183 protein-coding genes, 5 tRNA genes and 10 pseudogenes (2 of these 198 cut by a window edge) are annotated in these 230,686 nt (G+C 62.0%); 118 read left to right on the top strand and 80 right to left on the bottom strand.

Annotation, left to right across the window (positions count from 1 at the left end):
- The 4 genes from HDG34_RS01460 to HDG34_RS01445 form a co-directional block, all read right to left on the bottom strand.
- Positions 1 to 812, bottom strand: partial view of an alpha/beta fold hydrolase gene (locus HDG34_RS01460; RefSeq protein ID WP_260320987.1) — the 5' portion only. The gene continues 58 nt to the left of window position 1, outside the view; 812 of the gene's 870 nt are visible here — the first part of the coding sequence; the start codon lies at positions 810 to 812; its stop codon lies beyond the left edge, outside the window.
- A 283-nt stretch (positions 813 to 1,095) separates the two neighbouring features.
- Positions 1,096 to 2,658 carry a class I adenylate-forming enzyme family protein gene (locus tag HDG34_RS01455; RefSeq protein WP_184057144.1) on the bottom strand — a complete coding sequence of 521 codons (1,563 nt, stop codon included), beginning with the start codon at positions 2,656 to 2,658 and terminating at the stop codon, positions 1,096 to 1,098.
- A 114-nt stretch (positions 2,659 to 2,772) separates the two neighbouring features.
- The gene (locus tag HDG34_RS01450; RefSeq protein ID WP_184057142.1) at positions 2,773 to 3,090 is read right to left on the bottom strand and encodes a hypothetical protein; all 318 of its coding nucleotides are present in this window, start codon (positions 3,088 to 3,090) and stop codon (positions 2,773 to 2,775) included.
- Positions 3,087 to 3,374, bottom strand: a complete 288-nt coding sequence (locus HDG34_RS01445; RefSeq protein ID WP_184057140.1) for a hypothetical protein — start codon at positions 3,372 to 3,374, stop codon at positions 3,087 to 3,089. Before HDG34_RS01445 ends, HDG34_RS01450 begins: the two co-directional genes overlap by 4 nt.
- Before the next feature lie 379 nt (positions 3,375 to 3,753).
- On the opposite strand from HDG34_RS01445, the gene HDG34_RS01440 reads away from it, so the two are divergent.
- Positions 3,754 to 4,824, top strand: a complete 1,071-nt coding sequence (locus HDG34_RS01440) for a zinc-binding dehydrogenase (protein ID WP_184057138.1) — start codon at positions 3,754 to 3,756, stop codon at positions 4,822 to 4,824.
- A gap of 171 nt (positions 4,825 to 4,995) precedes the next feature.
- Positions 4,996 to 6,414 carry an MmgE/PrpD family protein gene (locus tag HDG34_RS01435; RefSeq protein WP_184057136.1) on the top strand — a complete coding sequence of 473 codons (1,419 nt, stop codon included), beginning with the start codon at positions 4,996 to 4,998 and terminating at the stop codon, positions 6,412 to 6,414.
- A gap of 454 nt (positions 6,415 to 6,868) precedes the next feature.
- Here the strand turns inward: HDG34_RS01435 and HDG34_RS01430 are convergent, their stop codons facing one another.
- Positions 6,869 to 8,068: a multidrug effflux MFS transporter gene (locus tag HDG34_RS01430; protein ID WP_184057134.1), complete on the bottom strand. Its 1,200-nt coding sequence runs from the start codon at positions 8,066 to 8,068 to the stop codon at positions 6,869 to 6,871.
- 289 nt (positions 8,069 to 8,357) lie between these two features.
- Between HDG34_RS01430 and HDG34_RS01425 the strand changes: the two genes are divergently transcribed.
- A complete protein-coding gene (locus HDG34_RS01425; protein ID WP_184057132.1) occupies positions 8,358 to 8,570 on the top strand; it encodes a hypothetical protein in 213 nt (70 codons plus the stop codon).
- A gap of 55 nt (positions 8,571 to 8,625) precedes the next feature.
- Here HDG34_RS01425 and HDG34_RS01420 read toward each other — a convergent pair whose 3' ends face one another.
- Positions 8,626 to 9,807 (bottom strand): porin, encoded by a 1,182-nt coding sequence (locus HDG34_RS01420; RefSeq protein WP_184057130.1) that lies wholly within the window; start codon positions 9,805 to 9,807, stop codon positions 8,626 to 8,628.
- A gap of 981 nt (positions 9,808 to 10,788) precedes the next feature.
- Between HDG34_RS01420 and HDG34_RS38840 the strand changes: the two genes are divergently transcribed.
- The 4 genes from HDG34_RS38840 (at position 10,789) to HDG34_RS01405 (ending at position 15,900) form a co-directional block, all read left to right on the top strand.
- Positions 10,789 to 10,923 carry a hypothetical protein gene (locus HDG34_RS38840; RefSeq protein ID WP_260320969.1) on the top strand — a complete coding sequence of 45 codons (135 nt, stop codon included), beginning with the start codon at positions 10,789 to 10,791 and terminating at the stop codon, positions 10,921 to 10,923.
- A gap of 106 nt (positions 10,924 to 11,029) precedes the next feature.
- Positions 11,030 to 12,715 carry an aldehyde dehydrogenase gene (locus HDG34_RS01415; protein ID WP_311734714.1) on the top strand — a complete coding sequence of 562 codons (1,686 nt, stop codon included), beginning with the start codon at positions 11,030 to 11,032 and terminating at the stop codon, positions 12,713 to 12,715.
- Complete coding sequence (locus HDG34_RS01410; protein ID WP_184057128.1) at positions 12,709 to 14,199, top strand: aldehyde dehydrogenase; 1,491 nt, start codon at positions 12,709 to 12,711, stop codon at positions 14,197 to 14,199. The genes HDG34_RS01415 and HDG34_RS01410 overlap by 7 nt, the downstream gene beginning before the upstream one ends.
- A 27-nt stretch (positions 14,200 to 14,226) precedes the next feature.
- On the top strand, positions 14,227 to 15,900 hold the full coding sequence (locus tag HDG34_RS01405) for a GMC family oxidoreductase (protein WP_184057126.1): 1,674 nt from the start codon (positions 14,227 to 14,229) through the stop codon (positions 15,898 to 15,900).
- Between the two features lie 216 nt (positions 15,901 to 16,116).
- Here HDG34_RS01405 and HDG34_RS01400 read toward each other — a convergent pair whose 3' ends face one another.
- From HDG34_RS01400 to HDG34_RS01350, 11 genes are all read right to left on the bottom strand, one after another.
- On the bottom strand, positions 16,117 to 17,061 hold the full coding sequence (locus HDG34_RS01400; RefSeq protein ID WP_184057386.1) for a LysR family transcriptional regulator: 945 nt from the start codon (positions 17,059 to 17,061) through the stop codon (positions 16,117 to 16,119).
- A 509-nt stretch (positions 17,062 to 17,570) separates the two neighbouring features.
- Positions 17,571 to 18,857 (bottom strand): acetyl-CoA hydrolase/transferase C-terminal domain-containing protein, encoded by a 1,287-nt coding sequence (locus tag HDG34_RS01395; protein ID WP_184057124.1) that lies wholly within the window; start codon positions 18,855 to 18,857, stop codon positions 17,571 to 17,573.
- A 270-nt stretch (positions 18,858 to 19,127) separates the two neighbouring features.
- The gene (locus HDG34_RS01390) at positions 19,128 to 19,889 is read right to left on the bottom strand and encodes a nitroreductase (protein WP_260320966.1); all 762 of its coding nucleotides are present in this window, start codon (positions 19,887 to 19,889) and stop codon (positions 19,128 to 19,130) included.
- A gap of 960 nt (positions 19,890 to 20,849) precedes the next feature.
- On the bottom strand, positions 20,850 to 22,154 hold the full coding sequence (locus HDG34_RS01385; protein WP_184057120.1) for an MFS transporter: 1,305 nt from the start codon (positions 22,152 to 22,154) through the stop codon (positions 20,850 to 20,852).
- Positions 22,155 to 22,757: 603 nt separating this feature from the next.
- On the bottom strand, positions 22,758 to 23,546 hold the full coding sequence (locus HDG34_RS01380) for an enoyl-CoA hydratase/isomerase family protein (RefSeq protein ID WP_184057384.1): 789 nt from the start codon (positions 23,544 to 23,546) through the stop codon (positions 22,758 to 22,760).
- A gap of 165 nt (positions 23,547 to 23,711) precedes the next feature.
- Positions 23,712 to 25,121 carry an MmgE/PrpD family protein gene (locus HDG34_RS01375; protein ID WP_184057118.1) on the bottom strand — a complete coding sequence of 470 codons (1,410 nt, stop codon included), beginning with the start codon at positions 25,119 to 25,121 and terminating at the stop codon, positions 23,712 to 23,714.
- 40 nt (positions 25,122 to 25,161) lie between these two features.
- The gene (locus HDG34_RS01370; RefSeq protein ID WP_184057116.1) at positions 25,162 to 26,316 is read right to left on the bottom strand and encodes a CaiB/BaiF CoA-transferase family protein; all 1,155 of its coding nucleotides are present in this window, start codon (positions 26,314 to 26,316) and stop codon (positions 25,162 to 25,164) included.
- The gene (locus tag HDG34_RS01365; protein WP_184057114.1) at positions 26,306 to 27,535 is read right to left on the bottom strand and encodes a CaiB/BaiF CoA-transferase family protein; all 1,230 of its coding nucleotides are present in this window, start codon (positions 27,533 to 27,535) and stop codon (positions 26,306 to 26,308) included. Before HDG34_RS01365 ends, HDG34_RS01370 begins: the two co-directional genes overlap by 11 nt.
- A 51-nt stretch (positions 27,536 to 27,586) precedes the next feature.
- Complete coding sequence (locus HDG34_RS01360; RefSeq protein WP_184057112.1) at positions 27,587 to 28,006, bottom strand: Zn-ribbon domain-containing OB-fold protein; 420 nt, start codon at positions 28,004 to 28,006, stop codon at positions 27,587 to 27,589.
- Positions 28,007 to 28,031: 25 nt separating this feature from the next.
- A complete protein-coding gene (locus tag HDG34_RS01355) occupies positions 28,032 to 29,243 on the bottom strand; it encodes a thiolase family protein (RefSeq protein ID WP_184057110.1) in 1,212 nt (403 codons plus the stop codon).
- A gap of 9 nt (positions 29,244 to 29,252) precedes the next feature.
- Positions 29,253 to 29,750, bottom strand: a complete 498-nt coding sequence (locus HDG34_RS01350) for a MaoC/PaaZ C-terminal domain-containing protein (protein ID WP_184057108.1) — start codon at positions 29,748 to 29,750, stop codon at positions 29,253 to 29,255.
- 836 nt (positions 29,751 to 30,586) lie between these two features.
- Between HDG34_RS01350 and HDG34_RS01345 the strand changes: the two genes are divergently transcribed.
- The 3 genes from HDG34_RS01345 to HDG34_RS01335 all read left to right on the top strand — a co-directional run bounded on the left by HDG34_RS01345 (position 30,587) and on the right by HDG34_RS01335 (position 33,253).
- The gene (locus tag HDG34_RS01345; RefSeq protein WP_184057107.1) at positions 30,587 to 31,168 is read left to right on the top strand and encodes a carboxymuconolactone decarboxylase family protein; all 582 of its coding nucleotides are present in this window, start codon (positions 30,587 to 30,589) and stop codon (positions 31,166 to 31,168) included.
- A gap of 90 nt (positions 31,169 to 31,258) precedes the next feature.
- A complete protein-coding gene (locus HDG34_RS01340) occupies positions 31,259 to 32,257 on the top strand; it encodes a tripartite tricarboxylate transporter substrate binding protein (protein WP_184057105.1) in 999 nt (332 codons plus the stop codon).
- A 21-nt stretch (positions 32,258 to 32,278) separates the two neighbouring features.
- A complete protein-coding gene (locus tag HDG34_RS01335; protein ID WP_184057103.1) occupies positions 32,279 to 33,253 on the top strand; it encodes an Ldh family oxidoreductase in 975 nt (324 codons plus the stop codon).
- Positions 33,254 to 33,354: 101 nt separating this feature from the next.
- Here HDG34_RS01335 and HDG34_RS01330 read toward each other — a convergent pair whose 3' ends face one another.
- Positions 33,355 to 34,308, bottom strand: a complete 954-nt coding sequence (locus HDG34_RS01330; protein ID WP_184057101.1) for a zinc-binding dehydrogenase — start codon at positions 34,306 to 34,308, stop codon at positions 33,355 to 33,357.
- Positions 34,309 to 34,319: 11 nt separating this feature from the next.
- Complete coding sequence (locus HDG34_RS01325; RefSeq protein ID WP_184057099.1) at positions 34,320 to 35,138, bottom strand: SDR family NAD(P)-dependent oxidoreductase; 819 nt, start codon at positions 35,136 to 35,138, stop codon at positions 34,320 to 34,322.
- 340 nt (positions 35,139 to 35,478) lie between these two features.
- On the opposite strand from HDG34_RS01325, the gene HDG34_RS01320 reads away from it, so the two are divergent.
- The 3 genes from HDG34_RS01320 (at position 35,479) to HDG34_RS01310 (ending at position 38,384) form a co-directional block, all read left to right on the top strand.
- Positions 35,479 to 35,958 carry a tripartite tricarboxylate transporter TctB family protein gene (locus HDG34_RS01320; RefSeq protein WP_184057097.1) on the top strand — a complete coding sequence of 160 codons (480 nt, stop codon included), beginning with the start codon at positions 35,479 to 35,481 and terminating at the stop codon, positions 35,956 to 35,958.
- Between the two features lie 3 nt (positions 35,959 to 35,961).
- Positions 35,962 to 37,590: a tripartite tricarboxylate transporter permease gene (locus HDG34_RS01315; protein WP_184057095.1), complete on the top strand. Its 1,629-nt coding sequence runs from the start codon at positions 35,962 to 35,964 to the stop codon at positions 37,588 to 37,590.
- A gap of 92 nt (positions 37,591 to 37,682) precedes the next feature.
- On the top strand, positions 37,683 to 38,384 hold the full coding sequence (locus HDG34_RS01310; protein ID WP_184057093.1) for a nitroreductase: 702 nt from the start codon (positions 37,683 to 37,685) through the stop codon (positions 38,382 to 38,384).
- A gap of 159 nt (positions 38,385 to 38,543) precedes the next feature.
- On the opposite strand, the gene HDG34_RS01305 is transcribed toward HDG34_RS01310, so the two are convergent.
- Entirely contained in the window at positions 38,544 to 39,272 is a 729-nt protein-coding gene (locus HDG34_RS01305) for a carboxymuconolactone decarboxylase family protein (protein ID WP_184057091.1), read from the bottom strand.
- 405 nt (positions 39,273 to 39,677) lie between these two features.
- Between HDG34_RS01305 and HDG34_RS01300 the strand changes: the two genes are divergently transcribed.
- The 7 genes from HDG34_RS01300 (at position 39,678) to HDG34_RS40035 (ending at position 47,619) form a co-directional block, all read left to right on the top strand.
- The gene (locus tag HDG34_RS01300) at positions 39,678 to 41,453 is read left to right on the top strand and encodes an NAD(P)/FAD-dependent oxidoreductase (protein WP_184057089.1); all 1,776 of its coding nucleotides are present in this window, start codon (positions 39,678 to 39,680) and stop codon (positions 41,451 to 41,453) included.
- Between the two features lie 100 nt (positions 41,454 to 41,553).
- Positions 41,554 to 42,369 carry an SDR family NAD(P)-dependent oxidoreductase gene (locus HDG34_RS01295; protein ID WP_184057087.1) on the top strand — a complete coding sequence of 272 codons (816 nt, stop codon included), beginning with the start codon at positions 41,554 to 41,556 and terminating at the stop codon, positions 42,367 to 42,369.
- Between the two features lie 22 nt (positions 42,370 to 42,391).
- Positions 42,392 to 43,525, top strand: a complete 1,134-nt coding sequence (locus HDG34_RS01290; RefSeq protein WP_184057084.1) for an amidohydrolase — start codon at positions 42,392 to 42,394, stop codon at positions 43,523 to 43,525.
- 12 nt (positions 43,526 to 43,537) lie between these two features.
- Positions 43,538 to 45,046 (top strand): class I adenylate-forming enzyme family protein, encoded by a 1,509-nt coding sequence (locus tag HDG34_RS01285; RefSeq protein WP_184057082.1) that lies wholly within the window; start codon positions 43,538 to 43,540, stop codon positions 45,044 to 45,046.
- 121 nt (positions 45,047 to 45,167) lie between these two features.
- Positions 45,168 to 46,541: an MFS transporter gene (locus HDG34_RS01280; protein ID WP_184057080.1), complete on the top strand. Its 1,374-nt coding sequence runs from the start codon at positions 45,168 to 45,170 to the stop codon at positions 46,539 to 46,541.
- Positions 46,542 to 46,588: 47 nt separating this feature from the next.
- Positions 46,589 to 46,954, top strand: coding sequence for a LysR family transcriptional regulator (locus HDG34_RS01275; protein ID WP_184057078.1), 366 nt, complete (start codon positions 46,589 to 46,591; stop codon positions 46,952 to 46,954).
- The gene (locus HDG34_RS40035; RefSeq protein WP_184057382.1) at positions 46,855 to 47,619 is read left to right on the top strand and encodes a substrate binding domain-containing protein; all 765 of its coding nucleotides are present in this window, start codon (positions 46,855 to 46,857) and stop codon (positions 47,617 to 47,619) included. Before HDG34_RS01275 ends, HDG34_RS40035 begins: the two co-directional genes overlap by 100 nt.
- 38 nt (positions 47,620 to 47,657) lie before the next feature.
- Here the strand turns inward: HDG34_RS40035 and HDG34_RS01265 are convergent, their stop codons facing one another.
- Together HDG34_RS01265 and HDG34_RS01260 are read right to left on the bottom strand one after the other, a co-directional pair.
- Complete coding sequence (locus HDG34_RS01265; RefSeq protein ID WP_184057076.1) at positions 47,658 to 48,914, bottom strand: thiolase family protein; 1,257 nt, start codon at positions 48,912 to 48,914, stop codon at positions 47,658 to 47,660.
- A 521-nt stretch (positions 48,915 to 49,435) separates the two neighbouring features.
- A complete protein-coding gene (locus tag HDG34_RS01260) occupies positions 49,436 to 50,482 on the bottom strand; it encodes a LysR family transcriptional regulator (RefSeq protein WP_184057074.1) in 1,047 nt (348 codons plus the stop codon).
- Between the two features lie 742 nt (positions 50,483 to 51,224).
- Here HDG34_RS01260 and HDG34_RS01255 point away from each other — a divergent pair.
- From HDG34_RS01255 to HDG34_RS01240, 4 genes are all read left to right on the top strand, one after another.
- Entirely contained in the window at positions 51,225 to 52,391 is a 1,167-nt protein-coding gene (locus tag HDG34_RS01255) for an acyl-CoA dehydrogenase family protein (protein ID WP_184057072.1), read from the top strand.
- 487 nt (positions 52,392 to 52,878) lie between these two features.
- Positions 52,879 to 54,057: an NADH:flavin oxidoreductase/NADH oxidase gene (locus tag HDG34_RS01250; protein WP_184057071.1), complete on the top strand. Its 1,179-nt coding sequence runs from the start codon at positions 52,879 to 52,881 to the stop codon at positions 54,055 to 54,057.
- Between the two features lie 855 nt (positions 54,058 to 54,912).
- On the top strand, positions 54,913 to 55,593 hold the full coding sequence (locus HDG34_RS01245; protein WP_184057068.1) for an SDR family NAD(P)-dependent oxidoreductase: 681 nt from the start codon (positions 54,913 to 54,915) through the stop codon (positions 55,591 to 55,593).
- Between the two features lie 192 nt (positions 55,594 to 55,785).
- Positions 55,786 to 57,192 carry an MFS transporter gene (locus HDG34_RS01240; protein WP_184057066.1) on the top strand — a complete coding sequence of 469 codons (1,407 nt, stop codon included), beginning with the start codon at positions 55,786 to 55,788 and terminating at the stop codon, positions 57,190 to 57,192.
- 1,019 nt (positions 57,193 to 58,211) lie between these two features.
- Here HDG34_RS01240 and HDG34_RS01235 read toward each other — a convergent pair.
- Genes HDG34_RS01235 through HDG34_RS01225 form a run of 3 tightly spaced genes read right to left on the bottom strand, consistent with a single transcriptional unit; the run spans position 58,212 to position 61,643 of the window.
- The gene (locus tag HDG34_RS01235) at positions 58,212 to 58,982 is read right to left on the bottom strand and encodes an SDR family NAD(P)-dependent oxidoreductase (protein ID WP_184057064.1); all 771 of its coding nucleotides are present in this window, start codon (positions 58,980 to 58,982) and stop codon (positions 58,212 to 58,214) included.
- Positions 58,979 to 60,661 (bottom strand): NAD(P)/FAD-dependent oxidoreductase, encoded by a 1,683-nt coding sequence (locus HDG34_RS01230; RefSeq protein WP_184057062.1) that lies wholly within the window; start codon positions 60,659 to 60,661, stop codon positions 58,979 to 58,981. Before HDG34_RS01230 ends, HDG34_RS01235 begins: the two co-directional genes overlap by 4 nt.
- Positions 60,662 to 60,710: 49 nt before the next feature.
- Entirely contained in the window at positions 60,711 to 61,643 is a 933-nt protein-coding gene (locus HDG34_RS01225; RefSeq protein WP_184057060.1) for an alpha/beta hydrolase, read from the bottom strand.
- Between the two features lie 217 nt (positions 61,644 to 61,860).
- Here HDG34_RS01225 and HDG34_RS01220 point away from each other — a divergent pair, with 217 nt between their 5' ends.
- Positions 61,861 to 63,588 carry an amidohydrolase family protein gene (locus HDG34_RS01220; RefSeq protein WP_184057058.1) on the top strand — a complete coding sequence of 576 codons (1,728 nt, stop codon included), beginning with the start codon at positions 61,861 to 61,863 and terminating at the stop codon, positions 63,586 to 63,588.
- Between the two features lie 415 nt (positions 63,589 to 64,003).
- Here HDG34_RS01220 and HDG34_RS01215 read toward each other — a convergent pair whose 3' ends face one another.
- Positions 64,004 to 64,567, bottom strand: a complete 564-nt coding sequence (locus HDG34_RS01215; protein ID WP_311734723.1) for an IclR family transcriptional regulator C-terminal domain-containing protein — start codon at positions 64,565 to 64,567, stop codon at positions 64,004 to 64,006.
- A 45-nt stretch (positions 64,568 to 64,612) separates the two neighbouring features.
- Positions 64,613 to 64,759: pseudogene (locus HDG34_RS39790) on the bottom strand (helix-turn-helix domain-containing protein); the annotation flags it as partial.
- A gap of 739 nt (positions 64,760 to 65,498) precedes the next feature.
- Here HDG34_RS39790 and HDG34_RS01210 point away from each other — a divergent pair.
- From HDG34_RS01210 to HDG34_RS01200, 3 genes and pseudogenes are all read left to right on the top strand, one after another.
- Complete coding sequence (locus HDG34_RS01210; RefSeq protein WP_184057054.1) at positions 65,499 to 66,275, top strand: IclR family transcriptional regulator; 777 nt, start codon at positions 65,499 to 65,501, stop codon at positions 66,273 to 66,275.
- Between the two features lie 126 nt (positions 66,276 to 66,401).
- A complete protein-coding gene (locus tag HDG34_RS40030; protein WP_221308997.1) occupies positions 66,402 to 66,512 on the top strand; it encodes an SDR family oxidoreductase in 111 nt (36 codons plus the stop codon).
- 67 nt (positions 66,513 to 66,579) lie between these two features.
- Positions 66,580 to 67,093: pseudogene (locus HDG34_RS01200) on the top strand (aldehyde dehydrogenase family protein); the annotation flags it as partial.
- Positions 67,094 to 67,168: 75 nt separating this feature from the next.
- On the opposite strand, the gene HDG34_RS01195 reads toward HDG34_RS01200, so the two are convergent.
- The 7 genes from HDG34_RS01195 to HDG34_RS01165 form a co-directional block, all read right to left on the bottom strand.
- Positions 67,169 to 68,473, bottom strand: a complete 1,305-nt coding sequence (locus tag HDG34_RS01195; RefSeq protein ID WP_184057052.1) for an MFS transporter — start codon at positions 68,471 to 68,473, stop codon at positions 67,169 to 67,171.
- Between the two features lie 493 nt (positions 68,474 to 68,966).
- Positions 68,967 to 69,785, bottom strand: coding sequence for an alpha/beta fold hydrolase (locus HDG34_RS01190; RefSeq protein WP_184057051.1), 819 nt, complete (start codon positions 69,783 to 69,785; stop codon positions 68,967 to 68,969).
- A gap of 62 nt (positions 69,786 to 69,847) precedes the next feature.
- Positions 69,848 to 70,603, bottom strand: coding sequence for an ABC transporter permease (locus HDG34_RS01185; RefSeq protein ID WP_184057049.1), 756 nt, complete (start codon positions 70,601 to 70,603; stop codon positions 69,848 to 69,850).
- Positions 70,603 to 71,385 carry an ABC transporter permease gene (locus HDG34_RS01180; protein WP_184057047.1) on the bottom strand — a complete coding sequence of 261 codons (783 nt, stop codon included), beginning with the start codon at positions 71,383 to 71,385 and terminating at the stop codon, positions 70,603 to 70,605. The genes HDG34_RS01185 and HDG34_RS01180 overlap by 1 nt, the downstream gene beginning before the upstream one ends.
- A gap of 10 nt (positions 71,386 to 71,395) precedes the next feature.
- Positions 71,396 to 72,301 (bottom strand): ABC transporter ATP-binding protein, encoded by a 906-nt coding sequence (locus HDG34_RS01175; protein ID WP_221308996.1) that lies wholly within the window; start codon positions 72,299 to 72,301, stop codon positions 71,396 to 71,398.
- Positions 72,301 to 73,326 carry an ABC transporter substrate-binding protein gene (locus tag HDG34_RS01170; RefSeq protein ID WP_184057045.1) on the bottom strand — a complete coding sequence of 342 codons (1,026 nt, stop codon included), beginning with the start codon at positions 73,324 to 73,326 and terminating at the stop codon, positions 72,301 to 72,303. Before HDG34_RS01170 ends, HDG34_RS01175 begins: the two co-directional genes overlap by 1 nt.
- A 113-nt stretch (positions 73,327 to 73,439) precedes the next feature.
- Entirely contained in the window at positions 73,440 to 74,591 is a 1,152-nt protein-coding gene (locus tag HDG34_RS01165; RefSeq protein WP_184057044.1) for a CaiB/BaiF CoA-transferase family protein, read from the bottom strand.
- A 171-nt stretch (positions 74,592 to 74,762) separates the two neighbouring features.
- Here HDG34_RS01165 and HDG34_RS01160 point away from each other — a divergent pair, with 171 nt between their 5' ends.
- The 3 genes from HDG34_RS01160 to HDG34_RS01150 all read left to right on the top strand — a co-directional run bounded on the left by HDG34_RS01160 (position 74,763) and on the right by HDG34_RS01150 (position 77,620).
- Positions 74,763 to 75,941 (top strand): thiolase family protein, encoded by a 1,179-nt coding sequence (locus tag HDG34_RS01160; protein ID WP_184057042.1) that lies wholly within the window; start codon positions 74,763 to 74,765, stop codon positions 75,939 to 75,941.
- A 122-nt stretch (positions 75,942 to 76,063) separates the two neighbouring features.
- A complete protein-coding gene (locus tag HDG34_RS01155; RefSeq protein WP_184057040.1) occupies positions 76,064 to 76,828 on the top strand; it encodes an SDR family NAD(P)-dependent oxidoreductase in 765 nt (254 codons plus the stop codon).
- A gap of 27 nt (positions 76,829 to 76,855) precedes the next feature.
- The gene (locus tag HDG34_RS01150) at positions 76,856 to 77,620 is read left to right on the top strand and encodes a crotonase/enoyl-CoA hydratase family protein (RefSeq protein ID WP_184057038.1); all 765 of its coding nucleotides are present in this window, start codon (positions 76,856 to 76,858) and stop codon (positions 77,618 to 77,620) included.
- 194 nt (positions 77,621 to 77,814) lie between these two features.
- Here HDG34_RS01150 and HDG34_RS39785 read toward each other — a convergent pair.
- Together HDG34_RS39785 and HDG34_RS01145 are read right to left on the bottom strand one after the other, a co-directional pair.
- Positions 77,815 to 77,971 (bottom strand): annotated as a pseudogene (locus tag HDG34_RS39785) (IS3 family transposase); the annotation flags it as partial.
- Between the two features lie 199 nt (positions 77,972 to 78,170).
- Positions 78,171 to 78,866 (bottom strand): TetR/AcrR family transcriptional regulator, encoded by a 696-nt coding sequence (locus HDG34_RS01145; protein WP_184057036.1) that lies wholly within the window; start codon positions 78,864 to 78,866, stop codon positions 78,171 to 78,173.
- Between the two features lie 250 nt (positions 78,867 to 79,116).
- On the opposite strand from HDG34_RS01145, the gene HDG34_RS01140 reads away from it, so the two are divergent.
- The 6 genes from HDG34_RS01140 to HDG34_RS01115 all read left to right on the top strand — a co-directional run bounded on the left by HDG34_RS01140 (position 79,117) and on the right by HDG34_RS01115 (position 87,297).
- Positions 79,117 to 80,589 (top strand): NAD(P)/FAD-dependent oxidoreductase, encoded by a 1,473-nt coding sequence (locus tag HDG34_RS01140; protein ID WP_184057034.1) that lies wholly within the window; start codon positions 79,117 to 79,119, stop codon positions 80,587 to 80,589.
- Between the two features lie 187 nt (positions 80,590 to 80,776).
- Positions 80,777 to 81,898: a CaiB/BaiF CoA-transferase family protein gene (locus HDG34_RS01135; protein WP_311734713.1), complete on the top strand. Its 1,122-nt coding sequence runs from the start codon at positions 80,777 to 80,779 to the stop codon at positions 81,896 to 81,898.
- Between the two features lie 607 nt (positions 81,899 to 82,505).
- Positions 82,506 to 84,131 carry an AMP-binding protein gene (locus HDG34_RS01130; RefSeq protein WP_311734712.1) on the top strand — a complete coding sequence of 542 codons (1,626 nt, stop codon included), beginning with the start codon at positions 82,506 to 82,508 and terminating at the stop codon, positions 84,129 to 84,131.
- A 95-nt stretch (positions 84,132 to 84,226) separates the two neighbouring features.
- Positions 84,227 to 85,024 (top strand): crotonase/enoyl-CoA hydratase family protein, encoded by a 798-nt coding sequence (locus HDG34_RS01125; protein WP_184057030.1) that lies wholly within the window; start codon positions 84,227 to 84,229, stop codon positions 85,022 to 85,024.
- 70 nt (positions 85,025 to 85,094) lie between these two features.
- Complete coding sequence (locus HDG34_RS01120; protein WP_184057028.1) at positions 85,095 to 86,252, top strand: acyl-CoA dehydrogenase family protein; 1,158 nt, start codon at positions 85,095 to 85,097, stop codon at positions 86,250 to 86,252.
- 40 nt (positions 86,253 to 86,292) lie between these two features.
- The gene (locus tag HDG34_RS01115) at positions 86,293 to 87,297 is read left to right on the top strand and encodes an acyl-CoA dehydrogenase family protein (protein ID WP_184057026.1); all 1,005 of its coding nucleotides are present in this window, start codon (positions 86,293 to 86,295) and stop codon (positions 87,295 to 87,297) included.
- A gap of 41 nt (positions 87,298 to 87,338) precedes the next feature.
- On the opposite strand, the pseudogene HDG34_RS01110 reads toward HDG34_RS01115, so the two are convergent.
- Positions 87,339 to 87,548 (bottom strand): annotated as a pseudogene (locus HDG34_RS01110) (NAD(P)/FAD-dependent oxidoreductase); the annotation flags it as partial.
- Here HDG34_RS01110 and HDG34_RS01105 point away from each other — a divergent pair.
- From HDG34_RS01105 to HDG34_RS01060, 11 genes and pseudogenes are all read left to right on the top strand, one after another.
- Positions 87,546 to 88,091, top strand: a pseudogene (locus HDG34_RS01105) (4Fe-4S dicluster domain-containing protein); the annotation flags it as partial. The pseudogenes HDG34_RS01110 and HDG34_RS01105 overlap by 3 nt on opposite strands.
- A 138-nt stretch (positions 88,092 to 88,229) precedes the next feature.
- A pseudogene (locus HDG34_RS01100) lies at positions 88,230 to 89,302 on the top strand (MBL fold metallo-hydrolase).
- Positions 89,303 to 89,345: 43 nt separating this feature from the next.
- Positions 89,346 to 89,495: pseudogene (locus HDG34_RS38835) on the top strand (nitronate monooxygenase); the annotation flags it as partial.
- Positions 89,496 to 90,011: 516 nt separating this feature from the next.
- A complete protein-coding gene (locus tag HDG34_RS01095; protein WP_184057024.1) occupies positions 90,012 to 90,269 on the top strand; it encodes a hypothetical protein in 258 nt (85 codons plus the stop codon).
- 279 nt (positions 90,270 to 90,548) lie between these two features.
- Entirely contained in the window at positions 90,549 to 90,968 is a 420-nt protein-coding gene (locus HDG34_RS01090; RefSeq protein WP_184057022.1) for an SgcJ/EcaC family oxidoreductase, read from the top strand.
- Positions 90,969 to 91,328: 360 nt separating this feature from the next.
- Positions 91,329 to 92,987, top strand: coding sequence for an NAD(P)/FAD-dependent oxidoreductase (locus HDG34_RS01085; RefSeq protein WP_221308995.1), 1,659 nt, complete (start codon positions 91,329 to 91,331; stop codon positions 92,985 to 92,987).
- Positions 92,984 to 93,656, top strand: a pseudogene (locus tag HDG34_RS01080) (SDR family NAD(P)-dependent oxidoreductase). Before HDG34_RS01085 ends, HDG34_RS01080 begins: the two are co-directional and overlap by 4 nt.
- Before the next feature lie 99 nt (positions 93,657 to 93,755).
- Complete coding sequence (locus tag HDG34_RS01075; RefSeq protein WP_184057018.1) at positions 93,756 to 94,628, top strand: alpha/beta fold hydrolase; 873 nt, start codon at positions 93,756 to 93,758, stop codon at positions 94,626 to 94,628.
- Entirely contained in the window at positions 94,625 to 95,557 is a 933-nt protein-coding gene (locus HDG34_RS01070) for an alpha/beta hydrolase (protein WP_184057016.1), read from the top strand. Before HDG34_RS01075 ends, HDG34_RS01070 begins: the two co-directional genes overlap by 4 nt.
- Before the next feature lie 163 nt (positions 95,558 to 95,720).
- On the top strand, positions 95,721 to 97,115 hold the full coding sequence (locus HDG34_RS01065) for an MFS transporter (protein ID WP_184057014.1): 1,395 nt from the start codon (positions 95,721 to 95,723) through the stop codon (positions 97,113 to 97,115).
- A 221-nt stretch (positions 97,116 to 97,336) separates the two neighbouring features.
- Positions 97,337 to 98,506, top strand: coding sequence for a porin (locus tag HDG34_RS01060; protein WP_184057012.1), 1,170 nt, complete (start codon positions 97,337 to 97,339; stop codon positions 98,504 to 98,506).
- Positions 98,507 to 98,584: 78 nt separating this feature from the next.
- On the opposite strand, the gene HDG34_RS01055 is transcribed toward HDG34_RS01060, so the two are convergent.
- Entirely contained in the window at positions 98,585 to 99,610 is a 1,026-nt protein-coding gene (locus HDG34_RS01055) for an IS630 family transposase (RefSeq protein ID WP_184057010.1), read from the bottom strand.
- 174 nt (positions 99,611 to 99,784) lie between these two features.
- On the opposite strand from HDG34_RS01055, the gene HDG34_RS01050 reads away from it, so the two are divergent.
- Positions 99,785 to 100,777, top strand: a complete 993-nt coding sequence (locus tag HDG34_RS01050) for an IS5 family transposase (protein WP_184057008.1) — start codon at positions 99,785 to 99,787, stop codon at positions 100,775 to 100,777.
- Positions 100,778 to 101,874: 1,097 nt separating this feature from the next.
- Here HDG34_RS01050 and HDG34_RS38825 read toward each other — a convergent pair.
- The 3 genes and pseudogenes from HDG34_RS38825 to HDG34_RS01040 form a co-directional block, all read right to left on the bottom strand.
- Positions 101,875 to 102,555, bottom strand: coding sequence for a hypothetical protein (locus tag HDG34_RS38825; RefSeq protein ID WP_311734711.1), 681 nt, complete (start codon positions 102,553 to 102,555; stop codon positions 101,875 to 101,877).
- A gap of 178 nt (positions 102,556 to 102,733) precedes the next feature.
- Positions 102,734 to 103,021, bottom strand: a pseudogene (locus HDG34_RS39780) (hypothetical protein); the annotation flags it as partial.
- 98 nt (positions 103,022 to 103,119) lie between these two features.
- Entirely contained in the window at positions 103,120 to 103,473 is a 354-nt protein-coding gene (locus HDG34_RS01040; RefSeq protein WP_184057006.1) for a hypothetical protein, read from the bottom strand.
- A gap of 444 nt (positions 103,474 to 103,917) precedes the next feature.
- On the opposite strand from HDG34_RS01040, the gene HDG34_RS01035 reads away from it, so the two are divergent.
- The 3 genes from HDG34_RS01035 to HDG34_RS01025 all read left to right on the top strand — a co-directional run bounded on the left by HDG34_RS01035 (position 103,918) and on the right by HDG34_RS01025 (position 108,499).
- Positions 103,918 to 105,579, top strand: a complete 1,662-nt coding sequence (locus HDG34_RS01035; RefSeq protein ID WP_184057004.1) for an FAD-dependent oxidoreductase — start codon at positions 103,918 to 103,920, stop codon at positions 105,577 to 105,579.
- On the top strand, positions 105,576 to 106,958 hold the full coding sequence (locus tag HDG34_RS01030) for a sensor histidine kinase (RefSeq protein WP_184057002.1): 1,383 nt from the start codon (positions 105,576 to 105,578) through the stop codon (positions 106,956 to 106,958). Before HDG34_RS01035 ends, HDG34_RS01030 begins: the two co-directional genes overlap by 4 nt.
- A gap of 95 nt (positions 106,959 to 107,053) precedes the next feature.
- Positions 107,054 to 108,499, top strand: coding sequence for an ATP-binding protein (locus HDG34_RS01025; RefSeq protein WP_184057000.1), 1,446 nt, complete (start codon positions 107,054 to 107,056; stop codon positions 108,497 to 108,499).
- Between the two features lie 29 nt (positions 108,500 to 108,528).
- Here the strand turns inward: HDG34_RS01025 and HDG34_RS01020 are convergent, their stop codons facing one another.
- On the bottom strand, positions 108,529 to 111,270 hold the full coding sequence (locus tag HDG34_RS01020) for an MGH1-like glycoside hydrolase domain-containing protein (RefSeq protein ID WP_184056998.1): 2,742 nt from the start codon (positions 111,268 to 111,270) through the stop codon (positions 108,529 to 108,531).
- 1,588 nt (positions 111,271 to 112,858) lie between these two features.
- On the opposite strand from HDG34_RS01020, the gene HDG34_RS01015 reads away from it, so the two are divergent.
- The 4 genes from HDG34_RS01015 to HDG34_RS01000 all read left to right on the top strand — a co-directional run bounded on the left by HDG34_RS01015 (position 112,859) and on the right by HDG34_RS01000 (position 115,101).
- Positions 112,859 to 113,389, top strand: coding sequence for a hypothetical protein (locus HDG34_RS01015; RefSeq protein ID WP_184056996.1), 531 nt, complete (start codon positions 112,859 to 112,861; stop codon positions 113,387 to 113,389).
- A 9-nt stretch (positions 113,390 to 113,398) separates the two neighbouring features.
- Positions 113,399 to 114,091: a protein mobD gene (locus HDG34_RS01010; protein WP_184056994.1), complete on the top strand. Its 693-nt coding sequence runs from the start codon at positions 113,399 to 113,401 to the stop codon at positions 114,089 to 114,091.
- Positions 114,084 to 114,806, top strand: coding sequence for a hypothetical protein (locus HDG34_RS01005; protein ID WP_260320961.1), 723 nt, complete (start codon positions 114,084 to 114,086; stop codon positions 114,804 to 114,806). The genes HDG34_RS01010 and HDG34_RS01005 overlap by 8 nt, the downstream gene beginning before the upstream one ends.
- 97 nt (positions 114,807 to 114,903) lie before the next feature.
- Positions 114,904 to 115,101, top strand: a complete 198-nt coding sequence (locus HDG34_RS01000; RefSeq protein ID WP_184056992.1) for a hypothetical protein — start codon at positions 114,904 to 114,906, stop codon at positions 115,099 to 115,101.
- Positions 115,102 to 115,215: 114 nt separating this feature from the next.
- On the opposite strand, the gene HDG34_RS00995 is transcribed toward HDG34_RS01000, so the two are convergent.
- The 5 genes from HDG34_RS00995 to HDG34_RS38810 form a co-directional block, all read right to left on the bottom strand.
- On the bottom strand, positions 115,216 to 117,579 hold the full coding sequence (locus HDG34_RS00995) for a ParB/Srx family N-terminal domain-containing protein (RefSeq protein ID WP_184056990.1): 2,364 nt from the start codon (positions 117,577 to 117,579) through the stop codon (positions 115,216 to 115,218).
- Between the two features lie 135 nt (positions 117,580 to 117,714).
- Entirely contained in the window at positions 117,715 to 118,548 is an 834-nt protein-coding gene (locus tag HDG34_RS00990) for a DUF932 domain-containing protein (protein WP_184056989.1), read from the bottom strand.
- Between the two features lie 1,338 nt (positions 118,549 to 119,886).
- Positions 119,887 to 120,570, bottom strand: coding sequence for a hypothetical protein (locus tag HDG34_RS00985; protein ID WP_184056987.1), 684 nt, complete (start codon positions 120,568 to 120,570; stop codon positions 119,887 to 119,889).
- Entirely contained in the window at positions 120,567 to 121,682 is a 1,116-nt protein-coding gene (locus HDG34_RS00980; protein ID WP_184056985.1) for a hypothetical protein, read from the bottom strand. The genes HDG34_RS00985 and HDG34_RS00980 overlap by 4 nt, the downstream gene beginning before the upstream one ends.
- On the bottom strand, positions 121,675 to 122,673 hold the full coding sequence (locus tag HDG34_RS38810; protein ID WP_311734709.1) for a hypothetical protein: 999 nt from the start codon (positions 122,671 to 122,673) through the stop codon (positions 121,675 to 121,677). Before HDG34_RS38810 ends, HDG34_RS00980 begins: the two co-directional genes overlap by 8 nt.
- A 522-nt stretch (positions 122,674 to 123,195) precedes the next feature.
- On the opposite strand from HDG34_RS38810, the gene HDG34_RS00970 reads away from it, so the two are divergent.
- The 3 genes from HDG34_RS00970 (at position 123,196) to HDG34_RS00960 (ending at position 124,195) form a co-directional block, all read left to right on the top strand.
- Positions 123,196 to 123,447: a FitA-like ribbon-helix-helix domain-containing protein gene (locus tag HDG34_RS00970; protein ID WP_184056983.1), complete on the top strand. Its 252-nt coding sequence runs from the start codon at positions 123,196 to 123,198 to the stop codon at positions 123,445 to 123,447.
- Positions 123,444 to 123,866 carry a type II toxin-antitoxin system VapC family toxin gene (locus HDG34_RS00965; RefSeq protein ID WP_184056981.1) on the top strand — a complete coding sequence of 141 codons (423 nt, stop codon included), beginning with the start codon at positions 123,444 to 123,446 and terminating at the stop codon, positions 123,864 to 123,866. The genes HDG34_RS00970 and HDG34_RS00965 overlap by 4 nt, the downstream gene beginning before the upstream one ends.
- 101 nt (positions 123,867 to 123,967) lie before the next feature.
- Complete coding sequence (locus tag HDG34_RS00960; protein ID WP_184056979.1) at positions 123,968 to 124,195, top strand: hypothetical protein; 228 nt, start codon at positions 123,968 to 123,970, stop codon at positions 124,193 to 124,195.
- Between the two features lie 120 nt (positions 124,196 to 124,315).
- Here the strand turns inward: HDG34_RS00960 and HDG34_RS00955 are convergent, their stop codons facing one another.
- The 3 genes from HDG34_RS00955 to HDG34_RS00945 are packed head-to-tail and all read right to left on the bottom strand — an operon-like array spanning position 124,316 to position 129,302.
- The gene (locus HDG34_RS00955; protein WP_090800656.1) at positions 124,316 to 125,500 is read right to left on the bottom strand and encodes a porin; all 1,185 of its coding nucleotides are present in this window, start codon (positions 125,498 to 125,500) and stop codon (positions 124,316 to 124,318) included.
- 60 nt (positions 125,501 to 125,560) lie between these two features.
- Entirely contained in the window at positions 125,561 to 127,996 is a 2,436-nt protein-coding gene (locus HDG34_RS00950; protein WP_184056977.1) for a glycoside hydrolase family 31 protein, read from the bottom strand.
- A 19-nt stretch (positions 127,997 to 128,015) separates the two neighbouring features.
- The gene (locus HDG34_RS00945; protein ID WP_184056975.1) at positions 128,016 to 129,302 is read right to left on the bottom strand and encodes an MFS transporter; all 1,287 of its coding nucleotides are present in this window, start codon (positions 129,300 to 129,302) and stop codon (positions 128,016 to 128,018) included.
- 464 nt (positions 129,303 to 129,766) lie between these two features.
- Here HDG34_RS00945 and HDG34_RS00940 point away from each other — a divergent pair, with 464 nt between their 5' ends.
- The 6 genes from HDG34_RS00940 (at position 129,767) to HDG34_RS00915 (ending at position 136,846) form a co-directional block, all read left to right on the top strand.
- Positions 129,767 to 130,114, top strand: a complete 348-nt coding sequence (locus HDG34_RS00940) for a hypothetical protein (RefSeq protein ID WP_184056973.1) — start codon at positions 129,767 to 129,769, stop codon at positions 130,112 to 130,114.
- A gap of 192 nt (positions 130,115 to 130,306) precedes the next feature.
- Positions 130,307 to 132,223: an extracellular solute-binding protein gene (locus HDG34_RS00935; protein WP_184056971.1), complete on the top strand. Its 1,917-nt coding sequence runs from the start codon at positions 130,307 to 130,309 to the stop codon at positions 132,221 to 132,223.
- Positions 132,224 to 132,272: 49 nt separating this feature from the next.
- Positions 132,273 to 133,310, top strand: coding sequence for a microcin C ABC transporter permease YejB (locus HDG34_RS00930; RefSeq protein ID WP_090800650.1), 1,038 nt, complete (start codon positions 132,273 to 132,275; stop codon positions 133,308 to 133,310).
- Positions 133,310 to 134,416: an ABC transporter permease gene (locus HDG34_RS00925; protein ID WP_184056969.1), complete on the top strand. Its 1,107-nt coding sequence runs from the start codon at positions 133,310 to 133,312 to the stop codon at positions 134,414 to 134,416. Before HDG34_RS00930 ends, HDG34_RS00925 begins: the two co-directional genes overlap by 1 nt.
- Positions 134,413 to 136,044 (top strand): ABC transporter ATP-binding protein, encoded by a 1,632-nt coding sequence (locus HDG34_RS00920; RefSeq protein ID WP_184056967.1) that lies wholly within the window; start codon positions 134,413 to 134,415, stop codon positions 136,042 to 136,044. The genes HDG34_RS00925 and HDG34_RS00920 overlap by 4 nt, the downstream gene beginning before the upstream one ends.
- Positions 136,045 to 136,180: 136 nt before the next feature.
- The gene (locus HDG34_RS00915) at positions 136,181 to 136,846 is read left to right on the top strand and encodes a C40 family peptidase (protein WP_184056965.1); all 666 of its coding nucleotides are present in this window, start codon (positions 136,181 to 136,183) and stop codon (positions 136,844 to 136,846) included.
- Positions 136,847 to 136,959: 113 nt separating this feature from the next.
- Here HDG34_RS00915 and HDG34_RS00910 read toward each other — a convergent pair whose 3' ends face one another.
- On the bottom strand, positions 136,960 to 137,907 hold the full coding sequence (locus tag HDG34_RS00910) for a patatin-like phospholipase family protein (protein ID WP_090805355.1): 948 nt from the start codon (positions 137,905 to 137,907) through the stop codon (positions 136,960 to 136,962).
- A 488-nt stretch (positions 137,908 to 138,395) separates the two neighbouring features.
- Here HDG34_RS00910 and gltX point away from each other — a divergent pair, with 488 nt between their 5' ends.
- From gltX to HDG34_RS00875, 7 genes are all read left to right on the top strand, one after another.
- Positions 138,396 to 139,805, top strand: a complete 1,410-nt coding sequence (gltX, locus tag HDG34_RS00905) for a glutamate--tRNA ligase (RefSeq protein WP_184056964.1) — start codon at positions 138,396 to 138,398, stop codon at positions 139,803 to 139,805.
- Positions 139,806 to 139,924: 119 nt separating this feature from the next.
- A tRNA-Ala gene (locus HDG34_RS00900) sits at positions 139,925 to 140,000 on the top strand.
- A 187-nt stretch (positions 140,001 to 140,187) separates the two neighbouring features.
- Positions 140,188 to 140,263: transfer RNA gene (locus tag HDG34_RS00895), tRNA-Glu, on the top strand.
- A gap of 90 nt (positions 140,264 to 140,353) precedes the next feature.
- Positions 140,354 to 140,430, top strand: a tRNA-Asp gene (locus HDG34_RS00890).
- Positions 140,431 to 140,491: 61 nt separating this feature from the next.
- Positions 140,492 to 140,567 (top strand) — tRNA-Glu (locus HDG34_RS00885).
- 80 nt (positions 140,568 to 140,647) lie between these two features.
- Positions 140,648 to 140,724: transfer RNA gene (locus HDG34_RS00880), tRNA-Asp, on the top strand.
- Between the two features lie 754 nt (positions 140,725 to 141,478).
- Positions 141,479 to 141,943, top strand: coding sequence for a GNAT family N-acetyltransferase (locus HDG34_RS00875; RefSeq protein WP_184056962.1), 465 nt, complete (start codon positions 141,479 to 141,481; stop codon positions 141,941 to 141,943).
- A 47-nt stretch (positions 141,944 to 141,990) separates the two neighbouring features.
- Here the strand turns inward: HDG34_RS00875 and HDG34_RS00870 are convergent, their stop codons facing one another.
- Positions 141,991 to 142,890: a helix-turn-helix domain-containing protein gene (locus HDG34_RS00870; RefSeq protein ID WP_184056960.1), complete on the bottom strand. Its 900-nt coding sequence runs from the start codon at positions 142,888 to 142,890 to the stop codon at positions 141,991 to 141,993.
- Between the two features lie 182 nt (positions 142,891 to 143,072).
- On the opposite strand from HDG34_RS00870, the gene HDG34_RS00865 reads away from it, so the two are divergent.
- On the top strand, positions 143,073 to 143,474 hold the full coding sequence (locus tag HDG34_RS00865; RefSeq protein WP_184056958.1) for a gamma-glutamylcyclotransferase: 402 nt from the start codon (positions 143,073 to 143,075) through the stop codon (positions 143,472 to 143,474).
- A gap of 126 nt (positions 143,475 to 143,600) precedes the next feature.
- On the opposite strand, the gene aceB is transcribed toward HDG34_RS00865, so the two are convergent.
- Positions 143,601 to 145,193, bottom strand: a complete 1,593-nt coding sequence (aceB, locus tag HDG34_RS00860) for a malate synthase A (protein ID WP_184056956.1) — start codon at positions 145,191 to 145,193, stop codon at positions 143,601 to 143,603.
- Between the two features lie 80 nt (positions 145,194 to 145,273).
- Entirely contained in the window at positions 145,274 to 146,080 is an 807-nt protein-coding gene (locus tag HDG34_RS00855; RefSeq protein ID WP_184056955.1) for a haloacid dehalogenase type II, read from the bottom strand.
- 151 nt (positions 146,081 to 146,231) lie between these two features.
- On the opposite strand from HDG34_RS00855, the gene HDG34_RS00850 reads away from it, so the two are divergent.
- Positions 146,232 to 147,134: a LysR family transcriptional regulator gene (locus tag HDG34_RS00850; protein ID WP_184056953.1), complete on the top strand. Its 903-nt coding sequence runs from the start codon at positions 146,232 to 146,234 to the stop codon at positions 147,132 to 147,134.
- 127 nt (positions 147,135 to 147,261) lie between these two features.
- Positions 147,262 to 147,696: a universal stress protein gene (locus HDG34_RS00845; protein ID WP_184056951.1), complete on the top strand. Its 435-nt coding sequence runs from the start codon at positions 147,262 to 147,264 to the stop codon at positions 147,694 to 147,696.
- A 270-nt stretch (positions 147,697 to 147,966) separates the two neighbouring features.
- Here the strand turns inward: HDG34_RS00845 and aceA are convergent, their stop codons facing one another.
- Positions 147,967 to 149,271, bottom strand: a complete 1,305-nt coding sequence (aceA, locus tag HDG34_RS00840; protein WP_184057372.1) for an isocitrate lyase — start codon at positions 149,269 to 149,271, stop codon at positions 147,967 to 147,969.
- Between the two features lie 401 nt (positions 149,272 to 149,672).
- Positions 149,673 to 151,286 (bottom strand): DEAD/DEAH box helicase, encoded by a 1,614-nt coding sequence (locus tag HDG34_RS00835; RefSeq protein ID WP_184056949.1) that lies wholly within the window; start codon positions 151,284 to 151,286, stop codon positions 149,673 to 149,675.
- A gap of 8 nt (positions 151,287 to 151,294) precedes the next feature.
- Between HDG34_RS00835 and HDG34_RS00830 the strand changes: the two genes are divergently transcribed.
- Positions 151,295 to 151,618, top strand: coding sequence for a hypothetical protein (locus tag HDG34_RS00830; protein ID WP_184056947.1), 324 nt, complete (start codon positions 151,295 to 151,297; stop codon positions 151,616 to 151,618).
- Between the two features lie 169 nt (positions 151,619 to 151,787).
- Here the strand turns inward: HDG34_RS00830 and HDG34_RS00825 are convergent, their stop codons facing one another.
- Positions 151,788 to 152,057: an acyl-CoA-binding protein gene (locus tag HDG34_RS00825; RefSeq protein ID WP_184056944.1), complete on the bottom strand. Its 270-nt coding sequence runs from the start codon at positions 152,055 to 152,057 to the stop codon at positions 151,788 to 151,790.
- 167 nt (positions 152,058 to 152,224) lie between these two features.
- On the opposite strand from HDG34_RS00825, the gene tsaB reads away from it, so the two are divergent.
- The 4 genes from tsaB to HDG34_RS00805 are packed head-to-tail and all read left to right on the top strand — an operon-like array spanning position 152,225 to position 155,550.
- Positions 152,225 to 153,061, top strand: a complete 837-nt coding sequence (tsaB, locus tag HDG34_RS00820) for a tRNA (adenosine(37)-N6)-threonylcarbamoyltransferase complex dimerization subunit type 1 TsaB (RefSeq protein WP_184056942.1) — start codon at positions 152,225 to 152,227, stop codon at positions 153,059 to 153,061.
- Complete coding sequence (gene rimI, locus HDG34_RS00815) at positions 153,058 to 153,552, top strand: ribosomal protein S18-alanine N-acetyltransferase (RefSeq protein ID WP_184056940.1); 495 nt, start codon at positions 153,058 to 153,060, stop codon at positions 153,550 to 153,552. Before tsaB ends, rimI begins: the two co-directional genes overlap by 4 nt.
- The gene (locus HDG34_RS00810) at positions 153,539 to 154,522 is read left to right on the top strand and encodes a uracil-DNA glycosylase family protein (RefSeq protein WP_184056938.1); all 984 of its coding nucleotides are present in this window, start codon (positions 153,539 to 153,541) and stop codon (positions 154,520 to 154,522) included. Before rimI ends, HDG34_RS00810 begins: the two co-directional genes overlap by 14 nt.
- 26 nt (positions 154,523 to 154,548) lie before the next feature.
- A complete protein-coding gene (locus tag HDG34_RS00805; protein ID WP_184056935.1) occupies positions 154,549 to 155,550 on the top strand; it encodes a DUF1853 family protein in 1,002 nt (333 codons plus the stop codon).
- Positions 155,551 to 155,556: 6 nt separating this feature from the next.
- Here HDG34_RS00805 and thiD read toward each other — a convergent pair whose 3' ends face one another.
- Together thiD and lplT are read right to left on the bottom strand one after the other, a co-directional pair.
- The gene (gene thiD / locus HDG34_RS00800; RefSeq protein ID WP_184056933.1) at positions 155,557 to 156,363 is read right to left on the bottom strand and encodes a bifunctional hydroxymethylpyrimidine kinase/phosphomethylpyrimidine kinase; all 807 of its coding nucleotides are present in this window, start codon (positions 156,361 to 156,363) and stop codon (positions 155,557 to 155,559) included.
- 54 nt (positions 156,364 to 156,417) lie between these two features.
- Positions 156,418 to 157,725 carry a lysophospholipid transporter LplT gene (gene lplT, locus HDG34_RS00795; RefSeq protein ID WP_184056931.1) on the bottom strand — a complete coding sequence of 436 codons (1,308 nt, stop codon included), beginning with the start codon at positions 157,723 to 157,725 and terminating at the stop codon, positions 156,418 to 156,420.
- Between the two features lie 218 nt (positions 157,726 to 157,943).
- Between lplT and alr the strand changes: the two genes are divergently transcribed.
- From alr to HDG34_RS00780, 3 genes are all read left to right on the top strand, one after another.
- Positions 157,944 to 159,014, top strand: a complete 1,071-nt coding sequence (alr, locus tag HDG34_RS00790; protein ID WP_184056929.1) for an alanine racemase — start codon at positions 157,944 to 157,946, stop codon at positions 159,012 to 159,014.
- A gap of 3 nt (positions 159,015 to 159,017) precedes the next feature.
- A complete protein-coding gene (gene radA / locus HDG34_RS00785; protein WP_184056927.1) occupies positions 159,018 to 160,394 on the top strand; it encodes a DNA repair protein RadA in 1,377 nt (458 codons plus the stop codon).
- A 153-nt stretch (positions 160,395 to 160,547) separates the two neighbouring features.
- Entirely contained in the window at positions 160,548 to 160,826 is a 279-nt protein-coding gene (locus tag HDG34_RS00780) for a DUF2866 domain-containing protein (RefSeq protein WP_090800615.1), read from the top strand.
- Positions 160,827 to 160,896: 70 nt separating this feature from the next.
- Here HDG34_RS00780 and HDG34_RS00775 read toward each other — a convergent pair whose 3' ends face one another.
- Entirely contained in the window at positions 160,897 to 161,952 is a 1,056-nt protein-coding gene (locus HDG34_RS00775) for a CaiB/BaiF CoA-transferase family protein (RefSeq protein WP_184056925.1), read from the bottom strand.
- Positions 161,953 to 162,060: 108 nt separating this feature from the next.
- Complete coding sequence (locus tag HDG34_RS00770) at positions 162,061 to 164,016, bottom strand: ATP-binding cassette domain-containing protein (protein WP_184056923.1); 1,956 nt, start codon at positions 164,014 to 164,016, stop codon at positions 162,061 to 162,063.
- A 166-nt stretch (positions 164,017 to 164,182) separates the two neighbouring features.
- On the opposite strand from HDG34_RS00770, the gene HDG34_RS00765 reads away from it, so the two are divergent.
- Positions 164,183 to 164,662, top strand: coding sequence for a glutathione peroxidase (locus HDG34_RS00765; protein ID WP_090800611.1), 480 nt, complete (start codon positions 164,183 to 164,185; stop codon positions 164,660 to 164,662).
- Between the two features lie 10 nt (positions 164,663 to 164,672).
- On the opposite strand, the gene cls is transcribed toward HDG34_RS00765, so the two are convergent.
- From cls to dapC, 6 genes are all read right to left on the bottom strand, one after another.
- Complete coding sequence (cls, locus tag HDG34_RS00760; RefSeq protein ID WP_184056921.1) at positions 164,673 to 166,160, bottom strand: cardiolipin synthase; 1,488 nt, start codon at positions 166,158 to 166,160, stop codon at positions 164,673 to 164,675.
- Between the two features lie 201 nt (positions 166,161 to 166,361).
- The gene (gene prmB, locus HDG34_RS00755; protein WP_090800608.1) at positions 166,362 to 167,246 is read right to left on the bottom strand and encodes a 50S ribosomal protein L3 N(5)-glutamine methyltransferase; all 885 of its coding nucleotides are present in this window, start codon (positions 167,244 to 167,246) and stop codon (positions 166,362 to 166,364) included.
- Between the two features lie 14 nt (positions 167,247 to 167,260).
- On the bottom strand, positions 167,261 to 168,400 hold the full coding sequence (gene dapE, locus HDG34_RS00750) for a succinyl-diaminopimelate desuccinylase (protein WP_184056919.1): 1,140 nt from the start codon (positions 168,398 to 168,400) through the stop codon (positions 167,261 to 167,263).
- A 141-nt stretch (positions 168,401 to 168,541) separates the two neighbouring features.
- The gene (locus HDG34_RS00745; RefSeq protein ID WP_090800605.1) at positions 168,542 to 168,907 is read right to left on the bottom strand and encodes an ArsC family reductase; all 366 of its coding nucleotides are present in this window, start codon (positions 168,905 to 168,907) and stop codon (positions 168,542 to 168,544) included.
- Positions 168,907 to 169,734, bottom strand: a complete 828-nt coding sequence (dapD, locus tag HDG34_RS00740) for a 2,3,4,5-tetrahydropyridine-2,6-dicarboxylate N-succinyltransferase (protein ID WP_090800603.1) — start codon at positions 169,732 to 169,734, stop codon at positions 168,907 to 168,909. The genes HDG34_RS00745 and dapD overlap by 1 nt, the downstream gene beginning before the upstream one ends.
- A gap of 73 nt (positions 169,735 to 169,807) precedes the next feature.
- Positions 169,808 to 171,028 carry a succinyldiaminopimelate transaminase gene (gene dapC / locus HDG34_RS00735; protein ID WP_184056917.1) on the bottom strand — a complete coding sequence of 407 codons (1,221 nt, stop codon included), beginning with the start codon at positions 171,026 to 171,028 and terminating at the stop codon, positions 169,808 to 169,810.
- Positions 171,029 to 171,331: 303 nt separating this feature from the next.
- Here dapC and HDG34_RS00730 point away from each other — a divergent pair, with 303 nt between their 5' ends.
- The 5 genes from HDG34_RS00730 (at position 171,332) to def (ending at position 180,289) form a co-directional block, all read left to right on the top strand.
- Positions 171,332 to 172,393, top strand: a complete 1,062-nt coding sequence (locus HDG34_RS00730; protein WP_184056915.1) for a DMT family transporter — start codon at positions 171,332 to 171,334, stop codon at positions 172,391 to 172,393.
- 184 nt (positions 172,394 to 172,577) lie between these two features.
- Entirely contained in the window at positions 172,578 to 176,096 is a 3,519-nt protein-coding gene (smc, locus tag HDG34_RS00725) for a chromosome segregation protein SMC (RefSeq protein WP_184056913.1), read from the top strand.
- Positions 176,097 to 176,209: 113 nt separating this feature from the next.
- Positions 176,210 to 177,526 carry a cell division protein ZipA C-terminal FtsZ-binding domain-containing protein gene (locus HDG34_RS00720; protein WP_184056911.1) on the top strand — a complete coding sequence of 439 codons (1,317 nt, stop codon included), beginning with the start codon at positions 176,210 to 176,212 and terminating at the stop codon, positions 177,524 to 177,526.
- A 166-nt stretch (positions 177,527 to 177,692) separates the two neighbouring features.
- The gene (gene ligA / locus HDG34_RS00715) at positions 177,693 to 179,756 is read left to right on the top strand and encodes an NAD-dependent DNA ligase LigA (RefSeq protein WP_184056909.1); all 2,064 of its coding nucleotides are present in this window, start codon (positions 177,693 to 177,695) and stop codon (positions 179,754 to 179,756) included.
- The gene (def, locus tag HDG34_RS00710; RefSeq protein WP_090800596.1) at positions 179,756 to 180,289 is read left to right on the top strand and encodes a peptide deformylase; all 534 of its coding nucleotides are present in this window, start codon (positions 179,756 to 179,758) and stop codon (positions 180,287 to 180,289) included. Before ligA ends, def begins: the two co-directional genes overlap by 1 nt.
- A gap of 96 nt (positions 180,290 to 180,385) precedes the next feature.
- Here def and HDG34_RS40025 read toward each other — a convergent pair whose 3' ends face one another.
- Genes HDG34_RS40025 through map form a run of 3 tightly spaced genes read right to left on the bottom strand, consistent with a single transcriptional unit; the run spans position 180,386 to position 185,853 of the window.
- Entirely contained in the window at positions 180,386 to 182,428 is a 2,043-nt protein-coding gene (locus tag HDG34_RS40025) for a pseudouridine synthase (RefSeq protein WP_184056907.1), read from the bottom strand.
- 6 nt (positions 182,429 to 182,434) lie between these two features.
- Positions 182,435 to 185,014 carry a [protein-PII] uridylyltransferase gene (locus tag HDG34_RS00700; protein ID WP_184056905.1) on the bottom strand — a complete coding sequence of 860 codons (2,580 nt, stop codon included), beginning with the start codon at positions 185,012 to 185,014 and terminating at the stop codon, positions 182,435 to 182,437.
- A 29-nt stretch (positions 185,015 to 185,043) separates the two neighbouring features.
- Positions 185,044 to 185,853, bottom strand: a complete 810-nt coding sequence (map, locus tag HDG34_RS00695; RefSeq protein ID WP_184056903.1) for a type I methionyl aminopeptidase — start codon at positions 185,851 to 185,853, stop codon at positions 185,044 to 185,046.
- A gap of 555 nt (positions 185,854 to 186,408) precedes the next feature.
- Here map and rpsB point away from each other — a divergent pair.
- The 16 genes from rpsB to HDG34_RS00615 all read left to right on the top strand — a co-directional run bounded on the left by rpsB (position 186,409) and on the right by HDG34_RS00615 (position 202,716).
- Positions 186,409 to 187,161, top strand: coding sequence for a 30S ribosomal protein S2 (gene rpsB / locus HDG34_RS00690; protein WP_013089705.1), 753 nt, complete (start codon positions 186,409 to 186,411; stop codon positions 187,159 to 187,161).
- Positions 187,162 to 187,378: 217 nt separating this feature from the next.
- Positions 187,379 to 188,260: a translation elongation factor Ts gene (gene tsf / locus HDG34_RS00685; protein WP_090800589.1), complete on the top strand. Its 882-nt coding sequence runs from the start codon at positions 187,379 to 187,381 to the stop codon at positions 188,258 to 188,260.
- 222 nt (positions 188,261 to 188,482) lie between these two features.
- The gene (pyrH, locus tag HDG34_RS00680; RefSeq protein WP_090800588.1) at positions 188,483 to 189,196 is read left to right on the top strand and encodes a UMP kinase; all 714 of its coding nucleotides are present in this window, start codon (positions 188,483 to 188,485) and stop codon (positions 189,194 to 189,196) included.
- Positions 189,197 to 189,293: 97 nt separating this feature from the next.
- Entirely contained in the window at positions 189,294 to 189,854 is a 561-nt protein-coding gene (gene frr / locus HDG34_RS00675; protein WP_090800586.1) for a ribosome recycling factor, read from the top strand.
- Between the two features lie 62 nt (positions 189,855 to 189,916).
- Positions 189,917 to 190,696 carry a polyprenyl diphosphate synthase gene (uppS, locus tag HDG34_RS00670; RefSeq protein ID WP_184049130.1) on the top strand — a complete coding sequence of 260 codons (780 nt, stop codon included), beginning with the start codon at positions 189,917 to 189,919 and terminating at the stop codon, positions 190,694 to 190,696.
- Positions 190,690 to 191,511 carry a phosphatidate cytidylyltransferase gene (locus HDG34_RS00665; RefSeq protein ID WP_184056901.1) on the top strand — a complete coding sequence of 274 codons (822 nt, stop codon included), beginning with the start codon at positions 190,690 to 190,692 and terminating at the stop codon, positions 191,509 to 191,511. The genes uppS and HDG34_RS00665 overlap by 7 nt, the downstream gene beginning before the upstream one ends.
- 10 nt (positions 191,512 to 191,521) lie before the next feature.
- Positions 191,522 to 192,727, top strand: a complete 1,206-nt coding sequence (locus HDG34_RS00660; RefSeq protein ID WP_184056899.1) for a 1-deoxy-D-xylulose-5-phosphate reductoisomerase — start codon at positions 191,522 to 191,524, stop codon at positions 192,725 to 192,727.
- A 7-nt stretch (positions 192,728 to 192,734) separates the two neighbouring features.
- Positions 192,735 to 194,129 (top strand): RIP metalloprotease RseP, encoded by a 1,395-nt coding sequence (gene rseP, locus HDG34_RS00655; RefSeq protein ID WP_184056897.1) that lies wholly within the window; start codon positions 192,735 to 192,737, stop codon positions 194,127 to 194,129.
- Positions 194,130 to 194,196: 67 nt separating this feature from the next.
- Positions 194,197 to 196,500 carry an outer membrane protein assembly factor BamA gene (gene bamA, locus HDG34_RS00650; RefSeq protein ID WP_184056894.1) on the top strand — a complete coding sequence of 768 codons (2,304 nt, stop codon included), beginning with the start codon at positions 194,197 to 194,199 and terminating at the stop codon, positions 196,498 to 196,500.
- Between the two features lie 89 nt (positions 196,501 to 196,589).
- Entirely contained in the window at positions 196,590 to 197,111 is a 522-nt protein-coding gene (locus tag HDG34_RS00645; RefSeq protein WP_026225318.1) for an OmpH family outer membrane protein, read from the top strand.
- 152 nt (positions 197,112 to 197,263) lie between these two features.
- Positions 197,264 to 198,376, top strand: coding sequence for a UDP-3-O-(3-hydroxymyristoyl)glucosamine N-acyltransferase (lpxD, locus tag HDG34_RS00640; protein WP_090800579.1), 1,113 nt, complete (start codon positions 197,264 to 197,266; stop codon positions 198,374 to 198,376).
- A gap of 185 nt (positions 198,377 to 198,561) precedes the next feature.
- A complete protein-coding gene (fabZ, locus tag HDG34_RS00635) occupies positions 198,562 to 199,026 on the top strand; it encodes a 3-hydroxyacyl-ACP dehydratase FabZ (protein WP_006048683.1) in 465 nt (154 codons plus the stop codon).
- A 101-nt stretch (positions 199,027 to 199,127) separates the two neighbouring features.
- Positions 199,128 to 199,916: an acyl-ACP--UDP-N-acetylglucosamine O-acyltransferase gene (gene lpxA / locus HDG34_RS00630; protein ID WP_184056892.1), complete on the top strand. Its 789-nt coding sequence runs from the start codon at positions 199,128 to 199,130 to the stop codon at positions 199,914 to 199,916.
- A gap of 3 nt (positions 199,917 to 199,919) precedes the next feature.
- Positions 199,920 to 201,089 (top strand): lipid-A-disaccharide synthase, encoded by a 1,170-nt coding sequence (gene lpxB, locus HDG34_RS00625; protein WP_184056890.1) that lies wholly within the window; start codon positions 199,920 to 199,922, stop codon positions 201,087 to 201,089.
- Complete coding sequence (gene rnhB / locus HDG34_RS00620) at positions 201,086 to 201,835, top strand: ribonuclease HII (RefSeq protein WP_090800573.1); 750 nt, start codon at positions 201,086 to 201,088, stop codon at positions 201,833 to 201,835. The genes lpxB and rnhB overlap by 4 nt, the downstream gene beginning before the upstream one ends.
- Positions 201,836 to 201,927: 92 nt before the next feature.
- Positions 201,928 to 202,716: an RNA methyltransferase gene (locus tag HDG34_RS00615; protein WP_184056888.1), complete on the top strand. Its 789-nt coding sequence runs from the start codon at positions 201,928 to 201,930 to the stop codon at positions 202,714 to 202,716.
- A 58-nt stretch (positions 202,717 to 202,774) separates the two neighbouring features.
- On the opposite strand, the gene HDG34_RS00610 is transcribed toward HDG34_RS00615, so the two are convergent.
- Positions 202,775 to 203,590 carry a pyruvate, water dikinase regulatory protein gene (locus tag HDG34_RS00610; RefSeq protein ID WP_090800570.1) on the bottom strand — a complete coding sequence of 272 codons (816 nt, stop codon included), beginning with the start codon at positions 203,588 to 203,590 and terminating at the stop codon, positions 202,775 to 202,777.
- A gap of 514 nt (positions 203,591 to 204,104) precedes the next feature.
- Here HDG34_RS00610 and ppsA point away from each other — a divergent pair.
- From ppsA to HDG34_RS00595, 3 genes are all read left to right on the top strand, one after another.
- Positions 204,105 to 206,507 (top strand): phosphoenolpyruvate synthase, encoded by a 2,403-nt coding sequence (gene ppsA / locus HDG34_RS00605; protein WP_184056885.1) that lies wholly within the window; start codon positions 204,105 to 204,107, stop codon positions 206,505 to 206,507.
- A 118-nt stretch (positions 206,508 to 206,625) separates the two neighbouring features.
- Positions 206,626 to 207,081 carry an NfeD family protein gene (locus tag HDG34_RS00600; RefSeq protein WP_018417664.1) on the top strand — a complete coding sequence of 152 codons (456 nt, stop codon included), beginning with the start codon at positions 206,626 to 206,628 and terminating at the stop codon, positions 207,079 to 207,081.
- An 87-nt stretch (positions 207,082 to 207,168) separates the two neighbouring features.
- On the top strand, positions 207,169 to 208,116 hold the full coding sequence (locus HDG34_RS00595) for an SPFH domain-containing protein (RefSeq protein ID WP_184056883.1): 948 nt from the start codon (positions 207,169 to 207,171) through the stop codon (positions 208,114 to 208,116).
- A gap of 100 nt (positions 208,117 to 208,216) precedes the next feature.
- Here the strand turns inward: HDG34_RS00595 and smpB are convergent, their stop codons facing one another.
- A complete protein-coding gene (gene smpB / locus HDG34_RS00590; protein ID WP_013089686.1) occupies positions 208,217 to 208,663 on the bottom strand; it encodes an SsrA-binding protein SmpB in 447 nt (148 codons plus the stop codon).
- A gap of 100 nt (positions 208,664 to 208,763) precedes the next feature.
- Between smpB and HDG34_RS00585 the strand changes: the two genes are divergently transcribed.
- Together HDG34_RS00585 and HDG34_RS00580 are read left to right on the top strand one after the other, a co-directional pair.
- On the top strand, positions 208,764 to 209,201 hold the full coding sequence (locus HDG34_RS00585) for a type II toxin-antitoxin system RatA family toxin (RefSeq protein ID WP_018417666.1): 438 nt from the start codon (positions 208,764 to 208,766) through the stop codon (positions 209,199 to 209,201).
- The gene (locus HDG34_RS00580) at positions 209,198 to 209,530 is read left to right on the top strand and encodes an RnfH family protein (protein ID WP_090800565.1); all 333 of its coding nucleotides are present in this window, start codon (positions 209,198 to 209,200) and stop codon (positions 209,528 to 209,530) included. Before HDG34_RS00585 ends, HDG34_RS00580 begins: the two co-directional genes overlap by 4 nt.
- Positions 209,531 to 209,600: 70 nt before the next feature.
- Here HDG34_RS00580 and HDG34_RS00575 read toward each other — a convergent pair whose 3' ends face one another.
- Positions 209,601 to 210,587: a DMT family transporter gene (locus HDG34_RS00575; protein WP_184056880.1), complete on the bottom strand. Its 987-nt coding sequence runs from the start codon at positions 210,585 to 210,587 to the stop codon at positions 209,601 to 209,603.
- 317 nt (positions 210,588 to 210,904) lie between these two features.
- Between HDG34_RS00575 and guaB the strand changes: the two genes are divergently transcribed.
- The 3 genes from guaB (at position 210,905) to guaA (ending at position 214,914) form a co-directional block, all read left to right on the top strand.
- The gene (guaB, locus tag HDG34_RS00570) at positions 210,905 to 212,365 is read left to right on the top strand and encodes an IMP dehydrogenase (RefSeq protein WP_184056877.1); all 1,461 of its coding nucleotides are present in this window, start codon (positions 210,905 to 210,907) and stop codon (positions 212,363 to 212,365) included.
- 6 nt (positions 212,366 to 212,371) lie between these two features.
- The gene (locus tag HDG34_RS00565) at positions 212,372 to 213,115 is read left to right on the top strand and encodes a hypothetical protein (protein ID WP_184056874.1); all 744 of its coding nucleotides are present in this window, start codon (positions 212,372 to 212,374) and stop codon (positions 213,113 to 213,115) included.
- A gap of 215 nt (positions 213,116 to 213,330) precedes the next feature.
- Entirely contained in the window at positions 213,331 to 214,914 is a 1,584-nt protein-coding gene (gene guaA / locus HDG34_RS00560; RefSeq protein WP_184056871.1) for a glutamine-hydrolyzing GMP synthase, read from the top strand.
- 202 nt (positions 214,915 to 215,116) lie between these two features.
- Here the strand turns inward: guaA and HDG34_RS00555 are convergent, their stop codons facing one another.
- Together HDG34_RS00555 and HDG34_RS00550 are read right to left on the bottom strand one after the other, a co-directional pair.
- On the bottom strand, positions 215,117 to 215,788 hold the full coding sequence (locus tag HDG34_RS00555; protein ID WP_260320955.1) for a hypothetical protein: 672 nt from the start codon (positions 215,786 to 215,788) through the stop codon (positions 215,117 to 215,119).
- Positions 215,785 to 216,057: a DUF1778 domain-containing protein gene (locus HDG34_RS00550; RefSeq protein ID WP_184056868.1), complete on the bottom strand. Its 273-nt coding sequence runs from the start codon at positions 216,055 to 216,057 to the stop codon at positions 215,785 to 215,787. The genes HDG34_RS00555 and HDG34_RS00550 overlap by 4 nt, the downstream gene beginning before the upstream one ends.
- A 424-nt stretch (positions 216,058 to 216,481) precedes the next feature.
- Here HDG34_RS00550 and HDG34_RS38800 point away from each other — a divergent pair, with 424 nt between their 5' ends.
- Positions 216,482 to 217,471: an SNF2-related protein gene (locus HDG34_RS38800; protein ID WP_260320954.1), complete on the top strand. Its 990-nt coding sequence runs from the start codon at positions 216,482 to 216,484 to the stop codon at positions 217,469 to 217,471.
- Positions 217,472 to 217,485: 14 nt separating this feature from the next.
- A complete protein-coding gene (locus HDG34_RS38795; protein WP_260320953.1) occupies positions 217,486 to 218,952 on the top strand; it encodes a DEAD/DEAH box helicase in 1,467 nt (488 codons plus the stop codon).
- Between the two features lie 92 nt (positions 218,953 to 219,044).
- Here HDG34_RS38795 and HDG34_RS39770 read toward each other — a convergent pair whose 3' ends face one another.
- The 5 genes and pseudogenes from HDG34_RS39770 to HDG34_RS00525 all read right to left on the bottom strand — a co-directional run bounded on the left by HDG34_RS39770 (position 219,045) and on the right by HDG34_RS00525 (position 225,709).
- Positions 219,045 to 219,665: a DUF2220 domain-containing protein gene (locus HDG34_RS39770; RefSeq protein WP_311734721.1), complete on the bottom strand. Its 621-nt coding sequence runs from the start codon at positions 219,663 to 219,665 to the stop codon at positions 219,045 to 219,047.
- A gap of 15 nt (positions 219,666 to 219,680) precedes the next feature.
- Positions 219,681 to 220,229, bottom strand: a pseudogene (locus HDG34_RS39765) (DUF3322 domain-containing protein); the annotation flags it as partial.
- Complete coding sequence (locus tag HDG34_RS00535) at positions 220,226 to 223,597, bottom strand: ATP-binding protein (protein WP_184056865.1); 3,372 nt, start codon at positions 223,595 to 223,597, stop codon at positions 220,226 to 220,228. The gene HDG34_RS00535 and the pseudogene HDG34_RS39765, both read right to left, overlap by 4 nt.
- Entirely contained in the window at positions 223,590 to 224,246 is a 657-nt protein-coding gene (locus tag HDG34_RS00530; RefSeq protein WP_184056862.1) for a DUF4194 domain-containing protein, read from the bottom strand. The genes HDG34_RS00535 and HDG34_RS00530 overlap by 8 nt, the downstream gene beginning before the upstream one ends.
- 2 nt (positions 224,247 to 224,248) lie before the next feature.
- Positions 224,249 to 225,709, bottom strand: a complete 1,461-nt coding sequence (locus HDG34_RS00525) for a DUF3375 domain-containing protein (RefSeq protein WP_184056859.1) — start codon at positions 225,707 to 225,709, stop codon at positions 224,249 to 224,251.
- A 139-nt stretch (positions 225,710 to 225,848) separates the two neighbouring features.
- Between HDG34_RS00525 and HDG34_RS00520 the strand changes: the two genes are divergently transcribed.
- The 3 genes from HDG34_RS00520 to HDG34_RS00510 all read left to right on the top strand — a co-directional run.
- Positions 225,849 to 226,100 (top strand): hypothetical protein, encoded by a 252-nt coding sequence (locus HDG34_RS00520; RefSeq protein WP_184056856.1) that lies wholly within the window; start codon positions 225,849 to 225,851, stop codon positions 226,098 to 226,100.
- Positions 226,101 to 226,313: 213 nt separating this feature from the next.
- Positions 226,314 to 228,686, top strand: coding sequence for a type VI secretion system tip protein VgrG (locus HDG34_RS00515; RefSeq protein ID WP_184056852.1), 2,373 nt, complete (start codon positions 226,314 to 226,316; stop codon positions 228,684 to 228,686).
- Between the two features lie 76 nt (positions 228,687 to 228,762).
- Positions 228,763 to 230,686: the 5' portion of a hypothetical protein gene (locus tag HDG34_RS00510; protein ID WP_260320952.1), read on the top strand. The gene runs 410 nt beyond the window's last position; only the first 1,924 of its 2,334 coding nucleotides appear in the window; the start codon lies at positions 228,763 to 228,765; its stop codon lies off the right edge, out of view.

The raw sequence follows: 230,686 nt of genomic DNA, 5'->3' as shown, positions 1-230,686 counted from the left end.
AGAAAACGAAGTACCGTTTCGCCAAATACGTCATTGCGCTCACATGCAACCATGTGACCGGCATCCTGTACATCGGCCGATTCCGCATGTGGGCACAAACGCAGAAACTCCTCCATTCCCGCCTCACTGACGATCTCGGAGCTTTCGCCGCGCAGCAGAAGCGTTGGCAGCTTCAGCTTGCGCGCGCTCGCCGAAAATCGTGAATGACGGCGCGGGAGATCGCGTGGCCACGCAAGGAAGCGAGGATCCCAATGCCAGCGATATTTGCCGTCGTCTCCGAAGCGCACGCTTCGAGTCAGGCCTTCCGGATTTGGCGATTGCGGTTGCTGCGGATGGAACTGCCGGATCACGTCAGCAATTTCGTCGAGCGACTGAAACCCGCCGGGCTTTTGTCGCATGAACGATTGGAGACGCGATACGCCCACAGGCTCGGTATAAGGCGCGATATTGACGAGAACCAGCGCCTGGGCGTTCAGATAGTTTTCTCCCACCGCGAGCAGACCTGTTGCGCCGCCCAACCCGGCGCCGACGATCATGGGCCGCCGCTCGCCTAACGTCGAGGCGACGCATTCGAGATCGCGGACCATAGCGCCCAGACTGTAGTGGCCGATGGGAGACCAGTCGGAGTCGCCGTGGCCCCTGGCATCGAATGCCACGGCGAAAAAACCTGCGTCACCGAGTGCTCTTCCTGTTCCACTCCAGCTGTGACGGGTTTGGCCGCTGCCGTGCAGGAGGATGACAGGGGTACCGTCCGGGTCGCCCCACGAGTCGCCAGCGAGGCGAATGCCGTCCGCACTTCTCCATACATGCATGGGGGCGGGCGCGGCCGGCAGGCATGTGCTCATTTCCGTCGAAGTCTTCATGGTCGAATTGCCCTCAGGTTGCGCGGCGTGTGCGTGCATGCATTGCGCACGAGTCGACACGTATAGTCGTAACTTCAACGCGCAGCGTGACGGCGTCAATCCCAGTCGCGTCGGTGTTCCGTACTCTGGTCGGTCGTTTGGAGCGTAGAAACGGGAACAGGACCGGCAGCATTTAGCGAGTAATAGATCCGCGGAGCGCGAAGGGCTTCGAAGCGCTTGCTGTCGCAGCGTGTTATCGCGGAGTAGCCGAACTTCGATGCGATGGCACTGGGTGATCATCTTGTGCCATCGCACGGAGAACATGCCTCATCAGTTTTCCGCTGGCAGTCGTTGGTATTTCCGGAATGACGATGATCCGTGAGGGCCGCTTGTATGGCGACAGCCGCGCGGCAAGGTGCCGATTCAATGTGTCGACGTCGGCCGTTGCTCCGGCTTCGAACTCGACGAAGGCGATCACCTCCTCATTGCTGTCTTCTGTGCGTCGGCCGACCACGGCGGATTGCCTGACCCCATCGAATGAATTGATCACCGTTTCCACTTCAACCGGATAGACGTTGAACCCCGAACGGATAATCAGGTCCTTCGACCGCCCGACGATGAACAGTGCACCGTCGGCATCGATCGTGCCGATGTCGCCGGTATCGAGCCAACCGTCTGGGTCCACCACTTCGGCGGTCGCTTGCGGCGCGCGGTAGTAACCTCGCATGACGCCGGGACCGCGCACCCACAACTCGCCCGGCATTCCGCGCGGGACAAGGTTGCGGTTTTCGTCCAACACGCGCAACTCGGCACCCTCAACTATTTCGCCTGCAGAACAGTCTTGCCGCGGCCGTTCGATACGCGTCACCGCCAGTGATCCCGCGTATTCGGTCATGCCATATCCGTGGTGCAGCGGTTGCCCGAAACGCGCTTCGACTTCGCGCTTGAGCGTCAGGTCGAGCAGGCTGCCGCCGGTGTAGAGGTAACGGAGCTTGGACGCGCCCACGGTCCGTCCGGACTCCCGCAAATAGCTAACGACGCGTGTGAACATCGTCGGCACGCCCTGCAGAATTGAGATCGCGCCGCTTTCGATCGCTTCGATCACGTCTCCCGGATCAAAACGCGCGCATAAGTGCAGGCTTGCCCCGCCGTATAACGTGGCGAGAAGCAAGGTGCCGACGCCGAATATGTGAGACATCGGCAGCACCGCGTACGCGCAGTCGCCTGGTTTTAAGTCGCGTGAAATCGCGGAAACTCGCGCGAAGTGCAACAAGCCGCGATGCGTGACCATGACGCCTTTGGGCTGGCCCGTGGTCCCCGACGTATAGATCAGGATGGCGACCTCGCGCGCCGTCGTCCCGCTCTCGGGGCGAGCATTTGAATCCGCATCGCTGCACAAGACGGCGCCGATGCCGTCCGCTACAGTCATCCGAGCGCCAAGCCGTTCGCCGTGACGCAACGCGTCCGGCGAAACATCGTGCGTGAACATCACCAGTCGCGGCTCGCAATGCGCACAAATCGCGGAAAGCTCTCGATCCGACAGACGTGCATTGACCACGACCGGCCAAGCCCCAATTTCCGACAACGCGAACAGCATGACGATTAGCGGCGTGCAGTTCTCGCCGACGATCACGACGCGGTCGCCGGGCATTGCGCCCCGGCTTTCGAAAAATGCGCGGGCCTTTTGGATGCGCGCCCACAGTTCTCCGAACGTCGTGCGTTGCTCGCCATCGAAGATGGCAACGAGATCTGGCGCGCGCGACGCCCAAAAGCACGGAATCCCGCTGATCCGTGCGAGTTTATCTGGAACCGTCATCGAGTTCTCCTGATCATGTGCGTTTCCCAGCCCGTCGCGGCTTCGTGCGTGCCGAAAAGTCCGGTTTCGTCCAGCCGTCCCACTTCGGTTCTATGTCGACCCCGGGCCGGCAGTTCAGTCGTCGCGCAGCGGTAATGCCTCGGCGGGATTGATCAGGCGATCGATCGCCTGGCTGTCGAGATGCGCAAGCGAATAGGGAAGTGACAGCAGTCCGAAAAGATAACAGGACCGTTGCACCCCGGCCGGCATGTGGCCTGCTGATGCAGCCGCCGCGAGGCTCTCACGGAACGTCCCACCAAATCGTTCGAGAGGAATGGCACGACCCGCGCGCTCTTCAATCACCAAGCCTGCGGTCCGCGTACGCAAATCTCCGTCGCACGTCTCGTTGCACAGTAATAGCCATCGAAGCGAGATGAGGCAGGCCGCGATCATCCGGTCCTCCGTTCACACGCATGCGCGCGGCTTATATTGGCCTCCAGCACACGCATGATCGACGCAACGTCGCCGATGTCCTCAAGACTGAAGACGGCGTCGATCACATGGTCGATGCAGTCGGCTGACATCACGTCTGCCGTGTTGCGGTGGAACTGGCGCCGAGGTGGTCGTTGGTCATCAGGCTCGCGCAATCGGCCGACGGGCCTGTCGGGGAATATTCGGTAGGCGGCGGGAAAGTACGACGTGCCGCAGAACTGAATGCGGGCAGATCGGGCGTGCATGCATCAGCGTCCGTGAGGCATGTGCCGGCGTAGGTCGCGCGACCGAAATGCATCATTTATCTACGTACCAGCTAAGAGATGTTAGTTTTATTGATCGACAGGCGAATCGCCATGGGTGTTAATCCTTAGACGTTGCGCGCAGATTAGTCAGCGTGGCAAATGGCTCTTTATCGACACTACCCAATCCTAAATCGAAGTACGGAATCAAATCGCCCGAAGCGAACCGGAATGAAATATCGGTGTTCCAATTCGGCAGATGCGGGGCTAACACTCGGGGCGCTGCGTCGCACACTGGCTAAAGCTACCCGGCGTTAGCAGGGTTGATTTTCGTTGTCACGGGCCCGTTTCGTCGTTCGGGTTCCACCTATCAGGAGCAGACATGCGTGGCGTCGTGTTCAAAGGAGACCGCAAGCTGGAACTCATGCAATTTCCCGACCCGACCCCGGGGCCGGGCGAAGCCGTGATCGAGATGATGGCTTCGGGCATGTGCGGCAGCGATTTGCATTTCTATCGGAACGATCCGGCTGAGGTCATCCGGTCGTTGGGATTCAGGGACCTGGCTTCACGCGGCATCGACGAGCGTGCGCCGGTCATCGGCGGTCATGAGCCCTGCGGGGTGATCGCCGCCGTCGGCGCGGGCGTGGACCCGGGCCTCTTCAAGATCGGCGATCGCGTGATGGTGTTTCACTATGAAGGCTGCAAGCACTGCGATTCGTGCCGCACGGGCTGGACTCAGTTATGCGATCACGGTGCCACAATTCACGGCTTGATCGCGCACGGCGGCCATGCCGACTACATGAAAGTGCCCGTTTCGTCGCTCGTCCATTTGCCACAGGAGATGTCGTTCGCGGGCGGCGCGGCCGTGTCGTGCGGAACCGGCACCGCCTATGGCGCGCTGCTGCGTCTCGACATCAGCGCGCGCGACACGCTGGCGGTGTTCGGGCTCGGTCCCGTCGGCCTCTCTGCCGCGCAACTCGCCGCGGCGATGGGCGTCGAGGTGATCGGCGTCGACATCTCGGCTGAGCGTGTCAGCCGGGCCAGGGAGTTCGGCGTCGCCCACGCCGTCGACGGCAGTCAGGTCGACGCCGTGGCGGAGATTCTCCGGCTCACCGGCGGCAAGGGCGTGACCTGCGCGATCGATTGCGCCGGCGGGGAAGTGCCGCGGCAGCAGGCCGTGCGCTCGACCCGGCCATGGGGAAAAATAGCGCTGGTGGCTGTCGGCGGCAATCTCACCGTCGACGCGATGAAGGACCTGATCGGCAAGCAGCGTACCGTGATCGGGTCCTACACGTTTTCGGAGGTCGCTATGAAGGATTGCGCCCACTTCATCGCCGATCACGGCGTCGACGTGGACAAGTTGTTCACTGACCACTGGAGGCTCGAGCAGGCGGAGGAAGCGTATCGCATCTTCGACGGCCAGGCGGGGGGCAAGGCTGTATTCGTCTTTTGAAGCACGCGCCACCTGGCACCCGATCCACGTGCGCGGACGTCGCCCGACGTACTGAACGTCAGGCGCCCCGCTTTGACACGCTGATGCCGTGCGAGGAACCAGGGTGTCACATGCTACGCGTCCAATATCAACTGGACGCCTGTCACCAATAACTTCCAACGAGAGGACCGTTTGACTACGAACCAGCCCGACACCAGATCGCCGGCCAATTGCCCGCCTTTGGAGCACGCGGTGGTCCGCCTTGTCCAGGAGTTGAAGTTCGACCACCTGAACGATGCGGCGCACGCCGGAGTAAGCCGGCTCATGCGCGACCAGCTCGCGCTGCAGATCGGCACCTCGCGAATGCCTTGGTCCCAAAAGGTGCTGGCGTTCGCACGCGCTCAACAGCGCCCCGGGCGCAGCCGCGTGTCCGCTAGCGCGCTCGCGTTGAGCGCCGCGGATGCCGCATTCGTCAACGCCGCGTTTGGCCACGGCTTCGAGTATGACGACGCGCACGGGCCCAGCGCCAGCCATCCAGGCAGTTGCGTGATTGCTGCAGCACTCGCGATTGGCGAAGAGCTGGGGTCTAATATCGAAGAGGTCATCACGGCAATCGTTGCTGGTTACGAGGTATACACTCGCATCGGCGTGCTGGCGGCACCCGACTTGCTCAAGCGCGGCTTCCATCCGCACGCGGTGCTGTCCAATTTTGGCGCCGCGGCGGTGGCGGCCAAGCTGCGCAAGTTCGATGCGGAGACGACGCTGCACGCGCTTTCCATCGCGCTGAGCCATGCGTCCGGCACCACCGAGTACACGTCCACTGGAGGCTCGATCAAGCGTGTGCATGCCGGTATTGGCACGCGCAACGGCATGGTGGCCGCCGACATGGCCCAGTCCGGCATTACCGGGCCTCGATCGTTCTTGAGCGGCAACAAGGGGCTATTTCGCACCTTCCTGCAGCGCGGTCCTGGCGAGCAGGCCGAGGAGCAGTTCTCGCTGGATCGACCATTCGAGATTGGCGCCGTCTGGCTCAAGGCGTATTGCGCCTGCTACTGCACTCACGCGTACATCGATGCGATCCGGCCGTTCGCTGACCGTTTCGCCGACATCTCGGGCGTGGAGGCCCGCATCCACCCGGCGTTCAACGTGGTTGTCGGCACCGCCAATGCGAACGCATACGAGCCGCAGAACATCGAGCATGTGCAGTTCAGCTTGCCTGTGCAAATGGCGTTCGCGATGCTCGGCAAGGGCAACGGTTACCGGGTGCACCGCGACTACCTGAATGGCAAGATCGATATGGGCCCTGTGATGGCTGCGGCACGCGGTATCAAGATTACTGTTGCCCCTAAACTCGAGCAGCAGTACCCGGGCAAGTTCGTGGCTGAAGTGACTGTCACGTTTCGCGACGGAAAGTCGGAGCATGTGTTCGTGGAGGACCCGATCGGCACGCTCGTCAATCCGATGTCCGAGCAGCAACAGGATGCGAAGTTCATGGAACTGACCACTGATGTGCTCGGTGACGCTCGGGCAAAGGCGCTGCTGACCACCCTCAAGGAGATGGACCCTCCTCGCACGAAGGCTGCCGACCTGATGGCGATGTGCGCCGCGTGATGCATCTCGGCAACGGGAGTTCGTCCGTCTGATACGTCTACGGCTCGTCACGCCTTGATATGTATCATGTCCAAAGCAAGTCCACACTGCTTGTTCCACTGATTTTCCGTCGAGGGGCTTTCTAATGCGTGCCGGGATGACCGTCACAGAGGGGCGGGTTGATCTCCGGATCAGGCGCGCACGTGCGAGCCACTCCAGTCTGGCAACTGCGGGTTAAAGGTGAATTCCGCAGATGTCAGGCTGGACACATCGAGCGCGGCGATGAACTGTTCTACAGCGCGGATTTCGTCGATGTCCGCGTTGAGTACCCGAGCTTCTTGCTCAAATAGTCGACGAACGGCTTCTCGCCTCTAGGAGAGGGCTATCTTGGCGCAGCGACATGGCGCGCGTAGTGTGAATTGCTGACTGGTTTTCCCGCCGGCGCTCCGCTTTCAGGTGCGAGATGTATTCCCCGCTATCCAGCGGGCCGTTTGCGGAGCGCCAGGAAAAAGGCGAATTGCGCAGTCGCTGTCGCGATGACAAGGACCAGTAACGCTGAGAACGCGGGGCTCGGGCCGAGTGCTGCAAGAGTCGTACACGCTGCGCCGACGGCATATTGGATGCACCCGCACAATCCTGCCGCCGAACCGATCGACTGATCATTGACGCTGAGAGCATTCGCAAGCGCGACGGGATTCACCATGCCGGAGCCACAGGTGAAGAGAATCATGCCACAAACCACCGTATGCACATCGAGCTGGCCGAGCAACAGGATGCAAAGGAGCGTGAAGGCGCAGACAAAACTGATGGTACAACCTACCCGCATCAAGGACTCGGGGGATACGCGGTGTACCAGCTTGGCTGTAATGCCGTTGCCAATCGCCATACCGGCGATCATGAGCCCCATGTAGATGCCGACGAGATGCAAAGGTAGGTGCAATTCGTTGACAAGAATGAAGGGCGCTGCCGATAGAAACGCATAGATTGAAAACGTCGCGAGGCCGTTGCCAACGGCGAACCCCAGAAATTGGGCGGACCCAAGCAGTGCGCGGTAATCGGCCACAAGATTCACGACATCCCTCCGGCGCGCTGCGTGTCGCGTTTCGGGCAATAATTTCCACGCCACCCCAAGTGTGAAGGCCCCGACGAGGGACAGCAGGGCGAACATGATGCGCCATCCCCACGCCCCCGCGACGAAACCCCCGACCATCGGAGCGAAACCGGGGCTCATGACGACCAGGAGATTGAGCAGCGCGAGTTGCGAGACTGACGAACTGGGATCTGAGGTATCGCGGACGATCGCGCGGCCCAGCGCCACTCCGGCGCAGCTGCCGAGGGCTTGCACGAGGCGCCCGAAAAGCAGGCACGGGAGATTAGGGGCGAGCGCGATGATCAGTCCGCCGACGACGTACACGATGAGCCCGATCATCAGCAGCGGACGGCGGCCAAACGAATCCGATAGCGGACCATATATGAGCTGGCCTGCGGCCAGCCCGATGATATAGATGCTGATAGCCATCTGCATCTGGCCCGCTTGCGCGTGAAGCGATTGGGCGGCATCGGGCAGCGCCGGCACGAACATGTGCATGGCCATCGTTCCACCCAACGCGATCAGCGCCAGCACCCAGAAAGGCGGCGCTGCACGCGGAATCGAATCGACGCACTCAGAACTCATTGCAATCCTTTCTCGTTGCAAGGCGGCTTCCGCTGTTTGATAGCAAGCCACCGGTGAGAATCGCAGTGTGAGGTCCCCAAGTCAACGGCGTGGTGCAGGCTGTTCCGTACTTTGCAGCTATAGGCTCCAAAACGACACTCCTTCTCCGGTTCCGGTGCCCGCGCCGTTCGTGCGAGGAGATAGTGGCGTCGTCATTCTCAAGGTGGTTCCGGATGCCGAAGCGCATGCGCTTTCGTCTGGCGGTTGATGTCGACTGTCGCATCCACGACTATCCAGCGACAGCACAAGCTTGCTCGACTGGTTCGGTCAAGACAAAAAAAGCGCAGGGAGCGCCAGCAATGCGTCTGAGCGAATCACGGGGAAGGTCGACGACGTACGCTCCCGGGACGACACCATCGAAGGTGGCGGCGACGTGGCCGTACTTGCGCAGCGGCGAGTGCATGAAGACATGCATGCTCGCCATACGCTTGACCACCCCGATTTCCCGATCTCCGACGAATAAGCCGCATCAACATGGAGCTAACCTAAACGGAGCGGGAAGGACATGAAGAATCAGATCAAAACTTGTGTCTAATGGCGATTCGTACTGCAACCTGATGATTTGACGTCGACGGCGTCAACTGGTTGATTGACGCGACCGCTTCCTTACCCGATGAGTCTGTACCGCTGGCCTTTTGGTAGACTCCGATCAGATATACGTCGGTACGTTTAGACAAAAAGTAGTCAACACCGACAGCGCCCTGGTGGTACGTGGCCCCGTCGGATCCGTTGGCGCCACTGTTCTTTGTATAGACATAAGCTGCGCCCGCGAGAAGAGTTGGTGTGATCTGATATTTGAAGTTGACTTCGGCGTTATTGAATGTAGCCGTTCCGCTGATGCCACCAATGGGAACAGGTCCCGAGGTCCTGTCTCCCAGATTCCGAAACTGACTGTTCGAATAATTCGCGCCGATAGTTGCTGCACCGAACGTGTATGCCACGCCCGCGCCAATCACTTGGAGAGAACGCGCCGACGCGTAACCAGAAATGACAGGGGAGGCGCCAAAATTCGATCCCGGTACGCCGGCTGTCGTAGGTGCGACAGTCCCGCCAGCGCCGTAGAACGAAGTGTTAGGATTGCGCACATTAAGGTAGCCGACGCCGGCGACAAGCGGCCCATTCGAGTAGCCTGCACCGAGTGACCAGATCTGATTGCGTCCGACGCTGCCGGCCACGCCGCCCAAGGCATACACACCGCCAAATGTTAGGCCCGCGATGTTAGGGCTAGTGTACTTGATAGCATTGTTTGTGCGATTCGTGTTATTGAAGTTATCGTTATCGGAAGGGTGCGCGGCGAGATAGCCACCCCATTGATCACCAGCTTCGAGTGGTCCGAGATAGTCAACGACAGAGTCGTACTGCCTCCCCAACGTTACCGTGCCATATTGGTTGGAAAGGCCCACGTACGCTTGCCGGCCGAATAAGAGGCCGCCCTGGCCAAGCTTTCCGGTGTTGACATCAAATCCGCTCTCAAGGACAAAAATTCCAGACAGCCCTCCGCCAAGATCTTCTTTTCCACGCAGACCCCAGCGACTTCCTTGCAATACGCCACTGGCCATATTGTAGAGCGCCTTACCATTCGCGTTACTATTGTAGTTAATGCCCTCGTCTATAATTCCGTATAACGTCACGCTACTTTGGCCATAAGCGATACTGCTGGCTAAACTGAGCATTGCGAAAGTAATGCAAGACTTCTTCATTGACGGCCTCCGTTCATCATTGTTGGCAAGTGATACTTGCATTGCAAAAGAACCAGTTGAAGCGAATCTTCAGACCACTCGGGGCGGGCCATTGCACGCTTGGTTGTGTCGATGGTCGAACTTATATGTCGTCACAGAACTATCGAAATAGCATTCCTGACGATCGCCAAAGGAATGGTTACTTTCCTTGGGACGTGGAACGCATTTGCGCGTAGCGTGCGAAAAGCGGGCAGTCTGCTGATGTTGCCGATGAACATAGAGCGTCTCCATATCTGATTGATTTTTCGCCATTGGATAGAGTTGCCTTCGACCAGGCAATAGCACCTCGGAAGGTGTTCCGTACTTTGAAGATGGAGCAGGCGAAGCATCAGGCTCGGTGGTTGGGTGCAGTGCATGCCCGCTAACACCATTGTCCAACCGTGAGTTTGTTCTATCGCTGTAGCTGAGCCCCTGTGAGGCGGCTGTTAGGGCTAGGGTCGCATGCCCTACTGGCAATGGTGATGTGCGAAGCCGTTCCGACAAGGAGTCCGAAGGTCCGCAGCGTCGCGGGGCGCTGCGTGGAAGCCCCGAGAGGCAACGTGGCCGAGACGTCAGACTGACTGACACGGGCAAGTGAGGCGAATCGCTGATAAACGTCGTTAATCTTGGAATGCCAAAGCTGCTGTCGAATCCGGGTGGAACCGTGTCATGTCTCCGAACTCGGTGCTACAAACGAGCGGGGGTTTTTGGGGTACGAGAAACGGGATAGGTCACTTCTCGCAATCCCTCGTGAAAGCAGATTGTTCCTTCGGTCGTTTCTGCTGTGGCTAGGTTCAATAAGTCAGGAAGCCGTCGACGCAGCACATATCGTTGCGGCTCTCCCGGGCCACGCGCGGACGGCCCGCGACACGCCTGGTTCCGTTGTACGGAATATTTGGGCGAAGGTTTTGAAAATAAGCTGCATTCAGTGATTCAATGGTTCTCACAAAAAAGGAGACACCCGTGATCCCACTGCCAACAACTGCCGTCGTCATCCTCTTCACCCTTGTCGCGCTCGCCAAAGCCGGCAGTGAACGGATCGGGACCGCCGCGGCATCCGATTTCGGCGCCTTGGGCGCAAGCATCGGCTGCTACTGAGACTCCCGAACTTACCCTTCGACGGTGGAAAAAAATCTTGCCCTTCGCGCGCATGTCCGGCGAGGTTCTTTCGCTTTTTCTGAACCCATGCGCCTGCGGCTAACGTATGCCGGCAACACAGTGGGGGCAATATCAAAGCGCGTTCGATGGGAAGCATCTGGCGCTCACCGGCGGACGGCAGAATGTCAAATTCATCGACCTTGCCTCTCACCGCTGGTATGGAAACGACAACGCGGGATCAGCAGCCGGCAACTACCGGCTCAGTTCCTGGGCTCGTAATCCGGGCGGCCCTTTTCAACCATTTACCGAGGATTCCCTGATGAGCGAAAGAACCATCCAACTGCAGCATCCGCACCGCCTCTTCATCGGAGGCGAGTGGATCCAGCCGTCCCTGTCTGCGAGCTTCGACGTGCTCGATTGCAGCACGGAACAGGTCGTTGCGAGCGTCGCGGAAGCGGGGTCCGGCGACGTCGCACGCGCTGTGCAGGCCGCACGGAAAGCATTCGACAGCGGCCCTTGGCCTCGGATGACTGTCCTGGAACGTGCCGCCTATCTCGAGAAGCTCGCGCAGCGTTTCGAGGCAATGAATGACGAATATGCGCGCGTGTGGTCCATCGAATCTGGCATCGTTTATCGGGTCGCGCAGCCGCGCATCGGCGTCTTCCTAAGCGGCGCCTTCCGGCAGTACACCGCCATGGCATCGACGTTCGCGTTCACGGAGCCCTGCACATCGGCCACCGGCAATGCGGCTTACCGGGTTCACGAGCCGGCGGGCGTGGTCGTCGCGATCATCCCGTGGAACGGCCCGGCCGGTCTCATGGCGTACAAGGTGGCGCCGGCGCTCCTCGCAGGGTGTACGGTCATCATCAAGTCCTCTCCCGAGGCGCCATGCTCCGCCTATCTGTTCGCGCAAATGTGTGAAGAGGTCGGCTTTCCGCCGGGCGTCGTCAACGTCCTGACGGCGGATCGCGCGGTCTCCGAGGAATTGGTCCGAAACCCCGGAGTCGACAAGATCACCTTCACCGGATCAACTGCGGCCGGCCGCCGGATCGCTGCGGTGGCCGCGGATCGGATCGCCCGGGTGACGCTGGAGCTGGGAGGCAAGTCGCCCGCGCTCGTGCTCGACGACTACGACGTCGAGGTGGCAGCAAAGACGATAGGCGCGTCCTTCTTCGGTTACCTATCCGGGCAGGTTTGTCACAGCCTGACGCGCGTGATCGTTCCGCGCGCGAAGCACGACGCGATGACAGAGGCGCTGGCTGAAGTCGCGCGGAACATGGTGCTGGGTGATCCGTTCGATGCGGCCTCCACAGCCGGTCCGTTGGCAACTGCACGGCAGCGGGAAACGGTCGAACGGTACGTGGCCAAAGGCACATCCGAAGGCGCGACTCTCGTCACGGGAGGCAAGCGCCCGGCCAACAAGGAAAGGGGCTTCTTCTTCGAACCGACCGTCTTCGCGAACGTGGACAACCGTTCGACGATTGCCCAGGAGGAGATCTTCGGTCCGGTGCTATGCGTCATTCCGGCGGACGACACAGCGCATGCCGTCCAGATCGCCAACGACACCATTTACGGCCTGAACGCCGCAGTGTTCACTGACGACTCGCACTTGGCGATGCAAGTGGCCCGGCAGATCCGCGCCGGATCGGTGGGTCACAATGCGTCGCGCACCGATTTTTCCGTCGGCTTCGGTGGTTTCAAGCAGTCCGGTATCGGCCGGGAGGGCGGGCCTGAGGGCCTCGCTGCGTTCCTGGAGTCCAAGACCATCATCATGGAGGCCAAGCCATGCTAAGCATCCTCGGGCGACGCAACGACATGACCTTGCCGCCGTTGATGAATTACGTCGACGGTCGCTGGACGAATGAGGGGGTGTCAGAACGCTATGTCCAGCGTCATCCTGCGACCAACGAGGTGACGGCGGAATTGCCTGAGACTGATGCTGAAACGGTGGGTGTCGCGGTGCAGGCCGCGCGGCGGGCGTTCGACCAGGGTCCCTGGTCCCGTATGAAAGCGCGCGACCGCAAGCAGTTGTTCCGCCGCATTGTGGACGTCATCGAGCGCCATGCCGACGAACTCAGCTGGCTGCAGACGCTGGACAACGGCATGCCGATCGCCTACAGCCTCAATGGGCGTGTGTCCGCACGTAATGCCGTGGACATCTTCGACCACTACGGAGGCTGGATCGACAAGATCAACGGCGAGACGTACCCGGATTTCCACTCGAATATGCAGTTCATGAGCTTCCGCGAGCCGGTGGGCGTCGTGGGGGCGATTATCCCTTGGAACGCGCCCATCATGATGTTCGCCATGAAGGTCGCGCCGGCGCTCGCGGCCGGCTGCACGGTGGTGCTCAAACCGTCCGAGCTCGCTGGCCTCTGCGCGCTGCGTATGACGCAACTCATTGAGGAAGTCGACCTTCCGCCTGGCGTTTTGAACGTGGTCATGGGAGGAGGCGGGACCGGTCGCGCGATCGTGGAGGATACCCGCGTTGACAAGATCGCCTTTACCGGCAGCAATGCAGTCGGCGCGTACATCCTCTCGCGCAGTGGCCAGAACATGAAGCGGACAACGATGGAGTTGGGGGGGAAGAGTGCGGCCATTGTGTTTCCTGACTGCGACGTGGAAGCTGCAGGAACCCACGTCATGGGTCTGTCGTCGACCTTCCTTTCGGGGCAGGTCTGTTCGACAACCTCGCGGGCGCTCGTGCATCGATCGGTGTATGACCGGTTTCTCGATGCCGCCGCGCGCCAGGTGAAAACGATCCGTCGGGGAGACCCGTTCTCGATGGACACCACTTCCGCGGCTCTGATTAGCGAGAAGCAGACGCGGCGCGTGTTGGAGTACGTGGACTCGGGCCGTGCGGACGGCGCCCGGCTTGTGTTTGGCGGAACGCGTTCCGGAGGCGAGCTCTCGGCGGGCAACTGGGTTGAGCCCGCGCTGTTCGCCGACGTTAACAACCGCACGCGCATCGCCCAGGAAGAGATCTTCGGGCCGGTTCTGAGCGCCATACCGTTCGACACCGAGGAGGATGCGATCGCGCTCGCCAACGATTCCGGCTTCGGTTTGGCAGGGACCGTGTACACGAAGGACATCTCGCGCGCCTTCAAGGTCGCCCGGGCAGTTCGGACCGGGATCATGGGCATCAACGGGTACGGCGTGGTTCCCAGTTCACCGGTGGGCGGCTTCAAGGGTTCCGGCCTCGGTCGCGAAGGCGGATGGCCCGGCATCGAGGCCTATACGGAAATCAAGACGGTGATGATCAACCTTGACGCTTGAAGAAGCGGACAGGGTGAGGAGGATAGATTGGAGACATACGACTATATCGTCATCGGCGCGGGCTCCGCGGGGTGCGTGGTCGCGAGCCGCTTATCCGAGGACAAGGATATCCGTGTACTACTGCTGGAGGCAGGGCCCGCCGCAAATTCTTTCTGGGTGAAGACTCCAGCGGGCGTGGGAAAGCTGTTCCACGACAGCCGGTTCAACTGGCGGTACTTCACTGAGCCGATTCGTTCAATGCAGCGGCGAAAAGTGTACTGGCCGCGCGGCAAAGTTCTCGGCGGCACGAGCGCCATCAACGGGATGGTGTACATGCGAGGGCACCCGCGGGACTTCGACGAGTGGGCGGCCAAGGGCAATCCTGGCTGGAGTTGGTCTGAAGTTCTGCCGTATTTTCTGCGCTCCGAGTCGAATACGCGTGGCGCCAGTCCATTCCATGGAGCGGAAGGACCCATGTGCGTGTCCGATCCTGTCCTCCAGCACCCCACGACCGACGACTTCGTCGAGGCGGCGGCCCGGGCCGGCATCCCCCGTGCGGCGGACCTGAACGGGCCGCCGCACGAGGGCGTCGGCTACCAGCAATTCACCATCCGCGACGGGCGCCGGCACAGCAGCTACGACGCGTTCATCGCTCCGGTGCGACACCGGCCGAACCTGCACGTGCGCAGTGGGATCCACGTGATGCGGATCGTGTTCGAGGGCCGAGACGCAACCGGGGTGGAAGTGTTGGAAGGAGGCCAACGTCGCGTGATTCATGCGGCGCGCGAGGTGATCGTCTCGGCGGGCGCCCTGAACTCGCCGCACCTGCTGATGCTGTCCGGGATCGGCGACGGCAACATGCTGCAACGTTTCGGCATCACCACGCTGCACCATCTGCCGGGCGTCGGGCGCAACCTGCAGGATCACTTCTTCGCCCCGCAACTCTTGCAGTGCACTCCGGAGAGTTCGTACAACAGCAGCCTGCACGGCTTGCGCAAGTACTGGCACGGGTTGCGCTATCTGATGACGCGGGGCGGCTATCTGGCGCTGGGCATGTCGCCGGCAAGCGCGTACGTGCGAAGCTCGCCGGACTCACCCCAGCCCGATCTGCAACTCGTGCTGCGACCCATGACCTTCAATTTTCACCCCTCCTCCGGCGAGGTGATGATCGACAAATTCCCGGGTCTGAGTGGCGTCGTGGTGCTGCTGCTTCCCCGATCAAGCGGATATGTAGAGCTTGCCTCCGCTGACCCGCTGCAGGCACCACAATTCCATCCGAACTATCTGGGCGACAATGACGACGTGCAGCGCATGGTGATAGGAATGCGGATGCTGCGCCGCATTCTCGCCACCGAGCCCTTGGCCACGCGCATCGTCCGGGAGACGGTACCGGGCGCCGGAGCCGTGACGGACGAGCAACTGATCGATCATCTCCGCGCTCACGGCAATTGCGCTTGGCATCAGGTGGGCACCTGCAAGATGGGGAATGACCAGATGGCCGTAGTGGACGCGCGGCTGCGCGTTCGGGGGGTCAATCGACTCCGTGTCATCGACGCCTCTGTGATGCCGCAGATTACGGCAGGGAATACGAGCGCGCCTGCCATGATGATCGGCGAGAAGGGAGCCGAGATGATTCGCGAGGACGCGCGAGACAAGGACGCGTTTCAGGCGCAAGTGGAGTCGGCGCTGCGGCACGCGCCTGCTGTCGCCAAGAGTATGTAACTGTTACATTCGAGCCGGCCGCGGCGACGGTCATACCGGGCGCCGCCCGGAGTCAAGTCGGCAGGCGTGACTCCGGCGAAGCACGGTTCAATGCATGTGGTCAGCCTTGCAGGGGCTGCGGCGCGAACAACGAACCGTTTATGCTGTTCGCGGATCGTAACCGCGCCAGTTTGCCCGGCGCCATTGGCCGACCGCCCGTACGCCAGCGCTTGTTCATCACCGAATTATGCTAACGATGGAGGGCGTCTCAGGCGGGCGATCGAGCAACTGCTTTAGCAACATACGCACCGCTGGCCCCAGTGAGCGGCTCCCAGCGGTCGCGATATCTATCGAGCGATTGGCCCAAGGCTCCGTGAAGTTCACCGCTGCGACTTCACTGAATAACTTGATGTCCAGCAGGCACTCAGGCTGCACGGTAACACCAAGACCGGCCTGTGCGAGGCTCATTGCCACGCCCGCGCTCTGTACGCTATATTTAATATTTAACTCGCGTCCGAGCCGTTTTGCCGCCTCACGAAAAGCACTGAGCATGGCGCCGGCGACAATGATGTTCTCGGGCAACAAGTCTTCAAACGAGATGCTTTTCCGTTGTGCAAGGTGATGTCCGCCGGGCACAACTGCAACCATGCGGTCTTTGCGGTAAGGGACGACAGCAAGCCCATCTAGGTCCAGGCCAGGCGCAGCGGCGAAAACGCCGATGTCGGCTTCGCCTTGCGCCACAGCCTTCGGGATTTCGCTATTTTCTACCTCATTTACGATGAGATCGACGAGCGGAAACTCACGTGCGAATTCGCCCAGCTCCCGCGCCAGGAAAGGTGCAATGATCGATCGAGCGGAAGCGATAGTCACGGTGCCGCGCACGCCTTCGCTGAATGCGGTCATCTCCGCTCTCATGTCATCGAACTTGGAGAAGACAGTACGAATGTAGTCCACGAGGACTTGTCCTGCGGGACTTGGTACGACACCCTTTGGACCGCGCTCGAGCAGTTTGATGCCTGCAATCTCTTCTAAATCCTGGATTCGCTTCGTCGCGGCGGAGGCAGCAATATTTTCACGGATTGCGGCCAAGCCAATCTGACGTTCCTCCACTGCGGACAAAAACAGCCGCAAAGTGAACAAATCGACCTGCCGAATGAAATGCAGTCTGTTAAAGGAATTCATTGCCCAGATAACGATCAGCGAGAACACCTGATAATACCGCCCCGTCGTACCGCCGGATCCTATGCAACGTAGTTTCCGCTGAGAACCTCTCGCTTACCATGAGCGTTAATCCCTATCGGAGCATGTATATGGCGCCACGCCTGTAGCTACGCTCCAGAGCCGCACGATGGCTCGCAGATCTGGACGTCATGTCTCGGGGCTGGTTGGTGAGCGCGCCCGCGGACTGACCGCACGCAACTGCATCGGATACGAATCGGCGCCTCAACTCTTGCTGACGGTCGGAGACAATAGCGAGAGGTTGCAGTCAGAAATCAGCTTCGCAGCCTCGTCCGGCGTTAGCCCGTGTCGGCATCCTGAGCGAGTCCAACGTGGCCTCCGTTCCGGAGTCGGCGCACCAGATTAGTCGACGTATTCGTTGCTACTTCAACCCTTGGCCGGAAAGGCGTCGACGCCTGACAGCTTACTTTTCCCGTTGAAGGAACTGAGTTCAGCGGAGGCACTGCTGCTGTTCAGGCGTGCTTCATGAGCGCGTGGACCTCGCGTTCCAACGCCTCACGATGAAGGGGATCCGCGATGGCGAGCATGCGAGGAATGCGCTGGGCGATTGACAAACCGCGGAGATCAGCGATCCCGTGCTCCGTCACGATCACGCATGCGTCGCTGCGGGGTACAGTCACCGGTCCAGAAAGTGATGCCACGACGCCGCTGCGTATGCCGGCGGCCGAGGGTAGCGCAATGATAGGCACGCCGCCGCGACTGGTTTGCGCCGCGCGCAGGAAGTCGCCAATGCCTCCGACGCCGCCGACGTAACTCCCGCCTGCCACTTCAGCGTTAACCTGGCCAGTTACATCTACTTCGATGGCTGAGTTGATCGCGACGAAGCGTTCAATACCGGCCAGCACCGACGGATCGTGCGTGTATTCCGTTCCACGTAACTCAAGCGATGAATTCAAGTGTGCGAAGCGGTGGAGAGGTGCCCCGCCTATTAAGGTCCCACCAATGGTCAGGCCGGCGTCGATGCTTTTGCAAGAGTTGGTCACGACGCCCGCTTCGCAAAGGCAAGCGATTCCCTCGCCAATGCTTCCAGAATGGACCCCCAGCTCGCGATGATCTTTGAGATGTGTGAGGACTGCATCCTGGATGGACCCGATACCTGTCTGCAATGTGGCTCCGTCTTCGATGAGACCGGCGACATGTCGACCTATCTCTGTCTCGACGGGATTGGGAAGCGGTCTCGCACTGATCGGAAGCGGCGAGGTTGAGTCGACAAGCAACGCGAAGTCGTGATCGCGCAGATAAGGACCGCCGTAAGTCCACGGGACATCTGGATGCACCTCGCCAACGATGCTTCTCGCGTGACGGACGGCTTCGGAGACATATTCGCGGGCCAGCCCTAAGCTGTAGCGCCCCAAAGCATCCGGTTTCGAAACTTGGAGAAACACGACGTCGGCATGTAACTGACCGCTGCAAATCATGCGCGGCAATTGCGAGTAGTGCACCGGCAAAAAATCCAGCACTCCGGCCTCGGCGAGCTTGCGGTTTTCACCCGTCCCACAGTAGGAAAGGAAGTCAAAGGCATCGGCATGTTCCGGCTGGAGGATTCCCGCTACGCCGATGCCAATAAACAATCTAAGCCGTCCGAATGCTGCTCGTTGCTGGACGAGCGCGCGAATGAGCGTTACCGGTTCAGCGTGCGCTTGTCCCCATAGCACAGTATCGCCGGGCCGGATAATCGTGCTTAGGTTTTGCAGGCTACGATATTGATTCAAGGGAATCTCGACTGGCTCAGTTGTCATCCAATCTAGCGTGCTTCCGCAATTGAGACAATTAGCTAATATACACGGCGATGTCGAGGCTGACTCCGACGCAGGCGGCAAGTGGCAGGCGGCTGCCCGAGACCACACTCGAAGTGCGGCGGTGCTCAGAAAGCGGGTGAACCGCTTTAGAAGGTGCGCTCGCACCCGCACTGATGACGGGTCACACGACGATGATCGAGTTCTCTCCACGCAAGCCGATGACCTTATAAGGCGCAGGCGATAATTCGGTTGTCATGGCCTTGGCAAATGTCAATTCTCAAGCCAGCGCGTAAAGACGCTTGGATCCTCGCGCTGGGGACGATACTCGTTGACGACTGCACCCGCGTCAGCGTAGCCGAGCGAAAGGGTGCAGACCAGCCGCTCTTCGGTTGCACCGATGTGCGGCAGAACTATTGACGAGAACGGATTCCATGCCGCCTGCACGCAAGTGTGCAGCCCCTCGCCGCGCGCCGCGATCATCACGCTTTGCACGAACATGGCCGTATCGACGAGCGCCCCCTGCGCCATCGCCTTTTCGTTGGTGAAGAAGATGCCAACAGGAGCGTCGAAGAATTTGTAGTTCCGCTGGAGTTGAGCATGCATCCTGTCTCGGTCGCCCTTGCGGATGCCCAGCGCGTCGTAAAGTCCAAACCCTGTCGCGCGTCGCCGCTCGATATACGGCGACTTCCACTCAGACGGATAGTAGGGGTAGTCTTCCCGGTAGACCGACGCGAGCGAAGGATCGTCGCGTAATGCGTCGTGGGCGGCGCACACTTTGCTTACGAGTGCATCGCGGCTCGCGCCTTGCACGACGTAAACTTTCCACGGCTGGGTGTTCGAACCGGATGGCGACCAACTGCACGCACGCAAGATGCGCTCGATCGTCGCACGTTCCACCGATTTCGGCAGGAAGGCTCGGCAGCAAAAACGCGTTTCGATGGCCGTGTAGACGCTTCGCGGGTCATTGACGACTGCCAGCACGTCGGGTACTTTGCTCGGGTCCTGAAGATCGCTATCCATTACTCGGTTCATATTGGTACTCGTGTTGATCCAATCACGAATGACATTCGGCGCGACTACTGCTTGCTATTCGCCGGCGCGCAGGAATGATTTCGCTCATTAGGCCAGGCGGGACTGACAAGCAAGTTGCACTGGATTACATCAGCGCAGCGTACGCGGAACTCGGTTTGCGCAGCTCTTTCAACGGGTCCACGGCCGAACGATACTAGGCCGCCGTAGAAGACAATGATCTGCGAGGCAGGGCGGGGCGGCTGGTCTTTCAGTGTGCAATCGTGCACGTGCATTGCAATCCCACAGACTGAATCTCAGTTAAACGCCACCGACTGACTCGAAGTGTAAGCGCTTATTCTTGTGCGCCAACTTGTGATTTACGAAGCTTCGATTCGCAGCCGGCGAATGCGCGTGCTCAGGCACAGATCAGCATACCGGTGGCGGGCCCGATCCCACGGTCTCGCTGAGTCGCGATGTGGATCCGTCGGTTCGCCGACGTCTCCGACCCAATTCACGCCGCAACTTCGTTGCATAGTCTGCGGTCGACCGGGAATTCAGGCTGCGCCCTTGCACCAAAGCCTGCATGGATAACGTTGATCGCCGTGCCCGCTCTTCGCCGCGAAAACCGCTTCCTTTGTGCAGCTCGCGCGACAGACGCCCGACCAGTGGCTGCACAAAGCGCTTCATTGGGACCGCCGGTACATACTGCGTGATTGTCGGGGCCGACGGATTTTCGACTGACGTACTCCCGTGTTCCATGAACGCCGGACAGCGGCAAACCCCGTCGCACACGTGTCTCGAGCCATTGGCCGCCCATAGACGCTCCGCACGTATAGGACGGAGCATATCGAATTGGAAAGCTCGAATCGCGGTTCTAGCCGCGATGTTGCCGGGCGGGGCCTTCGACCCCCTGCAGATGGCGTTCTTTTGCCGTCTTCCAAAGGGAGCGGCCGCGTTGCGCAACATAGGCGACGACAACTTTCAGGCACGGGGACTAGATGCAACCAAACTGGCGGTTACCGACGTCCGCAAACTTACTCCTCTTGTCTCAGGAATGAACTGGACGGCAATCAATCCTGCAGTTCCGATAATCGCAAGGTACACACCGACGGCCGTGGAGTAGCCGGAAACGCTTATGAGCCAGGCGGCTATGAAAGGCGCCGTGCCTCCGAAAACCGCCACGCTTAACTGGTAGGAAATGGCATGCCCAGTGGTCCGAAAGGACGTTGGAAACAACTCCGTCATCGTTGTAAATGCAGCTCCGCCATAGATGCCGACCGTGATGCCCAGCACAATCTGGCCAATCAGTGTGCCGAGAGTCGAGCCCGAAGTGGAAAGTAGCACTGCCGGGTAGGCAGTTATAGCTACGCAAGCGGCGCCGATCGTCAAGACAGTTTTCCGTCCGACGCGATCGCTCCACCTTCCGGAAAGATAAAGGCAGATTGCGGAGGCCATGATAGCGGCGGCATTGCATAACAGCGCGACCGTCGGTCTCAGATGCGCCTCCCTGACCAAGAAGGTGTACATGAAGCCCAGTAGCACGTATGCGCCAACCGCCAGGACAGGCATCACTAGAACGACATGCAGCATACACTTCAATCCCGAGCGTGTCGCAGCAACCAGCGGATTATCGAACCGTGCTTTTTGGGACGCTTGCTTGAACTCCTCCGGATCATCGAGGCTGCTTCTGAGCCAAAAGCCAACAACGCCCACCAAGCCGCCTAGAAGGAAAGGAATTCGCCAGATGCCGTCACTGTACGCGGCTTCGCCAATAGCGCTTTGCAGCGCAAACAGCAGGACGGCGACGAACGCGTTTGGCATAAACGAAAACAACGTGGTTAGACCAATCCACGCGCCTCGGCGGTCATCGGGCGCTGATTCAATCACGTAACTGTTGCTGGCCGACGTCTCACCGCCGATTGCCAGGCCTTGAACAATGCGGAAAACGACGAGCAATACCGGTGCGGCTAGACCAAGGCTCTGATAAGTCGGCAATAGCCCGATCATCATGGTGGAACCTGCCATCAACCATACGGTGAAAGTGAGGACCTTCACGCGGCCTAATCTGTCCGCCACATAGCCGAAGAGGATCCCACCAATGGGACGGGCAAAAAAGGCAACAGCATACACAGCGAAAGTGCTAAGCAAAGCGGCTGTTCGATCTGTTCCAGGAAAAAAATACCTTGCAAGGATAGGCACAGAGAAGCCGAAAATAGCGAAGTCATAAAGCTCGCCAAAGTTTCCAATAGAAGCTGCGCCGAGTACGCGCAATGATTGCCGTTTCATAGTCTCCTCCGATTTATGTAACTTGGGGTGCGCCTTAAAAGCGAGTTACATCTGGGAACGCACTCCCCATGACGTCGCCTGCATTACACGCAAATATCTGCGGGATACGATAAATTCATTCGAAAGGTAGAGTTCTGGCCTTTCCCTTAACGACACCTTCAGGCCGCGGTAGTTGCGCAGCGTGCGCCCGGTTGTCAGTCGAGCAAATGACGATCTTCCTATCCGTGTCGGTAGGAGTCGGCTAGTCGGAATCCGATCTCGTCAAAGACTTCTTCGTGCCAAGGCGGAATCGGCTTTGGCACCGTGGACGTCCCTTTATGCCGAGAAAACCAGGTGCAGGAGGTCGATTTGTCTCATTTACAGCGCGATGACGCCGCTGGCTAATGGGACGGTACCGTTCTGCTTGGCTGGGGCGCGACTATCTCACTGGTCAACGCTCGCTTGAAAAGTCATCTCCAATGGATTTTGAGCAGGTGCAATGCCTTGGCGCAGCCCATTATCAAACGGACCATGCACGTTATCGTTTAACTGCTGTCAGTTCGAGTCCGGCACAACACCACACATGATTCGGGCGCGGATATCGTGGCGGGAAAAGTCGAATCATTACTCGCGTTCGCTACGCGCGCGTGTTGCAAACATTTGCACGCCGTCAGCAAGCGCGGGTGATGCAATCCGATATCGGTATTGGGTCCACCGCTCTAGCCATAACGCTTCCTTCAGCGGAAGTTCAAGGCCCCTGCGAGCGGCAGATTTCATGGAAGCCAGCGCTCGGGCATCAGTTTGCGCCATTCCTGTCGCAATTTGCATGGTCTCGTACTCCAGTTTCTCGGCGGGCACGGCGAGAGATGCCAGGCCGATCCGCTCCGCCTCGATGCCTGTCATACGCCGGCCTGTGAGAAGGTAGAACAGCGCGCGAGAAAGGCCGAGTTTGCGCGGCAAGCGCTGCGACCCTCCGCCACCTGGAAGTAGGTTGCGCCGGATGTGTTCGTCGCCCATCTCTGCTTGTTCATCGACTATGAGGATGTCGCACGACAGTGCGAGTTCGAAGCCCCCAGCGAGCGCAAAGCCGTGTACGCACGCGATCACAATTTGGGGCACTGCTTCCAGCGCTTCAAACGTCGCTTGCATCAGATCCTGGTGGCCCATATGTGCCGCTACGTCATTGATGACACCGCTCGCGAGCCATTTGAGATCATTGCCAGCACAAAATGCCCTCCCTGCGCCACGGATGACGACGACCCGGACGTCACGTTCGACGTCTGCGCACTCGTCGATCGCGGACTTAAAAGCGATGAGCGTGGAACCGTCGAAGGAGTTCATACGCTCAGGACGATTCAAGGTGATGATGCGGACGTGCTCCGTGCTGTCGTCAACCAGGACGGTAGGAGACATAGGAGATTGCGACTCAACTTTGCTCATATCAACTTAACCTCCGCAGAGGGGTAACGAGAGGCGCCTGCTCGTGTGTTTCCGGAGGAGCCGCCCCGGTCCGCTGCTCCGGCGAGTCAAAAAAGCAGACCCGAGCAGCGCAACGCCGACGCGCCGCCCGCTAGCCGGTCAGGTTCCTGTCAACGAGCGAATCGCCGCGGAGAATTCGTCTATTTGGATATTCTCGAGGTTTTGTACAACGTCCCAGAATTTGCGAACCTTGAGGTCGCTAGGACGGCGATGCGCAAGGGCCGCACAATCGATGAACTTGCGAACGAGCAACTCGTCGGAAATAGGGAAGTCTGGATGCCCGATGCCGTGGCGAACCTGGTGACGATACGTCTGACCGTTTTTAAGATGCACCTCGACGTCGCCGCCCTCGACCGTGCCTTCGGACAGCGACTCGTCGACCTGCCAGGTCACACGGTCGGCCAGCGCGAGCACGCGTGAGTCGACCATGCCTTCGTCGGAGAACGCGGCCAACGGCACACTTCCGTGGGCCAATGCAACGCCCGCGCAGAACGGCAGGGCGCATAGCGCGTCCATTCGCACGGTCGGGCGTCGCCGCGCCTCGCCCGGTTCGCAAAATCGAAGATTCGTCTCACCCACGCGAAGCACCACCTTCTCGATCGACGCGGGATCGATGTTCTGCCTCTCGCGCACTTCGATCAGTGCCTGCAGTGTCGCGTGCGTCTCGCGCGCCGACGGCCATGCCTTGATTGATATCCGCTCCGCCTCGTAGCGCTCTCCAAGTCCGCCTATCAGGCGCTCACGATCGTATTCGCCGCGGAAGAACGCGCCGTAGAAGCCGTACTTCCCTTCGAAGGCTGCAGCGTCGCCACGCAGGCCAGCCTTGGCCATGTAAGAGGCGGTCACCCCGTTGCGTGCACCGAAGCCATCGCGAAAGCCCCGCACGTCGGAGCCGGGGCCGTGATGGCACTCCAAGGTCGTGCCGGTTTGGTGCAGCGTCAGCCCATAGGCAGACTGAAGTTGCTGTGTATTGAGGCCCATCACCCGTGCGGACGCAGTCGTCGAACCCCAGATCGCCACCACTGCCGGCCAGATCCAGACGTAGTCATATAGCGACCCTTTGATCGCCAGGCCGACCCGGCACACGATCTCATTGCCCAGCAAGACCGAAGAGAGAAGTTCGCGCCCAGTGGATCCGGGTATTTCCTCGGCCGCGGCCAACGCCCCAGCGAACGAATTGCTCGTCGGGTGTGCTACCGCTTCGTCATGCACATCGTCAAAGTCGTACTGGTGCGCCATCGCCGCATTCGCGAACGCAGCCTGAGGCGCGGGCAGGCACACGTCGTGTCCAATGACGGTGCCCGAAGGCGTGCCACCCCAGCGTGAGAGCATCTGCACGATGCGCTGCGCGTTGGCGCCCGGGCCGCCGCCGGCGAGCATGACGCCCACCGTGTCGAAGATCGAGCGCTTAGTGCTGGCAACCGCCTTGGCCGGCAGATCTTCGAAGCGCGTCGTGGTAACAAACTCGGCAAAGAGACGACTGGCGTCGGGAGCTTCGTTTTGAGTCATGTGAAATCCTTGCGTGAAATTGAATGAGGCGTGCAAGCCGTTACTTCGCCTGCGCCGCTTCCAGCAGTGCATGCATTCGGTCGTTGTCCTGGCCTACATCCGGGGCGGACGCAAGCGGCGGCGGCCGTTGGCCATCGAACGACAATGGCACGCCGACGCACTCGATCTCGTCGGGCGACGGCTTGCCGAGAATGCCCAACGCCTTGGTCTGCTCGTGCGCGATCAGTTCGGCCGTGGTCTGGATAGGTGCCGATGCGACACCATAGGCTTGCAGCTGTTTTTTCCAATATGCGCGGGTGTCGGTGGCCAGCCGATCGCCGATGAGGCCGTCGATTTCGGCCCGGTTCTGCAGGCGCCCGGCATTCGTCGCGAACTTTGGATCCGTCGCCCATTCGGGGTGACCGAGTGCCTCGCTCAGCTTTCCAAACAGGCGATCATTCGCGCAACTGACGATGAGATAGCCATCCTGCGTAGTGTATGCGCGATGTGGGACGATGAACGCAATGCCCGAGCCGTGGCGACTGCCAGGCTCACCGTCGGTGGAGTAATTCGCGATGCCGACGGACATCCAGGCAATGGCCGTTTCGAGAAGCGAGGAATTGACGGTAGCGCCCTTGCCGGTGACCTTGCGGCGGTACAGTGCAGAGAGAATACCGATCACCGTCCACATGCCCGTTCCGAAGTCCACGATGGACACGCCGGCACGGGATGGAGCTTGCCCGTTCTCGCCAGTGAGACTCATGATTCCGGAGAAAGCCTGCATTAGCGGATCGTAGCCGGGTTCTTTGTTCATCGGGCCGACATGCCCGAACGCGCCGACTTCACAGCAGATCAGTTCCGGCTTGCGGGCTCGCAGACTCTCCGGATCAAGGCCGTATTGACCTGCCGAACCCGGCCGCAGGTTATGCGTGAACACGTCGGCGTGGCGGAGTATAAAGTCCTTGAGCATTTCCAGTTGCTCGGGATCTTTGATGTCGACGCAGATTGAGTGTTTCCCTCGGTTAAGGGAATGGAAAGCAGCGCCGCTGCCTTTCCATTTGCTTGGCCCCCAGCCGCGAGTTGCGTCGCCGCCGGGGCGCTCCACTTTCCACACCTGCGCGCCGAGGCCGGCGAGCGTCTGGCCGCCGAAAGGCAGCGATGCGTTATCGCTTAACTCAACGACGACCACGCCGGACAGGGGTAACTCATTGTGCATGGTTCAGCTCCTCACTTGAATCCCGGGTTTCTGCGCGAGCGCCGCCATCACGGAGCGCGGCCTCTACCTCTTGCTGCGCGAGTCCGTATTCACGCAGCACCTCAACGGTGTGTTCGCCCAGACGTGGTGCGGGGTAGCGCATTTCTGGCGTGCTTTCACTCCATTCTTGCGCGATTCCTAGCGTGCGGATCGACCCTTCAGTGGGATGCTCCTGCACGGAAAAGAAACTGACGGCCTTCATATGCTCATCGTCCAGAAGTGTTTCCGGGGTGTTCATCTTCACAATGGGAATGTCCGCCTCAATGAGCAGTCTTAACCACTCGTCGGTCGACCTTGTTTCGAAAATCTGCGCAAGGAATTCGAACAGTTCGACGACGTGCTGCATCCGTGCGGGCAGTGTCCCATAGCGGGGATCGGCTGCCATTTCAGGCCGGCCGGCTATCTCGAAGAAGCGCTGCCAATGGCGGTCGGTATATACGCTCACGCCGATATGACCATCGAGCGTGCGGTAAGGCTTGCGCTCCGGGCTCATCATGCGTTCGTACCCCCAGTCGCCGATGGGCGGAACGAATGTGTGACCATACAGATGGTCGCCTAACACGAAATGTGCGAACGTTTCGAACATGGGAACCTGAACGGCCTGACCGCGACCGGTCCGCTCACGGTAGTAGAGCGCCATAGCAATCGCATTGGACATAGCCATTCCGACAACGCGATCGGCGAAAGCAGATGCCACATACTGCGGCGGCCCCGACTTGCGCGCCTGCAATACCGGCATTCCGACTGCCGCCTGCATCAAGTCGTCATATGCGGGCCGATCCGCATACGGCCCGCGCTGGCCGAAGCCGAAAGCACCGCAGTAGATTAAGCGCGGGTTCATGTTGCAAACATCCTCGTAAGCGAGACCCAGCTTGCCCATCGTCTTCGGCCTGAGGCTGTACATGAGCACATCCGACGTAGACACCATGCGCTTCAAGGCGGCAAGACCGCTGTCTTTCTTCAGGTCGAGCACGACGCTGCGTTTGTTGCGGTTCGCGTGCAGGAAAGTGACGCTCATGCCCTTGTTGCGCGCCGGTCCGACCGAGCGCGTGGAATCGCCTTCCGGGGATTCGATCTTGCATACATCCGCGCCCATGTCGGCAAGCAACAGCGACGCATATGGGCCCATGATGTTGGACGTCATGTCAAGGACGCGTACTCCCGACAGTGGACCGGCCATATCAATACTCCTTTTTGATTTAGGACTAAGCGAATATGCCGCACTCGCCGGTTAGCGCATCAGTGAAAAAATAGGCAGCGTTTGCTCGCCGCGCCTAATGAACTTCACCTCGACGCCTTTTCCTACCGCCATTTCCTCTGCAGCCGCATCGATTTGCGTGAACAGAAAATAGCCTTCTTCCATTTGTACAAATCCGACCGTATAGGGGACTATGGAGGTCCACAACTGTGTTGGACCTCGCATGATCGTACTAAACGAGTAAAGCGTTCCACGGCCGGTTGAATGCTTCCATTCGAGCGAGCGCGATCCGCAATGCGGGCAATGCGAATGCGCAGGCCAAACCGCCCGATCGCAGCCCGCGCAGCGCTGGTACTTGAGTTGCTCTTCTTGTAGCGCTTCCCAATAGGGCTGCGCATCGAGCAGGCGATACGGCTGAGGCCAACCGTTGGGGGAATGCGTTTCGGTGCTCACGCTATGCTCCTTGTTCGCGGGCCGTTCAGGTGTTGGACGAGAGGATGGTTACGCTTCCGGCTGCGAGCATGCCACCCGATCCCTGGACTAGCACGGTACGCGGGCGCTTGTTTGCGGCACGCCCGAGTGCTTGACCGCGCAACTGACGGATTGCCTCGATATAGCTGTCCATATTGCAGGAGATGCCAGGCTGACCGAAGGACAGCCAGCCTCCATTTGTGTCGGTTGGCAAGTCGCCGTCAATGCCGGTGCGGCCCTCACGATAGAGGCTGATTCCTTGTCCCTTCGTAGCGAAGCCGAGGTCTTCCATGATGATCGGGCCCATGTGCGCGAAGTTGACCGAGATCTGCGCCATGTCGATGTCCGCCGGGGCAAGCTGCGACATCTGGTATGCCTGCCGCGCAGCTTCGGCCGTGGCTGTATAGGTGAGGTTCGGGAAAGGCCCGAGCGCTTCGTATCGACAGCGCGGCATGTTTACGCGATCACCTAGGTACTCGTGCGTGGTGGCTGAGCCATAGCCCATCACATACACCGCATCGCGCGCTATTTTTGCGTTTTCCACAGAGGTGACCACCAGGGCACCGCCCGTGCCCCCGCCCCAGGTAGAACACATCCAACGCCGCAAAGGTGTCGCAACATAAGGCGATGCCAACACTTTGTCGCGATCGATCTCGCCGAACCGGGCCTTTGCGGCATGCGGGTGATGCACGGCCCATTTCTGATTGGCAATAGAGACGTCGGCCAGATCCTCTTCCGTTATACCGAATTCGTGAAAGTAGCGGCAGGCAGCCTGCGCATAGAGGGAAGGGATCGTCGGACCGTATGGAATCTCGAATTGCGGATCAGCATCCGCTTCGGCGCCCATCGCGACCGCATCTACGAAGAGTTCCGTCGCATCGCTTTGCAGACACAGCACGTATTGAGCACGGCCGGCAGCAATCATCTGTGAGGCCATCGCAACTGTTGCGTTCAGGCCTGCACCATGCATGGTGATTTCGCTATTGATTGTCACGGGCATCTGCATGTGCGAGCAAAAGATGTTGCTCCACTGCGAGCGCTTGTCGGCCCAAGGCGAGCGGCCGGTAAACACCGCGTCGATCTGGTCCTTACCTATACCTGCATCTGCAAGCGCTTTGTATGTGGCTTCGACCGCAAGTTGCAGAGGATCCTTACGCTCGCGCACGGACGCGTAGGCATCTCCCATCCCGACAATAGCGGCTTGTGGCTTGGGTGTCATGCGCGCCCCTCAGTCTTTCAGTTCAGGCAGCGAGAGATTGATGAGCGCGTCGAGCTCCTCTCGTTGACGGAGCATCAGGAGACTCCACTCTCCCTTCTGCACGACAACTCCGTCCTGATTGATCGCTTTCATGAGGAACTTGATTACGCCGTACTTCTCATCCTTTTCCTTCTTGCCGATGACTTCGCACGCGGCATAAATGGTGTCCCCGATGAACACTGGCGCAAGGAAGCGCATGTTGTCGATGCCGTAGTTCGCCTGGATCCCGAGGCCAAACTGGATCAGGCCGGTTACGATCGCATACGTGAGCGACCCTTGTACTAGTCGCTTACCGAAGCGAGTTTTTGATGCGTACTGGACGTTGGAGTGTATCTCGATCCAATTGCCGGTCAGGGCACAGAAATTCACCACGTCCGTCTCCGTCACAGTCCGTCCCCCGGAACGGAAGAGTTGCCCTAGCTCTAGCTCGTCGTAGGTCTGATCGATGCGGTTCTTGATCTTGCTCATAGTTTGGATGTCTCCTAGGGTAAACCCAGTGGTGGTGAGTATTCGGGGTTTGTTACGTGATGCGCGAGCGCGGCCAGCAAATGAGGTTTGCTTGGCGTCTTTCGATCGCGAGCTCGGAGTTGTGTCGTTGATACAGCGTAAGAGATCAAAGGACGGGAACCAACTCGCAAATTTGGAAGGTGCAATTCTCATCCGGCGAATCGGTCAAGCGCGACTGCGACTGAGATTCCAACGTGTCTGCGCGGACGATATCAGCCACCCGGATTGCCGGTCCGGATCCTCTCGACGCGACGGTTGGTAGAGAACATCGAAATCTGCAGCAGCACGCGCGTGTGGCGCCGATGACCATCTGGCCACTTGCTCGAAGCGTTTGCGCTCTGCTCTGAGCTTCTGGCTCAGTCCTCTTAACGGTCAGCATTGCCTTCCACCACTCGTTGCCGGATTGTCGCGTGATCGGGAAGAGCGGGCCAGGCGTAGGACGGTCGCCGTGGATCGACCGATCTCGTGGGGCTCCGTTGCTCGAGCGCCGATAAACATGACCCTTGGTGCGCGCCATCGAGGAACGAGGCGACGAGGTCTTTGCTTCACGGGCAAAAATCCTTGTCACTTAACTGCGTATGCAAGCACTCGGCCAGTTCCTAGAATTCGCTATATCCGTGCGGGCGATCAGGTGCGAACAGCGAAGTGGTTGGCAGGACGCCTACGCCGCAGGGGGAGCGCCACTGAGGAAGCACCGTGGCGCTGCTGGTGGTGAAGAACTGGTGGCCGCGCGCAACGGGCTGATTCCGCTGGGCCGCATAGCAGCCGCTTGGTAGTCAATCGAAAGGAGCAACTTTATGCCACGACTGGAAATGCCATCTGAAGAGGCCATGACCTCTGAGCAGGCAGCTGTTTGTGCGGAAGTGATCAGCGGGCCGCGCGGAAAGGTGCCTGCGCCAATGATTGCCTGGTTGCGAAACCCGGACCTCGCAAGACGGGTGCAGAAGCTGGGCGAGCTGCTTCGCTATCAGACAACGCTCGAGCCGCAGCTCAGCGAGCTCGCCATTCTTGTATGCGCCCGGCATTGGACTGCACACGTGCAATGGAATGCGCATAAGGCAATAGCGCTGAAATCGGGACTCGACGCGCAAGTTATCGAGGCCATCGCGGCGCGTCGCGTGCCGGCCATCAGCGAAGACCGCATGCGTGCGGTCTACGACGTCTCTTCGACGCTCCTCTCGACGAGCCGGGTGCCTGAGCAGCTGTACGCGCGCGGCATTGAGCAGCTCGGCGAGCGCGGAATGGCGGAGCTTGTCGCGATTCTGGGCTATTACTGCCTCGCATCGTTCACGCTTAACACGTTCGAGTTAGGCCTGCCAAGCGGCGTTGCACCGGAACTGGAGGATCCGGACTATCTGGAGACGAAGACGGGCAGTTGACGCGGCTGGCAGTAGCGCGGATCCATCCGGACCGCATGCAGATCCCGGCCCAGTGCGGGACGAACATTCCAAATACAGACGGAGACATTCATGGGTTTTTCGCGCATGAACCGCCGTGACGCGTGCCTCGCGCTCGCTGGTTTGCTGGCCGGCGGACTTGCACCGGGTCTCGCGGCGGCGGACGAGTTTCCAGGTAGGCAGGTGACGTTGATCGTTCCCTATGAGCCTGGTAACACGGGAGACCTTTGGGCACGGATGGTCGCGCCGAAGCTTTCGGCGCTGTGGAAACAGCCAGTAATTGTGCAGAACATGCCGGGCGCGAGCACGATGATCGGCGTTGCCTATGTCATGCGTTCGAAGGCTGACGGTCACACGCTGCTGATCGGGAGCCTCAGCACCACCATGGCCAAGCTGACCAATGCGAACGTACATTTCGATCCCCAGGTCGAGCTCGCGCCCGTGCTCAAGTACCTCAAGTTCAAGATGGTGCTGGCTACGAATGCCGTTACGTACGCCAAGGCGAAAAATCTCCACGAACTTGTCACGCTCAGTGAGTCGGTGCCTGGCGGAATCTTCTACGGTGGCACAGGGCCGGGCACCGCTTTCAATATGAGCGCGGGCTTTGTTCTCAGGGGACTCGGTGTGAAGTATTCCGAAGTGAACTACAACGGCACGCTACCCATCATTCTTGCGTTGATTCGTAACGAGGTGCAGGTGCTCGAGAACACACCTGCGGCGCTGAAGGGGCATATCGCCGACGGCAGCATTTACCCTATCGCGGCGTTCGGCGAGGAGCGCTTCCCCGAGTTGCCGAACGTCCAGACAGTGCGTGAAGCGGGGTACAAAGGGTTTTACCCGGTCCTCTGGAATGGAGTGTTCGCGCCAAAGGGCACGCCGCCACGCGTACTCGACCGCATCGCCGCAGACATTCACGCCGTCTCGACGGCACCGGATATGAAAGATCGTATCGAATCGACTTTCTCCGGCTTCATACCCCAGTCCAACCCGCAGCTGTTTGCGCACGAGATCGAAACGGAAACGACGCAATGGCGCGACTTTCTTGCCAGCATCCATTTCACGCCTCACTAACCTGTCCCGATGGAGAACCCAGTGAAGATCAATACCTCCGATGCCCATGGCGTGGCGGTCGCCTTCCTCGTGCGACGCGGCATGTCCGAGGAACACTCGCGAATGGTCGCCGATCACCTCATTTACGCAATGCTTGCCGGACATGCGTACGCCGGCCTGCCTAGGCTCATTCCCATGGCCGAACGGCTGCGCAAGACCGGAACCGGCGGCACAATCCGGACCGTCAGGGAGACGGATAATTCCGCGCTGATCGACGGGGCGAATGTCAACGGCTACGTCACATCTGTCATAGCGATGAAGAAGGCTATGGCACTTGCGAAGGCGAGCGGCGTGGGCATTGTGGGCGTGAACAACAGCTGGTTCTCCGGACTGCTTCGCTATTACGTCGAGCCTGCCGCAAACGAGGGCTTCATCGCGATCCACGCCGCGAACTCGACGGCTCGAGTCGCGCCACATGGCGGCGCCGACAGTTTGCTCGGGACGAATCCGATCGCGTTTGCATTTCCCGGTGAGCCCTCGCCACTCGTGATCGACTTCGCCACCTCGCAGCTGATGTGGGGCGACGTCATTTACCACGGGCAGCTCGGCAAGCCGCTTCCGTCGGACTGCGCTGTCGACCCGCAAGGACGGCGGACCACGGACCCCGCAGCGGCGCTCGCTGGTGCAATTCTGGGATGGGGCGGTGCGCGGGGTTATAGCGTCTCGCTGGTCGTGCAGGCGCTTGGCATTCTCGCAGGCAGCGATCCCATCATTGGCGAGGCGGGTAAGTGGGGCTATCTGTTCATTACGATCAACCCTGAACTCTTGATGCCGGTCGACGAATTCAAGCAGCGCATCGGCGTCTTGCGTTCCTCCATCGAAAGCTCCCGTCCCATCGAGGGCGGCGGTCCCGTGAGGGTGCCGGGAAGCGCGACCGACGCGCGCCTGGCCGAAGGGCGTGCGCGTGGTTGGATCGAGATCGAAGAGGAAATCTATCGCCGCCTTACGGTGGAGTAATATCGCGAATCGCGACCGTCATCGCAGCCTGTCATGCCGTCCAGCAAAAGCGCTGAACGGCATTTTTTTTAGAGTTCGTGCCTGGGTAACGCAGACAGGAGTCAGGCGGCCACGGACAGGACGATCTTGCCAAAATGGGCGTTCGAACTCATTCGGTCAAGGGCCGCGGCGGCCTGTTCGAGGGGGAACACGCGATCGATCGGCAGACGCAATTTGCGCTCGGCAATGGCGGCCGACAGGTCGCGTGCCATCAGTGCCGTGAGGTCGCGAATCTCATCTACTGATCGCGTACGGAAAGTGACTCCGGTGTACGAGATGCGACGCAGCGCGTGCCAATTGAAATCTACGACACCCTCACTGCCTCCGAGCCGGCCGACATTGACGATGCGACCAAGCTTGGCGCAGGTCTTCATGGTCTGGTTGAAGGCCGGTCCGCTCACCTGGTCCACGATGACATCCACGCCCTTTCCGGCAGTCGCGTCAAGGATTCTTTCTACCCATTCGGGCGCGGAGGCATCCAGCGCATAGTCCGCGCCGAATTCCTGGAGCCGGCTACGCCTTGCGCTGTTCGTCGAAGTGCCGATCACGGCGCCTGCTCCGAGTAGCTTCCCGATCTGCATGCCCATGAGTCCGACACCCGAGCTGGCGCCGTGGATCATGAGTGTCTCGCCGCGCTGCATGCGGCCTGCCGTGACGATCGCATTGTGCATGGTCTGGCAGGCGAGCATCAGGACCGTTGCCTCCTCGAACGCGATGCCGTCCGGAATACGCATCGCGCGGCCCCGATCCGTAACGGCGTATTCCGCGTATGCACCGGTTCCTGTGCACATCACGCGGTCGCCTGGTCTCCATTCGGTCACGGCGCTTCCGACCCCGGCGATTTCGCCGGCCCACTCCATGCCAATCACCTTGCCATCTTTTGCAGCCACGCCTGAAAGATCGGCCCGATTCAGACTTGCCGCGCCTACACGCACAAGGATCTGGTCGGGCTCAGGGCGCGGCACGGGGGTGTCGCCGGGCTGTGCACCGGCGGAGGTTGCAAGTATCGCTTTCATGGCGGGTCCTGTCATTGTGGAGTCCCATCGAGAGACGCGTCTGCCACCGGCTGCATGGCGGCATTGCCTGGATAGAAGGCTGCACGGGTTCCGCCGTCAACAGGGAGCACTGTCCCGTTGACGTACCGGGCCGCATCGCTCAGGAAGAACAGGATGACATCGGCGATGTCGTCCGGTTCGGCGATGCGGCCGAGCGGCGATACACCCGTCGGCTTGTACAGCGAAGTGACATCGGTTTTGGCCGCGCCGTTCAGCATCGGCGTTGCCACGGTTCCGGGCGCTACGGCGTTGACGACGACGCCCGAGGGCCCCAACTCGACGGCGAGTACACCGGTGAGCAAATGGAGCGCCGCCTTCGTTGCTGCGTAGAAACCCGAGCCGGGCTTGGGCCGGATGCCTGCACAGGAGCCGACCATCACCACGCGCGCAGGATGGACAACACTCGAGCGCTCACGCAAAAGCGGAAGCGCTTCGCGCACTGTCAACCACGGACCCTTGACGTTCACGCCGAGCAGCAGATCTACATCTTCTGGCGTGTGCTCCTCGAGCGCTCCGACGCGAATCACGCCTGCGGAACAGATCAAGGCGTCGAGTTTCGCCGTCTGGCGGCGGACGGCATCGAATGCGGACCGGACGCTCTCGACGTCGGCCACGTCGCATTGGAGGTGATGCAGTCGGTTTTGCGAAGTCTGCAATGACGCATGCTGATCCGGTGCATGTTCACAAACGTCCAGGGACCAGACGGTCCAGTCGTGGGCAATCAGGCGTTCGACAGTACGTCGCCCGATCCCGGACGCGCCGCCTGTGACAACAGCAGTTTTGTTGGTCATGATTTCTCCGGTAGCTCGGACGAGCTTAGGGGTGTGTCGGCAGCGAAGTCAACGCACCAGTGTGCGAAGCTGCTTGCTCGCGCTCGCAAAAATGAGCGGGTACGGCAGGCGGGCCGAGTGTCTTGCCGCCGCGCGCAAAACTGCTTAACGGCTGGGCACATAGATCGGGCTTGGAGTGAGGCATACACTACTCTCGCACCATCATCTGGCTACCAGAGTTCATATAGTAAATATCGGAGACAAGGCACGACTGAGTCCTGTTCGCGAGCTGCCTGTATGGTCGAGGTGGTGCGCAGCGAACACGGCTTCGGAAGCTGTCTGGCAATTGGAGAAGGGACGAATGCCGAATCCATTGGTTTCGCTACCGAAGGACTATCTGGGTGGCGGCTTGATGATACTGATTGGTGCGAGCGCAGCTGGCATGGGCGCGACATACAGTATCGGAACGCTCCGGCAGATGGGGCCGGGCTTTTTCCCGGTCGCGTTGGGGGTCTTGTTGATGTTTGCCGGCACAGCCATTGCCGTTGCTGCTTGGCTCGAGCGTGCGCGTGCGGGTGTGGTCAAGCCCGAGACGTTGCCCCCAGAGTGGCGAGGGTGGGCGTGCATCGTTGGTGCGTTGATCGCTTTCGTCATTCTGGGCCGTTATGGTGGCTTGCTGGCCGCCTGCGCATCGGTCGTTTTTATCGCCGCGATGGGTGACCGCGACAATAAGCCGAAGGACGGCTTGCTGCTGATGGCGATCATGCTGGTGTTTGCGATCGTCGTGATATGGGGCGCGCTGCGAATGTCCTTTCCGCTGTTTACGTGGGGAGGTGCCTGAGCCATGCTGACCGATTCGCTCACAAACCTCTGGTATGGCTTCGAGATTGCGCTGCAACCTCACAACATCTGGTGGTCGTTCGTCGGTGTTCTAATAGGCAACCTGATAGGCGTTTTACCGGGGCTCGGCGCACTGACGGCCATCTCGATGCTCCTGCCGATTACCTATTCGATGCATCCGGTACCCGCGGTCCTGATGCTAGCCGGCATCTTCTACGGGTCGATGTATGGCGGCGCCATAGGTGCGATCCTGTTAAACCTGCCATCGCACCCGCCGCATGCGGTAACCTGCCTCGACGGGTACCCGATGGCCAAGGCTGGAAAAGGAGGAACGGCGCTGGGCGTCGCGATGTTTGCATCGTTCTTCGCCGCATCGTTCGGCATCGTCGTGATGATCATCGCCTCGCCGCTGCTGGTACGAATCGCCTTCGATTTCGGACCCGCGGAAATCTTCTCGGTCATGCTGCTCGGCCTTCTGGCGGGCTCCACGATGGCTCGCGGCTCGCCGCTCAAGGGCGTCGCCATGACGACGTTGGGATTGCTGCTCGGCATCGTCGGCACGGACGTTACTAGCGGCGTGCAACGGTTCACGTTTGGATTTCTGGAACTCTCTGACAAGATCGAACTCGTCGCGCTAGCACTTGGCCTTTTCGGTGTGGCTGATTTTCTCGTCAGTATCAACCGCATGCACGCGGTCACGTCGAGCAACAAGACGATGGACGTAGGCTTCAAGGATATGCTGCCGAGCAAGACGGAGATCAAGCAGGCTTTCTGGCCGACGATTCGCGGAACGTTGGTCGGCACGCTCTTCGGCGCAATGCCCGGGACCGGTCCGACGGTAGCGTCGTTCGTAGCGTATGCATTCGAGCGGAAGGTATCTCGAAAGCCCGGCCGCTTCGGCCATGGGGCACTCGAGGGCGTTGCAGCGCCGGAAGCTGCGTCCCATTCCAAGACGCAGGTCGATTTCATCCCGACGATGAGTCTCGGCATTCCCGGCGACGCGGTGATGGCGCTCATTCTTGGCGCGCTGCTGATTCAAGGTATTCAGCCGGGTCCCCAAATGATCAGGGAACACCCGGACATCTTCTGGGGCTTGATCGCAAGCTTCTGGATCGGCAATGTGTTGCTGATGATCATGAACCTACCGATGATCGGCGTCTGGGTCAGAATGCTGAAGATCCCTTACCGCTACCTTTTGCCGTTGGCGATGGGCTTTATCGCCATCGGGGTGTACTCCACGAATAATTCGCTTTTCGATGTTGGCGAGGCACTCTTCTTCGGCGTAGTCGGCGCGGTCCTTCTTGCACTCGACTTTCCCGTCGCGCCAATCCTGCTCGGCTTCGTGCTCGGGCGACCATTCGAAGAGAATTTCCGCCGGGCACTGCTGCTGTCACGCGGCGACATGATGATCTTCGTCGAACACCCGATTAGCGCCGTGCTGATCACGCTTTGCGCCTTGTTGCTGCTGAGTCAGATCTGCTTCGGGTTGCGGCGAGCGGTGATTCAAAGACGACTGAGCGCTGCCGCGCAGACGGGCCAGGCCCATCAACCGGGACAACTAGCTCAGGGCGGAATTGAGTCGATCGGCGTGCGCGCCGCGCAAACGGCGAGCCGCCGCACGTCCGACATGTGAGTCCAGACATTGTGTGCTGCCGACGCCTACACGCATCGTTCTTATCCGTTCATTAACGCCGCTGCAGCGGCACTGGAAAAGAGGAAGAAAAGATGGCTTCCGTTTGCACCAATACAGTCACAGCAGATTTTACTTGCCTGGACGGATTGCTGCGGCGGCGACACAGCTGCCGAGCCTTTCTGCCGCAGCCAGTATCGCGAGATGTCATCCGGCAAATTCTGGCGACGGCGCAACGCACTGCATCCTGGTGTAATGCCCAACCCTGGCAGGTCCACATGGTGAGCGGCGAGCCGCTCGAGAGTCTCCGTAGCGATCTGATGGCCCGCGCCTCAGCGAACATCGCTCCGTCGCCCGAACTCGATTGGCCGCGCGAGTATCGCGGCGTTCATCAGACGCGCAGGCGAGAATGCGGCTGGGCCCTTTATCAAGCCACCGGCGTGCGGAAAGGCGATCGCGAAGCCGCGGCGCGACAGGGGAGAGAGAACTTCCGGTTATTTGGTGCTCCGCACCTCGCGGTCGTGTGCAGTGACGGTTTCCTCGGCACTCACGGGGTCATGGATTGCGGCGCCTGGGTGTCCAACTTCATGTTGGCAGCCACCGCAGTAGGCGTCAGTGCAATCGCACAAGCCGCACTGGCCTCATGGCCTGATCTCTTGCGCAAGCACCTCGATATTGGCGCCGAGAATCGCATCATCTGCGGCATCTCCTTCGGATTCGAAGACAAGGAGCACGTCGCCAACAGGTTCCGCACCTCGCGGGCACCGATCGAGGACGTCGTCGCGTGGGTGGAATGACCATCGCTGCGCGTAAAAAAATCTGGAGATTCCGGCTCCGGGTGGTCGGGGTTGCGCCGGTGTCTTTTATAGACAAACCCGGCGCAGACGCCACCGGCAACGACACCACACCGTGCAACGCGGCGACTGGTCGTCGGTCGTCGGTCGCCACGCGGTCCGTCAATTTCTGCCGAATAAGGCTTCCGAACCCAGGATGAAGGTTTCGAGGCCCGTTAGCGCGCCCAATTGAAAGATCGTCAGGATCTCTTCTCGTGTAGCGCCGTGCTGCAGCGCATGGCGTATGTGAAGCGCAAGGCCCGTTCCATACATATGAGTAACGGAAGAGTCGATGGCAATGTAGATCAATTCTCGCTCTTTGGGTGTCAGCGAACCATGCTTCCACGGTTCAGTCGATAGTCCCGACAGCGCCTTGAAGTAATCCGGAAGCAGCCGCGCGATGGTATCGCGCTGTTCGTTCCAGAATCCGCGCGTCTTCACGAAGTCCTCTCGTATTTCTTCGATATCGGAGCGCGTAGATGGTAGCTCGGCGGCATCCGGCCCACGTGTCGCTCGCAGCTCCTCGAGGAGGATCGGCACGGCGAAGTAAAGCGCATGGTTGCTCAAGCCGACGATGGACAACAGGACGTCAATCACGTCGTGCTCCGATGCGCCGGCCACTCTGGCCCGTTCGACGTGCCGCCTGATAGCCTTTTCATTCAGCGCCGTCGCCGATGCATGCAGCGCAAGCAGCACGAGCTCCTTCATTCTAGGTGAAAGATGCTCGTCGCCGATAGCGACGCGCCAGAACCGGGCGGCGGCTTCAAATGACGTCGGGGCCGTCAGGCGCAGACGTTCCGGCACGCGCGGGTCATCGAAAGTGCCGTCGAGTTGGTCCTGGTCATAGTGCACATCGCCTCCTTATGCCGGTTGCGCCGGCGGGCTAGCTATTGATGGAGCGAATACCGCGGTCGCAGTTGTGGTTGCCGCCCGCTTTGGAAGGTATCGCGGTCAGTTCATGCCGCAGGACGTGAAGGTAGCGGGAACGCCGTGCCACGCATGGTTGTAGAAAAAGAATAGACGTGTGACTGGAGGCGCATCCAGCGTGTCTTAAGCAAAGCTCATTTGCGCCAGACAGAAAAAGTCGGGTTGGCGTCGTACCGCGGTAGATGCGCGCGGGCCGACGATTTTTGCGGCCGGAGCAAGACTCCTAACCGCCTCCGCGGGTAGCCGATGGCTAACACCGCTACTAGAATTTGTTCACACGGGCAAACCTCGAAAGGTTGCTTTGCCAGGCACAAACAAGGAACGAACGTTATGGAAGAAGTTATCTCTGTCTCCAGCAGCGCTGAGAGTGTGCATAGTGAGGCGCATCTGGTTCAAAGGTGGCTGTCTCGTCTCGAGCAGGCGCTGAAGTCGCTGAACCGCGACGCCCTGGGTCAGCTTTTTGCCGACGAATGCCACTGGCGTGATTTGCTGGCGTTCACTTGGAGCATTACACCGCATCAGGGGCGCGAGAGCATCGTTAACGAGCTCATAAGCAGACAGCACAAAATCCAGGCGCATCGGTTCGAGATTGCGGAAAACCGTACGCCGCCGCGCCGCGTCAAGCGTATCGGGATTCCAGTGACTGAGGCTATTTTTAATTTCGAGACAGCCGACGGCCGTGGTAGCGGCGTCGTGCGGCTCGTGGAATGCGAGCCCGAGAGGGCCTGGATTTTCATGACGTCGCTGCAGGAGCTGAAGGGCCATGAGCCGGCGGTGGGGGAGCGGCGTCCATCGGGCGCGGAATACTCTCGCCAGTTCGGCAGCCAGAACTGGGCGGAGCGTCGTGCGAAGGAGCAAGCGTTCGAAGATCGCGAGCCTGCCGTATTGATCATTGGCGCTGGCCAGACGGGCTTGTCCACAGCGGCTCGGCTTCGGATGATTGGTGTGGACGCGCTATGCGTGGAGAAGCTGCCTCGGGTGGGAGACGTGTGGCGCCAGCGGTATCACTCGTTAGCGCTGCATAATCAGGTGGCGCTGAACCACATGGCATACATGCCGTTTCCACCAACCTGGCCGAAGTACCTTGCGAAGGACATGCTGGCCAATTGGATCGAGAACTACGCATGGGCGATGGAGTGCAATGTCTGGACAAGCACGGCGTTTGTGAGCGGGGAATACGATGAGGCAGCTGGCCATTGGCATGCGACGGTGCGTCGCGCCGACGGGTCCGAGCGTGTGCTTCGGCCAAGGCATATCGTGTTCGCTAATGGCATCGTTGGTGCGCCCAAGCGGCCCAGGCTGGCAGGGCTCGAGGACTTCAAGGGCGAGGTCCTGCACACGCACGACTACAAGGACGGGGCACCCTGGCGCGGAAGGAATGCGCTGGTGCTCGGCGCAGGCACGAGCGGCCACGACATCGCGCAGGACCTGCATGGCCACGGCGCAAACGTCAAGCTAATCCAGCGTGGTCCGATCGCAGTCACGAGCCTTGACGCCGCATGCGTTACCTATACCACCTACTACGATGACGGCTTGCCTATTGAGGATTGCGACCTGCTGGCGTTGTCCGCTACCTACCCCATTGCGGTGCGAAATGCGCAGGCTGTGACGAAGCGGCAGCAGGAATTGGACAAGGTGCTGCTCGACGGTCTGCGCGCACGGGGCTTCAAGCTAGATTTTTGCGAGGACGGAACCGGGTACATGATGAAGGTGCGCCGTACGCACGGTGGCTACTATCTGAACTGCGGCTGCTCGGAATTGATTGTCAATGGGCAGGTCGGCCTGCTGCACTTCGAGGACATCGAACGCTTTGTCGAGGACGGTGCGCTGATGAAGGACGGGCGCGTGGAGAAGGCGGACCTGTTGGTGACCGCCACGGGCTATCAAAGCCAGCAGCACGTGGTGAGGGAATTGTTGGGTGCCGCGGTTGCCGAGAGAGTCGGTCCCATTTGGGGAATCGCGAAGGACGGCGAACTCAACAACATGTACAGGCCCACGGCGCAAAAGGGGCTATGGTTTCTCGGCAGCGGCCTATCGCAGGCACGCATTTACTCACATTACGTCGCCTTGCAAATCAAGGCCCGCGAGATTGGGCTCATTGCCTGAGCCGCGGTCGCACGGGCCCACGAGTTCGTGCACAGGGGTGACGCGCTCTTAACAATCTCCGCCCTGATCGCTTACAGACTCAAAAATGAGGATACGAGACATGCTGGATCTGACTGGTAAAGTGGCTTTCGTCGCAGGCGCGGGTTCATTGGGTGAGGGCTGGGGCAACGGCAGGGCCACGGCGGTGCTGATGGCTCGGCAGGGCGCCAAAGTGTTCGGTGTGGACATCAATGAGCAGGCATTGATTGACACGGCGGCGATCATGGAGCGGGAAGGTCACAAGAACTGGGCGTGGCAAAGATGCGATTTGACGTCCAATGATGACGTCAAGGCGGCGATCGACGCGTGCGTGGAACAGTTCGGTCGGGTTGATATCCTGGTCAACGTTGTGGGAGGGAGTGTCCCTGGTGATCCCGTGTCGCTCGGCGTCGACGCGTGGGATGCGCAGATGGACCTGAATCTCAAGACGGCGTTTCTCGGCTGCAAGCATGTGCTTCCCATCATGCTGCGGCAGTTTGAGGCTGAAGGCAAAGGTGGCGCAATCGTTAACGTCTCGAGCATCGCGCACATGAGCCATCAGGTCGGCGGACGCGTGCACGTCGCTTATGCGGCTTCAAAGGCTGGACTTATGGCGTTCAGCCGCTCGACTGCCATTGCCTACGTGAAGAAGGGCATACGGGTCAACACAGTCGTGGTCGGGATGATGGACACACCAACCGTCAAAACACGGATCACCAAGCAATTGGGCGTATCCGCCGACGAATTGAATGCCAACCGCAACGCCGCGATTCCTATGGGTTTTATGGGCGACGCGTGGGACATTGCGAATGCCATAGTGTTTCTCGCGAGCGACGAGGCGAAATACATCACCGCGACGCAACTCGTCGTGGATGGCGGCGTGACAGCGGCCAGGTAGGCGCGGCGACAAGGAGGACCCGATGACTCATGGTGCCTTTCAGCACAATCCGATCAGGCCAGAGTGGCTCGCCGCGCGAACCGAAGCGCCACTCGATCCCGCACTCCCGGTCGTCGACTCGCACCATCACCTTTATCAGCGTCCGGGTCTCAAATATCTATTCGATGACATGCTTGCCGACCTGCGATGCGGTCATGACGTGCGCGGAACAGTGTATGTGCAGGCGCGGACGATGTATCGGGCCGACGTTTCCCCGGCGATGAGCCCGGTCGGCGAGACCGAATTTGCCAACGGAGTGGCAGCGATGAGCGCCAGCGGGCTTTATGGCGATGTGCGAATGTGCGCGGCCATTGTGGGTTTCGCGGATCTGCTTCTCGGCGACGACGTCCGTCCTGTGCTGGAACGCCATATCACAGCCGGGGGCGGCCCAGCGTCGGAAGGCGGCAGATTCCGCGGCATTCGCCAGTCTCTCGCTTGGGACGGCGACGCCGCCCTATTCAATGCGGCAGCTTATTCGACCACCGAAGACATGATGGATAGCGCGCCGTTTCGGGCTGGTTTTGCGCATCTGGGTGAGCTTGGCCTCAGTTTCGATGCCTGGTTGCTCTTTCCTCAGATACCGCGACTAACGTCGCTAGCGCGCGCCTTTCCAGAGACGCCCATCGTGCTGAACCATTGCGGGGGAGTGCTGGGTATCGAGCGTTTCGCAGGTCGGCAGCAGGAGGTGCTCGCCGAATGGAAGGCTTCGCTCCATGACCTTGCCAAATGCCCCAACGTGATGGTCAAGCTCAGTGGTCTCGGTATGCGGTTATCCGGCTTCCGCTTCGAGGACCGGGACCGGGCCCCGTCGTCAGCAGACCTCGCCGATGCGTGGCGCCCCTGGTTTGAAACGTGTATCGAGGCTTTCGGTGCGGACCGATGCATGTACGGTAGCAATTTCCCTGTCGATAAGGGAAGCTATAGCTTCGGCGTCGGACTAAATGGCGTCAAGCGGATCGCCTCCAGTGCGAGCGCCGAGGAGAAGGCCGATTTGTTTTGGCGAAGCGCGACGCGGTTCTATCGTCTCCGATTGGACATGACCTCTTCGTGGCGCGTCGCATTGGCAAGCGCGGATGACTGCAGAGAAGCACGTGATGTCGGACCACAACACATTTAATCTGGATAACTGATGTTTCCCATAAACTTCCTGCGCCACTCGGCGCTCGTCTGTCCGGATGCCGTGGCGGCGATCGATGGTGATTGTCGTCTGACATATAAGGAATTGATTGATCGAAGTGATGCTTTGGCAGCGGGGCTACAGAACCTGGCAGGCAAAACACGGCCGACTGTCGCGCTGCTGGGACCCAACAGTGTCGAGATGCTGGTAGCGTTGATGGCGGTCCATGCCTGCGGAGCGATTCTGGTGCCGCTCAATGGGCGTAACGCCCCGCCTGAACTCGATGCGCAGATCGGCCGTGCCAAACCGGACGTGGTCGTCGTTCATCGAGCCTATCTGGACAAGTTCACCGCTGGTGATCGCCACGTGTCGGTCGTCGATGCATACCCGGGCGACGCGCGGGCCATGACTCTACTCGAGCGCAAGCATTGGGGGCAACGCGCTGAATGGAGTGCCAGCATTACAGACATCAACGCCATCAAATTTACAGGCGGCTCATCGGGCGTGCCTAAGGGGGTGTTGCAGTCTTTTAGATGCATCAACGCGCTAGTCAGTGCGGTCGTGATGACGTTCGAGCTGACACCGAACGATCGCTATCTTTGCGCTGCACCGATGACTCATGGGGCGGGGGCGTTCATCCTGCCGACGCTATCCAAAGGTGGACGTGTGGTGCTGACATCGAACGCGGCGCCCGGGCAGCTCCTCGACCTCATGCAGCGCGAGCGCGTAACGAGTACCTGGATTCCGCCGACGCTACTTTATAAGCTGATTGACGAGCAGAAGGCGCGGCCGCGCGAGCTGTCCCGCCTGGCCCACCTCATTTGGGGCGGAGCAGCTGCATCACCCGCCCGCCTGCGCGAAGCGCTACAAGTGTTCGGTCCAGTGATCGAAACTGCCTACGGCCAGACGGAAGCGCCCCTGATTCTGTCCGCCGCACGCGCGAGCGACATGGCGGACGAAAGGCGGCTCACGTCGGTTGGTCGAGTCGCACCTCTGGTGGATGTCACGATCCAGGACAAAGAGGGAAACCGGCTCGGCCCCAATGAACCGGGAGAGATTTGTGCGCGCGGAGATCTGCTGATGAGCGGATACCTTGATATGCCGGAAGAATCGGCGAAGGCGATCCGTGACGGTTGGCTCCGCACGGGCGACGTGGGTCTCGTCGATGAAGACGGATTTCTGTACATCAAGGACCGGATACGTGACGTGGTGATCAGCGGCGGGTTCAACGTCTATCCGTCGGATGTCGAAGCTGTAATCGCCCAGCACCCGGCTGTGTCTGAGGTAGTGGTATTCGGGGTACCCGACGACCACTGGGGCGAGCGCGTCGAGGCCGCCCTGGAACTCCGTGAGGGCCAGATCACCACCGAGGATGAACTCATCGCATTCTGCAAGGAGCGCGTTGGGTCCGTCAAAACGCCGAAGCACATGAGAATCGTCACATCGCTGCCACGGAGCGCGGTGGGCAAAGTCGTTCGCCGGGAAGCGCGGGCGATGGCAATATCGGGAGGTAACGCCTGACGCCTTTAATGCCAGATCACACTGACCGTATTTCACTGCACCTATACCACGCTTAGCCTCGGATTCAGGCGGAAATGTCTCGATTCCAGGCACCGAAAAGCTGAAACAGGAGACACGCTAGATGAATCAGCCTACTCGCACGCTCGACGTTCAGTTGTTTATCGATGGTGAGCGATTTTCACCCTGCCAGTGGTTGATACTGACGCTATGTTTTCTCGCGTTCGCCGCCGACGGTTTTGACAACGCGGCAATCGGCTACATCGCGCCGGCGCTGATCCGCGATTGGGGGGTGGCACGTGACGCCTTGGGCTCCGTCATGAGCGCGGCGCTGCTCGGCGTCGGGATTGGCGCGCTCGCCGCCGGTCCGCTGGCCGACCGCGTTGGCCGCAAGACGGTGCTGGTCTTGTCCATTGCTTGTATTGGTGTCTGGAGCCTCGCGGCGGCACAGGCACACACCATTGGTGTCCTGCTTATGTTCCGCTTCCTGACGGGGTTGGGGCTTGGTGCCGCGATGCCGACTGGAATAACGCTCACGTCGGAATACGCTCCGGAGCGCATACGCGGTGTCGTGGTCAACAGCATGATCTGCGGTTTCTCCTGCGGAATGGTCATTGGCGGCGCAGCGTCGGCGTGGCTCATACCGCATGCAGGCTGGAAGAGCGTGTTAATCGCGGGCGGCGTCGGCCCCTGCCTGATCGCGTTGCTGGTCGCTGTCGCACTGCCGGAATCAGCCCAATTTCTTGCGGTGCGCCAAGGCACGCATGCACGCATCGCTCGCATCCTTAAGCGGATCGCGCCGCAACAGCAGTTCGACAACTGCAGGTTCGTTGCCAGCCAGCGCGGCGAGCCCGCGCGCGGCGCGGCGCTTGCGCTCGTATTGTCCCGGCGCTATTTGCCGCGCACGTTGCTGCTCTGGGCTGCATATTTTTTGACGCTGGTCGTCTATTACCTGCTCGTCAACTGGATGCCGACACTTTTCCATGATGCGGGCTTTGACGCGTCGCGCAGTGCCTTGGTGACGTCCTTGTTCCCGCTTGGCGGGGTGATCGGCACCGTCATTACCGGCTGGTTAATGGATCGTTTCGACGCGAACCGCACGATAACGTTCGCGTACGTGTTGGCGGCCTTGCTGGTATTCATCGTGGGGCGGAGCGTCGGTAGCGCACCGGTGTTCTTTGGTGTTCTGATTTTCCTTTGTGGGATGGTCCTCACCAGCGCGGCGACTTCTACATCTGCTTATCCGGCCAGAGTCTATCCGACGCAGGCGCGCGCGACGGGCGTTGCATGGGTTCTTGGCGTCGGTCGAACCGGCGCTGTCGCCGGCGCGTTCCTGGGCGGTGAACTGCTCACCCTAGGTTGGCGGGCGGCAGACGTGTTTGGCCTGCTTGCCGCGCCGACGCTATTGGCTGGGGGGGCCGTGTACGCGGTTTCGATCTGCCTGTCGCATGCAAGGGGCGAGGAAGAGCCAACGACTGCAGCCGTGAAGCACTCCTAGCCAGGGCGTACCCCCGTCGTCACGGTATGCCGCAGGTGCGGCAGCGCATGACGGCTGTCCAATCGGCGAATCCCGGGAACAGTTTCGCAACGGACGAGTTCGCGCAAATCCAGACGTTTATAAAGGTCGTCGACGACGGCAGTTTTTCGGCGGCTGCACGTTGTACGAACTCTTCGGTCAGTTCGATTGCGAGACAGCTTCAGGCGCTCCAAGTTGAACTGGGTATCAGGCTTCTGAATCGCACTACTCGCGGTCTGGCGTTGACTGAGCCGGGACAAGTGTTTCATGATCGCGTCAGTACGATCGCAAGGGAATTCAGCAATGCCAAGTCGGAGGCGGCCTCGTTTCGGGGACCAGATCACTTCCTCACCTGCTGCAGCGATACCCGGACCTGGGCTTTGATATTTCACTGACTGACGAGCGGGTAGACCTCGTTTCGAACAATATCGACGTGGCCATCTGGGCGGCCGACATACCCGATGCGGAACTGGTCGCGAGACCTATTAGTCCAATCCGCCGGATTGTTTGCGGCTCGCCAGAATACTTCAGGCGGCGATGCATTCCGAAGACACCTGACGACCTGCGGGACCATATCTGTCTGCTCTATGCAGCGCGGTCGTACGGCAATATGTGGGCATTCTCGAGGAATGGTGCACGACAGGACGTTGCCGTCCACGGGAACCTGCGGTCCGATAATGGCCTGGTTTTGCTCTCCGCCGCGTTGGCAGGCACCGGCATTATCATGGTCCATGACTGGATGGTCCGGCTGCCAATACTAGGCGGTCAGCTGATGCGGGTGTTGGATGACTATGTCGTCAGTCCCACGCGCTGCAGACTCGGAGATGCATGCCGTTTATCCAAGTGGTCGCGGTCTTTCACGGAGGATCTTTATCCACTTCTTGATCGAATTGTTCCAGCCAGAAGAGGTGGCTGCCGGAGCAGCCGCTGTCCGGGAGCCGGGCTGCACGCATGGGAGGTACGGAGAGCCTTGAAGAGTTCAACCGCAAAATCGTGCTTACGCCCGCACATCATGTGGTTGAGCGTGCCAACTGTCGTGGCACGGGTCGGTAGATCTTAGACGCTCGCTGATTGGAGCGATGCTGGTTGCGGAGCTGGCTAGTTGATCAGAGGCCCGAGCACGTGAACAGCCGTGGCGGCATCTTCAACGCCAAGCAGTCCACCCCCGTTTTCGATAATGCCAAAGCGGGCCCCTGCCACCTGTCCGGATCCCGCTTCACCCCGAAGTTGTGTCACTACGTCGTGGATCATTACCAACCCGGTAGCACCGATCGGATGCCCCTTCGAGATGAGGCCACCCGATACGTTGATCGGGATTCGCCCGCCGAGTGAGGTCTCACCGGAAAGTCCCATTGGTCCGCCATCGCCACGGGCGCAAAACCCCAGGTTTTCGGACTGCAACACCTCGGCAAACGCCGTTGCATCATGTAATTCGGCCAGACTCATGTCATCCGGACCTGCCCCGGCTTGCTCATAAGCTTTGCGCGCGGCGATCAGTCCCGAATGGCGTTCGTAGTCGTCCGGGTCGCGATCTGAACTGCTTACGATTACGGAAGCCGCCACCTTGACCGCGCGGCGTGAACCGAGGTGCTTCAGCGCCTTTTCGCTCATCAGCACAGCGGCGGCGGCGCCGTCGCTAATGGGTGAGCACATTGAGCGCGTGAGGGGCCACACGACAGGAGCGTCGTGCAGAACCTGCTCGGTTGTCATGGGCTTGCGATACTGCGCGTGCGGATTATGAACGGAATGGCGGTGATTCTTGGCAGCGATTGCCGCGATTTGCTCAGCAGTAGTACCGAATTTTGCCATGTGCTGACGCGTCAGGCCGGCGTAAATATCCATAAAAAAACTGCGTCCGGGTGCGCCGATTCGCATGTCGTCCTCCACGCTTGGTGGCACAGCCGACTTGCCGAGATTCGCCAGGCGCTCAAACGTCTCGTTGACGAGGTGGACATCCGTTCCGCCATTGAATGCCTTGAACATTGCTTCCTTTTTTTCCGGATAAAAGAGCTTGTCCGCACCCACAGCGAGCACGATGTCATGCTGGCCGGCCAAGATGCTCGTCATGGCCTGGTTGAAAGCCGTGCTGCCGCTGGCACATGCGTTCTCCACATTGATAATGGGAATGGTTTGAACTCCAATAGCTTTCAAGGCGCATTGCCCACGGATGGAATTTTGCCCCTCCATCTGACCTTGACGTGCGTTGGTGAACCACGCGCCTTGCACATCTTTGAGTTCCAACTGGGCGTCCCGCAGTGCCAAATTGACTGCTTCGCGAACCAGATCTTTGACCGACTTGTCCACGAACTTCCCGAGATTCGTCATTCCGACGCCCACTACATATGCACTAGTCATTGGTATTCCATCCTTTCGTATGCTCCCGGAAGCCGATTTCTCAGAGTATTTCGGGAGCAAGGTAATTTGTTAAGGGTCCGCTGCGCTTCGCGACTTAAGACAACAAACATGCTTCGATTCTAGGCGTGTCCAGTCCGCGTGGGCTGTCGTTAAGGCGGCAAGGTTCTTTGTCCCCGATGCAAAGCCGCCGATTGGACGGAAGCGACTAATCGACCCAGTCGCCCATGCGCGCGGATCGCTTTACTTCCCTTGCGAATATGATCTCTTCGTTGTCAAAACTTCGAGTACTGGCAACCGTAGTAGCCGATCGATGGTTGGTCTTGCGCAATTATTTTTGGCCGCGTGCCGTGTTTTTCAACGGCAAGCCACTCCTGCGAACATTCGCGTGAGCGATGAGCTCGCAGAAGCCACTCCTGCGAACATTCGCGTGAGCGATGAGCTCGCATTTTCATACGTTGTGGAATTGATTCTGCAGATCCGTACATTTGCCGATGGGGAGTGAATCTGCAACGCGCGTTGCGCTAGTTTGGCGGCACGTCGGCCAATAAGCAGGGGGCGTCGGTTGAAGCCTCTTCGCCATGAAACAAATGCACAAGGAAGTCGACAAAGATTCGAACTTTGCGTGAAAGACCGCGGCTGCTGGGATACACCACATACAATTCGGAATCTTCTGCTCTCGGTCGCACGGTATACTCGCTCATTGTTCTGGCAAGTTCATTTCTAGAGACTGGAAGCCGGACCGTCCATTCTTGGGCTACGAGGATACCGATGCCCGCCATTGCCGCGGAAATCAGAACTAAGCCATTGTCCGAGCGGAGGTTGCCGTTGACCTCGATATCCTCCCGCGTGCCGTTCTTTGTAAACTCCCAGATGTTGCCGTAAGAACGCGCTGCGTAGAGCAAGCAGTTATGGTGGCGTAGGTCTTGTGGGGTCACGGGGACGCCGTGGCTCTCAAAATAGCCGGGCGAGGCACAGACGATCCGTTCACTGCGAGTCAGGCGCCTTGCGACAATTTCCGTGTCGGGTATATGGCCCATCCAGACAGCGATGTCTATGTTATTTGCTATAAGGTCGGGGCGCTCATCCGTCAACGAGATATCGAAACCCAATTCTGGGTACTGATTGACAAGACGGGGGAGCGCCGGAACGATAATCGTTGTGCCTGTTGAGACTCGCAGCGACACCCTCAGGACTCCCTTGACGCTATCCTGGAAGGACGTGGCTTCTGATTTCGCGTTGCTTAGCTCTTTTGAGATGGTGCGAACCCGCTCAAAAAATAGTCTGCCAGGCTCAGTCAGCGACAAGCTACGTGTGCTGCGGTTAAGGAGCCGTATGCCAAGCTCTTCTTCGAGCGACTGAATTTGTCTTGCTACCGCACTAATGGAGGAGTCGGTGCAACGGGCTGCAGCCGAAAAACTGCCGGCTTCGACCACCTTAATAAACGTTTGAATGCGCGTGAAGTCGTCCATCATCCAACCCGGATGCCTATTTTGAAGAGATTTCTTGCCAGCGAAGCGTACTCGCGAGCGAAAGCGTTCCCGATTTACCTGCAATTCCACAGCAGACATTGATCGTCGCGCGTTGTCAACGAGGACTCTCCCTATACGCGGAGCCGTCCCGGGGAGCGTCGGTGATCTGCACCCGCGACGCCTTTGGCATAAATATCACCTCAGGTATGACGAAAGGTTCGAGTGCGTCATTTGGTTTGGATGCGTCCTGATCGGAACGCTTGCTGAGACAATCCTCGCTGTATTCGCGCCACGCCGGCAAGACGCCTTCGCTACCACGATCGCGGGCGGGGCATCAACGGCGGGAGGTCGCCGATACGCTGCGCGCGACGCGATGTTGGGAAACGTACGCGGAACCTCCCGCAGCTGCGGATTGCTGCGTCGCAACAACGGCGTCGCATTTTTGCGAAAGACGACAAGCACCTTGGCCTGAAAATGGGCGTGCGCAGTCTGGACTCAGTCGCAGCGCATTGGTACGCTTCCTCAAAAGAAAGACATCATCTTTTGCAAGAAACTGAACCGCTCAATAAGGTGCGAGATAGCAAATCGGCAGGAATGCTTCGCGCACACGTTCTCAACAAGGGACGCAGTATGTCGATGCATTCGCGCTGCGATGATGAGAAGGAAAGCGAAATGATTCGCGCACTCATGTTGTGCCGGCCGACAGTGTACGAAAACTGGAAAGATCTCTCGCAAGCGCATCCGACGCGCTGATTTTTCGGCCTCGAAGCTTTTATTGGGAATGACCTTTCAAGTGGGCCATACACAAACGGCACCGACACTATCTAGGGAATTTTAGTTTATGGACTTCGATCTCAATGAAGATCAGTTGTCGATTCAGTCGTCAATCGAAAAGATCTGCGAGAAATTCGACGACGATTACTGGTTGGAACGCGACCGCAATGGCGGCTTCCCTCATGACTTTTATCGAACGCTCGCGGAAAACGGTTGGCTTGGCATTGCGATGTCCCCTGACTATGGCGGTGCGGGATTGGGGATGACGGAAGCGGCCTTTATGATGCGAACCATTAGCGCGTCAGGGGCCGGCCTATCGGGAGCTTCGGCCGTACACATTAACATCTTTGGTCTTAACCCAGTACAGGTGTTCGGAACCGACGAGCAGAAGCAAAGGTTCTTGTCGCCGCTCATCAAAGGAGAGGACAAAGCCTGTTTTGCAGTGACCGAGCCGGACGCGGGACTTGATACAACACACCTGAAGACCCAGGCGGTGCGAGACGGCGATCACTACGTCATCACGGGAAGAAAAATCTGGATTTCCACCGCCCAGGTGGCCAACAAAATGCTGATCATCGCGCGTACGACCCCGCTCGACCAACTAGCGAAACCGACGGACGGGTTGAGTCTCTTCTACACCGACCTCGACCGCAGTCGCGTGGAGGTGCGCGAAATCGAAAAGATGGGCCGCAAGGCCGTCGATTCCAATATGTTGTTTATCGACGGATTGCGGGTTCCGAAGGCCGACTTGATCGGTGTCGAGGGACGAGGTTTCCAGTACTTGCTGCACGGGCTGAACCCCGAACGCATATTGATTGCAGCCGAGGCCATTGGTCTCGGGCAAGCGGCATTGCGTCGCGCTACTCAGTACGCAAAGGAGCGGATCGTATTCGGCCGTCCAATCGGGCAAAACCAGGCAATTCAGCATCCTCTGGCACAAGCGTGGATGCAACTGGAGGCGGCCAACCTGATGGTGTTGAAAGCGGCGACTCTTTACGACGCAGGCAAGCCCTGCGGTGCCGAGGCAAATAGCGCTAAGTACCTCGCTGCCGAGGCGGCTTTCCAGTCCTGCCAGACAGCGATCGCTACGTTGGGCGGAATGGGGTATGCGAAGGAATACCATGTCGAACGATACCTTCGGGAGTGCATGATCCCTCGGTTGGCGCCCGTGAGCCCTCAGATGATTATGTGCTTTATCGCCGAAAAAGTGCTGGGTTTGCCCAAGTCCTACTGAACTTGGTGAGCCGCCGTGCCTCGGCGACATTCCGCCGCTGGTAGCGGACGTCTCATCGCGTTTGCGATGTCAGGGAAGTGTCGGGCACGCGCGGCCAGGGAGTAGGAGGGCGGCGCCCTTGGTCAGTGTCCTAGGTGGAGGCTTCCCGTCACGGCTATCGATTACTTGGCAACCGACCATCGGGCACGGCCTTGACGCACGTGCGTCACATTCCAGCGAGAGCCCGGTTCTGACGTACGGAACAATGCAATGCGCCGCGTTGACGATATCGGCCACAATGTTCACGATGTTTGCAACGGAATTCGAGAGAGAAAAGCAAGCGTTGATAGCGGAGCATACGGAGTCCTGCGCATGCTGTTCTGCGCTCGGATTCGGTCGTTTAGCGCGGCCAATGAACCGGCGCCGGTCCCTCGCGATTCGAAAGATTTCGATCGGCACGCGCAAGCGAGCAGATCACACATCCCCCAATTACCGACGAACAGATCCTATGAATGCCCGAGTGGAATCGAAAACGCCCACGCTGTTCTCCGAATACCGGCTGCGCGATGTGATGTTCCGCAACCGTCTCGTCGTCTCGCCCATGCAAATGTACATGACTGGGCCAGACGGCATTGCTACGGATTGGCACTTTCAGCACCTTGTGAAATGGTCACTCGGGGGGTTCGGGACGGTGTCCACTGAGGCGTTGATGATTGACCCGTTGGGGCGCAACACCTATGGGGATTGCGGCATTTGGGGAGATGAACACGTCGCTCCGCTTCGCCGCATCACTGATTTCCTCCATGAGCGCGGATCGCTCGCGCTTGCGCAGATTCATCACGCCGGCCCGAAGGCATCCCGTCAGCGACCTTGGGAAGGTCTCGGTCCCCTTGGCGAGGCCGAGGCTGCGCGCGGGGAAGCTCCGTGGCAGCCGGTGAGCGCCTCGGCCACCGCTACACTGCAGGGTTGGCACCAACCGCGAGCACTCACGGCTGCCGAGATCGACGTGATCATCGAGAAGTACGCAGCGGCGGCCGAGCGCGCTGATCGGGCCGGCTTCGACGTGCTGGAGGTCCATGCGGCGCACGGATACCTGATTCATTCATTCCTATCTCCCCTTACTAACTTCCGGCAGGACGACTACGGAGGCGGTATGCGAGGCCGCATGCGAATCGCGCTGAAAATTGCACAGGCGGTACGCACCCGATGGCCGGCTGGCAAACCGCTTTTCTTTCGCCTGTCGGCGGTGGATGCTACGGAGCCGCCCAACGACGGCTCGATGTGGACTTTAGAGGACAGTTGCGTGCTAGCACGTGAGCTCAAAGCCCGCGGCGTCGATGTCATTGACTGTTCCTCGGGCGGCATCCGCTCGGCGAATTCTGTCATGGATGTTGCGAAGAACAGATCCAAGCTAAGGCGAGGCTTTCAAGTGCCCTATGCGAGAGCAATCCGCAGCAAGGCGGGCATTCCGACGATGGCGGTGGGCGTTATCCTCGACGGGCCGCAAGCGGAGGAGATCCTTCAAGATGGGAGCGCAGACCTGGTCGCGATCGGGCGCGAGGCGCTGACCGATCCCCATTGGGCGCTGCATGCGGCACAAGCATTGTCGGCAGATCCTGAATGGCATTTGTGGCCGCGGTCTTACGGTTACTGGCTTTCCTACCGAGACCGCATCGGAATCGAATAGGCCGGTTTGTGCTTTCACTTGCCGGGTACCGAAACGTTGCGAGTAGGAAATCATCATAATCGTTGTGACTTACTGAGGGACTTGATCAAGCTGCCGGTGCATGTGAGGTTCTACACGACAGGAAAAAAAGACAAGCGTATCGCAGCATATGCTTGCATGGACGGCCTCGAATCCCAAGTACGACATCTGTAGCGTCCTATTTCATCTCGCGGAACGGCAGAAGAATGCTCCTTGACCATCGCCCTGCTGCGCTTCAATCATTGCTGGGAGACGAGTCGCAAATGACAGGAGTAGCGATACGATGAATACGCCCCTCGCATCGGACGAGCCCTCTCGGGGCGTGGCGGGTCAGACCGGTGCGAGCGCCGATGGCGGTGCCGGCGCAGCCGACTTTGGAGACATGTCTGCCCCGGAAGGAATTTCCGGACGTGTAATCGCGGACATTGCCGCGGCGCGGCAAATGGTGAGGTCCGGCGTCTTCGACATTCACGCGCACTCTGACGTAGAAGTCAGTCGTGAAAACCGCCGGCGCCCATCGTCGCATTGCGCCCTTACCACCACGGCGGGCGTACTGTCGTATCGGCATCGAGGTTGTCGTAAGGGACACAAAGTCGCCGACATCAACCTTATCAAGTACGCGAATCGAACGCTCGATGGGCCGGCGGCGCACGATCCGACCACAGGTGGCCGGCGTCTTGTGCAGGCCGCGGTCGGCTACATCGTTGAATTCGTGAACTGCCCGTGTATCGCAAGGCGACCCGACCGGAGCACAGCATGTACGGGTCCGGAATAGCAACGAGTACGCGTTTATCCACCCGCATCGACAGCGTTGCAAAGATAAAAGGTACAAATTGAATGTCACTCAACGATAAAGTCATCGTCATTACCGGCGCGTTCGGGCAGCTCGGGCGCGCAGTGACGGCCGAAGTGCTATGTCAAAAGGCGAGAGCCGCGCTGCTCGACATCGCTGAAGAAGACGCACCGAACCGCGCGCACTTTTGGCGCGTCGATCTCGCCTCGCTCGCGGATACGCAAATCGCGATGGGCGCGATCGCAGCGGAGTTTGGTCGGATCGATGGACTCGTAAACGTCGCGGGAGGCTTTACGTGGCAGACCCTGGAGAGCAGCAGCGATCTAGCAGCATGGCACCGCATGTACGAGATCAATGCGATGACATGTGTGACCGCATCGATGGCCGCTTTGCCGTACCTGCTGAAGGACGGTGGCCGGATCGTCAATGTTGGAGCGGCGGCCGCTGTTCGTGGCGCAACAGGGATGGGGCCCTATGCGGCGGCCAAGTCGGCGGTCGCGCGCTTTACCGAATCGCTTTCCGACGAGATAAAGCACCGCAACGTGGCCGTCAATGCCGTTCTGCCTAGCATCATCGATACACCGCAGAACCGCGCGGACATGCCGAACGCCGATTTCAGTGCATGGGTGACGCCGCAGGACGTCGCACAGGCCATTGCGTTTCTTCTGTCGGATGCGGCCCGGTCCATTACGGGCGCGCTGCTGCCGGTGACAGGGCGGATCTAACGAGCGCTAACCGCCGCTTCACACCGTGGTGCTCGTTCGGTTTGTCGAAATAGCGCATCGCATAGCGTAGTTGTCCAGATGTTTATCGCGTTTTATGAGTGGGAAATTTTTCGCGCTGCGGGACGCCAATCCGTGCTGCCGGTGCGCCAAATTCAAGCCACGAAACAATAACCGTTGAGCTCGGAGGAGACGATGAAAGATTCGACGCATACCTTACCCGCCGGCAGCCCGGTCGACAGCCCGCTCTCACACGCATCGTCAGGCGGCACCGTGCTTGACAGCGCCTACTCCTGGTACGCCCTGTTCATCATGGCTGTAGCTTGCGCGCTGTCCTATATTGATCGCCAACTGCTGAATCTGCTTGTCGATCCTGTTCGCCACTCACTGCAGATAACCGATACTCAAGTAAGCCTGGTGCAGGGCGCGGCGTTCGTCTCGGCCTATCTGATTGCCGTTCCGATCTACGGACGCCTTGCCGACACCACGAATCGTCGCAACGTTCTTGTGGCTGGCATTTGCGCGTGGAGTGTTTTTACCGCGCTATGCGGACGCGCTGAAAGCTATGGAGAGCTGTTCGCCTTTCGCTTTTTCGTCGGGGCTAGCGAGGCTTGCATCATTCCTGTTTGTTACTCTCTGATTGCGGATTATTTCTCCGCCCAACGGATGCCGCGCGCGGTAAGCCTCTTCCACGTCGCGCCGCTGGTTGGTAGCGGGGTCTCGCTGGTTGTCGGCGGCCTTGTTTTCGCCTTGGCGAACAACGTGCGCACCCTACTACCCATCCTGAACACGCTCGCCGTATGGCAAATGGCGTTCGTCCTGATCGGTCTACCAGGCTTGCTGGTTGCCGCCGTCGTCTTCTTAACCGTGCGTGAGCCCACTCGCTCGCAGGCAACTCATCCGAAGGCCGCGGACCGGCCTTACACGGTCCGCGAAACGGCGACATTCATCTGGACGCGTCGCGGATTCTACGTGCGGTTCTACCTAAGCATCGGTATGTTCGCAATTGTGATTCTGGGCTTGCCCGCGTGGCTGCCTACGTTTCTTATTCGCGTTCACGGCGCGGCACGGGCTACCATCGGTTTCCAATTTGGGGTGGTGGTAATCATCTGCGCCACCGTCGGTATCTTGATCGGGCCGTGGATCAGCTCTGCGATTTTCGAAAAGCGTGGCCGCAGTGACGCATTGCTGCGTACGGCGGCATGGTCCATGATCGCTGCGGCGATCTGCTGCGCCGCGGTGCCATTCACGCCGGATGTGACGAGTACTCTGGCGGTGACGGCTGCCGCAGTCTTTTTCTTCAGCCTTCCGACCGGCATCATGCCAACCACCATACAACTGGCCACCCCGAGTCGCATGCGGGGCACCGTCGGGGCGTTTTACACCTTCTCAAGTCAATCAATCGGATTCGGCCTGGGCCCGACATCGATCGCGCTCATGACGGACAAAGTCTTCCAGGATCCGAAGATGGTCGGATCTTCGATCGCGATCGTCTGTCCGATCGCATCGGTCATTGCGTGCTGGTTGCTGTTCTCGAGCTTGAAGCATTATCGCAGGCTGCTCGAAGAGCGGAAAGCAAATGGGGCGCTGAACGCTGCTTAGTCATTCAGATTTGAGGAAAAGATTGTCGCAGCGCTGCGCGGCATTGCCGCGCTCGCGTATTCGATAAGAGATACTTTGTTGTATCTGCGGGGCGCGTAACGGTGACGTACACGCAGTTGGTCGCATTGTTCGACGTTCTACCGCTCGCACAGTCCGTCGAGAACTACGAGGTTCGAATGCCGGGGCGCTTCCGGGCTGGCAAGGCGTCAGCGTATTTCGCGCGGGCCGAACGCGACCGCAGAAGAGTGTTGATCGCTTTCATTGATGGTCACCGGTCGGGTGAATCGTGCAGAGCCTATCAGCACAGTGCTGTCGATCGCTCGGTTGACGTTCTACCCGTCTTCGTCCCGATCGCGGAGCCACGTCGACTGGCACGACGGTCAGTGCGATGCGCTGTTCTGCCATCTTGGCTTCACTATCAACTGTCGCACGACGGATTGCGGACTGGAGGGTATTGAACCGGGCAAGCACAAACCTCGTGTTGAATGCGCCTGAGCGGTGCGCTGCATGGAGAGCGACCATGCTGAAGGCAACCAACAAGTGCATTGAACCGGGCCGCGGAACGCGTTAGGTATATGTTCGGTACCCCTCCTAGCTGCTGGCAGAAGCGGGCATCGCGCGCCGAGGGGCAGCGTCGTGCGTGATTCCTACGATCTCACGGGCCGAAGAGAGATCCACCGGCCAGAGCCGGAGCCACTTACCATAAGCATCCGCTGGAGGGCCGATTGCAGCATAACCCCAGAAAAAACGTCTCGGGGATTGCCGGTGCGCTTTAAGAGAGACCGCTGCGGATTGCGGTCATCGTGCTTGTATTCAACGTAACGTACCCGCCGATACGCCGCTTTCTGGTCGATTGCTGATGTTGCAGCCGCGCCCGCTCAGTCCGGCGAGCGTAGGCTGCGGATCCTCCGTCCGTCGTTCATGTCGCCGTAAGCCGCCCGTACCGTCGATACGAGCATGATCGGTGGTTTGCTGATGCCACGCCTCCTTCGTTGCTCTTGTCGGTACTTGTTGTCGGGTCAGGAGGCGGACATGCCGCCATCGATCGCGATCACCTGACCTGTGACTGTCTTCGATTCGTCCGATGCCAGCCAAACGGCCATCGTCGCGATTTCCTCCGGCTCGGTTAGGCCTAGCAGTTGACGCTCGCAGGTCTTGTTAAGCAGATCTGGCTGGGTCTGCAGCAGGCTCTTAACCCTCTCGGTCATTGTTACGGCGGGGGCCAGCGCGTTGACGCGGATGCGGTGCGGAGCGTATTCCACTGCCATCGAACGCGTGATGGCCGAAATGCCGCCCTTGGCCGCCGTGTAGGCGTCCTTGCCGCGGGTCCCCACCAATGAGAAGACCGAGCTGCTATTAATTACCGACCCGCCGCCGTTGCGCATCAACGCCGCGATCCCGTATTTGCATGTCACCCACGTGCCAAACAGATCGAGACGAATCGCGCGCCAGAATTCATCGACCGGACAATCAGTAACCTGCGCATCGACGGAGGTGGATCCACCGGCGTTGTTGTAGAGCACGTCGAGACGCCCCCAGTGCGCGGTTGCGGCCATGATCGAGGTGCGCACACTGTCTTCATTCGTCACGTCGGTATTGACGTAGAAAGCCTGACCGCCCGTGGCCTGGATAGCGTCCGCGCAACTGAGCCCCAACGCTTCATTGAATTCGGCGATTACCACGCGCGCGCCTTCAAGAGCAAAGCGCTGCGCGGCGGCGCGACCAATTCCGCTGCCGGCGCCCGTAATGTAGGCAACTTTGCCGGCCAGCCGTGCTTGTGCGACCGTCATACGGCACCTCCCGCAAGACCCGCCGCTGCGATTCGCGATGCGGCCTTATCCGCCATACCCGTCGCAGTTGTCTCACGGGTCAGCACGAATCCGAGATAGCCCGCAGCGGCAACCTCCTCGCACTTCTTTCGGTAATTGCCATGTCCGCCAAGGTAGGGTAGGAAGAGTTGCGGCTTGCCGGGCACATTGGCGCCGCGATACCAAGAATTTGCTTTTTCGTAGAGCGTGCGCGACACGACGTCTTGCACATGCTGCATCCAGTTCTCTTCGGCGCCCTTGTCGGCATCGATCCGAGTGATACGGTTTGCGCGCAGATAGGTCATGCAGTCCGCGATCCAATCGACGTGCTGCTCGATGCTCATGGCCATGTTGGCCAGCGGGCCCGGGCTGCCGGGGCCGGTGACGGTAAAAAGGTTGGGAAATCCTTCCGCGACCAGCCCCAAATAGGTCTTGGCACCAGCGGCCCACTTATCGGAGAGCTTGCGACCGCCGACACCGCGCACGTCGATGTGCGACAGCGCACCAGTGAAAGCGTCGTAGCCGGTGGCGTAGATCAGCATATCGAGTTCAATCAGTCCCTCGCTGGTCTCGACGCCCTTAGGAACGATGCGAACGATGGGGGTGGACTTCAAATCGACCAGTGATACGTCGTCGCGATTGAAGACGCTATAGTAGGTGTCACTGAGACAGGGACGCTTGGTGCCGAAAGGGAAACCATAGGGCAGCAGCTTCCGGGAGGTCTCCGGATCCTTGACAATCTCGCGGATCTTGCTGCGGATAAACTCAGCCACCATTTCGTTGGATTCGTCGTTGGCGAGAATGTCACCGTAGCATTGGCGGAACCCAAGCAATTGGCTGTTGATCCACGCGTTCTCGAACTTGGCACGGCGTTCCTCCGGCGTAGCGTCCAGCGCGGACTCGTTCGCCATTGGTGCCGGAATGCCGAAGCGCGTGATACGGCTCAAGCTGCGGCGCTCCGCATACGTAGCGCGCGCGCGCTGGCGCATCTCGAGTGTGAGCGGGTGGTTCTTGGCCGGCACGACGAACACCGCGGTGCGCTGGAACACCGTGAGATGTTTGCACTTACCGGCCAAGGAGTGGACCACCTGGACGCCCGAGGAGCCGGTGCCTATCACTCCGATGCGTTTTCCCTCGTAGGTGGGTTCTTGCCGCGGCCAGCGGCCGGTGTGGTATGCCTCGCCCCTGAAGGTCTCAATGCCGGGTATTTCTGGCGGCTTGGGCACTGAAAGTCCTCCCGTGGCTGGCACCAGGAAGCGGGCTTTCCGAGTCTTGCCATCTGAAGTGCGCACAAGCCAGAGGTTGTCCGCTTCGATAAATTCAGCCGCCTCCACGCGGGTGTTGAACTGAATCTGCTGACGCAGCTTGAACCGGTCGGCCACGTGCTCCAGATAAGCCATCAGTTCCTGCGCCGACGGATACCGCTGGCTCCATTCCCATTCGTCCTGCAGCTCGGACGAGAACGAATATGAATAATCCCAGCATTCCAGATCGACGCGGGCGCCAGGGTAGTGGTTCCAGTACCACGTGCCGCCAATGCCGTCGCCGGCCTCGAATGCCTGCACCGAAAAACCTGCATCGCGCAGGCGCTTAATGGCATAAAGCCCTGCAAAGCCGGCGCCGATGACTACGGCGTCGACGATTTTGACTTCTTGACTCATCAGGCTACTCCTGGATCGGAAGTGAAGAGGTAAGCCGCTAAATGCGGGTTCATGCTGCGGCTGTAAGCTGTCGAAGTTGCCCGCAAACGAATTGCAGGCCATCACGGCTGCCGGGCAGTAAGCCCAACATCATCAGAAAACCATGCATTTGTTGCGGCGCGCGCCAATGGTGGACGACCACACCGGCCGCTTTCAGCCGTTGTGCGTACTCCTCGCCCTCGTCGCGCAGCACGTCGTGCTCGGCGGTGAGGACGATGGCCTCGGGCAGGCCGGAAAGATCGGCTTCGCGGCACGGGGATGCCAAACTAGAAAGCCGCTCGGACGGGTCGGGCAAGTAGTGCGACCAGTACCACTGCATGGTGTCGCGGTTTGTTAGCAATTGGTTGTCGCGATCGACATAGGACGGTCGGTCGAATCGGCAATCGGTGACCGGGTAGATCAGGAGCTGACCGGCCAACGCGGGGCCGCCTAGTCGCCGCGTTTGCAACGTCACGGCAATGGCAAGGTTGGCCCCGGCGCTGTCCCCACCGACAACCAGCGTCAGCTCGGATCCCAGGAGTGTCGCGCGAGATGCGTGCAGCCAGGCGACAGCCGTACACGCGTCATTCACCGGGCCGGGAAAGCGGTGTTCGGGCGCCTTGCGATATTCGACCAGAGCCACCGCCACATCGGCGCCCACCGCGATTTCGCGGCACAACGCGTCGAATTCCTCGACACTGCCAACGACCCAGCCGCCGCCATGAAAATACACCAGCAAAGCGCGTGGCGTTGCGCTCGGAACGAACAGACGGCAGGGCAGGGCCGCACCTTCCACGGGGATCTTCAGGTCGCGCACAGTGCGCACGTACGGGCCGCGCGCGACGACGGAGCGCAAACCGCTAAAGGCGGCGCGGGCCTCCTCTGGCGTCATCAGATGGCGTGGCTTGGTATTGCTGGCGGCAACCCTGTCGAGGAAGGTCCGAGTTTCAGCGTCGAGGCTCATCGGTTTGTCTCCGCATAGGCTTTGTCTTGTTCCTATTAGCGAGCAAACCGCACAGGAATCCAATAGGACCCGTGGCTCTGTCCCGTACTTTGGAACGAGTCTGATTGCGTCGGAGTATGGCTTCGAAGTACGGAACGATGCGCTGCCGCATGTTGTCTGTCGCCTGTGTGCTGCCGAAGATGTCGCTTTGAGTGTTGCACACGAAAGGAGACAAGTGATGTCAACCGAATTCGACGTGGTGATACGTGGTGGCACGGTGATCGACGGTACCGGCGGCCCGTCCCGCGAGGCCGACGTAGCAGTTAAGGATGGGAAGATTGCGTTCATTGGTACGGTGTCACAGCGCGGGCGCGAGGAAATCGATGCGCGCGGGCTAATTGTGACTCCCGGATTTGTCGACATCCATACCCACTATGACGGCCAGGTGACCTGGGAGAATCGGTTGATCCCTTCGTCGAGTCACGGTGTCACCACCGTCGTCACGGGAAATTGCGGCGTGGGCTTTGCTCCATGCCGTCCGCACGAACGTGAAACCCTTGTGCGCGTGATGGAGGGGGTGGAGGACATCCCCGAAGTAGTAATGACGGCGGGTATTCCCTGGAACTGGGAAACCTTCCCCGAGTACCTTGACTCGTTGGAACAACGCCACTTCGACATCGACGTCGCCACTCAGGTGGGGCATAGCCCTGTACGCGTCTATGTCATGGGCGAGCGTGGAGAAATGGGGCAGCCCGCCTCGCCCGAGGAAATGAGTCAGATGTCGGCGATCGTGCGTGATGCCATTCGTGCTGGCGCCTTCGGAGTCAGCACTTCGCAGCATGAAGGGCATCGCACGGTCGAGGGTCAGCTGGCACCCTCAATCAAGGCGAAGGAGGACGAGTTGGTCGCATTGGCTGCCGGCCTGCGTCAGGCCGGCAGCGGAGTGTTCCAACTGCTTACCGATGGCTTCTTCGGTGGCAGTACCGCACAGGACATCATGAGCCTGATTCGCAAGCTGGCGACGGCATCGGGGCGGCCGGTAAGCTATTCCCTGGTGCACAAGACTGAGAGCCGTGAATTGCCTGACCAGTTGCTCGCACTCACGCGTGAGGCGCGAGATCAGGGCTTGCCGATCAAAGCGCAGGTGTTCCCGCGTCCAGTCGGACTGTTGTTCGGATTGGGGCTGTCGCTGCATCCCTTCCGTTTCCATCCTAGCTACATGGCGATTCACGAACTGCCGCTGGCGCAACGGGTCGCCGAAATGCGCAAGCCCGAGCGCCGCAAGGCCATCCTCGCGGAGCAGCCCACACATTCGAATCCGCACTACGTGCGCCTGGTGTCGAACTTTGAGGTTTCGTTCCCGTTGGGCAATCCGCCGAATTATGAACCGGGGCCGGGCCACACGCTGAACGACATCGCGCAAGCGGCCGGCACAACCGCTGCCGAGGTCGCCTACGACTTGCTATTGCAAGATGAGGGCAACGCCCTGATGCTGAACCCGGCGTCTAACCTGGTCGAAGGAAACCTGGAAGCGGTGCGCAAGATGATCACCGACGAAAATACGCTGATCGCCCTCGGCGACGGTGGCGCGCACTATGGCATGGTTTGTGACTCCAGCTATCCGACTACCCTGCTGGCGTATTGGACCCGCGACCGCGCATCGGGGCGGGTTCCGCTCGAGTGGGCCATAAAGCGCCTGACGAGCGACAATGCAAAGGCGATTGGAATGACTGATCGCGGCGAACTGAAGGAAGGGCTCAAGGCTGACATCAACGTGATTGATTACCAAAGATTGACGTTGTACGCACCGAAGCCGGTATTCGATTTGCCTGCGGGCGGCCGCCGCCTGGTGCAGACGGCAGATGGCTACGTGGCAACGCTTGTGGCCGGACAAGTGACTTACCGCAATGGCGAGCACACCGGCGCGCTGCCCGGGCGCCTGCAACGTAACCGCAAGTCGCCCTGACGTACATTGCCTGTCGGGCAGCGGCAGATGACGGGAGGCGGCGCATGCATTCCCGGCCCCCACACGTCGACCCGCCGATGCGGCGCTGAGCTTCCGGGCTATTGGACTCCGCACCGGCGCTGCGAATACACATGAACTGCTTTAAGCGGTCGGGAATCAGCCGGGAGGGCGATATTTGGGGCCGACCGCTCTGTTGGACTCGAGAGCGTCATTACCGAAGTGGGGCGATGCAGACGACCGCCCAAGAAGATGTCCGGTCCCAAGTGCAGGAGCCGCGAACCCAGCATCCCGCGCAAGCTTTGGTGTTCCCCTTCGCTCCAGGCTGCGGGTTACGGCTAGTGGTCGCCGTCGTAGGCTTTCGGGACAGAGGAAATGAGGATCTCGTACTCAGGGGAGCCGCGTATAAAACGGCAGGTCACGGCTCTGCATCCACATTGCGCAGTAGCGTCGTTATTTCCCGGGAGGCGCGCTTGAGTTCCGGCGCAATGCAGTTGCGGATCGCCGCAATGTCCAACGCCAGTCCTACCCCGCCACAACTCATCGCCATCAGCGTCTGGGACCGTCCAAGTCGCACTGGCAGTGCGATGCCGTAGGCATTGCGCTGATATTCACCCACGGTAATGCACGCGCCGGTGGAATCTATCTGGTCAAAGTCTCGTTTGATTCGCTGCCACAGGTCATCAGCCTCCGGACCGGCGGCCTCTAACAGGCCCTGTATGTAGCGTCGTCGTTCGGATGCGGGCAACGCCCAGAGCCAAGCTCTCCCGATTGCTGTACGCCCCATGGGAAGCAGCGAGCCTACTTCGAGCCGCAGCGTGGAGATCTGCGCGCTGGTGCGGCAGGCGATATAGAGCATATCGAGTCTGTCGGGCACTGCGAGTGCCACGCTCACGTCGAGCCGATCGGCAAGGCGTTGCATGACTGGATGGACGCGCTGCGTGACGGGGTTACTTCTCGCATAATCGGTGCCGATGCTCAAGCCGCCAACCGATAACTCGAGTGCCCGCCCCCCCGAGACGCGGCGTAAGTAGCCTAGTTTAACCAACGTAATCGTGAGGCGTGACACACTAGAGCGCGATAGGCCCGTGCGTCGCACGAGTTCAGCGTTGGTAAGCGGCGTCCTCTCGGCGCGGAAGGCGCGCAGCAAATCCAACCCGCGCTTCAGCGTCATAGTGGCGGGTATAGGGGAGTCAGACATCGCTCTTCCTGGTTCGTCAATGCGATCCACGCTGCGCGGGATGTGCACGGCTGATTGGTGAGCCGGAAGGAAATCCGGATAGAACAACGGGCTGCAACGGGTGTCAGCGCCTAAAAGTATACGCCGTCCCCTGCCCACCGTTTGTGCAGAAAACTCCATTCAAAGTACGGAAAAGATCGTGCTTTCTCCTTTTCGTCAGCGAGCGACGTCGATTTAATGGGAGTAATGGTGTCGCCCTATGAAAGAGATCAATAGGAGGGACAACGCGCCGTGAGCAGCGCTTCAATTTTCGGTCGAGAGGAGGTCCCTTGCTTCGCTTGCAGCGAAAAACTCCGGCTTCCTCGACACGACCTTACCCGACTCGCTCACGGTCTGGAGGTTTCCGTGAAGGAAAGCTGCGACGCCGGAGCGGTCACGCTAAGCATCGCCGAGAAAAGATCGCGCACAGCGCCGCCGTCGTGCGGGCAAGCTACTGCCAAAGAGACGACCCCAATCCGCGTGCCAAGTTTGTTGGAAGGAAACGTTTGTTACGGTCCACTCCGGCCCGCAGAGTAGAGACACAAACGTGGTCTATGAGGCCAAGCAGAAGTTAGGAGATCCAATGGGACACCCATCTTTCGCCGTGCGGCCAAGAGGCCATCACAGCCAATTCAAAGCGGGTGATTCCGGGCCGAGGCCGCCGCAGCGTGCGCGAGAAGGAGATAGCGACACGTTGGTTTTGCCGCTTGCGCGGGGTCTGGCCATATTGGCGGCCGTCGGACGCGAACAGCTCTGGAAAGGTAACAAGGAGATCGCGCTGCTAACCGGTTTGGCGCCTCCGACTGTCTCGCGACTACTGCGGTCCCTGGTGGCACTAGGTTATGTGCAACATGATGCTGCACGGCGCAAATACCGCTTAGCGGCGGCTGCGCTGGGACTAGGATACGCGGCGATTGCTGACGGTGAAATACAGAGTGTGGCGGGTGAAGAGATGCGCAGGTTCGCTGAATCCACAGATACTTATGTGACACTGGGCAAGCGCGACAGACTCGACGTGGTGGTGGTGGAAAGCTTTCTCGGGGGCCAGGCGATGCTCGCGCTGGACATGACGCCCGGCACACGGATGAGCCTCGCCGCCTCCGTGGCGGGGGCAGCGTTGCTGGCCGCGCTGCCCGAGCAAGAGCGCGCTTATTTGCAGGAAACGTTGGCGCGCAGGGCAGGGCGTGAGTGGACTGCCCAGCGACGGCGGATTGCGGAAAAAATCTCTCAAGTGCATGACCTCGGGTTTTGCATTTCGCCGGGCGAATGGGTGCCGGAATTAAGTTCGGCGAGTACGCCGATTCGCATTCCGGGGCGCCCACCCTGGGTACTATCGTGCATAGGCCGCACTTCGCGCATGCCGCGCGTGCGCCTAGAGCGCGAAATGGGCCCGCAACTGACCTTGATCGCGCAACTGTTGGAGGAAAGAATGGCCGCGCATTTCGGCTATCACCCGCTCGATGGCAGTTGAATACGCCCAGCACCGCATCCGCGTCAACACACTGGCTCCGGCCATAGCAAGGACCGACAGGGTGAGAGGCTGCTGCGGACTCAGCCCGATCTCCTTCGCAAGCGCCGCAAGTGTCGTCTGCGAGGCTTGACCGAGCCGGAGGAGGTCGCGACGACAGCCCTGTGGTTGGCATCGGACGAATCGGAGACGGTCACCGGTCACGGCATCGCGATCGATGACGGTATCTCCGCCTCCTGACCCGACAACCACCAGAAAGAGCAGCTGACGAGGCCAACCACGGACAAAGCGCCGATCACTCTCACATGCGCTCTCTGACTGCACGCATATCGGCCCGGTCGTCGACGACAAGCAGCTCCAGCTGGACGAGCGATACGTTGCGATTGCGCGGGAAGAGGGCGGCACCGCGTTCGGCGGGGGGGGGTCGAGCGGTCGAGCGGGGGACGCGTGGCTATTTCCTGTCGCCTGCGCTGGTCACCGATACGATGCCGGACATGCGCATCAACCGTGAGGAAGTGTTTGGTCCGGTGGCGTCGGTCATCAAGGTCAAGGACTACAACAAGGCGCTCACCGTTGCCAACGACACGGAATTCGGGCTTTCAGCGGGCGTCTGCACGACGTCGTTGAAGTATGCGAGCCATTTCCGCCGCCACGTGCAGGCCGGCATGGTGATGGTGAACACGGCAACTGCGGGTGTTGACTATCACGTGCCGTTTGGCGGGCGCAAGGGTTCGAGTTATGGCCCGCGTGAGCAGGGTAGTTACACGCGCGAGTTCTACACGACGGTCAAGACGGCGTATTTGAGTCCGGGCGTGGTCTGATATTGAGGGAGTAGCAGAAGCTATCTTCGCAATGCTGCGGTTACTCTTCTATCGTTCGCGGTGCATCGCGCTTGATCATTCGTGAAAGGCTAACTTGGTGTCGATCGGCCGACTCCCCAGAAGATTGGCCCGACTTCCGGCAGGATCGATCGACACCAGCGAAATCAAGCCGCCGAGAATCAATATACCCGCGGCACACAAATATCCGTACATATATCCTAGAGCAGGCGTTGGCGCTGTTTGCACAATCCACCCTGTGACCGATGGAGCGAATAGCCCCGCAGAGGTCATGACGGAAATATTCACCGACAGAAGGGCGCCGCGTTGCGAACTCGGACTTATCTCACCGATGATCGCTGGTCCAATCGAAAATGCAACGAGCGGAAGCGTGCAACCGAGCCCGAGGAAAATAATTCTGATAAACGGCACGAGTTCGAACGTTACCGCAGTCGAAATGAACAATCCCCCGAACACAACAAAACCGCCGAAAATGCTGCCCCGGGCAACTCTTGAGGATATGCCCTTTTTCAGGCACCGCTGGGAGAACCATGCGGTACCCAATTGAAGCGGAATGCTGCACGCCATGATGACTGACACCAGCCATCCGGTGTTTACCATGCTGTAACCGAGGCCTATGTGGACATAGGGCGGCAACCACGTGAATCCCATCACCAGAATCCAGTACGCGGCAAAGCCTGCGATCATCGTTCCGATCATCGTCCGGTCGAGCAGCAGCCGCCGGTACGGTATCTTGCCACATTCGTTCGCGCCCAGTTGGGCACTTTCCTGCAATACAGATTTATCATGCTGGCCTTCAGCACCGATGAAAAACCAGAGTATTGGCCAGACCAGCCCGGCCGCGCCAAGCACGACGAATGCGGTTCGCCATCCGAAGTTCACGGTTATCAGCGTTAGAATCGGCGCCGCAACGACGAACCCTGTTGGTCCGCCTTGGGCCAGGACCGCAGTGATTACGTTGCGCCGCTTGTCAGGAAACCACTTGTAAGCCGCATGCACGGCGAGGGGAAACGCAGGGCCTTCGCCGACCCCGAGGAGAACGCGGCATGCGATAAGCACCGTAACGGACGGCCACCATGCGATCGGAAATTGACTCAATGCCCAGATGAGCGCCAGCAAAGTCAGTAAAGTCTTGGTTTTGAGGCGATCTGCGAGAAAGCCAAAGCCAATACCGGACACCGAATAAAGCAGAAAGAAACTGCTGCCGACCATGCCGAACTGGGCCGGCGTTAGATGTAGCTCACGCATCATTGGAACTGCGACAATTCCGAGGACAGCTTTGTCCGCGAAATTGATGAATATGTACATGAACAACAGGCCGACAACGGCTGCCTGTCGCACCTTGAGGTTGGTTGCCTGCATTGTGGCTCCAAGTTGCGCATGTCCCCGCGCTGCAATTTACATCGTTTGTTTGCCGGCGAAACGGGCCCGCCTCCCGTCCAAAGTAAAGGATGAACGGGCCCCGCGGCGCGCCCCGAATGGAGGCGCGTTATGCTTTGGAATCTCTATTTGGTCGAACCCAGCTCGACTACCCGTCTCCAGCGATCTCGCGCCGACAGCCACAATCTCCAGAGCAGACCATCTTTTGCCAGTTTCGGTCAGTCGGTGTATCCATTCATCCCGTGAAGCAACTGCCGTTCACCGTCGGCAAATCGATGGGCCGTACCATGCCGACCTGGCAGGAAAGCCCTCGTTTGGAGTCGGCACCGTCAGCCTAGGACCATTGACTGTCTACGGAGGCAACGATTCTTCCGGCCCGCGGGCTACATATCGGTGGCAGACAGGTAGGAGCCGCCACGGTCAAGATACCTGTCGAAAGCTTATCGGCGTCATCTGTCCGCCACCCGAGAGGGAATCACCCGGCCGCCATAGTGTTCTCCCATCGATCCATAAAATCAAAACTGGCGGACGAGCACTCCTTCCAATGAGACATGATGATGCCGTGCCTGGTACCTGGGATTTTGATGTTCTCCACCTGAGGAACATGCGAGGACAGGTTCTGCGGATTTCGTGGATCCACGAACGGGCTGTTGCCCATGATGTTCAGCACCGGACACTTGATTCGCCCGAGTACAGGTTCCAGGTCCGCCTGAAGCAACACTTCGACGATGCGCCAGACGGTTTGTGGGCGCACCGTAACTTGCGCCGCGTGAAGCCACGCAAGAAATTCCGTGTCTGAGTACGTATCAAGGAAGCGCCCGGCGGTGATCTGCCTCGACCACTCCTCCATGTTCCCAGAATCCAGGATGGGCTTCCAATGCGACGCGTTGTTGATCCAGGCACCCTTGTAGGGCGTAGAACAGGCCGTCACAGTCGCGATACGGTCGGGATGCATGGCGGCGAGATATAGGCCCATGGTACCGCCGAATGACTCGCCGACGTAGTGAACGCGCTCGATATCGAGCCGATCGAGCACGTCGATAATATCAGCACCAATGCGCTCCACCGTGAAGGCTTCAATGTCGGCGTCGCCCGAACTTCCATGCCCTCGAAGATCGATGCCTACGACCGACCTTGAGCCGAGAATACGGCCCCACCAGGGCGCCCAGGCCGATCTATTCGCGCCAAGCCCATGCTGGAATAGCACGGGCAATGGGGCCTTACGCCAAGGTGACAACGCATTCAGCATCTCGTACCCGATACCCTCGGGAGTGTGCGCGCAGGTGTACAACATGTGATTCTCCTTACTTTTCTGGGGACTGGGCGAAAAAGACGGGGCGAAGCATGCGCTCTGTTTCACTGGCGACGTCGCTCGAACATGCCAAAGGCAATGTGGATAATCAGTGCAATGAAGGTCAACTGAGCCACGGTGCCAAACATGAGGTCGTACTGCCGCAACGCATAGGCCTTCTGCACGACGACACCTAAGCCTTCATCGGTTGCAAACATCTCGGCAATGACCACCGTTACGAAGGCGACGCTGACACCAATGCGCAGGGCAGCGACGAGGGCTGGCCGACATGCCGGCAAAAAGACCGACCAGAAGATCCTTGCTGGGCTGCATCCGAAAGCTCTTGCCATTCTGATCAGACGTTCAGGCACCAGTCGGGACGCAGCGATCGTAGTTAGGAGGATCGGGAAAACTGCGCCTATACCGGCCAGCCAGATCTTCGAACTCAGTCCCGCGCCGAAAGCAATCATCAAGACCGGATAAACAACGATTCGAGGGATCGAAAACAGCGCCGTGATGATGGGCGCGGCAATCCGCCTTGCGGTTTCGAAGCGACCCAGCAGCATTCCCAGCGGCGTACCGATGGTCGCAGCCGCTGCAAATCCCGCAATCACCGGCCAGATTGTATTAATCAGGCTTACCCAGATCTCGCCGCTCGCAACAGGCTGCCATCCCGCGTCGAGCGTTGCCAGCGGGGCTGGCACCAGTGGGGAACGCAGGGCTGCGAAATGCCAGATAAGCAGCAGTACAACCGGGAGCATCACCTGAAGAAATCGAATGCGCCACCACCGCGGCTTGGATTCCTCTGTAAAAGCTTTCATCAGGCGCTCCCATGTCCCGTTAGATCCTTCCGCAACCATCGTTCGATGCTCTCGAGAATGGCAACGGCGCCAATCGAAAGCACAACTACAAAACCGATGTATCCCCACATCGCTCTGACGGCAAAGTTCGCATACTCGTAACCAATGCGGAATCCGATCCCTGAGTCAGACAGGATGAACTCCATGCCGATCACCCCGATGATGCCGTACATGAATCCAAGCTTGATACCGGAAAAAAGGACAGGACCTGAGGCTGGAATCACAACGCGAAACAGCGTGCGTGCACGGGAACAGCCTACCGACAGGGCCATCTTCACGAATCGGGGATGGATTGAACTGATTGCCACAGCAGTGTTGAGGGCCACGGGTACCGCAACCATGACGGCTGTAATCGCGATGACAGGCCCGGCTCCGATTCCCATAACGACCATCATGACCGGATAAAAGACGATCAGCGGTATTGCGTAGAGTGTGACCACGAAAGGCTCGAACGCCATTCTGCTGGTACGGTTGAGCGCGAAGATCGTACCAATGGCCAGACCGGATGAAACACCGTAGCTTGTCGACGCTAACAGTTCCCACCCCGTGCGTGCAATATCCAGTCTGAACTGCTCCGTTCTGGCAATAGCCAGCATGCTTGTGATGATTTCGGAAGGCGGGGGCATTGTCCTGGCATTGACCCACCCCACCGAGCTGCACCACTCCATCAGCCCAAACAACGCTGCGATCAGTAACAGCCGCCATGCATGAACGCCTGGCTTGAGCAGGACACGATAGGCCATATTGGGTCCTTCAACGTTGAGCACGATCATTGTGAACGATGTCGAATTCCTCGCTCAGCAGATCCCAGACTTGGGTGATCAATGCATGAAACTCCGCAGACCGGATCAGTGATGACGGTCGGGGTCGCTCAAGGTCCACATTGACAATGCCCTTAATGCGCGATGGCCGTTTCGACAGCACCCATACCTCATCGGACAACAGCACACTCTCCTGGATGTCGTGAGTGACGAACATCACGCTCTTGTGCGCAGCTTCCCAGATTCGGGTCAGTTCTGCGCCCACCATCCAGCGCGTTTGTTGGTCAAGCGCCCCAAATGGCTCGTCCATGAGAAGAATCTGGGGATCCATCGCCAACGCCCTCGCAATCGCTACCCTTTGTTTCATCCCGCCTGAGAGTTGCGCCGGACGTTGGCCTTCGAAGCCCTGGAGCCCGACGAGCCTGATCATCTCGTGCGCCCTCTCGTTACGCTCGCGTCGGCGCATCCCGGCGACTTCTAGGCCAAAGGCGACGTTGTCCAGAACGGATCTCCATGGAAGCGTTGAATCCTCCTGGAAAACCATGGCCATCCGTTGGGTAGGTCCGGTTACCGGCTTCCCATCAATCAGGACAGCGCCTGATGTGGGTCGCCGCAGCCCAGCCACAATTTCGAGCAACGTACTCTTTCCGCATCCGCTGGGACCAACGATTGTGACAAATCTGCCTGGCTTGATGCTCGCTGAGATACAGCCGATCGCCTGAATTTCCATAGACCCGGTGGTATATGTCATGCCGACATCCCGAAGGACGACAACATCTCCAGGAGCTTCGTTGGCAGCCCGCCTCGGTTCGAATGTTCTGGAAATACCGGAAGCGTTCGCCTCCAAATGATCAGCACTGTACATCGTCTCTTCCATGGGAAAGGTCAGAAGCTGCATCAGGTTGCAGCCTGCGCAAATCGCAGGTCCACGATATCGCTGTAATTCAGTTGTTTTTCGAGCAGACCAAGTGATTTCGCCGCTCTGATGTTGGCATCCATACCACCGCGACTCACCGAAATGACATATCCTGGGGCAACCGCCATGACTACCTTTGCCGCTATGGCTTCGTCGATGCCCAGGAATTTTGCGTAGATACGTGCTGCCGCCTCCGGGTTCGCCGTCACGAATTCCTGGCACTTCGCCACGATCCGAAGGTAGGTCGTTGCCGTCGCCCCGTGCTTGTCAAGAAAACTGCTAGTCGAGTAGATCGCAGTCTGCTGCATGTGGGGAAAATGCTCCCCACATTTATAGATCGAGCGAACCTTGTTGGTCAATTCTAGTTGGGTTTGCAATGGCGCGGTCGACCAGGTGCAATCGACAAGGCCGTTCTCCAGCGCAGTGGCGCCCGGACCAGCACCCTTGACGTCGATCAGTTTTACGTCCTTTTCCGGATCAAGGCCGGCTTCCCTGAGCATCGACTTAGCGAAATAAGTGACGATGGAGGATGGTACGTTGACACCAATTGTCTTTCCCGCAAGATCCTTAGATGTTCTTATTGAAGAGTTGACAGGGACGACGAAGTCGAGCGACAGCTTTCCCATGAGCGTGCCGATGATCCGCAGCTCGTCAAATCCTCGAGTGCGGGCGGCAATGCCGGCGATGACAGAAGCGGCGCCGATGTCCGTATTGGTTGTTACTGCACGGATAACATCTGATGGCACGCTGTAGCTGACGGGCTTCAGATCCAGACCAGCGTCAGCAAAAAAACCCTTGTCAAATCCGACGATCAACGGAATGTTGTCCGTCAACTCTTTGTAGAGCGGCAAAGCGAGCGCTCCCGAATAGCTTTTATCTCGACCCCAGCCAAGACCAGGCAGACAGCAACCCCCGGCTGTCATGGCAAGAGTTTTGATCAACAGAGATCTTCGCGACAGTGTGAACGTGTCGAAGCTTGCAGGTACCTCTTTCGGCATCTGAGACATGATCTTCATCCATTTCCGAAGGAATTCGCAAGCCAGGAGCTGCGACAGAAGGGATACACCCTTTTGCTCAGGCGCTTCTGACCGCACATACGCAGCAACCATATTCTGTCCGCCTAACTCTCCGAAGCAAGCAGCGCCTGAAGTTTTTCGTTATCCTGCCCAAGTGTCGGAGCCGAACTCAATGGCGGCGGCCGCTGACGATCGAAGGAGATTGGCAGGCCAACGAGGGGAACTTCCTCCTCGTCCGGCTTTGCCAAAATACCCAACGCCATGATCTGCTCGTGCGCGCAGATTTCCGCTGTCGTCTGGAGGGGTGCGTTTGGAACACCGCAAGCATCCAGCCGCTCGCCCCAGTATGCACGCGTGTGCTTCATGAGTTCGGCTTCGATCAGGCCATCGATTTCCAAGCGGTTTTGCAGACGAGCGGCGTTGGTGGCGAACTTTGGGTTGTCGAGCCATTCTGTCTTGCCGAGTGCATCGCAAAGTCTGCCAAACAGCCGCTCATTGGCGCTTGCCACGCCAAGGTACCCGTCCGCAACTGCATACACTCGGTGCGGCACTACGAGCGCGATACCTGAACCATGTCGGGTGTCAGGCTGCGCTGTTGTCGCATGATTGGCGACGCTGAACGCCATCCATGCCATCGCTGTCTCAAGCAGTGAAGAGTTCACCGTCGCGCCCACTTTCGTTTCCTTACGTCGATATAGCGCAGCGATCGCGCCGATTACGGTCCAGAGCGCGCTACCGAAGTCGACAATTGGCACACCGGCCCGAACGGGCGGGCGTCCGTCTTCGCCGGTCACGCTCATCATTCCCGAAAATGCCTGCACCAGAGGGTCATAGCCCGGCCGCTTGCTCATCGGCCCGACATGACCGAAAGCCCCAAGCTCGCAGCAGATCAGGTCGGGCTTATGGGAACGCAGCGATTCGGGGTCGAGCCCGTACTGCTCCACCGAGCCTGGCCGCAAGTTGTGCATAAAAACATCGGCATGCCCGATCACCAGCTTCTTAAGTATGGCGAGCTGCCTGGGATCTTTGATGTCAAGGCGCACCGACTTCTTTCCACGATTCACTGCGTGGAATGCCACTCCAGTGCCTTGCCAGACTCCGGGCCCCCATCCTCTCGAGCAGTCACCCTGCGGACGCTCGACCTTCCACACCTCGGCGCCAAGTCCAGCCAAGACTTGACCGCAGAACGGCAAGGAAGCGTTGTCGCTCAGTTCGACAACGACAACTCCTGCCAGCGGCAGGTCAGCTTGGGTCATTTGATTTGCTCCATTTAGGTTTGGCATATGTCCAGATTCTTCACCCTCGCGTTACCTTTGAGGATTGGTGAATACCCGATAGTATCAAAGCATCCTATCGGGTAACTTGTATTGCATGCGGAATCGCCGCCGGTGTGCAACTGAGGCGGATCACTTACACAGGAGATAAAAGTGCAACAAGCCTTCATCGTTGACGCCATCCGCAGCCCGATGGGCCGCTCAAAGCCAGGTTCGGCTTTCACCGAACTACACGCCACCGAACTGTTAGCCCAAGTGCTCAAGGGCTTGGTGGAACGCAACAAGCTGGACCCGGGGAGGGTCGACGACGTCATTACGGGCTGCGTCACGCAGGCCGGCGAACAGTCCGCCAGTCCAGGCCGCGTTGCGTGGCTGGCGGCGGGTTTCCCTGACCACGTGCCCGCGACCACCATCGACCGCAAGTGTGGCTCCAGCCAGCAGGCCGTGCACTTCGCCGCGCAGGGCATCATGGCGGGAGCCTATGACATCGTCATCGCGTGCGGAATCGAGTCGATGAGCCGTGTGCCGATGGGCTCTGCTCGCATCGGCCAGAATCCTTATGGTCCGTCTCTTGAAGCGCGCTATGCGCCAGGTCTCGTTTCGCAGGGCGTAGCGGCTGAACTGGTGGCCACGAAGTACGATCTGTCGCGCAAACAGATGGACGCCTACGCTGCGCGATCGCACGAATTGGCGGCCGCGGCCCGCGAAGCCGGAGCCTTTCGCCGCGAGATTCTGCCGATCGCGACGCCCAACGGCGTGGTCGAGCACGACGAGACCATCCGTCCGGGCACTTCGGTGGAAAAGCTCCAGGCGCTGCAGGCCTCATTCCGTAATGACGAGCTCAGCGCGCGCTTCCCACAGATCCGATGGAATGTGACGGCGGGTAACGCCTCACAGATTAGCGATGGCGCCTCGGCCATGTTGCTGATGAGCGAGTCGGCGGCGCAGCGCCTGGGACTGAAGCCGCGCGCGCGCTTCGTGGCATTCGACGTGTATGGAGACGATCCGCTGCTGATGCTGACCGCGCCGATCCCGGCCAGCCAGCGCGCCATGAAGAAGAGCGGCCTCAAGTTACATCAGGTTGACCACTACGAAATCAACGAAGCGTTTGCCTGCGTACCGTTGGCATGGCAGAAGGCGCTCAATGCCGACCCGGCCCGCCTGAACCCGCGTGGCGGCGCAATTGCGTTGGGCCACCCACTGGGCGCGTCGGGAGTGAGGCTGATGACCACAATGCTGCATGCCCTAGAAGACGGGGGCGGCCGCTACGGCCTGCAGTCCATGTGTGAAGCCGGCGGCATGGCCAACGCCACCATTATCGAGCGTGTGTAACACCCCATTCCGTCATTTCCCGAAGTCGGGAATCCCAGCGAACTTCCAGGATGCTGCGTTCACGCGTCGCGGAAATGACGGCCAACGTCGCCCTTTCAGTCAAGAATCAAAGGATATCCTTTATGAAACTCGAAAACATGTCCGCCGTAGTCACCGGCGGCGCCTCCGGCCTAGGTTTGGCATGTACCCGTAGCCTGGCCGGGCGTGGTGTCTGCGTGGTCATCGCCGACCTGAACGAAGAGCGCGGCAACGCGGTAACGGATGAATTCGGTGGCAAAGTCCGCTTCGTCAAGGCCGACGTGACCGACGCCGACCAGATGAATGCCGCCTACGACGCAGCTGAGGCCATTGCGCCACTGCGCGCGCTGATTCACTGTGCCGGCTTGGGTGGCCGTGTGCGATTGGTGGAAAAGGACGGCTCGCCAGGCTCGCTCGAAGTCTATGAGCGAATCGTACGAATCAACCTTATCGGCACGTTCAACACGCTGCGCCTGGCAGCGGCGCGCATGGCCAGAAACGAGCCCGTATCCGGCGAGCGCGGCGCTTGCGTGCTGACCGCATCGGTAGCCGCCTTTGAGGGCCAAATAGGTCAGATTCCCTATGCGTCGGCCAAAGCGGGCGTCGTTGGAATGACGCTGGTGGCGGCACGTGACCTTGCCCAGCACCAGATCCGGGTGTGCACTATCGCCCCCGGCCTGTTCGATACCCCGCTGCTGGACAAGCTGCCAGAGAACGTCCGCAATTCGCTGGGCGCCATGGTGCCGCACCCAGCCCGCCTAGGCGCGCCGGACGAGTATGCCTCTACCGCGCTGCATATTCTTGAAAATTCCATGCTCAACGGCGAAACCATCCGCTTGGACGGCGCCATCCGCATGGCCGCCCGCTGAGTACCCAAGGACTTCAGGGAGAGAACCGTGGACGATACCCTTCTAATGGAAATCCGAGGCAACTCGATGGTTCTTACCATCAACCGTTTCGAAGCCCGAAATGCAATGGACTTCGAGACGGCCACAGCAATAGCTGCAGCACTAGACCAACTTGATGCGCGCGACGACCTGAGTATCGCCGTGCTGACCGGTGCGGGTGGCACCTTCTGCTCCGGCATGGACCTGAAAGGCTTCCTTGCCGGAAAGCGCCCAAGCATCCCGGGCCGGGGCTTCGGCGGGGTGACCGAACGACCGCCGCGCAAGGTACTCATTGCCGCAGTCGAAGGTTACGCGCTGGCCGGTGGCTTCGAACTCGTACTGGCATGCGACCTCGTCGTCGCGTCGAGCACGGCCAAGTTTGGCCTACCCGAAGTAAAGCGCGGGCTCGCCGCCGCGGCCGGTGGACTTATGCGACTGCCGCGCCACATTCCATACCACGTGGCGATGGAATATGCATTGACGGGCGACATGCTGTCGGCCGTTCGCGCTTATGAACTCGGCCTGGTCAATCGCCTGACCGAGCCCAACGGTGCGCTCGACGAGGCGTTGAAACTGGCAGCCGCCGTGGGTGCCAACGGGCCGCTGGCCATCGCAGCCAGCAAACAGGTGATCGCACAGTCCGGCGACTGGATTCACGAAGAAATGTTTGCGCTACAGAAGCCGCTTATTGATCCTGTCTTTGCCTCTGCCGACGCCCACGAAGGAGCGACGGCATTCGCGGAGAAACGCAAGCCGGTCTGGACAGGCCGATAAGTCTCGACTTGACCGTAAGCGATAGTTTCAGCACATCGAATGGAGAATCGTTTGCAACCGATGAGCGAAAGTAGCCGGATCGTAACGGTCGAGGTGAACCAGCGACTTCTGTATCGAGGTGATGGGTGTGAGCGTCGGCACGATGACCGACACGCATCCAATGAGTCGGCTGGTCTGCAGTTTGGCCTTCCGTTGCCGTGCCGACGCGGCACTCCGCAGACTGTCTCGCCCGGTGCGAAACATCTCCTGCACGATGGATCACTTCTCTTCGACGGAACGCCGACGACGGTGCTCCGGTTCACTCAAAATCTCAACGCTTTCCACGCTATGCCTGGGATTAAATCCAGTCACAAGACTACCCTCTAATTTAAGAGGTGCCGGGTGTCCTGAGAATCAAGGGGCTCCGCCGATAGGTGATGATGGCGCCGGCTGGAATCGAGCAAAAGTCGCTGTACGCGCTGTAATGACGCGGCGACTAAGTCGCTGACTGCTGCGTGAACGATGCTGAATCGTGCTGAAGTGTCAAGCCATAGCCAGAGTTTTGGCAATGCTAAGACTTGTCGGTGTCCTCGCGCTGGTCCGTAACGGCCTCCAATTTGGACGATGGCCTAGCCGGGTAGAGCTCATTCCAGCCGACCATCCTAAGCGCTGTGCGTGTGAGGTGCGCACATAGTTCGTCGGCGGAAAGTCGGCCCTTTGGCGAATACCAGCGATGTGTCCATCGCACCATACCACTGATTTCAAGCGAGGTTATCTCGGCGTCATCGACGTCAAAAGCGCCGGCACGTACTCCATCGCCTATCAGGCTAGTCAGTAGTGCGTCAAAGCTGCGTTGCTTTCTACGCATATCAGCAATCGTATCCGCACTGAAGTTCTTTTCTTCCTCGAGAACAATGCCGGAAAAAGTACGACGGGCCAGATTCTCCCGTACATACGCTGAAATGAATTGCTCGAAGCGGCGTACCGGGTCTGTCTCGCCATTTGCACGCAACCTCGTGACAGCCTCGTACAAATCCTGATAAGCCTTGTCGAATAGCCGCTCAAGGATGCTGTGCTTGGACTTGAAATATCGATAGATGAACGGCTTCGTCACTCCGAGCGCAGCTGCGATGTCGTCCAGCGTCGTGCGTTGGAAACCGCGTTCATAGAAGAGATCTGCGGCGGCATTCATGATCAGGGTTTCCTTGTATTCCCTGATTTGCAGCCGGGCGCCGCCTTCGACGCTTTCTGTCTGTTGTTCCTGCACCGCTTGCCCTTTTTAAACATTAATTCCGTAGCCGTCGAGATCTGCGCACAGCGCCCCGGTCTCCCTACGAAAAGAGGGGAATGTTGGCTTTCAGTATGACACAAACGAATAACCCCGCGCCTATTGAAGAGGCATTAGGGTATACTCGCTTGTAATCAAACGATACCAATAAGTACCATTAGGTTCTATCGAGTCGCGCTGGCGGAATCGGTCGCCGACCGTCCAACAAATTCCACACCGAGGAACTGACATGACCAAACAGCGAAAACTGAAGATCGCCGTGATCGGCGCAGGTGTCTCGGGCATCATGGCGGTGGTCAAGTTGCGCCAGATCGGGCAAACCGACATCCAGGTCTTCGAGAAAGCCTCCGACATTGGTGGCACGTGGCGCGACAACCGCTACCCCGGTGTAGCCTGTGATGTGCCTTCGCACCTGTATCGCTACTCGTTCGCGCCCAATGCGGAGTGGAGCCGCGTGTGCGCCTCCGGTAGTGAGATCCTGGCCTACGTGCGCAACGTCTATACCGAGCATGAAATTGCTCCGCTCGTTAGGTTCAACGCCGAGGTCATCGAGTCGCGCTACGACGACGACAAATGGACGCTGAAGACTAAGGAAGGCGCCTACGGCCCGTTCGACGCTGTGATAACCGCGATGGGTATCCTGCGCTATCCAGTAGTGCCGAACATTGAAGGCTTGAATACCTTTGCCGGCACCATGTTCCATACTGGCCGCTGGAACGATGAGGCGTCCTTGGACGGCAAGCGTGTCGGAATCATAGGGACCGGCTCTACCGCCACACAGATCGTGCCGGCGATCGCGGACCGTGTCGGCCGGCTGTCGCTGTTCCAGCGAACGCCGCAATGGATCCTGCCCTTGCCCAACACAGTGATCCCCGAGGAGGAGAAGGAGGGCTACCGTCGCGACCCGGAGCTCCTGCAGGCGCGCTACGATCAGCTTAGCCACGAGTTCAACAGTAAGTTTGCCGCAGCAGTCGTCGGCAAGAATCCCCGCGTGTACGAACGCATGGTGCAAATTGCAAACGACAATCTGGAAAACAGCGTCAAGGATCCCGTGCTGCGTGAAAAGCTGCGCCCGAGTTACAAGGTAGGCTGCAAGCGCCTGGTGATGTCAGACGGGTTCTACGAGGCGGTGCAGAAGTCCAACGTCGAATTGGTCACGGATCCCATCGAAAACATAGAGTCGCGGGGCGTGCGCACGGCCGATGGCAAGCTGCTTGAGCTGGATCTGCTCATACTCGCCACTGGCTACGACGCCCATTCAACGCTGTTCCCGATGCAACTGGTCGGTGAAAACGGCGTGACGATCGACGAGGCCTGGAAGGATGCGCATGAAGCCTACCTCGGCGTGACCATTCCGGGGTTCCCGAACTTCTTCATGATTGGCGGTCCGAACAGCCCGATCGGCAATTTCTCTTTTCTCATGACTGCGGAGAACCAGTGTGGTTACGCGGTGAACCTGATCAAGCTGCTGGCGGCGGGCGAGGCCAAGTCGGTGGTCCCGAAAGTCGCTGCCATGAAAGCGTTCAACGCGGCGGTCAAAGAACAAATGCTCGAAACGGTTTGGACCACTGGATGCCGCAGCTGGTACATGGACAAGAACGGCAATATCAGCTCCTGGCCGTGGACGTATGAATACTTTGAGGAAGTGATGAAGACGCCAAACCTCGAAGATCTGGAGGTCACACCGGCGGTTGCGCACTGATTTGCCGTAATGGTTCCTGTAGCGCGCGATGCACCTCGCTCGCTCGGCTGGTACCGTATGGTGCGGACGAATAGTCGTTGCTGACCGTCGGCTGTGAAGGCGAGCGGGGAGTGTCAGCGGACCTTGAGATCAAAAAAGTGACCGGTCATCGACGAAGATGAGCGCTTCACGAAGGAGACACAGAACCGTGCAGGCAGCCCTGAATACGAAACAGCCAAGGCGCGGCCCGCTGGTCGGCCTCAAAGTACTGGAATTTGCAGGTCTGGGGCCGGCTCCCCTTGCCGGTATGCTGCTGGCCGATCTGGGCGCCGATGTGGTGCGGATTGACCGCCCGCCCGCGAAGTCTGCCGATTCAGCCGACGTCACTTCCCGCGGGAAGCGTTCGGTCGTGCTGGATCTCAAAACCGAGCCCGGGTATAGAACGGCACTTGCGCTCGCAAAGCGGGCAGACGTGCTGATCGAAGGCTTTCGGCCCGGGGTGATGGAACGCCTGGGCCTAGGAACGGAGGCCTTGCTCGACATCAACCCGAAGCTTGTTTACGGACGTATCACCGGCTGGGGGCAACAAGGCCCACTTGCACACGCTGCAGGGCACGATCTGAACTACATCGCCCTCACCGGTGCGCTGGCGGCGATCGGACCGCGCGATGGCAAGCCGATTCCGCCCTTAAATCTGGTGGGCGACTATGGCGGTGGCACTATGTTCCTTCTGTTTGGCGTTCTGAGTGCGCTCTATGAACGTGAGCGTTCAGGGCAGGGCCAGGTCATCGACGCTGCCATGACCGACGGCACACTTGCGCTGCTCGCGCCGATCGTCGGTTTGCGTGCCGCAGGGCATTGGCCCGCGAGCAGGGGAGGCAATCTGCTCGATGGTGGTGCGCATTTCTACAACGCGTATCAATGCGCAGATGGCGCCTATGTTTCGGTCGCGGCGGTCGAGTCGCACTTTTATGCACTGTTGCGCGACAAGCTGGGAATATCTGATGTCCCGGAATTCGATCCGCAGATGGACATCGAACAATGGCCGGCATTGTCGGATCGGCTGCAACAGGTGTTCCTGACAAAGACTCGTGCTGAATGGACGGCGCTGCTGGAAGGCACTGACGCTTGCTTCGCACCGGTTCTGGATTTCGACGAGGCGCCTCGCCATCCCCATAATGTGGCAAGACAATCACATATGTCGCTTGACGGCGTTTTGCAGCCGGCACCTGCTCCCAGATTTTCGCGTACGCAACCCTCCACGCCGTGCCCGCCTTGTGCCACCGAGGCAAACACCGAAGGAGTGCTTACCGACTGGAGCGCGGCATGATCTCGCCGCGTCAGTTGGCGTTCGTCGACGGCGGCCGTCGGCAATCATGCCGGCGCCCGCGCAGATGCGAGGTACTAAACCTGTGGGGGTTGGCCAGCGTTCGCCGGCGGTGCAGATGCCACGTTGGTCCTAACGGGCAGGGCGGTCATCGTTGGGTCAAGCGCTGCTAAACGGGATGCCGGGGAATACGGCACCGACCGCAATTCAGGCATTTTTCCCGCGGGGAGCGCAGGTGCAAGATGTCATGAACTTCGAACTAGTCATGTTGCCGGAGGCTCGGTGGTATTCGTCGTCGCGGCGCGCGAGCGCCAGGCAGGCCGCCAAGCTGGCCGTCGAATTACGCACTCCCGGCACGGTGAGGCAGCTCTCTCCGGGTTCCTTCCCGGTTCGGCTTCCGCTGTCGGATCCGGATGAAGTGCGAGCTGTTGCACGATGCCCGGGTCCACCCTGACGCATTTCATGAATATGACTGACTGACGGGCATGGGCAAGTTGTATAGCGCGGCGGGATATACGGTCGCGTCGCTGCTGCAGAAGTAAATGAAGTTCGTCAAATAGGGAGCGGGCCGCAGCGGGCGGCAAGCATCAAGACTGAGAGGAGACTGGCCGTGGAATATGATCCTAGACAAGCGAACGCCTATACCGGGACGGTTCCGCCGCGTGACGAATGCGTGCAGCGCTACGTGCTTGAGCGTATGGCGCAGCGTCAGCCGGACAAGGCGTTTGTACGTGGTATCGAGGGCGAAGAGATTACCTACTTGGAGTTCTGCAGAGCCGTGCAAAAGACCGCGGCTGGTCTAGCGTCGATCGGCGTACGGCAGGGCCAGTCAGTGACTGTCTGGCTCCCCAATGGTATTGACATGCTGCGCGTCTGGTTCGCCATCAATTGGCTCGGCGCGATCTATGTCCCGATCAACACGGCCTATAAGGGTGAGCTGTTGCGTCATGTGCTGGAAAACGCGGGCTCAAAGGTGCTGGTTACCTGTGAGGACTTGACTCCACGCCTGACCGGCCTATCGCTGACTGCACTGCGCAAGGTGGTTGAGTTCGGCCACAGCGGCTGTGAGCTCGGAGGAATCGAGAGTCTCGATGCCTCGGTAGTGGAGCGGGGCGGCGAAGTGCCGCCGCTGGATCGGCCAATTGAGCCGTGGGACGTGCAGTCGATCATCTTCACGTCGGGTACCACCGGTCCGTCCAAAGGCGTGGTGACTTGTTACGCGCAGCTCTGGGAGACCAGCGGCGAGCGCAGCTTCTACATGCTTGACGGACACGACTGCGCCATGGTCTTCGGCCCGCTCTTCCACATCGCGGGTACGATACCGGTAACAGCGATGCTGAATCGCGGAGGCACTGTTGCCTTTGCCGAGTTCCGTACGGATCGTTTCTGGGATGACGTGCGTGCTGTCGGGGCGACCTTTGCGATCCTGCTCGGTGTGATGTGCGAGTTCATCTATAAGCTGCCGCCGACAGCGGCGGACCGCGAGCATCCGCTCCGAAAGGTAATGATGATTCCAATGCCAGAGAATGCGCAGGCCTTCGCCAGCCGCTTCGACGTCAATTTCTGGACCATGTACAACATGACGGAACTGAATCTTCCGCTCATGTCAGAGCCAAATCCGACCGTCGCCGGAACATGCGGCCGTCGCAGGCCGGGGACCGAGTTGCGAATCGTCGATGCATTCGACTGCGAGGTTCCACCGGGAGCTGCGGGCGAATTGCAGGTTCGCACCGACTCGCCTTGGCGGCTGAATTCGGGCTACTTTCGGAACGACGAAGCTACGGTGCAGGCATGGCGCAATGGCTGGTTCCATACCGGGGATGCCATGCGGTGCGATCGGGACGGCAACTACTTTTTCGTCGACCGGATGAAGGATGCGATCCGTCGCCGGGGCGAAAATATCTCGTCATTTGAGGTGGAAACGGAGATCCTGGCGCACCCAGCAGTGCGCGAGTGCGCCGTGGTTGCGGTGTCTGCAGAGTCCGAGGATGATGTCCTCGCCGTGGTATGCCCGGTACCTGGCGGCGGGATCGACCCAGCCGAGCTTCTCGCGTTTCTGACACCTCGCCTTGCGCATTTTATGTTACCGCGTTATGTACGGGTCCTCGAGGCGCTGCCGCATACGCCGACGCAGAAGATCGAGAAGTACCGCCTGCGCCAGGAGGGCGTCACCGACGACACCTGGGATCGCGAACGGAATGGCGTTCAAGTCAGGCGCGACAAGATCCGCATTTGAGGTTGTTCACGGCATCAGAACGCAAGTCTAAAATCGGAACGAACGAGGCAGTCCGAGTAGTCGCACGCGCGCCGCTCGACACACTGGAGAACACGATGAATCCATTCCTGCTGTACGAACAACGCGGCCATGTCGTGACCCTGACGATGAACGATCCCGACCGGCGCAATCCGCTGACAGGTAATACGGCGGTCGCGGAATTCGTCGATGTGACCGAGCGCATTCGCCGCGATGCTGGCGTTCGCGTCGTTATCGTCACCGGCACGGGAAAGGCCTTTTCGACCGGCGGCAATATCCGCGACATGGAGCGGCATGCGAGAGGTGAAGTGTCGGGTTTGCAGATCCGTGAAGAGTATCGCGACGGCATCCAGAGGCTGCCGCTCGCGCTGTTCAATCTTGATGTCCCGGTAATCGCGGCCGTCAACGGTGCGGCGATGGGCGCCGGGCTCGATCTTGCATGCATGTGCGACATTCGAATCGCGTCGGAACGCGCGCAGTTCGCCGAGAGTTTCGTGAAGCTCGGAATCATTCCGGGCGATGGCGGCGCGTGGCTGCTGCAGCGGATCGTCGGCCCTTCGCGGGCGGCGGAGCTCACATTCACGGGCGACGCGATCGACGCAGCGACGGCGCTCGAATGGAATCTCGTGTCGCGCGTCGTACCGCACGAGCAATTGCTGCCGGTCGCGCACGAGATCGCCGCACGCATTGCGGCGAATCCGCCGCATGCCGTGCGATTGTCAAAGCGGCTGCTACGCGAGGCGCAACATACGCGACTCGACAGCCTGCTCGAACTGTCGTCGACGTTCCAAGCGCTGTCACACCACACCGCCGATCATCGTGAGGCCGTCGCCGCATTCCTGGAAAAACGCAAGCCGGTGTTTGAGGGCGGATAACGCAGCCGTCACGGTTGCATGCGCGGCTGCGTCCGCGCCTACGTCCGTTACCCACCTAGGAGTCACCGTTTTGCAGAATTTACTGAATGTCTTTCGGCTCGCCGTATTGCCGCCCGAAGCCGAGGCTTTCCGCGACGAAGTGAAAGCCTTCCTGCGCGAACAGATGCCCGACATGCCGAGCGATATGCGTGCGCGTACCTGGATGGGATTCGACGCTGCATTCAGCCGCCGGCTCGCGGAGCGTGGTTGGGTTGGCGTGACCCTGCCGGTCGAATACGGCGGTGCCGGCATGGACGCGTTCCGCCGCTTCGTGCTGGTCGAGGAGCTGCTTGCGGTCGGTGCACCCGTATCCGCGCACTGGATTGCCGATCGCCAGAGCGGCCCGCTGATCCTTAAGTTCGGTACCGATGCGCAAAAGCGATTCTATTTGCCGCGTATCTGCGCGGCTCAGGCATTCTTCTGCATTGGCATGAGCGAGCCAAATTCAGGCTCGGACCTCGCGAGCATACGCAGCCGCGCGAAGTGTGTCGACGACGGCTGGCGGCTGAACGGCCGCAAGATCTGGACGACCAACGCGGACCGCTGCGACTACATGATCGCCCTCATGCGCACGTCAGGCACTCCGGAGGACCGACACAAGGGACTGTCTCAGTTCATCGTCGATCTTAAACGACCGGGAGTCGACGTTCGGCCGATCCACGATCTGGCCGGCGATGCGCACTTTTCAGAAGTAACGTTCGACGACGTACTGCTGCCGGCCGACGCGCTAGTCGGCGACGAAGGCAGTGGCTGGGCACAGGTTAACGCGGAACTGGCGTTTGAGCGCAGCGGCCCAGAGCGCATCTATTCGAGCATCGTTCTCCTCGACCGCTGGCTCACGTGCCTGCGGCGCGGCGGCGCGCGTGCAGCCGACGTGGCTCTCGCAGGGCGATTCGCGACCCACCTCGCGACGTTGCGCAACCTGTCGATCGCGGTGACCGCGAAGCTCGCGCGCGGCGAAAGCCCGGTCGTTGAGGCGGCGCTCGTCAAGGATATCGGAACCGAGTTCGAGCAAGCGATTCCGGCCGCGCTCGAAGCGGCGATCTCCGCGGATCCGGGCGAAGAAATCGACGCGGAGCTTTACCGTACTGTCGCATATCTGAGCCAGATCGCGCCGACCTTTTCGCTGCGGGGCGGCACGCGCGAAATCCTGCGCGGGATGATCGCGCGCGGCCTAGGGCTGCGCTGAACGCCCACGTCATCATCGGACTGAAAGGAAACAAGAGACCATGTTTGTCGAAGCTATCGAAGCGATCCTGAACGATCACTGCGCGCCGTCGGTCGTTCGCACAATTGACGACGGCGCCTCGCCCGCGCCGTTGTGGCGCACGATTGTGGATTCGGGATTCTTGGAACTACTCGCGCCGGAAGCGCACGGCGGCGCCGGTTTGACGCTCGATGTGGCCTTTCCGGTGATCGAATGCATCGGTCGGTATGCGGTGCCGGTGCCTGTCGCGCAGACGATCGTCAGCCGCGCGTTGTTGGGGGCGTACGGCGTGGCTGTTTCAGACCTGTTGGTTGACGAAGCGATGATCGCATTTGCATCGTCGTATCGGTTTGACGGTCGCGGGACAATGCATTGTCCGCTAACGCCCGATGGTCAAATCGCGGAAGTCGTACTCGCCGACCAGGACGACGATCTCGTTGTGTTGTCGTGCGCGCGCGCGACGCGCATTCCCACCGGCGTGCACGGCAGTCAGTGCTCGACATTGCGCTGGGACGAACCGGTCGAACCGATCGTCCGCGTGGCCCGGGGAGCGAGGGCGCTGCACGCGTGCGCCGCGAGCGTTCATGCGGCGCTGCTTGCTGGGGCGATGAACCGCGTGTTCGCAATGACGCTCCAATATGCGAATGATCGCGCGCAGTTCGGCAAACCGATCGGAAAATTCCAGGCGGTCCAACAGCAACTGGCCATGATGGCCGCGCAGGTGGCCGCTGCGACGATCGCCGCTGAACGCGGCTTTAGCGCCGACGAAACCGGATTGCCCAGCTTGCTGCGTGCCGCGACTGCGAAGGCACGCACGAGCGAGGCTGTGACGACCGTCGCGGCCACCGCCCACGCGCTGCACGGCGCCATCGGAGTGACCCGTGAATACGATTTGCAACTGTTCACGCGACGGATGCATGCGTGGCGAATTGCACATGGATCGGAGCAGTACTGGCATGCAGTAGTCGGCGAAGCATTGTTGGCGAGTCGTCTCGCGGTCGGGGATTTCGGGCGGGTCACGCTCTGACGTGAACCGTTGCGCACTGTCGGCGCAAACACTTTTGCGGGAGCTTCGGCCGCGAGTATGCCGGTCTTGATTGCGGCGTGGCTGCCCTTGATGCGAGAGGCGTTAAGAAAGCCCGCATCGTCGCCGAGGAGTGCCCCGCCCGGAAATACGAGCTTCGGCAATGACATCAGGCCGCCCGCCGTGATCGCGCGCGCGCCGTATGACACGCGCTTGCCGCCTTCGAGGATCGCGCGGATTGCCGGATGCGTGCGTTCGACGCGGTGCAGGCAGGCCGCCAAAGCGACGAATTGAGCGCGTACCCCGAGTCATTCAAGATCTCGTGGCTGCATGAAGAACTCTAGCGCGCGCGCAATTTCAAGCAGTGGATGAGCAAGGGCCTGTATCTCGGCACGCTGATGGTCGGCATCGAGCAGAAGTTGCTCGGCGGCAACGTGCCTTGGACGCTCCATCACCGGCACTGGGACCACGAAATGCTCAAGCCCGCCTCGCAATGCAAGCCGATTGTCTATCCGAAACCCGACGGCAAGCTCACGTTCGATCGGCTCTCTTCGGTGTTCATCTCGAACACGAATCACGAGGAGAATCAGCCGGCTCACCTGACTCTGAAAGACCCGTCGGTGCCGGTGAACGTGAACAGGCAGACCTACGCCGGCCCGGAGTCGCGCTATTGCCCCGCCGCGGTGTATGAGTTCCTGAAGAACGACGACGGCAGCGAGCGGCTCGTGATCAATGCGCAGAACTGCGTGCATTGCAAGACGTGCGATATCAAGGACCCGACGCAAAACATCTTCTAGGTCACGCCGGAAGGAAGCGGGCCGAATTATCCAAATATGTAGGAAGCGGCCTTTGCGCGAAGCAACATCCGCGCAGCCGATGGGGAGCCAAATATTGATCTCGAAACCGCTAGGCTCGATGGAAGGATCTGGTCACCTATGAGCGACAAAACTCTAATCACGCCTCCTGAGGAGAAGCCCGTGCTGGTTTACCCTTGTGGAGAAGCGCCGGCACCGGCCATGATCAGAGTGATCGCGCCCGGTGTACTGTGGTTGCGCATGCCAATGCCGCTCGGGCTCAATCACATCAATCTGTGGGCGTTACGCGACGGCGACGGGTGGGCTGGGGTCGACGCCGGCCTGCAGATCAGCGACACCGCTACAGCCTGGCGCACCTTATTTGCCCAGGACGGCGCTTTGGCGCAGAGCCGGCTGACAGCCTCTTCGTAACGCACATGCATCCAGATCATATTGGCATGGCAGGCTGGCTCACACGCAAGTTTGGTTGTCGGCTTTGGATGACTAGGCTGGAATATTTGATGTGCCGGGTCTTGGCCGCGGATACTGGGCGTGAAGCACCGGAGGACGGGGTGCGCTTCTATCAGCGAGCGGGCTGGCACGACGACGCAATCGAGACCTATCGTGCTCGCTTCGGCGGCTTTGGCAAGTTTGTTCATGCGCTACCTGATAGCTACCGCCGGCTGCAAGATGGCGAGTTGCTGGACATCGGGGGACATCGTTGGCGAGTGGTGACTGGAAACGGGCACTCGCCGGAGCACGCCTGCTTCTACTGCGCCGAGTTGAAGCTATTAATCTCAGGGGACCAAGTTTTGCCGCGGATCTCGTCAAACGTATCAGTTTTTCCGACCGAGCCGGACGCCGATCCTATGGCAGACTGGTTAGCGTCGCTTGAAAAGCTTAGGCAGATCATTCCAGATGATGTGCTCGTCCTACCGGCACACAATGAGCCTTTCCGAGGACTTCACGCCCGCTTGGAATACTTGACCCGCAGTCAGCATGCAGCGCTGGATCGGCTAAGGGATGCGCTGACACAGCCCAAGCGCACGGTCGATGTGTTCGCAGAGCTTTTCTCCCGCCCGATAGGATTTGAGCCAGACTTGCTCGGCATGGCTACTGGTGAAAGCATCGCGCACCTGAATTACCTCCTGCAGCGCGGCGAAGCGGAGATGGAACTCCATTCGGACGGCTGCTCATGGTACCGGCTGAAATAAGATGATCATGCGCAAATGTTTCTTTCTGGGCTGCGTGAATCGGCGTGCCATTCTTGGAGACTCGCCGCGTCGGACAACCTTTACGGCAGCAATCTCCGGGCAGCTTGCGAGAAGTAACGTGAACCGATTCACCGAACTCGGTGATGACGCTGGAGCGCCGAAGCCGCCCGTGTATTCAGTCGCGTACGACGCGGTCAGCCAGTTGCAGCAGTTTGGAGGCTGACGGGCGTTGCAAATCGATCCTTTCGTCCTCGCTCGCGCTGGTGATGAAGCAGGACGACGGCGGCCCCGTAACGGGTTAAATGCGTATCGCGAGGCTGGGTGAGCTGATTGTCTTCAAGTTGCCCGCCCTACGACAATTCGATGGGACGCGGCAGAGCAATCTTTGGGGTGTGTGGATATCGGTAGACATGCTTGCCCACTTGTTTTTGCGTCAGCATTCCAGCTGCCGCCGGGAGTATTCCTATGGTGCGCCATTGAACCAGTCACCGGAGGCGAACGGGGTGCGGTGGGGCACGCCAACGCGGAGATGCCGCTGCTAGCGCGGTTCTCGCTCGACGAGTACGCCGCCGGTTCCTGCTGAAACCAATCCGAAGGATTGTGTCTCTTCGTGCGGTTTTTTCACGCTGTGTTTTCACTTATTGTGTTTTCAACTATCCGAAATGGGCTAAGGGGCGGCCGACAATCAAGACCCTCAAAGGAGTCAGAAATGGTAAACAACCCGATGCAGAGCGAATCTGCGGTTGAAACGATGGCCGCAGGCATCGCACTGCTCGACACATGGCGCGACGATCTGGACGAGAGAGCGAATAGCGGTTTATGTAATGGCAATCCAGAGCTTGTGCGCGCGAAGACTTCGGCGCAGCTCCTATATCTCGTATGCAGGGAGTACATCAAGCGGAACGCTGGACCTTCATTTATAACGTCAGAGTACGGAACAGTCGTGGAAGCCGCGTTGACGCCCTAAGACGGTGGTGTTGCAATCGATTCAGTGTACTGCAGAGACATAGGCGCAGTCGCTACCCCTGAATGTCTCGGCCTAGCTTTTGCGGCGGTTGCCAATAAGGGCACACATTCAAGCCGTCGAGATACAGCACCGGTAACGAGAAAAATGACCTCGCTATCCGCCTGTCAAAGACAGGTGCCTGCGGATTGCAACCTGACGGCAGGGAGAAGGAGCGTGATGATCGAAGCCATTGCAAGCGATTTCTGTAATTAGCGATCCTACTAAATGGAGGACAAGGCGATGAATCGATTGATCGCTGCTGGCAACGTGGCGCTGGCCAGCGTGCAGGCCGCGTGGAACGTAGGCGCCCAAAACTGGGACTCGGACGCACTGACTCGCGTTTATACCAAGGACGCACTTTTCTTCGGCGGAAGACCAGGCCATTCGGTCGGCACCGACGCGATTCGGGACTACTTCGCTTCCTACCAGGGCGTTATCGAATCCGCCGCGCTGGAGCTGGTGGAACAACACCTGATTGAGCTCGGGGCCGGCTGCTTTCTCGCACAAGGGTATGGCAACTTCTCGTTCACGCTTAGTGGCAATCGGATGACGCGGTCCCATTTGCGGACGACGCTCGTTATCGTGTTACAGGATGGCGAGTGGCGGATCCTTCAGCATCACTTTTCGGCGAAGCCAGAATCACCGCCGATCGGAGCTTGACAACGAGCGAGTGGCGAACGGTTCGGTCAAGGCGGGGGTATGAACGGCGCGACCGATGGTCGGTGCGATTTCCGTATCAACGATGAAGATCGGCATATGCCGCGTCAAGGCGAGCAACACCCGTTTTCCGTACTTTGAAATTTTGCCCCGTGACCGGGCGCTTGGTTTTAAGCGTAAATACCAGGTGAGTTGGTCAAGGAGGCGTGGACGCTGTTTCGCAGGAAGCCGGACCACCGGAACCCCGAACCGGATTTCAAAGTACGGGAACGTGGAGCCATTCCGATTGCGACGAGTTGGCATCCGCCGTTCAATAGCTTCTCAAGAAGCAGCACAGTTCAGGAGACGAAAGGAATGATCCAAATGAACCACGACTCAAATGTTCTGGACGCCGTAATCGTGGGCGCCGGTTTTGGCGGACTATACGCAATCAAGCGGCTGACCGACGCGGGTTTTGCGATCCAGGCATTCGAATCGGGCGATGGGGTGGGCGGTACGTGGTATTGGAATCGCTACCCGGGCGCGCGCGTCGATCTCGAGTGCTGGGACTACTCCTACTCGTTTTCCCCCGAACTCCAGGACGATTGGGACTGGCCTGAGCGCTACCCGGCGTCCTCGGAGTTGATGAAGTACCTGAATCATGTCGCCGACCGCTTCGAACTGCGTCAGCACATCCGGTTCAACACCAAGGTCGAATCGGCCGTGTTCGATGAGCGCGAGAACCTTTGGGCCGTGACGACCTCCGACGGCAAGGTCACGAAGGCACGCTTTTTCGTGCCGGCGACGGGCGTCTTGTCGGTGCCGAAGCCACCCGAAATCCCAGGTCTGGAATCGTTCAAGGGTGAGAGCTATCACACTGGCCGCTGGCCGCACCACGAAGTCGATTTCAGCACGAAGCGCGTCGGCGTAATCGGCACTGGCTCGTCGGGCATTCAGGTGATCCAGGCACTTGCTGGCAAGTGCAAGCACTTGACCGTGTTCCAGCGCACATCCGTCTATGTCGTCCCAGCCAAGAATCATCCGCTGACGCCGCAGATGCGTGCCCGAGTGCGCGCAACCTACCCAGAGCGGCGTGCGGTCAGCCGACTCACGCGCTTCGGCATCGCCGTGCCGTTCCCCGTCGAGTCAGCGCTCGACGCGACGCCAGAGGAACGCAGCCGGAAGTACGAAAACGCCTGGGAGAATAGCCAGTTGCTGGGCTTTCGGATGTGCTACGGCGACATTCTGTCGAACGAGGCGTCTAATGAGACGGTCGCCGAGTTTATTCGCGGCAAGATCCGCGACACGGTGACGAATCCGGAAATCGCCGAGAAGCTGTTACCTCGCGGCTTCCCGTTCGGCACGAAGCGCCCATGTCTCGGCGATACGTATTACAGTGTGTACAACCGCGACGACGTGACGCTCGTCGACCTGAAGTCCGCCCCCATCGAACGCATCGTGCCCGAGGGCGTCGTAACAAACGACGGTTTGCACGAACTCGACTGCCTGATCTACGCGACCGGCTACGACGCGCTCACCGGCGCGCTCATGCATATCGACGTGCGTGGCGTGGAGGGGCGCAAGCTCACCGACAAGTGGGCCAGCGGCGCGAAGACCTACATCGGCCTGATGACGAGCGGATTCCCAAATCTGTTCACGGTCACGGGGCCGGGCAGCCCCGGGCCGCTTGCGAACATGTCGATGAGTATCGAGCAGCATATCGACTGGATCACCGGGTGTATGACCTACCTGCGCGACCATGATATCCAGCGGATAGATGCGGAGCCGGAGGCCGAAGGAAACTGGATGCAGCATGTGCAGGACGTCGTGTCTGGCACGCTGTATCTGAAGGCGAATTCCTGGTATATCGGTGCGAACGTGCCGGGCAAGCCGCACGTGTTTCTGCCGTATCTGGGCGGCCATGGCACGTACCGCAAAAAGTGCGACGAAATCGCGGCGGCGGGCTATCCGGGATTCTTGCTGACCCATGGCGGCGACGCATACCTTGAATCCTCCAGAGAAGCTGTCGAAGACGCAGCATGAGTGACGCCAAGGGACGACTGTCAGGCAAGATCGCATACATCACAGGCGCTGGCGCGGGCATCGGTCGTGCAGCGGCGGAGCTATTCGCACGCATACGCGCAACTGTAATCATCGCGGAATTCAATACTGGTAAAGGCCAGGCCGTTGCCGATGCGATCAACGCTGCTGGCGGAAAGGCGAAGTTCGTTCGAACGGACGTAACGAGCGAGGAAAAGGTGCGCGAATCAATCGACGCCGCAGTCCAGTTCACCGGCCGGATTGACGTGCTCTACAACAACGCTGGCGCTTCGACCGCGATCGACGCTCAGGTGATCGACTGCCCGGCCGAAGAATTCTGGCGCGCAATCAAGCTCGATCTGTTCGGCATGTGGATTACCTGTAAGTACGGCATTGCCGCGATGGTGAAGACGGGCGGCGGCTCGGTCATTAATTGCAGTTCGGCGTTCGCGCTCGTCGGCACGCGCGAAGGATGCCTATACAGCAGCGAAGGGCGGGATATCGTCCATCACGCGCTCGATGGCCGTCGAGTATGCGCCGCATTGCATCCGGGTGAATTGCCTGATCGAGCCGAACGATGTCGCAATGACGGCGCTCCATCTCGCTTCCGACGAATGGAAAACGACGACCAGTCAGATCTTTCCGATCGACGGAGGCTTTTCGATTTCGTGAGTTTCAGAATGGGCCAACTGACGTTTCTGCTTCACGATCGATATCGCCCGAGGGCGGATTAATACGGCAATGGAAGACACAACATTGGAGGATACCGCAATGGACTACAAGGTTTCACGCACAAGAGACGGGATCGGCTACGAGTACATCAGTCTGTCGGCCCCCTGGACAACAACCGGGACCCCTGTCCTGTTCCAGCATGGCATCGGCGACGGACGGGCCACGTGGTCGAACTGGCTTGCTGATGCGCTTCACTCGCGGCCGGTCATCGCGGTCGACCTGCGCGGACATGGCAGCTCTCGAGATGCGTCTCTGGCCAACTTCACATTGGAGCAGGGGCGCCGCGATCTGATTGGGGTCCTAGACGAACTCGGAATCAGCAAGATTCACTACATCGGATCGTCATTCGGCGGCATGCTGGGCTACTACCTTGCGGCAACCGCCGCGCCGCGCGTCGCGACGCTGACCACCTGCTCTGCGCCGTATCGCGGTGACTGGGTACGTGGCCTCGATCGATGGATCGACCTTCTTCGCACCGAAGGGACCGAGCCTTGGTCCGACGAGGTTCTGGACGCTTTCTTCACGGACCCCTATCGCGAGCGTGAGCCTCAGTTCATTTCCTGGATGCGAACCGCACAGCGCTCGATGCGCCCTGAGGACGTCTGTTCATATTTCGAAGCGACCAAGAGGGAAAATCTAGAAGGGATATTGCCTGACATCGAGTGTCCGGTACTCAATATCACAGGTGGCAGTCCGGTCGTAGACAGGAAGAATCCGCGAAATCTGGGGTCATTCGTGCGTCAGCTCGAGAATGTGACGATCCCTGACAGCAGGCACGGTATCGCCATGTCACATTGGGAGGAGTGTAGCGCAGCAGCCTACGAGTTCATCGCGCGCTGGGAACGCGTTGGCAACGCGGGAAACACGCACCACGAGCGAGAGCCGAGCGATCGTACAGGGGGCACAAGATGAACGAGACGAACGATAGGCCAGATGAGCTCCTGCGCTCCTTGCTCATCGGGTGGAGCGATCGCATGCGGGAACGCCCCGACATGCCGATCCGAGAGATGCGCGAGATGCGCGAAGCGTGGCACACGGTGACGACCGAGCCCACCGATGTCTGCTACGAGGAGACAGTGAGCGGTGATCGCCGAGCACTGTGGTGCTCTCCACTTGGCGTGCCCCGCGACCGCGTCCTGCTCTTTTTCCACGCAGGTGCCTTCGTGGCGGGCTCGCTCGCTACACACCGCAAGTTCGGCGGTCATCTCGCGAAGGCCGTAGGCGCGCGAACGCTCCTGATCGACTACCGTCTGGCCCCTGAACATGTGTATCCTGCACAACTCGACGACGCCGTTAACGCTTATCACTGGCTCCTCGGGAATGGCTATCACCCCGAGAACATCGCGTGCTGCGGAGACTCTGCGGGAGGAACGCTGGCATTGGCCCTTCCCCTCAAGCTTCGTGACATCGGAACTTCGCAACCCGCCGTGGTCCTCGCGATCTCGCCAGGGCTGGATTGGGAGTGCGAGTTCATGGACGCGAACAAGGGAAACGACGTCTCCCTGACCGCGGCAGGGGTCTCGCGACTCGTTCAGTTGTTCATCGGTGAGACGCGAATCGACGATCCGCTCCTCAGTCCACAGTATGGTGACCTAGCAGGGATGCCGCCGGTGTACTTGGTGATGGGCGGATACGAGAACCTTCTCGGGGGCGCGTTGCGGTACGCGGAGAAAGCTCGTCAGGCGGGGGTCGATCTCACGCTGGACGTCGGGCACGAGCGCCAGCACATCTACACGATCGCCGCTGGAAACGATCCGGAAGCGGACGCGACTATCGCTCGCTTCGCCGAGTGGAGTCGTGCCCGATTGGGACTTCAAGGTGAGCGCGTGGAATGCCTCTAACTCCCTGCCACGCGCGAAATGCGATTCACACAACTGCAAACCTACAAAGACTTTTGTGGAGTTGCTCGGAACTCCCTTGAGGAACCCCCGCGTCTTCAGACGGCGCACTCCTCATCTTGTCAAACCGGAAAGCCAAAGAACCGCGTGCAAAGGCGCGATCATCATGATGACACCCGCTCAGGCATCCCTCGAAATCACTCCTCCGTCAACGAGAACGCGCAGCCAACGCCGCATGGCGACGTGGTCGGCGTATCTCGGCACTCTCATCGAATACTATGACTTCTTCCTTTATAGCCTGCTGGCGGTCGTCGCGTTCGCTCCCCTGTTCTTTCCGAACGTAGGTCCGCTGACCGGACTTCTGGCTTCGTTCGCAACTCTCGCGACCGGTTATGTCGCACGTCCGCTTGGGGCCGTCGCGATGTCTGCCATCGGCGACCGGATTGGCCGACGAGTCGCACTCCTCATCAGTGTGGCCGGGATGGGAATCGCTTCCATCCTTATCGGTCTACTTCCGCCGTATGCTGCGATTGGGGTCTGGGCCCCCACACTGCTCGTCATCCTTCGATTTTTGCAGGGCCTTGCTGCGGGCGGGGAGTACGGCGGAGGTGTCCTCATGGCGCTTGAGCATGCGAACAGCAATCGACGAGGAATCGCAGCGGCAGCCCCCCAGATGGGTCTCTACTCAGGCATTATCCTGGCGAACGTCGCGCTGCTGCTCGCCACGTTGCTGCCGAACGATGCGTTTCTTGCCTGGGGATGGCGAGTCCCTTTCCTTCTCACTGCTGTCCTCATGGTGATCACGATCTGGCTGCGCTCCAAGGTCGATGAAACCCCCGTGTTCGAGCAGGCCAAGCGAGAGCACCGACTGGCCGACAGGCCAGTCATGGGGCTGTTCAGAACGCAATGGAGGACTCTCCTGACTGTCGTTGCAGTCGCGATCGTTGTCACGACCATCTCGGCTCTGAACCTGTCGATCGTACCGATGTACTCCATCCGTATGGGGTTCAGCAGATCAGAGGCTCTCTCCCTCACCCTCATCGGAGTCTGTACGGGTCTCGTGCTCGTTCCTACTTTTGCCTGGCTTTCCGATTATGTAGGACGAAAGCGCGTCGCTTTGATCGGGGTCATCCTTATTCCATTTTCCGCTTGGGGCGCCTTTAGCGCGCTGGGAGCACATTCCTACTCATGGGCCGTGGCCGGGGCTGTCATGCCGGTCATCGCACACAGCGTCGCATACGGACCTGTCAGCACATGGATGGCAGAACTTTTCCCCACGAGGTTTCGGTACGGCGGTATATCGGTCGGATTCCAGATAGCAAGCCTTGGGGCAGGGGTTTTTCCGCTCATCGCAACGGCGCTGCTCACGGTCGCGGGCGGCCCGCCTCACTTCGGGTGGATAGTCGTCTACATTGCACTGATCGCCGGTATCAGCCTGATCGCCATCAGCCTGGCACGCGAGACGTCCACGGCAACCTTCGAGGAACTCGATTCCGAAGTGACCGGTCCCCAGATTCTCGCCGCGAGATCAGGGCCAGGGACACCCAGGAGGAATATATGACGACGAGTCACCATGTTTCAGAGAACGCCCGTCTATTGCGTCCTTCTCAAGAACTACCCTTGACGGATGATATGCGCGAAGAAGCCGTGGCGACGTAGGGAAGCGGAGCGCCAGGCCAAACACGAGAACGCGTGTGGCGAACAGAAACCCTGCTGATGAGCAGCAAAAGTCGGCCCTGAAATAAACACGAAGACGCAAAAATAATCCTTGGAGATCATTCGATGAAAAAGTCGCTTCTAGCTCTCGCAGCCCTCGGCGCATTCGCAGGCATCGCACACGCGCAGAGCAGCGTGACCCTGTACGGTATCGTTGACGTTGGCTTCAACATGAACACCAACGCGGGTGGCAGTCATAAGTACGACATGTCCAGCAGCGTTCTGCAAGGCTCGCGTTTCGGCCTGCGTGGGACGGAAGACCTGGGCGGTGGTCTGAAGGCGATCTTCGTGTTGGAAAACGGCTTTGACGTGACCAACGGCAAGCTGGGTCAAGGCGGCCTGTTGTTCGGTCGTCAAGCTTATGTCGGCCTGTCGAGCCAGTTCGGCACGGTCACGCTGGGTCGTCAGTACGACTCCCTGGTCGACCACGTCGGTCCGCTGGAAGCCGGCGATCAATGGGGCGGCTCCATCGCAGCTCACCCGAACGACCTCGACAACTTCAACAACACGTACCGTACCAACAACACGGTCAAGTACTCGAGCGTTGACTACAACGGCCTGACGTTCGGCGGCACGTATAGCATCGGCGGCGTCGCCGGCAACTTCACGGGCAACCAGATCTGGTCGCTGGGCGCAGGGTACAACAACGGTCCTCTCGTGCTTGGCGTTGGTTACCTGAACGCACGCACCCCGGCAGCTCCGGGCGGCCTGTTCAACAGCAGCGGCACGGCAGCAACAGCGAACGCTGCGGTGACGTTCCCCGTCTACGCTGGCTTCGCGTCGGCTAACACGTACCAGGTCGTCGGCGCAGGCGGCGCCTACACGTTCGGCGCGGCAACGGTTGGCCTGACGTACTCGAACGTCCGCTTCGGCAATCTGGGCAAGACGTTCGCGTCGCCGTTCGCGGGTCAAACGGCTACGTTCAACAACGGCGAAATCAACTTCAAGTACCAGTTGACCCCGGCATTGCTGGTCGGCGCAGCGTATGACTACACGCGCGGCGCGGAAATCGCCAACACGTCGCGCGCCCAGTACCACCAAGGCGCGGTCGGCGTGGACTACTTCCTCTCAAAGCGTACCGACGTGTACCTGATCGGCGTGTACCAGCACGCTCTGGGCGAAACGCTGAGCGCAACGGGTGCAACAGTCAACGCAACCGCATCTATCGCCAGCATTACCCCCTCGGCGAACCAGAACCAGTTCATGGCTCGCATCGGTATCCGCCACAAGTTCTGATATTTAGGATAACGACTAGCATCTTAAGAGGTGCTGATGCACCTCTTACTAAGCCGAAACAAAGTAACCGGACATGGATCATGCCGCGTAACGAACTGACGGATGCTGAAACATGGATCGGACCAAAGCCGGAATTCTCTGCAACGAGCGCAGAACTGCTCGAACACGCTGCTTAAGATGCCCGGGACCTTTGATAGCAAGCTTGCCGATCTTGTGATGTTTGAGATAACCCCACACGAGCTCATCCGGATTCAGATCCGGCGAGTAAGCAGGCAGGAAGAAAAGACAAAGGCGTCCATCTGATGCTGCGGCAAGCTGGCGGATCGCTTTGCAACGATGAACTGGATGACCATCTGCAATCAGGAAGACGGGGGCATCGGAATTGAGTACCAGTCGCCTGACGAAATCGACGTATGCCGCAATCCTGAAGCTGCCTTCAAAACACATGAAACGGAGTTGACCGCGCGGACTGATCGCCGAGATCAGGTTCACTTTGAAGCGAGCGCCAGTGGTTTCGACAACGGGTGTCTGGCCGATCGGTGCCCAGGTCGTGCCGCTGTGATAGTCCGAGCGCACCGTCGATTCGTCGACGAAGAAAATCTGTGCCCCACAGCGTTTGGCCTGCCTGACAATCGCCGGATATTCGTCTCGCATCCATGACTCGACCAGTTCAGGGTCGCGTTGGTAAGCACGCGCCAGCGGCCGCTGCGGTGAAAGTCCGAGCTTCCTGAGCAGCCGGCCGGCCGATACCTCAGAGAGCCGGACGTTGAAATGTTCGCGAATCAACTCCCGCACCATGTCTCGCGTCCACAACGCAAACTCGAACTTCATCTGCATTGGATTCTTCGTTGTGACCGTCCGATAGACAAAGCGGATAGCCTCGGACGACAGCTTCGTCGGCCGGCCCGGAACAGGCTTGGCCCGTAAGGCTTCAATACCTCCTTCGCGCCAGGCCGCCAACCACTCGTAAATACGCGCTCTCGAGAATCCCAATGTCCGGATCACGTCCTCAGGCAACTCGCCAGCTTCGACACGCTTGACCGCGCGAATGCGGATCTCTTCAAGTGTTGCGTGTGAAAGCTGTCGACCGTCGTCCCCGCGCATCACGTCTCTCCTCAAGACCCTTTCTCAAGACCGTTTAAGCTTAGACGATGGCGTCGATTTACGTTCGCCTACTTATGCACTGGTTAGGGAAACGCTGATTTATTCGGCTCGGCGGTCATCGCATCGGCCACCGAGGACGTTGTAAAAAGAGGCTCACGGCACGGATCCACGGCGATGAAGCGGCAGATCGGTTTCGCAGAAGCGGAAAGCAAGGGCGCGAAGCGCGTAACCAGGCGGCAGCGCTTTCTGGTGGAGATGGAGAAGGTTGTTCCGTGGCCACGTTTGCTGTCGGCCATCGAGCCGTACTACCCGAAGGGCAAGCGGGGCCGACCGCCGATTGGCCTGGAACGTATGCTGAGAATCTACTGCCTGCAACAGTGGTACGGGCTGTCGGACGAAGGGTTGGAAGACGCGCTGTATGACAGCATCGCGATGCGTGCGTTTGCCGGCATCGATCTGGCGGTCGAGGACGTGCCAGACGCGACCACGTTGTTGAAGTTCCGCCGCCTGCTGGTCGAGCATGACTTGACGCGCAAGCTGTTCGACGAGATCGGCATTTCGCTGTGCGAACGCGGCTTGCTGATGAAGGAAGGCACGTTGGTCGATGCGACGATTATCGAGGCGCCGCCGTCGACCAGGAACGCCGGGCACAGCCGCGATCCCGAGATGCATCAAACGAAGAAGGGCAACGAATGGCATTTTGGCATGAAGGCGCATATCGGCGTCGATGCCGACTCGGGTCTGGTGCATAGCCTGGTGGGTACATCGGCCAACGTATCGGACGTATCGCAAGCCCATGCTTTGTTGCACGGGCATGAGCAGGAAGCGTTCGGCGATGCCGGCTACACGGGCGTGGAAAAGCGCGACGAGATGCACGGCAATCCGGTGCAGTGGCGTGTGGCTGTCAAGCGCGGAAAAATCAAGGCAATGCGTGACGGTGCGCTGAAGGATCTGCTGATCCAGGTCGAGCGAACCAAGGCGCAGATTCGCGCACGGGTCGAGCATCCGTTTCATGTCGTCAAGAATCTGTTCCGCCATCGCAAGGTCCGCTACAAAGGTCTAGCCAAGAACACGGCGCAACTGTTCAGTCTGTTCGCCTTGGCCAATCTGGTGATCGCGAAGAACCGACTGCGCTCGACACATAGGGAAAGTCCGTCATGTGTATGAAAAACGCGAGCAGTTGGCCCGTATTCGAGCAAAACTCATCCCGGTCACAGCAAAAAATTCGTTCGCCGTTCTGACGCCTTCAAACTGACTCGTCGACAACGGTGGCGGCGAACCCATTGATCAGCGTTTCCTTAGTAAGTGTTGCGCCGAGCATGCGCAACGGCTTAGGGGTGCAAGTCCCAGCCCTTTCAAGATCTTTGCGAGGTATGAACAAGGTAAGCGGTTATACACTGCAGAGGATAATCGCAACGCGTGGCTCTACATGGAGTTTACCCCGCTCGACGCGAGTTGGGAAAGCCGGATGGTCGCGAGCAACCTTGATGTCGGAGCTGGCTTTCATGTGCCCCGTGACGCTGAGGAAACAGGTCTCATTGCAACGATTCGCTTCGCGCGGCAGTTGAGACTGTGGGAGCATGTCCTACGACCACAGCAGCCGTCTCGGGATTATCGACATCCTCTCGAGCCATCACCATATCGCCTGCCATTGGGCGGGACATCGCTGCGCCAAGCGATGATGACGATCCCGACGGACGAGCGGCCTGACGGGTTCATATCCGTCGCGAATTGTGAAGGGTCGGCCTGCACTCGTGAGTGGCGATTGAGCGATCGAGGATCTGTTCGGGAACGCGCACATTCAGACGGAGCCGTTCAAAGTATCTGCAATTCATAGCAACTTCATGGATGATCAGATGTGTAGCGATCCGCCCCATCCGAGCGAGCCCCCGAGCTTCGCTTAGCAGTGTCCGCCGATCGATGGATCGAAGCAACGCGCCGGATTGTGATGCCTGCAGACCGCCCGGCGATTTCTTTAGCCCGTGATGACCTTCGGCGTGTCGCTCCACGAGTGCGCGCTGCTCGCGCAGCAACATCCAGAATACTAGTAACCGTCGTCGAGCCACGCGTGTAAACGTGGCGGCTGATGGCCCAGTGACGGGCAGGTCCAGTCGGGGCGGGCGAATGCGAGCGGTGCTATGTCGAGCGGCGCTGGAATGCCCAAAAACTCCATCGGTTGAACGTCAAAAGCCGGCCCTCGACGGCCCCACCTTCATCCTGCCAGCGGCGACCGGCCGCCCGATTCGAACCGTGCCCCGACGGCCCTACGGTCGGCCAGTCACGCGCTGCACCATCGCGTAGAGCACGGACATCTGCAAACCGCTCCTGAGTGCGTAGTTCGGGTCGTATTGATTGGAGTAGCCCCACCAGTCGAAGCATGCGTTCGGGTTGGTCGGCCCCGGACCAGACGACGCGATCGTGTCGGGATACACGACCACGAGTTTGTTCGTGTCGGCCCATTCATCGATGCCGGCCTCGGTGACCCAGCGGTTTCCGATAAGTGATGCCTCCTGCAGGCAGCCGTGCAGGGCGAGCACGAATCCGCACTTGTTCCCTTGCGCGCAGGCTTTGGGAACAAAGACGCTCCCAGTTGAACTCATCGAAACGTTTGGCGACGCCCCGAACTCCGTTTGATCGAATGCTGACAGCGTACCCGACAGCTTTCCGTCGTTGCGCGGTTTCAATGGGCCGAGGAACATCGTCAGCCACGTTTTTACTGAATCGTAGACCGCGCCATTCGCCGAGCAGCGCACCATGTAGGGGCTCCCGAGCGTGCCGCATGCCAGTTCGCCGTCAGGCGATTCCCAGCCGTGCTCGGCGGGATACGCATTGTCGAAGTGAACATTGGCCCCATAACGCCGATATTCCGAGTTGAGGTCGGCCATCTCGAGCGGATTGACGAACCTGGTCTTGCGTGCCGGACCAGAGGTAGACGGGCTGTTCACGCAGATTCGTCGCCGGGTCGATGGTCCCGAGGGACGACTGCGCGTCCAGGTACACCTCGGATGTCGTCAGCGTGCTGTTGTACGACGCTTGATTCGACGGAAGCGTCAAGCCGCCACAGTTTGTCAAAGCTGTCGCCGCGCCTCCGGCGGCGGCACACCAGTACACCCCGCCCGCGTAAACGGCGGCCCCTTTGAAGGTCGAAGAGTGGGCAACGTGCATCTGCACCGCCGCGAAACCGCCAGACGAAATACCGGCGACGAAGACCTTCGTCGGGTCGATCCGGTAGCGCTGAAGTTTAACGATCGTGGACGCGACCGATCCACCGTCCGCGGTGGGGCTGCCGGTGGCGGCTAACGCCTTTGCCGATGCACCGGCATCCGTACTGGCGGAATCGCCACCACCGCCGCACCCGGCGAGGCCGATCGCTAACACAGCTGCCGACGCTAACCGTAGGCCTAACGCCATCGTCATCATTGTCGTCTCCTCGTCGGAGCGGAATAAAAATTAGTGACGTCGCTGCGCCCGTCGAACTACCGGCCGTTTCAGCTTCCGCCTAAAACTCGCTAACGCAAGTCATCGACAAAGCGCGAACAGATGATTGCGGCGTGCGATGCGCGCGATGACCTTGAGCAAAAATCGCTCCTGCAGCGCTTATAATCGCAAGCCTTATCAGCATGAAGCTTGTTCAACGCTTGCGCGACTCCGGTCGATTTGACCGTGCTCTCGCAGCCAGCTGAGCATCGCCGGGCGCAATTGTTCAGCACATACAGGATGCCGTTGAGCGCCGCCCGGTCATCGACCGAACGGCTGCCGTCCACCTCGATGGAAGGCTTGAATTCCGAAACCAGCGGCTCAGCGCCAACCATAATTCTTTGCTTACTATTCTTCTCGCCATGCCCGCAAACGTACCGCATCAAGAGCCAACGGTCCTGATAATCATGTAGCCGGCCTCCCTCCGTTCGACGCGAACGGCTGGCGTAGAGTCGCGTTAGCCGCTCTAAGCGAATGACCGTTGCACTCTCCTGAAGCGGCCCTTGCTTTCTCGCTGGATCGAAGAGCCGTAGAGGATCGGTGCCGGTCGCAGAACGACAGCCGTCACATATGACGTGCGCACGCGTTGCGCCCAATGGACGGGCCCGGGCCGAGCATTCCGGGCAGATGCCGGGCAGGAACGCCGGCCGCAAAGCAGGCCATAAAGCAGCCTGCAAAGACCGCTCTGGCAACCCTGAACCAACGTGCTAGGCTAGTAGAGTCACATGGGCACTGCGGCGCCCGCATCAGATCGTCCGTTTCCTGGCCGATCCCGCATTCAGGGTAAGTCCGGTCCGTTGGCCGGTGCCTCCATCGAATCTGCAAACGACATGGACAAGCCCGTCATCATTGCGGTCGACGACGACCCTGAAGTGATCGACGCGGTCGCCCGCGACTTGCGGCTCGGGTACGGCGAGCATTATCAGATCACGCGTGCCGGGTCGGGGCAGGCAGCGCTCCAAGCGGCTCATCAGCTGCGGTTGCAGAACCGCTCGGTTGCGTTGTTCCTGGTCGACCAGCGCATGCCGCACATGAGCGGTATCGAGTTCCTCGAGCAGGCGATCGCGCTGTTCCCCGAAGCGAAACGGGTGCTGCTGACGGCGTACGCCGACACGGATGTCGCGATCCGCGCGATCAACAAGGTAAGGCTCGACTATTACCTGCTGAAGCCCTGGCATCCGCCGGAACTCAGCTTCTACCCGGTGCTCGACGATCTGCTCGAGGCCTGGCAGGCCGCGTGGCGCGGCAGCTTCAAGGGGATCCGCCTGATCGACCATCGCTGGTCGCCGCAAGGCCACCAGTTACGCGATTTTATGGCGCGCAACCATATTCCATACAAATGGCTAGACGTGACGAGCGGCGGCGAGGCGGACGTATTGCTGAGTTCGATCGATGCTGCCGCGAGCCAGCTTCCAGTGCTGATTTTCGAGGACGGCTCGACGCTCTGCCGCCCGACGATTGCGCAGATTGCCGACAAGGTGGGGCTCGTCACCCATTCGACCACGCCCTTTTACGACATGCTGATCGTGGGAGGCGGACCAGCGGGGCTGGCCGCTGCCGTGTACGGTGCGTCGGAGGGCTTGAAGTCGGCCATCATCGAGCACGAAGCGCCGGGCGGACAGGCGGGCACCACATCCCGCATCGAGAACTACCTCGGATTCCCGTCCGGGGTGAGCGGCGCGGAGCTGTCGCGGCGTGCGCTCACCCAGGCGAGGCGTTTCGGCGCCGAGATCATCCTGACCCAGCGAGCGGTCGGCACGCGGGTGGAAGGCCCGTACAAGTTCGTCACGTTGTCCGACGGCTCAGAGGTGAGTTGCCATGCGCTCGTGGTGGCGAGCGGCGTGTCGTACCGGCAGCTGGACGCACCCGGCGTGGAGCGCCTCACGGGAGCGGGGGTCTACTATGGTGCGGCGATCACCGAAGCCGTCTGTTGCGCGAATCAGGATCTCTATGTGGTCGGCGCGAGCAATTCTGCCGGCCAGGCCGCGATGTTCCTCTGCAAGTACGCGCGCAATGTGGTGATCGTGTGCCGCGGCTCTTCTCTCAGTGCCGGCGTCTCGCGCTACCTGATCGATGAGATCGACGAGACGCCGAACGTCAGTGTGCGCCCTCACACCATGGTGGCCAGCGTCGACGGGCAAGGTCATCTGTCGGAAATTACGCTGCGCGATGTCAACTCCGGCGCGATCGAAGTTGTCCCGGCCGGCGCACTGTTCATCTGCATCGGTGCCGAGCCTCGGACCGAATGGCTCAGCAATGTCGTCCAGCGCGACGACAACGGCTTCGTGGTGACCGGCCGCGCCATGCTGACGGACGGCAAGCGCCCAACGGGCTGGCCACTGGCTCGCGACCCCTTCCTGCTGGAGACGAGCGTGCCCGGCATCTTCGCGGCGGGCGACGTGCGCGCCGGCTCGATCAAGCGGGTCGCGGCAGCCGTGGGCGAAGGCTCGACCACTGTGCATCTGGTGCATCAATACCTGGCCACCCTATGATCGACTTTGACAAACTGCGCACGGTGCCGCTTTTCGTGGATCTGTCGGACGAACGGTTGCGGTGGCTCGGCGAACACCTGACGGAAAGCTATGTAAAAGCGGGGGACGCCATCGTGCGCGAGGGCGAAACGATGTCCGTCTTTTTCCTCGTGCTGGAAGGAGAGGTCCGGGCCATGACGTCTTCCGGAGCCAGGCAGATTCCCACTAACCGGTTCGTCGCGCCAAGCTTCTTTGGGGGCGCATCCCTGCTCGCGGGCAGACCTTCCCCGGGCACGGCGACCGCCGCGACGGACAGCCACCTGGCACTGCTTCCAGAGCGCGCGTTCCGGGAACTGCTGGTGGCCTCCGAGGCTTTCAGCCGGGTCATTTTCCGTAGCAGCCTCGATCGTCTCACCGCCCTCGAGGCGACTGTGCGCAATCGGGAGAAACTGGCCGCATTGGGCACCCTCGCAGCCGGCCTCGCGCATGAGCTCAACAATCCGTCCGCGGCGGTGGCGCGCACGGCGGACTGCGCGGTCGCCACCCTCGCGATGCTGAAGGACGCGGCGGTCGCGCTCGGCCACAGCGCGATTCCCTCCGAAGCGATGAGCGCCCTCGACAGCCTGGGCGCGCGCCAGGGATCGGGGAGCGGCATCGCCACAAACGCGTTGCAGCAGAGCGCGGCCGAGGATGCGTTACATGAGTGGCTAGGCAAGCGCGGCGTCGAGCAGCCATGGCTGAAGGCTCCCTGCCTCGCGCGAATCGGGATCACGCCCGCGGACCTCGAGCCGATTGCGGGCCGGCTGAACGACGAACAGTTTGCGGCGAGCATCCGGTGGCTCGCAGCGACGCTGGAACTGCGCTCGCTGGTCGAGGAAACGAGGCGCGGCGCGGTGCGCATCTCCGAGATCGTCAAGGCGATGAAGTCTTACTCGTACATGGACCAGGCTCCCCAGCAGGCGGTCGATCTCCATGATGGCATCGACGATACCCTCACCATCATGCAGCACCGGCTCAAGCATGGTGTCACCGTGCGCAGGGAATACGACCGCAGCCTGCCGCACCTCGTGGTGCATGGCAGCGAACTCAACCAGGTATGGACCAACCTGATCGACAACGCCATCGACGCGATGGAGGGGAAAGGGGAGATCGTCATCCGCACGCGCCGCGACGCGAACGATGCCGTGATCGAAATCACCGATAACGGGCCCGGAATTGCACCGGAAGTGATGCCGCATCTGTTCGAGCCGTTTTTTACCACCAAACCGCTGGGCCAGGGCACCGGGCTGGGTCTCGACCTTTCGTACCAGACGGTGGTGCAAAGACATGGCGGAGAGATTCGCGTCGAATCGCGTCCGGGCCGCACGACGTTTCAGGTTCGCCTGCCGCTTGCGCCGTAAGCGCCGGCGAGGGAATAAGCCTGTAGCCAGGCGGCCGGGCGACGGCGGCGCCCGTCTTCCGGACGCGCGTTTTTCGCCGCAGAGGTGTGCCAACCATGATCGACCTCGAGAAGCTGGGCATGATGCCCGTGTTCGCGGAGCTCACGAGGGAGAGTCTGCAATGGCTGCGCGACAACCTCGCCGAGTCCGCCGTCAAAGCCGGCGAGGTGCTCATCGACGAAGGCGAAATGTGCACCAGCCTGCTGCTTCTGCTCAACGGCGAGCTCACGTCGACGAGACGGGCGGAGGGGCACCTTCCCAGCGAGCGCTACATGGCGCCTGAAGTCTTCGGCACGCCGTGCCTCGTTGCGGCGATTCCCTACCCGTCGACGCTCCGGGCCGCGACCGATTGCGACATCGCCTGGCTTGCCGAGCCCGCGTTCCGTGAACTGTTCATGTCCAGCGGGCCGTTCAACCAGGCCGTCGCGCGCGTGATGGCCGACTGGCTCACCACGCTCGAAGCCGCAGGACAGAATCGCGAAAAGCTGGCCGCGTTGGGCAAGCTCGCGGCCGGGCTCGCGCACGAACTGAACAATCCGGTTTCGGCCGTGATCCGCGCGCTCGACTGCATGCTCGACGGACTCGACGCGCTGGAGGATGCGTCCCTTGCGCTCGGCCGCAGCGCGCTGCCCCGCGATGCCCTCGATGCGCTGCGGATCCTTGCCCGCAGCAAGGGGGTGCAAACCGGCATGACGGGCGCGAATTCCCTCCGGCAAAGTGAAGCAGAAGCGCAACTCGGTGACTGGCTAGGGGCCCATCGGGTGGCGAGGCCGTGGCTGGCTGCGCCCTGCCTCGTCGCGCACGGAATCGGCGTCGATGATCTCATGCGGCTTGGCAGCAACCTGAGCGCGGAACAGTTCGACGCGGGCATCCGCTGGACCCTCGAGGCACTGGAACTGCACTCGCTGATGCAGGAGGCGATGCGCGGCTCGGCGCGCATCGCCGACATCGTGAGGGCGACGAAGGCCTATTCCTATATGGACCAGGCGCCGCAGCAGGAAGTCGACATGCACGACGGCATCGAAGACACGTTGATCGTCATGGCTCACGAACTGAAGCGGGGCGTAACGGTTACCCGCGACTACGATCGCGGCCTGCCGCGTCTGCAGGTGTACGGCAGCGAGCTGAATCAGGTGTGGACCCGGATCGTCGAGAACGCGATCGATGCGATGAACGGGCAGGGCGAACTCACGATCCGCACGCGCCGTGGCACGGACTGCGCGGTGGTCGAGATCAGCGACAACGGCCCCGGGATTGCGCCGCAAGCCGTGCCGCACCTGTTCGAGCCTTTCTTTACGTCGAAGCCGGCGAACAAGGGTCACGCGCGGGGTCTGGGTTTGCACATCGCACACCGCATCGTGGTCAGTCGGCACGGCGGAACGATTCAGGTCGATTCGCGTCCCGGACAGACAACGTTCCGGGTGACGCTGCCGCTCGGGGGCATGGCCACGACGCCGGTTACCGGAAGAATCGGCTCGAATCGGTCGAACAATTCATCGTGAATCGTGCTGCTCTTCCAGCAGCCGAAACGCTACCGCGCCATGGCCGGTGCGGTGTCTTCGGTCAATGGCGCGGCCACCGAAGCAGCATCAGGCGCCACGTGGGACAGCTTCATCATGCGCGGCTGGAGCAGCAGCGCGACGAGCCCGCTCCAGCCGGTCTGATGCGAAGCGCCGACGCCGCGTCCGTTGTCGCCGTGAAAGTACTCATGGAACAGTATGAGATCCTGCGAACGCGGGTCAGCTTGCAGGATCGGATAGGCCGCCATCACGGGCCGCGCGCCTTGTGCATCTTTGAGAAAGAGCGTCGTGACGCGCCGTGCGAGGTCGTCGGCAATGTCGCTCAGCGAAAAACGGTTGCCCGATCCCGTCGGATATTCGACCCGAAACTCATCGCCGTAGTAGCGATAGAACTCATACAGCGATTCGATCAACAGGTAGTTGACCGGTATCCAGACTGGCCCGCGCCAGTTCGAATTGCCGCCGAACACGCGCGAGTCCGATTCGGCAGGCAGGTACTTGATGCAGACGCTCACGCCGCCATGGTCGAAGACATACGGTGCATCGCGATGCACACGGGACAGCGCCCGCACGCCGTGCCCGGAGAGAAACTCGTTTTCATCGAGCACGCGGCGCAGCAGCGCTGTCATCCGGTCTCCCCGCAACAACGACAGCAGCGTGGTGTTACCCTTGCCGGGTTCGGTCCAGCGCGACACCAGCTTTGCCAGATTCGGCCGATGATCAAGAAACCACGCGAGCCGTTCGCGCAATCCCGGCAGATGGCCGTACACCCGCTCCTCGAGCACGTGAACGGCGAACAGCGGAATCAGCCCGACGATCGAACGAATGCGCATCGGCACACGGGTACCGTCCGGAAGGTGCAGTACGTCGTAGAAGAATTCGTCGTGTCCGTCCCATAACCCTGTCCTGCAGCCTTCGCTGCAACTGACCGCTTCCGCGATATACAGAAAGTGCTCGAAGAACTTCACCGCGATTTCGACGTACGCGTTGTTCGTCATCGCCAGTTCGAGGCCGATCTGCATCAGGTCGAGCGCGTAGGAGGCCATCCATGCCGTGCCATCGGCCTGATCGATGCGGCCTGCGGTCGGTAGCGGCGAAGACCGGTCGAAGATGCCCACGTTGTCGAGCCCGAGAAAGCCGCCCTGAAAGATGTTGCGGTCATCGGCGTCCTTGCGGTTGACCCACCAGGAGAAATTGAGCAGCAGCTTGTGGAACATGACTTCCAGAAACTCGTGATCGCCAACGCCCGTCACCTCGCGGTCGAGTTCGTACACACGCCATGTTGCCCACGCATGAACCGGCGGATTCGCATCGCCGAACGCCCACTCGTAGGCGGGCAATTGCCCGTTCGGATGCATGTAGCGCTCCTTCACGAGCAGCAGCAATTGCTTCTTCGCGAAGTCGGGATCGATCATGGCGAACGCGGCCGCATGAAATGCGAGGTCCCACGACGCGTACCATGGGTACTCCCACTTGTCGGGCATCGACACGATGTCGCCATTGCACATGTGCCGCCAGTCCGCGTTGCGACCGTGCCTGCGTGCTCGCGGTGGCTTCGGTTGACCCGGGTCACCGTCGTGCCAGCGCGTCACGTCGAACTGGTAGTACTGCTTGGTCCACAGCATGCCGGCGAGCGCCTGACGCTGCACGAGCCGCGCATCGGCGTCGGCGATATCGTGCTGAAGCGCCGCATAGAATTCGTCGGCCTCCGCCTGCCGAGGCGCGAAGAGCGTTTCCATGTCGAGCGGCACGGCATCCGGAGCCAGTTCGGGACGCCAGCGCAGATACAGCACCGAGCGCCCATGAGGCGCGAACTGCAGGTACACATGCGCAGCGGCGCGGGTGCCCCTGTCGCGCCGGATTGCCTGCTCGTCGCCGTCGACGAGGTAGTCATTGAAGCCGTCCTTGAACGGCCCCGTTCCTTCGAAGCCGAAAATGCGGCGTACATTCGTTTCGTTTTCGCAGAAGAGCCACTCGATCGGCTGTTGCGCCGACGCCGTCACGATCATCGTTCCGAGCGCGGGATTGTGCGCGACCACGCGCGCGCCTTCTTCTGCATTCGGCTCCAGCGTGAGCGACGGCTTGCCGGGCTTGCCCGACCACGCCCATCGGTTGCGCGCCCAGAATTGCGGCAACACATGAAGCGTCGCGCGCTGATCCGCGCGGTTCTCGACGGTAACGCGCATCACGATATCGTCGGGTGTGTGCTTCGCATACTCGACGCAGACGTCGAAGTAGCGGTTATCGTCGAACACGCCCGTATCGAGGATTTCATATTCGGGCTGATCGGTGCCGCGCCGCAGATTTTCGTCGATCAGGTCCTGGTACGGGTACGCGTCGTGAGGATATTTGTACAGCATTTTCATGTACGAATGCGTCGGCGTGCCGTCGAGATAGAAGTAAAGCTCCTTGACGTCCTCGCCGTGATTGCCTTCGGCATTCGTCAACCCGAAGAGCCGTTCCTTGATGATCGGATCGTGCCCGTTCCAGAGCGCGAGCGAGACGCACCAGTCGAGCGGGTCGTTGCCGAATCCGGCAATGCCGTCCTCACCCCAGCGGTACATGCGGCTGCGCGCATGATCGTGTGGAAAATAGTCCCATGCGGTGCCGTATTCGCTGTAGTCTTCGCGAACAGTGCCCCATTGCCGCTCGCTCAGATAAGGTCCCCAGCGGCGCCATCGGTCGAGCCCCGGACCATGGAGCCGGGCACCTTCCATCGACTGGAGAAGATTGATAGCGCGTAGCGGTGGCATGGAACCTCCCGACCCGAAACCGACCATCCAGCAAGTCAAGTGCATGAACAGTCTGTCCTTTTCCATCGCGAGCGCCGTGTGCGCGCCGCATCAGGTGCTCAACATCCTCTCGATGCGCAACCGTTCACCGAGCGACCACGCCTGAAACCGGGGTGCCGCGCGGCGCTTGCGCCGGGTCGCCGTCGGCGGATTCGCTGACGTGAACGAGCCCTGCGGAATCGAGGTGGGCATACAGCGACGCGAGAAAACACACACGCGCCGCTTCGAAGCTGACCGCGGCGGGGGATGCCCGCTTCGCGCCAACGCGCAACCAGCTTCGACGAACGGCCCCATCAACCGTGGCCAGCCAATACCTTAATGATAAGCGCCATCGCGTTGCGGCGGCGATCCGCCGTACTCCGGGCCGACAGGAGCGAGCGTGCGCCGACCGGGCGGTTTGAGCGAGCTTGGTATTGTCAAGTTGAAGCCGGGTCGACGAATATAATGGGGCATGAAGAAAGCTTCCGCCTCCGTTTTGCCGTCGGCCGAGGCGCCGATTTCGTTCAAGGGCCATCGATTTCCGCCGGACATCATCAGCTACGTGGCGTGACTTGTAGCGGCAACATGAGATTGTCGTGTTCCTTGTAGGCCCAGTGTGACATCCAGTTCAGTGCGTCGGCGACGAATACGACGCGCACGACCACTATGACGATGCGGAGGCAGCGCGGACGACCCTCTGGAATTCAAGCGTTGGCCCCTTGGGCGCCCAAAACCGGCGCAAGCCTATCCTGCAATCACTCATTTTCATTGCGCTTTTTGTCGCCCGGAGTAAACGTTTTGCGCAGGGGGGCGGCTTTCACGCAAATGACAGATCAGGCCCTATAGAAACGTTGCGTAACCCGTGCGAAGAAATGGCGTAACGGTCCCCGTGAAAGCGTAAACGCCGTGCGCTTCAAGGTTCGCAAAAAATGCGCAACCCCGTGCGTCATGCCATCCCGTTTTAGATTAAACCGCGTGCGTACAGAGATGCGTATCAGTGCGTGTGCCTCGTGCGTCAAGGTGGTCACACTAGGCGCAAACCGCATGCGTTAAAAATGCGCTTTGCCGGAACAATGCAATGCGTTCCGGCGGCGCACCCGAACACAGGCGAAAGCGTATCTTCTGCGCAGGGCGGATATTGGACTTGTCCGGCGCCGTGTGCAACACAAGGCACAACGTGAGCGTGATATGAGCGTAGAAATGGCGAACCGCTGGCAAATCTCGCGCGTCGAGGGTTCACGACAATGTGCAAACCGGTTGCGTTACCGTCGGCGATATTGATGCGTCAAGGGGGCCGGGTTCAGCGTAAACGGAGTGCGTAACGGTGGCGGCAAGTTGTCCGTGACCGACGCAAACCGCGTGCGTAATCTCGGCGAACAGCCGTGCTTCTGGGCGGAAGCGTTGCGTGTGTACGACACACGAAAAAAAGTGCGTTGTTCTCCCGTGATCCCACGAGTTCCCTGGAGTTCCTACGGTGTCTTGCGATACAAAAGGGCGGCGTTGACAGGTGCGTTATGCGTGAGCAGGATGGTGCGCAGGCGGTGCGTACCAATGTGCGCTGGAGGTGGCGATGCCTGTTGCCAGGGTCTATACGAAATCGCAATGGGATGCGTTTGCCCGGACGCTTGATGCGCTGCCGGAAAAACCGGAGACCGAACGGGGCCTGAGTGTTCGCGATGCGATGAAAGACGTGCGTGCCCATATCCGTCATGCGCAAGGCAAGGGATATACGCTGGAGCAGATCGCGGAGCAGGCAAAACAGGCGGGCATCGATATTACGGCTGGCACGATCCGCTATGCGCTGCGTTCCGGAGGAAAGGGAAACGGCGCGGGAAAGGCAAACAGCACAGGCAACATGGTACGTTCGGGGACTGGAGCGCCTGCGCCGGGCATGGTAACGACACTGCCGCGCGCGCATGCGACCGTGCAGGGTGGCGCGTCACGCACGAACCGCCCGCGCACAGAAGGGCGTGCAGACGGACGTACTGAGGGGCGCACTGAAGCGCGTGCGCATGGGGGAAAGGCAGAAGTCAAATCACAACCCATGCCGGTACAGGGTTCGCTCGTATTTGCGATCAAACCCGATACCGACGACCTGTAAAGGACGGTAATGGCAACGACCCTCAACCCCATCTATCTGGTAGGCGGCAGCAAGGGCGGCGTGGGCAAAAGCATTGTTGCGCTGGCGCTGGCCGACCACCTGCAACGGCGCCACGCGAGCCTCGTACTGGTCGAGACGGACACGTCAAATCCGGATGTCATGAAAGCGGTCCACGGCGAGATCGAATGTGCAGCGTTCGACCTCGACGAGGCGGACGGCTGGATTGGACTGGTCAACTACTGCGATGCGAAGCGCGATGCAATCGTGATCGTCAATACGGCGGCGCGCAATCAGGCGGGCGTGGCGCGGTATGGCGCGACACTAGCGAGTACGCTTGATGAACTGGCGCGGCGGCTCGTTGTGTTCTGGGTCATCAACCGGCAGCGCGACAGTCTCGAACTGCTGCGCGAGTTCGGTGCGACGTTTCCCGATGCGACCACCCACGTCGTGCGCAATGCTTACTTTGGCACTGCCGACAAGTTCACGCTCTATCAGGATTCGAACATTCGCAAGAGTATTGAAGCGAAAGGGCTGTCTCTGGATTTTCCGGACCTTGCGGATCGGGTGGCCGATGACCTGCGCAGCCAGCGTCTGTCGGCGCGCAAGGCGGCAGAGACGCTGCCCATCGGGCAACGTGCCGAACTGCTGCGCTGGCGCTCGCTCTATGACACAATGTTTGCCGGTGTCATTATCGATGACTGACGCAACATCCAGTGCCTGGACACGCCCGGGACGTCCGCGTCGCGCGCGGCGCGCCCGCCCGCCCGATCCGCTTGCACGCCTGTTCCTCGACGTGTCGGGCGAAATCCCGGACGACGCGAGCATCGCGCGCATGCGACGGGTGTCGGCGGCGCTGAATCTTCACGATAACGATGCGCTTTGGTCAGTGCTCGCCGTGCTCGAATACTATGCGCGGCTGTACGAGGCGATGCCGGATCGCATCAGGAAAGCGGGCGAGGGCAGCCTTGACACGGTTCGCTCCGAAGCCAGGGAAGCGACGGATGTGCTGATGACGCAGCACCGTGATGCGCTCGCGCGCTGCAAGGAAACGATAAGGCTTGCCGAGCACATGATCCGCGAGCATGAGGAGCGACACCGGGCCGCTCTCGCGGGGCTGAACGAGGCCGCGCTCGATGCGCTGGTAGAGCGCGCCACTAACCGGATCGCACATGCTGCGGGTAACCGCCTGGTGGGCGCGTTCGCCATCGCGGCACGCGAGCAGCACGCGCGACTTGACGGGGCCGTTGCGGCTTTCGAGCGGGCGACGCGGGAAGCAGGGCGGCAGGCGCAGGTCGGGGCGCAAACACTAGAGCGCCGGTACTGGCGCGCGCTGGGGGCCGTGCTGGCGCTCGTGCTGACAGTGCTGCTGGGCGGTGCGGCAGCGATCGCTGTGTGGCTGACCGTATGGCGGGGATAACAAACCGGCGCGACAGGCGCGAGAGGGAGGAAGGGGATTCCCGGCCCGTCGCGTGATGGGTTAGTGCATGGCGTTGCGCCGTGCGATGGATGTCCTGATGTCCATCAGCAGCCTGACCAGATCGTCGGCCTCCAGAGCCAGCATGGGAGATACGAAGCCTGGTCCGGGTGACTGCGACGCGGACGTGTTCGCCGTTGCCGTATTCGTCATCGGTCACGTCAACGGCAGTCGTGAAAACGTGGCCAGCCCCGTCGTTGATTGTGATCACGGTGACCTTGATGGATTTTTTTCATGATGAGCTCTGTCTGGATACGCGTGCCGCTGGCGGCACGCGGGATAGGAGCGTGGTCCTGCGGGGCTGCGCCCGGTCAGCGGGTTCCACCGGGCTGACCGGCGGAACCCGCACGGATTACGCCGCGTCCTGCGTCGTGGACGCGTCGTCAGGCCGCGTTGAGGGTGCGCCGGTCGCAGCGGTCGCAGCGGTTGCGGCAGTCGGGAAGGGCCACGCGGGCAGCGCACTGTTGCTGCCTGTCGGGGCGGGCTCCTGTGCCACGGTCGGGCCGTCCACCGGCGATGAAGTTCCTGTGCCTTCGGCGGGTTCCGTGCCGTTGATCCGGTCATTACCGGGCTCATTAGCGTGCTCGTTGGCGTGGTCATCGCCGTGAGCGTCGACGTCCTCCTGCGCTTCATCGCCGGGGTCCCCTTCCTCGTCGTCATCCTCATCCGCGTCATGGGCGACGCCGTAAGAGCGCGCTGCCGGGACTTCGCGGTCGGTGAGGATTTCCGGCAACCATGCGGACTTCGCGAGCCGCAGTTCGGCGGCGGCAGCCGCATCGACCTTCTTCATCTTGCCGATGTCGGCGGCGATCTTCGGTGACACGGCGCTGGCGATGACTTCGGCGATGCGCGCCTTGCTGACATGATCGAAATACGAGGCACGCGTGGGCGTCCAGTACTGCGTCATGTCAAGGTTCAGCGCGCTGACGAGCGCATTGATGGCGTGGGGCTTTTCTTCCCCGGCGATGCCGTCGAGCAGCGTGCCAGTGCAGAACGCGAGCAGGTCGAGCAGGGTCGTGCCGGGGTCCTGTTCGATCAGCCACGGCAACAGGTCCGCGCGGCGCGCGGGGAGTTCGTGGCCCCACCGCTCGCGCTGCGTCTCGATGACACTCCACGCGGTACTGGCGGGCAGGTCGTCCGCCGCGCCGAGCAGCCTTTCGCGGTTGCTGTCGCAGGACAGTGCCAGCGTGTGCGGCGCGAAGCCGATCCCATACCGTTCCGGAAAGACTGCCGGAATCAGGCGTTGCAGGAGGGCGGCGAGCGCGACGGAGGGCTGCGCGATCAGTTCAGCATGAACGGCGGCGGTACGATGCGCGCTCAGGCGCTGGCAGAGCTTGGCGCTGTGGACCGGCTTCTCCTTCGCCTCGGGTTCCTCGGTCGCTTCGGATGCGCGTTCGGCTTCGGGCGTGCCGGTCACGGTCGCACCTGCCGCATCGAGTGCTGCGCTGTTTTCGCGGCGCACCAGCCCGCGCTCGATCACGAGTTCCCCCTGCGGGCTGAGCATCACGAATGCGCCCGCCTCGGTCATCTGCTGCGCGTCCCATGTTTGCGTGAGGCTTTCGAGCGCGATGAGCGCGGCGTTCACCTTGTCGATTTCGGTTTCGAGCCGTTCGGCTTCTTCGTACGCGTTTTCATCGTCCTCCCCGAGCGCATCAAACTGTTCGGCCAACTGGTTCTGCTGCGCGGTGAGCGCGTCCATTTCCCGCTGTTCCTCGGCGGTGAGGGCGCGCTGCACCGGTTGCAGCCTGCCGTAGCGATTCAGTTCCAACACATCGCGCTCGATACGCTGTTCGGTCCAACCCCAGCCCTCACGGCGGACTTCTTCGGCGGCGGCGTCGAGCTTCGCGGCGGCAAGGCGTTGCAGCAGTTGGGCGTCGGCAATGTATCCGGCGTTTTCGTCGTCGCTGAAGAGATCGCGGCGCACGAAGCCGCCCGCTGCCTCGTAGGTGTTCAGTCCGACGAAGCGAACCAGACGGCTGCGGCTCGCGTCGATCTCGGTGCGCGTGATGGCCTGCCGCAGATAGTTGGGCTGGCGCTGCCACTCGTTGGCATCGAACCAGATACTCTCCTGCGTCTCGTGGTCATCGGTGAGCGCGAGCGCGGCAAGCTGGTCAAGCGTGATCGCGTCCTCGCGCAGCAGGGCGAGCAGCCTCGGGGAGGCGCTGGCGAGCTTCATGCGTCGTTTGATCGTGATCGGCGCGGCCGAGAATAAGAGGGCGATGTAGTCGGCGCTGCGACCTTCCTCAGCGAGCAGCCTGTAGGAGCGCAGCACGTCGAACGGGTCGAGCCCTTCGCGTTCACTGTTCTCGATCAGGCTGATCGCAAGGGCTTCGCCTTCGCTGACTATCCGCACCGGGACCGGGTAATCGGCGGTAATGTCTTTCTGCTCGAACAGCAGATCGAGTGCGGCCTGCCGGCGCTGACCGGCACAGACGCCAAGCTTGCGATGTTTGCCGCGCAACCCCTTCAGCTCATGGACAACGAGGTTTTGCAGCAGGCCCTTTGCGCGGATGCTAACGGCAAGGGCGGGAATATCCGTGAGCGGTTTCGTCCGGGCATTAAGCGGCGAGCGCCGCAGGCTGGAATACGGCACGGTCACGACCGGCTGCTCGTTACCGAAACTGGTTTCAAGCAGGGGGGCAGCGGTAGCCGTCACGTCTGCGGCGGAGGGTTCCGTTGCGGTGTCGATTGCTTGCGTGTTGACGTCGGATTGCATGGTTCACTCCAGAAAGTTGAAAAGGAAAGTTCCGGGTCTCGGTGTTACGGGATACCAGTCAGGACTGGGCCCGGATAGGAGTCCTGATGGTATGAAACGGAATCGAGCGGCAATGGGCAGCCGCCCGTGCCCTGCTTATGCCTTCATCTGGCGCATCGCATCTGCGAGCATCCAGAGCGCGCGGTTCAGTTTCACGTTCTGGTCGATGCCGGTGATGGGGCGGGTGGACATGGAGCGTCCGCTGCGCGAGCGCCCGTGCAGTCCACCTTTGGTTAAAGATTCCTGAATCCGATTAAAAACCGTCCAGAGGTCATCGCGGCGGTCCTCGAAGCGCCGCACGTTGAGCAGTTGGCTTTCGGTGATCGGGGCGGGCGCGTCCGCGTCGGTCGGGTCGTAACGCAGCGCGAGGGCGGAGCGCGCGAACGCGTGCTGTTCGTCGCGGGTGAGCGTCACGGCGCGCATGCCGTCCTTCTGTTCGCGGATCAGGTCGAAGCCGTCGAGCACCTCGAATGCGCCGTTGATGACGTTCTGCACAATGGAGCCCTTGTGGGGAACACGTACTTCGCCGACGGTTTCGCCCGCGACAATGCCGTTCTGGCAAACAAACCTGTAGATGCCACCCAGCATTTGATACGAGCTTGTCCCATCGTGCGAATTGAGGAGGATGATTTCGTTGACGTCCTCGCCCGTGATTTCGTTCGCGGGGCGCATGCGGATGAGATGCTTCGTGAATTCACGCTTGTCCTGATCACGCACTCGGGTCTGGCAGACCATGAAAGGCTGAAAGCCTTCATTGCGCAGGCCGCGCAGCACGTCGATGGTGGGAATGTAGGTGTAGCGCTCGGAGCGGCTGTCGTGCTTGCCTTCGGCGAAAATTGAAGGGGCGACACGGCGGATCTGGTCATCCGACAGGGGCGAGTCGGAGCGGAGCATCGGGGAGCCGTAACGGAAGGAGGAAGCGAGTTGCATGGCACTCTCCACAACAAAAAGGGTTGAACGGTGTTGCGCTGACCGGGCTCCAAGATTCCGCCCGCCTCGTAGGGATTGGGCTCGTCCCGGTGGAACCCGGGGCTGGCTTTACTGCCGCCAGTCTCCTGAGTTCGCGCCCGTGCGACTCAAGGAGCCGATGGCGGGCAAACGTCAAGGAAAAAGGCGAGGGAGGGGTGCGGGCAACACGGTCCCTCGCCCCTTGACGTTTGCCCGCCATCGGCTACTGTCGCGGGGTTCGGGCGGGAACTCAGGGGACTGGTGGATGTGAAGCTTCGGGTTTGACCGGGATGAGCCGCCGCGCGGCGAGCGCGAATGTGGAGGCCGCCTGCGGCCTTCACCTGACTGGGGGTTAAAGGTGTTGGGTGTCGGGGGTTGAGGTTTTGCACCAGGGATTGAAGCCCGCGAGGGCCGGGACGCCGCAGGCGGCCCGGTGCGAAGAATGAAAGCCCGCCCGCAGCGCAAGCGGAGGGGGTGCCCCGTGCGGGCGTTGGGATCGCAGTGACGTAGCTTCCGGCATCGTTGCTAGAATGCCGGACTGAAGAACGGACCGTTGCGACCCATGCCTTTGCCAGTCGATGTTGAACTGCTCGCGGATGTGAGCATGAATGCCCTGGATGCGACGCGACAGCGTGGCCAGATGTCCGGGCGTTCTCGCACCAGCGCTTTCACCGGATCCTGCATCAGGATCCGGGACCACGAATTGGTAGTGGTCGAAATTGGACCCTTCGGGCAGGGGCCGGGCCGTAGAGTGACCTTCCGCGCGCGATCGGTGGGGGCGGTCATCGCGCCGGCGGGTGCGACTCTCGATACGCGCTGGGGCATCTGCGAAGTGGTGGCCTGAATACAGGCGCGAGGTTGCGCACGACGTGCGTTCCGGCCGCGTGACCGTGCGCGCATGTACACGACATCAAGCGACGGGCTCAGTTCGCGCAGGTCTGCGCGGCGTTCGACCAGGTCGTGATGACGGCATTGGCGCCTGAGATTCAGCAGATCGGGGACGAGGCGCATTGCCCGTTCGGGGGCAAGCTGTCGGGAGGGCTGCGGGAGACCGGTTTTCCCGATCAGCGCCCAGGCGGTATGCGCAAGCCAAGAGCGAATTCGTGATACTCGCAAGCTGTGTTAAAGCGGACAGTAACACGAACACAGCAGAGAGGCGGGGCAATGACGGCAGGACGAACCACCATCCGGCTTACGATGAGTTCAGGCAGAACGGAGCAGCCTGCCATCCTGACGACCGTGTATCCACTTGACTTGAATGCGCATCTTAACGATGCGCAGCGTTTACGCCGCAGGATCGCGCAGCCCATAAGCGAATTCTCAAGGGCCCGCTAGCTGCTCCAGCAAAGCCGCCCGAACGGACGGCAGAGTGTCGGCTGGGGTATCGGCATCGATGCGGACAGTTCCGTTCCTTGACAGAATGAGCACGGTTTTGCGCGCCGCCGGCAATTTCAGTTGGACCTTCTCAATAACGTGCTTCTTGCCGTCGACGAGGCGGTTGGATGCACCCAATACATCTTTCGAACTGCGGACCAGTACCTTTGCCTCTACTCCGGGGGCCAGCTCAAGAGATCCAATTTGGAGTGAATCGACAAATCCATTAACGTTGAGAAATCTTTGCACTCCTTTGGCCCATTCTACGGCGTTGATCGATACTGGGCTAATAGCGAGGCCAAAATCAGTCGCTTCAGCAAGCCTGCTGATCATTGCTTGAACAGCTCTTGGTGCATCAATCAATTCGAGTCCAGGACCGTCGGCCGACGCCCGGAATTCGCACTGTTTGTATTCAACACGATGAAAGGACAGCTCCTTGCCAAACGGATCGGTGATTGTGTCATCGTACTCAACCCGTTCGACAAATCTTGCCTCGATATAGTCATCGCGAACCCGATCGATGACAAAACCTTCCGTTGAATCCTCCTCGAAACTCTTGGCCTTTAGCCGTTTGGCAAGCACTCGCATCGAGATAGGCCACTTGGCCTTCAGCCAACGGTAGCGCTTCATTTGTTGTCTCCATCTGGTTCGGCTGCCGATGTTTTTGCCAACAATTCCGCGAGCACTTTGCGCGCAGTTTCTTCGATCATGTCCAGCAATTGAGCTTTCTCGACCTCCTCGACCGGCCGGTTATGCTTGGTGTAGCTACCATTCTTGAATCTACGGGCACCGTGTACGGAGTACCTGAATCTCTTCGCTGCCTGTTTGTCCTCGAAGCCGGCGTCGAACTCAACAATGGAGTAGGGATCTACGGTCTGACGAGCCCTCCACGTGATGGATGTGATGAAGAATCCCTTTTCCTTCAACTCCTGATACATTTCCGATGCCACCAGATTCTCGCCGGTTAGTGCAACGTTTTCTACAACGCCCAGCATCTGTTCCGCGGCGTCTTCGACCTCTTCATTTTCAATGTCGAGATCGTCAACCTGTTCACTGTTGGAATGGGCAACCCGCAAACGCGAGACGTTCTCAAGCGGGAACTGCGGCAGCGACGAAATGAGGCGTGTGAAGAATGTCGTTCGATCTTCGGGAGAAGTAAGTTCGGTCAACTCAATTTCTTCAAGTTTGATTTCCTGCTTTGTCTTTTCCTCTATGCGCCCCTTAAGGTTCTCGACAATTGCACGGGCTTTATCGGTTGCTGGAAGCCGAAGTTCCATGCGCCCTTCCTTCTTCACGAACTCGATAGTGGCGTCTCTCTCCTGCCTCTGCAACAGCCTGGTCTTGGAGTAGTCGAAGTCCGAGTAAGTCACATTCATGACAAATCCCGCGGCGCCTTTTTGGTGGTGGTGGATTTTCTCCTGGGTCTCATCGTTTTGGTACTCTTCTACAACCTCCTTGAGCTCGGCAGGTGTGAGGTCGGTGTTGATACTTACCGTCGCCGTCTTTTCGCCCCGCTTGGACGTTTCGCGACGCTCAAGGATCCCACATACGTCAGCGTAGTCGTGTGTCAACATCGAGAGTCGTTCGGCCAGAGCTTCACGTGAGTCGCGCGGAGAACAGAACATTCCACGATCTCGTAAGAGTTCGTGCAAGACATTCTCAGTAATCTTTTGCTTTGCGGAGAGAATCAGATCGCGAATCTCGAGGTTAGTGGCGTAGTACAATTGGCTCAGGTCACGCATAATCCAATCCGATGTCGATCGAGGAAAAATCAGTGATGATTTGGGTCATCTTGGAGTACTTGATGCCCTTAACCTTAGCCGCAAGCTCCGTCGTTTGTGCATCGTCCCCGAGGCCTTCGATGTAGCGCTGCTTTGCACGTTGAAAGCGCGCGGAGGCAGCCGCATCCCCTTCAAGCATTCGCACCTCAACCTTCGTGGTCTCGTCAAGAACCTGATAGTGCCGCAAGTAATCTAGCAGGTACATAAACTCCTCCTCGGTGCTACCTGGACGACGGTAATACACGAGACAGCCACGCTCGCTATGACCCGATCCGTACTTGTACTCGAGGACGATCCAAGGTGACGTAAGCATCTCAAGCGTTGCAGCACGCGCCTTATCGGGCTGCAAATTCGCGCGTCCATCGAGCTGCGGATAGAAGTACTTGCAATACTGGGCACCCGGAAGCGTTGTTCCACCCGCAGCGCCTCGCAACTGTCGTATGTCATAGCGGACATTGTCGAGCCAGAAGATGTCTTCTGGACCGAGAACGAACAGTCTTGCCCCTGGGGGAAGGGGTAGGCGATCGTCCTTTACAGTGCTGAGATGGGCGGAAAAGTCTTTCTCGTAACCACCATCGTGGTTATAGACAAACAGGAGACCACACACGTCGGGAGTGACGTCGCCGTGCATGTACAGGTTGCGCCAAGTTTCGCTCTTCTCGGCGCAGGCGACTTGTTTCGCAAGACTTTCAACGGCTCCGTGAACAGCGTTAGCTGTGATCGTGCTCTTCGCGTAGCTCTTCAGGTCACAGTGGACGAATGTGCGCTTCAGCGAATAAGGCTCGTCGTAGTAGAAAACGACATCGGCTGGATGTGTGGCTACCTTGTGATTATCCGGGTCTTCGCACGGCCAGTTTTGGTCTTCCGGTCCAACTTTTTCCCAAAAGAACTCGGCGAACACCTCGTCAGATAGCTTCACCGCCATCTGCGCAATCTTGCTAGTTTCTGCCACGAAATTCCCCGTAGTGAATGCGACGTTCGTATTATCTGTGAACTGCTCGGCGCTAGCAGTGAACTCACGCCGTACCCGCCCGAGGCTCACGAGTATATCCAGGGTAGCACTAGCTCGGTAACGGCGCTGCGCCAGCTATGCCAGATCGCCAGATCAGGTCAGGTCGGCGATTCGAATGGCATAAGTCGGTGTGCTGTCAGCGCTCGCTTTTCGGATGGGCCGGCACCTCTTCAGCGATGGTGCGTGTCGATCATGGGGCTGAAGGCAAGACAGCTTGGCGATGCCTCACGACAAGCAAATTGATTGCAATGGAGCAGCGGTGCTCTGGAACGCCTATGGTAGCTACATGGTCTCCTCCGAGGCGCATCTAATAGCGATGATAAGCCTCGTAACCCCTATCAGATAAGGAGTTACGCCCAACGACAGATTTCTGCTCTCTGGAATTTCGAGTTGTCCAGATGCCGAGGTGGTTGAAAAGCTTGCCATCATTGATTAAAATGCCATCAATGATTGGAGGCGAACATGGCCAGCATGACAATTCGTAACATCGACGACCAGCTAAAGGCGCGTTTGCGCGTTCAGGCGGCGCAGCATGGACGGTCAATGGAGGACGAGGCTCGCGACATTCTCCGTGCGGCGCTCTCGACCGAATCGACCGGGGGGCAGCGCAACCTGGCTGAATCGATCCGGAGCCGGATCGAACCGCTTGGCGGTATCGACCTGGAGTTGCCCGAGCGCGATGCGATTCGGGAACAGATGGATCTGGGCGCATGATCGTCCTGGATACCAATGTTCTGTCGGAAACGTTGCGACCTCTACCCGACGCCAGAGTAATGGCGTGGCTTGCTGCCCAGCCGCGCGCGGCGCTTTTCACGACGACAGTAACCCGTGCCGAAATCCTTTACGGCCTTGGTCTCCTGCCGGATGGCACCCGGAGGAGAGCACTGTCCGCAGCAGTCGATGCGATTTTCACCGAGGATTTTAGCGGCCGGCTCCTGAGCTTCGACAGTGATGCCGCGGAGGAGTACGCCAGGATTGCGGTGTCGCGCAGAAACGACGGCCGGCCGATCAGCCAGTTCGACGCAATGATCGCTGCTACTACGCGATCCAGAGGGGCGGCGCTGGCCACACGTAATGTGAAGGATTTCACCGGGTGCGATATAGCCGTCATCGATCCGTGGGCGCTGTCCTGAATCGGGATTCGAACCGTCTTTCGGCAGGTTGAAATCGGGAATCGGGCCGTCCCCGACAGCGAAAAAACGAGGCTTTTTGAATATGGGTAGAAGTATGGGTAGTGGAAAAGCGTTTTCTCAGAGCCTTTCTGGTCAAGGGTTTGCGGGCGATTTTGCATCCCTCCGTCTCCGCCAGCAATGGTGGCGAAACCCCGCAGAGTCTAGGCTCTGCGGGGTTTTTGTTTTTGCGCGGCTTGATTTTGATCTCGCTCGATACTTCAGCGATGTCAGCGGCATTCCCAGCCCTCCAGCGTGTGACCACGTCCTACGTGAATAGGCAGGTCTGCTGATCAATGCATGGCGCCGTTAGGCCGCCACGCTGGTCCGCAGAAAACCGCGCCAGATCCGGCGCGGCAGGCAAGGAGTCCGCATGACTGATCCCGTCGTGCCGCTGACCGAGACCGCCTCGCTTAGAACGCGTGCCGCAACCCCACCATGCCGACGAACTGAGACGGACCCGATGACGGCGTCGTGTTCTGCGAGTCGCCGACCACCGCGACCGCGTCGGCGATGGTCACACCGCTGCCCGACGAGATCAGCGACTTGCCGCCTGCATGCTGATAGGCCTCGAGCGCGTACAGCGTGGTGCGCGTCGACAGGTTGTAGGTCTGTTCGAGCGAGATCTGATGATAGTGCGCCGGATCGCTGATGCCGTTCGCCTTGCTTGCCTGGGTGAAGCTATAGCCGCCGCCGACCGTCACGCTCGGCGTGATCCGGTACGTCGCGATCGCCCCGTACGTGTTGAACACGGCCTTGTCGAAGAACAGCGAGCCGTGGCCCGGCGCGTACTGCACATTCGAGTAGTTGAGGCCCACCATCAGATCGTGCCACGTATAGCGACCCGCCGCGGCGAACAGCTGCGCGCTGCGCGCGCTCGCGTAACCGTTGTTGACCGGCGAGTTGATCGCGAAGCTGCCGAGCGCCGCGCTCGTCGAAATGTCCTTCAGCTTCACGTAGCCGGCTGCGAGCGACACGGGCTGGAAGTCATAACGCAGCGCCGCGCTGAACAGGCTGCCGTTCGCGACGCTGCCGGGCACGCCGCCGAGACCATACTGCGCGCTTGCCTGCAGGCCCCCGATCGTCGGCGATAGGTAGGTTACCGAATTATTGAAGCGCAGCGTCGTGTCGAGGGCGTCGAGATCGCCGGGGTGCGCGCCGGTCGCGCCGGTCAGCACGCCGGTCGGTCCGAGCGCGCCGACCATCTGGAAGTAGGGTGTGTACTGGCGGCCGAGCGTCACCGTGCCGTAGCGGTCGTTCGCGAGGCCGACATAGGCCTGGCGGTTGAACAGGTAGCCCGCGGTGCTTTGCGCGCCAGTCAGCGAATTGAAGCCGCTCTCGAGCCGGAAGATCGCCTTCGTGCCGCCGCCGAGATCTTCCGAGCCGAGGAAGCCGAACTTGCTCGCCTGCAGGTTGCCCTGGCTCATATAGAAATTCGAATGCCCCTTCTGGTTGCTGGCATAGGCGAACGCATTGTCGACGACGCCATACAGCGTGACGCTGCTTTGCGCCGATGCGCTGGTGGACAACGCGGTGCCCGCAAACGGCAGGCAGCAGAGGACGAACGCGCGGGTGCGCGCGCGCTGGTTTATTTTCATGTTGGGATGTCTCCAGACTGATGGGTCGGCCTGATCCCTCAGGCCGGTGCGGTGTGTTGTTCAGTGCGGCACCGAAATCGTCAGGCAGCGCCAGCCGTGCGCGGTGTGATCGGTGACGAGCGTGCCGTTAGCGCAGACGACCGCGCGTGTTTCGCGCATCGGCACGAACACGCGCACTTGCGGCTGCACGCGCGGCATCCATTGCGAACGCTCTAGCGTCACCCGCAAAGTGTTTGCGTCGCCCGTCAGCGCGACGTTCCAGCGGCCTTGCTCGCCGTCGCGCCAGGCTTCGGTCTCGCCGTCGTCCTCGATCGAGCCGCCTTGCGCGGTGCCCGCGTCGGCATACGGCACCGCGAGGAATGCGCGTTCGTCGGCAGGGCGGCCAAAATGCTGCTCGGCGATGTTGAGCGGAATCACGCTGCCTTCACGCAGCAGGAACACCGGCCGCTCGAACGGCGCGGGCAACGTGACGGTCTGGCCGCCGTCGAATGTTTCGCCGCTCCAGTACGACACCCAGCGCGAACCGGCCGGTAGATACACGGCGCGCGTGCTCTGGCCCGGATCGACCACTGGCGCGACCAGCATCGACGAGCCGAGCATCATGTCGTCGCCATCGACGAGGCAGCGCGGATCGTGCGGAAACTCCGCGAACAGCGGCCGCAGCACCGGCTCGTACGCGCTATGCGATTGCCACAGCAGCTCGTAGAGATAAGGGATCAGGCGATAGCGCAGCTTGATCAGGTCTGCCACGTGCCGCGTGACTTCGGGATGCATCCACGGCTCGTTGACGGTGCCGTCGTCGTTCCACGAGTGAATCGAAAAGCGCGGCAGGAAGATGCCGAACGCGACCCAGCGCGCCAACAGCTCCGGCTCCGGCGCCGGACCCGAGAAGCCGCCGATGTCGTGACCGCTATTCGACACGCCCGACATCGCGAGCCCGAGACCCATCTTCAGATTGAAGCGCAGCGTTTCCCACGACGTGTAGTTGTCGCCCGACCACGTCTGCACGTAGCGATGCATGCCGACGCCGCCCGAGCGCGACACGAGGAACGGGCGCCTGTCAGGCGCGTGCTCGCGCTGCGCGTCGTGCGACGCGCGCATCATCAGCTGCGTCTGCAGCACCTTCGCCTGGTGTGCCGGATACGGCTTGCCGAAGCCGCGCGCGATCGCATGCGGCGACCAGATCTCGAACTCGTTGTTGTCGTTCCAGGTGGCCGCGATGCCGTATTTGAGCAGTGCGTCCTTCACGCGAGCTTTCCACCAGTCGATCGTCGCGGGATTCGTGAAGTCGAGGTACGCGCCGACTTCGTCCCAGAACTGCACCCATGCGGGCTCGCCATCGGGCGCTTCGATCAACAGGCCGGCGTGGGCGACGTCGTCGAACGCTGGGTGGTCTTGCAGCAGACACGGCTTGATGTTCGCGCACAGACGCACGCCGTGATCGAGATAGCTCCGCACGAAGCCGTCGATGTCCGGAAACTTGTCGTGATTCCAGTTGAACACGTAGCGCTTCGGCCCGATCGACGTATAGCCCGACGACAGATGGAACGAATCGCACAGCACGTCGTGTTCGCGGCAACGCTCGATGAATTTGCCCATCTGCTGTTGCGCGTCCGGCGCGTCGGTATAGCTCATCGTCGAGCCCGAGTAGCCGAGGCCCCACTTCGGCATCCACGTGGGACGTCCGGTGAGCCACGTGAAGCGGCGCACCGCGTCGAGTGGCGAGCCGGGCGATGCGATGAAGTAGTAGTCGAGATCGCCATGCTCGGCGATGAAGTGCCGATAGTGGCCGTGATAGTTGTCGAGCTCGCGCCCCATGTCGAAGCGGCAATCGGCGAGCGTGTCGTAGAACAGGCCGAAGCCCGTCGACGTCTGCGGCTGCCACGTCACGTAGAACGGGATGTGCTTGTACAGCGGGTCCGTGGTGCGCGCGCTGTAGCCCATCGCGTCGATGTTGCGCATCTCGTAGCTTTGCCGCGCGCGATCGAGCGAGCCGGCACGCTCGCCGAGGCCCACGTACATTTCGTCGCGGCGCCGCTCGACGTAGTGATAGACGCGCGAGTCCCACCAGCCGAAGTTGTACGCCTGGGTCTTGCGATCGCTCATCACGCGATGCCATGTGCCTTCGTGCAGGATGTCCCAGGCGCAGGCGCCGCCTTCGAGCGCCACGCTCACGCGCACGCGCGCCGTTTCGATCACGATGTGACCGGCTGCTTCGTTCACCGTGAACGGCGGCGGCGTGAAGCCGCTCAGGTCGCGGCGCTCGCGGCCTTCGAGCGGCACGTCGTCCATCCCGGGCGCGATCGCCCATGTGCGCGGGCCGCGCGTTTTGCCGTCCGGCAGCACGAGCACGCGGATGATGTCCTCGGCGAGCACGAACAGCTCGATGCGGCAATTCGGCTGCGCGCTTAGCACGACCGGGTTGGCCGCCGGGTTGCCAGCGTGGGAGACGAGCGCGAAGCGCGGCGGATATTTGAGATTGATATGTGAACGCATGATGAGTCTTCCAGGAAGGTCAGGCAGCCGTGTTGACGCTCAGTTCGGCGCGGCGCGCGCGGCCGTGGCGCGGCACACCGCGCATCAGGATGATCAGCAGCGTCGCGCCGATGATGTCGAATGCGCCGAGCGCACCGAACAGCGGCGTGTAGCCGATCGAATCGGCGAGCGCGCCGACCATCAGCGAGAAGCCGAGGCCGCCGATCCACGCGGCCATGCCCGCGAAGCCGGCGACGGTGCCGACTTCGCCCGGATCGAATACGTCGGCGGCGAGCGTGTTGACGAGCGCCGAGATCATCTGGTGCGCGAAGCCGCCGACGCAGAAGAGGGCGATGGCCTGGTAGGGCGACGCGACGAGACCGATCGATGCCGGCCCGATCATCATCAGCGCGCCGAGCACGACGCCCGAGATGCGCGACCAGATCAGCGGCACGCGAAAATGCTTCATCAGGAATGGCGACAGATAGCCGCCGAACAGACCGCCCAGGTCCGCGGCGAGAAACGGCAGCCACGCGAACATCGCGATCTGCTTCAGATCCATATGACGCTGCGTGGCGAGATACAGGGGAATCCAGAAGCTGAACGTCTGCCACGCGGGCTCGGCGAAAAAGCGCGCTTGCGCGATCGCCCAGAAGCGGCGCGTGCGCAGCACTTCACGCACGCTCGCGCGGCGCGCGGCGGGCGGTGCCTGGCCTTCGACGATCGCGGCGCGCTCGGCATCGCTCACGCGCTTGTGCTCGGCGGGCGAGCGGTACAGCACGAACCATGCGGCGGCCCACACGAAGCCGAGCGCGCCGGTCACCGCGAACGCGCTCTGCCAGCCGTAGCGCAGCGACAGGAAAACGACGAGCGGCGGCGCGAGCAGCGAGCCGAGCGAGGTGCCCGCATTGAAGTAGCCGACCGCGACGGATTTCTCGCGATCGGGAAACCATTCGGCGACGACCTTCATGCCGGCCGGAATCGCGACCGCTTCGGACAGGCCCATGAAGCCGCGCAGCGCCGCGAGCGAAAACCAGCTGCCCGCGAAACCATGGAACACGCCGGTCAGCGACCACAGGCACGCGAACAGCGCGAAGCCGAGGCGCAGGCCGATCAGATCGATGATCAGGCCGCAGACGGGCTGCATCACCGTATAGCCGACCTGGAACGCGCCGACCACGTACGAGTACTGCCGCGTGTTCATGTGCAGCAGTTTCATCAGCTCGGGCGCCATCACGCCGAGCGCGTTGCGCGACAGATAGTTGACGATCGTCCCAACGCACACGAGGGCGATGATCCACCAGCGCAATCCCTTGATCGTTTTCAAAATCAGTCTCCGTGGCGCATTGAGCGGTTGCTTCCGACGCAGTGCTCGGGCATGCGCGAATTCGAACATTTATTGGTTTTCAATGGCAGTCATCCTATCACTTGGAAACGACCTGGATATCGGGGAAAACCATAGGCGGTGCCACGTGATTCCTTGATTTTTCTCGATAATTTAATATTTTTTTTGCCACGTCTCCGAGCGGTGATCGGATGACTGTGGTGAGGAATATCGAACAGATATGTTCTTTCGAACTTTAAAATGTTCGTTTTCGGGATGTCAGTCAGGCCGCGAGCCGGCGCCCGCGCGGAGGGTGCTTTTCACCGCCGTCTGGCGTGTGTAACCAGACATTACGCCGCCGCCGGCGAGGCGATTTTCAGCATCAGTTATTACAAAGTTGAAATACGCGTGTTGCTGCCTTTGCGTTATATTTCCGCCAACAAAACATGTTCCTACAAAGGTGATCAATGAAGTCCGCTCGTCTTGTTCCGCTTGTGTTCGGCGTGTTGACGTTGGCTGCATCGGGTGCCGCGATGGCCGCGGGGCTCAACGTTGGGGTCAATATCGGCATTCCCGCGCCGGTCTACGTCGCACCGGCGCCGGTCTACGCACCGCCGCCGCCTCCGCCGCCGCCCGTCGTCTATCAGCCGGCTCCCGTGTACTACGGCGGTCCGCAAATCGTGATCGGCTGGCATGGCGACCGTTACTGGGACGGCCATCGCTACTGGGCGCGCAACGACTGGTATCGCCACCATCCGCCGGGCCGCGGCGACTATGCGCGGGGTCACTACGACCAACATCGCGGCTGGCACTGAGTCGCCACTGCGTCAGCGCTGAAGCGCGCCAACCGGCCGCAGCGATGACAGAACCGCCCTTGGAGGGCGGTTTTGTTTTTTGTGCTGAAACATCCGTCGCTGACGCATTTCGTCGCAGTCGCCCGCCAGATCGCGCAAGCTAATTGGGTAGAATCCCCCACATCGCCACTGCCCATTTACCAGCACGACTCCATGACAACTGGCTCGCGACGGGTTCAAACGCCTGAGGGACTTCGACACAGCGTGATCCACGGACCCTTGCGCGCCGCGCTCGCCGTCGCGTTGCTGTGCGCGAGTCTGCTCGTCGCGCCGCACGCGCATGCCGCGCATGCGATCGCGCAATACGGCGAGCCCAAATATCCGGCCGGCTTCAAGCACTTCGACTACGTCAATCCCGATGCGCCGAAAGGCGGCACGCTCGTGCTCGCGAACCCGAGCCGTCTAACGAGCTTCGACAAGTTCAATCCGTTCACTCTGCGTGGCAATGCGGCGCCCGGCCTCGAATTGATGTTCGAGAGCCTGACGATCGGCAGCAGCGACGAAGTCGCGTCCGCCTACGGGCTGCTCGCCGACGACATCGTCGTCGCGCCCGACGGCCTGTCGGTCACGTTTCACATCAATCCGCGCGCGCGCTTTTCGAACGGCGACCCTGTGACCGCCGACGACGTCAAGTTCTCTCTCGACACGCTGAAGAGCCCGCAGGCCGCGCCACAGTTCGCATCGCTTTTCAGCGAGATCAAGCGTGCGGTCGTCGTCGATCCGGCCACGGTGCGCTTCGAGTTTCGCGATCGCGATCGCGAGTTGCCGCTGCTCGCGGGCAGCATGCCGGTGTTCTCGCGCAAGTGGGGGATGAAGCCCGACGGCAGCCGTGTTCCATTCGACCAGCTCGCATTCGAAAAGCCAGTCGGCAGCGGGCCGTATCTGATCGACAGCTACGACAACGGCCGCACGATCACGTTCAAACGCGACCCGCACTATTGGGGCGCCGATCTGCCGGTGCGCGTCGGCATGAACAACTTCGATCGCATCGTCTACAAGCTGTATGCCGATAGCACCGCGCGGCTCGAGGCGTTCAAGGCTGGCGAGTACGACGCGCTGGTCGAATATATCGCGCGCAACTGGGTGCGGCGCGACGTCGGCAAGAAGTTCGACAGTGGCGAGTTGATCAAGCGCGAGTTTGCGCAGCACAACGGCACCGGCATGCAGGGCTTTTTCCTGAACACGCGCCGGCCGCTGTTCCAGGATGTGCGGGTGCGCAAGGCGCTCGATCTCGCGCTCGACTTTCAGTGGCTGAACCGCCAGCTGTTTTTCAACCAGTACACGCGCATCGACAGCTATTTCGCCAATACCGAATGGCAGGCGAAGGGGCTGCCTTCGCCTGGCGAACTCGCGCTGCTGGAGCCGTTTCGCGCCCAACTCGACCCGGCGGTATTCGGGCCGCCGCCGAAGCAGCCCGATACCGATCCGCCCGGCTCGCTGCGCGCGAATCTGCTGCAGGCGCGCGATCTGCTGCAGCAGGCCGGCTGGACCTATCGTGACGGCGCGCTGCGCAACGCGAAGGGCGAGCCGTTCCAGTTCGAGATACTCGACGACTCGGGTTCGGCCTCGTCGATGGAGCCGATCATCGCGACCTTCACGCGCAATCTGCAAAAGCTCGGCATTACCGCGAACTTCCGCACCACCGACTTCGCGGTCTATCAGAAGCGGCTCGACGCATTCGACTTCGACGTGACGACGATTCGCATGCCCGACGTGCAGGTGCCGGGCTCCGAGCAGATCACCCGCTTCGGCAGCAAGGCCGCCGATACCCCCGGCTCGGACAACGCGATCGGCCTGAAGTCGCCGGCCGTCGACGCGGTGTTGAACGCGCTCGTGCATGCGCAAACGCGCGAGCAACTGACCGATGCCGCGCACGCGCTCGACCGTCTGCTGATGCATGGCTACTATGTGGTGCCGCACTGGTACAGCGGCACCCATCGCGTCGCGTTCAAGCGCGGGCTCGCGTGGCCGAAGACTTTGCCGCTGTACTATGGTGCGGAGGGCTGGATCACGACGATGTGGTGGTACGAGGATCCGCGGGCGCGCACGCCCACGGGCAGCGCCGACTGATCCGCAGATCCATCGCCCCCACCAACGCGTTCGCACTGGAACACCGCCTATGTGGAGCTACATCCTCAAACGCCTGCTGCTGATGATCCCGACGCTGCTCGGCGTGCTGACGCTGACCTTCGTCGTGATCCAGTTCGTGCCGGGCGGCCCCGTCGAGCAGATGCAGCACGAACTGCGCAAGGGCGCGGAGGGCGCCTCGCCGTTCGGGCTGCGCTCGCATAGCGGCGTCGATGCGCAACAGATCGCGCAACTGAAGCAGCTGTACGGCTTCGACAAACCGCCGCTCGAACGCTACGTGCTGATGCTCAAGCGCTTCGCGACCTTCGATCTCGGCCAGAGCTATTTCCGTCACCAGAGCGTATTGTCGCTGATCGTGTCGAAGCTGCCGGTGTCGATCAGCATCGGCCTGTGGACGTTCTTTCTCACCTATCTGATATCGGTGCCGCTCGGCATCGCGAAGGCGGTGCGCAACGGCTCGCACTTCGATATCGCGACGAGCCTCGTCGTGCTGGTCGGCTACGCGATTCCGGGCTTCGTGCTCGGCGTGCTGCTGCTCGTGCTGTTCGGCGGCGGCACGTTCCTGCAGCTGTTTCCGCTGCGCAACCTCACTTCCGACAACTGGGACCAGTTGAGCCTCGTCGGCAAGATCCTCGACTATCTATGGCATATCACGCTGCCGATCACGGCGTCGGTGGTGGGCAGCTTCGCGGTCGTCACGATGCTGACGAAAAACGCGTTCCTCGACGAAATCCGCAAGCAGTACGTGCTGACCGCGCGTGCCAAAGGTTTGTCCGAGCGGCGCGTGTTGTGGAAGCACGTGTTTCGCAATGCGCTGCTGCCGCTGATCGTCAATTTCCCGGGCGCGTTCATCGGCGCGTTCTTCACCGGCAGCCTGCTGATCGAAACGCTGTTCTCGCTCGACGGGCTCGGGTTGCTGTCGTATGAATCGGTGATGCGGCGGGACTATCCGGTCGTGCTCGGCACGTTGTATCTGTTCACGCTGATCGGCCTCGTCACGCGGCTGATCTCCGACCTTTGCTATGTGTGGGTCGATCCCCGCATCCAATTCGAACAACTGGAGCGCTGATGAATCGAGCCCGGCTTTCCGCCGACGCGGCGGCGCGCACCGAACCGGCGCGGGCACTGATGTCGCCGTCGCCGGCGCGTCGCGTGTGGCAGCGTTTTCGCCAGCAGCGTCTCGGCTACTGGAGCCTGATCATCTTCGTCGTCGCGTTCGCGGCGAGCCTCGTGGGGCCGCTGTGGTCGAACGACAAGCCGGTCGTCGTGCGCTACGACGGCCATCTGTATTTCCCGCTCGTCAAGACCTACGCCGAGACCACCTTCGGTGGCGACTTCCCCACGCCGGCCGATTATCTCGATCCGTACATCCGTCACCGCTTCGATGCGCCGGGCAACTTCGCGCTGTATCCGCCGAATCATTACTACTACGACACGCTCAATTACTTTTCGAAGACGCCCAACCCGGCGCCACCGTCGCGCGAGAACTGGCTCGGCACCGACGATCGCGGCCGCGATCTGTTCGCGCGTCTGCTGTACGGCTTCGGCGTGTCGGTCGTGTTCGGCCTCGTGCTGACCGTGATCAGCACGATCGTCGGCATCGCCGCGGGGGCGGTGCAAGGTTACTTCGGAGGGCGAACGGACATCGTCGGGCAGCGTCTGATCGAGATCTGGAACGCGATGCCGCAGCTCTATCTGCTGATCATCTTTTCATCGATCTTCGAGCGCAGCTTCGCTCTTTTGATCGTGCTGCTGTCGCTGTTCAACTGGATCGGCCTGTCCGACTACGTGCGCGCCGAGTTCCTGCGCAATCGCCAGCAGGACTACGTGCGCGCCGCGCGCGCGATGGGCCTGTCGCATTGGCAGATCATGTGGCGTCACGTGTTGCCGAACAGTCTGACGTCGGTCATCACGTTCCTGCCGTTCAGCATGAGCAGCGCGATTCTCGCGCTGACGAGTCTCGACTTCCTCGGCCTCGGCGTGCCGCCGCCGACGCCGAGCCTGGGCGAACTGCTCGCTCAGGGCAAGGCGAATCTCGACGCGTGGTGGATCTCGGTGTCGACCTTCGGCGTGCTGGTGGCGATGCTGCTGCTATTGACCTTCATGGGCGACGCGCTGCGCAACGCGCTCGACACGCGTATCTCCGATGCGATACACGCCGGAGGTGGTCAATGAGCGCGCTGCCGCAAATCGATCCGCGATCGACGGACACGCCGCTGCTCGAACTCGACCATCTGCGTGTCGCGTTCGGCGACACCGTGGCCGTCGACGACGTCACGCTCGCGATCGCGCGCGGTGAACGCGTCGCGCTCGTCGGCGAGTCGGGCTCGGGCAAGAGCGTGACCGCGCTGTCGGTGCTGCGCCTGCTGAACGACGCGCAGGTGAGCGGGGCGATCCGCTTCGATGGCAAAGATCTGCTCGCGAAGAGCGAGCGTGCGATGCGTGGCCTGCGCGGCTCGGACATCGCGATGATCTTCCAGGAACCGATGACCGCGCTCAATCCGCTGTATACGATCGGCGACCAGATTGCGGAAACGATCGTCGTGCATGACGGCGTCAGCGCGACCGAAGCGTGCAGGCGGGCGGTCGCGCTGCTCGCGCGCACCGGCATCACCGAGCCGGAGAAGCGCATCAACAGCTACCCGCATCAGCTCTCGGGCGGGCAGCGGCAGCGCGCGATGATCGCGATGGCGCTCGCCTGCCGGCCGCGCCTGTTGCTCGCCGACGAGCCGACCACCGCGCTCGACGTGACGATTCGCGCGCAAATCGTCGAGCTTCTGCTGGAACTGCAGCGCGACGAAGCAAAAAAGCGCGGCATGGCCGTGCTGCTGATCACGCACGACCTGAACCTCGTGCGTCACTTCGCGCAGCGCGTCGCGGTGATGGAGCGAGGCGTGCTGATCGAAACCGGCACGGTCGAGCAGGTGTTCGAGGCGCCGCGCCATCCGTATACCCAGCGGCTGCTCGCGAGCCGGCCGCAGCGCGAGGTCGTGCCGGTGCTGCCGATCTCGCCGGTGCTGCTCGAAGCGCGCGATGTGGCGGTCGACTTCAGAACGAAACTGACCGGCCTGCGTGGCTGGTTCGGCGCGGGGCGGTTTCGCGCGGTCGACGCGGCGAATGTGTCGGTGCGCCAGGGCGAGACGCTCGGGATCGTCGGTGAATCGGGATCGGGCAAGTCGACGCTCGCGATGGCACTGCTCGGTCTGCAGCGCACCGCGCATGGCGAGATCCAGTTTCAGGGCAGGGCGCTCGCGAGCTATCGCGGCGCCGAAAAGACCGCGCTGCGCTCGAATATGCAGGTCGTCTTTCAAGACCCTTTTAGTTCGCTTTCGCCGCGGCAGACGATCGAGCGGATCGTCGGTGAGGGGCTCGCGCTGCATCGGCCGCAGATGACTCCGCAGGCGCGGCGCGACAAGGTCGTCGCGGTGCTGCGCGAAGTCGGCATCGACCGGACCGCGCTGTATCGCTACCCGCATGAATTTTCGGGCGGGCAGCGGCAGCGCATCGCGATTGCGCGCGCGCTGGTACTGGAGCCGCGCGTGCTGATCCTCGACGAACCGACCAGCGCGCTCGACGTATCGATCCAGCAGCAGGTGCTCAAGCTGCTCACCGGTTTGCAGCACAAATACAACCTCGGCTTCGTATTCATCAGCCACGACCTGGAAGTGATCGGGGCGATGGCGCACCGAGTCGTGGTGATGCAAAACGGATCGATCGTCGAGACCGGCGAAGTCGAGAAAATTTTTGCTGCACCCGTGCATCCTTACACGCGAAAGCTGCTGAAAGCGGCGCTTGATCGTTGATTTTTCACCCTTTCCCCAATTGAGTGCGTCTGTCGATTGATTTTTCCTATTCCTTTTGACAGGCAAATACTTACTGGCTAGTATCGAGCAAACTTTTTTTCTAGACCCCTGATTTTTTGGCAAAAACTACCGACCAATGCAGCACAGAAACTTCACCCAGGCTTGCACGCGCGTCGTCGCCGGGATGTTCATTGGCGTCTTGATGGCAGCAGCTCCCGGCGCGTTCGCCGACGAAGTAAGCGGTTTTAATCAGAATGCCTCATATCCGCCCACCACCGGCTCGGATCCTCTCTCCCTTCTCACTCCCCAAACCAAGGCCGCAGGCGGCGAAAGCGGCAGCGCCAAATCGTTCCTTTCGGGCATGGCCGGCAAAGCGGGCGACGTGGTGGTCGGCGCGTTGAACATGATCGGCGTTCGCTACCGTTGGGGCGGCAATACGCCTGATTCGGGGCTCGATTGCAGCGGTTTCGTGCGCTACGTGTTCCAGGACACGCTCGGTCTCGCGCTGCCGCGCCGCGCCGAGGAAATGAGTCGCCTAGGCGAGAAGGTGCGGGTAAGCGACCTGAAGCCGGGCGATCTGGTGTTCTTCAATACGATGCGCCGCACGTTCTCGCACGTCGGCATCTATATCGGCGACAACAAGTTCGTGCACTCGCCGTCCACCGGCAGCACGATCCGCGTCGACGACATGGATGACGGCTACTGGGAAAAGCGCTTTACGGGTGCGCGTCGGATCGAGACCTCGTATCAGGCCGACGATCTGCGCAAGCGCGTGACGGCGACGATCGGCGGGAATAACTGATTCGGCGCCAGGCCTGGCGATAAAAAAGCCTGCTTCGTTCGAAGCAGGCTTTTTGCGTTTGATGCGTGCTTTTTTGCCATGGCGACGCACAGCGACCGTGCGTCGCCGGGCTTTCAGGCTCCCATGCGCCGCGCGGCGAGCTTGCGCTGCAACTCCGGCATCATCTTCGCGACCGCTTCCTCGCCGGCGAGGATCGCGGCGTTGCGCTGTGAGAAATCGCTGCCGCTCATCGCCGCGAGATTCGGCCGGATCACCACGTCGGCGTACTTGTCGAGCTCGTAGGCCTTGATCGTCTGGCCCATGATCGTGAAGGTCTGCATCAACACGTCGAACGAGCTTGCCGTGACGCCGTTTTCCGGTCGCTGGGAGATATCGACGGCGATCACGAAATCCGCGCCCATCTTGCGCGCGAACGACGCCGGTACCGGACTCACGAGACCCCCATCCACGTACTCGTGACCGCCGATCTTCACCGGCTCGAAAATCGACGGCACGCTGCATGACGCGCGCACGGCGATGCCGGTGTTGCCACGCTGGAACAGGATCGGCTGGCCGGTTTGCAGATCGGTCGCGACCACGCCGAGCGGCCTCGCCATCTTCTCGATCGGGCGGTTGTTCAGCGTCGTGTTCAGGTAGTTCTGCAGCGCGACGCCCTGCAGGAAGCCGCGCGTACGAAACGGCATCGCCCAGTCGCTGATCGACGCTTCGTCCATCGACAGCGCGAGCTTGTTCAGCGCGAAGCCGTTCATGCCCGACGCGTACAGCGCGCCGACGACGGAGCCGGCGCTCGTGCCGGCAATCAGGTCGATCTGGATATTGCGCGCCTCGAGAGCCTTGATGACGCCGATGTGCGCAAAGCCGCGCGCGGCGCCGCCGCCGAGAGCGAGCGCGACGCGAACCGGCTTCTGTTGCGCTTTTTCAGGCGGCGGGGGAACGGCGGGCGTAGCGGTGATCGGCGCGCCATCGAGTTTGCCGGCGGTCGTGGTGCAGGCGGCAAGCACCGCGGATGCGGCCGCTAGCGAAAAGCTGCGGCGGCTCAAGTTCGGGGATGAGGGTTTCAACGAGTTCTCCAGCAACGGCGCGCGCGACGCGAGCGGCGTCGCGCGTACCGCGATCAGGCTGAGGTCAGACCGGGCGGATCGCCGACGGCGATTGCGCGCGCTTGCAGCGGTGTTCGCTCCGGATCGGATCGATGTGCGGTAAGCCCGCATCGCAGCGCGCGCACATCTTAATGCAAACGATCGGCTCGCGCGGTCCGCTGTAATGAAACGTTGCAGAGGAAGTATTCGGAACTGACGCGGCGCTTTTTCAAGATGAGTTGGGCGAGCGCCGGGAAGGTGCGTACGCAGATGTCCGGACGCCGTTCGCCCATGCGCCATAGGCCGTTCGGACGAGGGCGGCAACCCGCGTGCGGAAGGTATAATTCGGCTCTTGCACTTATTCCCTCGTGGCCGTGCGCGACGTCGCGCGCAGCATGGGCACGCTTCGCTGCCGCGCTTCGCAGTCATGTTCGCCTGAGCGCCGGCGCCTGTTTTCCGAGTAACCGCCAATGACCACCTCCGTTCGTACCCGTTTCGCACCGAGTCCCACCGGCTTCATCCACCTCGGCAACATCCGCTCCGCGCTGTATCCGTGGGCGTTCGCGCGCAAGATGAAAGGGACCTTCGTGCTGCGGGTCGAGGACACCGACCTCGAGCGCTCCACGACCGAATCCGTCGACGCGATTCTCGAAGGCATGGCGTGGCTCGGCCTCGATTTCGACGAAGGCCCGTTCTACCAGATGCAGCGCATGGACCGCTACCGCGAAGTGCTGAAGCAGATGCAGGAGGCGGGGCTCGTCTATCCGTGCTACATGTCGACCGAAGAGCTCGACGCGCTGCGCGAGCGCCAGCGCGAAGCAGGCGAAAAGCCGCGCTACGACGGCACGTGGCGCCCGGAGCCGGGCAAGGTGCTGCCGGAGCCGCCCGTGGGCGTGAAGCCGGTGCTAAGGTTTCGCAATCCGCTGACCGGCGTGGTCGCGTGGGATGACGCGGTGAAAGGCCGCATCGAAATCTCGAACGAAGAACTCGACGACCTCGTGATCGCGCGTCCGGACGGCACGCCGACGTATAACTTCTGCGTCGTCGTCGACGATCTCGACATGCGCATCACTCACGTGATTCGTGGCGACGACCACGTCAACAACACGCCGCGCCAGATCAACATACTGCGCGCGCTCGGTGGCGAGCCGCCGGTGTATGCACACCTGCCGACCGTGCTGAACGAGCAGGGCGAGAAGATGAGCAAGCGCCACGGCGCAATGAGCGTGATGGGTTATCGCGATGCGGGGTATCTGCCGGAAGCGGTCGTCAACTATCTGGCGCGCCTCGGCTGGTCGCATGGTGACGCGGAGATTTTCACGCGCGAGCAGTTCGTCGAGTGGTTCGATCTCGAGCACCTCGGCAAGTCGCCGGCGCAGTACGACCATGACAAGCTGAACTGGCTCAACGCGCACTACATCAAGGAAGCCGACAACGCACGCCTCGCCGAACTGGCGAAACCGTTCTTCGCGGAGCTCGACATCGACGAAGCCACACTCGCCCAAGGTCCGGATCTGACGGGCGTGGTGGGCCTGATGAAGGATCGGGCGTCGACCGTGAAGGAGATCGCGCAGAACGCCGCGATGTTCTATCGCACCCCGGCACCCGACGCTGAGTCGCTTGCACAGCACGTCACCGACGCGGTTCGTCCGGCGCTCGCTGATCTGGCCGCTGCATTGAAGACGGTCGAATGGACCAAGGAGGCGATCGCTGCCGCGCTGAAAGCGACGCTCGGCACGCACAAGCTGAAGATGCCGCAGCTCGCGATGCCGGTGCGTCTGCTGGTGGCGGGTACGACGCATACACCGTCGATCGATAGCGTGCTGATGCTGTTCGGTCGCGACGTCGTCGTTAGCCGCATCGAAAAAGCGCTTGGCTAATCCGTTGGCGGCGTGCGTCAGAGGTTTCGCATGCCGCCGGAAAAATCCGCATGTAATCGCTCAAAGGGTATTTACAAAGCGCAGATCGCCCTCTAAAATCTCGTTTCTCTGATGTGCGCGGGGGTATAGCTCAGCTGGGAGAGCGCTTGCATGGCATGCAAGAGGTCAGCGGTTCGATCCCGCTTACCTCCACCAACAGAGCAAAGAGGTGAAAGTGGTTAAGAAGTCTGATAGTTGTAGAAAAAAGACTTCACAAATCGCTGAAATGTAGTTAAAGTAGCGGTCTTCGCTGTTGACCTGAAAATAGCTTGGCGAATTAACTGAAAAGTTAGCGCGAGTTGATCAAGTCAAAAGCGAATTGAGACGGATCTGAAAAGATTTTGTCCCCTTCGTCTAGAGGCCTAGGACATCACCCTTTCACGGTGAGTACAGGGGTTCGAATCCCCTAGGGGACGCCAAACATCAGCGTCGCTTTAGTATTCGAGTAGTAGTAAAGCAGCGCAGCTTGCAGAGAATTAACCGACGCTCGCAAGCAGGGTGTAAAGACTGGAGTGGTAGTTCAGTCGGTTAGAATACCGGCCTGTCACGCCGGGGGTCGCGGGTTCGAGTCCCGTCCACTCCGCCAGACAAAGCCCGTTCACACATACTTGAACGGGCTTTTTCATTAAAGGTGTAAGCAGTACGTTGTCCCCTTCGTCTAGAGGCCTAGGACATCACCCTTTCACGGTGAGTACAGGGGTTCGAATCCCCTAGGGGACGCCAGAACATCGGCGTCGTTCGGTTGGAAGTTTGAACGGTGCAGCAAGCTGAGAGTATGGCTCGCAGGCTGCGATGCAAAATCTGGAGCGGTAGTTCAGTTGGTTAGAATACCGGCCTGTCACGCCGGGGGTCGCGGGTTCGAGTCCCGTCCGCTCCGCCAGATTTGAGAAAGCCCACTTCGCAAGAAGTGGGCTTTTTTTATTGTGCGCCCAGCATGGGCGCACTCCTGCGAGTGCAAGTCCCGCCATGAGCTGGTCACAGCGAATGAAGTGAAGCGCAACTGCATGACGGCGGCCGAATGTGGGAAGGAAGCGTGGAGCGTAAGTCGCGAGCCGATAAACGAGAACCGCATAGAAGGCGTTGCCAAGCAGGGCGGGCGGGTAATAGACCGCGGAGCTCTCGTGACCAGGGCGAAGCGGCGTAAATGCGGCGGCTGTGCCATGAACGAGTGCGCTCTTACCTACGGCTTCCGGCCCGGACGGCGTGCGCACGACGCGGCGATTTATGAACAGTTGCAGAGGGGACGTACCGGCCCGCTCCGGTATGTCGGGTGACGATCCCCAAACCGGTCGGAGGTCAACCACGACATCCTGATTGACCGTCTACAGAAAACGAATTGGGGAGGCCAGCGTGATCCGGTTGATCCGCCGTTGCTGGCCAACGTGTTGCTCGACGTGGTGGACAAGGAACTGGAACGGCGCGGCCACTGCTTCGTGCGCTGTGCCGACAATGCGAACGTGTATATCCGCAGCCGTCGTGCTGGTGAGCGGGTGATGGCGCCTGCACATAGGACCGTAACCGCTCCGTTTCTACTGCCGTTGCCAGCCGCCTCCCGGAAGGCTCGGGACAAACAGCCATTGCCAGCGCGCGCGGCCTGTTTTACCGTTTATCCGACTCATCCTCGCGGTCCTGCCATGTTCGATCCCACCGAAGCTCCGTCACCGTTTCATCTGCGCACGGCCAGCATGGACGATTTCGAGTTTGCCGAGGCGCTGACCCGCAACAACATGGGCGGCTACTATCGCCGGCATCATCTGGTGTGGCGCAGCGATCTGTTTCTCGGCAGCTGGCGCGAATCGGAGAATTTCATTCTCGAAGTGGATGGCGTGCCGATGGGCGTGCTGCGTATCACCGAAGAGGGTGATTCGCTGCATATCCGCGACGTGCAGATCGCCGAAGGATATCGTCGGCTTGGCGCCGGTACGTTCCTGCTCGACATCTCGCATCAATGGGCGCGCGAGCGCGGGCTGCGCGAGTTGCAGTTGCGCGTGTTTGTCGACAATCCGGCGGCGCGGCTCTATCTGCGCAAGGGCTATAAGCTCACCGGGCCGCGGCTCGCGCAGCTAGGCGCAATCCGTCATCTGGCGCGGCGGGTTTGAGGCGTGCCCCGCATTGATGGCCGACGCGCACCGCTAGTTGTCGCCATTCACCGCTCGGCGACGTCCGTCGAACCGGCTTGATCCTGTGCCGTTTCTTCATCCGTTTGCGCGTCATCATGCTCGCCGTTGCTCGCGCGATGCTCGGCGCCTCGTTCGATAAACGCGCGTGGACTCGCGCCGAACGCACGCCGGAACATCGCGGAGAAGGCGCTCTGGCTCTGATAGCCCAGTTCCTGCGCGACGTGCGACAGCGGCCGTCCCTGGCTCAACAATGGAATGGCGCGCGCGAGAATCGCCTGCTGACGCCACTGCGAAAAACTCACACCCAGCTCCTGGCGGAACAGCCGCGCGATCGTGCGCGTGCTCGCGCCCACCGTCGATGCCCACTGCTCGAGCGACTCGCCATGCATCGGGTCGGCGATCACGGCCTCGCACAGCGCGCGCAGGCGCTTTTCGCTGGGCATCGGCACGGACAGCGGCAACGGCTCGGAGCGCGTCAGTTCATCGAGCGCGAGCGCGCCGAGCAGCTGCTCGCGCGCGGCGGACAGGCCAGGCGTATCGAGCGCGGCAATCACCTCGCGCAACAGGTTCGATACTTCGACGACGCGCGGCGTATCGAGCCCGGCCGGCACCGTACTCTCGGTGATGTACAGCGTGCGCAGGAACGCATCCTCGACGGCGACCACTTCGTGCGTCACATGCGGCGGCAACCAGATTGCGCGCGATGGCGGCACCATCCATGTCGTGCCCGTCGTTGCTACCCGCAGTACGCCGCGCGACGCATACGCGACCTGCGCCCAGGCATGCGTATGACGCGCGATATGCCAGCCCGCCGGCATTGGCCGCGAGCGCACGCGGATCGGATGCATCTCGTTCGGCGCGAACTCGGGCGGTATGTCGGCGAAACGCACGCGGCTCAACAAGTCGGAGTCGGAGGACGAGGTCATGGCAAGGTCGGTTCGGATCACGGAGCTGGCAACGGCGAAGCGCGGTCGAGGCCATTCACCGCCGCGGGCATCAAGCATTGTAGGCCGTGCCCAGTTTCTGTTGCCGACGGGCCGCCGTTGCATAATGTCCCGATGGCCCCCGAGCCACCGACATCACCTCTGACCATGGAGACTCAACGACGATGCAGACCGTCTTTGTCTACGGCACGCTGCGTGCCGGTGAAACCAACGACATCAGCGAAGCCGCCGCGCGCAACGACATCCCCGCACCGAGCCTGCTCGGCAGTACCACCGTGCGCGGCCATCTGTTCGATTTTGGCGACTATCCGGGTCTCGTCGTCGACGAAGCGGGTATCGACGTGCGCGGCGACGTCTATGAAATCGACGATGCGCTCGTCGCGGTGCTCGACGAAATCGAAGCCGTGTATCCGGGCGTCGAGGATCGTTTTCTGACACGTGAGGTGATGGTCAAAGTGGACGGCAACGTCGTGAATTGCCGCTTCTATCCGGTCGCTCCGAGCGCCGTAAAAGGGCTGCCCGAGATCCGTTCAGGAGATTGGGTCGAACATCGGCGCACGCGCTGAGCTGGTCCACGAAGGCGAGCAAAAAAACGGCGCGCCACGTATGTCCGCGGCGTGCCGTCGTTCAAGCCGACGCGATCACCTGGCTCGAGCAGGCCCAAGGCGCTCGAGCCCGCATCATCAACACCATCAAATCTCTTCGTAAAGCGGCAGCGTCAGAAAATCGGTGAACTGCTCCGCGGTCGACATCTGCTCGAAGATCTGCGCGGCACGCTCATACGGCTTCGTATCTTCGCCCACCGTCTGTTTGACCTTGTCGAGCTCCTGCGCCGCGAGCTCGCGCACCAGTTCGACCGTCACCTTGCGACCGTCGTCGAGTTTGCCCTTCGGCGAGCGGATCCACTGCCAGACCTGCGAGCGCGAAATCTCGGCGGTGGCCGCATCTTCCATCAGGTTGTGAATCGGCACACAGCCATTGCCCGCGAGCCACGAACCGAGGTAGTGAATGCCGACGTTGATGTTGTTGCGCAAGCCCGCTTCGGTGATCGGCGTTTCCGGGCGGAAGTCGAGCAGGTCGGTCGCGCTCACGAGCACGTCGACGCGCTGCTTGCCGATCTGGTTCGGCCGATCGCCGAGCACCTTGACGAACTCTTCCATCGCGACCGGCACGAGGCCCGGGTGCGCGACCCAGCCGCCGTCGTAGCCGTCGCCCGCGTCGCGCGCCTTGTCTGAACGCACGCCGGCCATCGCCTTGTCGTTCGCGGCCGCATCGTTCCTGATCGGAATCAGCGCGCTCATGCCGCCGATCGCCGGCGCGTTGCGGCGATGGCAGGTCTTCAGCAGCAGCAACGCGTACGCGCGCATGAACGGCGAGGTCATCGTGATCTGCGAGCGATCGGCGAGGCAGAAGTCGCGGTCGCTCTTGAACTTCTTGATCGCCGAGAAGATGTAGTCCCAGCGGCCCGCGTTCAGGCCCGAGCTATGTTCACGCAGCTCGTACAGGATCTCGTCCATTTCGAACGCGGCGACGATCGTCTCGATCAGCACCGTCGCGCGAATCGTGCCGCGCGGCACGCCGACCGCTTCCTGCGCGGCGACGAAGAGGTCGTTCCACAGCCGCGCTTCGAGATGGCTCTCCATCTTCGGCAGATAGAAGTACGGACCCGAGCCGCGCGCGATCAACTCCTTCGCGTTGTGCACCATGTACAGCGCGAAATCGAAGATGCCACCCGACACGCGCTGGCCGTCGACCTTCACGTGCTTCTCGTCGAGATGCCAGCCGCGCGGACGTACGATCAGCGTCGCGGTCCTGTCGTTGAGCCGGTACGACTTGCCGTTCTGTTCGAGCGAGATCGTGCGGCGCACCGCGTCCTTCAGATTGATATGACCGGTGATCTGATTGTCCCAGCTCGGCGCGTTCGAATCCTCGAAGTCGGTCATGTAGGAGTCGGCGCCCGAATTGAGCGCGTTGATGATCATCTTGCGCTCGACGGGGCCGGTGATCTCGACGCGCCGGCACTGCAGATCCTGCGGCAGCGGCGCGATCTTCCAGTCGCCTTCGCGCACGCTCTTCGTGGCGGCGAGGAAGTCGGGCCGCTCGCCCGCGTCGAGCCGCTTCGCGCGCTCGACGCGCGCCTGCAGCAACTGCTGACGGCGCGGCTCGAAGGTACGGTGCAAGGCCGCGACGAGTTCCAGCGCTTCGCGGGTGAGGATCGCTTCAAAGCCGGGCTTGATGTCGCCGGTGATTTCCATGCCTTGCGGCAACGACAGCGGATTAGCCATGTTTTTTCCTTGGTCGGTCAGATTGCAAAAATGCGAAGGTTGAAAAGGGGGAAGTGGATTGCCGAATGCGAGGGGCGCCGTCATACGCGCGGGCCGGCGCGCTTGCGACTGCCACTGCCAGGAACTTTCGTTCGACGGCCGCCGCTCGAACGTGACGACGTCGCGAGTGTGCGCAGAAAGTCCAGCAGATCGTTCATGCCGCTACCGGTGCCATGCGGCGTCACGCCGAGCTCTTCGACGGGCAGGTTCTGCCGGTTCAGCCAGAACGTCGTGAAGCCGAACCATGTCGCGCCCGCGACGTCCCAGCCGTTCGACGACACGAACACGATCTCGCGCGCGGCCACGCCGAACGCGTCGGGGCCGAGCGCATACGCGGCAGGCGAGGGTTTGTACGCGCGCACGGCGTCGACCGACAGCACGTGATCGAAGAGGGTGTTCATGCCGGCGCTCTTGACCGCGATATCGAGCATTTGCGGATTGCCGTTTGACAGAATCGCGAGCCCCACGCGTGGCGCGGCGGCGGCCTCGCGCAACGCACGCAGCACGGGCACCGCGTCGGGAAATGCGGACAGGCACGCGTATTCGTCCATCAGCCGCTTTTCGGCCGCGCGGCCGAGCGTGAGCTGCAGTCTTTTCGCGGCGAAGCGCAGCGCGTCGAGCGTGATGTCCCAGAACGGGCGGTAATGTTCGCCGGGGGCATCGCTGCGCGCGGCGAGCGTGCGCAATTGCGTGTATTCGATCTGCTTCTGGCGCCACAGCTGCGACAGCGCGTCGCCGTGGCCGGGGAACAGTTGCTCCGCGGCGGCGATCACCGAATGCACGTCGAACAACGTGCCGTAGGCGTCGAAAATCACTGCTCGCGGGGAAGGTGTCGTTGTGGCCGACATTGCCATGCGCTCCTGTCAGAGGTCGGGATCGATTGTATTGCTTACCTTAGGTGCTAAAAAATAGGCTAAAGATCACTTGATCTTTTACTTTTGCGTGCCTAATCTGAGGCGCACTGCTCACTGTTCCGCCTCGCCGCGGCGCGTATCGTTCATGGACCGTTTCAAGCAGATCGAGACCTTCGCCACTGTCGCGGCCAAAGGGAGTCTGTCCGCGGCGGCGCTCGCCGAGGGCGTCGCGCCCGCGATCATCGGCCGGCGCATCGACGCACTGGAGGAGCGCCTCGGCGTCAAGCTGCTCGTGCGCACGACGCGCAAGCTCACGCTGACCTTCGAAGGCTCGGCCTTTCTCGAAGACTGCCAGCGCATTCTTCACGACATGCAGAACGCCGAGGCGAGCGTGTCGGCGGGCGGCGTGAAGGCGAGCGGCCATCTCCGGCTGTCGGCGCCGGCCGGCTTCGGGCGCCGGCACGTGGCGCCACTGGTGCCCGCGTTCACGGTCGCGCATCCGGACGTGTCGATCACGCTCGATCTGTCCGACCGCCTCGTCGACCTCGTCAACGAAGGCTTCGATTGCGCGGTGCGGCTCGGCGAGTTGCCCGATTCGTCGCTGGTGTCGCTGAAGCTCGCGGAGAACCGGCGCGTATGCGTCGCGTCGCCCGCGTATCTGAGCCGGCGCGGCGCGCCGCACAGCCTGGCCGATCTCGCGCGCCACAACTGCCTCGCGCTCGGCGCCAGCGCGAACCAGCAGCGCGGCTGGATGTTTCAGCACGACGGCAAGGTCGCGTCGATCAAGGTGTCCGGCACGATGGAGTGCTCGGACGGCGCGGTGCTGCACGAATGGTGTCTCGCCGGACACGGGCTCGCGTGGCGCTCGTGGTGGGAGGTCGGCGCGGAGATCGCGGCGGGCCGCCTCGTCAGCGTGCTCGACGAATTCGCCGCGCCGCCGATCGGCATCCACGCGGTGTTCCCGCAGCGCCGTCATCTGCCGCTGCGGGTGCGGCTGTTTCTGGACTTTCTCAAGCATACGTACGGCGAACCCGGTTACTGGGACTGATGCGCCAATCTCCAGACAGACGCGAATACCCGCATTCATACGCATTACAATCGTTTCGAGCAGCCTGCACCCTGGGCTTTGTTGGACGCTGACGCCGTGCTGCGGGCAGCCGGCGACGGAGGGGATCATGTTCAGGCACATCCTGGTTCCGACCGATGGTTCAGATCTGTCACGCAAGGCGATAGCGGGCGCGATCGACCTCGCGCAGGCCGTGGGCGCCCGCGTTACCGCATACGCCTGTCTGCCGCAATATCCGTACTCGCCGTTCTCCGATGTCGTGGTCGAACCGCCCGGCGAGTTCCTGCAACGCAGCGAGCGCGAGGCGCGCGTGCATCTGCGCGAAGTCGAGCATGCGGCGCGCCGCGTCGGCGTCAGTGTCGAGAGCCGCACGAGCGTGCATCCGGCGCCGTATCTCGGCATCATCGAAGCGGCGGAGCAGGGGCGCTGCGACGTGATCTTCATGGCATCGCATGGGCGGCGCGGGCTCGGCAGCCTGCTGATCGGCAGTGAAACGCAGCGCGTGCTCACGCATACGAAAATTCCTGTGATCGTCTATCGCTGAATCGCTTGGCACTGCCGGCAGCGTGCCGGCACGCACCGCCTTCGAAAAAAAGCGCGCCGGCGGCGCTGCCGGCGCGTTCAGGTTCGCCGCACGCTTGCCGCGTGCTGGCTTCTTTGAGACTCTCCGGCCGTCGGCGTTCGCGCTGACGCTCCTGCCAATCCAGCACGGCACGGCCCTCCCTGCGTCGGCGGCACTCTGGTGGTGCCGCTCGACGTTTGCCGATCGTTCCTGCGCTCAGGCCACGGGACTGCATAACCCGACTGGCTGATCTCAGGCGACCTTCTTGTCGAAGAACTGCTCGTTTTCCGTCGAACCGTGCAGCGCGGTCGTCGATGCTTCGCGCTCGACCGTCTGCGTGACCGCGTCGAAGTAGCCGGTGCCGACTTCGCGCTGATGCTTGACCGCGGTGAAGCCCTTTTCGGCCGCCGCGAACTCCGCCTGCTGCATTTCGACGAACGCGGTCATCTGGTTGCGCGCATAGCCGTACGCGAGGTTGAACATCGAGTAGTTCAGCGCGTGGAAGCCGGCCAGCGTGATGAACTGGAACTTGTAGCCCATCGCGCCGAGTTCGCGCTGGAACTTCGCGATCGTCGCGTCGTCGAGGTTCTTCTTCCAGTTGAACGACGGCGAGCAGTTGTACGACAGCAGTTGGTCCGGGTACTCCTTGTGGATCGCGTCGGCGAATTTCTTGGCGAACTCGAGGTCCGGCTTGCCGGTTTCGCACCAGATCATGTCTGCGTACGGCGCATAGGCGAGGCCGCGCGAGATTGCCTGCTCGAGACCGGGCTTCGTGCGGTAGAAGCCTTCGACGGTACGCTCGCCGGTCAGGAACGGGCGGTCGTTGTCGTCGATGTCCGAGGTCACGAGGTCGGCGGCTTCCGCGTCGGTGCGGGCGAGCAGCACGGTCGGCACGCCCGACACATCGGCGGCCAGACGCGCGGCTGTCAGCTTCGCGACGGCTTCGCGGGTCGGCACGAGCACCTTGCCACCCATGTGACCGCACTTCTTGACCGATGCGAGCTGGTCTTCGAAGTGCACGCCGGACGCGCCCGCTTCGATCATCGCCTTCATCAGTTCGAACGCGTTCAGCACGCCGCCGAAACCGGCTTCCGCGTCGGCCACGATCGGCGCGAAGTAATCGACGTAGCCTTCATCGCCCGGGTTCTTGCCTTCCGACCACTGGATCTGGTCGGCGCGCGTCAGCGTGTTGTTGATGCGCTTGACGACGAGGGGCACCGAGTTGGCCGGATACAGCGACTGGTCCGGGTACATTTCACCGGCGACGTTGGCATCGCCCGCGACCTGCCAGCCCGACAGATAGATTGCCTTCAGACCAGCCTTCACCTGCTGCATCGCCTGGTTGCCGGTCAGCGCGCCGAGCGAGTTGACGAACGGCTCGTTGTTGACGGCGGCCCACAGCTTTTCCGCGCCGCGCTTCGCGAGCGTGTGCTCAGGTTGCACCGAGCCGCGCAGACGCACCACGTCTTCGGCCGAGTAGGTGCGCTTGACACCTTTCCAACGCGGGTCCGATTCCCATTGCTGCTTGAGTTGCTGCACTTGCTGTTCGCGGGTCATGGTCATGATGTGCTCCTTCGATGCCAGTTATGGAGGATGGGTGACTCTGTCTTCTCGAAGCGTCGGGCCCGGAGAGGCGTTCTGTTTCGTGAAGTCTTATATAAGAGTCTAGGCAAATCGAAGGACGCACAATAGACGCCGCAAAGCGTTTTTCCAATATTTATTTTTATATAAAATCAATGACTTGATGCCTACTTTTCGCGATAAGAAACGATATTTTCCCTGTTGCAATAGTCCTTCTTGTGCTTTGCAGCATGATTTTTTACGACGCAAAAAAATTTTTTACATCGTGAAATTTGGGGCGGCCAGTCGATAGACGAAAAAAAACCGGCGCCCGAGCGCCGGTTTTCTTCTGTGTCACGGACGGCGCGAAGCCATCCGGTCGCTCAGGTGGGTCGCTATTAGCTGCCGCGACGTGCCGAACGGGGACCGTCGTTGCGGCGCGCGCCGTAGCCGTCACGCGAGCCACCGCCGAAGCCTTCGCGCGAACCGCCGTGGCTTTCGCGCGAGCCGAAGCCTTCGCGAGAACCGCCGGCCGACTTGTTGCCCCAGCCGCCGCCGTTGCTGTTGCTGTTGCCAGTGCCGTTACCGTTGCGCGAGCCGCCGTAGCCGCCCGGCTTGCCCGAGCCGCTGCCGAAGCGACGGCCATTACCACCGCCAGGACGGCCGCGGCCGCCGAAGCCAGGACGGCCATTGCCCGAGGGCGCCGCCTTGCGCGGCTCGAAGCCTTCGACGACGTTGACCGGCAGCGGCGTGCGCACGAAGCGCTCGATGCGTTTCAACGCGCCCTGTTCGGCGTGATGCACGAGGCTCACGGCGATACCCGAGCGACCCGCACGGCCGGTACGGCCGATACGGTGCACGTAGTCTTCGGCGAACTTCGGCAGGTCGTAGTTGAACACGTGCGTGATGCCCGGGATGTCGATACCGCGAGCGGCGACGTCGGTCGCAACCAGCACGCGCACGCGGCGCTCGCGCAGTGCGCGGATCGTGCGGTTACGCGCGCCTTGCGGCAGGTCGCCGTGCAGCGCGGCCGATTCGAAGCCGGCGTCGGCCAGACGGCCCGCCAACTGGTCGGCGTCCATCTTGGTGGCCGTGAAGACGATGGCCTGGTCGAGGCCGTCGTCACGCAGCAGATGGTCGAGCAGACGGTCCTTGTGATCGCGGTCGTCGACGTAGTGGACGGTTTGCGCGATGTTGGTGCGCTGTTCCAAGCGCTGGACGATCTCGATCCGCTCCGGGTCCTTCAACAGACGGCCGGTCAGCGAGCCGATCTTGCCGTCGAGCGTGGCGGAGAACAGCATGGTCTGACGCGTAGCCGGCGTTTGGGCGACGATCGTGTCGATGTCGTCGATGAAGCCCATGTCGAGCATGCGGTCGGCTTCGTCGAGCACGAGGATCTGCAGTTGCGACAGATCGATGCGGCCGCGCTCGAGGTGGTCGATCAGACGGCCCGGCGTCGCGACGAGGATTTCAGGGTTCTTCGCGAGCAGCATCAGCTGCTGGCCATAAGCGACGCCGCCGAGAATGCTGACGGTGCGCAGGCGCTTCAGGTGCTTGCCGTAGGTCGCGGCGGCGGTCGTGACCTGCATCGCCAGTTCCCGGGTCGGGGTCAGCACCAGCATGGTAGGACGCGCGACCGGCTGCGGACGGCGGCCGCGGCCACCGTCGGCCGGGCGCGGCTCGCGCGGCTGGCTCGCCTGCGTCTTTTGCAGCTGCGAGAAACGCTCGATGGCGGGCAGCATGAACGCGGCGGTCTTGCCCGAGCCGGTCGGGCTCGAAACCAGCAGGTCGCGGCCGGCGATCGCTGCCGGCACCGCGCGTTGCTGCACCGGCGTCGGGTGCTCGTAGCCGGCGGCGGTCAGCGCGGAGACGACGTCCGCGGACAGGCCGAGCGACGCGAAGGTCGGCTTGGCGTCAGCCTGCGCGACGGCTTCGGGAGCGGCGGGCGTAAGACCGAGTGCTTCGTCGGCGACGGCGTTCAACGGGCTGCTGGGGGTGTTGCTCAAAGTCATGTGAATCCTTGAAAACGATCCTGGGTGGTTCATCGGATGAAAACGTCAACGCCAATCGGCATACCCAAGTCGTCGGATTCAGCGAGCAAAACAGCAGCGAGCAAATCGAAAAACGGGGGCAACTCGCGACAATGAAGGCGAGTTTTTCGTTAGAAGCTGTATCGGATGCGACGTGCCAACATGGCGAGTCGCCAGCCTGGGACTTGAGCCCGGAGTGGGCTAGGCAGAAGGGGACAGGTTCTAAACTGGATTGGAGCAAACGCTATGGACGCTGCGCCGCGAGGACCGCTGGAAAAAACGGGCAAAGCAGTGAAGCGCAGGCGGCATTGTAGCGACATTTGCTGCACTGCGCCACCATTCAGGCAATTCCGACAGAAGAAAGTGTCGGAATGAAGTAGGCGAGTGAGGGCGGCGGCCCGGAGCTTCGTGTCCGAAACCGCCGCGAGGCGGTCGCAGCATTGCCAGACGGCCATTTCGGCAGATGATTGGCGCGCCGGAAACTCAGGCCGCGGTGCCGCTCTTCAGCGATTCGACGAGTTCGACGTATTGCTGCTTCGCGGCGTCCTGCGCGGTGCCCTTGAGCGCCGCCCACGCATCGTACTTGTATTTGCCGACGATGTCGGTGAAGCCCGGCTTGTCGCCGTGCACGTCGCCTTCGCTCGCCTGCTTGAAGAGCGCATAGAGACGCAGCAGCGTCAGGTTGCCCGGACGCTCGGGCAGTTGCTTGACGTCTTGCTGGGCTTGCTCGAACTGGGAATTGATGTCGGTCATGGTCGTTTGGCCCGCGTGGCGGGATAGATGAGATCGGCCGAAAATCATAGCAATTGCCCGCCGCCCCGGGACCGAGGGCTTATTCCAAACGATGACGGCCGCGAAGCCGGGCAGCGCGGCCGCGCAAACCACCATTCACGCGCACCGCGCCGATTACAATACGGTCCATGACTCAAACAGTGCTCCTTGCCCTCGATACATCGACCGAGTTCTGCTCGGCGGCGCTCGTGTCCGCGTCCGTCGATGCCGCCGGTCAGCCCAGCGCCGAACCGCGCGTCTGGGTTCGTCACGAACAAACCGGCGCGGTGTCCAGTACCCGCCTGCTGCCGGCGATCCGCGAACTGTTCGACGAAGCCGGCCTCACGCTGGCGGATTGCGACGCGATCGCGTTCGGCTCGGGTCCGGGTTCGTTCACCGGACTGCGTACGGCGACCGGCGTCGCCCAAGGCCTCGCGTTCGGCCTGAACCTGCCGGTCGTACCGATCGGCACGCTGCTCGCGTGCGCGGAGAGCGCCCGCCTGCGCGATCCGTCGACGACGCGCGTGCTCGCCGCGCTCGACGCGCGCATGGACGAAATCTACTGGGCCGACTACGCGTGGGACGACACGCAACACGAATGGCGCACCGTGCAGACGGCGACGCTCGATGCACCCGAGCGGCTCGTGCTGCCCGACGTGCCGTTCACACTCGCCGGCAACGCGGCCGCCGCGTTCGGCGAGCGCTTGCCGGCGGTCGCGGCCGCGCGGAGCGTCGATGGCCAAGCGTTGCCGCATGCGTTGCCGCTCGCGTACGCGGCGCTGCGCGCGTTTCATGCGGGCCGCACGGTGCGCGCCGATCAGGCCGCACCCGAGTACGTGCGCGACAAGGTCGCGCAGACGACCGCAGAGCGCATGGCCGACAAAGCGGCGAAATCAGCCAAAGCGGCTCATAGCGCCGAGCAGTCCGCGCAGCACGCGCCCGATGGCGGCTCCGGCCAACCGTCCCACGACGAGGCGCGCCCATGAGCGGCGTGCTGCTCACGGACCGCTACATGTCGCCGATGACCGAAAGCGACCTGGACGAAGTCGCCGCGATCGAGAAACTTGCGTATGAGTTTCCGTGGAGCCGCGGCAACTTCGGCGACTCGCTGCGCAATGGCTATTTCGGCGTCTGTCTGCGTCACGTGACGGGGACGTTGATCGGCTACTGCGTGCTGATGCCAGTCGTCGATGAAATGCATCTGCTGAATCTGTGCGTCACGCCGCAAGCACAAGGCGCCGGCGCAGGCCTCGCGCTGCTGCGCGAGGCGGTGCGCATCACGCACGCGAAGAGGCTCGAGGGGCTGCTGCTCGAAGTGCGGCCGTCGAATCATCGGGCGATCCGGTTGTACGAGCGCTTCGGCTTCGCGTCGATCGGCCGGCGCAAAAATTATTATCCGGCGCGGCATCGCGGCCGGGAGGACGCGATCGTGATGCGTCTGTCGTTAGCCACGGAGGGCGCAGATGGCGCTGCATGAATCGGTGCTCGAAGAATTCGGACTCGCGCCGTTGTGGGTGCGTCGCGGACTCGCGGCGCGAGAGGAGGCCGGGCAGAGCGATGCGCTGCAGTCGCCGCGGGAACACGCGGCAGACTTGCGTCGCGCGGAGCCTGCGACGCAGACCTCGCGCGAACCGCTGCGCGCGTCCGCCGAGGTGCAGCCGCCGCAAGTGCAGCGCGAATCCACGCCGCGCTTCGACGAAACTGCAGCGCGGCGCGAAACATCAGAACCGCAAACTGACTTTTCAGCCCCGCCGACTTTCGACGCCCCTTCCGAGGACGATTTCGCGTGGTTCGACGATCCGACCGCATCGGCCGCCGCGCCCGCCGAAGCGCGCCGCGACGCGCCCGCGCTGCCGTCTATCCACACACTCGACTGGGACGCGCTCGCCGAGCGCGTCGCCGGATGCGAGGCGTGCCGGCTGTGCGAGAAGCGCACGAACACGGTGTTCGGCGTCGGCGATCGCGAGGCCGACTGGATGCTGATCGGCGAAGCGCCCGGCGAGAACGAGGACCGACAAGGCGAACCGTTCGTTGGCCAGGCCGGCAAGCTGCTCGACAACATGCTGCACTCGCTCGCGCTCGCGCGCGGCACCAACGTGTATATCGCGAACGTGATCAAGTGCCGGCCGCCTGGCAATCGCAATCCGCAGCCGGACGAAGTCGCGCGTTGTGAACCTTATCTACAGCGTCAGGTGTCGCTCGTGAAGCCGAAGCTGATCGTCGCGCTCGGCCGTTTCGCCGCGCAAAGTCTGCTCAGGACCGACGCGAGCATTTCGTCGTTGCGCGGCCGCGTGCACACGTACGAGGGCGTACCGGTGATCGTCACCTATCACCCGGCCTATCTGCTGCGTAGCCTGCCCGACAAGGCCAAGGCCTGGGCGGATCTGTGCCTCGCGCGTGCCACGTGGCTCGCGAACGGCGGCGTGCCGTCGAACCAATCAAAGTGACGATGCCCGAGGGACCGGCGGCGCGCATGCCCGCCGCGTCTGTCAGCCGCGCGGCGCTTCTCGATACCTTGCTGGGTTTGCGTGGCGATGCTTCAGTCGATGCGCTGCGCGATCCCGCTGTCCGCGATCTCGCGTGGCTGCTGCTCAGTCCCGATCTGTTGCGCCCTCAGCTTCCCACAGGCGCGCTCGCCGATCCTTTCGGCACGCCGCAGGAATTGCAGGCCACGCTCGACTGGCTGCGCGCGCTCGACGCCGCGCCGGCACTTCTGCGTCAAGATCTCGCGGCAACGCGTATCACGCGCCTTGGCCGCTACGCCGAACGCCTGCTGGGCTTTTTCCTTCGTCATGGACCGGCGACGCAACTGATCGCAGCGGGTGTGCCGCTACGACATGCGGGCCTCACGCTCGGTGAATGCGATTTCCTCGTGCGCACGCGCCAGGGCGCGCGACTGCATTGGGAACTCGCTGTGAAGTGCTATCTGCATGCGGGCGATGCGAATGGGGCAGAGGCGGCGCGTCTCGCCGATTACGTCGGCCCCAATCTGAAAGACCGCCTCGATCTGAAGCTCGCGCATTTGCTCGATCATCAGTTGCCGCTCAGCGCACGCGAGGAATTTGCCTCGACGGGCTATGCGGGCGCGTGGACGCCGCAGATGTTCGTCAAAGGCTGGCTGTTTTACCGGCATGGCGAGATGCCCACCGATCCTGCCGAACTCGATCCCGCGCACGGTCGCGGCTGGTGGGTCACGCATCGCGACTGGCCGGCTTTCGCGTGCGCGCATGCGCACAGGTGGCGGGTGTTGCCGCGGCTCGAATGGCTCGCGCCGCAATATCGAACGCAAGCCGGTGCGGACGACACGTGCTACGTCGACGCAAACACGCTCGCCGCGCAGATCTCACCGCAACACGGTCCGACGATGGTCGCCGGATTCATCGAAGACAACACGGGGCGTGTACTTGAACGCTCGCGCGGTTTTATCGTGCCCGACGACTGGCCCGAGCACGCGCGGCGTTACGCGAAGCAATGACGTCGCTCACCACCACCGATGAAAGTGATGCACCGGCCCCACGCCGTGGCCGACGTCGAGCCGCTCGCTCGCCTGCAACGCACCCGTCAGATAAACCTTCGCATCGGCGACGGCGCTAGCGAGATCGTCGCGCTGCGCAATCAAGGCCGCGATCGCCGACGACAACGTGCAGCCCGTTCCGTGCGTGTTCTTCACCGGCACGCGCGGACCGCCGAGACGCAGCGTGCCGCTTTCCTGCACGAGCCAGTCGGGGCTATCGGTCGCGCTCAGATGGCCGCCCTTCATCAGCACCGCGCGCGCGCCGAGCGCGCGCAACGCTTCGCCTTGCTCGACCATGCCGGCTTCGTCGGCGGCGGGTTGCATGCCCAGCAATGCGGCCGCTTCCGGCAGATTCGGCGTCAGCAGATCGGCGAGCGGCAGCAGTTCGTCGCGTACCACCGCGACCGCATCGGGTAGTAATAGCGCGTGATTGCTCTTCGAGATCATCACCGTGTCGAGCACGATGTGTTTGGGCTGATGACGGCGCAGCGCGTCGGCGACCGCACGCGCGATCGGCGCATTCGCGAGCATGCCGATCTTCACCGCGTCGATGCGGATGTCGTCGAACACCGCGTCGAGCTGCGCGGTGACGAAGCCCGGGTCCGGCGCGTGAATCGCGGTCACGCCGCGCGTGTTCTGCGCGGTCAGCGCGGTGATCACGCTCGCGCCATAGGCACCGAGCGCGGAGAAGGCCTTCAGATCGGCCTGGATGCCGGCGCCGCCGCCGGAGTCGGAACCGGCGATCGTCAGCACATTGGGAATCGATTGAGTCATGGTCGAGCGAGGAAGAAGGGGGCGCGCTCGTGTGTGCCGGCCCGGAGCAGCCGATCAGTGCTTGGCTTCGCCGATCAGCGCGACCGAATCGAAGGCGCGCTGGTTCGCCTGATGGCGTCGCATCACGAGCCACATCATCAGGCAGACGAAGGTGCCGAACAGCACGATCACGATGGTGACCGGCACGTCGAGCCATACGAGCACCGCGTACAGGCACAGCATCACGAGCACGGACAGATTCTCGTTGAAGTTCTGCACGGCGATCGAATGGCCCGCCGACAGCAGCACGTGCCCGCGATGCTGCAGCAGCGCATTCATCGGCACGACGAAAAAGCCCGACAGGCCGCCCACGAACATCAGGAAGATATACGCGAAAATCAGATAGCCCGACACGTGCATGCGGCCAAAATACACGCCCCAGTGCGGGGGAAACAGATCGCGCGTGTAGAACGCCATCAGCATCACGGAGATACCCATCATGATGCCGACCGGCAAGACCGACAGCGACTTCTTCAACGGCACACGCGAAGCCGCGAAAATCGCGCCGAACGCGACGCCAACCGCGACCACCGCCTGCAGGATCGCCGCCTCGGACAGCGACATGCCCAGCGACACTTCGGCCCACTTCAGCACGATGAATTGCAGCGTCGCGCCCGCACCCCAGAACAGCGTCGTCACGGCGAGCGAAATCTGTCCGAGCTTGTCACGCCACAGCACGAGAAAGCAGTCGGCGAAATCGGTGATCAGGCGGATCGGCCCGTGCTCCTGTCGCGGATAGCGCGCGCCGGTGTCGGGAATGCGCAGATTGAACAGCGCGGCGATCACGTAAATGGCCATGATCACGACCATCGCGGCTTCCGCGGGCGTGTTCACGGTGGGGATGTGCCATTTGAGAATCGGCGCGGCGATATGCGGGCTGATCAGCGCGCCGCCGAGCACCGTGCCGAGAATGATCGAGCCGACCGTGGTGCCTTCGATCCAGCCGTTCGCGGCAACGAGCCGGTCAGGCGGCAACAGTTCGGTGAGAATGCCGTATTTGGCGGGCGAGTAGGCCGCCGCGCCGAAGCCGACGATGCCGTACGCAATCAGCGGATGCGCGCCGACCAGCATCGTTATGCAGCCAACCACCTTGATCGTATTGGTGATGAACATCACGCGTCCTTTCGGACGGGAGTCGGCGAATGCGCCCACGAAGGCGGCAAGAACGACGTACGACAGCACAAAAAACAGCTTGAGCAGCGGCGTCATCCAGTTCGGAGCGTGAAGATCTTTCAGCAGAGCGATAGCAGCGATCAGAAGCGCATTGTCGGCCAGCGACGAAAAAAACTGCGCGGCCATGATGGTGTAAAAACCTTTTTTCATCTGATGCGATGCTGTCCTCGCTGCGGTCTGTCCGCCCCGGCCGTTTGTCATGTGTCCGGGCTTATGCCGATCGAAATGGGTTGTGCGCACGGCTTTATATCATGAAAATAGCTGAATTCGGACTAGCAGAATCCTTGATCGCACCGCCCAGCGGGCCGCCGAGCGCTGAAAACGCCCTGTAAGCCGCTGATTCGCAAGTGTCTTTACGAAAAAATCCCATGCCGCGCCCCCTTTCCGCCACGATTCATACCGCTGCTCTCGCCAATAACCTCGCTGTCGCGCGGCGCTATGCGCCGAAATCGAAAATCTGGGCCGTCGTCAAGGCTAATGCCTACGGGCATGGCCTCGCGCGCGCGTTTCCCGGTTTGCGCGCTACGGACGGCTTTGGGCTGCTGGACCTCGAAGAAGCGGTGAAGTTGCGTGAATTGGGCTGGGCGGGCCCAATTCTGCTGCTGGAAGGCTTTTTTCGGCCGACCGACATCGACGTAATCGACCGCTACAGTTTGACCACGGCGCTGCATTCGGACGAGCAACTGCGCATGCTCGAAATGGCGCGTCTGTCGAAACCGGTCAATATCCAGTTGAAGATGAACACCGGCATGAACCGGCTCGGCTACACGGTCGAAAAATTCCGTGCCGCGTGGGAACGTGCGCGCGCCTGTCAGGGCGTCGGCCAGATCACGTTGATGACGCATTTTTCCGATGCCGATGCCGAGCGCGGCATCGCGCATCAGATGGAGGCGTTCGAGCGCGGCGCGCAGGGCATCGCCGGTGCGCGCAGTCTGTCGAATTCGGCCGCGACGCTGTGGCATCCGGAAGCGCATTTCGACTGGGTGCGTCCGGGCATCATCCTGTACGGCGCGTCGCCGTCCGGCGTGACGGCCGCGATCGACGGCACGGGCCTGCAGCCCGCGATGACGCTCGCGTCGGAACTGATCGCCGTGCAGACGCTCGGCGAAGGCAGCTCGGTCGGCTATGGGTCGAGGTTCACTGCGCGCGCTCCGATGCGCATCGGCGTGGTCGCGTGCGGTTACGCGGACGGCTATCCGCGCGTCGCGCCGGAAGGCACGCCGGTGATCGTCGATGGCGTGCGCACACGGGTCGTTGGACGTGTGTCGATGGACATGCTGACCGTCGACCTGACCCCGGTGCCGACCGCCAACGTCGGCTCGCGCGTGGAATTGTGGGGCACCGCGCTGCCCATCGACGACGTCGCGCAGGCCTGCGGCACGATCGGCTACGAGCTGATGTGCGCGGTCGCGCCGCGTGTGCCGGTTCGGGCGGAGTAACGCGTGGCGAAAGCGAAGACGTTGTACATCTGCGGGGAATGCGGCGGACAGTCGCCGAAGTGGTCCGGTCAATGCCCGTCCTGCCAGACGTGGAACACGCTCGTCGAATCGGTCGCGGAGGCGCCGTCCGGTCACCGTTTCCAGTCGCTCGCGAAGAGCACGCCGGTACGGCGCCTTGCCGACATCGACGCGTCGGACGTGCCGCGCTTTTCAACCGGCGTCAGCGAATTCGACCGCGTGCTCGGCGGCGGCCTCGTGCCGGGCGGCGTGGTGTTGATCGGCGGCGATCCGGGCATCGGTAAATCGACGCTGTTGTTGCAATCGCTCGCGGAAATCGCGGCGGACAAACGCGCGCTCTATATCAGCGGCGAAGAATCTGGCGCGCAGATCGCGTTGCGCGCGCAACGGCTGGCGTTGCTCGAACCCGGCTCGAAGGCAAGCGAGCTGCAATTGCTCGCGGAAATCCAGCTCGAAAAAATTCAGGCGACGATCACGGAGCAACGGCCTGAAGTCGCCGTGATTGATTCGATCCAGACCGTCTATTCGGATGCTTTGACATCGGCGCCGGGCTCGGTCGCGCAGGTGCGCGAGTGCGCGGCGCAACTCACGCGCATCGCCAAGCAGTCGGGCACGACGATCATCATGGTCGGGCACGTGACGAAAGAGGGCGCGCTCGCGGGACCGCGCGTGCTCGAACATATCGTCGATACGGTGCTGTATTTCGAGGGGGATACGCACTCGTCGTACCGTCTCGTGCGCGCGATCAAGAACCGTTTCGGCGCGGTCAACGAGCTCGGCGTGTTCGCGATGACCGAGCGTGGTTTGCGCGGCGTCGCGAATCCGTCGGCATTGTTTTTATCGCAGCACGAGCAGTCGGTGCCGGGCTCATGTGTGCTCGTCACGCAGGAAGGCACGCGGCCGTTGCTGGTCGAAGTGCAGGCGCTCGTCGATGCGGCCAACGCGCCGAATCCGCGACGCCTTGCGGTCGGCCTCGAACAGAACCGGCTCGCGATGCTGCTCGCGGTGCTGCATCGGCACGCGGGCATCGCCTGTTTCGATCAGGACGTGTTCCTGAACGCGGTGGGCGGGGTGAAGATCTCCGAGCCCGCCGCCGACCTCGCGGTATTGCTCGCGATCCATTCGTCGATGCGCAACAAGCCGCTGCCGAAGGGGCTCGTCGTATTCGGCGAAGTGGGCCTCGCCGGCGAAATCCGGCCGTCGCCGCGCGGTCAGGAGCGCCTGAAGGAAGCAGCCAAGCTCGGCTTCTCGGTGGCGGTGATTCCGAAGGCCAATGCGCCGAAACAGCCAATCGAAGGCTTACAGGTCGTTGCGGTCGAACGGATCGAACAGGCCATCGACCGCGTCCGCACGCTCGAATAGACGGGGGCCGGGACGGCTCGCCGGTACTTTGTACGCTTGCGGTACCGTAATGCCCGGTAAATATCTTCATATTGGCTGTAACCTGGTCGCCATACCTTTTTTCTAAGCTGTAATGATATGCATCCCGTCTGATGCTCGAAAAAGGATCGCGCCTTGAAACAGTCTCGTGAAACCGCTGCCCACCATAACATCCAGGTGCGCGGCTGCCGGGTCTCCGCACCGATTCATCAGCCGTGGGGCGGCGCTTGCCGGATCGTCGAGTGGATCGACACCGCGGGTCAGATCTCGCGGCGGGTGGTGGCCGAAGACGTAACGGCCGCCGAAGTGCGTGCCACGATCAGCCGCCATGTGGAAGGCCGCAAGCACCTGCTGTACGACGACGAAAAGTCGCCGCGGCAAACGCTGCCGAGGCAGACGCCGACGCGGCGTTGACGGCGGCGGGTTTTTCGATTGACCGGGCCTTGATCTTCATTGCGCCCGCGTCGCGGCTGCGCCACGCGCATTAGGCCGCGTCGTCGTGTGAGTCGGCGGCGCTCGCGGCCACCGCCGCATACGCGTGCGGATTGAACAGCGGATGCTGCGCCGCTTCAGCGGGCGTCAGCACCGGCGACACGCAGCAATCGAGCGATTCCAGCGATTCCACCCATTCGCCGAGCGTGCGCGTCGCAATCAGATTGGCGACTTCCTGAATGAGTGCCACGGCATCGGGACCGCCGATCGCCTGACCCAGGCTCCAGTGACGCGTCGCCCATTCCGGCCGATCGAGCGCCATGCACAGCGTTTCCCAGAACTTCAATTCGAGCGCGCCGACCGCGAGCCAGCGTTCATCGCTGGTGCGGTAGAGGTTGTAGCAGGGCACGCCGCCGTTCAACAGACCACTGCCCGCGGCGGGCGCCGCACCTTCGTTGACGAGCGACACCTGCGCGACGAAGTTGTGCGCATAGCTCGTGTGCGTCATCGATACATCGACGAAGCGGCCCGCGCCGCCTCGCGCGACATGCCAGAGCGCCGCGAGAATCTGCGTGACTGCGCTCAATGCGCCGCCGAGCAGATCGGCGATCTGGAAGTTCGGCAGGATCGGCGCACCGTCGCGGTTCGCCAGTTGATCGAGCACGCCTGCATAGCCGAGGTAATTCAGATCGTGGCCGGCATGGTCCGCGAACGGACCGCTCGCGCCATATCCGCTGATCGCGCAATAGACGAGCCGCGGATTGGCTGCGCTGAGCGTCGCGTAGCCGAGGCCGAGCCGCTCCATCACGCCGGGCCGGAAGCTCTCGATCAGCACGTCGGCTTCAGTCGCGAGTGCGCGCAGCACCTGGCGTCCTGCTTCGGACTTGAGGTCGAGGCGCGTCTCGCGCTTGCCGCGATTGACCATCCGGTAAAACGCGCCGGGTCGGCCCGCGACACGATCGCTCGACGACTGCATCATCGTGCGAGTCGGGTCGCCCGCGCCGGGCGCCTCGATCTTCAGCACATCGGCGCCGAGCTCGGCGAGGCGCAGCGCGGCCACCGGACCCGGCAGCAGACGCGTGAGGTCGAGCACGCGCAGTCCTTGCAACGGCGGCGCATCGGCTGCCGATGCAGCTACGGATTCTTGGGCCGATAACCCGGACGATGAATTCGCAAATGACAAAGCCAAGCTCCCGTGGATGCCGGCGCGGTGCCGCTAGCCGATCTGTTCGAGTTCCTCGTGCGTCCCGAGCCATTCGGCTTCGAGCGTGTCGAGGCGCGCGTTCACGTCTGCCTGACGGCGGATCGCCTCCGTCAGCTTGCTCTTCTGCTCCGGTTCGTAACTCGCGGGATCGGCGACGAATGTATCGAGCGTCGCTTTCTCCGCGTTGAGTGCGTCCATTTCCCTTTCGATCTTCGCGATGCGGCTTTGCAGCGGCTTCTTCAGATGCGCGAGCTTCTGCCGCGTTTCCGCTTCGAGGCGGCGCTGTTCCTTGCGATTGACGTTGCTGTCGCCACTTGCCGCGCCGTTGGACGCTGCGTCCGACGCACCGGAAGCATTGGCCTTCAGCGCGGCGCGCTGCTCGGCCGCATGCTGCAGCAGCCAGTCGCGGTAGTCGTCGAGATCGCCGTCGAATTCCTGCAGACGATGCTTCGCGACCAGCATGAACTGATCGGTCGTCGCGCGCAGCAGATGCCGGTCGTGCGAGACCAGGATCAGCGTGCCTTCGAATTGCGCGAGCGCCATCGTCAGCGCGTGGCGCGTTTCGAGGTCGAGGTGGTTGGTCGGCTCGTCGAGCAGCAGCAGGTTCGGCTTTTGCCAGATGATCAGCGCGAGCGCGAGGCGTGCCTTCTCGCCGCCCGAGAACGGCGCGATCTTCGCGGTCGCCATGTCGCCGGAAAAGTTGAAGCTGCCGAGGAAGTCGCGCAGCTCCTGCTCGCGCGTATCGGGCGCGAGACGCGCGAGGTGCTGCAACGGGGTGTCGTCCGGACGCAGCGTTTCGAGCTGATGCTGCGCGAAGTAGCCGATGCGCAGACCCTTGCCTTCGCGTACGTGGCCGCTCAACGGTTCGAGCGTGCCCGCGAGGGTCTTGATCAGCGTCGACTTGCCCTGGCCGTTCGCGCCGAGCAGGCCGATGCGCTGACCGTTCTGGATCGACAGCCTCACGCGCTCGACGATCGGAATCTCGCTGCCGTCTTCGGCATGGTAGCCGCAGCGCACGTCTTCCATCACCATCATCGGATTCGGCGCGGAGTCGGGAGTGCGGAACTCGAACGTGAACGGCGACCCGACGTGCGCGGGCGCGATCAGCTCCATCTTCTCGAGCGCCTTCACCCGGCTTTGCGCCTGACGCGCCTTGGTGGCCTGCGCCTTGAAGCGGTTGATGTAGCTCTGCAGATGCGCGACCGTGCGCTGCTGCTTTTCGTACGCGCTCTGTTGCAGCGCGATCTGCTGCGCGCGCAGCACTTCGAATTGCGAGTAGTTGCCGCCGTAGCGTTTGATCTGCTGGTTCTCGAGATGCAGCGTGACGTTGCAGACGGAATCGAGAAACTCGCGGTCGTGCGAGATCACGATCAGCGTGCCCGCATAGCGATTCAGCCAATCTTCCAGCCAGACGATCGCGTCGAGGTCGAGGTGGTTGGTCGGTTCGTCGAGCAGCAGCAGATCGGAGCGACACATCAGCGCCTGCGCCAGATTCAGGCGCATGCGCCAGCCGCCCGAGAAGCTGCTGACCGGCTCGCGGGTCTGGTCGAGCGTGAAGCCGAGGCCGAGCAGCAACGCTTCGGCGCGAGCCGGCGCGGTGTAGCCGTCGGCGTCGGCGAACGCGGCGTGCGCTTCGGCTTCTGCCGCGCCGTCGTGCGCCGCGGAGGCCGAAGCGATGCGCGCTTCGATGTCGCGCAGCGCGGCGTCGCCGTCTAGCGTGTAGGCGAGGGCGGTTTTGTCGACGGCGGGCGTTTCCTGCGCGACGTGCGCGATGCGCCAGGTCGGCGGGATCGAGAAATCGCCGCCGTCCGCGTGCAGCTCGCCGAGCAGCACGGCGAACAGCGTCGACTTGCCCGCGCCGTTCGCTCCGACGAGGCCGGCTTTTTCACCGGGGTTCAAGGTGAACGTGGTGTTGTCGAAAAGCGGCTTGGTGCCGCGCGCGAGGCTGAACTGATTGAAGCGGATCACGACGTGGCCGGCTGAAGAAAACCGCTATTTTAGACTGCCCGGCGCGTTGCCGGGCGCGCGGCGCCGATTGCCCGTCTGTCACTTCGCGCGCAGCGCTCATCGGCCATCCGGCCGACTGTATCGGTAGCGCTTTTGGCATAGACTGACGGCTTTCACGGGAGGGCACATGACATCGATCTTTTCGTTTTCGGCACGCACGCTCGGCGGCGAGGAAGCGAGTCTCGCGCAGTACGAAGGCAAGGTGATGCTGATCGTCAATACCGCGAGCGAATGCGGGTTCACGCCGCAATACGCGGGCTTGCAGAAACTGTATGACGCGTACGCGGCGCGCGGGCTCGCGGTGCTCGGTTTTCCGTGCAACCAGTTCGGCAAGCAGGAGCCGGGCGACGCCGCGCAGATCGGCAGCTTCTGCGAGAAGAACTACGGCGTGACGTTTCCGATGTTCGACAAGATCGACGTGAACGGCCCGAACGCGCACCCGCTGTTCCGCTATCTGACGATCGAGGCGCCGGGACTGCTCGGTCTCGAGGCGATCAAGTGGAATTTCACGAAGTTTCTGATCGGCCGCGACGGCAACGTCGTCAAGCGCTATGCGCCGCTGACCAAGCCCGAGGCAATCACCGGGGATATCGAAGCGCTGCTGTAAGCGGGCACGCCTACAGGATCGGCGAAAAGAGCCGCGCGACGTGCATCAGCATGCGTCGCAGCGCGCTCGACTTGTCGTACTCGTCGCGGTCGATTTCGCGCGACTCGGCAAAGTCGTCGAGCAGCATCGTCTCGACTTCGAGCGCGAAGCCGCGGTCGACGGTCAGCACCATGATCTCGAAGTTCAGGCGAAACGAGCGGTTGTCGAGATTGGCGCTGCCGATCGCGGCCGCGCTGCTGTCGATCAGCACGACCTTCTGATGCAGGAAGCCCGGCTGATAGCGGAAGATGCGAATGCCCGCGCGCAGCGAGTCGTACGCATAGAGCTTCGACGCCGCGAACACCACGAGGTGATCGCGCCGGCTCGGAATCAGGATGCGCACGTCGACGCCGCGCAGCGCAGCGAGGCGCAACGCAGCGAATACGGCTTCGTCGGGGACGAGGTAGGGCGTCGTGATCCAGATGCGTTCACGTGCCGCGTTGATTGCTTCAACGAAAAACAGCGAGCAGGTCTCCTGCTTGTCGGCCGGGCCGCTCGGCAGCACGAGGCAGTGCATGTTGTTCGCGGCGCGCTCGTTGGCGCCGTGGTCGCCGGGCTGGTCGAAGGAAGGGGTCACGGAATCCGCGGCCGGCGCGTCGAACTTGGGCAACTGCTGCGTGGCCCAGTACCAGTCCTCGATGAAGACGAACTGGATGCTTGCGACCGCCGGACCACGCACTTCGATGTGCGTATCGCGCCACGGCGACAGCGGCGGCTTCGCGCCCAGATATTCGACCCCGACGTTATGACCGCCGACAAACGCGCGCTCGCCGTCGACCGCCACGATCTTGCGGTGATTGCGGAAATTCAGTTGCAGACGGTTGACGAAGAGGCGGTTCGTGGCGAACGGCTGCATCTCGATGCCGGCGGCGCGCAGCGCCGCGACGTAGCGGTGCGGCAGATCGAAGCTGCCGATACTGTCATACAGGAAGTAGACCCGCACGCCCTGTTTGGCTTTGGCGATCAGCGCGTCCTTCAGCATGTCGCCGAGCGCGTCGTCGCGCACGATGAAGAATTGCACGATCACATAGCGGCGCGCGTTCTCGATCGCCTCGAAGATCGCCTCGAAAGTCGCCGTGCCGTTGACCAGCGTGCGCACGGTATTGCCGGGCAGGAACGGCATGCCGCCGAGGCGCGTCAGCGACTGCACGAGCCGCGAGCCGAGCTGCTGCGTCGGCACCCCGGCCGACGACGCCTGCGTATCCCACTCCAGCGGATGCGCGCGCGTGCGCAGCAGCTCGTTCTCGACGCGGCGCGCGTCCGCGTAGCCGGCGAACTTGCTGCGGCCAAGGAACAGGTAGGGTATGAGCGTCAGATAAGGCATCGCGACCAGCGACACGGCCCACGCGATCGCCCCTTGCGAGGTGCGGGTATGGAGAATCGCGTGAGCGGCTGCGATGATGCCGAGAATGTGGGCAACAGCAACCAGCGTGCCGACGTGAAGCAGGTCGAATGACATAAGCTCGCGAACAGTTGGCGAAGCGCCGTGGTTCAGGAAACGGAGGCGGGCACGGGCTCGCTCCGTGGTCTGCGGCGAACGCGTCGGGCAACGGGCTCAGGCTGCGGTTGCGGGCAAGGCCACGCGCTGTCGCGGCGATTGCTCGTGACCCTGCCTGAGAAACGCGCTTGAAACGACGATCAAACGCTCAGCATGCCGGACTCAGACCGGCAAGTCGCTGGCCTGGATCAGAAACACGTTGTCGTCGCCGGCGCTGGTCGACAGCCACACGAGGTCGAGACCGCCGAACGCGGCCTCGACGTGCTCGCGTTCGTTGCCGATCTCGATGACGAGCACGCCGTCTTCGGTCAGCCAGTTGCGCGCGTCGGCAATGATCCGTCGCACGATGTCCATGCCGTCGGCGCCACCGGCGAGCGCCATCTCCGGCTCGTGCTTGTATTCGGCCGGCAGCTCCTGCATCGACGTGGCGTTCACGTACGGCGGATTGCTGATGATCACATCGTAGCGGCGCTCGGCGAGCGGCGCATACAGGTCGCCTTCGAACAGCGCGATGCGCTCGTCGAGGTGGTAATCCAGCACATTGCGCGTCGCGACTTCGAGCGCGGGCGCGGACAGATCGACCGCGTCGACGTCGGCGTTCGGGAACGCGTGCGCGGCGAGGATCGCGAGGCACCCGGAGCCGGTGCACAGTTCGAGCACCGCGCCGACCTGCTCGGGGTCCTCGACGTACGGCTGCAGGCCGTCCTGCAGCAGCTCGCCGATGAACGAGCGCGGCACGATCACGCGCTCGTCGACGTAAAAGCGATAGCCGTGCATCCACGCTTCCTGCGTGATGTACGCGGCCGGCACGCGTTCGGCGGCGCGTCGCTCGATCACTTTCAGCACCGCCTCGATTTCGGCCGTGGTCAGGCGCGCGTCGAGAAACGGTTCGAGCAGGTCGAGCGGCAAATGCAGCGTGTGCAGGATCAGATAGGCGGCTTCGTCGTAGGCATTGGCCGAGCCGTGGCCGAACGACAGTTTGGCCTCGCTAAAACGCGACACTGCATAACGCAGCAGGTCGCGGACGGTGCAAAAAGGAAGCGTCATCGCAAAGTTCCAGGTTACGCGATCAGTTGTTCGAGCACGCGGCGATACACGTTCTTCAGCGGCTCGATATGGGCGACTTCGATATGTTCGTCGATCTTGTGGATGCTCGCGTTCAGCGGACCGAACTCGATCACCTGCTTGCAGATGCGCGCGATGAAGCGGCCGTCCGACGTGCCGCCGGTGGTCGACAGTTCGGTGTCCACGCCGGTTTCGTCCTTGATCGCCTGCGCGAGCGCGCTCGACAGCTCGCCGCTCGGGGTGAGAAATGGCAGGCCGCTCACGGTCCATTGCAGTTCGTATTCGAGGCCGTGTTTGTCGAGAATCGCATGCACGCGCTTTTGCAGTCCTTCGACGGTGCTCGCGGTCGAGAAACGGAAGTTGAACATCACGTCCGCGTGGCCGGGGATCACGTTGGTCGCGCCGGCGCCGCTGTGGAGGTTCGACACCTGCCAGGTGGTCGGCGGGAAATAGTCGTTGCCTTCGTCCCAGCGCTCGGCGACGAGTTCGGCGAGCGCTGGCGCCAGCAGGTGCACCGGATTCTTCGCCAGATGCGGGTAGGCGATATGGCCCTGCACGCCCTTGACGATCAGCTTGCCCGACATCGAGCCGCGCCGGCCGTTCTTGACCATGTCGCCGAAACGCTCGCTCGAGGTCGGCTCGCCGACGATGCAGTAGTCCATGCGCTCACCGCGCTGCTGCAATGCTTCGACGACCTTGACGGTGCCGTCGGTGGCGGGGCCTTCCTCGTCGCTCGTGATCAGGAACGCGATCGAGCCGCGGTGCTCGGGGTGCGCGGCGACGAACTCCTCGCTCGCGACGACGAAGCCGGCGATCGACGCCTTCATGTCCGCCGCGCCGCGGCCGTACAGCTTGCCGTCGCGCTGGGTCGGCTCGAACGGCGCCGAGCGCCACTGTTCGAGCGGGCCGGTCGGTACCACGTCGGTGTGGCCGGCGAACGCGAGCAGCTTGCCTTGCGTGCCGTCGACGCCGCGTTTGACGGCCCACAGGTTGGTCACGCCGTTGGATTCGATCGTCTCGTGCTCGAAGCCGAGCGCGGCGAGGCGCTCGATCAGGAGACGCTGGCAATGCTGATCGTCGGGCGTGACGGACGCGCGCGCGATCAGTTGTTCGGTAAGGGCGAGGGTGCCGGACATGGATTCAGTACAAGCCACTTTGAAATGAAAAAATGCCGGCTCGCGGTGAGGCACCGCAGCCGGCAACAGCCTTTGAACGACGCGGCGCGAGGCCGCGCGTTCGACTACCTCGTGCTGGAGCCTGGCGCTTCAGCGCCGCGCTCAGACAAACAGCGCCGCGTACTCGTCCGCCGAAAAGCCGAGCGACTTCACCCGCCCGTTCACGACCAGCACCGGCCGCTTGATCACCGACGGCTTGTGGATCATCAGCGCGATCGCGCCCGGCTGCGTTTCCGCGGCCGCCTTCATGTCGTCGGACAGAGCGCGCCACGTCGTGCCGCGGCGGTTCAGCAGCGCCTCGAGCTTGACGTCCTTGAGCCAGTCCTGCACGAGCGGCTCGGTCACGCCGGCCTTCTTGAAGTCGTGGAACTCGAACTCGACGCCGTGCTCTTCGAGCCACACACGGGCCTTCTTCACGGTGTCGCAGTTCGGAATGCCGTAGACGACGGTTTTGGTGCCGCGCGCCATCAATCGCCTCGCAGCAACTCGTTCAGGCCGACCTTCGCGCGCGTCTTCGCGTCGACCTTCTTGACGATGACCGCGCAGTACAGGCTGTGCGTGCCGTCCTTCGACGGCAGGTTGCCCGCTACCACGACCGATCCCGCCGGAATGCGGCCGTACGTGACTGCGCCGGTTTCGCGGTCGTAAATTTTGGTGCTCTGGCCGAGGTACACGCCCATCGAGATCACCGAGTTTTCCTCGACGATCACGCCTTCGACGACTTCCGAGCGCGCGCCGATGAAGCAGTTGTCTTCGATGATGACCGGGTTGGCCTGCAGCGGCTCCAGCACGCCGCCGATGCCGACGCCGCCCGACAGGTGCACGTTCTTGCCGATCTGCGCGCACGAGCCGACGGTGGCCCACGTGTCGACCATCGTGCCTTCGTCGACGTACGCGCCGATGTTGGTGTACGACGGCATCAGCACGACGTTCTTCGCGATGAACGAGCCGCGGCGCGCGATCGCGGGCGGCACCACGCGGAAGCCGCCGGCGGCGAAGTCTTCAGCGGTGTAGTTCGCGAACTTCGACGGCACCTTGTCGTAGAACTGGCTGTAGCCGCCGGCCGGCATCGGCGCGTTGTCTTCCAGACGGAACGATAGCAGCACGGCCTTCTTCAGCCACTGGTTGACGACCCAGTCGCCGTCCTTCTTTTCGGCGACGCGCAGCGCCCCCTTATCGAGTTGCTCGATCGCATGGGCGACGGCTTCGCGCACTTCTGCCGGCGCGGCTTTCGGCGACAGTTCGGCGCGGTTGTCCCAGGCGGTATCGATGATGCTCTGAAGTTGTTGCGACATATGCGTGATTATCTGAAGGGTTGAAGTCTGAAGAAGGGGATGCCGTGTAGCTCAAGCGAGGCTCAGGCTGCACTCAGATGACACTGAGCGAGCGGCAGAATTCGACGATCCGCTGCGCGCCCGCCGTGCATTCGTCGACGTCGGCGACGAGCGCGAGGCGCACGAAATTGCGGCCGGGGTTCACGCCGTGCGCGGTGCGCGCGAGGAACGAGCCCGGCAGAACCGTCACATTATAGTCGGCGTAGAGGCGCTGGGCGAACTCGGTGTCCGTGAGGCCGGTGCGCTCGACGTTGGCCCACAGGTAGAACGCGGCGTCGGGCAGGCGCACGTCGAGCACGTCGGCGAGCATCGGCGTGACGGTCGTGAACTTCTGCAGGTACTTCGCGCGGTTCTCGCGCACGTGTGTCTCGTCGCTCCATGCGACCACGCTCGCGCTCTGGAACACGGTCGACAGCGCCGTGCCGTGGTACGTGCGGTACAGCAGGAACGCCTTGAGAATCGCGGCGTCGCCGGCGACGAAGCCCGAGCGCATGCCCGGCACGTTCGAGCGCTTCGACAGACTCGACAGCATCACGAGGCGCTCGAAGCCGCGTCCGAGCTTGTGCGCGGCTTCCAGTCCGCCGAGCGGCGGCTTCGACTCGTCGAAATAGATTTCCGAGTAGCACTCGTCCGAAGCGATCACGAAGCCGTAGCGGTCCGATAGCGCGAACAGCTCGCGCCAGTCGTCGAGCGTGAGCACGGCGCCGGTCGGGTTGCCCGGCGAGCAGACGTACAGCAGTTGCGTGCGGGCCCACACGTCGGCGGGCACCGCCGAGTAGTCGCACGCGAAGTTGCGCGCCGGGTCGCTGTTGACGAAGTACGGCTGCGCGCCGCCGAGCAGCGCCGCGCCTTCGTAGATTTGGTAGAACGGGTTCGGACAGAGTACGATCGCAGGCTCGCCGTCAGCATCGCGGCGCGGATTGAGCACCGTCTGCGCGAGCGCGAACAGCGCCTCGCGCGAGCCCGCCACCGGCAGCACCTCGGTCAGCGGATCGAGCGGCGGCAGGTCGTAGCGTTGCGCGATCCATTTCGCGATCGACTCGCGCAGCGGCGCCGAGCCGAGCGTGGCCGGATACGCGGCGAGGCCGTCGAGAGAATCGATGACGGCGTCGCGGATCAGCGGCGGGGTTGGATGTTTCGGCTCGCCGATGCCGAAGCTGATGTGCGCAAGGCCGGCCGGCGGCGTGACGTCCTTGAAAAGCAGGCGCAGCTTTTCGAACGGATAGGGCTGAAGGGAGTCGAGTAGCGGATTCACGGACGAAATGGCCTGATCGGGATGGACGCGGACGAATGGCGGGACAACCGGGCACGCGCGCCGGCGGGCGGCGGCGAACGGACGATTATAGCGTGGCGCGCCCGCGGACCAGGCGGGAGCCTGGCGCGCGGCGCGGGAGCAATCCGCGAGGCGGCACACCGGGGCGCCGCGGCGGGAACGGCGCGAATCTGCCACGGTTCGCGTAAAAGAATACGCAGGAGCAGCAATGTACGCAGCAGTTCAGGAGACGGCCGGCTGGACCCTCATACGACCCGCCCACGACGCCCGTCGGAGTCCCGCCCCATGACCAACTGGCTTCGCAACGGCTGGCCGACGCTCGCGATCATGCTGGGCGCGTCGGTCTGGGGGATGGTCTGGTATCCGCTGCGGATGCTGGCCGCGCTCGGGGTGACCGGCACCGCCGCGAGCGCGCTCACGAGCGGCACCGGCTGCCTGTTCGTGCTGCTCGTGCGGAATGGCGCGCTGAAGACCGTGCGGTGGCACTGGCTGCTGCCGGCGCTCGCGCTCGCCGCGGGCGTCACTAATCTCGGCTTCGTGTGGGGCGCGATCCACGGTCAGGTGATGCGCGTGCTGCTGCTGTTCTATCTGACGCCCGCGTGGACCGCGCTGTTCGCGCATTTCATCCTGCACGAGCGGCTCACGTGGTCGGGCGCGGCGCTGGCCGCGCTGTCGCTCGTGGGCGCGATGACGATGCTATGGTCGCCGCGTCTCGGCATTCCGGTACCCGGCAATCCCGCCGAATGGGCCGGGCTCGCCGGCGGCATGGGCTTCGCGATGAGCAACGTGCTGATCCTGAAGACGAGCCGCGTGCTGCCGGACATGAAGCCCGAAATGCGCACCGCGGTGATCTTCGGCGGCGCGGCGCTGTTCGGCGCGCTCGCGTCGCTGTTCGAGCCGATGCCCGCGCCGCCCGTCGGCGCGCAGCTGGGCACGGCGGCGCTGCTGGTGCTCGGTCTCGGTCTGCTGCTCGCGTCGAACAACATGCTCGTGCAATACGGGCTCTCGCGCGTGCGGGCCAATCGCGCGTCGATCATCATGCTGTTCGAACTCGTCGTGACGGCGCTGTCGGCGTGGCTGTTCGCCGGCGAAGTACCGGGCCCGCGCGAATGGGCCGGCGGCGCGTGCATCGTGCTCGCGTCGGCCTTGTCGAGCTGGGTGCATCGGACGAAATTGGCGCCGCCCGATCCCGCCATCGGGGACACGGAGGGGCCCGGCGGCGACGATGGACGCGGTGGTCAATGCGGTAGCAAACGCGGCGACCAACGCGGTGACGAACACGGCCCTGACGGCGACAGTGACGACCGCCGAAAGGGCAGTAAGAATCGTCCACGCGCGATGGTATGATTCCCCCTCATTAGCCGGCGCATGCGTACCTGCGTGTGCCTCAGATATGCATGAGGGCATGCAGCCGGCAACCAAATTGCGAAGGCTCGCGAGGTTGCGCGGGGCCGTCCCGCTGCGGCGGTGAACGACTGGCGCAACCTCGCGAGCCACCTATCACTCTCTCTTTTCAAACAGCGAAATCGCCGTGCGGCTCACCTCGATCAAACTCGCTGGTTTCAAATCCTTCGTCGATCCCACGCATTTCCAGGTCCCAGGCCAGTTGGTTGGCGTGGTCGGTCCGAACGGGTGCGGCAAATCCAACATCATCGACGCCGTGCGCTGGGTGCTCGGCGAATCGCGCGCCTCTGAATTGCGCGGCGAGTCGATGCAGGACGTGATCTTCAACGGCTCGACCGCCCGCAAGCCCGGCAGCCGCGCGAGCGTCGAACTCGTGTTCGACAACGCGGACGGCCGCGCCGCCGGCCAGTGGGGCCAGTATGCGGAGATCGCCGTGAAGCGCGTGCTGACGCGCGACGGCACGTCGAGCTACTACATCAACAATCTGCCGGCGCGGCGCCGCGACATCCAGGACATCTTCCTCGGCACCGGCCTCGGGCCGCGTGCGTACGCGATCATCGGGCAGGGCATGATCGCGCGGCTGATCGAGGCGAAGCCCGAAGAGCTGCGCGTGTTCCTCGAAGAAGCCGCCGGCGTGTCGAAGTACAAGGAGCGCCGCCGCGAGACCGAAAACCGTCTGCACGACACGCGCGAGAACCTGACGCGCGTCGAGGACATCGTCCGCGAGCTCGGCACGAATCTCGAGAAGCTCGAGGGGCAGGCGGTCGTCGCGACCCGTTATCGCGAGCTGCAAAGCGACGGCGAGGAAAAGCAGCGTCTGCTGTGGTTGCTGCGCAAGAACGAGGCGGCCGGCGAGCAGCAGCGCCAGCAACGCGCGATCGAGCAGGCGCAGATCGACCTCGAGGCGCAAACCGCGAAGCTGCGCGAAGTCGAGGCGGAACTCGAAACGCTGCGCGTCGCGCACTATTCGGCGAGCGACGCGATGCAAGGCGCGCAGGGCGCACTGTACGAGGCGAACGCGGAAGTGAGCCGGCTGGAAGCCGAGATCCGCTTCATCGTCGAATCGCGCAACCGCGTGCAGGCGCAGATCGCCGCGCTGACCGCGCAGCGCGAGCAGTGGCAATCGCAGGCCGACAAGGCGCAGGACGATATCGCCGACGCTGAAGAGCAACTGGCCGTCGCTGAAGAAAAAGCCGTGCTCGCCGAACAGGACGCCGCCGCGAAGCACGATGCGCTGCCCGCCCTCGAAGCGCGCTGGCGCGACGCTCAGGCGGAACTGAACACCGAGCGCGGCGGCATCGCGCAGACCGAGCAGGCGCTGAAGCTCGAAGCCGCGCATCAGCGCAATGCCGATCAGCAGTTGCAGCAGCTGCAGCAGCGCCATGAGCGGCTGAAATCGGAAGAGGGTGGCCTCGACGCGCCCGACGAGGCGCAGCTCGAGGAATTGCGCATGCAGCTCGCCGAGCACGAGGAAATCCTTCACGACGCGCAGAGCCGCCTCGCCGACGCGCAGGAAACACTGCCGCGGCTCGACGGTGAACGCCGCGCCGCGCAGGAGCGCGTGCAGGCCGAAAGCGCGCAGATCCATCAGCTCGACGCGCGCCTCGCCGCGCTCAGGCAGTTGCAGGAAAACGTGCAGACCGAAGGCAAGATCCAGCCGTGGCTCGACAAGCACGAGCTGGGCAGCCTGTCGCGTTTGTGGAAGAAACTGCATGTCGAGGCCGGTTGGGAAACCGCGCTCGAAGCGGTGCTGCGCGAGCGCCTCGCCGCGCTCGAAGTGTCGAATCTCGACTGGGTCAAGGCGTTCGCAACCGACGCGCCACCGGCCAAGCTCGCGTTCTACGCGCCGCCCGCGGCTGGTCAGCCTGCCCCGGCGGCGGGCGCGCTGCGCTCGCTGCTGTCGCTCGTGCGCATCGAGGACGCGGGCATTCGCGCGGTACTGACCGACTGGCTCGGCCTCGCCTTCGTCGCCGACGATCTGCAGCAGGCGCTTTCGATGCGCGCGCAGCTGCCCGAGGGCGGCGCGTTCGTCGTCAAGGCGGGGCACGTGGTCACGCGCGTCGGCGTACAGCTGTATGCGGCCGATTCCGAACAGGCCGGCATGCTCGCGCGTCAGCAGGAAATCGAAAACCTCGGCCGCCAGGTGCGCGCACAGGCATTGCTCGCCGACGAGGCGAAGGCCGCCGCGATCCGCGCCGAAGCCGCGCACACGCAAGCCGCGCAGGCGCTCGCCGAGCTGCGCCAGCAGGCCGAACGCGCGACGCAGCGGGTGCACGCGTTGCAGATGGACGTGCTGAGGCTCACCCAGGCACACGAACGCTACACGCAGCGCAGCACGCAGATTCGCGAGGAACTCGAAGAAATCGCCGCGCAGATCGACGAGCAGCGGGCGCTGCGCGCCGAGTCGGAAGCGAACTTCGAGCGTCACGACGGCGAGCTCGCCGAACTGCAGGCGCGCTTCGAAGACCACCAGCTCGCGTTCGAAGCACTCGACGAAGAACTGACGACCGCCCGCGGCGAAGCGCGCGAGCTCGACCGCGCCGCCACCGACGCGCGCTTCGCCGCCCGCAACATGGCGAACCGCATCGACGAATTGAAGCGCAGCATCCAGGTCGCGCACGAGCAGAGCGAGCGCGTCGCGGGCGCGCTCGAAGACGCGCGCGCCGAACTGGAAACGATCAACGAGCAGACCGCGCATACCGGGCTGCAGGACGCGCTCGACATCCGCGCCGTGAAAGAAGAGGCGCTGCGCGCCGCGCGCGTCGAGCTCGACGACCTGACCGCGAAGCTGCGCTCGGCGGACGAAACGCGCCTCACCGCCGAGCGCGCCCTGCAGCCGCTGCGCGACCGCATCAATGAATTGCAGTTGAAGGAGCAGGCCGCGCGCATCAGCGGCGAGCAGTTCGTCGAGCAGTTGGCCGCGGCCGGTGTCGACGAGGCCGAACTGCAAGCCAAGCTGACGGCGGACATGAAGCCGTCGTACCTGCAGGGCGAAGTCACGCGCATCAACAACGCGATCACCGCGCTCGGGCCGGTCAACATGGCCGCGCTCGACGAGCTGAAGGCCGCGACCGAGCGCAAAAGCTTCCTCGATTCGCAGTCGGCCGACCTGACGAGCGCGATCGAAACGCTCGAAGACGCAATCCGCAAGATCGACGCCGAAACGCGCACGCTGCTGCAAAGTACGTTCGACGAAGTGAACCGTCATTTCGGCGAGCTGTTCCCGCGTCTTTTTGGCGGCGGCCAGGCGAAGCTGATCATGACCGGCGACGAAATTCTCGACGCCGGCGTGCAGGTGATGGCTCAGCCGCCGGGCAAGAAGAATTCGACGATTCACCTGCTGTCGGGCGGCGAGAAAGCGCTGACCGCGACCGCGCTCGTGTTCGCGATGTTCCAGCTCAATCCGGCGCCGTTCTGTCTGCTCGACGAAGTGGACGCGCCGCTCGACGACGCCAACACCGAGCGTTTCGCGAATTTGGTACGGGCGATGTCGGACAAAACCCAGTTCCTGTTCATTTCGCACAACAAGATCGCGATGGAGATGGCGCAGCAGCTGATCGGCGTGACGATGCAGGAGCAGGGCGTCTCGCGGATCGTCGCGGTCGACATGGAAACGGCGACGGGTTTCGCCCAGAATATCGTTTGAGTTAACGCCTTCGCGGGCATCCGCATCCAGCGCAGCGGCCTCGATGAGCGCCGCGCGGTACGTGGAGCGGACGACAGGCCCGCGCGGATAGAAGAATTGCTGATGGAGCATGCATGGACGAGTTGACACTCGGTTTGATCGGCGCGGGTGCCGTGGTGGTGGGGGGCGTGGTCGTGTACAACGCGTGGCAGGGCGCGAAGGTGCGCCGCAAGATGCCGCGGCCGATGCCGGCCGACACCGCCGAGAGCTTTGCGCGGGACGAGCATGAGGAGCAGAGCCCGTTCATCGAGCCGGCCCGGCCGACCACGCGGCGCGAGCCGAGCGTGAGCGCCGAGGCGGCCGCGGACCGGACCGCGGCGCGCGTCGAGCCGACGTTCGGCGCGGGCGCCGCACCGCTCGATACACCGGCCGATATCCAGGCCGAGATGACGTCGCCGAACGGTTATCCAGCGGCGGACGCCGATACCGTGGGCGAAGGCGAACCTGCGGCGGCGCCGGGCGCGCACGCGAAGCGGCCCACGGCCGAAGCGCCCGCGGCCCAGCCCGCGTCCGCCGGGCACGAGCGGGTCGAACCGATCCTGCCGGCCGCCACGACGATTTCGTCGGCGCCGCCCGCGATCGTCGATCGACGCATCGACTGTATCGTGCCGATCCGGCTGAACGGCCCCGTGGCCGGCGACAAGGTGCTTCCGCTTGCGCAGCGCTTGCGTCGGGCGGGCAGCAAGCCCGTGCACATCGAAGGCAAACCCGAAGGCGGCGGCTCGTGGGAGCTGCTGCAGAACGGCACGCGCTATGAAGAGCTGCGCGCGGCCGCGCAGCTCGCGAACCGTAGCGGCGCGCTGAACGAGCTCGAATTTTCCGAGTTCGTGACCGGCGTACAGCAGTTCGCCGATGCGCTCGACGCGGCGCCGGAATTCCCCGACATGCTCGAAACCGTCGCGATGGCGCGCGAGCTCGACGGCTTTGCCGCCCAGTGCGACGCGCAGTTGTCGATCAACGTGCTGTCGGACGGCGCGCCGTGGTCGGCCAACTACGTGCAGGCGGTCGCATCGCAGGACGGTCTGCTGCTGTCGCGCGACGGCACCCGCTTCGTCAAGCTCGACTCGCGGCAAAGCCCGGTGTTCATGCTGCAGTTCGGCGACACCAACTTCCTGCGCGACGACCTCACGTACAAAGGCGGCGAGATGATCACGCTGGTGCTCGACGTGCCGGTCGCCGACGAAGACATCCTGCCGTTCCGGCTGATGTGCGATTACGCGAAGTCGCTGGCCGAGCGCATCGGCGGACGCGTGGTCGACGACGGTCGCCGGCCGCTGCCGGAAAGCGCGCTGCTCGCGATCGAAAAACAGTTGATGACGCTGTACGCGAAGCTCGAACAGGCGGGTATTCCTGCGGGTTCGCCGGCCACGCGGCGCCTGTTCAGCCAGTAAGCCTTTTGCAGCGTTCTGCGCGTTTTGACGACGGCCGCACGATGTGCGGCCGTCGTCGTTTCCGGCTTGCGTCGCAGCGCGGCCCGCCCCGATTCAGCGATGTAAAGGGGCACGCTTCCTGCGATAATCCGATGTCCGACTTTCTTCTCGTGAAGCTTCCGACAGCATGGCCCGATCCTCCGTCCCTCCTTCCGCAACCAGCGCTCCGGCCGAGCGGGCCGTGTGGTTGCGCGCGGAACTCGAACGCGCGAACTACGCGTATTACGTGCTCGATCAACCGGACCTGCCGGACGCCGAGTACGACAAGCTGTTCAAGGAGCTGGAGCGCATCGAGGCCGAGCATCCCGATCTGATCGTGCCGGATTCGCCGACGCAGCGCGTCGGCGGCGAGGCCGCGAGCGGTTTCGAGCCGGTCGTGCACGATCTGCCGATGCTGTCGTTGAACAACGGTTTCGCCGACGAAGACATCGTCGCGTTCGACAAGCGCATCGGCGACGCGCTCGGCAACAACGCGAGCGAGCCGCCGGTTCCCGTCGACTACGCGGCCGAGCTGAAATTCGACGGCCTCGCGATCTCGCTGCGCTACGCCGACGGCGTGTTCGTGCAGGCCTCCACGCGCGGTGACGGCACGACCGGCGAGAACGTCACCGAAAACGTCCGCACGATCCGCTCGATTCCGTTGAAGCTGAAGGGTAAGCGCGTGCCGCGCGTGCTCGACGTGCGCGGCGAAGTGCTGATGTTCAAGCGCGATTTCGAGCGCCTGAACGAACGCCAGCGCACCGCCGAACAACGCGAATTCGCAAACCCGCGCAATGCGGCGGCGGGCAGCTTGCGGCAGCTCGATTCGAAGATCACCGCGCAGCGGCCGCTGTCGTTTTTCGCGTATGGCATCGGCGTGCTCGAAGGCATCGAGATGCCGGCCACCCATAGCGAACTGCTCGACTGGTACAAGGAGATGGGCTTGCCGGTCAATGGCGAGCGCGCGGTCGTGCAGGGCGCCGAAGGCCTGCTCGGCTTCTTCCACGCGGTCGGCGAGAAGCGCGACAGGCTCCCCTACGACATCGACGGCGTGGTCTACAAGGTCAACCGGCGCGACGAGCAGGATGCGCTCGGTTTCGTGTCGCGCGCGCCGCGCTTCGCGCTCGCGCACAAATTCCCCGCGCAGGAAGCGCTGACGAAGCTGGTCGCGATCGACGTGCAGGTCGGCCGCACCGGCGCGATCACGCCGGTCGCGCGGCTGGAACCGGTGTTCGTCGGCGGCGCGACGGTCACGAACGCGACCTTGCACAACGAGGATGAAGTGCGCCGCAAGGACATCCGCATCGGCGACACAGTGATCGTGCGGCGCGCCGGCGACGTGATTCCGGAGGTGGTCAGCGCGCTGCTCGAGCGTCGTCCGGCCGACGCGCGCGAGTTCGTGATGCCGACGCAGTGCCCGGTGTGCGGTTCGGCGATCGAGCGGCTGCCCGACGAGGCGATCGCGCGCTGCACGGGCGGGCTCTTCTGTCCGGCGCAGCGCAAGCAGGCGCTGTGGCACTTCGCGCAGCGGCGCGCGCTCGATATCGACGGCCTCGGCGAGAAGATCATCGATCAACTGGTCGAACAGAACCTGGTGCGCACGCCGGCCGATCTGTTCAATCTCGGCTTCACGACGCTCGCGGAACTCGACCGCTTCGCCGAAAAGTCCGCGCAGAACCTGCTCGACTCGCTCGACAAGGCCAGGCACACGTCGCTCGCGCGCTTTATCTACGCATTGGGGATTCGCCATGTCGGCGAATCGACCGCGAAGGATCTCGCGAAGCACTTCGGCTCGCTCGATCCGATCATGGATGCGTCGCTGGAGGAACTGCTCGAAGTCAACGACGTGGGGCCGGTCGTCGCCGAATCGATCCACCAGTTCTTCGCCGAGGACCACAACCGCACGGTGATCGAACAGCTGCGCGCGCCGGGCAAGGTCACGTGGCCCGAGGGGCCACCAGCGCCGAAGGCGCCGCAGGGCGTGCTGGCCGGGCAGACGGTCGTGCTGACCGGTACGCTGCCAAACCTGTCGCGCGAGGACGCGAAGGATATGCTCGAGGCGGCCGGCGCGAAGGTGGCGGGGTCGGTATCGAAGAAAACCAGTTACGTGGTGGCGGGGGCCGACGCGGGCAGCAAACTTTCGAAGGCCGAGGAACTCGGCATCCCCGTACTCGACGAAGATGGTATGCGCAAGCTCCTGGAGGGGCACTGATGATTCACGACATTCTGAAGATGGGCGATCCGCGCCTGCTGCGAATCGCCGAGCCGGTCGATCACTTCGACACGCCCGAACTGCACCGGCTCGTGGAAGACATGTTCGAGACCATGCACGCGGCGAACGGCGCGGGTCTCGCCGCGCCGCAGATCGGCGTCGATCTGCAGGTGGTGATCTTCGGCTTCGGTTCGAACGAGCGCTATCCGGACGCGCCGCCGGTGCCCGAAACGGTGCTGATCAACCCGACCGTCACGCCGGTCTCGCAGGACATGGAAGAAAGCTGGGAAGGTTGCCTGTCGGTGCCGGGGCTGCGCGGCGTGGTGAGCCGGTTTTCGATGATCCGTTATCACGGCTTCGATCAGTTCGGCAATCCGATCGACCGGGTCGCCGAGGGTTTTCACGCGCGGGTTGTGCAGCACGAATGCGATCATCTGATCGGCAAGCTGTATCCGATGCGGATTACCGATTTCTCGAAGTTCGGCTTTACGGAGGTCCTGTTCCCGGATCTCGATACGAATAGCGACGACTGACACGGCTGCCGCCAACAAAAAACCCACGCCAAAGTGCGTGGGTTTTTTGTTGTGCCGATGCGCCCGCTCTCAGCAAGGAGGCACATTGGACGGACCTCAGAACGACTCGCCTTCCGACAGATAGCGCCACTGTCCCGGCGGCAGCGCGCCGAGCATCACCTGGCCCACGCGCACACGCTTCAGGCCCACCACCTCGAGACCGACCAGTTCGCACATGCGGCGAATCTGACGCTTCTTGCCTTCGCGCAGCACGAAACGCAGCTGCTCGCCGTTCTGCCAGCTGACCTGCGCGGGCTTCAGCGCGACGTCGTCGAGCGACAGGCCGTGGCGCAGCAGCGCGAGTTTTTCGGCCGGGAAATGGCTTTCGACGTCGACCGTGTGATCGCCGTAGGCGACGCGCACCAGATACTCCTTGTCCACGTCCGAGTGACCGCCGATCAGTTGCTTCGCGATGCGGCCGTCCTGCGTCAGCACGAGCAGGCCCGTCGAATCGATGTCGAGACGCCCGGCCGGCGCGAGCTGGCGCAGATGCGACGCCGAGAAGGGGATCCCCGAACGGTCGCCTTCCCAGCGATTCTCCGGCGTGACGAGCGTGATGGCCGGCTGATAGCCGTCCTCCGCCTGGCCCGACACGAGCCCGACCGGCTTGTGAACGATCACGGTCACCTGGCTCGACTGAAAGGCTTCGGCGGCCGGGTCGATGTCGATGCGCTGATCCGGGAACACCTTCGTGCCGAGCGTATCGACGCGCTCGCCGTCGACCATGACCCAGCCTTTCTCGATCCATTCGTCGGCCTCGCGACGCGAGCACAGGCCGAGCTTGGACATCAGCTTCGACAGACGCAGCATGCCCGGCGCGTCTTCGCGATCGCGGCGGGGCGGGTGCGGAGTGTCGATGGTGGTGTCGACGGGGCGGGCGGTTGCTGATGCCGAGGCTCGCGGCTTGGCGGCGCGGGCTGGTCGGTCGTCGCCGAAGCGGCGGTTCGCGGCCGGCAACGTGTCGTCGAAGCTGCGCGCAGGGCGCTCGCGACGCTCGGTGCGTTCGCCGTAGCCGCCTTTTGCCGGCTTCGCGAAGCTGCGCTCGCCACGCTCGCTTTCGAAGCGGCGCGAGGTGCTGTCGCTGCGCGCGCCTCGATCGCCACTGCGACGCTCCTGCGGCTCACCGCGATCGCTACCGAAGCGCGGACGGTCGGCGGCCTCGCGCTCCCGGCGCACCGGACGATCGCCACGCGCGCCGCCTTCCGGCGGCCTGCCTGTGCCTGGGCGCGGACCGCTGAACGGACGGCGTTCGCCGGCGTCGCGGCCCGGTGCGCGCTCACCGCGCTCCGCATTGCCCTCGAAACGACGGGGTGCGCGTTCTGCACGCTCGCCGAATTCGCGCCGAGGAGCGCGTTCGCCACGCTCAGCGCTGCCTTCGAAACGACGCGGCGCGCGTTCAGTCCGTTCGCCGAATTCGGGTCGAGGAGCGCGTTCGCCACGCTCAGCGTTGCCTTCGAAACGACGCGGCGCGCGTTCAGTCCGTTCGCCGAAATCGCGTCGAGGAGCGCGTTCGCCACGCTCAGCGTTGCCTTCGAAACGACGCGGCGCGCGTTCAGTCCGTTCGCCGAATTCGCGCCGAGGCCCGCGTTCGCCACGCTCAGCGTTGCCTTCGAAACGACGCGGCGCGCGTTCAGTCCGTTCGCCGAAATCGCGCCGAGGCCCGCGTTCACCACGCTCAGCGTTGCCTTCGAAACGACGCGGCGCGCGTTCAGTCCGTTCGCCGAAATCGCGCCGAGGAGCGCGTTCGCCACGCTCAGCGCCGCCCTCAAAGCGACGCGGCGCGCGTTCTCCGCGCTCGCCTCGCTGAGCCGCACCTTCGAAGCGGCGCGGTGCGCCCGCGGCAGCCGCGCCCCGTTCGCGCACGCCCGACCCTTCGGCACGCGGCCCGCGTGCACCGGCGCCCGCCGGCTTCGCGCCGACCGGCCGCTTCGCGCCACCACCCGTCGATGCCGCGCCTCCGCGCTTCGCGCCGGCCTCCGCCTCGAATGGCTTCGGCCGCGCTGGACGGGTCGGCTTACGCGCCGACGCGCTGCCGGGGCGGACAGGGGCGCGTTCGGACGCCGCCGGCCGCGGATGCTTCGCTGTTAATTTGATTCGCATGAAATCTCACATTGCGATCGCGCGCAGTAGTTCGGTCTCGACCTGAATTTGCAGGCGGTTGTCCGACAGGCTGTGTCCTTCGAGCAGAAACACGTCCTCGACGCGTTCGCCGAGCGTATTGATCCGCGCCGAGGCGACGCCGACCCGGTGCTCAGCCAGCACGCGCGCGATCGAATAAAGAAGGCCCGGCCGGTCGTTCGCCGACACGGACAGGATGTAGTATTGGCCGCGCTCATCGGCCCGCAGGTCGACGCGCGGCGTAATGGGGAAGGTGCGCGACAGCCGTGACAGCCGGCCCTTCGACGGTCCCGGCAGCAAGGTGCCGTGGCCCCCGAGGCGCGCGGTCAGCTCCTGCTCGACCAGATTGGCGATGTCGCGATAGTGCACGTCCTCTTCGGTGTGCGCGACGAGGAAGTTGTCGAGCGCGTAGCCGTGGCGCGTCGTGCTGACGCGCGCATCGAGCACCGACAGGCCGTTGCGGTCGAAATACGCGCAGATGCCCGCGAACAGATCGGGCTGGTCCTTCACGTAGACGAGCACCTGCAGCGCCTCGCCGATCGGCGACGGCCGCGCGCGTACGAGCGGCGTCGGCGTTTCGACGTGGCGGTACAGCACGCGCGTCTGCCACGCGATGTCCGCCGCGTCGTGACGCAGGAAATAGCCGACGTCCAGCTTGTCCCACAGCGCCCGTTGCGCGCCTTCCGGCACGGTTTCGAGACGCAGCAGCGCGAGCGCCTCTTCCTGGCGCGACTTCAGCTCGGAATGCGCGTCCGGCTGGGCACCGCCAAGCACGGCGAGCGTGGTCCGGTAGAGGTCTTCGAGCAGCTTGCCTTTCCACGTGTTCCAGACCTTCGGGCTGGTGCCGCGGATGTCGGCGACGGTCAGCAGATAGAGCGCGGTCAGGCGGCGCTCGGTGCCGACCAGCTCGGCGAAGCGCTTGATCACTTCAGGGTCGCTCGTGTCCTGCTTCTGCGCGACCTGGCTCATCGTCAGATGCTGCTGCACGAGCCACACGACCAGCTCGCCATCCTCGCCTTCGATGCCGTGCTGGCGGCAGAAGCGCCGTGCGTCGGCCATGCCCAGCGTGGAATGATCGCCGCCGCGGCCCTTCGCGATGTCATGAAACAGCGCGGCCACGTACAGCACCCACGGCCGGTCGAAGTTGACGATCAACTGGCTGCAGAACGGGTATTCGTGCGCATGCTCGGCGACCGCGAAGCGGCGCAGATTGCGCAGCACCATCAGGATGTGCTGATCGACCGTGAACACGTGGTACAGGTCGTGCTGCATCTGCCCGACGATGCGCCGGAAATTCAGCAGATAACGCCCGAGCACGCTCGTCTGGTTCATCAACCGGAACGCATGCGTGATACCGGCCGGCTGCTTCAGGATTTCCATGAAGAGCCGGCGATTTTCCGGATCGCGCCGCCAGTGCTGGTCCATCACGTCGCGGGCGTTGTAGATCGCGCGCAGCGTGCGCGCCGACAGTCCCTTCACGCCGGGGGTGCGCTCGTATAGCAGGAACGCCTCGAGGATCGCATTCGGCTCGCGCTGGAACACGTCGTCGGAGGCGATTTCGAGCATGCCCTGCTTTTCGACGAAGCGATCCGACAGCACGCGCGTGATGCCGCTCGTGCTCGGAAACAGCTGCGCCTCGATGTTCTGGATCAGGATCGTCGCGAGTTGCGTGACCGCTTTCGCGGCCCAGTAGTAGCGGCGCATCAGCTGCTCGCTCGCGCGCTTGGTCGCGGTCGGCTTGAGGCCGAAGCTTTCCGCGACCGGCGTCTGCAGGTCGAACACCAGGATGTCCTGGCGGCGCCCGGCGATCACGTGCAGCCGCGCACGCAGCGACTTCAGGAAGCCTTCGTTGTGGCGCAGCTCGCGCGCCTCGCGCTCGGTGATGAGTCCGCGTGCTTCGAGTTCGCGCCAGCTGCTGCCGAAGCCGGCCGCCTGTGTGATCCACAGGATCAGCTGCAGGTCGCGCAGCCCGCCCGGGCTTTCCTTGATGTTCGGCTCGAGCGCGTAGGGCGTGTCCTGAAACTTCGCGTGACGCTGGCGCATTTCGAGCACCTTCGCCTGGAAGAACGCCTTCGGGTCGAGCGCCGCACGGTAGCGCCGGGCGAAATCGTCGAACAGTGCGGTGCTGCCGGTGATGCGGCGCGCTTCCAGCAGCGAGGTACGCACCGTGACGTCGTTGGCCGCTTCCTCGATGCATTGCGACACGCTGCGCACGCTGCTGCCGAGTTCCAGCCCGAGATCCCACGCGAGACTGATGAAGCGCTCGATGCGCGCGTCCAGATGCTCGAGCCGCGCGTCGGGCAACAGCACCAGGATGTCGATGTCGGAGTGCGGCGCGAGTTCGCCGCGCCCATAGCCGCCAACCGCGACCAGCGCGAGGTCGTCGGGCAGCTCGCAGGTGTCCCAGGCGGCGCGCAGCGAATGGTCCGTGGCGCGCGCGAGGGCGGCCATCAACGCGTCGACGTTGGTGGACGTTCGGAAGCGTTCCAGCAACTGGGCTTTGGCCACTTTGTAGTCCGCCTTGAGCGACGAGGCATGGGAGGGGGCGACGGCTGGAACGCTACTCATTGGCAGGAAGGCGGTGTGGTCGGAATCGGTCAGGCCGTGGCCGCGACCACGGGCGGACGCGCCGGCGTGCCGGCCGACACGGTCAGCACGTCGTGGCCGGTCTCGGTGACGAGCACCGTGTGCTCCCACTGCGCGGACAGGCTGCGGTCCTTGGTCTTGACGGTCCACTGGTCGGGCATCGTGCGGATGTCACGGCGGCCGGCGTTGATCATCGGCTCGATCGTGAAGATCATACCGGCCTGCAGTTCGAACCCGGTGCCGGGGCGACCGTAGTGCAGGATCTGCGGATCTTCGTGGAATACGGTGCCGATGCCGTGTCCGCAATATTCGCGCACCACGCTGTAGCCGAGGCCTTCGGCGTGCTTCTGGATCGCATAGCCGATGTCGCCGAGATGCGCGCCGGGTCGCACCTGGTCGATGCCGAGCCACATGCATTCGAAAGTGGCTTGCACGAGGCGCTTTGCCATGATCGACCCTTCGCCGACGATGAACATGCGGCTCGTGTCGCCGAAATAGCCGTCCTTGATCACGGTGATGTCGATGTTCAGCGCGTCGCCGGTTTTGAGTGCCTTGTCGCCCGGAATGCCGTGGCAGATCACGTCGTTGACGGAAATGCAGGTGGCTTTCGGGTAGGGCGGGTAGCCGGGCGGCTGGTAATTCAGCGGCGCGGGGACCGTGCCCTGGTCCTTCAGCATGTATTCGTGACACAGACGGTCGAGCTCGCCAGTGGTGACGCCGGCCTTGACGAACGGCGTGATGTAGTCGAGCACTTCGCTCGCGAGCCGGCAGGCGACGCGCATCTTCGCGATATCGTCTTCGTTTTTGATGGTGATAGCCATGGTTTCCTCGGAAGCCTTGCTGGATAAGGCTTGCTGGGTGTTGCGGTGGCCGGGCGGAGGGGCGTCTGCCGGGCACGGAATGCCGGTCGATCCTTAATGCCCCCCGCGCGTGGCGGAATCGAGCCATTTTACAGCAGTGGGGGGCGGGTCGTTGCGCTGGATCGGGTGGCAATGGGCGAAAAGCGCCAGAATCGGCAAATTGGCGGCCCAAAGGACGCCAGGCCGGGCTTCGGGCCCGGCGGCGCGGTCCTGTGCGTAGGACCATCGGCCGGTGGTCGGGCCGGTTGAGTCAGTCGGTCGTCGCGTGCTATACTCTTTGGCTAAGTCGGTCCTAGTCCGCTTTCATTCGCGAGTCCGCAAATTCGCGCATGGCAGCTGGGCGGAGCGGCTTCTCGCGGCACTCCGGTTGTTGGGTGTCGTGAGTGAGAGAAAGTCGTGTCAGGCAACCAATTCGCAAGCCGGCGCACCCAGGGTGTCGTCGCGTTCCAGCCAAGGTAGAGGCGGGCGCGGCCGATACGGCAGCCGGTTTAAGACCCAACCCTCGTGGAGAATTTCATGGCAGTTACGATGCGTCAAATGCTGGAAGCAGGTGTCCACTTCGGTCACCAGACCCGCTTCTGGAACCCGAAGATGGCCCCCTTCATTTTCGGTCATCGCAACAAGATTCACATCATCAACCTCGAAAAGACGCTGCCGATGTACAACGACGCGCTGAAGTACGCGCGTCAGCTGGCATCGAACCGCGGCACGATCCTGTTCGTCGGTACGAAGCGTCAATCGCGTGACACGATCGCCCAGGAAGCGCAGCGCGCTGGTATGCCGTTCGTGAACGCGCGCTGGCTCGGCGGCATGCTGACCAACTTCAAGACGCTGAAGGTTTCGATCAAGCGCCTGAAGGACATGGAAGCGGCGCTGGAAGCCGGTGAAACCGAGCGCATGAGCAAGAAGGAAGCGCTTCTGTTCGAACGTGAAATGGCCAAGCTGCAGAAGTCGATCGGCGGCGTGAAGGACATGGGCGGCATTCCGGACGCGATCTTCGTGGTTGACGTCGGCTACCACAAGATTGCCGTGACCGAAGCAAACAAGCTCGGCATTCCGGTCATCGCCGTGGTCGATACGAACCACTCGCCGGAAGGTGTGGACTACGTGATCCCGGGTAACGACGACGCCAGCAAGGCCGTCGCCCTGTACGCGGCTGGCGTGGCCGATGCGATCCTCGAAGGCCGTGCCAACGCGGTCAACGAAGTGGTCCAGGCTGCGCGTGGCGGCGACGGCGACGAGTTCGTCGAGGTCAACCCGGAAGCGTAAGGCTGCCCAGTGTCCGGCATAAAAGGGGGCTTTCTACAGGCCCCCTTTTTTTAAGTCGCGATGTCTATGACAGTTGTTGTAACGGGCATCTGGCAGAGTGCTCGAGGCGACGCGGGCGCGTCGCTCGCAAAAAATGCGCGAAAACGCTGAAACGAATTCCTGCCGCCGGCATCGAAATGCGGGCGGCGTGTGACAGACAGAACTCAAGGAGCAAATGATGGCGGCAATTACCGCAAGCATGGTTGCAGAACTGCGCGCGAAGACCGACGCGCCGATGATGGAATGCAAGAAGGCGCTGACGGAAGCCGACGGCGATCTGGCGCGCGCTGAAGAACTGCTGCGCGTGAAGCTCGGCAACAAGGCGAGCAAGGCGGCATCGCGCGTGACGGCCGAAGGCGTCGTCGCATCGTTCATCAACGGCAACGCTGGTTCGCTCGTCGAGCTGAACTGCGAAACCGACTTCGTCTCGAAGAACGACGACTTCCTCGCGTTCTCGAAGAAGATCGCCGAACTCGTCGCGACGCAAAACCCGGCTGACGTCGCGGCGCTGTCAGCCCTGCCGCTCGACGGCCAAACCGTCGACGCAGTGCGCCTCGCGCTGGTCGGCAAGATCGGCGAAAACCTGTCGATCCGCCGTTTCGTGCGCTTCGACACCGCGAACAAGCTGGCGGCGTACCTGCACGGCACGCGCATCGGCGTGCTGGTCGAGTACACCGGCGCGGACGAACAGGTCGGCAAGGACGTGGCGATGCACATCGCTGCGATGAAGCCGGTCTCGCTGTCGTCGGACGACGTGCCGGCGGACCTGATCGCCAAGGAACGCAGCATCGCTGAACAGAAGGCCGCCGAATCGGGCAAGCCGGCTGAAATCGTTGCCAAGATGGTCGACGGCACCGTGCAGAAGTACCTGAAGGAAGTGTCGCTGCTGAACCAGACGTTCGTGAAGAACGACAAGCAGACGATCGAGCAGATGCTGAAGGCGGGCAACTCGAGCGTGCAGAAGTTCGCGCTGTTCGTGGTCGGCGAAGGCATCGAGAAGAAGCAGGACGACTTCGCAGCGGAAGTGGCCGCCCAGGTCGCAGCTGCAAAGCAACAATAAGCGTTACCCAAGCTTCACCGCCGTACCGTTTGGACCCGCGGCGAGGCAAGACCTCGCCGCGGTCGGCGGCGCCGCAAGGCCGCGCACGAGTTGACCCTCGCCGCGCGGCCGCCGCTGGCGAACCTCAGGGTTCGCCAATTTGGCGGTGCTTGCCCGAATCAGCATTTCACCCCTACATTAGTCCCTTGTTGTTGCCCTGTTCTGCGCGATCTGGATACCCCTATGCCCACTGCCTATAAACGCGTCCTGCTCAAACTCTCCGGTGAAGCTCTGATGGGCGACGATGCCTTCGGCATCAATCGCGGAACCATCGAACGAATGGTGGCGGACGTGGCCGAAGTGGTCCGTCTCGGAACGCAACTGGCCGTGGTGATTGGCGGCGGCAATATTTTTCGCGGCGTCGCGGGCGGTGCGGCGGGTATGGACCGCGCAACGGCGGACTACATGGGTATGCTCGCCACGATGATGAACGCGCTGGCGCTGCAGGACGCGATGCGTCACGCCGGCATCGAGGCGCGCGTGCAATCGGCGCTGCGCATGGACCAGGTCGTCGAGCCGTACATCCGGCCCCGCGCGATCCGCCAGCTCGAGGAAGGCAAGGTCGTGATCTTCGCGGCCGGCACCGGCAACCCGTTCTTCACGACCGACACGGCCGCTGCATTGCGCGGCGCGGAAATCGGCGCGGAAGTGGTGCTGAAGGCGACCAAGGTGGACGGCGTCTATTCGGCCGATCCGAAGAAGGATTCGAGCGCGACCCGCTACAGCACGATCAGCTTCGATGAGGCAATCGGCCGCAATCTGCAGGTGATGGACGCGACGGCTTTCGCTCTGTGCCGCGACCAGAAGCTGCCGATCCGCGTGTTTTCGATCGTCAAACCCGGTGCGCTCAAGCGCATCGTGCTAGGTGAGGACGAGGGCACCCTCGTCCACGTGTAAACTTCGTTTACATTACGTGGGCTTTGACGCGAGCCCGGGCCGCCGCATCGCGCGTGCCGGGCGGCTCGCACCGTTTTGAAGGTTCGGAGGTTTAAAAATGTCTGTGGCTGATATCAGGAAGGGCGCTGAACAGAAGATGCAGCGCTCCATCGACGCGTTCAGGAACGACCTGTCGAAGATCCGCACGGGCCGTGCGCACACGGGCCTGCTCGATCATATCCAGTGCGACTACTATGGCTCGCCGGTGCCGATTTCGCAGGTCGCGAACCTGACGCTGATCGACGCGCGCACGATCGGCGTGCAGCCGTGGGAAAAGAAGATGGTCCAGGTCGTCGAAAAGGCGATCCGCGAGTCGGATCTCGGTCTGAACCCAGCTACCCATGGCGATGTGATCCGCGTACCGATGCCAGCGTTGACCGAAGAGCGTCGCCGCGAGCTGACCAAGGTCGTTCGCAGCGAAGCCGAAACGGCCAAGGTGGCCGTGCGCAACCTGCGCCGCGACGCCAACGAGCAACTGAAGAAGCTCGTCAAGGACAAGGAAATCTCGGAAGACGACGAGCGTCGTGCCGGTGACGACGTCCAGAAGCTGACGGACAAGTTCGTCGCCGAAATCGACAAGCTCGTCACAACGAAAGAAGCCGAGATCATGACGGTCTGACGCCGTTCGGCTCAGCACCTTCTGATTTCCACTTCTTTACTGGCATTACTGTCCCGACGGCCATGACCTATACCAGCTCAACCGTGCGCGTGCCTGAAGTCGCCGCGGTGCCGCGACATATCGCGATCATCATGGATGGCAACGGCCGTTGGGCCACGCAGCGGCGTCTGCCCCGCGTGGCGGGCCATACGCGCGGCGTCGACGCGGTGCGGGCGGCCGTCGAGGCGTGCGCGCGGCGGGGCGTCGAATATCTGACGCTGTTCGCGTTCAGCTCGGAGAACTGGCGCCGTCCGAACGAAGAGGTATCGTTCCTGATGCGCCTGTTCGTCACCGCGCTCGAGCGCGAGATCGGCAAGCTGCACGCGAACGGGATCCGTTTGCGCGTGGTCGGCGATCTCGAGCGTTTCGACGACAAGATCCGCGATCTGATCAAGCGCGCGGAAACCAAGACCGCGCGCAATACCCGTCTCACGCTGACCATCGCCGCGAACTACGGCGGGCGCTGGGACATCATGCAGGCCACCCGCAAGCTCGTCGAGCAAGCGGCGGCGGGCAGGCCGGTCGAGGTCAACGAGGACGCGTTCGCCGAGCACCTGTCGATGGCCTACGCACCCGAGCCGGACCTGTTCATCCGCACCGGCGGCGAGCGCCGCGTCAGCAACTTCCTGCTGTGGCAGCTTGCCTACACCGAGTTCTATTTCACCGACACGTTCTGGCCGGATTTCGACGCCGACGCGCTCGGTCACGCCATCGCTTCGTACACGGAGCGGGAACGCCGCTTCGGCCGCACCAGTGCTCAGCTCGAGCCGCAATCGCAGAACGTCGATTCGCTTCCATGCTAAAAACCCGTGTCATCACGGCGATCGTGTTGCTGGCAGTGTTCCTGCCTGTCACGCTGTTCGCGCCTGTCGGCGCATTCGGCGCGCTGATCGCTTTCGTCGTCGTGTTCGCAGCGTGGGAGTGGGCGCGCCTGCTGAAGCTCGGTGGCGCGGGTCCGGTGCTGTACGCGCTCGTCGCGGCACTCGGACTCGTCACCAGTACGCGGGTGGGCATCGGCACCGAGCCTGCGCGGCCGTTCTTCCAGGCGGCGGCGATTTTCTGGGTGATCGCCGGTCCATTCGTGCTGCTGCGCAAGCCCGTGCTCGCGCAGGGCGCGTGGCGCGCGTTTCTGTTTCTTGCCGGAATCGTCGGTTTCATCGCGTGCTGGCATGCTCTCGTCGCCGCGCGCATGCAGGGTGTGCCGTTCGTGCTGTCGCTGCTGCTATTGGTATGGCTCGCCGATATCGGCGCATACTTCTCCGGGAAGGCATTTGGCAAGCACAAGCTGGCGCCAGCGATCAGTCCGGGTAAAACCTGGGAGGGGGCGATCGGCGGCTGGCTGCTGGTCATGATCGTCGCGGCCGCGGCGATCTTTTTGCACGCGTTCGAGCCGACCCTGTATTCTGCGCTGCTGGCGCAACTGGGTGCGCTGCGCACGGTGCTCGCGCTGACCCTGCTGGTGGTTTTCAGCGTGGTCGGTGATCTGTTCGAATCGCTGATGAAACGTCAGGCCGGCGTCAAAGACTCGAGCGGCCTGTTGCCGGGGCACGGCGGCGTGCTCGATCGCATCGACGCGTTGTTGCCGGTGCTGCCGCTCGCCATGCTGCTGCTCGGCTAGAGAAAGAGATATGCAAAAACGTCTGACATTGCTCGGTTCTACGGGCTCGATTGGAGACAGTACGCTCGACGTGGTCGCGCGTCATCCCGAGCGGTTTTCGATTTACGCGCTGAGCGCGCATCGCAACGGCGACAAGCTCGTCGGGCAATGCCTGCGGTTCGCGCCCGAAGTGGCGGTGGTCGGCGACGCCGACACGGCCGCGAAGGTCGCCGCGAAGCTGCGCGAAGCGGGCAGCAAGACCGAGGTCACGTACGGGCCGCAGGCGCTCGTCGACGTCGCGAAGAGCGAGGGCTGCGACACGGTGGTCGCGGCGATCGTCGGCGCGGCCGGTCTCGCGCCGAGCCTTGCCGCGGCGCGCGCCGGCAAGCGCATCCTGCTCGCGAACAAGGAAGCGCTGGTGATGTCCGGCGCGATCTTCATGGACGCGGTGCGCGACCACGGCGCGGTGCTGCTGCCGGTCGACAGCGAACACAACGCGATTTTCCAATGCCTGCCGCGTGAAGCGTCGCTGCATGGCGGCGTTTCAAAGATCATCCTGACCGCATCGGGCGGCCCGTTCCGCACGCGCGAACCGGCCACGCTCGTCGACGTGACGCCTGATGAAGCCTGCAAGCATCCGAACTGGGTGATGGGCCGCAAGATCTCGGTCGACTCGGCCACGATGATGAACAAGGGCCTCGAAGTGATCGAGGCGCACTGGCTGTTCAACCTGCCCGGCGAGCGCATCGAGGTGCTGATCCATCCGCAGAGCGTGATTCATTCGCTGGTGTCGTACGCGGACGGTTCGGTGCTCGCGCAGCTCGGCAACCCCGACATGCGCACGCCGATCGCGCACGCGCTCGCGTTTCCGGATCGCGTCGATTCCGGAGTCGCGCAGCTCGATCTCGCGGAGATCGCGTCGCTGTCGTTCGAAAAACCCGACTACGCGCGCTTCCCGTGCCTCGCGCTCGCCATGAAGGCGCTTGCGGAAGGCGGCGTCGCGAGCGCGGCGTTGAACGCCGCGAACGAGATCGCGGTGGAGGCATTTCTCGCTCGCCGCATCGGCTTCATGGCGATTGCCGAGGCGGTCGACTCGGTGCTGAACGCGTTGCCGAACCGCAGCGCGCACGCGCTCGACGACGTCATCGAAGCGGACGCCGCCGCGCGCCGAGCTGCTACCGAATTCATCGCGCGTCTGCCTGACGGCGCCCGTCGCACGGAACGCGCCGTCCAGTGAGGCGTTTATGAATCTGCTGATCGAACTGCTCGCTTTCGCGGTTGCGATTGGCGTACTCGTGGTAGTCCACGAGTACGGGCACTACAGCGTCGCGCGTCTGTGCGGCGTGAAGGTGCTGCGCTTCTCGATCGGCTTCGGCAAGCCGCTCGTTCAGTGGGTCAGTCCGAAGACGGGCACCGAGTGGACGATTGCCGCGCTGCCGCTCGGCGGCTACGTGAAGATGCTCGACGAGCGCGAGACCGGCCCCGGTTCGATTCCCGAAGCGGATCTGCCGCATGCGTTCAACCGCCAGTCGGTGTGGCGGCGCTTCGCGATCGTCGTGGCCGGTCCGGTCGCGAATTTCCTGCTCGCGATCGTGCTGTTCGCGCTCGTGTTCGCAACTGGCGTGACCGAACCGGCCGCCGTGATCGCGACACCCGCGCCGAACACGCCGGCCGCGCTGGCGGGCTTCGAAGGCGGCGAGACCATCGTCGGTGTGCGCACCGGCCATAGCGATGAGACCGAGCCGGTGCGGTCGTGGTCGGATCTGCGCTGGAAGCTGCTCGGCGCCGCGTTCGATCAGCAGCGCATCGTGCTCAGTGCAAAAGACGCGCACGGCACGTCCGATTTTCCGATGGACCTGCGCGGCCTCGGCGAGAAAGACGTCGACGACGATCTGATGTCGCGCCTCGGCTTCGAGCCCGGCGGCGGCAAGCTGACGGTGGCGGGCGTGCAGGCGGGCAGCGCCGCGCAAAAGGCGGGGCTCGTCGCCGGCGACCGGCTGCGCGCGATCAACGGCACGCCGACCGATAATGCCTCGGCCTTCATCGCTTTTGTAAAATCGCACGCCGGCGTGCCGGTCACGCTGCGGGTGGAGCGCGGGGGCCGTGGCGGTCATGCGGCGGGCGCGCTCGAAGAAATCACCATCGTGCCGCAACTGCAGCGCGATGCGGCGAGCGGGCAGCAGATCGGCCGCATCGGCGCGGAGCTGGCGACCCAGGTGCCGTCGATCGACGTGCGCTACGGGCCGCTCGAGAGCCTCCACCTCGGCGCGCGCCGTACCTGGGATCTCGCGGTGTACTCGGTCAGGATGTTCGGCCGGATGATCGTCGGCGAGGCGTCGCTGAAGAATCTGTCCGGTCCGGTGACGATCGCCGACTACGCGGGAAAGAGCGCACGTCTGGGTCCTGCCGCGTTTCTGTCGTTCCTGGCCCTTGTCAGCATTAGCCTCGGCGTGCTGAACCTGCTACCAATTCCGGTATTGGATGGGGGTCATCTGTTATATTATTTGGTTGAAGCTGTGACCGGTAAAGTTGTCTCCGATCGCTGGCAACTCGTTTTTCAGAGGGCGGGGCTTGCCTGCATCGTCGCGTTGTCGGCGATTGCGCTGTTCAACGATCTGGCTCGTTTAATCCATTTTTAAAGTGTCCGGCGGCGTTCACGAGGGCGGCCGCCAGGCCTGATGCAGCTATACATACTGGGGAAGCACGTTGTTCAAACCTCATCGCTTTGGTCCAAAGACGGTTGTAGCCGCGGCGTTCGCCGCGCATGGGCTGGTTGCTCACGCAACGACGCCCTTCGTGGTGCAAGACATTCGCATTGAGGGATTGCAACGCGTCGAACCGGGCACGGTGTTCGCGTACCTGCCCATCAAGCAAGGCGATACCTTTTCCGACGACAAGGCGTCCGAAGCGATTCGCGCGCTGTACGCGACGGGCTTCTTCAACGACGTCAAGATCGCGACCGAAGGCAACGTGGTGATCGTGCAGGTGCAAGAGCGCCCGGCCATCGGCACGATCGACTTCGCCGGTATCCACGAGTTCGACAAGGACAATCTGATCAAGGCGCTGCGCGCGGTCGGGCTGTCGCAAGGTCGCTACTACGACAAGGCCCTCGTCGACAAGGCCGAGCAGGAACTGAAGCGCCAGTATCTGACGCGCGGTTTTTACGCGGCTGAAGTCACCACGACGATCACGCCGATCGACCGCAACCGCGTCGGCATCCTGTTCTCGGTGGCCGAAGGTCCGAGCGCGAAGATCCGTCAGATCAACTTCATCGGCAACAAGACATTCAGCACCGGCACGTTGCGCGACGAAATGCAGCTGTCCACGCCGAACTGGTTCTCGTGGTACACGAAGAACGACCTGTACGCGAAAGACAAGCTCACCGGCGACCTCGAGAACGTCCGCTCGTACTACCTGAACCGCGGCTATCTCGAGTTCAGCATCGAATCGACCCAGGTGTCGATTTCGCCGGACAAGAAGGACATGTACCTGACGGTCACGCTGCATGAAGGTCAGCCGTACACGATTTCGAACATCCGCCTCGCCGGCAATCTGCTCGACCGCGAAGCGGAACTGAAGAAGCTGATCAAGATCAAGCCGGGCGACCGCTTCTCGGCCGAAAAGCTGCAGGCCACCACGAAGGCGATCGTCGACAAGCTCGGCGAGTACGGCTACGCGTTCGCGACCGTCAATGCACAGCCGCAGATCGACCAGAACAACCACACCGTCGACCTGACGCTTCAGGTCGACCCGAGCCGTCGCGTGTACGTGCGGCGCATCAACGTGGTCGGCAACACGCGCACGCGCGACGAAGTGGTGCGCCGCGAGATGCGCCAGCTCGAAAGCTCGTGGTTCGATTCGAACCGCCTCGCGCTGTCGAAGGACCGTATCAACCGTCTCGGCTACTTCACCGACGTCGACGTGACCACGGTGCCGGTCGAAGGCACGCCCGACCAGGTCGACATCGACGTGAAGGTCGCCGAAAAGCCGACCGGCGCGATCACGCTTGGCGCGGGCTTCTCATCGACGGACAAGGTGGTGCTGTCGGCGGGTATCTCGCAGGACAACGTGTTCGGCTCCGGCACGAGCCTCTCGGTGAACATCAATACCGCGAAGACGTACCGTACGCTGACGGTCACGCAGGTCGACCCGTACTTCACCGTGGACGGCATCAAGCGGATCACCGACGTCTACTACCGCACGTACCAGCCGCTGTACTATTCGACCGATTCGAGCTTCAAGATCGTCACGATTGGCGGTGACCTGAAGTTCGGCATTCCGTTCTCCGAAGTCGACACGGTGTTTTTCGGCGTCGGTTTCGAGCAGAACCAGCTCGACATCGACTCGAATACGCCGCAAAGCTATATCGACTACGTGAACCAGTTCGGCCGCGTGTCGAACAACGTACCGCTGACGGTCGGTTGGTCGCGCGACGCGCGTGACAGCGCGCTGGTGCCGAGCCGCGGCTACTTCACGCAGGCGAACGCCGAGTACGGCACGCCGATCGGGGGCACGCAGTACTACAAGGCCGACATCAACGCGCAGTACTATTACTCGTTCGCGCGTGGCTTCGTGCTGGGCTTCAACTTCCAGGGCGGCTACGGTAACGGCCTCGGCGGCAAGCCTTATCCGATCTTCAAGAACTACTTCGCCGGCGGTATCGGTTCGGTGCGCGGCTACGAGCCGAGCTCGCTCGGTCCGCGAGACGCGAAGACCAACGACCCGATCGGCGGCTCGAAGCTGCTCGTCGGCAATATCGAGCTCACGTTCCCGCTGCCGGGCACGGGCTACGATCGCACGCTGCGTGTGTTCACGTTCCTCGACGCCGGTAACGTGTGGGGAACGGAAGGTAACAGCATCGGCGCAAATGGCCTGCGTTACGGCTACGGTGTGGGTCTCGCGTGGATCTCGCCGATCGGCCCGCTCAAGTTGAGCCTTGGCTTCCCGCTCACGAAGCACACTGGCGACCAGTACCAGAAGTTCCAGTTCCAGATCGGGACGGCGTTCTGATCGGGCGGCGGGTGTTCCCGGCGGCCGGCGTTGCCGGCGGCCGGCTGCGGCGGCGGACCCGGCCAAACTACAGTATCGAGAGGATGACTTTGCTAACCGGTATGTTTTCGAAACGTGTAGCGTGCGCATTGGCGCTGGCAATGACCCTCGGGGTCGGCATGGCGCACGCGCAGGAGGCGAGGATCGCCGCGGTGAATTCCGACCGCATCCTGCGCGAATCGGCGGCGGCGAAAGCCGCGCAGCTGAAGCTCGAGGCCGAATTCGCGAAGCGGGACAAGGATCTCGCCGACATGGCGCAAAAGCTCAAGTCGATGTCCGATGCACTCGACAAGAATGGCGCGACAATGTCGGCGACCGATCGCGCGCAAAAGCAGCGCGACCTGTCGCAGCTCGACTCGGACTTCCAACGCAAGCAGCGTGAGTTCCGCGAAGACCTGAACCAGCGCCGCAACGAGGAACTCGCGGCGGTGCTCGATCGCGCGAACAAGGTCATCAAGCAGATCGCCGAAACGCAGCACTACGATCTGATCGTCCAGGAAGCGGTGTACGTGAGCCCGCGCATCGATATCACCGACCAGGTGCTGAAGGCACTTGCGGCATCGGGCAACTGAGGGCAACTAAGGGCAATGAGGGCGACTGAGGGCGACTGAGGGCGGCGCACGGTCGCCCCGCACGCCTCGGCGCGCGCCCTCGCAATGATTTGAATGGGACCAGAGTAAGCGCTAAAGCGCCAACTCTGGTCGACATTGGAGACAGGATAGGCATGGCATTTACGCTCGAGGACATCGTCCAGCGGTTCGGCGGTGAAGTAGTCGGTAACGGGGCGCAGCGCGTGAGCAGTCTTGCGCCGCTCGACCAGGCCGGCCCGGACCAGTTGGCGTTCCTCGCCAATCCGAAGTATCTGTCGCAGGTCGAAACGACCCGCGCCGGCGCAGTGCTGATCAATGCCGGCGACCTTGCGAAGCTCGCCTCGCGCGAAGCTCGAAACTTCATCGTCACGCCGAATCCCTACGCTTACTTTGCGCGCATCGCGCAAACCTTCATCGACCTGGCCGCGCCGAGGGCGGTCCCCGGCGTGCATCCGAGCGCAACCATCGATCCTTCCGCCCAGGTCGCCGCGAGCGCGGTGATCGGTCCGCGTGTCACCGTGGAAGCGGGCGCAGTGATCGGCGAGCACGCGCGGCTCGACGCCAACGTCGTAATCGGCCGCGGCACCCGCGTCGGGGCGAACTCACATCTGTATCCGAACGTGACCGTGTACCACGGCTGCAAGCTCGGCGAGCGCGTGATCGTCCACGCGGGCGCGGTGATCGGCTCGGACGGCTTCGGCTTCGCGCCCGACTTCGTCGGCGAGGGCGACGCACGCACCGGCAGTTGGGTCAAGATTCCCCAGGTCGGCGGCGTGTCGATCGCGAACGACGTCGAAATCGGCGCGAACACCACGATCGACCGCGGCGCGATGGCCGACACGATCATCGAGGAGTGCGTGAAGATCGACAACCTCGTGCAGATCGGCCACAACTGCAAGGTCGGCGCCTACACGGTGATCGCGGGCTGCGCGGGCATCGCGGGCAGCACGACCATCGGCCGTCATTGCATGATCGGCGGCGCGGTCGGCATTGCCGGACACGTGACGCTCGCCGATTACGTGATCGTCACCGCAAAGTCGGGCGTGTCGAAGTCGCTGCTGAAGCCCGGCATGTACACGAGCGCGTTCCCGGCCGTGAACCACGCGGACTGGAACAAAAGCGCCGCGCTGCTGCGCAATATCGACAAGCTTCGCGATCGCATCAAAGCGCTGGAGAACGCCACCGTCGACAAAGCCGGCAATGCCACTGACGGCGCCGCAGGTCAACCCGCAGGCAACAAGATCTGACAGTTATCCCGGCGACCCATCGGCACCGCGTAAAATACTGGTCGAGCATCGTGAAGCAAAGCCGGTGGCCGTGACCGGGTGGCACGACCACCGGTCATCAGAGGCGCCGGTCGTGCGCGTTTTCAACCCACCTGCACCAGCATCCGCAGTCATCGTCGCGCAGTCAATGCGTGAGCAGAAACACCATGAGCACCGAAAAAATCAATCTCGACATTCATAAGATTCTCACGCTGCTGCCGCATCGTTATCCGATCCTGCTGGTCGACCGGGTGCTCGAACTCGAACCGCACAAGAGCATCAAAGCGTTGAAGAACGTGTCGATCAATGAGCCGTATTTCCAGGGACATTTCCCGACGCGGCCGGTGATGCCAGGCGTGCTGATCCTCGAAGCCCTCGCGCAGACCGCGGCGCTGCTGACGTTCTCGGAAGAGCCGAGCGATCCGTCGAACACGCTGTACCTGTTCGTCGGCATCGACAACGCGCGCTTCAAGCGCGTGGTGGAACCGGGCGATCAGCTGATCCTGAACTGCACGTTCGAGCGTCACATGCGCGGCATCTGGAAGTTCAAGGCGCGCGCCGAAGTGGATGGCGTCGTCGCGGCGGAAGCCGATCTGATGTGCGCGGTGCGCCACACGGACAAAGACGCGTAAAAGCCCGCGTCGGGGCAGGTCGCGGCGCGGCAAGGCACGCGCGCGGCGGCCCTGACGGCAAGGCCATCCACACAACGCAACAGAATCAGAAGCGAGGACGCATGAGCAGGATCCATCCCACCGCGATCATCGAAGCGGGCGCGCAGCTGGACGAATCCGTCGAAGTCGGGCCCTATGCGGTGATCGGCGCACACGTGACGATCGGTGCGCGCAGCACGGTCGGCTCGCACAGCGTGATCGAAGGCTATACCACGCTCGGCGAAGACAACCGCATCGGCCATTACGCATCGGTCGGCGGGCGTCCGCAGGACATGAAGTACCAGGACGAGCCGACCAGGCTCGTGATCGGCAACCGCAACATGATCCGCGAGTTCACGACGATCCACACCGGCACGGTGCAGGACGCGGGCGTCACCACGCTCGGCGACGACAACTGGATCATGGCCTACGTGCACATCGGTCACGACTGCCACGTCGGCAACAACGTGATCCTGTCGAGCAACGCGCAGATGGCCGGTCACGTGACGATCGGCGACTACGCGATCATCGGCGGCATGTCGGGCGTGCATCAGTTCGTGCGCATCGGTGCGCATTCGATGCTCGGCGGCGCCTCGGCGCTCGTGCAGGACGTGCCGCCGTACGTGATCGCCGCGGGCAACAAGGCCGAGCCGCACGGCATCAACGTCGAAGGGCTGCGTCGCCGCGGCTTCTCGGCCGACGCGATCTCGGTGCTGCGCACCGCGTATCGCGTGCTGTACAAGAACGGCCTGTCGCTCGAAGAAGCGAAGGTGCAACTGAAGGAACTCGGTTCGGCCGGCGGTGACGGCGACGCCCCGGTGCAGACGCTGCTCGCGTTCGTCGAAGCGTCGCAGCGCGGCATCATCCGCTAACCGATGACGTTGCAACCCAGTCCGCTGCGCGTCGCGATGGTGGCCGGCGAGCCGTCCGGCGACCTGCTCGCCGCGTCGCTGCTCGACGGCCTCGCCAGCCGGTTGCCGGCCGCCACGCAGTACTACGGCATCGGCGGTCCGCGCATGATCGCCGCGGGCTTCGACGCCCACTGGCCGATGGAAAGGCTGACGGTGCGCGGCTATGTCGAAGCACTGCGGCATATTCCTGAAATCCTCGGTATCCGCAACGAGCTCAAGCGTCAGCTGCTCGCCGAACCGCCGTCCGTGTTCGTCGGCGTCGACGCGCCCGACTTCAATTTCGGGCTCGAGCACGCACTGCGCGACGCCGGCATTCCGACCGTGCACTTCGTCTGCCCGTCCATCTGGGCGTGGCGTGGCGGGCGCATCAAGAAGATCGCCAAGGCCGTCGATCACATGCTGTGCGTGTTCCCGTTCGAAACCGCGCTGCTCGAAAAGGCGGGTGTCGCGGCGTCGTACGTCGGGCATCCGCTGGCCGATCAGATCCCGCTCGAACCCGACACCCTCGGTGCGCGCCGCGCACTCGGTCTCGCGGAAAGCGGGCCGGTGATCGCGGTGCTGCCGGGTAGCCGGCGCTCCGAGATCGACCTGATCGGCCCGACGTTCTTCGCGGCGATGGAGATGATGCAGCACCAGGAGCCCAGCGTGCGCTTCGTGATGCCGGCGGCGACGCCCGCGTTGCGCGCGTTGCTGCAGCCGCTCGTCGATGCGCATCCGGGCCTCGCGCTGACCATCACCGAAGGCCAGTCGCAACTCGCGATGACCGCCGCCGACGCGATTCTCGTAAAGAGCGGCACCGTCACGCTCGAAGCCGCGCTGCTGAAAAAGCCGATGGTGATTTCGTACAAGGTGCCCTGGCTGACCGGGCAGATCATGCGCCGCCAGGGCTATCTGCCGTACGTCGGCCTGCCGAACATCCTGGCCGGGCGTTTCGTGGTGCCGGAGATCCTGCAGCACTTCGCGACGCCGCAGGCGCTCGCCGAGGCGACGCTGAAGCAGTTGCGCGACGAGGCGAACCGGCGCACGCTGAAGGAAATCTTCACGGAGATGCATCACGTGCTGAAGCAGAACACCGCGCAGCGCGCGGCCGAAGTCGTGGCGAGCGTCGTCGAGCAGCGGGCGGGGCGGCCATGACCGCCGCGGGCGCGCCTCGCCGGAAGATCGCGGCCACCGTTCGGGTAGTGGCGCAAGCCGGCCTGAACTTCGAGAGCGCCGACGACATCGTCTGCGGCGTCGACGAAGCAGGGCGCGGACCGCTGGCCGGTCCGGTCGTCGCGGCGGCGGTGATTTTCGATCCCGCCAAACCGATGATCCGTGGCCTCGACGATTCGAAGGTGCTGAGCGCACTCAAGCGTGAAGCGCTGTACGACAAGATCGTCGAGCGTGCGCTCGCGTACTGCGTCGCGTCGGCGACGGTCGAGGAAATCGATTCGCTGAACATCCTGCACGCCACCATGCTCGCGATGAAGCGCGCGGTCGAGGGCCTGTCGGTCGTGCCGACGCTCGTGAAGATCGACGGCAACCGTTGCCCGACGCTCAGCATCCGTAGCGAGGCGGTGATTGGCGGCGACGCGCTCGTGAAGAGCATCTCGGCGGCGTCGATTCTCGCGAAGGTCACGCGCGACCGCATGCTGGTCGAACTGCACCAGGCGTATCCGATGTACGGCTTCGACGCGCATGCCGGTTATGGCACGCCGCAGCATCTCGCGGCGCTGCGCGAGCATGGGCCGTGCGAGCATCATCGGCGCTCGTTCGCGCCGGTGCGCGAAGCGCATTTGAGGTTCGGCACTGGCGTGCCGTTGCCGTCGGCGGACGCCGTCATCGTGGCCGACGCGCTGCTGCTCGACGACGACGCGTTCGGCGAAGCCGGCTTCGCGTGACCGACCCCATCAGCGCGGCTCGAGCGCGCTGCGCGCTTGCGTGCCGTTGATTGCCGCTGATTCCTTTTCCCTTCTCACCGCCTTCGCTGCCTGTGAAAGCCATCACCTCGCGGGACAATCCGCTCTACAAGCGCCTGAAGGCACTGGCCGGCTCGACGCATCAACAGCGCCGCAGCGGCCACGCGCTGCTCGAGGGCTTCCATCTCGCGAGCACGTATCTCGACGTCGCAGGTCAGCCGGAGCTATGCGTCGTCACCGACGGCGCGTTGGGTCACGACGAAGCGCAGGCGATCGTGTCACGGATCGACGAGCATCGGCTCGTGACGCTGCCGGATGCGTTGTTCGGACAGTTGTCGAATGTCGTGCATGGGGTCGGGATTCTGCTGCTCGTCGAGAAGCTCGACGCACCGCTGCCCGAGCGCGTCGAGCAAAACTGTCTCGTGCTCGACGGCGTGCAGGACGCGGGCAACGTCGGCTCGATTCTGCGCAGCGCAGCGGCTGCGGGTATCGAGCACGTGTTCTGCGCGCCGGGCACCGCATACGCGTGGTCGTCGAAGGTGCTGCGTTCCGGGATGGGCGCGCACTTCCTGTTGCAGATTCATGAGGATGTCGAAGCGCGTGCCCTGATCGAACGGCTCGCGGTACCGATCGTCATCACCGATTCGCATGGTGCCGAAGCGATCTATGACAGCGACCTGAGCAGGCCGCTCGCGTGGGTGTTCGGCAACGAAGGGGCGGGCGTGTCGCAGGCGTGGCGCGATGCCGTGTCGTTGCGGGTGACGATTCCGCAGCCCGGCGGTATGGAGTCGCTGAACGTGGCGGCCGCGGCGGCGGTCTGCGTGTTCGAGCAGTGCCGGCAGCAGCGCGGGCGCAAAAAGTAGACTTAAGTGGCGTTGCGAGGGCTCTGGCCCGGCAACGCAACGCCTGCTCGGCCATCTCTCAATACGACGGCCGATCCAGCTTGATCTCCTGCAGGATCGTCGTCGCGATTTCCTCGATCGACTTGTGCGTCGACGACAGCCACTTGATCCCCTCGCGCCGCATCATCGTTTCGGCTTCGTTGATCTCATAGCGACAGTTTTCCGGCGCCGCATACTTGCTGCCCGGCCGCCGCTCGTTACGGATCTCCGACAGCCGCTGCGGATCGATCGACAACCCGAACATCTTCTGTCGATGCTCGCGTAGCGGCGTCGGCAGTTTGCCGCGTTCGAAATCTTCGGGAATCAGCGGATAGTTCGCCGCTTTCACGCCGTACTGCATCGCCAGGTAAAGGCTCGTCGGCGTCTTGCCGCTGCGCGACACGCCGACGAGGATCACGTCGGCGTCTGCGAGATTGCGATTCGATTGACCGTCGTCGTGCGCGAGCGAGAAATTGATCGCCTCGATCCGGTTCTTGTACTCCTCGGTGTCCGCGTTCTGGTGGCCGCGCCCCATCGCGTGGCTCGACTTCAGTTCCAGTTCCTGCTCGAGCGGCTCGACGAAGGTCTGGAACATGTCGAGCACGAGCGCGTTCGAACCCTTCACGATCTGATTCGACGAGCTATCGACCAGCGTGGTGAACACGATCGGTCGACGGCCGTCCTGCACGACCGCTTCGTTGATCTTTTCGAGCGTTGCGTAGGCCTTCTCGGTCGAGTCGACGAATGGCACGCGGACCAGGCGGAATTTCTGGTCGAACTGGGAGAGGATCGAATGCGCGAAGGTTTCGGCAGTAATCCCGGTACCGTCTGAGACGATGAATACGGTGGGCGGCATCAGAGGAGCTGTGAACGTGAAAGGCAAATGAGCCGGAAAGCGCGAGCGCGACAACGCGCTCGAATCAAACCGCCCGGCGGCGGGCGCGCCACGCTCGTGTCCCGCGCGGGCGGTCCCGCAAAAGCCCGCTGGATCGGTCGGCGCGCGACTCGAGGCGCAATTCTCGACCGACTGCCACATTTCAGGAGTCGGCACGGTAGAATAGCGGCAACCTGTTGGATAAGCAATTGCAGGCGATTGGCCGCTAACTTGCCGCGAACGGTCGTTCAACGTCACGTTATCTAATGTCAATATGCGTTGAACGCAACAGATCGAGCGGTAAGTCCGCTCAACCGCGTTCTTCGGTGCTCCGCCTCGTGCGCCACGGCCGGCGCGCCATGCAACGCATCTCCGCCGTCCAGGCGATTGCTTATCTAACAGGTTGTGCAAGACACGGGGTCGAGGCTTCCAATGGGCTGCCCGTGTTCAAGCCCACTTGCACAGTCGTGAATTTCTTTCACACTTAGGGGCTTGTATGACTAACGCAGTTACCGTCGCAAAGGACAAGGCGTATGTAGTTCCGTTCGAGCAGTTGCGGATGACCGACGTGGAGATCGTCGGCGGCAAGAACGCGTCGCTGGGCGAGATGATCAGCCAGCTCGCCGAAGCCGGCGTGCGCGTGCCGACCGGCTTCGCGACCACCGCGCTCGCGTTCCGTGACTTCCTGCAGCACAACGATCTGACCGAGCGCATCGCCAAACGTCTCGAGACGCTCGACGTCGACGACGTGAAGGCGCTCGCCGAAGCGGGCAAGGAGATCCGTCAATGGATCGTCGACGCGCCGCTGCAGCCGCAGCTCGAGGCTGACATTCGCGCCGGGTTCGACACGCTGCAACAGAGCTCGCCCGAGGAGCTGTCGTTTGCCGTGCGTTCATCCGCGACCGCGGAAGACCTGCCGGACGCATCGTTCGCCGGTCAGCAGGAAAGCTACCTGAACGTGGTCGGCATCGACGACGTGCTCGATCGCATGAAGCACGTGTTCGCGTCGCTGTATAACGACCGCGCCATCTCCTATCGCGTCCACAAGGGCTTCACGCATGCTGAAGTCGCGTTGTCGGCGGGCGTGCAGCGCATGGTGCGTTCGGACGTCGGCGCCGCGGGCGTGATGTTCACGCTGGACACCGAATCGGGCTTCAAGGACGCCGTCTTCATCACGTCGAGCTATGGCCTCGGCGAAACCGTCGTGCAGGGCGCGGTGAATCCGGACGAGTTCTACGTGTTCAAGACCACGCTCGCGCAGGGCAAGTACCCGATCATTCGCCGCTCGATCGGCTCGAAGCTGATCAAGATGGAGTTCACGAAGCCGGGCGAGCCGGGCCGCGTGAAGACCGTCGACGTCGCGCACGAACAGCGCAACCGCTTCTCGATCACCGACGAAGACGTGATCGAGCTCGCGAAGTACGCGGTGATCATCGAGAAGCACTACCAGCGTCCGATGGACATCGAGTGGGGCAAGGACGGCCGCGACGGCAAGATTTTCATCCTGCAGGCGCGTCCGGAAACGGTGAAGAGCCAGGGCGGCGGCAAGGCCGAGCAGCGCTTCAAGCTGAAGGGCCAGTCGAACGTGCTGGCAACGGGCCGCGCGATCGGTCAGAAGATCGGCGCGGGTCCGGTGCGCGTGGTCCACGACCCGTCGGAGATGGACCGCGTGCAGCCGGGCGACGTGCTCGTCGCCGACATGACCGATCCGAACTGGGAGCCGGTCATGAAGCGTGCGTCGGCAATCGTCACGAACCGTGGCGGCCGCACCTGCCATGCGGCGATCATCGCGCGTGAACTGGGCGTGCCGGCCGTGGTCGGCTGCGGCGACGCGACCGACGTGCTGAAGGACGGCGCACTCGTCACCGTGTCGTGCGCTGAAGGCGACGAAGGCAAGATCTACGACGGCCTGCTCGAAACCGAAGTCACCGAAGTGCAGCGCGGCGAACTGCCGCCGATTCCGGTGAAGATCATGATGAACGTCGGCAATCCGCAGCTCGCATTCGACTTCTCGCAACTGCCGAACGCAGGTGTGGGTCTCGCGCGGCTCGAGTTCATCATCAACAACAACATCGGCGTGCACCCGAAGGCGATCCTCGAGTACCCGAACGTCGATCAGGACCTGAAGAAGGCGGTCGAAAGCGTCGCGCGCGGTCACGCGTCGCCGCGCGCGTTCTACGTCGACAAGCTGACCGAAGGTATCGCAACGATCGCGGCGGCGTTCTATCCGAAGCCCGTCATCGTGCGTCTGTCGGACTTCAAGTCGAACGAGTACAAGAAGCTGATCGGCGGCTCGCGCTACGAGCCGGACGAGGAAAACCCGATGCTGGGTTTCCGCGGCGCGTCGCGCTATATCGCGGAAGACTTCGCCGAGGCGTTCCAGATGGAATGCATCGCGCTGAAGAAGGTGCGTGAAGAGATGGGCCTCGACAACGTCGAGATCATGGTGCCGTTCGTGCGTACGCTGAAGCAGGCGGAGCGCGTGGTCGGGCTGCTCGCGAAGTTCGGCCTGAAGCGCGGCGAGAAGGGCCTGCGTCTGATCATGATGTGCGAAGTGCCGACGAACGCGATCCTCGCGGAAGAGTTCCTGCAGTACTTCGACGGATTCTCGATCGGCTCGAACGACCTGACGCAGCTCACGCTCGGCCTCGACCGCGACTCGGGCATGGAGCTGCTCGCGGTCGATTTCGACGAGCGTGATCCAGCGGTCAAGTTCCTGCTCAAGCGCGCGATCGAAACCTGTCTGCGTCTCGACAAGTACGTCGGTATCTGCGGCCAGGGGCCGTCGGATCATCCGGACTTCGCGCAATGGCTGACTGACGAAGGCATCAAGTCGATCTCGCTCAACCCCGACACGATCATCGATACGTGGCAGCAGCTGGCAAAGGCGAAGCAGTAACTCGCGAGGTATCAAATGCCGCTTTCGCAGGCGGCATTCGGCACGCGTTAAAGGCACGTGCGCTTCGTGCTATAAACACCCCGGTAGAACCGGGGTGTTTTGCTTTGTGGAGGTCGACGTGGCGCCTGGTGGACTGTTCTGGTGGATCGGGGCGGGTGTGCTTGTCGTGCTGGAGCTGATGAGCGGCACCTTCTATCTGTTGATGATCGCGTTCGGCTTCGTCGCGGCCGCGCTTGCGCGCATTGCCGGCGCCGGGACCGATCTGCAATTCGTAGTGGCGGCGCTGGTTGCACTCGCGGCGGTCGTGGTGCTCAGACGCTCGCGCTTCGGCCGTCGTAGGCGCGAGCAGGCGTCGCGCAATCCGGATGTCAATCTGGATATCGGGCAGACGCTGAACGTGCCGGCCTGGCAGGGGCGCAAAGCACGCGCGACCTATCGTGGCGCGGCATGGGACGTCGAGCTGGCCGCGGGCGAACCCGAAGACGCGCAGGTCTACGAGATCAGGGAGTTGCGGGGCAGTTGCCTCGTCGTCGTCGCGAGTCGGCAGCCGAAGGCGCGCGCGAGCGCGACCTGACGATCTGAGCGCCGGCCGCCCAAGCTGAAAACGCAGGCCCGACCAACCTGCGCACAACTATTCGAAGCAGAATCGGAGGGTAGCGATATGGATTCAACCATCGTCGGGGCAGTGCTGCTGATCGTCGTGATCATGCTCGCGTCGCAGACCATCAAGATCGTGCCGCAGCAGCATGCGTGGGTGCTCGAGCGCCTCGGCCGTTATCACGCGACGCTGACGCCGGGTCTGAGCTTCGCGTTCCCGTTCGTCGACCGGGTCGCGTACAAGCACGTGCTGAAGGAAATTCCTCTCGAAGTGCCGAGCCAGGTCTGTATTACGCGCGACAACACGCAACTGCAGGTCGACGGTGTGCTGTATTTCCAGGTCACCGATCCGATGAAGGCATCGTACGGATCGAGCAACTTCGTGTTCGCGATTACGCAGTTGTCGCAGACCACGCTGCGCTCGGTCATCGGCAAGCTGGAGCTGGACCGGACCTTCGAGGAGCGCGATTTCATCAATCACAGCATCGTGTCCGCGCTGGACGAGGCGGCCGCGAACTGGGGCGTAAAAGTGCTGCGCTACGAGATCAAGGACCTGACGCCGCCCAAGGAAATCCTTCACGCGATGCAGGCGCAGATCACCGCCGAGCGCGAGAAACGCGCGCTGATCGCGGCATCGGAAGGGCGCAAGCAGGAGCAGATCAATATCGCGTCGGGCGGCCGCGAGGCGGCGATCCAGAAGTCCGAAGGCGAGCGTCAGGCAGCGATCAATCAGGCGCAGGGGCAGGCCGCGGCGATTCTGGCGGTGGCCGAGGCGAACGCGCAGGCGATCCAGAAGATCGCGGCGGCGATCCAGCTGAACGGCGGCATGGACGCGGTGAATCTGAAGGTGGCCGAACAGTACGTGAACGCGTTCTCGAACCTGGCCAGGCAGGGCACGACACTGATCGTGCCGGGCGACATGTCGAACATGAGTTCGATGATCGCGTCGGCGCTGACCATCGTGAACAGGAGCAAGGCGGCAGCGGAGCCGCCGCGCGGCGACTTGCGCTGACGAACGGGCAATGCATGCGCAATGAGCGCGTGACGTAAAAGCAAATGGCCCGCACATCGATGCGCGGGCCATTTTTGCATGAGCCGGAAACGAATCGCGTTCAGGTCGGCGAGCGCATCAAGCGCGCCTTCTCGCGCTCCCAGTCGCGTTTCTTCTCGGTCTCGCGCTTGTCGTGCATCTTCTTGCCCTTCGCGAGACCGATCTCGCATTTGACGCGACCGTTCTTGTAGTGAAAATTCAGCGGCACGAGCGTGTAGCCGCGCTGCTCGACCTTGCCGATCAGCTTGCTGATCTCCTCGCTATGCAGCAGCAACTTGCGCGTGCGCACCGGGTCGGGATGGATGTGCGTCGACGCTTCGGGCAGCGGGCTGATGTGCGTGCCGATCAGGAACAGCTCGCCGTTGCGGATCACCACGTAGCCTTCCTTGATCTGGCCGCGCCCGGCGCGCAACGCCTTGACCTCCCATCCTTCGAGCACGAGGCCTGCCTCATAGCGTTCCTCGACCGAGTAGTCGTAGAAGGCTTTTCTGTTGTCTATGATGCTCATGAATGGAAAGTGCCCAACTCGTTTAAAATCACAATTTTAGCAAAGCGGGGCAAGGAAAGCCCGCGGCGCTTGTCCACCGTTGCCACGCGCTGTTCAATTTATGGCAGATGTCCAGAAAACCGTTTTGATTCGCCACTCGGCGGAGCAGATGTTCGACCTCGTCACCGACGTCGACGATTACCCCAAGTTCCTGCCATGGTGCGGGGGCATCGAAATTCGTCACCGGGACGACACCAGCATGGAGGCGAGGATCGATATCAACTTCAAGGGCATCAAGCAGCATTTCGCCACGCGTAACTCGATGGAGCGCCCCACGCGCATAGACATGGAATTCGCCGACGGTCCGTTTCGCAAGTTCACCGGTTTCTGGCGCTTCACGCCGCTGCGCGCCGATGCGTGCAAGATCGAATTCGCGCTGCACTACGAGTTCACCAGCATCCTGCTCGAGAAGATCATCGGGCCGGTGTTCAATCACATCGCCAATACCTTCGTCGAATCTTTCGTGAAGCGCGCCAACCAGCGCTATGGTCAGTCATGAGCGCGCGGCTAACGGTCGAGGTCTGCTATGCGCTCGCTGCCGAGCAGGCGCTGATTGCGGTCGAGTTGCCCGCGGGCGCGACGCTGCAACAGGCGATCGGCGCAAGCGGGATTCTGCAGCGCTTTCCGTCGATCGATCTGAACACGCAGAAGGTGGGCGTGTTCGGCAAGCTCAAGCCGCTCGATACGGTGCTGGCCGACCATGATCGCGTCGAGATTTACCGGCCGTTGCTGGTGGATCCGAAGGTGTCGCGCCAACGCCGCGTCGAAAAGACACGCAAAGCGGGGTCGATCGAGGGGCGGCGTTGGTTGAACAAGGATTCGCGCTAGGCGGCGCTAGTTGGGGGGCGGCGGACTTTTTTCGCGCGCCGCCCGTTTTGCATCATCGCGTCACGTCACCTCAAGGCGCCGCCGTCTGCGCCTTATCGTTCATGCCCTCGATGCGCGCCGCACCCGACGAATCGTCGTCCGAATGCCGGCGCACCGACCACCAGACCCCCGCCACCAGCAGCAGGATCGCCGCGAGTTCGAGCGGGCGTGGCAGGCGCTCGTCGTAAATGAACGCGTAAAGCAGCGCGAACAGCGTCTCGAACACGATCATCTGGCCGGACAGCGTTAGCGGCAGCCGTTTTGCCGCGGCATTCCACAGGCCGTTGCCGAGCCACGACGCGCCGATCGCGAGTGCGAGGTTGAGCAGCCAGAACGTGTGCCAGCTCGGGTCGGCCAACTCACCGTGCGGGCCGCCCGACGGCAGCACCGCGACCACGAGCCACAACGCGCCGCCGAGCGCGCCAGTCACGACGCCCCACAGCACCGACCACTCATTGCCGCTGAAATGCGTCTGACGCTGCAGGTAACGGGCGTTCTCGACCGCGAACCAGGTCCAGCAGATGAGCGCGCCCACCGCGCAGGCCACGCCGAGCAGGCGCGTCGCGATGCTCACCGGCGCCGCGCCGGCCACCGTAAAGACGTCGATATTGATGCAGACGATGCCCGCCATCACGGTCGCGAGCGGCCATGCGAGGCGCGCGAGCGGCACCGCGCCGTGATCGCGCCGGCCGACCAGCGTGACCGTGACCGGCAGCACGCCGACGATTAGCGAGGCCGGCGCGATTCCGATCAGGTGCACGGCGGCCGTCAGCAGCAGGTAATAGACGATATTGCCGGCCAGCGCGAGCTTGACGAGCGCGATCAGATCCTCGCGGCTCAGCCGTTTGGCGAGCGAACGCGCGATCGGCAGCGCCGCGGCGAGCGACACGACGCCGTACATCGAGTAGCGGCCGGCGACGAGCAGGAGCGGGGAGAAGTCGGGCAGCACCCGCGGCACCAGAAACACCATGCCCCACAAGGCTCCGGCCATGACGCCATATACGACACCGCGCTGCATCGACTGCCTCTGCTGGATAAACTGGAATGGCCGGCAGAATAGCGGTTTTGCGAGCAGGGCGTCTTGTTCGATCCTGCATTCGGACCGCTCGACCGCCGCTCGACAGGGTACGTGCCGCGAAAATGCCGCCGGCTCTGCTCCGATTTCGCCTGCGAACGCGCAAACGAAACCCGTTCGAACCCGACGCGAACAGGCGAGCGAAATCGACGCAGGCGGGAGCGGCAAAAAATCGTCTGAAATTCGCTAAGCTGCTGTTCGCGCAGTGAAAACCGGGGTGGTATCGCGTATAATTCGCTTTTGCGCCTATAGGATTTGCCATGCGTCTGATCCAAACAGCACTCACGTTCGATGACGTGCTCCTCGTCCCGGCCTTCTCCGATGTTCTGCCGCGCGACACCAGCCTCAAGACCCGGCTGACCCGCAACATCTCCCTCAACATGCCGCTCGTGTCCGCCGCGATGGACACGGTCACCGAAGCACGTCTGGCAATCGCCATGGCGCAAATGGGCGGCGTCGGCATCATCCACAAGAACCTCACGCCGGCCGAGCAGGCGCGTGAAGTCGCGAAGGTCAAGCGTTTCGAGTCGGGCGTCGTGCGCGATCCGATCACCGTGCCGCCGCATATGAAAGTGCGCGACGTGATCGCACTGTCGCGCCAGCATGGCATTTCGGGCTTCCCGGTCGTCGAGGGCTCGCAGCTCGTCGGCATCGTGACGAATCGCGACCTGCGCTTCGAAGAGCGTCTGGACGAGCCGGTGCGCAACATCATGACGCCGCGCGAGCGCCTCGTCACCGTCAAGGAAGGCACGCCGCTCGCCGAAGCGAAGGCGCTGATGCACAGCCACCGCCTCGAGCGCGTGCTGGTCATCAACGACGCATTCGAACTGCGCGGCCTGATGACCGTCAAGGACATCACCAAGCAGACCGAGCACCCGGATGCATGCAAGGACGAGCACGGCAAGCTGCGCGCGGGCGCGGCGGTCGGCGTCGGTGCGGACAACGAAGAGCGCGTCGAGCTGCTCGTGCAGGCCGGCGTCGACGTGATCGTCGTCGATACCGCGCATGGCCACAGCATGGGCGTGCTCGAGCGCGTCAAGTGGGTCAAGCAGAACTTCCCGCACGTCGAGGTGATCGGCGGCAACATCGCAACCGCCGCGGCCGCCAGGGCGCTCGTCGAATACGGCGCGGACGGCGTCAAGGTCGGTATCGGCCCGGGCTCCATCTGCACGACGCGAATCGTCGCAGGCGTCGGCGTGCCGCAGGTCACCGCTATCTCCAACGTGTCCGAAGCGCTGAACGGCACCGGCGTGCCGGTCATCGCCGACGGCGGCGTGCGCTTCTCGGGCGACGTCAGCAAGGCGCTCGCGGCGGGCGCCAGCGCGGTCATGATGGGCAGCATGTTCGCCGGTACCGAGGAGTCGCCGGGCGATGTATTCCTGTACCAGGGCCGCCAGTACAAGTCGTACCGTGGCATGGGCTCGGTCGGCGCCATGAAGGACGGCGCGGCGGACCGCTACTTCCAGGACAACTCGGCCAACATCGACAAGCTGGTGCCGGAGGGCATCGAAGGTCGCGTCGCGTACAAGGGTTCGGTCAACGCGATCCTGTTCCAGCTGATCGGCGGCGTGCGCGCGAGCATGGGCTACTGCGGCTGCCGCACCATCGCCGAAATGAACGAGAAGGCCGAGTTCGTGCAGATCACCGGTGCGGGCCTGCGCGAGTCGCATGTGCACGATGTGCAAATCACCAAGGAAGCGCCCAACTACCACGTGGACTAAACGCCCATGAAGCCACTGCTGCGCGTTGTACTGATCCTCGATGCGTTGTTGCTGCTGGCGTTCGGCCTGCTGTTCGTGCTGACGCCTTGGACCTCGCTGTACGACGCGTTGCAACTGGTGCCAACGGAGCCGATGCTGGTCGGCCAGGCGTTCGGCGTCGCGCTGATCGGGCTCGCGTGGCTCGCGGTGCATGCGTCGTTCGACGGGGCGCTGACCTCGACGGTCGCGAAGGTCGTCGGTCATGTGCACTGGCTGATCGGCGTGCTGATGCTGGTCTGGCTGCTGGGGCTGCATACGCCGTCGCTGACCGGTATCGGCCAGATGGTGGCGGTGCTGGCCGGTGTCGTGCTGGTGGTGATCGGGCTCGGCGGCGTGCGACTGTCGGGTGCGGTGCGGCGGCGCGAGAAGGGGATCGTGGTCAAGCCCTCGTCGAGCAAGGCCGACAGTCGTGCCGATAAGCGTGCCGCGAAAGAGGCCGAAAAGGATGCCGCACGGCAGCGTGAACCCGAACGCGACAACGCGCGCGAGCCACGTGCCTCAGCGGGCTTTCCGGTCTATCACGCCGAGCCGGTGCCAGAGCCCGTCGTGCCGGTCACGCGGCCGGCCAATCCGGCTTCCGCGGCTTCCGTTGCCACTCCCGCGCCGCTTCATCCGGCCGCAAGCGAGCCCGGCCAGAGCGAGTCCGAACGCGCTGCGCGCGACACCAGCAACGACGTGCCCGGCGCACCCCGCCCGCCGTTTCATGGTTGAAGCGCCGCGCGCCAGGCCGTTTGCCGAAGCTAGCGGATTTCGTTCGCGCGCATCGCAGGCGGCGAGTTCCGTGGTTGGCCGCGCCCTTGTGCTTCATCGTAATGTTGGCGGTCCGCGCCGCGCCAAGACCGTCGCCGCGCGGACCGCTTTGAATTCGACGCCGCGCCTCGCGCGCGGCATTCCGTATCCGCTCACTTCTGATTCCGTCCGCTGCCATGCATGACAAGATCCTGATTCTCGACTTCGGTTCGCAAGTCACCCAACTGATTGCACGTCGCGTTCGCGAAGCCAACGTGTATTCGGAAATCCATCCGTACGACGTCGACGCGTCGTTCATCCGCGACTTCGCGCCGAAGGGCGTGATTCTGTCGGGCGGCCCGAGCTCGGTCACCGAGGAAGACACGCCGCGCGTGCCGCAAGCCGTGTTCGAACTCGGCGTGCCGGTGCTCGGCATCTGCTACGGCATGCAGGCGATGGCGCAGCAGCTCGGCGGCAAGGTCGACATCGGTCATCTGCGCGAATTCGGCTACGCCGAAGTGCGCGCGCGCAACCATACGAGCCTGCTCGAAGGCATCAGCGACTTCACCACGTCCGAAGGCCACGGCATGCTGAAGGTATGGATGAGCCACGGCGACAAGGTGCTGGAGATGCCGCCGGGTTTCGCGCTGATGGCATCGACGGAATCGTGCCCGATCGCCGCGATGGCCGACGAGCAGCGCCGCTTCTATGGCCTGCAATGGCATCCGGAAGTCACGCACACGGTGCAGGGCCGCGCGATGCTCGAGCGCTTCGTGCTGCAGATCTGCGGCGCGAAGGCCGATTGGGAAATGGGCCACTACATCGACGAAGCCGTCGCGAAGATTCGCGAGCAGGTCGGTAACGAGCACGTCATTCTGGGCTTGTCGGGCGGCGTGGATTCGTCGGTGGCGGCGGCGCTGCTGCACCGCGCGATCGGCGATCAACTGACCTGCGTGTTCGTCGACCATGGCCTGCTGCGCCTGAACGAAGCCGAGCAGGTGATGGCGCTGTTCGCCGATCACCTTGGCGTGAAGGTGATTCACGTCGACGCGAGCCAAGCATTCCTCGGCAAGCTCGCCGGCGTGACCGATCCTGAAGCGAAGCGCAAGATCATCGGCGCGGAGTTCGTCGAAGTGTTCCAGGCCGAAGCCGGCAAGCTGACCGACGCGAAGTGGCTGGCACAAGGCACGATCTATCCGGACGTGATCGAATCGGCGGGCAAGGGCAAGAAGGCTGCGCAAACCATCAAGAGCCACCACAACGTCGGTGGTCTGCCGGAGACGCTGAACCTGAGGCTGCTCGAACCGCTGCGCGAGCTGTTCAAGGACGAAGTGCGCGAGCTTGGCGTGAAGCTGGGTCTGCCGCACTCGATGGTGTATCGCCATCCGTTCCCGGGTCCGGGTCTGGGCGTGCGGATCCTCGGCGAAGTGAAGCGCGATTTCGCGGACCTGCTGCGCCGCGCGGACGCGATTTTCATCGAGACGCTGCGCAACACGATCGACAAGGAAACCGGCAAGTCGTGGTACGACCTGACGAGCCAGGCATTCGCGGTGTTCCTGCCGGTCAAAAGCGTCGGCGTGATGGGCGACGGGCGCACCTACGAGTATGTCGTCGCGTTGCGCGCGGTGCAGACGCTCGACTTCATGACCGCGCATTGGGCGCATCTGCCGCATGAACTGCTTGGGCATGTGTCGAACCGGATCATCAACGAAGTGCGCGGGATCAACCGGGTCGTCTACGACATCTCGGGGAAGCCGCCTGCGACGATCGAGTGGGAATGAGGGTAAAAATATCTCAATTAAATCAATGGCTTACGAGGTGTGTTCGGATTGTTTGTCTATCAGAGTGCAACGTTGCCTCTAAGTATTTGATTTTTAATGAATATATCCACCATTCCGTAGAAAGCTGGGCGTCTTCGACGGTATCAAAGACGGTACAAGTGTCGGTAAACCGGACTGTATGGTTCCGTTCGAAATTCGGGTTTCAATTGTTACCGTCAATGCGATTCCGGGCATGACGGTAAAGTTGTCCCCGAAAAGCTAGACTCCGCGTGGGTTTGCGGGCGTCTGTAGGTCTTGTGGTTGGTGACGGTAAAAAGTCGTCCCAACCACGCGCCTGTAGTGGCGGAAAGTTGGCCAGGTGAAGAAAAGCCGCACCCTGCGGCTTTTCTGCGCACTCGTCATGCCAGTCGGAGCATGAGTGTGAGGGGATGAATCGGAGAAGGTGTGAACCCGTACGAAAAGCTGCTGCGTGTGCGTCAATCGCATGCACAAGCATCGCACGTACGCCAAGATCTTTTGCGATCGAGCTAGCGCGATTGAGGGCGTCCTTCAAAAGGGCAGTGCCGAGTTGGATGCCTTTTGTATTTACGTCTCGCGCTAGCCGGCCAAGCACAACCACCGGAATTGGATCCGGCATATTTCGACGAACGTTGCCGGTTGCATCGACATGGGCAACGGCTCCAGCCGCGAGGGCATGGTAGCCGTAGACGCGGCCGGTATCATCGGTCGTTACAAATACACGGCTTGTCCCACTGTTGTGGTTAATCAGGGCGCGCCGCTTCAGCCCGTCGTCAAGCTCCAGCCTTCCGCAGGAAAAGCTGGCAACGTCGTGCTCGGCCAGCAGCGGCTGCGGAGCAGAAAGCTTCCGATTCATTCGCTGTTTTCATTCCAAGGGGTTTTCACGTCCATAAGACGTGCAAGACCCGCGTTTGCGGCTTTCGGCGCGTCTAGCAATTCGGTGAACTGCTTAAATTTTTCCGAATCAAGCCCAAAGAAAGTGCGATCCAGGACGACGGCCTGAGCGCGCTCGCAAGCGGCCTCCAACATAAAGTCAGAGCGGTTTTTGCCAAGCAGGCTCGCTGCGTAATCGATCAGATCACGTTGCTCTGGCAAGGCGCGAAGATTAATAGGTGCGTCGCGCATGATGCACTCCATACTGTATATACGATAGATATACGTATGGCAGGGCAATGTATATCTGATGTCAATACGCGCCGTGGCAGAATCCGTCAAGTTTCAGCCTGGCGACTGGATCGAGAAGTGCCTGGATCGACGGGTAGAGCTACGTGCCGAAACTATTGCCCGGGAATGTGGTAGTGCCGGTGCTGAGTGCCACCTTGTGTATCGAATCTGCGGGCGATGGAGGACGAGGCCCGGGATATACTGTGTGTCCTCTTTTTTACCGAGCCGGTAGGCAATCAAGGACGCCTTACGGACTCGATCCGGGGGGCGGATTCAGCCGTTGGCGGATTGACTTGACTGGATCTGCCCGCGTGGGAGGCAATCCGAGACCCGCTGGACTTCGCATTGTTTGAGCGGGTCGGTCGCGCAAATATCACGTCAAGTCATGACTAGCAAACACTCTTCCACCAAGTCACGTCGATCCTCGAAGCTTTCCCGCATCCACGCCCCCGATCACATGTCGCCCGCCGACTGGCAGCGCGCCTTGCGTCGGCAATTCGGGCAAGAGCAAGCGTTCTCGCTGGAGAATCTCGGGACGGAGACGTATTTCTCCGAATTCCGCGTCGGCAATCCGGAGTCGAACTTCAGCTATCGCGTGTCGATTCGTGGGACCTGCCCGGGCGACAACTTTTGCGACTGTCCCGATTACGCCACCAACGAACTCGGCACCTGCAAGCACATTGAATTTACCTTGTCGCGACTGCTGCGCAAGCGAGGCGCAAAGGCGGCCTTCGCCCGTGGTTATCAGCCCGCATTCTCGGAGCTGTATTTGCGAAACGAGGGAGGGCGAGCGGTCCATTTTCGCGCCGGCGCGGATTGTCCGGCAAAGGTAGCCAAAGCGGCCGCCGCTTTGTTCGACGAGTCTCGGCGATGGCATCTGCCGGAGGACCGTTTCGAAGATCTCGGGCGCTTTCTCTCCAGGGTGGCGAAGGCCGGGCACGAATTGCGCGCCCATGACGACGCGCTCGACTTCATCGCTGGCCGAAACGATGCGGCGCGCCGTGCCAGGATGCTCGACGGGCAGTTTCCGCAAGGAGGGGCGACGCCCTCGCTGAAGAGGCTGCTCAAGGTGCCGCTCTATCCGTACCAGGCCGAAGGCGCATTGTTCGCCGTGCGTGCCGGGCGCGCCTTGATCGGCGACGAAATGGGCCTCGGCAAGACGGTGCAGGCCGTCGCGGCGGCGGAAATCCTGATCCGGCATTTTGGCGTGTCGAAAGTGCTGGTGATTTGCCCGACTTCGCTCAAGTATCAGTGGCAGAGCGAGATCACGAGGTTCTCCGGCCACGCTTCGAGGGTAGTCGCGGCGGCCTTGCCCAGAGGCGGGGCGAATATGCGGCCCAGGATCTCTACAAGATCACCAACTATGAGAAGCTGAAATCGGACCTTGACATGATTTCCGCGTGGGCGCCGGAGCTGGTCATCGTCGACGAGGCGCAGCGCATCAAGAACTGGAACACCATTGCGGCGAAGGCTCTCAAGCGAATCGACAGCCCCTATGCCGTCGTGCTGACGGGAACGCCTCTCGAAAACAAGCTGGAGGAACTCGTTTCCATCGTTCAATTCGTCGACCAGCACCGTCTTGGGCCCACGTGGAAGCTGCTGCACGAACATCAGGTCAAGGACGAGGCGGGACGCGTGACGGGATACACGGGCCTCGAGAAGATCAGCCAGACCCTGGCACCGATCATGATACGGCGTCGCAAGTCCGAGGTGCTGCTGCAGTTGCCCGGGCGCACCGACCAGAATCTGCTGGTGCCCATGACCGAGCTGCAGATGGCGTATCACACGGAAAACGCGGACATCGTGGCCAAAATCGTCCGGCGCTGGCGTAACACCAGGTTTCTGTCGGATCAGGACCAGCGGCGCCTCACCTGTGCTTTGCAGAACATGCGCATGTCGTGCAACAGCACCTATCTGCTGGACCAGGAAACCGATCATGGCGTGAAGGCCGACGAGCTGGCGACGTTGTTCGAGTCGCTTTTCACGCAGCCGGACGAGAAAGTCGTGGTGTTCAGTCAATGGACGCGCACGCATGAGATAGTCATTCGCCGGCTCAAGAAGCTCGGCATCGGCTACGTCAGCTTCCATGGCGGCGTGCCGTCGGAAAATCGGCCCGCGCTGGTGCAGCGCTTTCGGGACGATTCGGACTGTCGGGTATTTCTGTCGACGGACGCAGGTAGCACGGGGCTCAACCTCCAGCACGCGTCGACGCTCGTGAACATGGATCTGCCGTGGAACCCGGCGGTGCTGGAACAGCGCATCGCGCGCATCTATCGGTTGGGCCAGAAAAAGCCGGTACAAGTCGTCAATTACATCGCGAAGGGAACGATCGAGGAGGGCATGCTGTCGGTGCTGGCTTTCAAGCGCTCGCTGGCGGAAGGCATCCTCGATGGCGGCGCCAGCGAAATTCTGCTCGGTGGTTCGCGCCTGACCCGCTTCATGAAGGATGTCGAAAACGTCGCGGGGCGCATGGGAGAGAGCGAGGTCATGGCCGCGGCGGAGGAAGCCGCGAGCGGCGCAGTCGTGTCCGGCGACGCGGCGCGTGACGCGAGCGTCGTGGAAACCGACCTCGCCGGTACCGGCGAGCGGCTTCAAGCTTCGACCATCGATACAGCGCAACGAGGCGCGTCCATCGAACCGTGGTCAGGGTTGCTGCAGTTCGGCGCGGCGCTGGCGTCGGCGTTGAATGAGCCGGGCGATGGCGCGGTGTCCGCACACCCGTGGGTCGAGCGCGATGCCGTGACGGGCGCGCGAAGTCTCAGGTTGCCGCTGCCATCTCCCGAGACGGCAAGACGACTGGCTGAGGTGCTGTCGACGATCTCGGATGCTCTGCTGCGCAACGGCAGCGCAAACTAAAGTCGCTGAACGTGGGAGTTGGGGCAGGCATCTTCGAGGCGGCCTGCTTCGAGTCGTATTCGAGTTGTACCTGGCGGTGAGATGGGGAAGTTCTAAGCGCAAGCCCGCTCTTCGAGCGCCGCCCTGACCCACCCGAATCCCACGCGCTCCTGCTCGAGCCGCAATCCATGGCGAATCCGGTTGTCGCGGAGGTCATCGAAGAGTTCCCGCTCTTTGGCAGTGAGCCGCGGCAGATCGCGCGTGACCTGATCGCCTTCTTCTCCCCAGAACGCTTCATGCGCCACCAGCGTCGCGCGGTCCATCAAGAACGATCCAACATGCGGGAACCGGCTGCGCAATTGATCGAGAATGGCGAAGCCGTGCGTGTCGATGTCGCCCCAGTAGTGGAGCGCACAGTCCGTGAGCCATCGCGCCGGCTCGAGAGCTTCCCAACCGTAGCCCGCCCCGAAGAGCACGATCGACTGCGGAACGTCGGGAAACGCCAAAAAATTTATCTCGTTTTCCGTAATGAACACGTGGCGGCATGGCAGTGTGAGGCGCGCGAAGCTGTCAGCGTCGAGTGCGATGTCGGGCCGGCCCATGCCGGGCAGAACGGCGAGCCTGTCATCGAGCGCGCGAAATCGAATCCGAGGCGGCTTCTCGCGGAACCCGTAGCGAGCAGCGAATTGGGCGGCGGCTGTCCGGCTGCTGTCGATTGACTCCGACGGCAGCACGAGATCGAGCCATTGGGCGAGGACGCCGCGCCGCGCCTCGATGAATTTCGTGTCGACGTTGGCGATTTCGGCCTGGCGAAGATATACGCCCGGCTGCGGATGTGCTTGCAGCCAATCGACGACTGCCAGCAGTCGTTCCCAATCGCCTGCGAATTCGAGTGCTTGCAACGGGCGCTGCGCAAGCCACGTGGTGAGCTTCGGCTGGCGGGAGCGTGTGATTTCGAGCAGCCGCTCGAACTGCGCTGCGTCGCGGCGCTTGCCGGCGACCGCGAGCGCATCGTCCAGACTGTCCACCTAAGCTGCTTGTGGCAAACGCTGCAGGCCGAGAATTCGATGATTGATTTCGCGCCATTCGATGCGTACGCGCGGTGTCGCGGCAATCTCCGCGATCCATGCGCGTACCGCGTCGAAGCGTTCGGCCAATTCGGACGAGCTCGGGCCTTTTATCGTTAGACGTAGCGGGAACAGCCCCTCGGTGCCGTCTACGAGGCTCCGCAGCCATTCGCCACGCTCCCATAGGCGCTGGAGGCGAACGCGCAGTTCGGCGGTCGTCGTCCAATTCATTGCTCGAACTCCGCCTTGCGCGCGCGGTACTCCTCGATCGACAGGTTGCGCAGCTTCGAGGCGCGTCCGCCCTCGTTCTGAACGAATCCGACGCTCGAAACGAACGGCTCGATGATGTGAATCTTCTGCAGCGGCGTGACGATCAGCAGTTGCAGGTTCAGTTTTTGAAACAATGTGAGACCGTATTGCGCCGATTCGTCGGAGCCTCGTCCAAACGCCTCGTCGATGACGACGAAGCGGAACGATCGAGAACGCACGGCGCCCCATTCGAGGCCGAACTGATAGGCGAGACTCGCGGCAAGGATCGTATAGGCGAGCTTTTCCTTCTGGCCGCCCGATTTACCGCCCGAGTCCGAATAGTGCTCGTATTCGCTGTCGTCCTCACGCCAACGCTCGCTGGCGGCGAACAGAAACCAGTTGCGTACGTCGGTCACTTTGGCGCGCCAGCGCCGGTCCTGCTCGGTCAACCCTTCGCGGCCGCGGAAGCGGTCAATGATCCGTTTGACTTGCAGGAACTTGGTCTCCGAGTATTGGCTATCGTCCGAGCCGGTGAGTTCGCCCTCGGTGCAAGCACGCAGGTCGCTCTGGAATTCGCGGATCTCCGCGTCGGGGTTGGACTGACTCTCGAGGACGATGTATCGGCCCGCGTTGTAGTCGATTTGTCGCAACGATTCGTTGATGCGTTCGATGCGTTCCTTGATCGTTTGCCGTTCGCGGGCGAGCTGGCCGTGGAAGTTGGCGATCTCGTTGATCGTATTGACGTTGAGCAGCTCTTTGAAACGCGCTTCGAAGCGCGGCAGATCGTCCGCTTGCAGCCGCGCAAGCATGTCACGGTACTCTGAGGTCGCGTCGAGGCTCGCATCGAAGTCGGCCGTTTCGAGCTTGTAGGCATCCTTGAAGGCCGCCATGGCCTTGACGATTTTTTCGGCAAGGCGGCCGAGCGACTTCGTTTCGTTGTCGATACGGGTTGTCAACGCCTCTCGCACGTCCCGCTCGCGGTTGTCGCATGACTCGACGGAAAGCTGGTGTTCGCCGAGAATCTCCGCTCGCAGCGCCTCGATTCGCTCGGCAAGTTCGGCATTCACTTGCGCAACGAGCGCGTGCGTCTCGTCGCGCAACGTTTGCGCTGCCTCCCGCCTGGCCAGGATACCGCCCAGTTCCGAGTCGGTGTCCGAGATCGCCGCTTCACTCTCTGTCAACGACGCTTGCGCCGAGTCCAATTGGGCCGTTAGCTCCGCGAGGGCGTCGCTTGCCGCTTCGAGGCGGGCTTTTTCGTCTGCCAGACGGGCGATCGCGGTCGCGCAGCTTCCCCAGTCGATGTCGCGGAAGTCGACGAACTCGCCGACGCGCGCAAGCGCTTCGAGCTGCTCGCGCACCTTCGAGTGCTGGCTTTGAGCTTCTCCAAGCTTCTGTCCGATCTCGCCAAGCCGAACCTCGAGCGCTCGCCGTTGGGCTTCGAGGGCGGCAATTTTGGCCGTGTTGCTCCAACCCAGCACGTAGCGGCTGCGATCGTCAAGCGCGCGGCGGTCGTCTTTTTCGTGGCGCTCGCCAAGCGCTTTCGCCTGGCCCGCACGCGTGATCGCGCGCATCTCGCGCCGAAACTGCTCCTGCGTATCGCAGCATGCATAGTCGAACCGGCGGCCGATTTCGCGTTCGAGCCAGCCATAGAACAGCGAATCGGGCTTGATCGCGAGTTTGTGCGCGAGCGAGTGGCGGTGTAGCTCGATGGCCTCGGCTGCGCGCGCGGCGCGTTCAGAGCGCACGCGAAAGTAGACGAGCCGCCCCCGGAGATGAGTGCGATCGACCCACGCCGCGACGTTCGCATAGTGCTCGTCGGGCACGAGCAGCGACAGGCCGAAGTTGCGCAGGACGCGCTCGGCGGCGCCCTCCCAATCGCGCGCATCCTCTTGCACCTGAATGAGTTCGCCGGCGAACGGCAGGGCGTCTTCCTCCAGACCGAGCGCCGAGCATAGGCTCGCCCGCATCGCGACTTGTTCCTTGGGGATGTTGTTACGTCGAGCTTTCAGGCTCGCGATTTCGTCCTCTAGCAGATCACGCTGCGCTTTCCCTTCGCGAAAGGCCACGCTCCATTCGGTAATCGCATTTTGCTCTTGCGCTTCGTCGTCGACGAGCGAGCTGCGCCGCTCGGCCAGACGTTGGCGTTGGGAAGCGAATGCGGCCTCATCCGTGGCCTCGGTTTCGCCGAGCAGCGTAACGATGGCGGCATAGCGTTGCGCGCGTTCGCGGCGACGCGCGCTTTCTCGCTCGTGCTGGCGGATTTCGACCTCGAGTTGCGCGATGCGATCGCCGCCTTGTTCGGCCACGGCGCGGCGCAAATCGTCCACGCGCTGGCGCGCCTGGTCGCGCGCTTCTTCGTGCCGCGCCTTGCGTGATATTGCACGCGCGTGGTCCTCGTCGAGCAATTGGAGGCGGCGCTCGATGAGGCCGAGCTTGAGCCCGGCGAAGTAGGGTTTCAGTGCTTCACGGCACGCTCGCCAGCCTTCGAGAACGTGTCCTTGCTCGCTGTGGCGATCGCAGTCGTCGACGAGCGGTGTCAGCAGTTCCACCTGGCGCTTGGCTTTCAGTACCGCCTCGTGCGCGCGATTCAGATCGTCGAAGTGAGTGATCAGTGCGTCGACGCGCGGTGCAACGTCGAACGGCTCAAGCATGTGGCTGCGTACGAAGTCGGTGAGATTGCCCACCGATTTCATCGATACCGTTTGATGGAAGAGCTCGAGCGCTTGCTCGTTTTCGATTCCAAAGCGCCGCCGGAACCAGGCGCTGTATTTCGGAAATGTGTCCTCGATTTCGGCACCCAGCCCGCGCAGCTTTTTGCGCAGCTGTGCGATCTCGGTGCCGAAGCGCGAGAAGTCAGCGGCGATCGAGAGGTCGCGTTCGGCACAGACGAAGAATCGCGCGGGTTGAGCCTGTGCGTCTTTCATCCAGAACACCTGCGCGAGTGTGACTGTGGCATCGTACCCGGCGTTACGAAACACGCCCAAAACCACCGAATAGCTGTTATGGTCGCGCAGGCTCACGGGCCTGGCCGTCCCCGTGACCTCGTTGCGCTCCGACTTGTAGTAGCCAAGCACATACGAGCGTAACGTACGTTCCTTGCTGTCCGCGCCTGCCGCCTTGTTGTAGGCGATGCGCTGCGCGGGCACGAGGAGGGTGGTGATGGCGTCGACGAGCGTCGACTTGCCGGAGCCGATGTCTCCTGTCAGCAGGCCGTTGCGGCCATCGACCCGCAGCACCCAGACTCGTTGGTCGAAGGTTCCCCAATTGAAAACCTCGAGCCGCTCGAGGCGAAAGCCCGTCAGGGCGTCGTCGACGGCAAAATCGAGGCCGAGCGTGCGCGGCTCATTCATCGCGACTCTCCTGTTGGTCAGAAACCGTCGAATCTTGAAGGTGGTGCGCCCGATAGCTCGCGAGCCGCGCGTCGAAATCGAGCAGCCATTGCGCATCGACGAACGCCTTGAGAATGCGCCGCACCTCGAATGTCGGCGGTCCGCTCGTGGTCTTCATCCGGCGTAGGAAGCCGAGCTCGACGATCTTGTTCACGTGTGTATCGATTTGATCGACCAGGCGCGCCTCGTTGGTGCTCGCGGGAAGGAATACGCGTACGAGCTCGACGATGTCCTCGCGCGCAAGGACGAGCCGCGTGTCGCCGCCGCCAGCATCCCATTCCGCCAGCTTCTTTCGCAGCAGCGCGAGCAGCAGGCTCACGGGGAACGAGAGTGGACGCCGGGCAACGAGCCGGGGTAGCTGAGCCTGTTCCCCATCGACTTCAGCGTCATGCGCGGCGCGGCTTTTTACGAAGGCGTAGCCTTCCGCCTCGTCCACGACGAGCTCGAGGCCAAGCACGGCGACGTAGTCGCGCGCGTGCGTCTGCAATTCGAGCAGTGCGGCCCAGAGGCGCTCGTTTCCATCACGATAAACCACGCCCTTGAGCAGCGCGATGGCAACTGTCGACAAATCGCCTCGACCAGGCGACGAGGCTTGCTGTTCTTCCGTCATCTCTACCTTGTGAAAATCACACGCGGCATCGTCGTGCGCTTAATGATTGGTGTTCCGTTGGCGTCGTTCGCCTGCCACTCGATCGTATCGGAAATGGTCTCATCGACGGTCGCGCGAAATGATCCAGCTTCGGCGCTCAGTTGCAAATAGGCGACGAGCTCGGCGAGCCCATGCTCGAGAGGCTGCGAAGCGGTCAGTTCGGCAAGCGTCACTTGCGGCCGATCTTGCAGGCATCGGCGGATATGGCCTGCGAGGCGCGCGCGATCGACGACGATCTGCGTGTAGAGTGCCGAGGCATCGAGGTTCGCCTCACCGGTTTCGATTGAGACGTTGGCAATGAGAGGGCGCAGCGCCGGCGCGTAAAGCGGGCGTTCCATCGGCAGCTCGATGTCAGTGGATGCGGTCTCGATCTCCATGACGGGGCCTGGTGGGGGCGCTTCGCGCAGCGCAAGCGCTTTCGTTTCGATACCGCGCAGAATGTCCATGATGCGGCGGTTTTCGAGCCACGCTTGATCGTCGAGGAAGCGTCGAAGCTGCTGCGAGAGCTGAGCTACCGTGCGCTGCGTATGCTCGCCGGCTTCCAGCCAGTCATAGTGGACGCGCCGCGTGCGCGCGTCGGGCCTCATTTCCATGACCGCCGGCAGCGCCAGCACGCGCTCGAGCCGTTTCGAGAGTTCCTCTTGACGGCGGCTCGACATCAGGAAGTCCCAAAACGCCCGGAAGCTGCTGCCCTGGTCCGAATCGGCGATCGCGTCGCGCTCGCCCATGATTTCCTCGATGAGCGCACCCTTCGATCCTTCCCAGAGCGCGATTCGCTCGCGCACATGTCGGTCCAGCAGCCGAAAGTTTTGTTCGACTTCACGGAAATCCGTGAGCAGGTCGCGCGCCATCTGCATGAATTGCTGAAAGCGGTCCTTGAGCGCGGCATCGTCGAGCAGCCGAACGTCACCGGCCTCCACGCGGGCGATTTCTTCGTCGATCTGGCCGCGCCGCGTGTGGAGCTCGGCAAGACGCTTTTCGGGGTCCGCCTCGCTGCCTTCGCCCATCTGCCGCAGCAGCTCGAAAAGTGTCAAGAGCCTCGATTCCGTGCCGACAAAGCTGCGTTCCGTCAGCGTGCCGAGCCACGCGATCGCTTTCTCCGTGGCGGGTGTCAGGTCGAACTGCGGTTCATCGGATCCTTGGCGATAGTACTTGCGCAACCATCCCTTTTCAGGGCTGGCCCAGTCGTTCAGATACTCGAGCGCCGGCTTCGGGAAGGCGTCATCGCCGAGTTGTTCGCGCAACGCGTAAAGCTCATCTTCGAGTGCTTCGGCAAGAAGCGGAGCCGCCACCACGCGCACGTTTGGCGCGACGAACACGCGGTGCAGGAAGCTGACAGCGAGCGGCGCGTGGTCGGAGCGTAACAGGCGCCAAGCGGGATGGCGCGTGCGCAGCGCATCGAGGGTTGGGTAGTCGAGGGGCATCGGTGCGAGATGACGGGTTCGGCCTCCCTGAGGAGATCGCCGATCTTTGGCTCAAAAGGCCAGTATCCTACTCCGACTGTCATCCCAATTTTGCAAGGCTCCGCTCTGGAATGAGTCTCACGGTGTTTCTGGCGGTGTAGTGATCAGCGAAAAATATCCGGCGACGCGAGTGCAGCGGATTAGCGGGTCCAGCGCACTGATGGGCGACAAGACGGTCACGGCGGACGGACAGACCTTTCTGCCCAAGGGCTATTATCCGCCTCTCATGAACGGGGACGAGTTCAACGAGCTTCAGCTTCTCGTGAGCAGGCGCGGTTTCATTAAGGGCAAGGGGGCAATCGCCGCCATCACCGTGCCCGCGTCCCCATCCGCGCCGTCGATTTCCCCCTAACGCACCAACCGGTTCGGTGCCCTTATCACGTATTGCCATCTTGAAAAATGGCCGGAGTCGCGATTTATCGCTATTTGATAGAGCCGTTGAAAATTTCAGACACCCGCCCGTCAACACGATTGACGCTTTGTGTTGCCGCCCCTAAATTCGGCCACCAATCGCTGCGAATGCACCGATTTCGTATCGTTCCCTTCAACCGGACAGGGATGGCGTATGACTGCTGTGACGAAGAGCTTTGCGGACGCACTGCGCCACCCGAGCGCGCGGCTGACCCAGCACCTCACGCTGTGGATCGGCAGGAAGAAGCACGATCTCGACGTGCTGGACTTCAAGGTGAGCGGCGGATTCTGCAAGGACTACAGGGTCGAGATCACGGTTACGTCGCCGCAACTCGATATTGACGGCAAGGATTACGTGGGGTGGCGTGCGGGCCTGCAGGTCGACGAGCGCGCCGCGGTGCCTTCGGCGAGCTGGACCGAACCGGTCGATCACGCGGCGGCCACCCTCAACGGGGTCGTGACACGCTGGAAGCGCATCCGCACGAGCCGCGACGAGGCCGCCTACCGGCTGCTCATCGAGCCGCGCTTTGTCGCCTACTGCAAACGCATCATCAGGAGCGACGTCTACAAGGACGTGACATTTCAGGAGATGCTCACGCAGGCGCTGGTCGACCGGAAGAACTTCGAAGCCTTCGATGTCGAGTTCCAGATCGAAGGGCTGCAGGAGAAGATGGAAGAAGTGGTGATGTACGAGGAGTCCTTATGGAACTTCATCACCCGCCACTGCCGCCGCCTCGGTGTTTTCTGGTTCTACAAGCAGGGACGCGGCGAGGACGGCAAGCTCGACACCATCGTATTCGCCAACAATCCGCGTGCCTATATCCGCTCGATCGACGTGCCGCTGCTGTCCGCCTCGGGCCTGAGCAGCAACTGGCATGAGGCGGCGCAGGCGGTGCACGCGCAGCGCACGCTGGTGCCGGCGACCATCGAACTGTGGGAGCGCAACTACCGCACCCCGGAGGATCCGCTGCGGGCCACGGCGAGCGTCTCGGATGAGGCCGATGACCGTTCGGTGTTCGGCCAGATCAGCCGCAGCGCGGAAGGCCATCTGACGCCGGCGCAGGGCGAGGCGTTCGCGCAGACCCGGCGCGACGAGCAGATCGCGCGTCAGGTCACGCTTGCCGGGGAGAGCGATGCGAAAGGCATCGCCGCGGGCGTCGTGATCAAGCTCACCAACACGAAGCTCGCGAGCGCCGAATACGGCTTCGTGGTCACGTCGTTCAGGATGAAGGGCAGCCGCATGAAGCCGGCCTTTACGCGCTTCAAGGCGATGCCTGCCCATCTGGCCTACCGGCCCCGGTTCGACTACCAGCGGGACTGGCGTTTTCTGGCAGGCCCCGTTGTGGGCGTGGTCACAACATCGGACTCCGTGCCATACGGCGACATGGACGACCACGGGCGTTACGCCGTTCTGCCGAAGTTCCTGCAGGGCTCGGGCAATACCGACAACAAGGTGCTGAAGCTGCGCCTGCTGCGTCCATCGTCCTCGTACCAGGGCGGCTTCCACTCCCCCCTGCTGCCGGGGACCGAGGTGCTGCTCGACGGCGAAAACCGGGACGTGGACCGCATGCACATCAGCGGCGCGCTGCACGATTTTTCGCACCAGGATCCGGTGCGGGGCACCGATGCACTGTTCAGTTATGCCACCTGGCGCTCGCCGCTGCTGGGAGCCGAGGTCGTTTTTAACGATCTGCAGGGCAAGGAAAGCGCACGCATTGCGACCGTGTACAGCCAGACCGCGTTCAACCAGGGCTATCTGCTCGACAGCAAGAAGCTCCCTCGCGGGGAAGGGTTCGAGGCGACCACGAAATCGTGGGGCACGATGCGCGCGGCGAAGGGCCTGTTCCTCTCGGCGGATGCACCGGCCGGGGCGGATACGCAGCACCTCGACATGCCCACCGCCGTCGCGCAGCTCAAGGCCGCGCTGCAGCGCGTGACGGATCTGGCAACCGCGACCACGCAGGCCGGGGCTGATCCGGCCGACCGCGCCGTGCAGTCGGCGCTCCTCGATGGGCTGAACCAGTTGCGCGACGCGGGGCTGCTCGCCAGCGCCCCCGGCGGCATGGCGTTCGTGACGCCGAAATCGGCGCAGTACTCGGCGGGCCAGAACGTGATCGTCACGGCGGGCCAGGACATGGACGTCAGCATCGTGAAGCGACTGCGCATGGTGGCGGGTGAGCTGATTTCCTTGTGCGCGCACAAGCTTGGTCTCAGCCTCACCGCGGCGAAGGGGAAGTTTACGGCGGCGGCGCTCACTGACGGCATGGATCTGTTCGCGCAGAAGCAGTTGCGTGTCGCCAGCGAAAGTGCGGACGTGCAGGTGTCGGCGAAGTCGAAGATCTCGCTCAACTGCGGTGGGGCTTCGGTTGTCTTGGAGGGCGGCAACATCACGTTCCACTGCCCCGGCGCATACACCATCAAGGCCGGCTCGTTCACGTTCGTCGGACCCGACAACGTGCCGGCCAAGCTGCCTTCCCTGCCGAAAAGCAGCCTGAAGATTTCCGATCCGTATTCGTCGTCCCACTGAAGCCATGATCATCAGCCCTCCCTTCCTTCCCGCGTCGGGCCTGACGGCCAGCGACGCGTCGAAACCGGACCCCATGATGGACCTCGTCGACCCGTTCGAGATCGGCCATCACGGGGTCTGGCCGGTCACCTTTGACCGGCGTTTTCATTGCGGCATCCATCTGAATCCGGGTACGCAGGGCGCGGGCCAGGCAGAGCCGGTGCGCGCGATCGCCGATGGGGATGTTGTTGCGTACCGGGTCTGCAAGAATCGCATCTCGGATGGCACGGTGGATCCGAAAACCGGCCTGCCGGTGCCGAATTCGAACGCCGGCTTCGTCCTGCTGCGACACAAGACCGACACGGGCGACGGACGCACGATCACGTATTACTCGCTCTACATGCATCTGCTGGACATGACCAGCCAGGAGGACATCGTCCCCCAGCCTAACGATCCGCCAGAGACCGGCTCGGCGAATGCGCTGCCCAAATGGCTGCTCGATACGGCAGGGGGCAAGGATGGGGTGGTCCAGGCGGGCGGCACGAAGAAGGTGTATCGCAAGGACTTGCTTGGCTACGTCGGCCAGCATCAGGGTGTGGCGCATCTGCACTTCGAAATCTTCATGGCCGACACTGATTTCACGGACTGGTTCGACAAGGTACAGATCGGGGTAAAAAATCCGGCCCAGCCGACCACGGGCGACTATTGGGGGCACAGTTATTTCATCATTTCCGGCCCTCAGGAGTTCCCTCCCCAGCCGGCAGGCATGGATGAGAAGTGGTTTCCCAAACTGCCGGGGGGGCCGCTTGACGAACACGACACACTCTATGTCGAAGCCTGGTTCAACAAGGGGCGACGCTATACGCGTGCGTGGATCGATAAGGGTGGTAGCGGCAAGGTGACGCTGCTCACGCCCGGCCCTGTCGCAGACCCCTACGACAACGCCCAGAAACAGTACGAATACGACTTGTATGAGCGCGCGATGGCCCTCTATCCGGCGTGTCCGAGCGATGGTTATGAGATGCTGCGGTTTGGACGTATTCTTTCGCAGCAGGGCTCGACCGTAATACCCCCTGCTACCTGGATCGCGGTGCCGTTTGACGAGAACGGTACGCTGGGCTATGTCAACATCGCGCCGGACGCGATCAGGAAGTTGTCCGACGCGGATTTCCCGTTCTTTACGGGTTGGCAAAAGGTCGATGGCGACAACACGCCGTTCAACGACGCTGGACGATGTGATTACGCGACGCTTTGCGGGTTGACTGGCATTCAGGATTCGCTGCCATCAGCACAGCCGCTCGAAGCTGATCCAAACAACAACAATGAGGTCAACCTGCTGCTTGCCAGCTATGTGCAGAACACCGATGGCGTGGACGAAAAGCTCCGGGGGATGGTGTTCAAGGCGCGCAGCGAGTGGGATGCGTCCAACAACGAGGAGCGCTACAAGGACCTGAACGACCCGGATGGCTTTTTTGGCAAGCAGAAGGATACCAACCCCGATGGGTACACCAAGTTCACGGACTTCCTGAGCAAGTTCCAGTTTCTGGACAAGACTCCGCTCGCCGGGCAGGAGCTATGGTTTTTCCATCCTCTGGCATTTATTCGCCACTTTAGAAAGTGCGGGTGGATTGGAGTGCAGGAATCAAAGCAATTGATGCCGGCGCATGCGTGGTTCAGCTCGGTTGGCGCACTTCGTCAGCCATTGGCAAATACATTGTCGTCGGATCAGGTGGCAGAGCGCGTCTCTTCGCATCTATCGGACCTCAACAAGACGATTAGAAAGTATTCACTTAATTTGTCTCCAGAGCGATTGGCTATTTTTTTGGCTCAGACATTTATTGAAACCGATCGGTGGAAGACGTTTATTGAATATGGGCGAGGTGCTGCCAATCCGCATATTCCGATGGCTCAATATTACGGTGCGTTCTATGGTCGAGGAATCATGCAATTGACGTGGGCCAACGGATATGAGGCATACGGGAAATTTTCGGCTAAGCCAAATAATCCCGGGTCATACATCG

This window comes from Paraburkholderia sp. HC6.4b (assembly GCF_014200875.1).
Classification (GTDB): Bacteria; Pseudomonadota; Gammaproteobacteria; order Burkholderiales; family Burkholderiaceae; genus Paraburkholderia; species Paraburkholderia tuberum.
Note: the sequence above shows the minus strand (reverse complement) of the source record. Positions and strands in the feature narration are given on the sequence as shown.

Coding starts and splice junctions, on each gene's coding strand:
- HDG34_RS01455 (WP_184057144.1), bottom strand. CDS start 2,658: ATGACGGTTCCAGATAAACTCGCACGGATCAGCGGGATTCCGTGCTTT.
- HDG34_RS01450 (WP_184057142.1), bottom strand. CDS start 3,090: ATGATCGCGGCCTGCCTCATCTCGCTTCGATGGCTATTACTGTGCAAC.
- HDG34_RS01445 (WP_184057140.1), bottom strand. CDS start 3,374: ATGCACGCCCGATCTGCCCGCATTCAGTTCTGCGGCACGTCGTACTTT.
- HDG34_RS01440 (WP_184057138.1), top strand. CDS start 3,754: ATGCGTGGCGTCGTGTTCAAAGGAGACCGCAAGCTGGAACTCATGCAA.
- HDG34_RS01430 (WP_184057134.1), bottom strand. CDS start 8,068: ATGAGTTCTGAGTGCGTCGATTCGATTCCGCGTGCAGCGCCGCCTTTC.
- HDG34_RS01420 (WP_184057130.1), bottom strand. CDS start 9,807: ATGAAGAAGTCTTGCATTACTTTCGCAATGCTCAGTTTAGCCAGCAGT.
- HDG34_RS01415 (WP_311734714.1), top strand. CDS start 11,030: ATGCCGGCAACACAGTGGGGGCAATATCAAAGCGCGTTCGATGGGAAG.
- HDG34_RS01410 (WP_184057128.1), top strand. CDS start 12,709: ATGCTAAGCATCCTCGGGCGACGCAACGACATGACCTTGCCGCCGTTG.
- HDG34_RS01400 (WP_184057386.1), bottom strand. CDS start 17,061: ATGAATTCCTTTAACAGACTGCATTTCATTCGGCAGGTCGATTTGTTC.
- HDG34_RS01395 (WP_184057124.1), bottom strand. CDS start 18,857: ATGACAACTGAGCCAGTCGAGATTCCCTTGAATCAATATCGTAGCCTG.
- HDG34_RS01390 (WP_260320966.1), bottom strand. CDS start 19,889: ATGAACCGAGTAATGGATAGCGATCTTCAGGACCCGAGCAAAGTACCC.
- HDG34_RS01385 (WP_184057120.1), bottom strand. CDS start 22,154: ATGAAACGGCAATCATTGCGCGTACTCGGCGCAGCTTCTATTGGAAAC.
- HDG34_RS01380 (WP_184057384.1), bottom strand. CDS start 23,546: ATGTCTCCTACCGTCCTGGTTGACGACAGCACGGAGCACGTCCGCATC.
- HDG34_RS01375 (WP_184057118.1), bottom strand. CDS start 25,121: ATGACTCAAAACGAAGCTCCCGACGCCAGTCGTCTCTTTGCCGAGTTT.
- HDG34_RS01370 (WP_184057116.1), bottom strand. CDS start 26,316: ATGCACAATGAGTTACCCCTGTCCGGCGTGGTCGTCGTTGAGTTAAGC.
- HDG34_RS01365 (WP_184057114.1), bottom strand. CDS start 27,535: ATGGCCGGTCCACTGTCGGGAGTACGCGTCCTTGACATGACGTCCAAC.
- HDG34_RS01355 (WP_184057110.1), bottom strand. CDS start 29,243: ATGACACCCAAGCCACAAGCCGCTATTGTCGGGATGGGAGATGCCTAC.
- HDG34_RS01350 (WP_184057108.1), bottom strand. CDS start 29,750: ATGAGCAAGATCAAGAACCGCATCGATCAGACCTACGACGAGCTAGAG.
- HDG34_RS01345 (WP_184057107.1), top strand. CDS start 30,587: ATGCCACGACTGGAAATGCCATCTGAAGAGGCCATGACCTCTGAGCAG.
- HDG34_RS01340 (WP_184057105.1), top strand. CDS start 31,259: ATGGGTTTTTCGCGCATGAACCGCCGTGACGCGTGCCTCGCGCTCGCT.
- HDG34_RS01330 (WP_184057101.1), bottom strand. CDS start 34,308: ATGAAAGCGATACTTGCAACCTCCGCCGGTGCACAGCCCGGCGACACC.
- HDG34_RS01325 (WP_184057099.1), bottom strand. CDS start 35,138: ATGACCAACAAAACTGCTGTTGTCACAGGCGGCGCGTCCGGGATCGGG.
- HDG34_RS01320 (WP_184057097.1), top strand. CDS start 35,479: ATGCCGAATCCATTGGTTTCGCTACCGAAGGACTATCTGGGTGGCGGC.
- HDG34_RS01315 (WP_184057095.1), top strand. CDS start 35,962: ATGCTGACCGATTCGCTCACAAACCTCTGGTATGGCTTCGAGATTGCG.
- HDG34_RS01310 (WP_184057093.1), top strand. CDS start 37,683: ATGGCTTCCGTTTGCACCAATACAGTCACAGCAGATTTTACTTGCCTG.
- HDG34_RS01300 (WP_184057089.1), top strand. CDS start 39,678: ATGGAAGAAGTTATCTCTGTCTCCAGCAGCGCTGAGAGTGTGCATAGT.
- HDG34_RS01295 (WP_184057087.1), top strand. CDS start 41,554: ATGCTGGATCTGACTGGTAAAGTGGCTTTCGTCGCAGGCGCGGGTTCA.
- HDG34_RS01290 (WP_184057084.1), top strand. CDS start 42,392: ATGACTCATGGTGCCTTTCAGCACAATCCGATCAGGCCAGAGTGGCTC.
- HDG34_RS01285 (WP_184057082.1), top strand. CDS start 43,538: ATGTTTCCCATAAACTTCCTGCGCCACTCGGCGCTCGTCTGTCCGGAT.
- HDG34_RS01280 (WP_184057080.1), top strand. CDS start 45,168: ATGAATCAGCCTACTCGCACGCTCGACGTTCAGTTGTTTATCGATGGT.
- HDG34_RS01275 (WP_184057078.1), top strand. CDS start 46,589: ATGACGGCTGTCCAATCGGCGAATCCCGGGAACAGTTTCGCAACGGAC.
- HDG34_RS01265 (WP_184057076.1), bottom strand. CDS start 48,914: ATGACTAGTGCATATGTAGTGGGCGTCGGAATGACGAATCTCGGGAAG.
- HDG34_RS01260 (WP_184057074.1), bottom strand. CDS start 50,482: ATGTCTGCTGTGGAATTGCAGGTAAATCGGGAACGCTTTCGCTCGCGA.
- HDG34_RS01255 (WP_184057072.1), top strand. CDS start 51,225: ATGGACTTCGATCTCAATGAAGATCAGTTGTCGATTCAGTCGTCAATC.
- HDG34_RS01250 (WP_184057071.1), top strand. CDS start 52,879: ATGAATGCCCGAGTGGAATCGAAAACGCCCACGCTGTTCTCCGAATAC.
- HDG34_RS01245 (WP_184057068.1), top strand. CDS start 54,913: ATGTCACTCAACGATAAAGTCATCGTCATTACCGGCGCGTTCGGGCAG.
- HDG34_RS01240 (WP_184057066.1), top strand. CDS start 55,786: ATGAAAGATTCGACGCATACCTTACCCGCCGGCAGCCCGGTCGACAGC.
- HDG34_RS01235 (WP_184057064.1), bottom strand. CDS start 58,982: ATGACGGTCGCACAAGCACGGCTGGCCGGCAAAGTTGCCTACATTACG.
- HDG34_RS01230 (WP_184057062.1), bottom strand. CDS start 60,661: ATGAGTCAAGAAGTCAAAATCGTCGACGCCGTAGTCATCGGCGCCGGC.
- HDG34_RS01225 (WP_184057060.1), bottom strand. CDS start 61,643: ATGAGCCTCGACGCTGAAACTCGGACCTTCCTCGACAGGGTTGCCGCC.
- HDG34_RS01220 (WP_184057058.1), top strand. CDS start 61,861: ATGTCAACCGAATTCGACGTGGTGATACGTGGTGGCACGGTGATCGAC.
- HDG34_RS01195 (WP_184057052.1), bottom strand. CDS start 68,473: ATGCAGGCAACCAACCTCAAGGTGCGACAGGCAGCCGTTGTCGGCCTG.
- HDG34_RS01190 (WP_184057051.1), bottom strand. CDS start 69,785: ATGTTGTACACCTGCGCGCACACTCCCGAGGGTATCGGGTACGAGATG.
- HDG34_RS01185 (WP_184057049.1), bottom strand. CDS start 70,603: ATGAAAGCTTTTACAGAGGAATCCAAGCCGCGGTGGTGGCGCATTCGA.
- HDG34_RS01180 (WP_184057047.1), bottom strand. CDS start 71,385: ATGGCCTATCGTGTCCTGCTCAAGCCAGGCGTTCATGCATGGCGGCTG.
- HDG34_RS01175 (WP_221308996.1), bottom strand. CDS start 72,301: ATGCAGCTTCTGACCTTTCCCATGGAAGAGACGATGTACAGTGCTGAT.
- HDG34_RS01170 (WP_184057045.1), bottom strand. CDS start 73,326: ATGTCTCAGATGCCGAAAGAGGTACCTGCAAGCTTCGACACGTTCACA.
- HDG34_RS01165 (WP_184057044.1), bottom strand. CDS start 74,591: ATGACCCAAGCTGACCTGCCGCTGGCAGGAGTTGTCGTTGTCGAACTG.
- HDG34_RS01155 (WP_184057040.1), top strand. CDS start 76,064: ATGAAACTCGAAAACATGTCCGCCGTAGTCACCGGCGGCGCCTCCGGC.
- HDG34_RS01140 (WP_184057034.1), top strand. CDS start 79,117: ATGACCAAACAGCGAAAACTGAAGATCGCCGTGATCGGCGCAGGTGTC.
- HDG34_RS01125 (WP_184057030.1), top strand. CDS start 84,227: ATGAATCCATTCCTGCTGTACGAACAACGCGGCCATGTCGTGACCCTG.
- HDG34_RS01115 (WP_184057026.1), top strand. CDS start 86,293: ATGTTTGTCGAAGCTATCGAAGCGATCCTGAACGATCACTGCGCGCCG.
- HDG34_RS01095 (WP_184057024.1), top strand. CDS start 90,012: ATGGTAAACAACCCGATGCAGAGCGAATCTGCGGTTGAAACGATGGCC.
- HDG34_RS01090 (WP_184057022.1), top strand. CDS start 90,549: ATGAATCGATTGATCGCTGCTGGCAACGTGGCGCTGGCCAGCGTGCAG.
- HDG34_RS01085 (WP_221308995.1), top strand. CDS start 91,329: ATGAACCACGACTCAAATGTTCTGGACGCCGTAATCGTGGGCGCCGGT.
- HDG34_RS01075 (WP_184057018.1), top strand. CDS start 93,756: ATGGACTACAAGGTTTCACGCACAAGAGACGGGATCGGCTACGAGTAC.
- HDG34_RS01070 (WP_184057016.1), top strand. CDS start 94,625: ATGAACGAGACGAACGATAGGCCAGATGAGCTCCTGCGCTCCTTGCTC.
- HDG34_RS01065 (WP_184057014.1), top strand. CDS start 95,721: ATGATGACACCCGCTCAGGCATCCCTCGAAATCACTCCTCCGTCAACG.
- HDG34_RS01060 (WP_184057012.1), top strand. CDS start 97,337: ATGAAAAAGTCGCTTCTAGCTCTCGCAGCCCTCGGCGCATTCGCAGGC.
- HDG34_RS01055 (WP_184057010.1), bottom strand. CDS start 99,610: ATGCGCGGGGACGACGGTCGACAGCTTTCACACGCAACACTTGAAGAG.
- HDG34_RS01050 (WP_184057008.1), top strand. CDS start 99,785: ATGAAGCGGCAGATCGGTTTCGCAGAAGCGGAAAGCAAGGGCGCGAAG.
- HDG34_RS01035 (WP_184057004.1), top strand. CDS start 103,918: ATGGACAAGCCCGTCATCATTGCGGTCGACGACGACCCTGAAGTGATC.
- HDG34_RS01030 (WP_184057002.1), top strand. CDS start 105,576: ATGATCGACTTTGACAAACTGCGCACGGTGCCGCTTTTCGTGGATCTG.
- HDG34_RS01025 (WP_184057000.1), top strand. CDS start 107,054: ATGATCGACCTCGAGAAGCTGGGCATGATGCCCGTGTTCGCGGAGCTC.
- HDG34_RS01020 (WP_184056998.1), bottom strand. CDS start 111,270: ATGCCACCGCTACGCGCTATCAATCTTCTCCAGTCGATGGAAGGTGCC.
- HDG34_RS01015 (WP_184056996.1), top strand. CDS start 112,859: ATGCCTGTTGCCAGGGTCTATACGAAATCGCAATGGGATGCGTTTGCC.
- HDG34_RS01010 (WP_184056994.1), top strand. CDS start 113,399: ATGGCAACGACCCTCAACCCCATCTATCTGGTAGGCGGCAGCAAGGGC.
- HDG34_RS01005 (WP_260320961.1), top strand. CDS start 114,084: ATGACTGACGCAACATCCAGTGCCTGGACACGCCCGGGACGTCCGCGT.
- HDG34_RS01000 (WP_184056992.1), top strand. CDS start 114,904: ATGTCCATCAGCAGCCTGACCAGATCGTCGGCCTCCAGAGCCAGCATG.
- HDG34_RS00995 (WP_184056990.1), bottom strand. CDS start 117,579: ATGCAATCCGACGTCAACACGCAAGCAATCGACACCGCAACGGAACCC.
- HDG34_RS00990 (WP_184056989.1), bottom strand. CDS start 118,548: ATGCAACTCGCTTCCTCCTTCCGTTACGGCTCCCCGATGCTCCGCTCC.
- HDG34_RS00985 (WP_184056987.1), bottom strand. CDS start 120,570: ATGAAGCGCTACCGTTGGCTGAAGGCCAAGTGGCCTATCTCGATGCGA.
- HDG34_RS00980 (WP_184056985.1), bottom strand. CDS start 121,682: ATGCGTGACCTGAGCCAATTGTACTACGCCACTAACCTCGAGATTCGC.
- HDG34_RS00970 (WP_184056983.1), top strand. CDS start 123,196: ATGGCCAGCATGACAATTCGTAACATCGACGACCAGCTAAAGGCGCGT.
- HDG34_RS00965 (WP_184056981.1), top strand. CDS start 123,444: ATGATCGTCCTGGATACCAATGTTCTGTCGGAAACGTTGCGACCTCTA.
- HDG34_RS00955 (WP_090800656.1), bottom strand. CDS start 125,500: ATGAAAATAAACCAGCGCGCGCGCACCCGCGCGTTCGTCCTCTGCTGC.
- HDG34_RS00950 (WP_184056977.1), bottom strand. CDS start 127,996: ATGCGTTCACATATCAATCTCAAATATCCGCCGCGCTTCGCGCTCGTC.
- HDG34_RS00940 (WP_184056973.1), top strand. CDS start 129,767: ATGAAGTCCGCTCGTCTTGTTCCGCTTGTGTTCGGCGTGTTGACGTTG.
- HDG34_RS00935 (WP_184056971.1), top strand. CDS start 130,307: ATGACAACTGGCTCGCGACGGGTTCAAACGCCTGAGGGACTTCGACAC.
- HDG34_RS00930 (WP_090800650.1), top strand. CDS start 132,273: ATGTGGAGCTACATCCTCAAACGCCTGCTGCTGATGATCCCGACGCTG.
- HDG34_RS00925 (WP_184056969.1), top strand. CDS start 133,310: ATGAATCGAGCCCGGCTTTCCGCCGACGCGGCGGCGCGCACCGAACCG.
- HDG34_RS00920 (WP_184056967.1), top strand. CDS start 134,413: ATGAGCGCGCTGCCGCAAATCGATCCGCGATCGACGGACACGCCGCTG.
- HDG34_RS00915 (WP_184056965.1), top strand. CDS start 136,181: ATGCAGCACAGAAACTTCACCCAGGCTTGCACGCGCGTCGTCGCCGGG.
- gltX (WP_184056964.1), top strand. CDS start 138,396: ATGACCACCTCCGTTCGTACCCGTTTCGCACCGAGTCCCACCGGCTTC.
- HDG34_RS00875 (WP_184056962.1), top strand. CDS start 141,479: ATGTTCGATCCCACCGAAGCTCCGTCACCGTTTCATCTGCGCACGGCC.
- HDG34_RS00870 (WP_184056960.1), bottom strand. CDS start 142,890: ATGACCTCGTCCTCCGACTCCGACTTGTTGAGCCGCGTGCGTTTCGCC.
- HDG34_RS00865 (WP_184056958.1), top strand. CDS start 143,073: ATGCAGACCGTCTTTGTCTACGGCACGCTGCGTGCCGGTGAAACCAAC.
- aceB (WP_184056956.1), bottom strand. CDS start 145,193: ATGGCTAATCCGCTGTCGTTGCCGCAAGGCATGGAAATCACCGGCGAC.
- HDG34_RS00855 (WP_184056955.1), bottom strand. CDS start 146,080: ATGTCGGCCACAACGACACCTTCCCCGCGAGCAGTGATTTTCGACGCC.
- HDG34_RS00850 (WP_184056953.1), top strand. CDS start 146,232: ATGGACCGTTTCAAGCAGATCGAGACCTTCGCCACTGTCGCGGCCAAA.
- HDG34_RS00845 (WP_184056951.1), top strand. CDS start 147,262: ATGTTCAGGCACATCCTGGTTCCGACCGATGGTTCAGATCTGTCACGC.
- aceA (WP_184057372.1), bottom strand. CDS start 149,271: ATGACCCGCGAACAGCAAGTGCAGCAACTCAAGCAGCAATGGGAATCG.
- HDG34_RS00835 (WP_184056949.1), bottom strand. CDS start 151,286: ATGACTTTGAGCAACACCCCCAGCAGCCCGTTGAACGCCGTCGCCGAC.
- HDG34_RS00825 (WP_184056944.1), bottom strand. CDS start 152,057: ATGACCGACATCAATTCCCAGTTCGAGCAAGCCCAGCAAGACGTCAAG.
- tsaB (WP_184056942.1), top strand. CDS start 152,225: ATGACTCAAACAGTGCTCCTTGCCCTCGATACATCGACCGAGTTCTGC.
- rimI (WP_184056940.1), top strand. CDS start 153,058: ATGAGCGGCGTGCTGCTCACGGACCGCTACATGTCGCCGATGACCGAA.
- HDG34_RS00810 (WP_184056938.1), top strand. CDS start 153,539: ATGGCGCTGCATGAATCGGTGCTCGAAGAATTCGGACTCGCGCCGTTG.
- HDG34_RS00805 (WP_184056935.1), top strand. CDS start 154,549: ATGCCCGCCGCGTCTGTCAGCCGCGCGGCGCTTCTCGATACCTTGCTG.
- thiD (WP_184056933.1), bottom strand. CDS start 156,363: ATGACTCAATCGATTCCCAATGTGCTGACGATCGCCGGTTCCGACTCC.
- lplT (WP_184056931.1), bottom strand. CDS start 157,725: ATGAAAAAAGGTTTTTACACCATCATGGCCGCGCAGTTTTTTTCGTCG.
- alr (WP_184056929.1), top strand. CDS start 157,944: ATGCCGCGCCCCCTTTCCGCCACGATTCATACCGCTGCTCTCGCCAAT.
- HDG34_RS00765 (WP_090800611.1), top strand. CDS start 164,183: ATGACATCGATCTTTTCGTTTTCGGCACGCACGCTCGGCGGCGAGGAA.
- cls (WP_184056921.1), bottom strand. CDS start 166,160: ATGTCATTCGACCTGCTTCACGTCGGCACGCTGGTTGCTGTTGCCCAC.
- prmB (WP_090800608.1), bottom strand. CDS start 167,246: ATGACGCTTCCTTTTTGCACCGTCCGCGACCTGCTGCGTTATGCAGTG.
- dapE (WP_184056919.1), bottom strand. CDS start 168,400: ATGTCCGGCACCCTCGCCCTTACCGAACAACTGATCGCGCGCGCGTCC.
- HDG34_RS00745 (WP_090800605.1), bottom strand. CDS start 168,907: ATGGCGCGCGGCACCAAAACCGTCGTCTACGGCATTCCGAACTGCGAC.
- dapD (WP_090800603.1), bottom strand. CDS start 169,734: ATGTCGCAACAACTTCAGAGCATCATCGATACCGCCTGGGACAACCGC.
- HDG34_RS00730 (WP_184056915.1), top strand. CDS start 171,332: ATGACCAACTGGCTTCGCAACGGCTGGCCGACGCTCGCGATCATGCTG.
- HDG34_RS00720 (WP_184056911.1), top strand. CDS start 176,210: ATGGACGAGTTGACACTCGGTTTGATCGGCGCGGGTGCCGTGGTGGTG.
- ligA (WP_184056909.1), top strand. CDS start 177,693: ATGGCCCGATCCTCCGTCCCTCCTTCCGCAACCAGCGCTCCGGCCGAG.
- def (WP_090800596.1), top strand. CDS start 179,756: ATGATTCACGACATTCTGAAGATGGGCGATCCGCGCCTGCTGCGAATC.
- HDG34_RS40025 (WP_184056907.1), bottom strand. CDS start 182,428: ATGCGAATCAAATTAACAGCGAAGCATCCGCGGCCGGCGGCGTCCGAA.
- HDG34_RS00700 (WP_184056905.1), bottom strand. CDS start 185,014: ATGAGTAGCGTTCCAGCCGTCGCCCCCTCCCATGCCTCGTCGCTCAAG.
- map (WP_184056903.1), bottom strand. CDS start 185,853: ATGGCTATCACCATCAAAAACGAAGACGATATCGCGAAGATGCGCGTC.
- rpsB (WP_013089705.1), top strand. CDS start 186,409: ATGGCAGTTACGATGCGTCAAATGCTGGAAGCAGGTGTCCACTTCGGT.
- tsf (WP_090800589.1), top strand. CDS start 187,379: ATGGCGGCAATTACCGCAAGCATGGTTGCAGAACTGCGCGCGAAGACC.
- pyrH (WP_090800588.1), top strand. CDS start 188,483: ATGCCCACTGCCTATAAACGCGTCCTGCTCAAACTCTCCGGTGAAGCT.
- frr (WP_090800586.1), top strand. CDS start 189,294: ATGTCTGTGGCTGATATCAGGAAGGGCGCTGAACAGAAGATGCAGCGC.
- uppS (WP_184049130.1), top strand. CDS start 189,917: ATGACCTATACCAGCTCAACCGTGCGCGTGCCTGAAGTCGCCGCGGTG.
- HDG34_RS00665 (WP_184056901.1), top strand. CDS start 190,690: ATGCTAAAAACCCGTGTCATCACGGCGATCGTGTTGCTGGCAGTGTTC.
- HDG34_RS00660 (WP_184056899.1), top strand. CDS start 191,522: ATGCAAAAACGTCTGACATTGCTCGGTTCTACGGGCTCGATTGGAGAC.
- rseP (WP_184056897.1), top strand. CDS start 192,735: ATGAATCTGCTGATCGAACTGCTCGCTTTCGCGGTTGCGATTGGCGTA.
- lpxD (WP_090800579.1), top strand. CDS start 197,264: ATGGCATTTACGCTCGAGGACATCGTCCAGCGGTTCGGCGGTGAAGTA.
- fabZ (WP_006048683.1), top strand. CDS start 198,562: ATGAGCACCGAAAAAATCAATCTCGACATTCATAAGATTCTCACGCTG.
- lpxA (WP_184056892.1), top strand. CDS start 199,128: ATGAGCAGGATCCATCCCACCGCGATCATCGAAGCGGGCGCGCAGCTG.
- lpxB (WP_184056890.1), top strand. CDS start 199,920: ATGACGTTGCAACCCAGTCCGCTGCGCGTCGCGATGGTGGCCGGCGAG.
- rnhB (WP_090800573.1), top strand. CDS start 201,086: ATGACCGCCGCGGGCGCGCCTCGCCGGAAGATCGCGGCCACCGTTCGG.
- HDG34_RS00610 (WP_090800570.1), bottom strand. CDS start 203,590: ATGCCGCCCACCGTATTCATCGTCTCAGACGGTACCGGGATTACTGCC.
- ppsA (WP_184056885.1), top strand. CDS start 204,105: ATGACTAACGCAGTTACCGTCGCAAAGGACAAGGCGTATGTAGTTCCG.
- HDG34_RS00595 (WP_184056883.1), top strand. CDS start 207,169: ATGGATTCAACCATCGTCGGGGCAGTGCTGCTGATCGTCGTGATCATG.
- smpB (WP_013089686.1), bottom strand. CDS start 208,663: ATGAGCATCATAGACAACAGAAAAGCCTTCTACGACTACTCGGTCGAG.
- HDG34_RS00585 (WP_018417666.1), top strand. CDS start 208,764: ATGGCAGATGTCCAGAAAACCGTTTTGATTCGCCACTCGGCGGAGCAG.
- HDG34_RS00580 (WP_090800565.1), top strand. CDS start 209,198: ATGAGCGCGCGGCTAACGGTCGAGGTCTGCTATGCGCTCGCTGCCGAG.
- HDG34_RS00575 (WP_184056880.1), bottom strand. CDS start 210,587: ATGCAGCGCGGTGTCGTATATGGCGTCATGGCCGGAGCCTTGTGGGGC.
- guaB (WP_184056877.1), top strand. CDS start 210,905: ATGCGTCTGATCCAAACAGCACTCACGTTCGATGACGTGCTCCTCGTC.
- HDG34_RS00565 (WP_184056874.1), top strand. CDS start 212,372: ATGAAGCCACTGCTGCGCGTTGTACTGATCCTCGATGCGTTGTTGCTG.
- guaA (WP_184056871.1), top strand. CDS start 213,331: ATGCATGACAAGATCCTGATTCTCGACTTCGGTTCGCAAGTCACCCAA.
- HDG34_RS00555 (WP_260320955.1), bottom strand. CDS start 215,788: ATGAATCGGAAGCTTTCTGCTCCGCAGCCGCTGCTGGCCGAGCACGAC.
- HDG34_RS00550 (WP_184056868.1), bottom strand. CDS start 216,057: ATGCGCGACGCACCTATTAATCTTCGCGCCTTGCCAGAGCAACGTGAT.
- HDG34_RS38800 (WP_260320954.1), top strand. CDS start 216,482: ATGACTAGCAAACACTCTTCCACCAAGTCACGTCGATCCTCGAAGCTT.
- HDG34_RS38795 (WP_260320953.1), top strand. CDS start 217,486: ATGATTTCCGCGTGGGCGCCGGAGCTGGTCATCGTCGACGAGGCGCAG.
- HDG34_RS00535 (WP_184056865.1), bottom strand. CDS start 223,597: ATGAATGAGCCGCGCACGCTCGGCCTCGATTTTGCCGTCGACGACGCC.
- HDG34_RS00530 (WP_184056862.1), bottom strand. CDS start 224,246: ATGACGGAAGAACAGCAAGCCTCGTCGCCTGGTCGAGGCGATTTGTCG.
- HDG34_RS00525 (WP_184056859.1), bottom strand. CDS start 225,709: ATGCCCCTCGACTACCCAACCCTCGATGCGCTGCGCACGCGCCATCCC.
- HDG34_RS00515 (WP_184056852.1), top strand. CDS start 226,314: ATGACTGCTGTGACGAAGAGCTTTGCGGACGCACTGCGCCACCCGAGC.